At 49.2% G+C, this 230,686-nt stretch carries 189 protein-coding genes, 1 other RNA gene and 1 riboswitch; of the genes, 97 read left to right on the top strand and 93 right to left on the bottom strand.

Annotated features, from left to right (window positions below):
- The first annotated feature begins 72 nt into the window (after positions 1 to 72).
- Positions 73 to 894, top strand: a complete 822-nt coding sequence (gene cof, locus RSC70_RS03820) for an HMP-PP phosphatase (protein WP_332541735.1) — start codon at positions 73 to 75, stop codon at positions 892 to 894.
- A gap of 83 nt (positions 895 to 977) precedes the next feature.
- Here the strand turns inward: cof and RSC70_RS03815 are convergent, their stop codons facing one another.
- Positions 978 to 2,018, bottom strand: a complete 1,041-nt coding sequence (locus tag RSC70_RS03815; protein ID WP_332541734.1) for a PLP-dependent cysteine synthase family protein — start codon at positions 2,016 to 2,018, stop codon at positions 978 to 980.
- Positions 2,019 to 2,143: 125 nt separating this feature from the next.
- Between RSC70_RS03815 and RSC70_RS03810 the strand changes: the two genes are divergently transcribed.
- The 5 genes from RSC70_RS03810 (at position 2,144) to amtB (ending at position 8,263) form a co-directional block, all read left to right on the top strand.
- A complete protein-coding gene (locus RSC70_RS03810) occupies positions 2,144 to 2,605 on the top strand; it encodes an Lrp/AsnC family transcriptional regulator (RefSeq protein WP_025799970.1) in 462 nt (153 codons plus the stop codon).
- 119 nt (positions 2,606 to 2,724) lie between these two features.
- Positions 2,725 to 4,497, top strand: a complete 1,773-nt coding sequence (locus RSC70_RS03805) for a SmdA family multidrug ABC transporter permease/ATP-binding protein (RefSeq protein ID WP_130970864.1) — start codon at positions 2,725 to 2,727, stop codon at positions 4,495 to 4,497.
- A complete protein-coding gene (locus RSC70_RS03800) occupies positions 4,490 to 6,268 on the top strand; it encodes a SmdB family multidrug efflux ABC transporter permease/ATP-binding protein (protein ID WP_332541732.1) in 1,779 nt (592 codons plus the stop codon). The genes RSC70_RS03805 and RSC70_RS03800 overlap by 8 nt, the downstream gene beginning before the upstream one ends.
- A 333-nt stretch (positions 6,269 to 6,601) precedes the next feature.
- The gene (gene glnK, locus RSC70_RS03795) at positions 6,602 to 6,940 is read left to right on the top strand and encodes a P-II family nitrogen regulator (RefSeq protein WP_004091732.1); all 339 of its coding nucleotides are present in this window, start codon (positions 6,602 to 6,604) and stop codon (positions 6,938 to 6,940) included.
- Positions 6,941 to 6,973: 33 nt separating this feature from the next.
- Positions 6,974 to 8,263, top strand: coding sequence for an ammonium transporter AmtB (gene amtB, locus RSC70_RS03790; protein WP_040044393.1), 1,290 nt, complete (start codon positions 6,974 to 6,976; stop codon positions 8,261 to 8,263).
- Between the two features lie 80 nt (positions 8,264 to 8,343).
- Here amtB and tesB read toward each other — a convergent pair whose 3' ends face one another.
- Positions 8,344 to 9,204, bottom strand: coding sequence for an acyl-CoA thioesterase II (gene tesB / locus RSC70_RS03785; protein ID WP_282813892.1), 861 nt, complete (start codon positions 9,202 to 9,204; stop codon positions 8,344 to 8,346).
- A gap of 292 nt (positions 9,205 to 9,496) precedes the next feature.
- Here tesB and RSC70_RS03780 point away from each other — a divergent pair, with 292 nt between their 5' ends.
- The gene (locus RSC70_RS03780; protein ID WP_025799960.1) at positions 9,497 to 10,015 is read left to right on the top strand and encodes a YbaY family lipoprotein; all 519 of its coding nucleotides are present in this window, start codon (positions 9,497 to 9,499) and stop codon (positions 10,013 to 10,015) included.
- Positions 10,016 to 10,062: 47 nt separating this feature from the next.
- Here the strand turns inward: RSC70_RS03780 and RSC70_RS03775 are convergent, their stop codons facing one another.
- A complete protein-coding gene (locus RSC70_RS03775; RefSeq protein WP_304186216.1) occupies positions 10,063 to 10,401 on the bottom strand; it encodes an MGMT family protein in 339 nt (112 codons plus the stop codon).
- Positions 10,402 to 10,604: 203 nt separating this feature from the next.
- Here RSC70_RS03775 and ffs point away from each other — a divergent pair.
- Both ffs and RSC70_RS03765 read left to right on the top strand, forming a co-directional pair.
- Positions 10,605 to 10,701, top strand: an RNA gene (gene ffs, locus RSC70_RS03770) — signal recognition particle sRNA small type.
- 182 nt (positions 10,702 to 10,883) lie between these two features.
- Positions 10,884 to 11,306, top strand: coding sequence for a lysozyme inhibitor LprI family protein (locus RSC70_RS03765; RefSeq protein WP_282806857.1), 423 nt, complete (start codon positions 10,884 to 10,886; stop codon positions 11,304 to 11,306).
- A 200-nt stretch (positions 11,307 to 11,506) separates the two neighbouring features.
- Here the strand turns inward: RSC70_RS03765 and RSC70_RS03760 are convergent, their stop codons facing one another.
- The 5 genes from RSC70_RS03760 to copA all read right to left on the bottom strand — a co-directional run bounded on the left by RSC70_RS03760 (position 11,507) and on the right by copA (position 15,951).
- Complete coding sequence (locus tag RSC70_RS03760) at positions 11,507 to 11,710, bottom strand: HHA domain-containing protein (protein ID WP_025799954.1); 204 nt, start codon at positions 11,708 to 11,710, stop codon at positions 11,507 to 11,509.
- A gap of 19 nt (positions 11,711 to 11,729) precedes the next feature.
- On the bottom strand, positions 11,730 to 12,098 hold the full coding sequence (gene tomB, locus RSC70_RS03755; protein WP_025799952.1) for an Hha toxicity modulator TomB: 369 nt from the start codon (positions 12,096 to 12,098) through the stop codon (positions 11,730 to 11,732).
- A gap of 513 nt (positions 12,099 to 12,611) precedes the next feature.
- Positions 12,612 to 12,752 (bottom strand): type B 50S ribosomal protein L36, encoded by a 141-nt coding sequence (ykgO, locus tag RSC70_RS03750; RefSeq protein WP_004091741.1) that lies wholly within the window; start codon positions 12,750 to 12,752, stop codon positions 12,612 to 12,614.
- Positions 12,752 to 13,024, bottom strand: a complete 273-nt coding sequence (locus tag RSC70_RS03745) for a type B 50S ribosomal protein L31 (protein ID WP_025799950.1) — start codon at positions 13,022 to 13,024, stop codon at positions 12,752 to 12,754. Before RSC70_RS03745 ends, ykgO begins: the two co-directional genes overlap by 1 nt.
- 167 nt (positions 13,025 to 13,191) lie before the next feature.
- Positions 13,192 to 15,951 (bottom strand): copper-exporting P-type ATPase CopA, encoded by a 2,760-nt coding sequence (copA, locus tag RSC70_RS03740; protein ID WP_332541729.1) that lies wholly within the window; start codon positions 15,949 to 15,951, stop codon positions 13,192 to 13,194.
- 122 nt (positions 15,952 to 16,073) lie between these two features.
- Between copA and cueR the strand changes: the two genes are divergently transcribed.
- On the top strand, positions 16,074 to 16,481 hold the full coding sequence (gene cueR, locus RSC70_RS03735; RefSeq protein WP_040044373.1) for a Cu(I)-responsive transcriptional regulator: 408 nt from the start codon (positions 16,074 to 16,076) through the stop codon (positions 16,479 to 16,481).
- A 45-nt stretch (positions 16,482 to 16,526) separates the two neighbouring features.
- On the opposite strand, the gene RSC70_RS03730 is transcribed toward cueR, so the two are convergent.
- From RSC70_RS03730 to hutI, 6 genes are all read right to left on the bottom strand, one after another.
- Complete coding sequence (locus tag RSC70_RS03730) at positions 16,527 to 16,979, bottom strand: NfeD family protein (protein WP_332541728.1); 453 nt, start codon at positions 16,977 to 16,979, stop codon at positions 16,527 to 16,529.
- Complete coding sequence (locus tag RSC70_RS03725) at positions 16,979 to 17,896, bottom strand: SPFH domain-containing protein (protein WP_025799893.1); 918 nt, start codon at positions 17,894 to 17,896, stop codon at positions 16,979 to 16,981. The genes RSC70_RS03730 and RSC70_RS03725 overlap by 1 nt, the downstream gene beginning before the upstream one ends.
- Positions 17,897 to 18,025: 129 nt before the next feature.
- On the bottom strand, positions 18,026 to 18,625 hold the full coding sequence (locus RSC70_RS03720; protein WP_282806855.1) for a HutD/Ves family protein: 600 nt from the start codon (positions 18,623 to 18,625) through the stop codon (positions 18,026 to 18,028).
- On the bottom strand, positions 18,622 to 19,356 hold the full coding sequence (hutC, locus tag RSC70_RS03715; protein ID WP_040044375.1) for a histidine utilization repressor: 735 nt from the start codon (positions 19,354 to 19,356) through the stop codon (positions 18,622 to 18,624). The genes RSC70_RS03720 and hutC overlap by 4 nt, the downstream gene beginning before the upstream one ends.
- Positions 19,357 to 19,368: 12 nt before the next feature.
- Positions 19,369 to 20,322, bottom strand: a complete 954-nt coding sequence (gene hutG / locus RSC70_RS03710; protein WP_332541727.1) for a formimidoylglutamase — start codon at positions 20,320 to 20,322, stop codon at positions 19,369 to 19,371.
- Positions 20,319 to 21,569 carry an imidazolonepropionase gene (hutI, locus tag RSC70_RS03705; RefSeq protein WP_332541726.1) on the bottom strand — a complete coding sequence of 417 codons (1,251 nt, stop codon included), beginning with the start codon at positions 21,567 to 21,569 and terminating at the stop codon, positions 20,319 to 20,321. The genes hutG and hutI overlap by 4 nt, the downstream gene beginning before the upstream one ends.
- Before the next feature lie 210 nt (positions 21,570 to 21,779).
- Between hutI and queE the strand changes: the two genes are divergently transcribed.
- Positions 21,780 to 22,451 (top strand): 7-carboxy-7-deazaguanine synthase QueE, encoded by a 672-nt coding sequence (queE, locus tag RSC70_RS03700; protein WP_332541725.1) that lies wholly within the window; start codon positions 21,780 to 21,782, stop codon positions 22,449 to 22,451.
- A 2-nt stretch (positions 22,452 to 22,453) separates the two neighbouring features.
- Complete coding sequence (locus RSC70_RS03695) at positions 22,454 to 23,251, top strand: CDP-diacylglycerol diphosphatase (protein WP_234618608.1); 798 nt, start codon at positions 22,454 to 22,456, stop codon at positions 23,249 to 23,251.
- Positions 23,252 to 23,272: 21 nt separating this feature from the next.
- Here RSC70_RS03695 and RSC70_RS03690 read toward each other — a convergent pair whose 3' ends face one another.
- Positions 23,273 to 23,437: a hypothetical protein gene (locus RSC70_RS03690; RefSeq protein WP_172722252.1), complete on the bottom strand. Its 165-nt coding sequence runs from the start codon at positions 23,435 to 23,437 to the stop codon at positions 23,273 to 23,275.
- Between the two features lie 318 nt (positions 23,438 to 23,755).
- On the opposite strand from RSC70_RS03690, the gene RSC70_RS03685 reads away from it, so the two are divergent.
- Entirely contained in the window at positions 23,756 to 24,895 is a 1,140-nt protein-coding gene (locus tag RSC70_RS03685) for a 3-phenylpropionate MFS transporter (RefSeq protein ID WP_040044380.1), read from the top strand.
- Between the two features lie 363 nt (positions 24,896 to 25,258).
- Here RSC70_RS03685 and alaC read toward each other — a convergent pair whose 3' ends face one another.
- A complete protein-coding gene (gene alaC / locus RSC70_RS03680) occupies positions 25,259 to 26,473 on the bottom strand; it encodes an alanine transaminase (protein WP_332541723.1) in 1,215 nt (404 codons plus the stop codon).
- Between the two features lie 260 nt (positions 26,474 to 26,733).
- Between alaC and RSC70_RS03675 the strand changes: the two genes are divergently transcribed.
- Positions 26,734 to 27,048 carry a DUF883 family protein gene (locus tag RSC70_RS03675; RefSeq protein ID WP_043494938.1) on the top strand — a complete coding sequence of 105 codons (315 nt, stop codon included), beginning with the start codon at positions 26,734 to 26,736 and terminating at the stop codon, positions 27,046 to 27,048.
- A 98-nt stretch (positions 27,049 to 27,146) separates the two neighbouring features.
- Here the strand turns inward: RSC70_RS03675 and queD are convergent, their stop codons facing one another.
- Positions 27,147 to 27,506 carry a 6-carboxytetrahydropterin synthase QueD gene (queD, locus tag RSC70_RS03670; RefSeq protein WP_008814216.1) on the bottom strand — a complete coding sequence of 120 codons (360 nt, stop codon included), beginning with the start codon at positions 27,504 to 27,506 and terminating at the stop codon, positions 27,147 to 27,149.
- A gap of 487 nt (positions 27,507 to 27,993) precedes the next feature.
- Between queD and cysJ the strand changes: the two genes are divergently transcribed.
- The 10 genes from cysJ to RSC70_RS03620 all read left to right on the top strand — a co-directional run bounded on the left by cysJ (position 27,994) and on the right by RSC70_RS03620 (position 41,722).
- Positions 27,994 to 29,796: an NADPH-dependent assimilatory sulfite reductase flavoprotein subunit gene (gene cysJ / locus RSC70_RS03665; RefSeq protein ID WP_332541722.1), complete on the top strand. Its 1,803-nt coding sequence runs from the start codon at positions 27,994 to 27,996 to the stop codon at positions 29,794 to 29,796.
- A 14-nt stretch (positions 29,797 to 29,810) separates the two neighbouring features.
- A complete protein-coding gene (gene cysI, locus RSC70_RS03660) occupies positions 29,811 to 31,544 on the top strand; it encodes an assimilatory sulfite reductase (NADPH) hemoprotein subunit (protein WP_332541720.1) in 1,734 nt (577 codons plus the stop codon).
- 202 nt (positions 31,545 to 31,746) lie between these two features.
- Complete coding sequence (gene cysH, locus RSC70_RS03655; protein WP_332541719.1) at positions 31,747 to 32,478, top strand: phosphoadenosine phosphosulfate reductase; 732 nt, start codon at positions 31,747 to 31,749, stop codon at positions 32,476 to 32,478.
- Positions 32,479 to 32,627: 149 nt separating this feature from the next.
- Positions 32,628 to 34,373 (top strand): D-lactate dehydrogenase, encoded by a 1,746-nt coding sequence (gene dld / locus RSC70_RS03650; protein ID WP_332541718.1) that lies wholly within the window; start codon positions 32,628 to 32,630, stop codon positions 34,371 to 34,373.
- A gap of 56 nt (positions 34,374 to 34,429) precedes the next feature.
- Positions 34,430 to 34,531: riboswitch (TPP riboswitch) on the top strand.
- A 33-nt stretch (positions 34,532 to 34,564) separates the two neighbouring features.
- Positions 34,565 to 35,404: a hydroxyethylthiazole kinase gene (thiM, locus tag RSC70_RS03645; protein ID WP_332541716.1), complete on the top strand. Its 840-nt coding sequence runs from the start codon at positions 34,565 to 34,567 to the stop codon at positions 35,402 to 35,404.
- Complete coding sequence (gene thiD / locus RSC70_RS03640; RefSeq protein ID WP_234618615.1) at positions 35,401 to 36,201, top strand: bifunctional hydroxymethylpyrimidine kinase/phosphomethylpyrimidine kinase; 801 nt, start codon at positions 35,401 to 35,403, stop codon at positions 36,199 to 36,201. Before thiM ends, thiD begins: the two co-directional genes overlap by 4 nt.
- A gap of 142 nt (positions 36,202 to 36,343) precedes the next feature.
- Positions 36,344 to 36,991, top strand: coding sequence for a helix-turn-helix domain-containing protein (locus RSC70_RS03635; RefSeq protein WP_332541715.1), 648 nt, complete (start codon positions 36,344 to 36,346; stop codon positions 36,989 to 36,991).
- 376 nt (positions 36,992 to 37,367) lie between these two features.
- On the top strand, positions 37,368 to 39,617 hold the full coding sequence (locus RSC70_RS03630) for an inverse autotransporter beta domain-containing protein (RefSeq protein WP_332541713.1): 2,250 nt from the start codon (positions 37,368 to 37,370) through the stop codon (positions 39,615 to 39,617).
- Positions 39,618 to 39,656: 39 nt separating this feature from the next.
- Positions 39,657 to 40,559, top strand: a complete 903-nt coding sequence (locus RSC70_RS03625) for a SinI family autotransporter-associated protein (RefSeq protein WP_332541712.1) — start codon at positions 39,657 to 39,659, stop codon at positions 40,557 to 40,559.
- Between the two features lie 65 nt (positions 40,560 to 40,624).
- A complete protein-coding gene (locus RSC70_RS03620; protein WP_282806844.1) occupies positions 40,625 to 41,722 on the top strand; it encodes an Ig-like domain-containing protein in 1,098 nt (365 codons plus the stop codon).
- A gap of 41 nt (positions 41,723 to 41,763) precedes the next feature.
- Here the strand turns inward: RSC70_RS03620 and RSC70_RS03615 are convergent, their stop codons facing one another.
- Positions 41,764 to 42,615, bottom strand: a complete 852-nt coding sequence (locus RSC70_RS03615; RefSeq protein WP_332541710.1) for a hypothetical protein — start codon at positions 42,613 to 42,615, stop codon at positions 41,764 to 41,766.
- Between the two features lie 195 nt (positions 42,616 to 42,810).
- Here RSC70_RS03615 and RSC70_RS03610 point away from each other — a divergent pair, with 195 nt between their 5' ends.
- Entirely contained in the window at positions 42,811 to 43,272 is a 462-nt protein-coding gene (locus tag RSC70_RS03610; RefSeq protein ID WP_332541709.1) for an inhibitor of vertebrate lysozyme family protein, read from the top strand.
- 232 nt (positions 43,273 to 43,504) lie between these two features.
- Entirely contained in the window at positions 43,505 to 44,152 is a 648-nt protein-coding gene (locus RSC70_RS03605) for a DsbA family protein (RefSeq protein ID WP_130998002.1), read from the top strand.
- Positions 44,153 to 44,213: 61 nt separating this feature from the next.
- Here the strand turns inward: RSC70_RS03605 and narL are convergent, their stop codons facing one another.
- Together narL and narX are read right to left on the bottom strand one after the other, a co-directional pair.
- The gene (gene narL, locus RSC70_RS03600) at positions 44,214 to 44,876 is read right to left on the bottom strand and encodes a two-component system response regulator NarL (RefSeq protein WP_040047239.1); all 663 of its coding nucleotides are present in this window, start codon (positions 44,874 to 44,876) and stop codon (positions 44,214 to 44,216) included.
- Positions 44,877 to 44,907: 31 nt separating this feature from the next.
- Positions 44,908 to 46,692 carry a nitrate/nitrite two-component system sensor histidine kinase NarX gene (narX, locus tag RSC70_RS03595; protein WP_332541706.1) on the bottom strand — a complete coding sequence of 595 codons (1,785 nt, stop codon included), beginning with the start codon at positions 46,690 to 46,692 and terminating at the stop codon, positions 44,908 to 44,910.
- A 316-nt stretch (positions 46,693 to 47,008) separates the two neighbouring features.
- Here narX and RSC70_RS03590 point away from each other — a divergent pair, with 316 nt between their 5' ends.
- Entirely contained in the window at positions 47,009 to 48,424 is a 1,416-nt protein-coding gene (locus tag RSC70_RS03590; protein WP_040047253.1) for a NarK family nitrate/nitrite MFS transporter, read from the top strand.
- A gap of 5 nt (positions 48,425 to 48,429) precedes the next feature.
- Here RSC70_RS03590 and RSC70_RS03585 read toward each other — a convergent pair whose 3' ends face one another.
- Complete coding sequence (locus RSC70_RS03585; protein WP_332541705.1) at positions 48,430 to 48,561, bottom strand: hypothetical protein; 132 nt, start codon at positions 48,559 to 48,561, stop codon at positions 48,430 to 48,432.
- A gap of 154 nt (positions 48,562 to 48,715) precedes the next feature.
- Complete coding sequence (locus tag RSC70_RS03580) at positions 48,716 to 49,168, bottom strand: hypothetical protein (RefSeq protein WP_040047236.1); 453 nt, start codon at positions 49,166 to 49,168, stop codon at positions 48,716 to 48,718.
- 467 nt (positions 49,169 to 49,635) lie between these two features.
- Between RSC70_RS03580 and RSC70_RS03575 the strand changes: the two genes are divergently transcribed.
- The 5 genes from RSC70_RS03575 to RSC70_RS03555 all read left to right on the top strand — a co-directional run bounded on the left by RSC70_RS03575 (position 49,636) and on the right by RSC70_RS03555 (position 57,530).
- Positions 49,636 to 53,403 (top strand): nitrate reductase subunit alpha, encoded by a 3,768-nt coding sequence (locus tag RSC70_RS03575; RefSeq protein ID WP_040047235.1) that lies wholly within the window; start codon positions 49,636 to 49,638, stop codon positions 53,401 to 53,403.
- Complete coding sequence (narH, locus tag RSC70_RS03570) at positions 53,400 to 54,956, top strand: nitrate reductase subunit beta (RefSeq protein WP_040047234.1); 1,557 nt, start codon at positions 53,400 to 53,402, stop codon at positions 54,954 to 54,956. Before RSC70_RS03575 ends, narH begins: the two co-directional genes overlap by 4 nt.
- Positions 54,956 to 55,675 (top strand): nitrate reductase molybdenum cofactor assembly chaperone, encoded by a 720-nt coding sequence (gene narJ / locus RSC70_RS03565; protein WP_304186028.1) that lies wholly within the window; start codon positions 54,956 to 54,958, stop codon positions 55,673 to 55,675. The genes narH and narJ overlap by 1 nt, the downstream gene beginning before the upstream one ends.
- On the top strand, positions 55,675 to 56,352 hold the full coding sequence (gene narI, locus RSC70_RS03560) for a respiratory nitrate reductase subunit gamma (RefSeq protein WP_025799839.1): 678 nt from the start codon (positions 55,675 to 55,677) through the stop codon (positions 56,350 to 56,352). The genes narJ and narI overlap by 1 nt, the downstream gene beginning before the upstream one ends.
- A gap of 218 nt (positions 56,353 to 56,570) precedes the next feature.
- The gene (locus RSC70_RS03555; protein ID WP_332541702.1) at positions 56,571 to 57,530 is read left to right on the top strand and encodes a LysR substrate-binding domain-containing protein; all 960 of its coding nucleotides are present in this window, start codon (positions 56,571 to 56,573) and stop codon (positions 57,528 to 57,530) included.
- Between the two features lie 33 nt (positions 57,531 to 57,563).
- Here the strand turns inward: RSC70_RS03555 and fbaB are convergent, their stop codons facing one another.
- The 15 genes from fbaB to RSC70_RS03480 all read right to left on the bottom strand — a co-directional run bounded on the left by fbaB (position 57,564) and on the right by RSC70_RS03480 (position 80,084).
- Positions 57,564 to 58,613 (bottom strand): class I fructose-bisphosphate aldolase, encoded by a 1,050-nt coding sequence (gene fbaB, locus RSC70_RS03550; protein WP_040047232.1) that lies wholly within the window; start codon positions 58,611 to 58,613, stop codon positions 57,564 to 57,566.
- Positions 58,614 to 58,794: 181 nt separating this feature from the next.
- Positions 58,795 to 59,484, bottom strand: a complete 690-nt coding sequence (locus RSC70_RS03545; protein ID WP_038502972.1) for a GntR family transcriptional regulator — start codon at positions 59,482 to 59,484, stop codon at positions 58,795 to 58,797.
- A 146-nt stretch (positions 59,485 to 59,630) separates the two neighbouring features.
- Positions 59,631 to 61,100 carry a mannitol dehydrogenase family protein gene (locus RSC70_RS03540; RefSeq protein ID WP_332541701.1) on the bottom strand — a complete coding sequence of 490 codons (1,470 nt, stop codon included), beginning with the start codon at positions 61,098 to 61,100 and terminating at the stop codon, positions 59,631 to 59,633.
- Positions 61,101 to 61,152: 52 nt separating this feature from the next.
- Positions 61,153 to 62,436, bottom strand: a complete 1,284-nt coding sequence (locus RSC70_RS03535; RefSeq protein ID WP_130997995.1) for an MFS transporter — start codon at positions 62,434 to 62,436, stop codon at positions 61,153 to 61,155.
- Between the two features lie 122 nt (positions 62,437 to 62,558).
- The gene (locus RSC70_RS03530; RefSeq protein WP_332541699.1) at positions 62,559 to 63,578 is read right to left on the bottom strand and encodes a Zn-dependent oxidoreductase; all 1,020 of its coding nucleotides are present in this window, start codon (positions 63,576 to 63,578) and stop codon (positions 62,559 to 62,561) included.
- A gap of 16 nt (positions 63,579 to 63,594) precedes the next feature.
- Complete coding sequence (rspA, locus tag RSC70_RS03525) at positions 63,595 to 64,809, bottom strand: starvation-sensing protein RspA (protein ID WP_103010204.1); 1,215 nt, start codon at positions 64,807 to 64,809, stop codon at positions 63,595 to 63,597.
- Positions 64,810 to 65,048: 239 nt separating this feature from the next.
- Positions 65,049 to 65,948: a lipid kinase YegS gene (gene yegS, locus RSC70_RS03520; RefSeq protein WP_040047227.1), complete on the bottom strand. Its 900-nt coding sequence runs from the start codon at positions 65,946 to 65,948 to the stop codon at positions 65,049 to 65,051.
- Positions 65,949 to 66,605: 657 nt separating this feature from the next.
- Positions 66,606 to 67,976 carry a prephenate-dependent tRNA uridine(34) hydroxylase TrhP gene (gene trhP / locus RSC70_RS03515; protein ID WP_040047226.1) on the bottom strand — a complete coding sequence of 457 codons (1,371 nt, stop codon included), beginning with the start codon at positions 67,974 to 67,976 and terminating at the stop codon, positions 66,606 to 66,608.
- A 133-nt stretch (positions 67,977 to 68,109) separates the two neighbouring features.
- On the bottom strand, positions 68,110 to 68,451 hold the full coding sequence (locus tag RSC70_RS03510; RefSeq protein WP_332541698.1) for a YegP family protein: 342 nt from the start codon (positions 68,449 to 68,451) through the stop codon (positions 68,110 to 68,112).
- A 248-nt stretch (positions 68,452 to 68,699) separates the two neighbouring features.
- On the bottom strand, positions 68,700 to 69,404 hold the full coding sequence (gene baeR / locus RSC70_RS03505; protein WP_332541785.1) for a two-component system response regulator BaeR: 705 nt from the start codon (positions 69,402 to 69,404) through the stop codon (positions 68,700 to 68,702).
- A gap of 37 nt (positions 69,405 to 69,441) precedes the next feature.
- Positions 69,442 to 70,815, bottom strand: a complete 1,374-nt coding sequence (gene baeS, locus RSC70_RS03500; RefSeq protein WP_040047224.1) for a two-component system sensor histidine kinase BaeS — start codon at positions 70,813 to 70,815, stop codon at positions 69,442 to 69,444.
- Positions 70,812 to 72,236: an MFS transporter gene (locus tag RSC70_RS03495; RefSeq protein WP_332541697.1), complete on the bottom strand. Its 1,425-nt coding sequence runs from the start codon at positions 72,234 to 72,236 to the stop codon at positions 70,812 to 70,814. Before RSC70_RS03495 ends, baeS begins: the two co-directional genes overlap by 4 nt.
- Positions 72,237 to 72,544: 308 nt before the next feature.
- Complete coding sequence (gene mdtC / locus RSC70_RS03490; protein ID WP_282813911.1) at positions 72,545 to 75,643, bottom strand: multidrug efflux RND transporter permease subunit MdtC; 3,099 nt, start codon at positions 75,641 to 75,643, stop codon at positions 72,545 to 72,547.
- Positions 75,640 to 78,789 (bottom strand): MdtB/MuxB family multidrug efflux RND transporter permease subunit, encoded by a 3,150-nt coding sequence (locus RSC70_RS03485; RefSeq protein ID WP_332541696.1) that lies wholly within the window; start codon positions 78,787 to 78,789, stop codon positions 75,640 to 75,642. Before RSC70_RS03485 ends, mdtC begins: the two co-directional genes overlap by 4 nt.
- Entirely contained in the window at positions 78,789 to 80,084 is a 1,296-nt protein-coding gene (locus tag RSC70_RS03480; RefSeq protein ID WP_046457189.1) for an MdtA/MuxA family multidrug efflux RND transporter periplasmic adaptor subunit, read from the bottom strand. Before RSC70_RS03480 ends, RSC70_RS03485 begins: the two co-directional genes overlap by 1 nt.
- Before the next feature lie 274 nt (positions 80,085 to 80,358).
- Here RSC70_RS03480 and RSC70_RS03475 point away from each other — a divergent pair, with 274 nt between their 5' ends.
- Together RSC70_RS03475 and ppnP are read left to right on the top strand one after the other, a co-directional pair.
- Complete coding sequence (locus tag RSC70_RS03475) at positions 80,359 to 81,312, top strand: aldo/keto reductase (protein ID WP_332541694.1); 954 nt, start codon at positions 80,359 to 80,361, stop codon at positions 81,310 to 81,312.
- Positions 81,313 to 81,443: 131 nt separating this feature from the next.
- Positions 81,444 to 81,731, top strand: coding sequence for a pyrimidine/purine nucleoside phosphorylase (gene ppnP / locus RSC70_RS03470; protein WP_004091927.1), 288 nt, complete (start codon positions 81,444 to 81,446; stop codon positions 81,729 to 81,731).
- A gap of 88 nt (positions 81,732 to 81,819) precedes the next feature.
- Here ppnP and rdgC read toward each other — a convergent pair whose 3' ends face one another.
- Positions 81,820 to 82,731, bottom strand: a complete 912-nt coding sequence (gene rdgC, locus RSC70_RS03465) for a recombination-associated protein RdgC (RefSeq protein ID WP_040044735.1) — start codon at positions 82,729 to 82,731, stop codon at positions 81,820 to 81,822.
- A 236-nt stretch (positions 82,732 to 82,967) separates the two neighbouring features.
- Between rdgC and mak the strand changes: the two genes are divergently transcribed.
- Positions 82,968 to 83,873 carry a fructokinase gene (gene mak, locus RSC70_RS03460; protein ID WP_282806833.1) on the top strand — a complete coding sequence of 302 codons (906 nt, stop codon included), beginning with the start codon at positions 82,968 to 82,970 and terminating at the stop codon, positions 83,871 to 83,873.
- Positions 83,874 to 83,937: 64 nt separating this feature from the next.
- On the opposite strand, the gene RSC70_RS03455 is transcribed toward mak, so the two are convergent.
- A complete protein-coding gene (locus RSC70_RS03455) occupies positions 83,938 to 85,263 on the bottom strand; it encodes an MFS transporter (protein ID WP_332541691.1) in 1,326 nt (441 codons plus the stop codon).
- 257 nt (positions 85,264 to 85,520) lie between these two features.
- Here RSC70_RS03455 and sbmC point away from each other — a divergent pair, with 257 nt between their 5' ends.
- Together sbmC and RSC70_RS03445 are read left to right on the top strand one after the other, a co-directional pair.
- Positions 85,521 to 85,991, top strand: coding sequence for a DNA gyrase inhibitor SbmC (gene sbmC, locus RSC70_RS03450; RefSeq protein ID WP_025799801.1), 471 nt, complete (start codon positions 85,521 to 85,523; stop codon positions 85,989 to 85,991).
- 96 nt (positions 85,992 to 86,087) lie between these two features.
- Positions 86,088 to 86,954, top strand: a complete 867-nt coding sequence (locus RSC70_RS03445; protein WP_332541689.1) for a helix-turn-helix transcriptional regulator — start codon at positions 86,088 to 86,090, stop codon at positions 86,952 to 86,954.
- Here RSC70_RS03445 and ptsP read toward each other — a convergent pair.
- The 5 genes from ptsP to RSC70_RS03420 form a co-directional block, all read right to left on the bottom strand.
- A complete protein-coding gene (gene ptsP / locus RSC70_RS03440; RefSeq protein WP_332541687.1) occupies positions 86,951 to 89,446 on the bottom strand; it encodes a phosphoenolpyruvate--protein phosphotransferase in 2,496 nt (831 codons plus the stop codon). The two genes, RSC70_RS03445 and ptsP, sit on opposite strands and share 4 nt — an antisense overlap.
- Before the next feature lie 26 nt (positions 89,447 to 89,472).
- The gene (ypdE, locus tag RSC70_RS03435) at positions 89,473 to 90,516 is read right to left on the bottom strand and encodes an aminopeptidase (RefSeq protein ID WP_332541685.1); all 1,044 of its coding nucleotides are present in this window, start codon (positions 90,514 to 90,516) and stop codon (positions 89,473 to 89,475) included.
- Positions 90,513 to 91,622: an aminopeptidase gene (gene ypdF / locus RSC70_RS03430; protein ID WP_282813918.1), complete on the bottom strand. Its 1,110-nt coding sequence runs from the start codon at positions 91,620 to 91,622 to the stop codon at positions 90,513 to 90,515. Before ypdF ends, ypdE begins: the two co-directional genes overlap by 4 nt.
- Before the next feature lie 86 nt (positions 91,623 to 91,708).
- Positions 91,709 to 92,965: a PTS fructose transporter subunit IIC gene (locus RSC70_RS03425; protein ID WP_130956645.1), complete on the bottom strand. Its 1,257-nt coding sequence runs from the start codon at positions 92,963 to 92,965 to the stop codon at positions 91,709 to 91,711.
- A 242-nt stretch (positions 92,966 to 93,207) separates the two neighbouring features.
- Positions 93,208 to 93,534, bottom strand: a complete 327-nt coding sequence (locus tag RSC70_RS03420; RefSeq protein ID WP_040044722.1) for a PTS fructose transporter subunit IIB — start codon at positions 93,532 to 93,534, stop codon at positions 93,208 to 93,210.
- Between the two features lie 271 nt (positions 93,535 to 93,805).
- On the opposite strand from RSC70_RS03420, the gene RSC70_RS03415 reads away from it, so the two are divergent.
- Positions 93,806 to 94,162 (top strand): DUF1294 domain-containing protein, encoded by a 357-nt coding sequence (locus tag RSC70_RS03415; protein ID WP_103010190.1) that lies wholly within the window; start codon positions 93,806 to 93,808, stop codon positions 94,160 to 94,162.
- A 261-nt stretch (positions 94,163 to 94,423) separates the two neighbouring features.
- Here the strand turns inward: RSC70_RS03415 and RSC70_RS03410 are convergent, their stop codons facing one another.
- The 3 genes from RSC70_RS03410 to sbcD form a co-directional block, all read right to left on the bottom strand.
- On the bottom strand, positions 94,424 to 94,774 hold the full coding sequence (locus RSC70_RS03410; RefSeq protein ID WP_130933287.1) for a helix-turn-helix transcriptional regulator: 351 nt from the start codon (positions 94,772 to 94,774) through the stop codon (positions 94,424 to 94,426).
- Between the two features lie 222 nt (positions 94,775 to 94,996).
- A complete protein-coding gene (locus RSC70_RS03405) occupies positions 94,997 to 98,689 on the bottom strand; it encodes an AAA family ATPase (RefSeq protein ID WP_332541675.1) in 3,693 nt (1,230 codons plus the stop codon).
- On the bottom strand, positions 98,686 to 99,960 hold the full coding sequence (gene sbcD / locus RSC70_RS03400; RefSeq protein ID WP_332541673.1) for an exonuclease subunit SbcD: 1,275 nt from the start codon (positions 99,958 to 99,960) through the stop codon (positions 98,686 to 98,688). The genes RSC70_RS03405 and sbcD overlap by 4 nt, the downstream gene beginning before the upstream one ends.
- Before the next feature lie 229 nt (positions 99,961 to 100,189).
- Between sbcD and phoB the strand changes: the two genes are divergently transcribed.
- The 3 genes from phoB (at position 100,190) to RSC70_RS03385 (ending at position 103,411) form a co-directional block, all read left to right on the top strand.
- Positions 100,190 to 100,879, top strand: a complete 690-nt coding sequence (gene phoB, locus RSC70_RS03395) for a phosphate response regulator transcription factor PhoB (protein ID WP_004091956.1) — start codon at positions 100,190 to 100,192, stop codon at positions 100,877 to 100,879.
- Positions 100,880 to 101,111: 232 nt separating this feature from the next.
- The gene (gene phoR / locus RSC70_RS03390) at positions 101,112 to 102,434 is read left to right on the top strand and encodes a phosphate regulon sensor histidine kinase PhoR (protein ID WP_332541671.1); all 1,323 of its coding nucleotides are present in this window, start codon (positions 101,112 to 101,114) and stop codon (positions 102,432 to 102,434) included.
- A 26-nt stretch (positions 102,435 to 102,460) separates the two neighbouring features.
- A complete protein-coding gene (locus RSC70_RS03385) occupies positions 102,461 to 103,411 on the top strand; it encodes a PstS family phosphate ABC transporter substrate-binding protein (RefSeq protein ID WP_332541669.1) in 951 nt (316 codons plus the stop codon).
- Between the two features lie 42 nt (positions 103,412 to 103,453).
- On the opposite strand, the gene ppx is transcribed toward RSC70_RS03385, so the two are convergent.
- Together ppx and ppk1 are read right to left on the bottom strand one after the other, a co-directional pair.
- Positions 103,454 to 104,977 carry an exopolyphosphatase gene (ppx, locus tag RSC70_RS03380; RefSeq protein WP_040045454.1) on the bottom strand — a complete coding sequence of 508 codons (1,524 nt, stop codon included), beginning with the start codon at positions 104,975 to 104,977 and terminating at the stop codon, positions 103,454 to 103,456.
- 24 nt (positions 104,978 to 105,001) lie between these two features.
- Complete coding sequence (ppk1, locus tag RSC70_RS03375; protein ID WP_130997977.1) at positions 105,002 to 107,068, bottom strand: polyphosphate kinase 1; 2,067 nt, start codon at positions 107,066 to 107,068, stop codon at positions 105,002 to 105,004.
- A gap of 217 nt (positions 107,069 to 107,285) precedes the next feature.
- On the opposite strand from ppk1, the gene RSC70_RS03370 reads away from it, so the two are divergent.
- Genes RSC70_RS03370 through pstB form a run of 3 tightly spaced genes read left to right on the top strand, consistent with a single transcriptional unit; the run spans position 107,286 to position 111,995 of the window.
- Positions 107,286 to 109,475 carry an ABC transporter permease subunit gene (locus RSC70_RS03370; protein ID WP_332541667.1) on the top strand — a complete coding sequence of 730 codons (2,190 nt, stop codon included), beginning with the start codon at positions 107,286 to 107,288 and terminating at the stop codon, positions 109,473 to 109,475.
- The gene (gene pstA, locus RSC70_RS03365) at positions 109,472 to 111,157 is read left to right on the top strand and encodes a phosphate ABC transporter permease PstA (RefSeq protein ID WP_234618644.1); all 1,686 of its coding nucleotides are present in this window, start codon (positions 109,472 to 109,474) and stop codon (positions 111,155 to 111,157) included. The genes RSC70_RS03370 and pstA overlap by 4 nt, the downstream gene beginning before the upstream one ends.
- 25 nt (positions 111,158 to 111,182) lie before the next feature.
- Complete coding sequence (pstB, locus tag RSC70_RS03360) at positions 111,183 to 111,995, top strand: phosphate ABC transporter ATP-binding protein PstB (RefSeq protein WP_040045560.1); 813 nt, start codon at positions 111,183 to 111,185, stop codon at positions 111,993 to 111,995.
- 711 nt (positions 111,996 to 112,706) lie between these two features.
- Here pstB and speG read toward each other — a convergent pair.
- From speG to purM, 3 genes are all read right to left on the bottom strand, one after another.
- Positions 112,707 to 113,264, bottom strand: a complete 558-nt coding sequence (speG, locus tag RSC70_RS03355) for a spermidine N1-acetyltransferase (RefSeq protein ID WP_025797434.1) — start codon at positions 113,262 to 113,264, stop codon at positions 112,707 to 112,709.
- 161 nt (positions 113,265 to 113,425) lie between these two features.
- Entirely contained in the window at positions 113,426 to 114,064 is a 639-nt protein-coding gene (gene purN, locus RSC70_RS03350; protein ID WP_282807690.1) for a phosphoribosylglycinamide formyltransferase, read from the bottom strand.
- Positions 114,065 to 114,076: 12 nt separating this feature from the next.
- Complete coding sequence (purM, locus tag RSC70_RS03345) at positions 114,077 to 115,117, bottom strand: phosphoribosylformylglycinamidine cyclo-ligase (RefSeq protein WP_046450189.1); 1,041 nt, start codon at positions 115,115 to 115,117, stop codon at positions 114,077 to 114,079.
- A gap of 315 nt (positions 115,118 to 115,432) precedes the next feature.
- Here purM and upp point away from each other — a divergent pair, with 315 nt between their 5' ends.
- The 7 genes from upp to RSC70_RS03310 all read left to right on the top strand — a co-directional run bounded on the left by upp (position 115,433) and on the right by RSC70_RS03310 (position 122,947).
- The gene (gene upp / locus RSC70_RS03340; RefSeq protein WP_025797438.1) at positions 115,433 to 116,059 is read left to right on the top strand and encodes a uracil phosphoribosyltransferase; all 627 of its coding nucleotides are present in this window, start codon (positions 115,433 to 115,435) and stop codon (positions 116,057 to 116,059) included.
- 122 nt (positions 116,060 to 116,181) lie between these two features.
- Positions 116,182 to 117,474, top strand: a complete 1,293-nt coding sequence (gene uraA, locus RSC70_RS03335; RefSeq protein WP_332541665.1) for a uracil permease — start codon at positions 116,182 to 116,184, stop codon at positions 117,472 to 117,474.
- An 81-nt stretch (positions 117,475 to 117,555) separates the two neighbouring features.
- Positions 117,556 to 118,263: a DnaA inactivator Hda gene (gene hda / locus RSC70_RS03330; RefSeq protein ID WP_040045459.1), complete on the top strand. Its 708-nt coding sequence runs from the start codon at positions 117,556 to 117,558 to the stop codon at positions 118,261 to 118,263.
- Positions 118,264 to 118,372: 109 nt separating this feature from the next.
- The gene (nudK, locus tag RSC70_RS03325) at positions 118,373 to 118,975 is read left to right on the top strand and encodes a GDP-mannose pyrophosphatase NudK (protein ID WP_332541664.1); all 603 of its coding nucleotides are present in this window, start codon (positions 118,373 to 118,375) and stop codon (positions 118,973 to 118,975) included.
- A 221-nt stretch (positions 118,976 to 119,196) separates the two neighbouring features.
- Positions 119,197 to 121,476 (top strand): NADP-dependent oxaloacetate-decarboxylating malate dehydrogenase, encoded by a 2,280-nt coding sequence (gene maeB / locus RSC70_RS03320; RefSeq protein WP_040045460.1) that lies wholly within the window; start codon positions 119,197 to 119,199, stop codon positions 121,474 to 121,476.
- Between the two features lie 73 nt (positions 121,477 to 121,549).
- A complete protein-coding gene (locus RSC70_RS03315) occupies positions 121,550 to 122,014 on the top strand; it encodes a GNAT family N-acetyltransferase (protein ID WP_282807688.1) in 465 nt (154 codons plus the stop codon).
- Positions 122,015 to 122,104: 90 nt separating this feature from the next.
- The gene (locus RSC70_RS03310; protein ID WP_234618646.1) at positions 122,105 to 122,947 is read left to right on the top strand and encodes a ChaN family lipoprotein; all 843 of its coding nucleotides are present in this window, start codon (positions 122,105 to 122,107) and stop codon (positions 122,945 to 122,947) included.
- Between the two features lie 97 nt (positions 122,948 to 123,044).
- On the opposite strand, the gene RSC70_RS03305 is transcribed toward RSC70_RS03310, so the two are convergent.
- The 3 genes from RSC70_RS03305 to RSC70_RS03295 are packed head-to-tail and all read right to left on the bottom strand — an operon-like array spanning position 123,045 to position 125,488.
- Positions 123,045 to 123,623, bottom strand: a complete 579-nt coding sequence (locus RSC70_RS03305) for a GNAT family N-acetyltransferase (RefSeq protein WP_040045463.1) — start codon at positions 123,621 to 123,623, stop codon at positions 123,045 to 123,047.
- Between the two features lie 14 nt (positions 123,624 to 123,637).
- The gene (gene arsC, locus RSC70_RS03300; RefSeq protein WP_040045464.1) at positions 123,638 to 123,994 is read right to left on the bottom strand and encodes an arsenate reductase (glutaredoxin); all 357 of its coding nucleotides are present in this window, start codon (positions 123,992 to 123,994) and stop codon (positions 123,638 to 123,640) included.
- Between the two features lie 9 nt (positions 123,995 to 124,003).
- Positions 124,004 to 125,488, bottom strand: coding sequence for a beta-barrel assembly-enhancing protease (locus RSC70_RS03295; protein WP_234618649.1), 1,485 nt, complete (start codon positions 125,486 to 125,488; stop codon positions 124,004 to 124,006).
- 296 nt (positions 125,489 to 125,784) lie between these two features.
- On the opposite strand from RSC70_RS03295, the gene RSC70_RS03290 reads away from it, so the two are divergent.
- Positions 125,785 to 126,849: an AI-2E family transporter gene (locus RSC70_RS03290; RefSeq protein ID WP_025797454.1), complete on the top strand. Its 1,065-nt coding sequence runs from the start codon at positions 125,785 to 125,787 to the stop codon at positions 126,847 to 126,849.
- A 75-nt stretch (positions 126,850 to 126,924) separates the two neighbouring features.
- Here the strand turns inward: RSC70_RS03290 and bcp are convergent, their stop codons facing one another.
- Positions 126,925 to 127,395 (bottom strand): thioredoxin-dependent thiol peroxidase, encoded by a 471-nt coding sequence (gene bcp / locus RSC70_RS03285; protein WP_040045465.1) that lies wholly within the window; start codon positions 127,393 to 127,395, stop codon positions 126,925 to 126,927.
- A complete protein-coding gene (locus RSC70_RS03280; RefSeq protein ID WP_071892193.1) occupies positions 127,395 to 127,973 on the bottom strand; it encodes a glycine cleavage system transcriptional repressor in 579 nt (192 codons plus the stop codon). The genes bcp and RSC70_RS03280 overlap by 1 nt, the downstream gene beginning before the upstream one ends.
- A 137-nt stretch (positions 127,974 to 128,110) precedes the next feature.
- Here RSC70_RS03280 and dapA point away from each other — a divergent pair, with 137 nt between their 5' ends.
- The 7 genes from dapA (at position 128,111) to ypfH (ending at position 138,257) form a co-directional block, all read left to right on the top strand.
- Positions 128,111 to 128,992, top strand: a complete 882-nt coding sequence (dapA, locus tag RSC70_RS03275; protein WP_025797458.1) for a 4-hydroxy-tetrahydrodipicolinate synthase — start codon at positions 128,111 to 128,113, stop codon at positions 128,990 to 128,992.
- Between the two features lie 16 nt (positions 128,993 to 129,008).
- Positions 129,009 to 130,061, top strand: a complete 1,053-nt coding sequence (bamC, locus tag RSC70_RS03270) for an outer membrane protein assembly factor BamC (protein ID WP_332541661.1) — start codon at positions 129,009 to 129,011, stop codon at positions 130,059 to 130,061.
- A gap of 165 nt (positions 130,062 to 130,226) precedes the next feature.
- On the top strand, positions 130,227 to 130,940 hold the full coding sequence (purC, locus tag RSC70_RS03265) for a phosphoribosylaminoimidazolesuccinocarboxamide synthase (protein ID WP_332541660.1): 714 nt from the start codon (positions 130,227 to 130,229) through the stop codon (positions 130,938 to 130,940).
- 194 nt (positions 130,941 to 131,134) lie between these two features.
- Entirely contained in the window at positions 131,135 to 132,013 is an 879-nt protein-coding gene (gene ypfJ, locus RSC70_RS03260; protein WP_043494736.1) for a KPN_02809 family neutral zinc metallopeptidase, read from the top strand.
- A 121-nt stretch (positions 132,014 to 132,134) separates the two neighbouring features.
- Positions 132,135 to 134,114, top strand: coding sequence for a tRNA(Met) cytidine acetyltransferase TmcA (locus RSC70_RS03255; protein ID WP_332541659.1), 1,980 nt, complete (start codon positions 132,135 to 132,137; stop codon positions 134,112 to 134,114).
- A 349-nt stretch (positions 134,115 to 134,463) separates the two neighbouring features.
- Positions 134,464 to 137,244, top strand: a complete 2,781-nt coding sequence (locus RSC70_RS03250; protein WP_332541657.1) for an autotransporter outer membrane beta-barrel domain-containing protein — start codon at positions 134,464 to 134,466, stop codon at positions 137,242 to 137,244.
- 326 nt (positions 137,245 to 137,570) lie between these two features.
- Positions 137,571 to 138,257, top strand: coding sequence for an esterase (ypfH, locus tag RSC70_RS03245; RefSeq protein ID WP_234620065.1), 687 nt, complete (start codon positions 137,571 to 137,573; stop codon positions 138,255 to 138,257).
- Positions 138,258 to 138,323: 66 nt separating this feature from the next.
- Here the strand turns inward: ypfH and RSC70_RS03240 are convergent, their stop codons facing one another.
- The 9 genes from RSC70_RS03240 to RSC70_RS03200 form a co-directional block, all read right to left on the bottom strand.
- A complete protein-coding gene (locus RSC70_RS03240) occupies positions 138,324 to 138,509 on the bottom strand; it encodes a YpfN family protein (RefSeq protein WP_025797467.1) in 186 nt (61 codons plus the stop codon).
- Positions 138,497 to 139,186 carry a M15 family metallopeptidase gene (locus RSC70_RS03235; protein WP_282813973.1) on the bottom strand — a complete coding sequence of 230 codons (690 nt, stop codon included), beginning with the start codon at positions 139,184 to 139,186 and terminating at the stop codon, positions 138,497 to 138,499. The genes RSC70_RS03240 and RSC70_RS03235 overlap by 13 nt, the downstream gene beginning before the upstream one ends.
- Positions 139,183 to 140,313, bottom strand: coding sequence for a succinyl-diaminopimelate desuccinylase (gene dapE, locus RSC70_RS03230; RefSeq protein WP_234620067.1), 1,131 nt, complete (start codon positions 140,311 to 140,313; stop codon positions 139,183 to 139,185). The genes RSC70_RS03235 and dapE overlap by 4 nt, the downstream gene beginning before the upstream one ends.
- On the bottom strand, positions 140,310 to 140,696 hold the full coding sequence (locus tag RSC70_RS03225; protein ID WP_332541655.1) for an ArsC family reductase: 387 nt from the start codon (positions 140,694 to 140,696) through the stop codon (positions 140,310 to 140,312). The genes dapE and RSC70_RS03225 overlap by 4 nt, the downstream gene beginning before the upstream one ends.
- Positions 140,697 to 141,234: 538 nt before the next feature.
- Positions 141,235 to 144,381: a multidrug efflux RND transporter permease AcrD gene (acrD, locus tag RSC70_RS03220; RefSeq protein ID WP_332541654.1), complete on the bottom strand. Its 3,147-nt coding sequence runs from the start codon at positions 144,379 to 144,381 to the stop codon at positions 141,235 to 141,237.
- A gap of 238 nt (positions 144,382 to 144,619) precedes the next feature.
- Positions 144,620 to 145,789 (bottom strand): fimbrial protein, encoded by a 1,170-nt coding sequence (locus RSC70_RS03215; RefSeq protein ID WP_332541652.1) that lies wholly within the window; start codon positions 145,787 to 145,789, stop codon positions 144,620 to 144,622.
- On the bottom strand, positions 145,779 to 148,295 hold the full coding sequence (locus RSC70_RS03210) for a fimbria/pilus outer membrane usher protein (protein ID WP_332541650.1): 2,517 nt from the start codon (positions 148,293 to 148,295) through the stop codon (positions 145,779 to 145,781). Before RSC70_RS03210 ends, RSC70_RS03215 begins: the two co-directional genes overlap by 11 nt.
- Before the next feature lie 66 nt (positions 148,296 to 148,361).
- The gene (locus RSC70_RS03205; RefSeq protein ID WP_332541648.1) at positions 148,362 to 149,054 is read right to left on the bottom strand and encodes a fimbrial biogenesis chaperone; all 693 of its coding nucleotides are present in this window, start codon (positions 149,052 to 149,054) and stop codon (positions 148,362 to 148,364) included.
- A 127-nt stretch (positions 149,055 to 149,181) separates the two neighbouring features.
- Entirely contained in the window at positions 149,182 to 149,748 is a 567-nt protein-coding gene (locus RSC70_RS03200; protein ID WP_332541647.1) for a fimbrial protein, read from the bottom strand.
- 623 nt (positions 149,749 to 150,371) lie between these two features.
- On the opposite strand from RSC70_RS03200, the gene RSC70_RS03195 reads away from it, so the two are divergent.
- A complete protein-coding gene (locus tag RSC70_RS03195; RefSeq protein ID WP_063586692.1) occupies positions 150,372 to 150,647 on the top strand; it encodes a winged helix-turn-helix domain-containing protein in 276 nt (91 codons plus the stop codon).
- 59 nt (positions 150,648 to 150,706) lie between these two features.
- Here the strand turns inward: RSC70_RS03195 and narP are convergent, their stop codons facing one another.
- On the bottom strand, positions 150,707 to 151,339 hold the full coding sequence (narP, locus tag RSC70_RS03190) for a nitrate/nitrite response regulator protein NarP (protein WP_046457091.1): 633 nt from the start codon (positions 151,337 to 151,339) through the stop codon (positions 150,707 to 150,709).
- An 85-nt stretch (positions 151,340 to 151,424) separates the two neighbouring features.
- On the bottom strand, positions 151,425 to 153,107 hold the full coding sequence (gene narQ / locus RSC70_RS03185; RefSeq protein ID WP_332541646.1) for a nitrate/nitrite two-component system sensor histidine kinase NarQ: 1,683 nt from the start codon (positions 153,105 to 153,107) through the stop codon (positions 151,425 to 151,427).
- 423 nt (positions 153,108 to 153,530) lie between these two features.
- On the opposite strand from narQ, the gene napF reads away from it, so the two are divergent.
- The 7 genes from napF to napC are packed head-to-tail and all read left to right on the top strand — an operon-like array spanning position 153,531 to position 159,546.
- Positions 153,531 to 154,055: a ferredoxin-type protein NapF gene (gene napF, locus RSC70_RS03180; RefSeq protein ID WP_332541644.1), complete on the top strand. Its 525-nt coding sequence runs from the start codon at positions 153,531 to 153,533 to the stop codon at positions 154,053 to 154,055.
- A complete protein-coding gene (napD, locus tag RSC70_RS03175; RefSeq protein WP_025797488.1) occupies positions 154,052 to 154,318 on the top strand; it encodes a chaperone NapD in 267 nt (88 codons plus the stop codon). Before napF ends, napD begins: the two co-directional genes overlap by 4 nt.
- A complete protein-coding gene (gene napA, locus RSC70_RS03170; RefSeq protein ID WP_282807672.1) occupies positions 154,315 to 156,807 on the top strand; it encodes a nitrate reductase catalytic subunit NapA in 2,493 nt (830 codons plus the stop codon). Before napD ends, napA begins: the two co-directional genes overlap by 4 nt.
- A 21-nt stretch (positions 156,808 to 156,828) precedes the next feature.
- The gene (gene napG, locus RSC70_RS03165; RefSeq protein WP_332541642.1) at positions 156,829 to 157,581 is read left to right on the top strand and encodes a ferredoxin-type protein NapG; all 753 of its coding nucleotides are present in this window, start codon (positions 156,829 to 156,831) and stop codon (positions 157,579 to 157,581) included.
- Positions 157,581 to 158,447 (top strand): quinol dehydrogenase ferredoxin subunit NapH, encoded by an 867-nt coding sequence (gene napH, locus RSC70_RS03160; RefSeq protein WP_025797493.1) that lies wholly within the window; start codon positions 157,581 to 157,583, stop codon positions 158,445 to 158,447. The genes napG and napH overlap by 1 nt, the downstream gene beginning before the upstream one ends.
- A gap of 38 nt (positions 158,448 to 158,485) precedes the next feature.
- Positions 158,486 to 158,905 carry a nitrate reductase cytochrome c-type subunit gene (gene napB, locus RSC70_RS03155; RefSeq protein WP_230599750.1) on the top strand — a complete coding sequence of 140 codons (420 nt, stop codon included), beginning with the start codon at positions 158,486 to 158,488 and terminating at the stop codon, positions 158,903 to 158,905.
- A gap of 11 nt (positions 158,906 to 158,916) precedes the next feature.
- Positions 158,917 to 159,546: a cytochrome c-type protein NapC gene (gene napC, locus RSC70_RS03150; RefSeq protein ID WP_040045484.1), complete on the top strand. Its 630-nt coding sequence runs from the start codon at positions 158,917 to 158,919 to the stop codon at positions 159,544 to 159,546.
- Positions 159,547 to 160,156: 610 nt separating this feature from the next.
- Here the strand turns inward: napC and galM are convergent.
- The 7 genes from galM to modE form a co-directional block, all read right to left on the bottom strand.
- The gene (gene galM, locus RSC70_RS03145) at positions 160,157 to 161,212 is read right to left on the bottom strand and encodes a galactose-1-epimerase (protein WP_332541640.1); all 1,056 of its coding nucleotides are present in this window, start codon (positions 161,210 to 161,212) and stop codon (positions 160,157 to 160,159) included.
- A complete protein-coding gene (gene galK, locus RSC70_RS03140) occupies positions 161,206 to 162,363 on the bottom strand; it encodes a galactokinase (protein ID WP_332541638.1) in 1,158 nt (385 codons plus the stop codon). The genes galM and galK overlap by 7 nt, the downstream gene beginning before the upstream one ends.
- Positions 162,364 to 162,373: 10 nt before the next feature.
- Positions 162,374 to 163,423: a galactose-1-phosphate uridylyltransferase gene (gene galT / locus RSC70_RS03135; RefSeq protein ID WP_332541637.1), complete on the bottom strand. Its 1,050-nt coding sequence runs from the start codon at positions 163,421 to 163,423 to the stop codon at positions 162,374 to 162,376.
- Between the two features lie 32 nt (positions 163,424 to 163,455).
- On the bottom strand, positions 163,456 to 164,472 hold the full coding sequence (gene galE, locus RSC70_RS03130; protein WP_282807667.1) for a UDP-glucose 4-epimerase GalE: 1,017 nt from the start codon (positions 164,470 to 164,472) through the stop codon (positions 163,456 to 163,458).
- A 269-nt stretch (positions 164,473 to 164,741) separates the two neighbouring features.
- Positions 164,742 to 165,557, bottom strand: a complete 816-nt coding sequence (locus RSC70_RS03125) for a CPBP family intramembrane glutamic endopeptidase (RefSeq protein ID WP_332541636.1) — start codon at positions 165,555 to 165,557, stop codon at positions 164,742 to 164,744.
- A gap of 127 nt (positions 165,558 to 165,684) precedes the next feature.
- On the bottom strand, positions 165,685 to 167,151 hold the full coding sequence (gene modF, locus RSC70_RS03120) for a molybdate ABC transporter ATP-binding protein ModF (RefSeq protein WP_332541635.1): 1,467 nt from the start codon (positions 167,149 to 167,151) through the stop codon (positions 165,685 to 165,687).
- Between the two features lie 156 nt (positions 167,152 to 167,307).
- The gene (gene modE / locus RSC70_RS03115; protein WP_282813981.1) at positions 167,308 to 168,099 is read right to left on the bottom strand and encodes a molybdenum-dependent transcriptional regulator; all 792 of its coding nucleotides are present in this window, start codon (positions 168,097 to 168,099) and stop codon (positions 167,308 to 167,310) included.
- A 206-nt stretch (positions 168,100 to 168,305) separates the two neighbouring features.
- Here modE and RSC70_RS03110 point away from each other — a divergent pair, with 206 nt between their 5' ends.
- The 4 genes from RSC70_RS03110 (at position 168,306) to modC (ending at position 171,174) form a co-directional block, all read left to right on the top strand.
- Positions 168,306 to 168,455 carry an AcrZ family multidrug efflux pump-associated protein gene (locus RSC70_RS03110; RefSeq protein ID WP_040045565.1) on the top strand — a complete coding sequence of 50 codons (150 nt, stop codon included), beginning with the start codon at positions 168,306 to 168,308 and terminating at the stop codon, positions 168,453 to 168,455.
- Positions 168,456 to 168,653: 198 nt separating this feature from the next.
- Positions 168,654 to 169,421, top strand: a complete 768-nt coding sequence (gene modA / locus RSC70_RS03105; RefSeq protein WP_181875337.1) for a molybdate ABC transporter substrate-binding protein — start codon at positions 168,654 to 168,656, stop codon at positions 169,419 to 169,421.
- Positions 169,421 to 170,110 (top strand): molybdate ABC transporter permease subunit, encoded by a 690-nt coding sequence (gene modB, locus RSC70_RS03100; protein WP_025797515.1) that lies wholly within the window; start codon positions 169,421 to 169,423, stop codon positions 170,108 to 170,110. The genes modA and modB overlap by 1 nt, the downstream gene beginning before the upstream one ends.
- Positions 170,111 to 170,115: 5 nt before the next feature.
- Positions 170,116 to 171,174 carry a molybdenum ABC transporter ATP-binding protein ModC gene (gene modC, locus RSC70_RS03095; protein ID WP_282807665.1) on the top strand — a complete coding sequence of 353 codons (1,059 nt, stop codon included), beginning with the start codon at positions 170,116 to 170,118 and terminating at the stop codon, positions 171,172 to 171,174.
- 624 nt (positions 171,175 to 171,798) lie between these two features.
- Here modC and RSC70_RS03090 read toward each other — a convergent pair.
- The 4 genes from RSC70_RS03090 to bioA form a co-directional block, all read right to left on the bottom strand.
- Positions 171,799 to 172,617: a pyridoxal phosphatase gene (locus RSC70_RS03090; RefSeq protein WP_130998422.1), complete on the bottom strand. Its 819-nt coding sequence runs from the start codon at positions 172,615 to 172,617 to the stop codon at positions 171,799 to 171,801.
- 125 nt (positions 172,618 to 172,742) lie between these two features.
- Entirely contained in the window at positions 172,743 to 176,000 is a 3,258-nt protein-coding gene (locus RSC70_RS03085; protein ID WP_332541633.1) for a DEAD/DEAH box helicase, read from the bottom strand.
- A gap of 183 nt (positions 176,001 to 176,183) precedes the next feature.
- Positions 176,184 to 177,947 carry a gamma-glutamyltransferase gene (ggt, locus tag RSC70_RS03080; RefSeq protein ID WP_332541632.1) on the bottom strand — a complete coding sequence of 588 codons (1,764 nt, stop codon included), beginning with the start codon at positions 177,945 to 177,947 and terminating at the stop codon, positions 176,184 to 176,186.
- 180 nt (positions 177,948 to 178,127) lie between these two features.
- The gene (bioA, locus tag RSC70_RS03075) at positions 178,128 to 179,417 is read right to left on the bottom strand and encodes an adenosylmethionine--8-amino-7-oxononanoate transaminase (protein WP_332541631.1); all 1,290 of its coding nucleotides are present in this window, start codon (positions 179,415 to 179,417) and stop codon (positions 178,128 to 178,130) included.
- A 106-nt stretch (positions 179,418 to 179,523) separates the two neighbouring features.
- On the opposite strand from bioA, the gene bioB reads away from it, so the two are divergent.
- From bioB to RSC70_RS03035, 8 genes are all read left to right on the top strand, one after another.
- On the top strand, positions 179,524 to 180,561 hold the full coding sequence (gene bioB / locus RSC70_RS03070) for a biotin synthase BioB (RefSeq protein WP_332541630.1): 1,038 nt from the start codon (positions 179,524 to 179,526) through the stop codon (positions 180,559 to 180,561).
- Positions 180,562 to 180,566: 5 nt separating this feature from the next.
- Positions 180,567 to 181,727 (top strand): 8-amino-7-oxononanoate synthase, encoded by a 1,161-nt coding sequence (gene bioF, locus RSC70_RS03065; RefSeq protein ID WP_332541784.1) that lies wholly within the window; start codon positions 180,567 to 180,569, stop codon positions 181,725 to 181,727.
- The gene (gene bioC, locus RSC70_RS03060) at positions 181,702 to 182,469 is read left to right on the top strand and encodes a malonyl-ACP O-methyltransferase BioC (RefSeq protein WP_282807660.1); all 768 of its coding nucleotides are present in this window, start codon (positions 181,702 to 181,704) and stop codon (positions 182,467 to 182,469) included. The genes bioF and bioC overlap by 26 nt, the downstream gene beginning before the upstream one ends.
- A complete protein-coding gene (gene bioD / locus RSC70_RS03055; protein WP_304184621.1) occupies positions 182,462 to 183,169 on the top strand; it encodes a dethiobiotin synthase in 708 nt (235 codons plus the stop codon). The genes bioC and bioD overlap by 8 nt, the downstream gene beginning before the upstream one ends.
- A gap of 159 nt (positions 183,170 to 183,328) precedes the next feature.
- Positions 183,329 to 183,574, top strand: coding sequence for a hypothetical protein (locus RSC70_RS03050; protein ID WP_282807658.1), 246 nt, complete (start codon positions 183,329 to 183,331; stop codon positions 183,572 to 183,574).
- A 16-nt stretch (positions 183,575 to 183,590) separates the two neighbouring features.
- Entirely contained in the window at positions 183,591 to 184,121 is a 531-nt protein-coding gene (locus tag RSC70_RS03045; protein WP_282807657.1) for a helix-turn-helix transcriptional regulator, read from the top strand.
- A 953-nt stretch (positions 184,122 to 185,074) separates the two neighbouring features.
- Positions 185,075 to 187,093 (top strand): excinuclease ABC subunit UvrB, encoded by a 2,019-nt coding sequence (gene uvrB / locus RSC70_RS03040; protein WP_025797538.1) that lies wholly within the window; start codon positions 185,075 to 185,077, stop codon positions 187,091 to 187,093.
- Positions 187,094 to 187,211: 118 nt separating this feature from the next.
- Positions 187,212 to 187,508 (top strand): VF530 family DNA-binding protein, encoded by a 297-nt coding sequence (locus RSC70_RS03035; protein WP_063586713.1) that lies wholly within the window; start codon positions 187,212 to 187,214, stop codon positions 187,506 to 187,508.
- A gap of 68 nt (positions 187,509 to 187,576) precedes the next feature.
- Here the strand turns inward: RSC70_RS03035 and RSC70_RS03030 are convergent, their stop codons facing one another.
- Entirely contained in the window at positions 187,577 to 188,113 is a 537-nt protein-coding gene (locus RSC70_RS03030) for an NAD(P)H-dependent oxidoreductase (RefSeq protein ID WP_332541628.1), read from the bottom strand.
- A gap of 127 nt (positions 188,114 to 188,240) precedes the next feature.
- On the opposite strand from RSC70_RS03030, the gene RSC70_RS03025 reads away from it, so the two are divergent.
- Entirely contained in the window at positions 188,241 to 189,134 is an 894-nt protein-coding gene (locus tag RSC70_RS03025) for a LysR family transcriptional regulator (RefSeq protein ID WP_332541627.1), read from the top strand.
- A gap of 3 nt (positions 189,135 to 189,137) precedes the next feature.
- Here RSC70_RS03025 and RSC70_RS03020 read toward each other — a convergent pair whose 3' ends face one another.
- The gene (locus tag RSC70_RS03020) at positions 189,138 to 189,566 is read right to left on the bottom strand and encodes a carboxymuconolactone decarboxylase family protein (protein WP_130998415.1); all 429 of its coding nucleotides are present in this window, start codon (positions 189,564 to 189,566) and stop codon (positions 189,138 to 189,140) included.
- A 130-nt stretch (positions 189,567 to 189,696) separates the two neighbouring features.
- On the opposite strand from RSC70_RS03020, the gene pdxR reads away from it, so the two are divergent.
- Positions 189,697 to 191,148 (top strand): MocR-like pyridoxine biosynthesis transcription factor PdxR, encoded by a 1,452-nt coding sequence (gene pdxR, locus RSC70_RS03015; protein WP_332541626.1) that lies wholly within the window; start codon positions 189,697 to 189,699, stop codon positions 191,146 to 191,148.
- Positions 191,149 to 191,212: 64 nt separating this feature from the next.
- On the top strand, positions 191,213 to 192,157 hold the full coding sequence (gene dusC, locus RSC70_RS03010; RefSeq protein WP_038502962.1) for a tRNA dihydrouridine(16) synthase DusC: 945 nt from the start codon (positions 191,213 to 191,215) through the stop codon (positions 192,155 to 192,157).
- A gap of 6 nt (positions 192,158 to 192,163) precedes the next feature.
- Here the strand turns inward: dusC and RSC70_RS03005 are convergent, their stop codons facing one another.
- Entirely contained in the window at positions 192,164 to 193,084 is a 921-nt protein-coding gene (locus RSC70_RS03005) for an EamA family transporter (protein ID WP_332541625.1), read from the bottom strand.
- A gap of 202 nt (positions 193,085 to 193,286) precedes the next feature.
- Here RSC70_RS03005 and tam point away from each other — a divergent pair, with 202 nt between their 5' ends.
- The 3 genes from tam (at position 193,287) to RSC70_RS02990 (ending at position 196,354) form a co-directional block, all read left to right on the top strand.
- Positions 193,287 to 194,075 (top strand): trans-aconitate 2-methyltransferase, encoded by a 789-nt coding sequence (tam, locus tag RSC70_RS03000; RefSeq protein ID WP_332541624.1) that lies wholly within the window; start codon positions 193,287 to 193,289, stop codon positions 194,073 to 194,075.
- Positions 194,076 to 194,330: 255 nt separating this feature from the next.
- Entirely contained in the window at positions 194,331 to 195,269 is a 939-nt protein-coding gene (pbpG, locus tag RSC70_RS02995; RefSeq protein WP_040045519.1) for a D-alanyl-D-alanine endopeptidase, read from the top strand.
- A gap of 167 nt (positions 195,270 to 195,436) precedes the next feature.
- Positions 195,437 to 196,354 (top strand): DUF808 domain-containing protein, encoded by a 918-nt coding sequence (locus RSC70_RS02990; protein WP_332541622.1) that lies wholly within the window; start codon positions 195,437 to 195,439, stop codon positions 196,352 to 196,354.
- Positions 196,355 to 196,534: 180 nt separating this feature from the next.
- On the opposite strand, the gene RSC70_RS02985 is transcribed toward RSC70_RS02990, so the two are convergent.
- Both RSC70_RS02985 and RSC70_RS02980 read right to left on the bottom strand, forming a co-directional pair.
- On the bottom strand, positions 196,535 to 198,187 hold the full coding sequence (locus RSC70_RS02985) for a methyl-accepting chemotaxis protein (protein WP_332541621.1): 1,653 nt from the start codon (positions 198,185 to 198,187) through the stop codon (positions 196,535 to 196,537).
- Between the two features lie 348 nt (positions 198,188 to 198,535).
- Positions 198,536 to 199,294: an SDR family NAD(P)-dependent oxidoreductase gene (locus tag RSC70_RS02980; RefSeq protein WP_304184648.1), complete on the bottom strand. Its 759-nt coding sequence runs from the start codon at positions 199,292 to 199,294 to the stop codon at positions 198,536 to 198,538.
- A 122-nt stretch (positions 199,295 to 199,416) separates the two neighbouring features.
- Here RSC70_RS02980 and RSC70_RS02975 point away from each other — a divergent pair, with 122 nt between their 5' ends.
- Positions 199,417 to 200,322 carry a LysR family transcriptional regulator gene (locus tag RSC70_RS02975; RefSeq protein WP_234619893.1) on the top strand — a complete coding sequence of 302 codons (906 nt, stop codon included), beginning with the start codon at positions 199,417 to 199,419 and terminating at the stop codon, positions 200,320 to 200,322.
- Positions 200,323 to 200,331: 9 nt separating this feature from the next.
- Here the strand turns inward: RSC70_RS02975 and RSC70_RS02970 are convergent, their stop codons facing one another.
- Complete coding sequence (locus tag RSC70_RS02970; RefSeq protein WP_040045524.1) at positions 200,332 to 201,246, bottom strand: LysR family transcriptional regulator; 915 nt, start codon at positions 201,244 to 201,246, stop codon at positions 200,332 to 200,334.
- A 409-nt stretch (positions 201,247 to 201,655) separates the two neighbouring features.
- On the opposite strand from RSC70_RS02970, the gene RSC70_RS02965 reads away from it, so the two are divergent.
- The 5 genes from RSC70_RS02965 to eco all read left to right on the top strand — a co-directional run bounded on the left by RSC70_RS02965 (position 201,656) and on the right by eco (position 207,317).
- Complete coding sequence (locus RSC70_RS02965) at positions 201,656 to 202,297, top strand: hydrolase (protein WP_025797567.1); 642 nt, start codon at positions 201,656 to 201,658, stop codon at positions 202,295 to 202,297.
- 71 nt (positions 202,298 to 202,368) lie between these two features.
- Positions 202,369 to 202,911 (top strand): antibiotic biosynthesis monooxygenase, encoded by a 543-nt coding sequence (locus tag RSC70_RS02960; RefSeq protein WP_130998409.1) that lies wholly within the window; start codon positions 202,369 to 202,371, stop codon positions 202,909 to 202,911.
- A gap of 27 nt (positions 202,912 to 202,938) precedes the next feature.
- Entirely contained in the window at positions 202,939 to 204,807 is a 1,869-nt protein-coding gene (locus RSC70_RS02955; RefSeq protein WP_130970467.1) for an amidohydrolase, read from the top strand.
- Positions 204,808 to 204,986: 179 nt separating this feature from the next.
- Positions 204,987 to 206,579, top strand: coding sequence for an ABC-F family ATPase (locus tag RSC70_RS02950; RefSeq protein WP_040045527.1), 1,593 nt, complete (start codon positions 204,987 to 204,989; stop codon positions 206,577 to 206,579).
- Positions 206,580 to 206,804: 225 nt separating this feature from the next.
- Positions 206,805 to 207,317: a serine protease inhibitor ecotin gene (gene eco / locus RSC70_RS02945; protein ID WP_025797571.1), complete on the top strand. Its 513-nt coding sequence runs from the start codon at positions 206,805 to 206,807 to the stop codon at positions 207,315 to 207,317.
- Positions 207,318 to 207,452: 135 nt separating this feature from the next.
- Here the strand turns inward: eco and RSC70_RS02940 are convergent, their stop codons facing one another.
- Together RSC70_RS02940 and leuE are read right to left on the bottom strand one after the other, a co-directional pair.
- A complete protein-coding gene (locus RSC70_RS02940; protein WP_063586725.1) occupies positions 207,453 to 207,806 on the bottom strand; it encodes a helix-turn-helix domain-containing protein in 354 nt (117 codons plus the stop codon).
- Positions 207,807 to 208,153: 347 nt separating this feature from the next.
- Positions 208,154 to 208,789 carry a leucine efflux protein LeuE gene (leuE, locus tag RSC70_RS02935; RefSeq protein WP_025797575.1) on the bottom strand — a complete coding sequence of 212 codons (636 nt, stop codon included), beginning with the start codon at positions 208,787 to 208,789 and terminating at the stop codon, positions 208,154 to 208,156.
- A gap of 354 nt (positions 208,790 to 209,143) precedes the next feature.
- On the opposite strand from leuE, the gene RSC70_RS02930 reads away from it, so the two are divergent.
- On the top strand, positions 209,144 to 210,598 hold the full coding sequence (locus RSC70_RS02930; RefSeq protein ID WP_332541615.1) for a phospholipase D family protein: 1,455 nt from the start codon (positions 209,144 to 209,146) through the stop codon (positions 210,596 to 210,598).
- Positions 210,599 to 210,644: 46 nt separating this feature from the next.
- Here RSC70_RS02930 and murP read toward each other — a convergent pair whose 3' ends face one another.
- The gene (gene murP, locus RSC70_RS02925) at positions 210,645 to 212,096 is read right to left on the bottom strand and encodes a PTS N-acetylmuramic acid transporter subunit IIBC (protein WP_304184661.1); all 1,452 of its coding nucleotides are present in this window, start codon (positions 212,094 to 212,096) and stop codon (positions 210,645 to 210,647) included.
- 2 nt (positions 212,097 to 212,098) lie between these two features.
- Positions 212,099 to 213,013: an N-acetylmuramic acid 6-phosphate etherase gene (murQ, locus tag RSC70_RS02920; protein WP_332541614.1), complete on the bottom strand. Its 915-nt coding sequence runs from the start codon at positions 213,011 to 213,013 to the stop codon at positions 212,099 to 212,101.
- 241 nt (positions 213,014 to 213,254) lie between these two features.
- On the opposite strand from murQ, the gene RSC70_RS02915 reads away from it, so the two are divergent.
- The 4 genes from RSC70_RS02915 (at position 213,255) to RSC70_RS02900 (ending at position 216,642) form a co-directional block, all read left to right on the top strand.
- Positions 213,255 to 214,112, top strand: coding sequence for an SIS domain-containing protein (locus RSC70_RS02915; protein WP_130934215.1), 858 nt, complete (start codon positions 213,255 to 213,257; stop codon positions 214,110 to 214,112).
- A 785-nt stretch (positions 214,113 to 214,897) separates the two neighbouring features.
- The gene (locus RSC70_RS02910) at positions 214,898 to 215,641 is read left to right on the top strand and encodes a winged helix-turn-helix domain-containing protein (RefSeq protein ID WP_282807648.1); all 744 of its coding nucleotides are present in this window, start codon (positions 214,898 to 214,900) and stop codon (positions 215,639 to 215,641) included.
- On the top strand, positions 215,638 to 216,117 hold the full coding sequence (locus RSC70_RS02905) for a hypothetical protein (protein WP_025797596.1): 480 nt from the start codon (positions 215,638 to 215,640) through the stop codon (positions 216,115 to 216,117). Before RSC70_RS02910 ends, RSC70_RS02905 begins: the two co-directional genes overlap by 4 nt.
- A gap of 66 nt (positions 216,118 to 216,183) precedes the next feature.
- Entirely contained in the window at positions 216,184 to 216,642 is a 459-nt protein-coding gene (locus RSC70_RS02900) for a hypothetical protein (protein WP_025797598.1), read from the top strand.
- 130 nt (positions 216,643 to 216,772) lie between these two features.
- Here the strand turns inward: RSC70_RS02900 and RSC70_RS02895 are convergent, their stop codons facing one another.
- From RSC70_RS02895 to RSC70_RS02885, 3 genes are all read right to left on the bottom strand, one after another.
- Positions 216,773 to 225,574 carry an Ig-like domain-containing protein gene (locus RSC70_RS02895; RefSeq protein WP_332541610.1) on the bottom strand — a complete coding sequence of 2,934 codons (8,802 nt, stop codon included), beginning with the start codon at positions 225,572 to 225,574 and terminating at the stop codon, positions 216,773 to 216,775.
- A 216-nt stretch (positions 225,575 to 225,790) separates the two neighbouring features.
- On the bottom strand, positions 225,791 to 226,249 hold the full coding sequence (locus RSC70_RS02890; protein WP_040045536.1) for a hypothetical protein: 459 nt from the start codon (positions 226,247 to 226,249) through the stop codon (positions 225,791 to 225,793).
- A gap of 57 nt (positions 226,250 to 226,306) precedes the next feature.
- Positions 226,307 to 226,978 carry a helix-turn-helix domain-containing protein gene (locus tag RSC70_RS02885; protein WP_227719107.1) on the bottom strand — a complete coding sequence of 224 codons (672 nt, stop codon included), beginning with the start codon at positions 226,976 to 226,978 and terminating at the stop codon, positions 226,307 to 226,309.
- Positions 226,979 to 228,747: 1,769 nt separating this feature from the next.
- Between RSC70_RS02885 and yiaA the strand changes: the two genes are divergently transcribed.
- Positions 228,748 to 229,197 carry an inner membrane protein YiaA gene (gene yiaA, locus RSC70_RS02880; RefSeq protein ID WP_046457628.1) on the top strand — a complete coding sequence of 150 codons (450 nt, stop codon included), beginning with the start codon at positions 228,748 to 228,750 and terminating at the stop codon, positions 229,195 to 229,197.
- A 39-nt stretch (positions 229,198 to 229,236) separates the two neighbouring features.
- Here the strand turns inward: yiaA and RSC70_RS02875 are convergent, their stop codons facing one another.
- The gene (locus tag RSC70_RS02875; RefSeq protein ID WP_332541607.1) at positions 229,237 to 229,902 is read right to left on the bottom strand and encodes a hypothetical protein; all 666 of its coding nucleotides are present in this window, start codon (positions 229,900 to 229,902) and stop codon (positions 229,237 to 229,239) included.
- Positions 229,903 to 230,686: the final 784 nt, after the last annotated feature.

Below are 230,686 nucleotides of genomic sequence, written 5' to 3'. Positions count from 1 at the left end.
TAAATGCCACGCCATACTGTTTATCTCACTGTATTCGTCACAAAAATTACTCGTCACAAAAGAGGTTTCGGTATGGTTCGTTTAGCGGCCTTTGATATGGACGGCACTCTGTTGATGCCTAACCATCAGGTTGGGGCTGAAACCTTGGGTGCGCTGCATCGCTTGTCTGAAAATCAGATTGCGCTGACGTTTGCAACGGGGCGGCATTTTCTCGAAGTGCGTACTATCGCGCGTCGATTAGGTCTACAGGGCTACATGATTACCGGCAATGGCACGCGGATACACGATCGCGAGGGTAATAATTTATTTTCCAGCGACTTGGTGCCAGAAATTGCGCTTGAGGTTTTGCATTCGCATTGGGAAACTCCCGCCTCGGTTCACGTTTTTAGAGATGACGGTTGGTTGACCTCAGTTGAGTACCCTGAGCTCTTAGCCCCGCATGTGGAAAATGGTTTTGGCTATCAAATTACGCCGCTGCGTGCTCTACCGGCTTATGGCATAAGTAAAATCTGTTTTTGTGGCGATCACGATGCTTTAACGATTTTACAAACACGCCTGCGCCTGCATTTTGGCCAGGCTGTTGATCTGTGTTTTTCGGCCTACGATTGCTTAGAAGTTTTGCCCGCAGGAACTAACAAAGGCTCTGCGCTCAGCCATTTATGCAACCATCTAGATATCGATCTTGCTGATTGTATGGCGTTTGGTGATGCGATGAATGACAGAGAAATGCTGGGCATGGTCGGAAAAGGTTACATCATGGGTAATGCGTTGCCGCAGCTCAAAGCCAGCCTGCCGCACTTAGAGATTATTGGTCATTGCCAGCAGCAGGCGGTGGCACAACAGTTAAACAATTGGCTGAGTTCACCAAAAAAACCTCACCATTCCCCCGAATAACGAGGATTCTTTTACAGCCGCCGGGCCTACACATAGTGTGTATAGCCCGGTTTTTTATTTCTGCTTTAGGCAGAATGGGTAAGCTACATCGCTTCCAACTGTTGGGTGTATTGGCTTAAGTCGCCAATATTCGTTTTCACCCAATCAGGATCATAGTAGGTGTCTAAATAACGTTCACCGCTGTCGCAGAGCGGGGTAACGATAGCGCCTTGTTCGCCGCGATCGCGCATTTGACGTGCCAGCGTTAATGCTCCCCACATGTTTGTTCCTGTCGAAGCCCCGACTTTGCGGCCTAATACCTTCTGCAACCAATGGATGGTGGCGATGCTAGCGGCATCTGGAACACGCATCATGCTATCGATGGCCTCAGGGATAAATGAGGGTTCAGCACGTGGTCGTCCGATACCTTCGATTTTGCTGCCACAGGTGCCCGTAATGGTGCGGTCTTTTTGCAAATAGCTATCCATAAACACCGAGTTTTCAGGATCCACCACCATCAGATGAGTCGGGTGCCCTTGGTAACGAATATAACGGCCTAAGGTTGCGGACGTGCCGCCGGTGCCTGCGCTCATGACGATATAAGCGGGAACCGGATGCGGTTCTCGTTCCATCTGGCGGAATATGCTATCGGCAATATTATTGTTGCCACGCCAGTCGGTTGCTCGTTCAGCGTTGGTGAACTGATCCATGTAATGGCCGTTTAATTCTTTGGCTAATTGCTCTGACGCTGCATAAATCTGGCTGGCGCTGTCAACAAAATGGCAGCGTCCGCCATAGAACTCGATCTGTTCGACTTTTTTACGTGCGGTGCATGAAGGCATCACGGCGATAAACGGCAAATTCAGCAGTCGAGCGAAATAGGCCTCGGACACGGCGGTGCTGCCTGAAGACGCTTCGATAATCGTGGTGTCTTCTTTAATCCAACCGTTACATAGCCCATACAAAAAGAGTGAGCGGGCTAGACGATGTTTCAGGCTGCCGGTTGGATGTGTGCTCTCATCTTTCAGATACAAATAGATGCCGGGAAAGGTAGGAAGATTTAGACGAATAAGGTGTGTGTCTGCCGAACGTTGAAAATCGGCTTCGATCTCGCTGATAGCGTGCTTTACCCAAGCGTTGTTCATGATAATGGCCTATGTGAGTCAGTCTGAACGTATGGGATAAGACTATCGGATTTTGCAGAAAAAGAAGTTGCTATATAGACTTCATATTGGCCTAATAAGAGAAAATATTTCTCCATAAGTGATATATGTTAGATAAAACAGACCGAAAACTGTTGGAGCTCTTACAGCGCGACTGCACTCAGTCGTTGCAGGTGTTGGCCGATGCGGTCAACCTGACCTCTACGCCCTGCTGGAAACGCCTAAAACGCCTAGAAGATGAGGGCTATATCGTTGGGCGTGTAGCGCTGCTAGACAAAGATAAACTTGGCCTTGGTCTGACCGCGTTTGTTATGATCAAAACTCAGCATCACAGCAGTGAGTGGTATCATCATTTTGTGCAGCAGGTTGAGCACATGCCTGAAATCCTTGCGTTTTATCGTATGGCTGGAGAGTACGATTATTTAATGCAGGTACAGGTTGCGGATATGAAAAGCTACGATGCGTTTTATAAGCGATTGGTGAATGCGGTGAAAGGCTTAAGTGACGTCACTTCCAGTTTTGCGATGGAACAAATCAAAAGCACCACGTTTTTGCCCGTGGGTGAATAAAGCACGCAAAATTTACCCATCACGCGGTTACCTAAGTTTCCTATCGGTGTTATCCTAGTGCTGTTTATATATACAGCATTTAAAATCAAAGCCCACAGCGGGCTATGGAATAAAAATACGTGAGATTATTTGCCCAACTAGGCTGGTATTTTCGTCGTGAATGGCGGCGATATCTGGGAGCCGTACTTTTATTAGTCGTTATCGCTATTTTGCAACTGGTGCCGCCGCGCATTGTTGGCATCGTGATTGACGGCGTGTCAAAACAGCATATGCCAGCTTCAACGCTGGCATTTTGGATTGGTATTTTACTGCTTGTCGCAGTGGTGGTGTATCTGCTGCGTTATGTGTGGCGAGTGCTGCTCTTCGGCGCATCCTATTTGCTGGCCGTTGAACTGCGTGAAAAATATTATCGTCAGCTCAGTAATCAAGCCCCTTCATTTTATCACCGCCACCGCACCGGCGATTTAATTGCCAGAGCGACCAACGACGTCGATCGCGTTGTTTTTGCCGCGGGGGAAGGCGTATTGACGCTGGTGGACTCGCTGGTTATGGGCTTGGCGGTGCTGTTTGTGATGAGCACCCAAATTAGCTGGGAGCTAACGCTGCTGTCTCTTATTCCGATGCCGATTATGGCTCTGGTGATTAAGCATCAAGGCGCGCAGTTGCACTCGCGGTTTAAGTCTGCACAGGCGGCTTTCTCCATGCTCAACGATCAGGCTCAAGAGAGCTTGACCAGCATTCGCATGATTAAATCCTTTGGTCTAGAAAATCATCAGTCGAAGCGCTTTGCCGATGTCGCAGCAGAAGCAGGTGCCCGTAATATGCACGTGGCTAAAGTCGATGCGCGCTTTAACCCGACCATTTTTATCGCGATTGGCTGTGCCAACTTATTGGCGATTGGCGGCGGTGGGGTGATGGTCATTCATGGTCACCTAACGTTAGGGCAATTGACCAGCTTTGTGATGTATCTGGGCTTAATGATTTGGCCTATGCTGGCATTAGCGTGGATGTTTAACATCGTAGAACGTGGTAGTGCGGCCTATAGCCGTATTCGCAGCATGCTGTCTGAACCGTCAACGGTTCAAGACGGCGAACGCTCGTTGCCTCAGGGGCGAGGTGTGCTCAGCGTGGATGTTGAGCGTTTCGCCTATAGCGAAGGGACTAATCCCGTACTGCATAACATCCAGTTCAATCTCGCGCCGGGTCAGATGCTAGGCCTATGTGGGCCAACGGGGGCGGGTAAAAGCGCATTACTCTCATTGATTCAGCGACAGTTTGATCCCGACCAAGGGGAAGTGTGTTTCCACGGCATCTCTTTGCGTGAACTTCGTCTAGATGAATGGCGCGCTCGCCTTGCCGTTGTGAGCCAAACACCTTTCCTGTTCTCGGATTCTGTTGCCATGAATATTGCATTAGGTAAACCTGATGCAACACAGGAAGACATTGAACGCGTGGCTAAGCTGGCCAGCGTGCATGAGGATATTCTGCGCTTGCCTGAAGGCTATCAAACCGAAGTGGGAGAGCGCGGCGTGATGCTGTCCGGTGGGCAAAAGCAGCGCATCTCTATTGCTCGCGCATTGTTACTGGATGCAGAAATTTTGATTCTTGACGATGCGCTATCGGCGGTAGATGGCCGTACTGAATACCAAATTCTGCATAATCTGCGCGAATGGGGAGAGAATCGAACGGTGATTATCAGCGCGCATCGCCTTTCTGCGCTGACAGAAGCCAGCGAGATCCTCGTTCTGCAGCAAGGCGCTGTCGCTCAGCGTGGCTTGCACAGTGAGCTGAGTCAACAGCGTGGTTGGTATCGTGATATGCACCGCTTCCAGCAAATTGAAGCTCAGCTTGATGAGCCAGACTCGCAGATTCAGGAGCCAGATAATGCGTAATATCAAACAACTCTGGCCGACTCTGAAACGCCTGCTCGCCTATGGTGGCCCTTATAAAAAACCGTTAGCCATTGCCGTGGTGATGCTGTGGGTGGCCGCGGCTGCGGAAGTTTGTGGCCCGATTATCATCAGCTACTTCATCGATAACGTGGTTGCCAAAGGCGATCTCAGACTTGGGTTGGTGACAGGCTTAGCGCTGTTATATCTGCTGCTTGAGTTTACCGCAGCGGGTTTGCAGTATGCGCAGGCCTTACTGTTCAACCGTGCGGCGGTTGGGGTCGTGCAACAGCTACGTACAGACGTTATGGATGCTGCGCTGCGTCAGCCTTTATCAGCCTTTGATAACCAGCCTGTTGGGCAGCTTATCTCGCGAGTGACCAACGACACCGAAGTGATTAAAGATCTTTATGTCACGGTGGTGGCGACGGTGCTGAAAAGCGCGGCGCTGATTGGTGCGATGCTGGTGGCCATGTTTACCCTTGATTGGCGAATGGCGCTGATTTCTATCTGTATTTTCCCCGCCGTATTTGTGGTGATGGCCGTTTACCAGCACTACAGCACGCCGGTGGTACGCCGTGTTCGTAGCTACCTTGCCGATATCAATGATGGTTTTAACGAAGTGATCAACGGCATGGGGGTTATCCAACAGTTCCGCCAGCAGGCGCGCTTTGGTGAAAAAATGGGGGAGGTTAGCCGCTCTCATTATCAGGCGCGTATGCAGACATTGCGTTTGGAAGGCTTTTTACTGCGTCCGTTGCTGAGCCTTTTCTCTGCCATGATCCTCTGTGGGCTGTTAATGCTGTTTGGCTTCAGCGCCGAAGGCTCGATTGGCGTGGGCGTGCTTTATGCTTTCATTAACTATTTAGGCCGTCTGAATGAGCCTTTGATTGAGCTCACCAGCCAACAGTCCATGATGCAGCAGGCCGTTGTTGCCGGAGAGCGCATTTTCGAGTTGATGGATGATGCCCAGCAGAATTACGGCGGCGATATACAGCCTTTGCAGAGCGGGCGCGTTGATGTTAACAACGTGACTTTCGCCTATCGGGAAGGTCGCCCTGTTTTGCAGGATATCAATCTGCACATTGCATCACGCGGATTTGTGGCTTTAGTCGGGCATACCGGCAGCGGTAAATCGACGCTGGCTAACTTGCTGATGGGCTACTATCTGGTTAATCAGGGCGAGATCTGCATTGATGGTCGTCCGATCCCTACGCTGAGCCATCAGGTTTTGCGCGAAGGCGTAGCAATGGTTCAGCAGGATCCTGTGGTGATGGCAGAGTCGGTTATGCATAACGTAACGCTTGGCCGTGATATCAGCGAAGCTCAGGTTTGGAAAGCACTGGAGGACGTGCAGCTTGCAGCGCTGGTCAGAAGCTGGCCGCAGGGTATTCAAACCCAGCTGGGTGAACAGGGAAATAATCTGTCCGTGGGGCAAAAACAGCTGTTAGCAATGGCGCGTGTGCTGGTTCAGGCTCCTCAAATTCTTATTCTGGATGAGGCTACGGCTAATATCGATTCCGGTACCGAGCAGGCAATTCAGAAAGCGCTCAATGTGATTCGCCAACAAACAACCTTGATTGTTATTGCTCATCGATTGTCGACCATCGTAGATGCTGACTCTATTCTGGTCTTGCACCGAGGACAGGCAGTGGAACAAGGTTCGCATCACGAGCTACTGGCTAAGCAGGGACGTTACTACCAAATGCACCAGCTGCAATTAGTAGGAGAAGCGTTAGCGGCTGGGTTGCATCAAGAATCGCCGACAATCTAAATATTTTCCGCAGCTAAAAAGCCGGTTGTTATGCCACGAATGCATAGCACCGGCTTTTTGATTTCTACTGCGTTCATTATGGCAATCCAGCCTGTGCATTTGCAGTGCATAGTCGCCTAGAATTGTGTAAAAAAAATGCACCGTGTTTTTCCCGATTGCACGCTATTGGTGCGTTTTTGAGAAATACCTCACGTTTTATCTGCGGTAACCGAGTCCCTCTTTCCCTAAAACCAGCATTTTCTTCTATCAACTAGCCTTATGCAAAGTTGGCATAGCCTTTGCTCATATCAATGCGTAGACGAAATTATTCGGAGTCATGTGAGGAGAGGTCGTATGAAGCTTGTAACCGTGGTGATTAAGCCGTTCAAACTGGAAGACGTACGTGAAGCCCTTTCCTCTGTTGGGATCCAGGGATTGACCGTTACCGAGGTGAAGGGATTTGGCCGCCAGAAAGGCCACGCCGAGTTATACCGTGGGGCAGAGTACAACGTGAATTTCTTGCCCAAAGTAAAAATTGATGTGGCGATTGCTGACGATCAGCTCGATGAGGTGATCGATGTCATCAGCAAATCAGCCTATACCGGAAAAATTGGCGACGGGAAAATCTTTGTTGCCGAACTACAGCGCGTTATTCGCATTCGTACCGGTGAAACCGACGAAGCGGCTCTGTAATTAATAACTCACACAGATAGGGATGGATTAATGATGAAAACACGCTTATCCACTTTAGCTCTGGGGAGTGCTTTATTACTACCCGGTGCCGCCATGGCCGCAACGCCAGCCGTAGCAGATAAGGCTGATAACGCCTTTATGATGATTTGTACTGCGCTCGTTCTGTTTATGACCATCCCCGGTATTGGCCTATTTTACGGTGGATTATTACGCTCCAAAAACGTGCTGTCATTGATGACGCAGGTGATGGTGACGTTTGCCGCCATCTGCGTGCTGTGGATTGTCTATGGCTACTCTTTGGCATTTGGTTCCGGTAACGCCATTTTTGGCAACCTAGATGAAGTGATGCTGAAAGGGATTGGGCTAACCGATTTAACCGGCTCATTCTACAAGATGATCCACGTTGCGTTTCAGGGCTCATTCGCCTGTATTACTGTTGGTCTGATTGTGGGCTCGTTTGCAGAACGTATTCGCTTTTCGGCGGTGCTAATTTTTGCCGTGCTGTGGTTCACGATCTCTTATATTCCGATGGCTCATATGGTGTGGGGCGGTGGATATTTAGCGGCAGACGGAGCGCTGGACTTTGCGGGTGGGACGGTTGTGCATATTAATGCGGCGATTGCAGGTTTGGTTGGTGCGTATCTGTTAGGTAAGCGTGCAGGATTTGGCAAAGAAGCCTTCAAGCCTCATAACCTACCGATGGTCTTTATGGGAACTGCGATTCTGTATATCGGTTGGTTTGGCTTTAACGCAGGCTCGGCAAGTGCAGCGAATGAAATTGCCGCGCTGGCCTTTGTGAATACGGTGGTAGCGACGGCAGGGGCGATTCTGTCTTGGGTATTAGCTGAGTGGATGACGCGCGGAAAGCCGTCTCTGCTGGGCGCGTGCTCAGGTTGTATCGCTGGGCTTGTTGCGGTGACGCCTGCCGCGGGCACCGTTGGTGTAGGAGGCGCGCTGTTGCTCGGCCTGATTGCGGGTGTTGCTGGGCTGTGGGGCGTGGTTATGCTGAAACGCTGGTTGAAGGTGGATGATACCTGTGACGTATTCGGTGTACATGGCGTGTGCGGTATCGTGGGATGTTTAGCCACGGGGATCCTAACCGCAACGTCATTAGGAGGAACCGGCTATGCCGAAGGGGTGACCATGGGCCATCAGTTAGGCGTGCAGGCACTGAGCGTTGTGGTCTGTATCGTTTGGTCTGGCGTGGCTGCGTTAATTGCCTTTAAGATTGCTGATGTTTGTGTAGGCCTGCGTGTGCCGGAAGAACAAGAGCGCGAAGGTCTGGACGTCAATAGCCACGGTGAGAACGCGTACAACCAATAGTTTTCTTCTTCATCGTGCAATTGCAGATGCGAAAAGGGCGGAGAAATCCGCCCTTTTGTTGTATGGATGGTATTCGGATTTTACGAACGCTGGCGGATCACGCCTTCCTGAACCGTAGAGGCAATCAGTTCACCCGCACGGTTGTAGAATTGCCCTCGTACAAAACCGCGAGCGCCAGACGCAGAGGTGCTCTCAACCGCATAAAGCAACCACTCATCCAAGCGGAACGGGCGATGGAACCACATTGAATGGTCAATCGTTGCGACCTGCATGCCTGGCTCTAAGAACCCTTTACCGTGTGGCTGTAAGGCGGTTGGCAGGAAATTGAAATCGGACGCATATCCTAGCAAATACTGATGAATGCGTGGGTCGTCAGGCATTTCGCCATTGGCTTTGAACCAAACGTTACGGATAGGTTCTTCTATTTTGCCCATCAAAGGGTTATGGAAACTCACCGGACGCATTTCCAACGGTTTTTCGCAGGTAAATTTTTCACGCACGGATTCAGGGATGAGGTGCGACATGCTGCTGGCAATTTCAGATTCAGATTTTAATGATTCAGGCGCTGGTACATCGGGCATCACGTTCTGATGTTCGAAACCCGGTTCGGCAGTTTGGAAAGAGGCCGTCATGTAGAAAATAGGTTTACCGTGTTGCACCGCCTTTACCCTGCGCGCGCTGAAACTATTACCGTCACGCAGATTTTCAACGTCATAGATTATCGGCTGGCTGCTATCGCCGGGGCGGAGGAAATAGCTGTGAAAGGAGTGAATATTGCGTTCTAAAGGCACCGTTTGTTTTGCGGCATAGAGCGCTTGACCAACCACCTGACCGCCAAAAACTTGACGTAAGCCAAGATCTTCACTCTGCCCGCGATAGATCCCTTCTTCGATTTTTTCCAGATCTAACAGATCGAGTAAATTTTTTAATGCCTGACTCATGAGTGAGATCCTAATTAACCAGTGTTGAAAACAGGAGCAAAGCCCCCAACTGCATTATCAATTATGGCAGAACTTATCACAAAACTATTTAAGGGGTCGCCATCGTTTCTAGGGTTCAATTATCTGAAAATGTTAATGTAAAGTAGATAAAACTGGAAAACTCAGCGCTTTGTGCCATGCTTATCAGGTATCTTAGTTTAAGAAACTATTTTAAGAGGCTCGTGTCGGTTGCTCAATATGCTTTTGTAGATAGGCATTCGACAACAAAAATAAAAGGAAGGAGACCGAACTTATGAAACTCTGGAAAATTGTAGGTGGTGTACTGATGACCGCAACGGTTGCTGGCTGTTCTTCAAATGCCGCTGATGTCCCAACGCCTGCACCGGGTAATCAAGTGACTGCAGATGCGTCGCAGATTAGCGGCCCAGCGGTGCGCGGTAGCGTGAATATTCGTCAGCGTATCGCTCTGCCACCAAATGCGGAAGTTACGGTCACCTTAGCCGATGTTTCTCTGGCGGATGCGCCTGCTCGCGTGCTGTCACAGAAAGTGTTCCGCACCGATGGCAAACAGCCACCTTATAACTTTGTTCTGCCGTTCAATCCTCAGGATATTCAACCAAACCAGCGCATTAACCTGAGCGCGGCAATTAAAGTCGACGGTCGCTTAGTGTTCATCACTGATACGCTGAATGAAGTGGTGAATAACAACGCGGGTACGCAGAAAGATCTGGTCTTGGTGCCTGTTTCTGCTGATGGTGCTGCCACCGTGCTGAGTGAAAAAAAGAAGGTTGAAGGAACATCACCTTTCTAATATTCGTTTAGGCGATATGAAAAACCTGCCCACTGTGGCAGGTTTTTTTATGGCTGCGATGGATCCCATCCATAAAGAGCCAAATCGATAACGCCGCTCGCGTTGAAGGTGATGCCTTCATCTTGCAGAGCAGTGCGTTGGCGCGTGTAGTCAGGGCCAACTAGAGAGATGTTGCCGCTGCGATTGACGACGCGATACCAGGGAATGGATGAGCCCTTAGGGAGCTTGCGTAAAATACCACCGACCTGCCGTGCCGCGCGTGAAGACCCCGCAAGGCGAGCTATTTGCCCATATGTTGCCACTTTTCCATAGGGGATGGCGTGAATTGACATCAAAACACGTTGGCGAAAGTTATCTTCAGGCACCGATGGGATATCGTTTGGCATAAGGCATTGAAATTCAAAATGAGTGGCTCATGGTATGAACGCAGTTTGCCATAAGGGGCTGATGGATAAAATGATTGTTTAATAAAACGACGTTCGGCAGCCTTAGCCTTGCTTTTCGCCGAGTCATCACTGATAATGCCCCCGCACTGAAGTGATGCATGACGTTATGCATTAGTCATTCAGTCGCTCATCAATGGAGGCCCTGTTGGTTCTCCCGCAACGCTAACTTGTGAACTCGGTCAGATCCGGAAGGAAGCAGCCGCAGCAGGCGACGTGTGTGCCGGGATGTAGCTGGCAGGGCCTCCACCCATTTAAACCCTCTCTGTTTTCTTAGCTTTAAACCATTCAACACTTTCACCCTTAGCGATCTATTTTCAAACCCTTGGTGTTGCCTACCCGTCACCGTTTTATTGCAACAGAAATAAGCAATAGCGAGAAAAGTTGTATATATTCTTTCTATTGGATGTATTGATGAGGTTGTCATGATGAAAAAGGGGTTACTGACGATAGTGCTGTTTTTATGCAGCGTATCAGCACATGCAAAAGCGCCTTTGGGCAAAGATATCGATGATTCCTTGGAACGCTGTAAAAATGTGGCCTCTGCGACACAAGCTATTTCTAGCTGTTACCAGACTGCCATGAAAGCGTGGGATGCCGAGTTAAATAATCAATATAAGTTATTACTCAAAGATCAATCAGTGCCTGCTCAGGAAAAACTAAAAATTGCGCAAAGAGGGTGGGTTAAATATAAAGATGATTACTTTCTAGCGATAAATGCGTTTTACCAACAAGAGCAGGGGACCGTGTGGGGGCTGGTTGCGGCTGAAACCAAACTCAATGTGATTAAAGAAAAAGCTATTGACCTAGATAGATTGCGTCGTAGTACGAACTTATCGGGTGAATAGAGCAAGCAAAGGCCAGCGTATATAAGCGTTATTGGCCTTTACTGTTTTTTCTTTCTGGCTGCAGAAACAGTAGCACCTAATGTAAGATGCAAAAATACAAATGGAAAACCACAGATGATTAATCCAATTGATAAAAGTGTTTATTAATCGTTAAGCAATAAATAAAGGTAATTTCTTAGGTGATAATTTAGGTTAACTATTTAGCGAACATACTTCCAAACTTCAGCAGGGATCTTATCATACAGTTTGTTCATGGTGAGTTCGGCCAAACGATGGTCGGCGGCTGAGTAGAAAGTTTCTAGCTCGTCGTCGGAGAGCTCGTATTTGTTTTTTTCAATGACACGCTCTAAAGTTTCTAACGTTGTACACTTGCGTAAGCGCATAAGGTAATCAATTTTAGTCATAAGAACTCCTGATCTAAGGTTAAAAGTTCAACGCGGATGCTGGTTTTTCACCCGCTAAATAACGCAAAATACGGCCTTTTACTTTAAGCCATTTTTTTAGTTCTGGTTCGTTTATGCTGTAATTACTAAACAGACTGTAAGTTTCGTCAAGATACTCATCTAATATTTCAGTTAATTCTGAACTCTTTGGATACTTAATCTTGAACGTTAAACCGAACGTTGCGATATGTTCGTTTAATTCATTGAGTTGCAGATTAGCTACAGCAGTTGGGTCATTAACCCAGCCATGATGGCTATCACTCAGAACTTCCATTCCCTGATTATACAGCATATTACAAAGGTATTTCAGTTCAGTTATATCGTGCTGATAAGACGTGTACTCATCCATATCATGCCTCCATCTTGCTCAACGTTGTCTCAACGAATTAGTCTATGTTGTCGTGAAGCACAACAATAAACATCAAAAGCAGTGTACAACCATCAGCATTACTAAAGGCCGCAGCATCATAGCAAAAGCACATCTAGATTGGCGATAATTTGTGTTAATAAGTATTTAATTAAGACGCTTCGCGTGTTTTTTAAACACTTTTCAGAAAACTCTAAAGCAAATCATCCTTGCGATTCTAAAGGTGTTTAACTAATTAAGCATAGGGTAATGACTTGAAGATAATTATCTCTTTATGATTATTGCACAAATAGGCATCTAACCAAGGGAATTTTACCTTTTATTACGCAGTGTTTATGTGTCTTGGTGTGCTGACGAAGTGTTAGAAAGCTGATTTGTTTTTTTTCAATATGTTGGATGTAAGATTGGGCATAACGCAGAGTAAACAGGATAACGAGTTCAAGAGGTAGTAGCAGCCCCACGATTTGGGGCTGTGGTGAGTTAAAAGGTTTATATTCAGCGTTTTTTCTTTCCTCCCTGCACGGCTTTGAAGCGTGGGTTTGACTTACAAATAACGAATATGCGGCCATGACGTTTAACGATTTTACAATCTGGGTGGCGCTTTTTTGCGGATCGTAATGAGCTTAAGACTTGCATTAGTTGGCCTCTACGGTTTTTTTCTTCGTCATAAAGTGACCGAAACGTTGCTGGAATTTGGCTGCGCTGCCTTCTTTAGAAAACTCTTTCTGCTTACCTGTGTAATACGGATGGGAAGCGGAAGAGACATCTAGCGTGACATACGGATAACTTACCCCATCCAACTCGATAGAACGGTCGGATTGGATCGTTGAACCGATTTTGTAATAGGCGTCTGCCGTTGTGTCGTGAAAAACCACGGTGCGATAGTTTGGATGGATATTGGCTTTCATTTTTCTGCTCTTTATTGATGTTATAACATAACAATTATTATGCGACGCATTTTTTGCCGTTGCAAGCGGATTGTTGATCAAGATTTTTAAATTGATGAAAAGCGGGCGAGAAGGGCAATAAAAAAGGCCGCATACGCGGCCTTTTTAGGAGGGCTATCGATCAAGGTCTATTTAGACTGTGATTTGGGTTTAAACCGCAACAGACGGTTGGCGTTACTCACCACGGTAATGGATGACAGCGCCATGGCTGCTCCGGCAACTACTGGGCTAAGCAGTGCGCCGGTTAACGGATACAACACGCCGGCAGCAATCGGAATACCCAGCGAGTTGTAGACGAATGCGCCTAACAGGTTTTGCTTCATATTGCGCAACGTGGCACAGGAAAGTTCCACCGCGTCAGCCACACCATTCAGACTATGGCGCATCAGCGTAATCGCTGCGGTTTCAATGGCGATATCACTGCCACTGCCCATCGCAATACCCACATCAGCCTGAGCCAAAGCAGGGGCGTCGTTGATACCATCGCCGACCATCGCGACTTTATGTCCTTTAGCCTGCAACGCTTTAATTGCATCGGCCTTACCTTCAGGGAGTACGCCCGCGATAACCTGATCAATACCCGCTTCTTTAGCAATCGCATTCGCCGTGAGTGGGTTATCGCCGGTTAGCATCACCAACTGATAGCCCAAACCATGCAAGCGTTGTAATGCTTCCACGCTGTCGCTTCTTAGCGGGTCACGGATAGAAAGCAATGCGGCAGGTTTCCCGTCTGCGGATAACAGTACTGGCGTTATCCCGCGTTCGGCCTGCTGTTTAAGCAGGGATTTAACCTCAGTAGTATCAACCTGTTGCTGCTCCATTAGCGCGTCGTTCCCCAACAGCAACGTATGTCCATCAACGTCACCGCTTACGCCAAGACCACGTAACGTGCGGAACTGGGTAACTTCAGGTATGACTAAACGATCTGCTCGTTCTGTGATTGCGCGTGCCAATGGATGGTTTGAACCCGCTTCTAAGGCCGCAGACCACTGCAATGCCTGCGCTTCGCTGACGCCGTTAAAGGTGTGAATTTCAACTACTTTTGGCTGGCCTTCAGTCAATGTACCGGTTTTATCGAATACCAACGTATCAAGTTCACTGGCGCGTTGTAAGGCGTCGGCATCACGAACCAATACACCGAGCTCAGCGGCTCGCCCAACACCGGCAATGATCGACATTGGCGTTGCTAAACCTAAGGCGCATGGGCAGGCAATAATCAGTACCGTTGTCGCCACCACCAAGGTGTACACAATTTGTGGCTGTGGGCCGAAGAAGTACCAGATCAGGCCGCTAAATACCGCAATCCCAACCACGGTGGGAACAAAAACTGCGGAAATACGGTCAGCCATTTGCCCAATTTCAGGCTTGCTGCTCTGCGCTTGGCGCACCAGTTTAATGATGCGTGCCAGCGTCGTTTGGCTGCCGATGGCTCCCGCACGGAACAGAACGCTACCGTCTTGAACTACGGTACCTGCATGCACCGGATCGCCTGAAGATTTCTGCTGTGGAATCGGTTCGCCGGTTAGCATGGCTTCATCCATCCATACTTCGCCGGAAATAATCTCACCATCAACCGGAACCCGATCGCCGGTGGTTAAGCGTAGCGTCATGCCAAGCTTAACGTCGGCCAACGGCAACGTTTTCTCACCCTCTTCGGTGACGACGCGAGCGGTCGGCGGGGTTAAATCTAACAGACGCTCAAGTGCTTTCGAAGAGCGTTGGCGTGCTCTGGCTTCCATGGCATGACCGAGGTTGATCAAACCAATAATCATCGCACTGGCTTCGTAGTAGAGGTGGCGCGCTTCCATCGGGAACACATGCGGCCACAGCGTTACCGTGATGGAGTAGAGCCAGGCGGCGCCGGTGCCTAGTGCCACCAAGGTATCCATGGTAGCACTACGGTTCATCAGGCTACGCCATGCGCTGCGATAGAAATGCCCACCGGCAAATACCATCACGGCAAGGGTAACCAGCCCGACGATCAACCAGTTATTCTGGTTACTCGCCGTGAGCTCCATCGATCCACCGAACAGCCCCCACGCCATCAGCGGCACACCCAGACCTAAGCCCAGAGCGGCCTGCCAGCGGAATTTTTTCACTGACTTTTCCGCTGATTCCTGCTGGCGTGCACGACGCTTCTCTTCATCTTGAATGATTTCAGCGCCGTAACCGGCTTTTTCAACGGCGTGTATCAAAGCGTCTGGATCGCTACGGCCTATGACCAATGCGCTGCGCTCGGCAAGGTTTACGCGCGCTTGTTCAACGCCGGGTACGCTCTGCAAAGCATTCTGCACTTTTAATACACAGCTTGCGCAGCTCATGCCGTCGAGCAACAGCTGAACGCTATCGTCATCGTCAGAAGCGTTTGGAGTTGCTGTCGCCGGAGAAGTTGTTTCAGCCGCTGCCAGAGTTTCCGGCGCTTGTGGTGCTGTCGAGTTTGCTGTTGCAGACTGTGTCAGCGGCTCAGTTTTTGGGTGGCTTTCTCCACTTGCCAATGAAGCTTCATAGCCAGCGGCTATAACGGCATTAATCAGCGTTGTTGAATCGGCGGAACCATAGACTTTGGCGTCGGTTAATGAAACTTCAACCGCATCAACGCCAGCAACGGCCTCCAACGCTTTGGTGACGCTGGCGGTGCAATGGCCACAGCTTAAGCCGCCTAGCGCCAGCTCTACGTCAGGCGTTCCCGCAACCGTTGCATGGTAACCCGCTTGCTCTACGGTTGTGATAATCGCCTGAGCATCGGCGTCGCCGGTGACTTTGGCATAGCGTGGATTATTCAGCTGAGCCAGTTCAATATCGGAACGAGCTTCCAGCGCGGTTTTGACTTTTTTCGCACAGTTCATGCAGGACAAGCCTTGCAGCGCGAATAGTTGAGTTTGTGACATAATAAAATCCTCTCGAGTATTGCCCAATGAACACGTGGTGTTGATGGGCGAATCACATGGTATTCTTCACTTGGACTAAGCTTAAACCTTCCTGCAAGGGTAAGGTCAAGAGGGGAGGCAGAATGAACATCAGTGAGGTTGCCAAGAAAACCGGACTCACCAGTAAAACCATCCGTTTTTACGAAGAAAAAGGGCTGATGACTGCGCCAAATCGCGCTGATAACGGCTATCGGTTCTACGGTGAAAAACATATTGAAGAGCTCACGTTGCTGCGTCAGGCGCGGCAGGTGGGCTTTACGCTGGACGAATGCCGTGAACTGGTAGGGCTTTTTCATGACAAAAGCCGCCACAGCGCTGACGTTAAGCGGCGCACGTTAGAGAAAGTGGCCGAACTGGAACGGCATATTGAAGAATTGCAGCAAATGCGTCACCGATTGATGGCGTTAGCCGATGAGTGTCCCGGCGATGAAAGCGCGGATTGCCCGATCATTAATAATCTGGCGGGGTGCTGCCACGGGCATAAGGCTTAAGTGGTTTATCCCCCGGCAAACCTCTGCGCGGGGGGAGGGAGCAACTTAAATACTTTTCACCACTAACGTAATACCTTCCACGTCGATAACTTCAACGACGGCTCCGAGCGGTAATTCCTGCGAACAGGTGACTCGCCAACTGCTGTCGCCGATACGAATGCGCCCATTGCCGTTGACGATCGGTGCTTCAAGCGTGGCACGCGCACCAATAAGCTGGCGGCTACGTTGATTAAGCAGGTCATCATTGTTTCTTGATACCGGCTGACTGCGCCGTAGCCAGCGCCACCAAAGTAGCGCAGTAGCGACGGTGAGGATCGCAAACAGCGTTGCCTGCCACTCCCAGCCAAATGGAAGTACCCATGTCAGCAGGCCGACCAACAGTGCTGAAATGCCGCACCACAGCAGATACCCGCCAGCGCCTAACAACTCCGCAGCTAATAGCACACCGCCCAGCGACAGCCAAAAGCCATGCGGATTTTGGGCAATGTAATCAATCATTATGATTTGCCTTTAACGGGGCCTGTTTCTTTCAGTAATTCAGCGATACCACCGATGGAGCCCATCAGGTTGCTGGCTTCCAGCGGCATCATGATCACTTTGCTGTTAGTGGCAGAACCGATTTTTTGCAGCGCGTCAGTATATTTTTGTGCCACGAAGTAGTTAATCGCCTGAATGTTCCCTGCGGCAATCGCTTCTGACACCATTTTGGTGGCCTGAGCTTCAGCTTCCGCGGCACGTTCGCGCGCTTCTGCCTGCAAGAATGCAGACTGACGCTCACCTTCGGCTTTCAGGATCTGAGACTGCTTTTCACCTTCGGCACGCAAAATAGCTGCCTGACGAACACCTTCCGCTTCGAGAATATCTGCACGTTTGGTTCGCTCGGCTTTCATCTGGGCGTTCATGGAGGCAACCAGTTCGACCGGCGGACGCACGTCGCGGATTTCGATACGCGTTACTTTTACGCCCCAAGGATTGGTGGCTTCATCAACGATATGCAGCAAACGGCCATTAATATGGTCACGCTGTGACAGCATTTCATCCAATTCCATAGAACCCAGAACGGTACGGAAGTTGGTCATGGTTAAATTGACGATGGCGCGTTCTAAATTGCTCACCTCATAGGCGGCGCGGGCAGGGTCGATAACCTGAATAAAGCAAACGGCATCAATGGTGACGTTGGCGTTATCTTTTGAAATGATTTCTTGAGCAGGGATGTCTAAAACCTGTTCCATCATGTTGATCTTACGACCAACGCGATCCATGAATGGAATGATTAAATTCAGACCAGGCATTAATGTTTTGGTGTAGCGGCCAAAGCGCTCGACGGTCCACTGGAAGCCTTGCGGCACGATTTTAATCCCTGACCATACGATGACCAACGCAACAACCACTAAGACGGGAATAACGGTAAACATCGACAACCTCCTGTTAGCGAACGGCCTCATACCGCACGATTGATAATAGTTTAACCAATCGTGCGTAAGACTGACATGATTAACAGGAATAAATCATATTAGGTTAACGAATATTAAGACTTCTCGGGTTTATTCATCAAATCCGGTTAATTCAAAGACCCCAAGATGACCGTGACCGTCTAAATCAACGGTGTGAGTTTGTGGGCGAGGCGTGACCAGCACGGCGCTGTCGTAGCGGTTTAGCGTAATTGACTTACCGCCGCCAACCGGCGTGAGTGAAATTTCGCCGTCGTGGCAGAATAAAATAATGGTGCTAGCGTGGCAGCGCAGTGGCGGCATATTCGGGCTGGTGGTGACCCACTGAAGGCGTGCGCCATAATAGCGTGGGTCATAAATCAAATTCAGATCGCGTACTTTGCCATTGAGCAACGTGCTGCTCACGCGACTGTCGCCGGAAAAACGCTGGATCCCACAGGTCAAAATCGGTGGTTCAATACGTCCATCGATTTTTAGCTGCAAGCCATCGCCTTCCAAAATGGAAAGGATGCGCTGATATCCCGTATAGCTGGAGAAATCACCGTCAGAGGAAACTTCTGCCATGGATAAACGCCAGCGGAAATCGCGCCCGTTTGGGGAGTCCACTCGCATGATCTCCTGCGTAACGCCTTGTCCATTTTTCCAAGGCATCGCGTGATAATCAGCCCATCGTATGATCTGCCATTGATTCATGAGGTGAAATGTCCTTTTAAACGATGTCGAGTTCCGGGAAACAGCAATTTTGCAAAGGTAACATTATGATGTTTAGACCAAGTTCGACGTTCGATCAATAGGCAAGGCTCATTCGCCTGAATGTGCAGCCATTGGCTTTCTTCAGCCGAAGGCAGCAGAGCTTCAACAATATGTTCCCCCTCGGTTAAGGGAGCCACGCGCGATAGGTAGTCGTGCGGCGTGATTTTGAGAAAGTCCTGCTGTAGGTAATCAGGCGCAACGATAGGATTCACATAGCGATTTTCAATCTGCACCGGCGTGTCATTTTCGTAATGCACGATGATGGAGTGAAATATTGGCGCGCCTACGCTGAGATTTAACGCAGCGGCTTGTTCGCTATTAGCCTGTACTTTATCCAGCAAGATAATTTTGCTGTGATGGCGGTGATTGCGTGCCAGAATTTCGTCACGAATGCTGTGAACTTCAAACAGCGCAGATTGCCCTTTCGGCTCCGCAACAAAGGTGCCAACGCCCTGCATGCGCACCAGTAATCCTTGATGAGTTAACTCTCGCAACGCCCGGTTGATGGTCATTCGGCTGAATCCCAGATGCGCGACCAGCTCGGCCTCTGAAGGAATGCGATAATTTGGCGGCCAAGCTCCGTTACTGATGTTATCGGTAATCATTTTTTTGACCTGCTCATACAGCGGCGCAGGCGTTGATAGCGGTGATAAATCAGCGGGAAGAGTCATGGATAACATTCCTTATGGGCAATCGCCGATGTTCCATTGATGTAGAATTTGCCATGCAATGCGTGCCGCAGTGCGGGCACCGAATTGCTGAATATCCAAAGAGGGATTGTATTCCACCAGATCCGCTCCCCACAATGACGGACTTTCACATATCGCACCCACTAACGGCAAAAGTCGTTCAATTGGCAATCCCACGGCGGCGGGCGCTGAGACGCCGGGCATTTGCCACGCTGGAAGAACATCCAGATCGACCGTCAGATAGACGATCTCACACTTATCCATAAATACGCCGATCTGGCGATGCAGATCGTCAAGCGATCGCGTAAGCGCGTCGGTATCCCATACGATCTCAACGTTCAAGCGCTCGGCCTCGGTGACCAACGCCTGCGTGTTCGCCGCGAGGCTGGCGCCGACGCAGAGATAATGAAACGGTCGCTGGTTCTGCTCGCAGTAATGAGCGAGCTGGCGAAACGGCGTGCCCGACGTCGCCACGTCGTTGCGGCGCAGATCCAAATGAGCATCAAAATTAATAATGCCAACGGTTTTGTCGGGATGCGCCTGATAGAGCCCTAAACCGTGGGCGAAGGCGGTCTCATGGCCGCCGCCAAAGACTAAGGTTCTTACGCCTTGTTGGTGGTATTGCGAGACTTTTTGGCTAAACAGCGCCTGCGCTTCTTCTAGCGGGGTATCGCCAACGCGCAATGTGCCGCCGTCGGTGATGCGGTCATGTCCTGCATGCGCAGCAAGATTAGCCAGCATTTTACGCAGCGCATCGGGTGCTGCGGCGGCTCCGGTGCGGCCATGATTGCGTTTGACGCCTTCATCACAGGCAAAACCGAGCAACACGATAGGGCGAGGCTCATTGTGCTGTCCAACGGTTTGAAATAAGCGTAGCGCTTCGGGAGACTCGGCTAAATCGTTACGTCCTTGCCAAACGTCATCAGCGGTGGGTTGCCAGTGGCTCATTGCATTTCCTCATTTTTGCTCTGTTTTAGTGTCGCCTGACCTTGGTAAACCCGCTGATACAGTGGATTTCGCCCCAATTCATAAATCACTTCAACCGGTTTTTCTGCTTCCCACACCGCGAAATTAGCCTCAAAACCGGCGGCAAGCTGCCCGTGGGTGTGCTGACGATTTAATGCCTGAGCCGCATGTCGTGTCACGCCTAGCCACGCTTCTTCCGGCGTGAGGCCAAATTGTACGCAGGCCATATTCATCGCTAGGCGCAAAGACGCAAAAGGGCTGGTGCCGGGATTGAAATCGCTGGCTACCGCCATAGGGACGCGATATTCACGCAGCAAATCCACCGGAGGGCGTTTGGTTTCGCGTAAAAAATAGAAGGCACCGGGCAACAGAACCGCCACGGTTTGGCTGTGCGCTAAGGCTTGAATACCGGCTTCATCCAGATGCTCAATATGGTCAGTCGACAGCCCGTGATAACGCGCCACCAGTTCGCTACCGCCCAGATTAGAAAGCTGTTCCATATGCCCGCGAACAGGAATGCCGAGCTGTTTGGCTGCCGCGAACAGCTTTTCGCTTTGCGCGAGTGAAAAGCCCACGCTTTCGCAGAATACATCGACCGATTCAAACAGTTTTTTCTCCCATAACTGCGGTAGGATTTCCTCGCAAATCAGATCGATATAGTGGTCTGAGCGGCCCTGATATTCCGGTGGTGTGGTATGCGCCGAAAGCAGCGTTGGGCTAACATCGATGGCATTTTGCCGAGCCAACTGTTGAGCAACGCGTAGCTGTTTTTCTTCATTGATGAGATCCAGACCGTAACCGGATTTCATTTCCACCGTCGTCACACCTTCGTCCATTAAAGCCTGTAAACGCTGTTGGCTGATGCTAAGCAACGTATCCGGCGAGGCGTCGCGCGTGGCGCGCACGGTTGAATTGATTCCGCCGCCGTTCTGGCTAATCTCGGTGTACGACACGCCGTTCAGGCGCTGTTCCCACTCGTAGGCGCGATCGCCACCGAACACTAAATGCGTATGACAGTCGATAAGACCTGGCGTAACGAGGCGATCCTGTAGGTCAATCTGTTGGGGATGCTGCGCGGGAAGCTCATCCTCTGGGATCACCGCTATAATATGTTTATCGCGTACCACCAGTGCATGGCGATCGAGAAGACCATAAGGCGCTTGGCTCTGCGCGTTCATGGTGGCTAAGCGTCCGTTGCGCCAAATAACGTCGGACTCCAATAAATTCATAGCATCCCCAAACCTGTATAGAGTTGTATATACATTTATTTTCGAAAGGCCGATGAGTGTCAAACGTTTTTAATGAAAATGTTATTTAATTGTGACGTCAAATGCGATGTGTGACTGAGGCACGGCGTGTTTGGCGTCGCGGGGGCAAATCTGCGACAATGCGGCGCAGCTTTTTTATGGTAAGAAAGTTTTATTAACAATGAGAGTGTCATGTCGTATCCGATAAACGAACTGTTCCAGACCCTGCAAGGGGAAGGTTTTTACACCGGTGTTCCGGCTATTTTTATTCGCCTGCAAGGTTGTCCGGTAGGGTGCAGCTGGTGTGATACCAAACATACGTGGGAACAGTTACCTGAACGAGAAATCGGCATGAACGAAATCTTGATCAAAACTGAAGAGAGCGATGCGTGGGGAAGTGCCAGCCCTGAGCAACTGCTGGATATCCTGCGCGAGCGCGGATATACCGCTCGTCATGTGGTGATCACCGGTGGCGAACCCTGCATCCATGATTTACGTCCCTTGACGGAATTACTGAATCAAAATGGTTTTTCCTGCCAGATAGAAACCAGCGGCACCCATGAAATCTGCTGCTCTGAGGCAACCTGGGTGACCGTCTCTCCAAAGGTCAACATGAAAGGCGGAATGAAAGTATTGGAGTCTTCGTTAGTGCGCGCCGATGAGGTTAAGCATCCCGTCGCACGTGAGCGCGATATTGAAGATTTAGACGCATTACTGTCCGTGCTTCACGATGATAAGAAACGCATTATCGCGCTCCAGCCGATTAGCCAAAAAGAGAGCGCGACGAAGCTGTGTATTGAAACCTGCATTGCGCGCAACTGGCGCTTGTCGATGCAAACCCATAAGTATTTGAACATCGCCTAAATATGCTAATGAGAAGCGCGCTGCTGAATAATTATCGGATGATTTTTGGCACTGCGCTTCTGATGCTGGTGTTTTCGCTAACCGGCTGTGCCAAATCTGACGCGCTGTGGGGCGTGGTGGATAAAGTTTGTCGAGTTAACTATCAGCAAAAGCACGATCCCGCACCCTGCGCCCAGATCTACTCGCCGACTCACGATCGGCGATCTGCGTTTACCGTCATTCAAAACCCGCGCTTTCACGCCCATTTTATTTTGGTTCCCAATGCTCGGATGAGCGGTATTGAGAGTCCTATACTGCTAGAAAATGACGCGCCGGATTATTTCGGTTATGCATGGACGATGCGCTATCGGCTGGCGTACGAATATGGCAGACCGGTTCCCGACGATGTACTGGGGCTGGCGTTAAATTCAGCCTATGGACGCAGCCAGAATCAACTTCACATTCATCTCACCTGTTTGCGTGAAGACGTTCGCCGCCAGTTAAAAGCTGAGCGTCCCTATATTGGCCGTGAATGGGCTTTGCTGCCTGATTTGCTATTGCGTCATCCGTTTTATGCCAAGCGTATTGAGCAACCGGCGCTTATCGGCGTGAATCCAATCAAATCGCTCGCCGATCAGTTTCATCTTACGCCTGAACAGCTGGCCTATTATGGTGTAGCTGTGGTGCCAACGACGTTTGAAAATCAGCCGGGCTTTATTTTATTGGCGACACGGGTGGGAATGGGAGAGAGAAATAGGGCATCGGTGGAGTCATTGCTGGATAAGCGCTGCGAGCTGCTGCAAACAATCCCGGCTCAGTGAACCGGGAAAAGGGAGTCAGATTTAGTACGCCTCTTCTATTATAGCGACGTCGGGTTCTTTCTCGGAATGATCGGCTAATGCATCATGTGAAATTTGCAGCTTCAGGTCGAATTCGATCATGGATATTTCCTGATTAATTTCGGCTTTAAGTGCATCAATTTTGTTTAACGAAGTGGTTTCCGTCACTCGTCAGCTTCCTAGTCAAAAACAGGGATGCCTATGTTAACCAGCATTCTGATATATAAAATCAATCAAATCCTAAATTTAGACCCGCCTCTCACAAAAGTTTAAGCTGTTTCACCCCCGTTTACGCTTGGCAAACAACCGATAAACAAAGCTGCCTACACGCGTTAAAAACTGTTACCTATTTCCTATATATCCTCTCGAAGAAAAAATTGATGAGGGGATGTGTACATCTCATTTGCTAATTGATTTTGCGACAATATTCATTGCCAGCATGGGATGCCTCTGTCAAAGTAACGCGTTTAAAATTAAGGAGGAAAAATGTTGCCGTCTGCAGGTTGGTTAGGACTCAGTTATTTCACCTATTTTTTCTCTTTTGGCATATTTCTGCCGTTTTGGAGCTTGTGGCTGCAAGGCGAGGGAATTTCTCCCGAATCAATTGGCCTATTGCTTGGCGCAGGGATGATAGCCCGTTTTCTTGGTAGTTTATTCATTGCTCCCGCCGTTAAAAAAACCTCTCAACTGATTACCGCTCTCCGTCTTATTGCTCTCCTCGCCCTGATTTGTTCTATCGCATTTTCCTTTGGTACCGCATGGGCGTGGCTGTTGGTGGTGATGGCCGGATTTAGCCTCTTCTATGGACCGCTCATTCCGCTGACCGATGCGCTGGCCGCAACGTGGCAACGTCAGGTGGGGTTGGACTACGGCAAAGTACGCCTATGGGGATCGATGGCCTTTGTCATTGGTTCTGCGGTCACGGGGGAAGTGGTCAATGCCTTTGGCCATAAGGCTATTATGTATTGCCTGTGGGCGGGTCTGGCGGCCATGCTGGTGGGAATGCTTTTACGCCCGCGTCATATGCCACAGGATGCACCTAAAGATAGCGCGGTGCAGGACACCACGCCGTGGAAAATTTTATTAAAAGAAGCGCCGGTATGGCGTTTTTTATTGTGTGCCGCTTTACTTCAAGGCGCTCATGCAGGCTATTACGGATTTAGCACGATTTACTGGCAGGAGGCGGGCTATTCCGCGTCGGTAGTCGGTTATCTGTGGTCGCTAGGCGTTGTGGCTGAGGTTATTGTCTTTGCATTGAGCAAGCGCTTGTTTCGCCGTATGTCGGTTTCCCAGCTACTGCTGTTGTCGTGTTTTTGTGCGGTGATCCGTTGGAGCTTGATGGGCTCAACAACGGCGCTGCCGTGGCTGATTTTGATTCAAATTCTGCACGCGGGCTCTTTCACCGTGTGTCATCTGGCGGCAATGCGCTTTATTTCGGCACGACAGGGTGGCGATGTGATCCGTCTGCAAGCGGTCTATTCGGCGCTAGGCATGGGCGGAAGCGTAGCGATCATGACGATGCTGTCAGGCTTCCTGTTTGAGCACTATCAAGGCGGCATGTTCTATGCGATGGCGCTGGTGGTATTGCCGGTGATTTTCTTTAGGCCGAAAGTGACAAGCCATTAGTTTTGTGGCTAAGACCCCCTCCCAGCCTCCCCCTTGGCAGGGAGAGGGGCCGATCGAGATTCTTACGAACATCACAGAACATTTCCCTCTCTGCAAAGGGAAGGGTTAGTGTGGGGTTATAAGACCCCCTCCCAGCCTCCCCCTTGGCAGGGGGAGGGGCCGATCGAGATTCTTACCAACATCACAGAACAGTTCCCTCCCCTGCGAAGGGGAGGGTTAGGGTGGGGTTATAAGACCCCCTCCCAACCTCCCCCTTGGCAGGGGGAGGGGCCGATCGAGATTCTTACCAACATCACAGAACAGTTCCCTCCCCTGCGAAGGGGAGGGTTAGGGGGGGGCGTTACCCAAATATCACGGGAGGGTTTATGACTTGCCTGTAATCAGCCCATCTTTTCTAAACATGCTTTTAATCCCGCGCACGGCCTGACGAATACGATCTTGGTTTTCGATCAAGGCGAAACGAACGTGGGTGTCGCCATAGTCACCAAAACCAATCCCTGGGGAAACGGAGACTTTGGCATCGGCCAACAGCTTTTTGGCAAACTCTAGCGATCCAAGGTGCGCATAGGCATCGGGGATTTTTGCCCAAACATACATCGATGCTTTAGGATTTTCTACCATCCAACCGGCTTCATGCAGCCCTTTGACCAGCACGTTGCGGCGTTGACGGTATTGCTCGGCAATATCTCGCACGCATTGCTGATCGCCTTCGAGTGCGGCAATCGCCGCCACCTGCAACGGAGTAAAAGTACCATAGTCGTGGTAGCTCTTGATGCGTGCCAGCGCGTTAACCAGCTCGGGATTACCGACCATAAAACCGATGCGCCAGCCAGCCATGTTGTAGCTTTTCGACAGAGTGAAAAACTCGACGGCAACGTCTTTGGCTCCGGGGATTTGCATGATTGAAGGCGCTTTCCAACCGTCATACACAATGTCGGCATAGGCCAAATCGTGTACCACCAAAATATCGTGTTCTTTCGCCAGCTTGATGACGCGCTCAAAGAAATCTAATTCAACGCATTGCGCGGTAGGGTTCGAAGGAAAGCCCAGAATCATCATTTTAGGCTTAGGAATACTTTCGCGAATGGCGCGTTCTAATTCGTTGAAAAAGTCGATGCCTGAAACCAGCGGCACGGACCGCACCTGCGCACCCGCAATGACCGCGCCGTAAATGTGAATGGGGTAGCTAGGATTTGGCACTAAAACGGTATCGCCATGGTCGAGCGTGGCCAGCATCAAATGTGCCAGACCCTCTTTGGAACCGATGGTGACAATGGCTTCGCTATCGGGATCGATATCGACCTGATAACGATCTTGATACCAGTGCGAGATCGCGCGGCGTAAACGCGGAATACCGCGTGACGTGGAGTAACCGTGGGTATCTTCACGCTGTGCAACCGTACACATTTTTTCAACGATGTGCGGCGGCGTTGGGCCGTCTGGGTTCCCCATGCTGAGATCGATAATGTCTTCGCCGCGCCTGCGCGCAGCCATTTTTAATTCAGCGGTAATGTTAAATACATAAGGGGGAAGACGATCAATACGAGTAAAACGACGCGGAGTGCATGAGTCTGTCATAGATACCTCAAGATGACGTTAGCGCCCGGACCGTCCGAGCGACGCTGCCTGTTTACAGGCTATTAACGAAAATAGGCGAAGCCGAAGATTCTGTCGAGCGGATTTTTTAAACAGCGTTTTTTCGTTTCTCAATCGCTTTCCAGAACACTCCGAGCATTTATCGCTGAGTTTCAACTATGCTTATTAGCTAGCATTAAATTTGCTAATCATTTTTCGCCAATCCTTTGAACATGATTTTGATACAGCAAAGAGGGAACACTATGTTTAGAAAAACCGATAAAGTTGAACGTAGCATCGAAGAAGAGGTTTCATTGTTGGCGGACGCGCTTGAAGGTGTGTTGCAGGAGGGGGCGGATAAAACGGAGGATGAAATCGCTTCGCTGCGCCGTAGCGCACAAGATACGCTGCGTGAGGTGAAAGCGCGCATCAGCGGCGATACACCGTGTCCTGTAACGGATCGGGTGAAAAATGCCTGCTGTGATGTGAATGGCTACGTGCGGAATAAACCGTGGCACAGCGTGGGAATTGGGGCAACGGCAGGGCTGATTCTGGGGCTCTTGCTCTCAAAACGCTAATCAATCACTAGCGCGACTTATGTGTGCAATAGACGTGTGAATAATTGATGCGAGAAATTTATGTGACCGGTGCAATACCGGTCACACCATGGCAACTATCAACCGCGATAGGTGCAGCCTGCGGTGCAGGTTTCTTTCACCAATACGGCGCTTAGCAATGGCAGCTCAGGTTTCAGCTGTTGCCAAATCCACTGGGCTAACACTTCGCTGGTTGGATTCTCAAGACCAGGAATATCATTCAGATAGTAATGGTCGAGGCGGTCCAGAATTGGTTTGAACGCCGCTTTTAGCTCGGCAAAATCCATCACCCAGCCGGTATAAGCATCCACTTCGCCGGTAATTTCAATGCGTACTAAAAACGAATGGCCGTGCAGGCGACCACACTTATGTCCTTCCGGAACGTGTGGCAGATGGTGCGCAGCTTCAAACTGAAAATCTTTAAACAGGGTGGTTGTCATGATGACGCCTCGTAACCTAAAAAACCTGCGCATACTACCGGAAAGCGCCCGTTGGCGGTAGTTTTACCGCGATTGTTTGAGTATAAGCAGAAAATTTATTCTTCAATGCCCAAGAGGTCGCCTGTTTTATTTTTGCGGCGTTATTTTTTAACGGGCTATAAAATGTTTGATCCTATCTATTAAGACTCCCTTAGGCGTGAACAATAAAGCCAATAGCAAAGGCAGTGGAAATAGTTATGTAATAACTAACTGTTATTCATTGATTTTATAGACTTTCGCCTAAAACACTCCAGCCTCTATCACCTACCTGAATTAGTGGTTAGTCCAAATGGTTATTTGTTATTTCCATCACTTATTTAATTGTTATTATCCAGCTAGGTAACCTTACAAAAAGCGCTACATCAATTCGCCACACCCACGGTTCTTAAAGCTAAGTCTGAGGCTGCTTGAAGTACCAAAGGGATCACTGTGCAAGGAACACTTAGCAATGACGACTCAGGCTCCTCCTACTTCTATGCTTCCACTCACGCCGGAGCAATTGGCAAAGCTCCAGTCGGCGATTGGTGAGTTTTCACCACACCAGCTGGCGTGGCTCTCCGGTTATTTCTGGGGAATGGTTAATCAACAGCCAGGCACGGTAGCCGTGACGCCAGCACCGGCTGTAGCCGCTTCAGTTACCGTGATTTCCGCTTCGCAAACGGGCAACGCACGACGGGTGGCAGAGCAACTGCGCGATGACTTAACCGCAGCAGGTTTGGGTGTGACATTGGTTAACGCGGGTAACTATAAATTCAAACAGATCGCGCAGGAAAAACTGCTGCTGGTTGTTGCTTCAACCCAAGGGGAAGGTGAACCGCCGGAAGAAGCCGTCGCGTTGCACAAATATTTGTTCTCCAAAAAAGCCCCTCAGATGGCCGGAACGGCGTTTGCGGTGTTTGGCCTTGGGGATACTTCATATGAAAACTTTTGCCAGACCGGAAAAGATTTTGATGCTCGTTTAGCAGAACTGGGCGGTGAGCGCTTATTCGACCGCGCCGACGCCGATGTTGATTTCAAATCCGCGGCAGAAGCATGGCGTAAGCAGATCGTAGACGTTTTGAAACAGCGCGTGCCACAGGCCACGGCGGCGCAGACTCAGGTTAGCGTAGCCGGAAGCGTCGCGCAGATCGTGAGCAGCCCATACAGCAAAGAATCCCCGCTAACCGCCTCTTTAGCGGTGAAGCAAAAAATTACCGGTCGCAACTCCGATAAAGACGTGCGCCACATTGAAATCGATCTCGGTGAATCGGGTCTGAGCTACCAGCCTGGCGATGCACTGGGCGTGTGGTATCACAACGATCCCGATTTGGTTGAAGAAATTATTGGCCTGATTTGGCGCACCGGCGATGAGACGGTCACTCTCAACGATCAAACGATGACGTTGCGTGAGGCGCTGACCGAACGCTTGGAGCTCACACAAAACACCACCGTTATCGTAGAAAAATACGCGGCGCTTTCGCGCGATGAGCGCTTGATAGAGCTCTTGGCGGATAAGCATCAACTGCAACAATACGCACAAACCACGCCGCTGCCGGACATGATCCGTCAAGCACCGGCGGATTTAGACGCTGAGCAGCTAGTGGCGCTGTTACGCCCGTTAACGCCGCGTCTTTATTCCATCGCATCTTCTCAAGAGGAAGTGGGGAGCGAAGTGCACATCACCGTTGGCGTGGTGCGTTATGAAGTTGATGGCCGCGCCCGCACCGGCGGTGCTTCAGGCTATTTAGCCGATCGTCTGGATGAAGATGGCGAGCTGCGCGTTTTCATCGAGCATAACGACAATTTCCGTCTGCCTGCGAATCCACAAACGCCGGTCATTATGATTGGCCCTGGCACCGGCATTGCACCGTTCCGTGCGTTTATTCAACAACGTGCAGCCGAAGGCGCAGAAGGCCTTAACTGGCTTTTCTTTGGCAACCCTCACTTTACCGAAGATTTTCTGTATCAGGTGGAATGGCAGCGCTTTGTTAAAGACGGCGTTCTATCCCGTATCGATCTGGCTTGGTCACGCGATCAAAAACATAAAGTCTATGTACAGGACAAGCTGCGTGAGCAAGGGGCCGAGGTTTGGCGCTGGATCGAACAGGGCGCACATATTTACGTCTGCGGAGACGCCAACCGCATGGCGAAAGACGTTGAACAGGCGTTACTGGAGCTATTGGCTGAACACGGTGGTATGGACGCCGAACAAGCCGATGAATTTTTAAGTGAGCTGCGCGTTGAGCGCCGCTATCAGCGGGACGTTTACTAATAATGAGCAAATCGATGCAAGATAATTACGCTTTTAGCAGCAAACACCCGGGGCCCTTGGTCGTCGATGCACCTTTGGCCGACGCTGAGCGCCTGAAGCGCGAGAGCAATTTTTTACGCGGCACTATTGCCGAAGATTTAAATGATGGTTTGACCGGTGGCTTTAACGGCGACAACTTTCTGCTGATCCGTTTTCACGGTATGTACCAGCAGGATGACCGCGATATTCGCGCCGAACGCGCCGAGCAAAAGTTAGAACCACGTCATGCCATGATGCTGCGCTGCCGTTTACCGGGCGGCGTGATGACGCCATCGCAATGGCTGGGTATCGACAAGTTTGCCGACGAAAGCACGCTGTACGGCAGCATTCGTATTACTAACCGCCAAACGTTCCAGTTTCACGGCATCTTGAAGCAAAACGTTAAGCCAGTGCATCAGCTGCTTAATCGTTTGGGTTTGGATGCGTTGGCGACCGCCAATGACGTTAACCGTAACGTGCTGTGCACGTCGAATCCCGTGGAGTCAGAGCTACATCAAGAAGCCTATGAATGGGCGAAAAAACTGTCTGAACACCTGTTGCCGCGCACTCGCGCCTATGCAGAAGTGTGGCTGGATCAGGAAAAAGTCGAAACCACCGATGAGGAACCGATTCTCGGTGCAACTTATTTACCGCGTAAATTTAAAACTACGGTAGTGATCCCGCCACAGAACGATGTGGATCTACATGCCAACGATCTCAACTTTGTGGCGATTGCTGAAAACGGCAAGCTGATCGGTTTTAACGTGCTGGTCGGCGGTGGGCTGTCTATTGCTCATGGCGATAAGGCGACCTATGCCCGCACGGCCAGCGAGCTTGGCTTTATTCCCGTAGAACACACCTTGGCCGTAGCTGAAGGCGTGGTGACGACGCAGCGCGACTGGGGAAACCGTACCAATCGTAAAAACGCAAAAACCAAGTACACCTTGGAGCGCGTCGGCGTAGAAAACTTTAAAGCTGAAGTGGAAAAACGTGCGGGAGTGACCTTCGAACCTGTACGTCCTTATGAGTTTACCGGACGCGGCGATCGCATTGGCTGGGTGAAGGGCATTGATAATAAATGGCATTTGACGCTGTTTATTGAAAATGGTCGCATTCTGGATTATCCAAATCGACCGTTGAAAACCGGCATGGCGGAGATCGCCAAGATTCATCAGGGCGATTTCCGTCTGACAGCGAATCAGAACCTGATCGTGGCGGGCGTGGCTGAAAAGGACAAAGCCCGTATAGAACAGATTGCGCGTGAACATGGCTTGATCGACGACGGCGTCAGCGAGCAGCGCAAAAACTCCATGGCCTGCGTGTCTTACCCAACCTGTCCGCTGGCGATGGCAGAAGCCGAGCGCTTCCTGCCGCAGTTTGTGACTCAGGTTGAAGAAATTATGCAAAGCCACGGCGTTGGCGAAGAGCATATTGTTCTACGTGTCACCGGTTGCCCGAACGGCTGTGGGCGTGCGCTGTTGGCGGAAATTGGTCTGGTCGGAAAAGCGCTGGGGCGCTACAACCTGCATTTAGGTGGGAATCGTGCCGGAACGCGGATACCGAGAATGTATCGCGAAAATATCACCGATGCAGAAATCCTCGGTGTAATTGACGAACTGGTAGGCCGCTGGGCGAAAGGGCGTCAAGCCGACGAAGGCTTTGGTGATTTCACCATTCGCGCTGGGATCGTGCGTCCGGTGCTTGATCCGGCAAGAGATTTTTATGACTGATTGATGTTAATACCCCACCCCAACCCTCCCCTTGTCAGGGGAGGGGGCTGAGCGGTGACGCTGTGTGTGCTCTTTTTCTGAGAGCCAAACGGTATCGCTGTATGTGCTTTTTTTCTGAGAGCCATACGGTATCGCTGTTATGCCCCTCCCCCTGCGAAGGGAGAGGTTGGGAGGGGGTTGCTGATTCATCGCGGAGAATTGTATGTCTGCATTAAACTTACATGAGCTGAAAGCCTTACCCAAAGTCGAACAGGTTATGGCGTTAGCTGAAATTAACACTCAGCTAGAAAAACTGAGTGCGCAGGAAAGGGTGCGTTGGGCGCTAGAGCATTTGCCCGCCGAGTTTGCTCTCTCTTCGAGTTTTGGCATTCAGGCTGCGGTATCGCTGCATTTGGTCACCCGTGAGCTGCCGGATATTCCAGTGATCCTGACGGATACCGGCTATTTGTTCCCTGAAACCTACCAGTTCATCGATACCCTGCACGAAAAGTTGAATTTGAATCTGAAGGTTTACCGCGCTGAGCAGTCGGCTGCGTGGCAGGAGGCCCGCTATGGCAAACTTTGGGAGCAGGGCGTTGAAGGTATTGAACGCTACAACGATATTAACAAAGTTGAGCCGATGAACCGTGCCTTGCGTGAGCTTGGCGCGCAAACGTGGTTTGCTGGCCTGCGGCGTGAACAATCGGGCAGCCGTGCACATTTGCCGGTACTCGCGATTCAGCGTGGGGTATTTAAAATACTGCCGATTATCGATTGGGATAACCAACGGATTTATCAATATTTACAGCAGCATGGGCTTAGCTATCACCCGTTGTGGGAGCAAGGTTATCTCTCCGTCGGCGATACCCACACTACGCGCAAATGGGAGCCGGGCATGGCGGAAGAAGAAACGCGATTCTTTGGGTTAAAACGCGAATGTGGATTACATGAGTAGCCTTTGTTGAGATAAACAGCCTGACCTTAGCGTCAGGTTTTTTTGCTCCAGAAATTATTTATTTAACTTTCCAGTATAATTTTTTTCACATTAAAGCAAAAAGCGGTATCCTCGAAAGGATTCATCATACTAATAAAAGGACTAGGGCTATGCAGGAACAACCTCTTGGTGCGAGTCAGACTTCCGACTCGCGTGCGCTAATTCAACAACTCACGGATATTGTGGGTAAATCTCATCTTCTTACCGACGCACGTAAAACTGAACGCTATCGCAAAGGCTTTCGTTCAGGGCAAGGTGATGCCTTGGCGGTGGTCTTCCCTGACAGTTTGCTCGAACAGTGGAAGGTGTTTAAGGCCTGCGTTGAGGCCGATAAAATTGTGCTGATGCAGGCTGCCAACACCGGGCTAACCGAAGGTTCCACGCCGAGCGGTAACGACTACGATCGCGAAATCGTCATTATTAGCACTCAGCGTTTGGATAAAATTCAGCTGTTGGACGAAGGCAAGCAGGTTGTGGCTTTGCCGGGCAGCACGTTGTGGCATTTAGAACGTATCTTAAAACCGCTGGGGCGCGAGCCGCATTCGGTGATTGGTTCTTCCTGCATTGGTGCATCGGTCGTGGGCGGCGTGTGTAATAACTCTGGCGGCTCGCTGGTACACCGCGGCCCTGCGTATACCGAAATGGCGCTATATGGCCGAGTGAATGAGCATGGGCAGGTTGAGCTGGTTAACCATCTCGGCATTGCGCTGGGTAGCACGCCAGAAGAGATCCTGACGCGTTTGGAAAACCAGAAGTACGGTCCGCAAGACGTTGAACATAGCGAACGTCAGGCGTCCGATCACGATTATGCGGAGCGAATTCGCGACGTTGAAGCGGATACGCCATCACGCTTTAACGCCGATGAACGCCGTTTGTTTGAAGCCTCTGGCTGTGCGGGCAAACTTGCGGTATTTGCGGTGCGCTTAGATACTTTCCCTGCGCAATCCTCATCGCAGGTCTTCTATATCGGCACCAACCAGCCGCAGGTGTTGACCGAACTGCGTCGGCATATGCTGGCGAATTTCAAAAATCTGCCGGTGGCGGGTGAGTACATGCATCGCGATATTTTCGATATTGCGGAAGTGTATGGCAAAGATACTTTTGTGATGATCGACAAACTGGGCACCGACAAAATGCCGATGTTCTTTACTCTGAAAGGGCGTATGGATGCCATCTTTGGCAAAGTACCTTTCCTGCCGAGCCATCTGGTCGATCGCACCATGCAGACGCTAAGTCACCTGCTGCCATCGCATTTGCCCAAACGTTTGAAAGAGTATCGCAACCGCTTTGAGCATCACCTGATGCTGAAAATGTCGGGCGAAGGCATTGAGGAAGCGCGCGCGTGGCTGGAATCTTATTTTGCTCAGGCAGAAGGGGAGTTTTTTGTCTGCACGGCAGAAGAGGGTGCCAAAGCCTTCTTACACCGATTTGCCGCCGCAGGCGCTGCAATCCGCTATAACGCGGTGCATAGCAAAGAGGTTGAAGACATTCTTGCGCTCGATATTGCGCTGCGTCGAAACGATCATGATTGGTTCGAGCGTCTGCCGCCGGAATTTGACGATGCGCTGGTACACCGCCTCTACTACGGGCATTTCATGTGCTACGTTTTCCATCAGGATTACATTGTTAAAAAAGGCGTCGATGTGCATGCGCTGAAGGAAAAAATGCTCGCGCTGCTGGATACGCGCGGCGCGGAATATCCTGCGGAGCATAACGTTGGTCATCTGTACAAGGCTAAGCCACAGCTGAAAGCTTTCTATCAACAAAATGACCCGACTAACACGCTTAATCCAGGCATCGGTAAAACCTCCAAGTTGAAAAACTGGGGCTGCGACTGCGCAGAACATCAGAAGTAACATGAGCTGGAGCGCCCGTTCACCTTGACGTGGCGCTCTGTGTTCCCAATAATGAATGCCTTGACTCGGGGTGCCCATATGAAAATGAAAGGGCTGAGAACTTACCCGTATTACCTGATCTGGATTATGCCAGCGTAGGGAAGTCTCGGTGCATGAGCGCATCGTCTTCTTGACCGCCGGTTGGGAGGAATATGTCCATCGCGTCGAATCCACACCTTACCGAATTTCCCCACATCGAATTACCCGGTGAAAGCGCTGCCGCCGCTTTTGCTCAGCTTCGCCATCACGCTCCGCTAGTTCATTGCCTTACTAATGAAGTCGTTCAAACATTTACTGCGAACGTATTGTTGGCGCTGGGGGCATCGCCTGCCATGGTCGTTGAGCCGCAAGAGGCTGCGCAATTCTCTTCATTGGCTGATGCGTTGCTAATCAATATTGGTACCTTGCATGCGCAAAGAGCACAGTCGATGTTAGCTGCCATTGAGTCTGCCAATCATCATCAAAAACCGTGGGTTCTTGATCCGGTTGCCGTTGGCGGATTGGCTTATCGCACCGAATTTGCACGTCAGCTTTTAGCGCTGAAGCCCAGCGTTATTCGTGGTAATGCCTCAGAAATATTGGCACTGAGTGGGATGGACGCGGGCGGCCGCGGCGTTGATAGCACCGATGACTCTGCGGCGGCATTGCCGGCGGCTCAGGCTCTGGCGCTGCAAATGGGAGCCGTGGTTGCTGTAACCGGCGCAACGGATTATGTCACCGACGGCCAAAGAGTGTATGGCGTAACCTGCGGCGACGCGCTGATGACTCGTGTTGTAGGAACTGGCTGCGCATTGTCAGCCGTGGTGGCGGCGTTTAGCGTTCGGCAGACCGACCTTTTGTTGGCCGTTGCTACCGCCTGCCAAGCGATGTCGCTGGCAGGTGAACGTGCGGTCGCTGTATCACATGGCCCCGGCAGTTTTGTGCCTGCATTTATCGACGCACTGTATCACTTAACCCCGCAGGATTTTATTCGCTCTGGAGATCGCTCATGAAACGTATTAATGCATTAACTATCGCAGGAACCGATCCGAGCGGCGGCGCAGGCATTCAGGCCGATCTCAAAACGTTTTCCGCTTTGGGTGCTTACGGCACCAGCGTGATCACGGCGCTGGTGGCGCAGAACACGCGCGGTGTGCAGTCTGTTTATGAGATCGAGCCGAAGTTTGTCGGGGCTCAGTTGGCATCCGTACTCACCGATGTACGTATCGATAGTGCAAAAATTGGCATGTTGGCCAATGCTGATATCGTTGCGCAGGTTGCACAGGCGCTAGACCTGTATTCTATTCCTTTTGTGGTGTTGGACACGGTGATGGTGGCGAAAAGCGGCGATCCGTTGCTAGCCCCTGAAGCGGTGCAGGCCGTGCGTGATTTTCTGCTCCCTAAAGTCGCGCTTATCACCCCAAATTTGCCTGAAGCTGCTGCGCTTTTAGATTGCCCTATGGCGACCAATGAAGATGAAATGCGCCGACAAGGCCACGCATTGTTGGATATGGGGTGCAAAGCGGTATTGATGAAAGGCGGGCATCTGAGCGACAGCGAAAGTCCGGATTGGCTATTTAGTCGCGAAGGCGAACAACGATTTACCGCACCACGGGTGAATACCCGCCATACCCACGGCACTGGCTGCACGCTATCCGCGGCGCTTGCAGCATTGCGTCCGCAATATCAGAACTGGAATGAAACGGTGCTGGCTGCTAAAAACTACCTGCAAAAAGCCTTAGAGGCCGCAGATTCATTAGAAGTTGGCCATGGTATTGGGCCAGTACACCATTTCCATCAATGGTGGTAGATGTGAGATTGCCATCGTTTTAAAGGAACAGTGGCATGCTATGGGGAAGCGAGAAAAGCCAACTACTGACAAGAGGGGGCTTTTCTACACCTTAGATGATTTAGGATATACTGACTGAACTTACAATAAATTTGGCATTTTTATGGGTAACTCTAATCATCGTAGCGTCATAGAAAAGCCGCTGGAGAGTATTCATCGCTTGATGACTGCTTTTGTCAGTATCTCCAAACCCTATCTACTCGATAGCAAGAACATAGAAGCGCGGCTAAAAGGTAAAGATGCTGGGTTTGAAGTTTATCTGCTGACGAAAGGGCGAGTGGACATATGGCGTGAGGTGGATAATCGCCTTGTTGAAACGGCGTTTGCGCCCTCAATTCTTGGGCTACAAGGTTCGGCTTATCGCTCTCAGCACTATCATTTAAAGTTTCCTGCAGGTGCTGAAGTCAGCACGATACCCTTAAAAGCAGCTATGGAAATAATAGAGTTGCAGTCTCTATGGCGTGATGTTTTTTACTATCAAGGGTATCTCAACGATCGTCAATTGCACCACGAATCTATGCTGATAAACAGTTCTACCTATGAAACTGTTTGCATATTTCTCAAAGACTTATCTCATTACTCTGATAGCGAACGCGCGAAATTAAGCGTCGCTGATTTTATTTTACAGCGTTCAAATCTGGCACGTAGTGGCGTCATGAAAGTATTAGCAGACCTGCGCTTTGGCGGTTATATCGACATTCAGCACGGCAAGCTAATCAAAATCCTAAATAATTTCCCTCGAAACTACTAAGCGATTCCTGCTCATATATGCACCATTTCTCCTCGTTGCATTGACTCATTGTTAGAGCTTCGTCTTTTTATACCTGGAATGAGTTTTGATTCATTTGCAAGTGATAGATATATCATTCTATAAGTATTCATAATGAAGTAATGCTAAATATATAAAGTTAGTATTATTTATTGCGTTGAAATTATTGATTTTTTTATTTAAATCGTTTGGTTTTATAGCTATCAAACTTTATCAAGCCAATATTTTATCCAATTTTGGATGTTTTAATGTTTAGACAACTCGCTCATAATTTTGCTCATTCGCAGTTCGAAAGAAAATGTATAAAATATAAGTTATATAAAAATAACTTACCTGTAGATAATACTTCTCGGTGTATATGAAAAAGATAATTTTGTATTGCCTGATAGCTTCATCGCTAAGTATGCTATTTACAGGTGTTAGCTATTCTTCTGAAAAAATTATGTTACCTAATTTAGGTAGTGATAATTCTGTATCGGAAGATAAAGCTTCACCAGCTTTATCATCGAATAAAGATAATAATGCCACTGAGAAAAAAACCTCTGAAATATTGCTTAAAGAAGCACAAGGAAACTTCCAGAATTTAACTGTAGAAGGCATGAAGTCAGAGTCGTTGCAATACGGTAAAAACCTAGCGACGGCCACAGCACAGTCAGAAATAGAATCGCTGCTTTCACCTTATGGTCATATTGCAACCAATTTAAATATTAACGATCAAGGAAGTCTTGAGGGGTCGTCTCTGGATTATTTAGTTCCTTGGTATGAGGGAGAGAGTGACCTCTGGTTCAGTCAGTTTTCAGCCCATAATAAAGACGGACGTACTATTGCAAATATGGGGATAGGTATTCGCCATAATATTACCGAAGACTGGATGCTAGGTTCTAATATTTTTTATGATCATGATATGACGCGTGGTCATCATCGTGCGGGATTAGGCGGAGAAGCGTGGACACACTTCTTAAAGCTGAGTGGCAACTATTATATGCCGCTCTCTTCATGGAAGGATTCAGTCGATTTTGACGATTACCAAGAACGCCCTGCGCGTGGCTGGGATATTCGTTTGCAGGCATATCTCCCTGCATATCCGCAGTTGGGGTCGTCGGTGGTATACGAACAGTACTACGGCGATCAGGTGGCGTTATTTGGTAAGGATAGTTTGCAGGAAGACCCTTCGGCCGTGACGGTTGGTATCGACTACACGCCGGTTCCGCTGATTACTTTGCAAGCTGGGTATAAAAAAGGGGACTCGGATCAAAACGAGCTGACGGCAAATCTAAATCTGGATTACCGCATTGGTGTGCCTTTATCAAAACAGCTTGATGGTGATGAAGTTGCGAATATGCGCAGCCTGGCAGGGAGCCGTATGGATTTTGTCGATCGTAATAATGACATCGTTCTGGAATACCGTGAGAAAAACGATCTGGATGTGGGGCTTTATCTCAAGCCGACGGGTACTGCAGCGGCCTGTATTTTGGCTGATGATCCCGATAGCGCCGAGGCTTATGAAGGCTGTCATTGGACGGCAAATGCCACAGTCACATCGCACCTGAAAATCAAAAGTGCGAAGTGGGTACCAATGAGCAATTTTAATCCAGAAAGTACGCTTGGGCTTCCTGCATTAACGGCGGGGAATATCAGCAATGGGCAAAATAATCACTGGACGTTGACCTTCCCTGCGTGGGTGAATTCTACCGATCCTAACGCAAATAAATACCGGCTTGCAGTCACGCTGGTTGATGAAAAAGGCCATACAAAGCAGTCCAATACCGTCAATATTATCGTGGCAGAAGCGCCGATTGATTACCAATTGATTATTGATGATAGCGGTGAACAGAAAAAAGCGGTCAAGCTCCTCGCGAATGGTAATAATTTCGCAAACTTGGTTGCTAGCGGTGCAAAAGTGACGGGGCTTGCTGGTGAAACGACGCCGTTGGACTCTAAGAATCTGAATCTAACCTTCCATGCCTATAAAATAGAAGATAAGTCTCACTCTCAAGAAATTGCCATTCATACCTCGAAAAATGAATGCAAATCTGGAAGCGAATGTTTGTTCTTTAAAGAGCCGCCAACGGGTTCTAAAGCGATATTAGGCAGTACGATGAATGGCGTGTTTTCTATCATAGCAACGAAGAATGATGACAAAACACAAAAAACGAATTCTGTGCTCGTCGATTTTAGTGCTGCAAGCACAATGATATATACCGCAATTGTTGATAGTGATAACCCAACCGTTAATTTAACCGCGACAAAGGGAAATCTGCTTCAGCTAGGCCATAAATATCAATTTAAAATTGCCTATGACAGTAATAATAATGGGCAGTGGGATGCAACAGATCGTGAAACTGTGTCTGATAGCAATCCTACTCCGCTAATTTCTCTGGTTGATTATAAATGGATGTTTGATGGTGTTTCCCCAAATGGAAAGAAAGGCGGCTATGCGGTAAGCACGACTGAGAATAATACTATTTTAATTCCAAAAACGAATGCGGAAGCGAGCCAAGTATTAGCCAGTGCGGGTGCTGATGGTGTGCAAGGATATGAGCTAAAAGTTGATTATCAACTCACACCATCAGGGCAACAAATCATGAATAACCTGCATGCTAAATAATAAGCTCAGGCTGTTTAGGTAATAATTAATATTAACTTTATGAGTCATATCAATATGAAAAAATTTAGTAAGTCAGTGCTTGCAACGCTTATATTCGCCAGCTGCAGTCCTTTTGCTATGGCGGTTATGACAGACTCAGCTGGTACACTTAACGGTACGGTTCCTATCCTTAAAGCGAGCGCTGGAGGTGCAGAACACAGCGTTGCTTTCGCTAACGATCACCACAGTGGCTCCACCGATGCGATGTCTCCTGGGGATAAAATATCGCTGAGCTATGTGTTGCAAGATGCTGAAGGCGATACCGACAGCAGTACTGCATCGATAAAATGGTTCACCACTACCGATGGCGTGGGGGCTAATAAAGTGATGCTGAGTGGTAACGATGGCAAAGCCGACTATACCATTCAAAATGCAGACGCTGGGCTCTATTTAGGGGCGGAAATTACGGAACAAACCTCAACGGGTGTACCAACCACTGGCCAAACTATTGTTATTAACGATATCAGTAAAAACGATAACAGCGATAATATTCCTGATGGCCCAATTGTGGGTGGCACCATCGGTACCGCGATTGTTGATAGCGATGCACCAACAGTCAACCTGATCGGTAAAGCAGATAGCAAACTGTTGGTCGGCCATACTTACCAGTTCAAAGTTTGGTATGACGTCAACAACAACGGTAAGCAAGATGCCGGCGAACTCGACGCATCGGCTAACTATAGCTACAAATGGTTCTTCGATGGCACCAGTGCAACTACCAGTACTGCGGGCGGTTATGCTGTTAGCAGCACGGATAATAAAGATCTGGTTATCCCAACTACTAACGCCAACGCGAAAAATGTGTTTGCAACGGCGGGTGCTGACGGTGTCCAGGGCTACAGCCTGAAAGTGGATTACACCGCGAAAGTCAAATCAGTGCTGAAATCGACTAAGCGTAAATAATTTACGTCAATAATAAGAGCTGAGTGCTATAGCATTCAGCTCTTATCAGCATGCATGGTGAAGTGATGAAAATAAAATGTCTCAAGAGCTATGGAGTAGCAGTTATTTTGTTTTTCTCCTTTGGCTCATTAGATATAGCCAATGCGACTGATTTAACGGGTAGTGCTGGAGTTATTAATGGCACTGCACCAATTATTTATAATGACAAAAATGAAGCTGGAAAAGTGAGCTTCAACCGTGTTAATGAAACTGCGGGGGTCGATGACGAATTAGATATCACGGATATCATTAAATTATCATGGATAGTTGCTGATGCGGAAGGCGATGAGGATACAACACTCCCAACGGTTGAGTGGTATTGTACCGATGCGGCCAACAATAAACGCGTACTGGCGACGGGTACGAATCAGTATGTTATTCGTCCTGATGATAAAGGTTGTACAGTAGGCGTTAACATAACGCCCACAACCATCACTGGCGCGCCACGGGAAAACATTTCGCTCTCTATTAAGGATATTAGTACTTATGATATTAATGATAATATTCCTACGGGGCCAGTTAACCCACATTTACTAAATATAATTAGCTATTTGGTTGCGCCATCAAATAACGGTGCTTCTTATTATGTTCCTGCCAGTGCCACACTTCATACTGCGTTTCCTGGTGCACAATTCCAATTACAAACGGATAACGAGTTCGATCAAATTGACGAGTGGACGTCCAGTAATCCATCGATTGCTACGGTAGATAATAAAGGTGTTGTTACTATTAAGGCTAAGGGCGGATTCAAAATAACTGCGCGACATAACGAAGCGAAAGGATCCATTGTCTTTAATCCGCAGAAGTTCTTTATTTTTAGAGATGCGGCTGCAGGCAAATTAAATTGGTATGATGCGAAAGCCTGGTGTGAAGGTCAGGGGTATCGTATGCCGACTGCCGACGAGTTGTCTTCCAAGGGATCAACGCGCGAAGTGCCGAGTGATTCACTGTGGCAGGAGTGGGGAAGCAGTTTGGATGATGTTTCACATGCGGGCACGGTGTTCTGGTCTTCCGACGAAGCCATTGCAGATGAAGATGCTTATTATTATATGTATACCGCAACAGGGCATGTTACGTCGAACCTCGCTGAGAAAACGGAAGGTGTAGCGTGCATCATGCCGTAATTGATAGATAAAAACGGGGCCAATGAGCTGACCCCGTATTTTTACTCAGAAGTTACCAACTTAAACAATGCGGTTGCGCGCTGAACGTGTTCGGCATCAAAGCGGTTTAGCGTGAAAAACTGCTCATTTTTCCCAGGGCGAATAGCTAACGCAAGTTGCTTTTCGCCTTGTTCATTGTTCAGCCAACCATAAAGATAGCTGCCAATGTCATCACCGTCGTGCCAGCTTATGATGACCGATGTCGCTGGCGACGTTTCACCGGCAGGGCGGGTGGCAATAAAGAGCTCGCCTTGCCAGAGGCCGCTAAACTCATCATCTTTTTGCAGTTTTTTTCCATTAGAAGCTAGCGTTGCCGCTAAGCCGTTAGCTTTCTCTTCCGTTACCGCCTTCTCAAGCATTTGCCACAGCGGATAGTCATTTTCAACCTGATAGCATGCCGCACCGAGATAATCATTAATATCTCGCCATTGCTGGTTGACCGTTTCTTTCATCTCGGCGTCGAGAATGTTGCGATATTGCATCAGTCCACCGCCGTTTTCACCTAATTGCTGGTAGGCAATCAGCGACATTGTTCGTGGTTTACGGCGAAACGTTGCCCACAGTAGAAACTTGGGAATACGGAAGGTAATGGCCTGTACGCTAAAGCGAAAATGGCCCGGACGCGTCAGCATAAAACCATTGGATGTGCCGCGTTTATCCTGATAATTACGGATCATCACCAGCGGGCAAAGCCCCATCCAGCCGGTTAAGTAATGTTCTTTGATCGAACCGTTCAAATCCAGATCGGCCACCATCTGTGAAATCTTATCTTCTTCTAGCTTGTGTAATGGGTGCGCCAGTTCCGCGCTGTGTAGGCTTTTTTCTAGCGGTGGCAACGAAGGGAGTGTGAACATGCTGATTTTCTCTAGTCGATTCTTATGGTTGATAGCTTACCTCAAGTTGTCATACCAACGAGAATTTCCCGCTTTTTTGTCATAACTTTCGTGGTATGGATCAACTTTTGTCGTATGGCGTGGTCATATAAAATGTATGTATGATTTATCGCTGTTTAATTTGTAATAGATATTTGACTGCAAAGGATGTTGATGATGATTGATAAAAAAATGCTACAAGTGGCGCTGCTAGGCACTGTTATGAGTTTGAGCACCGTCAGCTTGGCTGCTTCTATACCGGTCTCAACCTCTGAACTGGTACAACAATCAGGCTATCAGCAAACATGGCAGAAGATGGTGAAAGGGCAGAAAAATTTGCCCGTGTGGGCACGTAAAGGTTCAGGCACCTCAACGCCACCAGAATGGGTAACGTGGCAAGGTAAAAAATATCAGGTTGGCAATATCTGTAAGCCACATGACTGCGCTAATAATTTTATGTACGTGGCGTTTAGCAACGATAAGAAACAGGCTTGGGGCGTTCGTGTGGAAATAGCAGGTACGCCTGATGCGCTAGACCATCCAAGTAAACACGCAAAATACCAGTGGCTAGGCAAGCCAGATAATCAGGTGAAAGCGATGCTCACCAAGCAAATTGAAAGCGCGCCTGATTGGAACTGATTTTTTAATACGTTTTGTTTGGTATTCCCCAAGATATATTTATCGCTTGGGGAATATATCGCATTCATAAAGTGCACATGCAAAGTGTTTTCTTTTGAAACTATCAGTACGCAATTAATAATCGAGTTTGTCTTTCTATGTCATTGACTATGTAATAAACCGTAAAGCCAGCAGGGTTTTATAATCGTTGATGCTAACATTTTGGCCGTTGTTTAACTCTCTAATGACGGTAATGTTCACAAATATGAAAAAATATCTTTTGCTGGCGCTACTCAGCACATTCTCTTTATTTTCTTTTGCATCACACGCGGCAGACTATCAGGAAGGCGAGCAGTACATTAAACTGAAAAATAAGGTGCCAAATGCCCCTGCCGTAGTTGAATTTTTCTCCTTTTATTGCCCGCCCTGTAACCAGTTCGCGAATGTTTATAAAGTGGGCGAAGCCGTTAACGAGCATTTGCCTCAGAACGATAAAGTGGTTAAGTACCACGTCAGCGCCATGGGTTCTATGGGCGAAGAACTGACCGAAGCATGGTCTGTTGCTATTGCATTAGGGGTTGAGAATAAAGTAGAAAAACCTCTTTTCGATGCCGTTCAAAAAGAACAATCGATAAAGAATAAAGAGGATATTCGCCAAGTATTTATTAAAGCGGGTATTCCAGCCGAAGAATATGACGGTGCGCTGCACAGCTTTATGGTGAAATCAATCACCGCAAAACAGCAAAATGCCACCGAGGCTTTCGATGTGCGTGGTACTCCAGCATTTTATGTTAATGGTCAATATCAGATTAAAAATGATGGAATGCAGAGCAAAACCATTGAAGGGTACCGCACAGAATTTGCAGATGTAGTGAAATTCCTAATCGATCAGAATAAGTAATTTTCGATACTACAATAAAAAGCCCGCTGATATTTTTTCTCGCGGGCTTTTTGTTTTTTAATTAAAAAACCTTTTCCTGCAATACCCATACGGCGGCTTCTACGCGCGATTTTAACTTCATTTTTTTCAGCAAATGTTTCACGTGAACTTTTACCGTACTTTCGGTGATCGTTAGTTTACGAGCGATCATTTTGTTCGGTAAACCTTGCGCAATCAGCTTCAAAATATCGCATTCGCGTGGGGTTAATTGCTGCACGTCGCGCTCTGAAGAAGGGCGGCTTTCACGCAGGCTGGCGGCTAATACCGGCGTGAGCGCTTCACTGATGACCACTTGTCCGGCAGCGGCCTGATGGAGTGAACGCAGCAGATCCTCGGGCTCCATGTCTTTAAGCAGGTAGCCATCGGCGCCGCGCTTTAGCGCACTGATGACGTCATCTTCATGATTTGAAACGCTAAATACCACCACGCGGCCAGATAGCGTACGGGTGCGAAGCTGATCCAGCGTTTCTAGCCCGTTCATGCCCGGCATATTAAGGTCGAGCAAAATTAAATCGGGATCGAGCTCTTCGGCCAATTCAATGCCTTGCTGACCGTTGCTGGCTTCGCCAATCACCTTTAGCTGTGGTTCAAGGCTAATCAGCTGTTTTACACCGCTGCGAAGCATCGGGTGATCGTCAATTAACAGAATCGTATATTGATCGTCTTGAGTTAATGTGGAATTCATCAATTTCTCCTCTAAACCAGATGCCGTGGGATTAGCGTAATTCCTGCGGGAATGTGACTCGTACTTCGGTGCCACCGCTCGCACGGCGTGAAATTCGGCATTCTCCGTTCAGACTCTGGGCTCTATCGCTCATAATCACGAGACCGTAGTGGTTCTGTCGCTCAGGGGAAGTGCTAATACCCAGGCCGTTGTCGCAAATAGACATAACGATTTCATCATCTTGTAGGGTGATGGTCATATCAACCTGCGTTGCCTGTGCGTGTTTAAGTATGTTGCTTAGGGCTTCTCTGGCAATTTGTACTAGGTGAATTGCCTGATGGGATGGAACGCTTTTGGCAGGAAGCTGATAGTCAAAATGGATAGTAAAACCAAAGCGTTGGTTAAATTCTGCGACGGTGACCTGCAAAGCAGCCAACAAGCCCGGTTCGCTCAGTTTCAGGCGAAAAGTCGTTAGCAGCTCGCGCAGTTGGCGATAGGCTGCGTTCAGCTCTTCGCGCATCTCTTGCAGCTGGGTTTGAATATTGTCAGGTAACGCCGTGGACTGCATCTGCAAATAGCTGATTTTCATCTTTAAACACGAGAGCGATTGGGCGATGGAGTCGTGCAGCTCACGGGCAATGGCAGAACGTTCTTCCATAACTGCCAGCTGTTGCTGTTGGTCGGCCTGCTGTTCAAGAGCCAACGTGCTGGTGATCTGTTCGGACAATGTCATCATCAGCTGTTTTTGTTCGGGTTGTAGTGTCACGCCTTCTGGCAACTGGGCCAAAATCAAACCATAGCGACCGCTTTGATCGTTCAAGCTCCAGCTAACCGTAGTGCTAGGTTTATTTGGAACATGCTCAGAATGGTTTAAACATTGAACGCAATGTGTATCAGGACAATGTTTGGGACGCTGTGTTTCCACACAGTTCAGTTCATCAAATTGTTCGTCGCTGTTGTTTTCATACAGGCGTATTTGTAGCGAGTGCAACGGCGTGAGCTCTTGAAGCTCCGTGAGTACCGGCAGCAGGCGAGAACATAACGGCGCTCGCGAATGTAGCTGGCGGCTGGCACGATACAGATACGATAAAACCTGATTTTTCTTCTGTAAATCCGTGGTTTTTTGCTCGACCAACTGCTCGAGTTTACCATACATCAGCGAGAGTTCAGACGACATGGCATTCAGCGTCGAGCCCAAAATAGCCATTTCATCCTGATGATCGGTTTGCTGAAAACGCTGGCTGAAATTCCCTTGTCCAATTGCCTGTGACATGCCGACCAGTTGGCGCCAAGGATGAAGCAATCGGCGGCGTAAATAGACCACGGTGCCAACCAGCAGTAACAACGTCAGAATAATAAAAATCTTTTGTACCATGCTGACCATCGTCAAACGCTGCTCGGTTTGATGGTCGATGGCGGAAACCAGTTCATCGAGATGGCCGACAAATTTGGCGACGTTATCGCGTGCATCATCGGGGTGCTGTGCGGCAAGCAGTGCGGGGCGCAGATCGCCTTGCCAAGCTTGTTGTAGGGCGGAGAACTGCGTGTTGAGATGTTCTTCCTTGACGGCTGAAAGTAACACTGGGCTGTTTAAATCGTTATTTAATTCATCTAAGCAGCGTTTGCTATCCGCATTAGCATTCAGCGGTACCATTGAGAGCAAACGGTAGCTTTGCATTCTCAGCGATCCCGATGTGTTGATCGCGTGCGCGTTGCCTTGAATACTCTGCGCCATCCAACTCGAAACGCTCATTCCTGCAACACCACATATGCCAAGCAGTAGCATCAAAACGGCTACCTGACTGACGATGGAAAAACGTGCACAGAAATGTTTCATGAAAATCTACCGGCTGCGGGAAAAGGGAAAGATACCTTTGAAAAGCCTTTTTAAATCATCCTAGCCTATAACCCCATACCCACAAGGAAGTAACCCTTAATATTTGCATGTGCCACTCATGTGGCGAAGGCGCAATTATTAAAGCTTTAACCGGATGATTCTTCGAAAATATTTTTATAATTATAGCCTACTCATTAAGGGAGTTATGGCTGATTTCGCCAAATTGCTACCTTACAGCGGCTTGATTTGTATCAAGTTTGCCCACGTGCGTGATGCGTACAACTCCGCTACTAACCGGATAAAGGCAGAGGTTTTTATGACACAAGCATCCGCTCCAGATACACAATCGAAAGGGGGCGTGATTCAGGATTGGCGCCCTGAAGAGCCTGATTTTTGGCAGCAAATCGGCCAAAAAACGGCTCAACGTAATCTATGGATTTCAATTCCCTGTTTATTACTCGCTTTTTGCGTCTGGATGCTGTTCAGCGCGGTAGCGGTAAATCTCAACAAAGTCGGGTTTAACTTCACTACCGATCAGCTGTTTATGTTGACCGCGCTGCCCTCTGTTTCGGGCGCTATTTTGCGCGTGCCATACTCCTTTGTGATCCCTATGTTTGGTGGGCGTCGCTGGACGGCAATTAGCACCATTTTCCTCATTATTCCCTGCCTATGGCTGGGGTATGCAGTGCAGGACCCAACGACGTCGTTTAGCGTTTTCGTGACGATTTCCCTGCTGTGTGGTTTTGCCGGTGCTAACTTTGCCTCCAGCATGGCTAACATCAGCTTCTTCTTCCCTAAAAACAAACAGGGTGGAGCGCTGGGCTTAAACGGTGGTTTGGGTAATTTAGGCGTCAGCGTTATGCAGCTGATTGCGCCGATTGCTATTTCCATCAGCATTTTCGGTATCTTCGGTGGTACAGGTCATACCCAGCCAGACGGGAGTAGCCTGTGGTTGGAAAACGCCGCGTGGATCTGGGTGCCGTTCCTGATTATTGCCACGCTGTTTGCTTGGTTTGGCATGAACGATTTAGCCGCGTCTAAAGCCTCCCTCAGCCAACAGCTGCCCGTGCTTAAACGTGGGCACCTGTGGATCTTGAGCGTGCTGTATCTTTCGACGTTCGGCTCGTTTATTGGTTTTTCGGCAGGCTTTGCCATGCTGTCAAAAACCCAGTTCCCTGATGTGGTGATCCTGCATTACGCCTTCTTTGGTCCATTCCTTGGCGCGTTGGCTCGTCCGGTTGGTGGTGCTCTATCCGATCGCTTTGGTGGTATTCGCGTCACGCTGATCAACTTTGTGCTGATGGCGATTTTCGCCGCGCTGTTGTTCCTGACGCTACCAACTCACGGCGTGGGTGGTTCATTTATCGCCTTCTACAGCGTCTTCATGCTGCTGTTCTTAACCGCAGGGTTAGGCAGTGGTTCTACGTTCCAGATGATTGCGGTGGTATTCCGTAAAATCACCATCGACAGCGTGAAAGCGCGTGGTGGCAGCGACGATCAGGCGCAGCGTGAAGCCGTCACCGATACCGCCGCGGCGTTAGGTTTTATCTCCGCTATTGGTGCCGCAGGGGGCTTCTTTATTCCTAAAGCTTTTGGTACATCGTTGGCGCTGACCGGCTCTCCGGCTGGGGCAATGAAGGTCTTTGTGGTGTTTTACGTCGTCTGTATTCTGATTACGTGGTTTGTTTATGGCCGTAATTTGAAAACGCTGGCAACAAAGAAAGCCCGCTAATAGGTTTAAAGTAAGATACTTAAGCTTATTTTTAGGGGGAGTACACCGATGGGGTCGTAGCGGCGTAAGCCGCCGACAACTTTGCCTGGAGCAAAGTTGAACAACGCTTCAGCGTTGCCCTTTAGGGAGGAACACATGGATGTGTTCCGTAACCGCCCCGCGGTGTGCTAGACCCGTGTATCTCGATCTTTTAAACGGTCGGTAACACGTTAATAAGTTTGCTCGTTCTGATAAAAAAGCCCCCGCTGATTTCTCGCGGGGGCTTTTTATTATTGGCGAACAGCAGAGTGGCTATTCCCCATAGGCCGCGTTCAAATTGTCATTTACACGCGCTGGATTCGTTTCTGGCGCCATCAGCGGCCCGCAGCGATAGCTGTGTTTGCCAAGCGCTAATTGATAGTTTCCCGCTTTATCCACTCCCCAATAAATTGCAGGGCCGCTGTTGGCCGTTTCTTTGGCCAACTCATAGCTATCGGATTTAGCGTTATGGATAGCGGGAACATATTGGGAATATTTGTAATCGCTGACAAAGCCATTATGAGAGTAAAAATAATCCCAAGCCTTGGTTTTACGGTTAATCAAACCGATAACGGCGTGACCATCGGCCACGTTTCTCAACGTTAGGTTGATGTTTTTTCCGCATTTTTGATGCTCAATAGGGGAACTGGTGTCTGGCTCAATGGCATTTGCGAATAATGGAAACGCAGCCAAAATAGGGAACATCACATATTTTATATGACTCATCAGGTGTCAATCTCAAGAGTAAAACGCGACTTCTGGATGAATGAATAATTCAGAAGGGGATATTTTCGGCGTGATGCTGATATGTCTGAGGGGTAAATACAATATCCCATTTTCATGTTGTTACTCTTTTTCCTTATGTTTGTATATTGAAGTATTGAGCAAAAAGGCTGACCTGATTGCCATCAACGACTTACCTACCACCAAATAGTCCTGCCTATCAAATTATCCTCAATAAAACATACAGATTTAAAATTAATCTTTATTTTTCATTTAATTAGATGTTTTTCGTGATCTTATCCTTTGGTGGTATTTCGCACTGATACTGGAATAGGCTCCGCATTCTGCCTTGATCGCAATCAAGTTCCGCGCGCGTAACGCTCGGTAGTCTGGCCGCAATCTGAGCAATGCATCACGCATATTTCACAATAATGACAGGGGATTTAATCCCCGTATCAGGAGAACTCCGGATGAGCAAATTTCTTGACCGGTTCCGTTATTTCAAACAGAAAGGCGAAACGTTCGCTGATGGCCACGGCCAAGAACTGAACGTTAACCGTGACTGGGAAGACGGATACCGTAGCCGCTGGCAACATGACAAAATCGTGCGCTCTACCCACGGGGTAAACTGTACCGGTTCATGTAGCTGGAAGATTTACGTCAAGAACGGTCTAGTCACTTGGGAAACCCAGCAGACTGACTATCCTCGTACTCGCCCTGATTTGCCAAACCACGAGCCACGCGGCTGCCCGCGCGGCGCGAGCTACTCTTGGTATCTGTATAGCGCTAACCGCGTGAAATATCCGATGATGCGCAAGCGCCTGATGAAACTGTGGCGTGAAGCGAAAGCCCTGCATAGCGATCCGGTAGACGCATGGGGTTCCATCGTTAGCGACACTGAGAAATCTAAAGAGTACAAACAGGCGCGTGGTCGCGGTGGTTTCGTTCGTTCTAGCTGGAAAGAAGTAAACGAACTGATTGCGGCATCCAACGTTTATACCGCCAAGCAGTATGGCCCAGACCGTATTATCGGTTTCTCGCCGATCCCAGCGATGTCGATGGTTTCCTACGCGGCCGGCGCACGCTATCTGTCGCTGATCGGTGGCGTATGTCTGAGCTTCTACGACTGGTACTGCGATTTACCGCCTGCGTCGCCAATGACGTGGGGCGAGCAAACCGACGTGCCTGAATCGGCCGACTGGTATAACTCTTCCTATATCATCGCTTGGGGTTCTAACGTTCCGCAAACGCGTACGCCTGATGCGCACTTCTTCACCGAAGTACGTTATAAAGGCACGAAGACCGTGGCGGTGACGCCTGATTACGCGGAAATCGCCAAACTGTGTGACCACTGGCTGAACCCAAAACAGGGTACCGATAGCGCCATGGCGCTGGCGATGGGGCATGTGATCCTCAATGAATTCCACGTTCAGCGTCAGACCGAATATTTTGCCGACTACGTGCGCACCTACACCGACATGCCAATGCTGGTGCTGTTGGAGCAACGCGCAGAAGGCCATTACGCTGCCGGTCGTATGCTGCGTGCTTCTGACTTGGTGGATGGCTTAGGCCAAGAAAATAACCCTGAATGGAAAACCGTTGCGATTAACCAAAACGGCGAGCTTACCGCGCCGCAGGGTTCAATCGGCTACCGTTGGGGTGAGAAAGGCAAATGGAATCTCGAACAGCGTGACGGCGTGAGCGGCGAAGAAGTTAAACTTCAGCTCAGCCTGCTCGATAACTATGACGAGATTGCCGAAGTTGGCTTCCCGTATTTCGGCGGCATTAAGACCGGCGAAAGCGATCCGTTCAACAGCGTTGAGCTGAAAGACGTGCTGCTGCATAAGCTGCCGGTTAAACGCCTACAGCTGGCCGATGGTTCTACGGCGTTAGTGACCAGCGTCTATGATTTGACCTTAGCAAACTACGGCATTGAGCGCGGCTTGAACGATGAAAACTGTGCGCAAAGCTATGACGACGTGAAAGCCTATTCTCCAGCTTGGGCTGAACTGGTTACCGGCGTAAGCAAAGAAAACATCGTGCGTATTGCGCGTGAGTTTGCTGAAAACGCCGAGAAAACCCACGGTCGTTCAATGATTATCGTGGGTGCCGGTGTGAACCACTGGTATCACATGGATATGACCTACCGCGGCCTGATCAACATGCTGATCTTCTGCGGCTGCGTCGGCCAAAGCGGCGGCGGTTGGGCTCATTACGTGGGACAGGAAAAACTGCGTCCACAAACGGGCTGGACTCCGCTGGCATTTGGTCTGGATTGGCAGCGCCCACCGCGCCATATGAACAGCACCTCATTCTTCTACAATCATTCAAGCCAGTGGCGCTATGAAACCGTTGGCACCGAAGAACTGCTGTCGCCAATGGCGGATAAATCTCGCTTCAGCACCAGCCTGATTGATTTAAACGTTCGTGCCGAACGTATGGGATGGCTGCCTTCTGCGCCTCAGCTTGGGACAAACCCGCTGCATATCGCTGAACAAGCGCGCGCCGCTGGTCTGTCGCCGGTCGACTACACGGTGAAAAGCCTGAAAGAAGGTTCGATTCGCTTCGCCGCTGAGCAGCCGGACGATGAGAAAAACTTCCCTCGTAACCTGTTCGTCTGGCGTTCAAACCTGCTGGGATCTTCCGGTAAAGGCCATGAGTACATGCTGAAATACCTGCTGGGTACCGAACACGGTATTCAAGGTCAGGATTTGGGCCAGCAGGGCGGAGTGAAGCCTGAAGACGTTGAATGGAAAGACAACGCGGGCGAAGGCAAATTGGATCTGGTGGTTACGCTTGATTTCCGTATGTCGAGCACCTGTCTCTATTCCGATATCGTGCTGCCAACCGCCACATGGTACGAAAAAGACGATATGAATACGTCGGATATGCATCCGTTTATTCACCCACTGTCTGCCGCGGTCGATCCTGCTTGGGAATCCAAAAGTGACTGGGAAATCTATAAAGGTATCGCCGATGCGTTCTCGCGCATGTGTGACGGCCATTTAGGTAAAGAAACCGACATCGTGACATTGCCTATCCAACACGACTCCGCTGCCGAATTGGCGCAGCCGTTTGGCGTGAAGGATTGGAAAAAAGGCGAATGCGATCTTATTCCGGGTAAAACTGCGCCGCATATCATTGCGGTTGAACGTGACTATCCAAATACCTATGCGCGCTTTACCTCTCTGGGCCCATTAATGGACACCTTGGGCAACGGCGGCAAAGGCATTAGCTGGAATACCCAGACCGAAGTCGATTTCCTCAAACAGCTTAACTATACCCAGCCAGACGGTGCAGCAGCCGGACGTCCAAAAATCGAAACCGCGATTGATGCGGCAGAGGTCATTCTGTCTTTAGCGCCTGAAACTAACGGACAGGTGGCGGTGAAAGCATGGCAGGCGCTGAGTAATATTACCGGCCGTGACCACACCCATTTGGCGCTGAACAAAGAAGACGAAAAAATCCGCTTCCGCGATATTCAGGCGCAGCCGCGCAAGATTATCTCTAGCCCAACATGGTCAGGCTTGGAAGACGAACATGTCTCTTATAACGCCTGCTACACCAACGTTCATGAGTTGATCCCTTGGCGCACCCTGAGCGGCCGTCAGCAGCTTTATCAGGATCATGAATGGATGCGTGCCTTCGGGGAAAGCTTGCTGGTCTATCGCCCACCGATTGATACCCGTGCGGCGGCTCCGGTAATGGGGAAATCCCCTAACGGCAACAAAGAGAAAGCGCTGAACTTCCTGACTCCGCATCAGAAGTGGGGCATTCACTCAACCTACAGCGACAACTTATTGATGCTGACGCTAGGCCGCGGTGGCCCGATTGTTTGGCTGAGCGAAGATGACGCCAAAGAGTTAGGCATTGAAGATAACGACTGGATCGAAGCCTTCAACGCCAACGGCGCATTAACCGCGCGTGCGGTGGTGAGCCAGCGTATCCCTGCGGGCATGACCATGATGTATCACGCGCAGGAACGAATTGTGAATATTCCTGGTTCAGAAATCACCAGCCAGCGCGGCGGTATTCATAACTCGGTCACGCGTATTTCGCCTAAACCGACGCACATGATTGGTGGCTATGCCCAGTTGGCCTACGGCTTTAACTACTACGGTACCGTGGGTTCCAACCGTGATGAGTTTGTGGTGGTACGTAAGATGAACCGTATCGACTGGTTAGACGAAGAAGGTAACGACTACTCTCAGGGTAGCCAGCAGGAGAAAGCCAAATGAAAATCCGTTCTCAAGTCGGCATGGTGCTGAATCTCGATAAATGCATTGGCTGCCATACCTGTTCCGTGACCTGTAAAAACGTCTGGACCAGCCGCGAAGGCACCGAATACGCGTGGTTTAACAACGTAGAAAGCAAACCCGGCGTGGGCTATCCCCACAACTGGGAAGACCAATCCCAATGGAAAGGCGGCTGGATCCGCAAGATTAACGGCAAGCTAGAACCGCGCATGGGTAACCGCGTGGGGCTGCTGTCGAAAATCTTTGCTAACCCTGATGTTCCGGGATTAGACGATTACTACGAACCGTTTGACTACGATTATCATCACCTGCAAAACGCGCCGGAAAGTAAGCACCAGCCGATTGCGCGTCCGCGCTCGCTGATCACCGGCCAGCGCATGAAGAAAATCGAAAACGGCCCGAACTGGGACGATATTCTGGGCGGCGAATTTGAAAAACGCGCCAAAGACCAGAACTTCGCCAACATGCAAAAAGAGATGTACGGCCAGTTCGAAAATACCTTCATGATGTATTTGCCACGCCTGTGTGAGCACTGTCTGAATCCGGCGTGTGTGGCGACGTGCCCAAGTGGTGCGATCTATAAGCGTTCTGAAGACGGTATTGTGCTGATCGATCAGGACAAGTGCCGCGGCTGGCGCATGTGTTTGACCGGTTGCCCATACAAAAAGATCTACTTCAACTGGAAAAGCGGTAAATCGGAGAAGTGCATTTTCTGCTATCCACGCATCGAGTCAGGACAGCCAACCATCTGTTCTGAAACCTGCGTAGGGCGTATCCGCTACCTCGGCGTATTGCTGTATGACGCAGATAAAATTGCCGATGCGGCATCGGCGGAAAATGAGCAAGATCTGTATCAGCGTCAGTTGGATATCTTCTTGGACCCTAACGATCCTGCGGTGATTGAACAGGCCTTGAAAGACGGCATACCGCAGGGCGTGATTGAGTCTGCGCAGAAATCGCCTGTATACAAAATGGCGATGGACTGGAAGCTGGCTCTGCCACTGCATCCTGAATATCGCACGCTGCCAATGGTGTGGTATGTACCGCCGTTGTCGCCAATTCAGTCGGCGGCTGATGCAGGTGCTTTACCGCATACCGGCGTATTGCCTGATGTTGAAAGCCTGCGTATCCCCGTTCAATACTTGGCTAATCTGCTGACGGCGGGCGATACCGCTCCGGTGCTGCTGGCATTGAAACGCATGTTGGCCATGCGTCATTTCAAACGTGCAGAAACTGTTGACGGGGTTATCGACACCAGCGCATTAGAGCAGGTGGGATTAACCGAAGCTCAGGCGCAGGAAATGTACCGCTACTTGGCTATCGCGAATTATGAAGATCGCTTCGTGATTCCATCAAGCCACCGTGAACAAGCGCGTGAAGCGTTCCCTGAAAGCAAGGGCTGTGGGTTTAGCTTTGGCGATGGCTGCCACGGCAGCGATACCAAGTTCAACTTGTTTAACAGCCGCCGTATTGATGCCATTGACGTGACACAGAAAACACCGCGTGATGCCGATATTCATGGGGAGAAAAGCTGATGATGACGCTGCGTATTATCGCTCGTCTGCTGGATTATCCCGATGAGGCATTGTGGGAAAATCGGCAAGAGCTGGTGGAGGCATTAGATGATGCCAGTGAGTTGACGCTGGCGCAGTCGGTGCAGTTGCTGACCTTTATTAGTGATTTCACCCAAAACGATCTGATGGATGTTCAGGCGCAATACTGTGAACTGTTTGACCGTGGTCGGGCGACGTCTTTGCTGTTGTTTGAGCACGTACACGGTGAATCACGCGATCGTGGTCAGGCGATGGTTGATCTGATGGCGCAATATAACGCCGCGGGTTTAGAGATCGACAGCCGCGAGCTGCCTGATTTTCTGCCGATGTATCTTGAGTTCCTTGCTAGCCGCGATAGTGAAACGGCGCGTCAGGGATTGTTGGACATCGTGCCGATTCTGGCGTTATTGGGCGCACGTCTAAAAGATCGCCAAAGCCACTATGCCGTGCTGTTTGATCTGCTGCTGGCAGTTTCAGGCACTCACGTCGCCAGTGAACAACTGATCGATAAAGTTGCGCAGGAAACGCGTGACGATACGCCGGCGGCATTAGATGCGGTGTGGGAAGAGGAACAGGTGAAGTTTCTGGGTGAAGAAGGCTGTGCTTCGGCACAGCAGAATGCCCATCACCGTCGTTTCGCAGGTGCGGTTGCGCCGCAGTATCTCAGTTTGGACGCCACGCCGGTGGCAGGAGAACGCTAATGAATTATCTCAACCAGTTCTTTTTCGATATCTATCCGTATCTGGCGGGGGCAATTTTCCTGATTGGCAGTTGGATCCGTTACGACTATGGACAATATAGTTGGCGTGCGGGCTCTAGCCAAATGCTGGATAAAAAAGGCATGCGTCTGGCGTCTAATCTTTTCCACATCGGGATTTTAGGTATTTTTGCTGGGCATTTCCTAGGAATGCTAACGCCGCACTGGATGTATGAATCCTTTCTGCCGGTTCCAATTAAGCAAAAAATGGCGATGTTTGCCGGTGGTGCCTGCGGCGTGATGATGCTGATCGGCGGTGTGATGCTGCTCAAGCGCCGTTTAATGAATCCGCGTGTACGTGCAACCTCAAGCGTGGGTGATATCTTAATCCTAACGCTGTTGGTGGTTCAGGTGTGCTTGGGGCTTCTCACCATTCCTTTCTCCGCCCAGCATATGGACGGCAGCGAAATGATGAAGCTGGTGGCATGGGCACAGTCTATCGTGACATTCCACACCGGTGCGGCTGCGCATTTAGAGGGTGTTGCGCTGATCTTTAAGCTGCATATCGTATTAGGCATGACGCTATTTGTGCTATTTCCGTTCTGTCGTTTAGTTCATATCTGGAGCGTTCCGGTTGAGTATCTTACCCGTCGCTATCAGTTAGTACGTAATCGACATTAATATAACGTCTGATAAAAAGCCCCGTATGTTATTAAAAATGCGGGGCTTTTTTTTGCATTATAAAAATATGTTGATATCCCAACAAAGCTGGATATTTCTGCTAATTTTAATTGATTATAATTACTTAATAAGTAATGTAGTGATTGTTTATGGATCTATTGTGATTATTAATCGATATTGTTTCATATAATTTATATATAAACATGAGCGCACCATCTATGAGCGGACATACCGAACGCAACGCTTTGGGAAAGATAAAAATTTTTGACCTCAACTTACTGACTGTTTTTGAGATGGTATACACCCATTCGAGCGTAAGTTTGGCGGTCACATCCATGGGAATGACGCCTTCCGCGGTCAGCCAGTCTTTGCAGAAATTACGCAATCATTTTAACGACCCGTTGTTTATTCGCGAGGGGAAAGGTATTTCAGCTACCACGGTAGCGGTTAATTTGCACGAACAACTGGCTCAAAGCATGGAGCAGCTTGGTCGCGTGGTTAGCGTGTCTTCCGATAATGATTTGAAAAAGAAATTTGTTATCTACTCGCCGCCGTTTATGGGGATGGAGTTGCTGCCTGCTGTGCTGAATAGCCTGCAACATGATGGTATGGACTATGAAATTGTTCATCATAGTGGTTACACCGAATCGGTAAAAACCGAAGAGTTACTGAGTTTCCGCAAGGCAGATATTATTTTCAGTACCAGCCCGTACACCAGTTTTTCAACGGTGTGTATGCCTTGTGCCGATACTGAAATCCTATTTGTTTGCCGCAAGGATCATCCTCGATTAAAGGGGGTGTTAACGAAGGAGTTGGCTGTTAAGGAGCGGTTCACGACAATCAACATTGATGATCCTGAGGTTATTGCGGGGAAGATTAAGATTGATGACGCGCTTGGCAATCGAAATGTCGCTTTCACCAGCAACTCAATGCTGACGATTATGAGCGTGGTTGAAAATACCGATACTGTGGGCGTTATTCCCGCAGGTTCATTACAGCGTTTTGCAGATAACTTTAATATTCAGGTGTTAAAAACAGACTTTATTATGCCGCAGGTGAGAATGTATATGATTTATAACCGAGCCTCAGTGCATAACCCCGCTTTTTCCGTGATGCTGGAGCGTTTAAAGAAAGAGATCCCTGAATCAATAAAGAAAGAAGTTAGAGAAATAGAATGACGGGCTCAGGAAAAGCCCGTCAGGCAATACATGTTAAGCGATAGTTACGCTCTTATCTAAATAGACATCCTGTACGGCGTTGATTAACGCGACGCCATCTTTCATCGATTTCTTGAAGGCTTTACGACCTAAGATTAAGCCCATACCGCCGGCTCTTTTATTAATAACCGCGGTGCGTACGGATTCAGACATATCGTTTTCACCGGCGGCTCCGCCGGAGTTAATCAGCCCTGCGCGGCCCATATAACAGTTAGCGAGCTGATAACGAACCAAATCAATCGGATTGTCGGTGGTGAGTTTGCTGTAGACACGTTCATCGGTATAACCGAAGTTCACCGCTTTGTAGCCGCCATTATTCTCCGCCATTTTTTGCTTCACGATATCAGCGCCAATAGTGGCGGCCAGATGGTTGGCCTGTCCGGTTAAATCGGCACTGGCGTGATAGTCGACGCCATCTTTTTTGAACGCTGGATTACGCAGATAAGCCCACAGCACGGTGACCATGCCCAACTCATGCGCACGCTCAAAGGCCGCTGAAATTTCCTCTATCTGGCGACGTGACTCAATGGACCCGAAGTAAATCGTAGCACCCACGGCCTGTGCGCCCATATTGAAGGCCTGTTCGACGCTGGCATACAGCGTTTGGTCATATTGAGTGGGATAGCTTAGGGTTTCGTTATGGTTAAGTTTAACGAGGAACGGAATCTTATGCGCATAGCGGCGCGATACAGAAGCCAGCACGCCGTAGGTTGAAGCTACGCAGTTGCAGCCCGCCTCAAGCGCCAGTTCTACGATATTTTTAGGATCAAAATAGAGCGGGTTTGCTGCGAAAGAAGCACCAGCTGAATGCTCAACGCCCTGATCGACTGGCAGAATCGACAAATAGCCTGTTCCGGCTAAACGGCCGGTATTGTACAGATTCTGCATGGCGGTCAGCACGCGCGGAGAGCGGTTATTGTCGATCATGACGCGATCAACGAAGTCCGCTCCGGGAAGATAAAACTGTTCAGCGGGAAGGGTGGTGCAGCGATGTTGGAGCAGTGAATCGGCTTCTTTACCTAACAACTTAGCGATATCAGTCATGGTGAACTCCCGTCTTGGCTCAGGCAAAGGCCTCGAGCAATGAGTGAAATTACTTAACAAGATATTAGCGGTTTGCTTACAGTCAGCCGGTACAATACATGCTTTATTGCACCAGCTCTAGGTGAAGGGAGAAAAAGTGAGGCTTGCCGCTGTCAGCCTGAAAGGACAGCAGCGCTTAACGCTATTCGAACCACTCTTTGTTTTGCTGTTCAATCGGCGTGATGGTGTGAATCATCTGTTGTAGATGTGCCAGCACGGCCTCTTCTGCGGCGTCAGCGTCGCCTTTGGCGATCGCCTGATAAATTTTTTCGTGCTGGCTGATCAGACTTTCCGGCGGTGAGACTTTGCTTAAGGTGAGAAAACGCACTCGGTCCATCGTCGCTTTGATGTTCTCAATGGTTTCCCATGCCAGAGGGCAATCAGCAATGTCGGTCAGTAGCTGATGGAACTGATCGTCCAACGCTAAGAACTCGCTGGTTTGTTGATGCTGCGCAGCCAGTTTTTGCCGGCTAATGCTGTGTTCAAGTAGCAGCAATTGGCTAGGTGTTGCCAGCTCTGCGGCGCGGCGTGCAATGCTACATTCAATGGCGCTGCGAATAAAACGTCCGTCAGCGACGCGCTTAACCGATATTTTCTGCACAAAGGTTCCGCGCTGCGGCAGGATCTGTACTAATCCATTTTCCGCTAATTTGATAAACGCTTCGCGCACCGGCTGGCGTGAAACGTTAAACCGTGTCGAGATCTCTTTCTCCGAAAGCAGCGTACCGGGAGGAATGGTGCATTCAACAATGTCTTTACGCAGATAGCGATAGATTTGCTGATTCACTGGAACAGTGCCATTTAGGTCGTAGTTCTGCTGAGGTGTAGACATCGGCATACGTGTGAGATCGTCGAGTTTTAAATAAAGTGTCTGCATTTTAACAGCATTCAGGCATAAATTTGCCTAAATCTTGCGATCGTGATGACGGGCTGAGGGTAAATACTTTTAAGAAAGGTCCGCGGGTGCGGGCCAGATAACTAGCATGCCGCTGATTTCAACGTGTGGGCAACGCTGCCCTTTGCTCCCTGCTCTAATAGCAAGGTATATGCCTTGTCTATCGCCTGCACAAATTCAGGGTTCTGAGGTAAATCAGTACCAAATATGGCCTCGAGAGAAAGCAGTGCCGATACTCTTTCATGGCCTTCCGCTGAGTTTTGTACACAGCGCTGAATATCAACCAGCAGCGGATCGCTAATCTCAATGCGCTGCCCGCGTTCATCAATGCCGCCGACATAACGCATCCAACCTGCAATACCTAACGCGAGCAGGTCAAAGCGGGAGCCGTGTGCCAGATGCCAGCGCACAGAGTCGAGCATTCGCTGAGGGAGCTTTTGGCTGCCGTCCATCGCAATTTGCCATGTGCGGTGCTTGAGCGCCGTGTTTGAATAACGTGTGATGAGTGAATCGGCGTATGCCTGCAAGTCCACGTTGGGAACGTTGAGCGTGGGCGCTTGTTCATTCAGCATCAGCGCCTGTGCGGCGTGGCGATAGCTTTCGTCCTGCATGCAGTCATTGATATGCGCATATCCCGCCAGATAGCCTAAATACGCTAAAAACGAGTGGCTGCCGTTCAGCATGCGTAGCTTCATCTCTTCATAAGGCAACACGTTGCTGACCAACTCTGCGCCAACCCGTTCCCATGCTGGGCGACCGGCGACAAAATTGTCTTCAATAACCCATTGTCTAAAGGGTTCGCAGGCAACGCCGGCGGGATCGTGTAAGCCAAGTTGAAGGGCGATTTGATCAAGCGTTTCAGCGGTAACGGCAGGAACGATACGATCGACCATGGTAGAAGGGAACGTGACGTTCTGCTCAATCCATTTAGCCAGCTCCGGCGACTGCGCCGCCGCCAGCCCGCAGACAACGTTGTGGGTAACGTGTCCATTCTCGGGCATGTTGTCGCATGACATCACGGTGAATGCAGGTAGGCCCAGCTCGCGCCGCTTAGCCAGCGCCGCAACGATAACGCCCGCTGCCGACTGTGGTTGCTGCGGATGTTCAATATCGTGTGCAATCAACGGATGGTCGAGATCAAGCCTGCCGCTGGCAGGATGGTGACAATAGCCTTTCTCGGTAATCGTCAGGGAGACGATAGCCACGTCCGGCTGGCAGAGCATCTCTATAACCCGATCTAATCTATCAAGCTGTACGTGTAACGCCTCTCGAACAATCCCCACGACACGGCACTGCCAGTTTTGCTCCGACATCTCCGCCACGCTGAAGAGATTGTGCTGGTGGCGTAAATCGAGGATCTGTTGCTCACCGCCGATAAGATTAACTTCGCCATAACCCCAGTCACTCTGGTAATCAGCGGCTAATTGGTCGGCATAAACGGCCTGATGAGCGCGGTGAAAAGCCCCAAAACCGAGATGCACGATGCGAGTTTTCAGCTGTTCACGGGAATAGTTGGGAACAATAGCGTTCGCTTGGAGTAAGTCGTTTTTCATCAATATGTCCATTAAGTCTGACGAGTATAAAACGGTCGTATTTCACGAAAGATTAAACGTGGTTCATCACAGCAGGCGTTGAGGCTGCCGGACGAATAACAAAGAACACCAGAAGCGCGCCCAGCGCCGCTACGCCGCCAGCCAAGATAAAGGCGCTGTCGAATTTACCGGTGTTTTGCACAATAAAACCGGTCACGATGGGCCCGATAATTCCTGACACGCTACCCACCAAATGGATAAAGCCGCTGGCGCCGCCGATACGTGATTTATGAACCACGTCTTGAATGATCGCCCAGTAAATCGATCCGGTAACGTAGAGGAAGAAAATAGACACTGACATCAGGATCACCGCCGGAACCACCTGACTAACCGTACCCGCCAATGCTACGCAGATTGCGGCGGCCAATAGGCAGACGACCAGCACAATTTTACGCGACAGCAACAGTTTGCCCGTAAGACGGAATATCCAATCAGAGATAATGCCGCCCAAGGCTAGGCCAATAAAACCAACGATCCAAGGAATGACCGTGGTGATGCTCATCTCTTTGATATTCAGGCCGTGAGCCTGAACTAGATAGGACGGGAACCAACTGAGAAAGAAAAACAGGATGTAGTTGTAGCAAAAGAAAGCAAACGCCGTGGCCAGAATGATTGGCTGCTTCATGTAAAACATCAGCGAATGACCTGGCTGCTGGTTGCTATCCGCGCTCAGTTCTTCACTTTTTTGCTGAGCGATCAGCGTGCGCTCTTCCTGACTGACGTGGCGACTTTTCTCCGGCGAATCTGAAGCGACAAAGAACCAGATCAACATCCAGATAATGCCGATGGCGCAGATAATCATAAACGCAGGACGCCAACCGAAAGCTAGTGCCAAATATCCCACGATAGGGCCCGCAACCGCGCCGCCTAGTGGAGAACCAGCGCTTAGCAAGCCCATAGCGGTTGCCGCTTGCTTACGTGGAAACCAGCCGTTAATCATTTTGTTGGCCGAGGAACAAATAGGACCTTCGGCCATACCGAACAACACGCGCAGGATCAGCATTGAATAAAAACCGGAGGCCAGCGCGGTGAAACCGCAGAAAATTGACCAAAGCCCCACTGCAACGCCGAGTACTAATAGCGGACCAAATTTATCGACGGCAAGACCACCGATGAAATTGAATACGGCGTAACCGAAGAAAAAACTGCCAAAGATAATGCCGAACTGCTCAGCATTGAGAGATAAATCTTGTTCGATCATCGGTAACGTAATTGACAGTGCGACACGATCTAAATAATTGATCATGTAGACTAAAAATAGTAGAAACACGATAGTCCAACGTAAATTCTTAGCCATAACTACCCCACGTGGTGCTTTTATCATTATGTTGTTGGGTGTGCGTCTGCCCGTTATTAGCAGACACACGTGTATCCAATTTTTTGGATAAAAATTATTCGCTAAAATCTCTTCACTAAAACTTATTCACTAAAATCTAAAAGTACTTTGCAGCAGGTTTTCTGATCTTGTTCGAACAGAACCAGTGCATCGGTAACGTGCTTAAGTGGAAAGCTATGGGTGATCAGCTTTTCTGGATGGATTTTCTTTTCCTTCATCCATTCAATAACCTGAGGAAAACGAGCGCTATTGAGACGCGAGCTGAAGATTGAGATTTCCTTACTGGTGATGCTTTGCTGATTGAGTACGCATGGTTCGGAAGAGAATCCCATAATGCCAATACGCGCGGCGGGAGAGGCCAGCGCAATAGCCTGAGGCAAAATCGAGGGGTGGCAGGCGGCATCAACGATCAGCGTCGGGCGAATGCCTTCCTGCTTTAATACATCTGCTAAATCGAGATGGGTATTGTCGATAATGCGATCGGCACCGTTCGCCTGTGCCATCTGCAAGCGCTCAGGAATACGGTCGGCGACAATAATCGTAGCTACGCCATATACGCCGCGTAACGCCTGAATCACGGTTAAGCCCATTGGCCCCGCACCGTATACCAAGGCCACATCATTGGGTTGTGGTTTGAGCTGAGCACAAATATTAGCGGCAATGGTAAAGGGCTCAATCATGGTGGCTTCTGGTTCAGGGATGCTATCGGGGACGACATAAGCATTGCGTGCGGGCGCACAGGCATATTCGCTGAATCCACCATCGCGGTGTACGCCGATCACCTGTAACTCGGTGCAGACATTTGGCCGCGCAATGGAGCAAGGGTAACAGTGACCGCAGCTGACAACGGGATCGATAACCACGCGCTCACCTTGTCGGCTGGCGTCTACGCCTTCACCTACGGCATCAATAATGCCGAAAAACTCATGACCAATAACGCGTGGGTACTTGGCGAAAGGATTATGCCCACGGAAAATATGCACGTCTGAGCCGCAGATCCCAGCACGACGCACGCGAACTCTGACTTCACCCGCTTGTGGCTGCGGGATTGGACGATCCTCAATGACCAACTTTTCTGGCTGTTGAATAACGACACTTTTCATTGGAAATTCCTCTTAGTTACCAATTCCACAACGTGCCATCTTCGAGGCGCGCAACGGGCAAATAGGCCGGCTCATACGGATATTTAGCCGCGAGTTTTTCATCGAATTCGATACCGAGCCCAGGTTTGTCACCCGGATGCATGTATCCGTTATCGAAGGTCCAGCTGTGTGGGAACACTTCCAGCATTTGTTCGGAATAGCCCATGTATTCCTGAACGCCAAAATTAGGCACCCACAGATCAAAATGCAGCGCGGCAGCCATGCAAATTGGTGAGAGATCGGATGGGCCGTGAGAGCCGGTGCGCACCTGATACAACGCGGCGAAGTCGGCAATGCGGCGCATGCCGGTGATACCGCCCGCGTGGGTAATGGTGGTTCGGATATAATCGATGAGCTGCTCTTCAATCAGTTGCTTGCAGTCCCAGATGCTATTGAAGACTTCACCCACGGCGATGGGGGTAACGGTGTGCTGACGGATCAAACGGAAGCATTCCTGATTTTCTGCGGGCGTCGGGTCTTCCATCCAGAACAGACGATAGTCTTCAATGCTCTTGCCAAACCGCGCGGCCTCGATAGGCGTTAGGCGGTGATGCATGTCGTGCAGCAGATGTTCGTCAAAGCCAAAACGGTCACGGACGGCGGCAAATAATTTCGGAGTGAAATCGAGATATTTTTCCGTTGACCACAGCTGCTCTTCTGGCCAATTCCCTTTGGTGGCGGGCTCATAGGCTAGACCTTTGCCTTTGGACATCCCATAGGTGGTTTTCATACCCGGTACGCCGCACTGCACGCGAATGGCTTTAAAGCCGAGCTCCTTGTGTTTGGCGTAATCTTCCAACACGTCATCCAGCGAGTGGCCGGTGGTGTGGCAGTAAACCATCACGCCTTCGCGAGATGCACCGCCGAGCAGTTGATACAGCGGCATATTGGCGGCTTTGGCTTTGATATCCCACAGCGCCATATCCACGGCAGAAATGGCCGACATCGTGACGGGGCCGCGACGCCAATAAGCGCCCTTGTAGAAAAACTGCCAAATATCTTCGATCCTATGCGCGTCGCGTCCGATCAACTGTGGGCAAACGTGATCTTGTAAATAAGAAGCCACCGGCAATTCACGTCCGTTAAGTGTGGCGTCTCCGATGCCGGTTAGCCCGTCGTCAGTGGTGATCTTCAACGTGACAAAATTACGCCCTGGGCAGGTAACAAATACTTCAGCTTTAACAATCTTCATCTTTGAATTTCCTTAGCGCGGATTTTTCTCTGCTTGGAATGTGACCTTAATGATGACGGAAACATAAACCTGACATAACTACCATACAAGTATAATGATCGAAATTTGCCCGATGAGATCACGGTTTTAGTTGGGGGAAGAATGGGGGAAGAAAATGAGAGGTGCGCAGAGATTGCCCTTCCCAAATGGGAAAGGGCAGGGTGAAAATCAGACAGGATTAAGGCTTATCACGACCTGATTTAGCCAATCAGCGGACAATTTGGCGGCAGACGCAGGCTGATGGCATCGGGCTCGATTTCAATGCGGAAATGCTTGGCGCTCAAGGGCTCGCCGTCCAAATTGAGCGTCATTTCATGAGGCGAGGTAATTTCTAACCACGGCAACGAAGCCTCGATGACGTTTTTATTACTTTCGCCTTTCAGCAGGCTTTCTAGCAGCGCGGGCAGCAGTTCATCAGAGGTTAAAACGCGCAGGTCCAGTTTTCCATCATTGATTAAGGCCTCAGGGCACAACGGCTGCCCACCACCGGCTTGACGGCCATTGCCGATTGCAACCACCAGCGCATTGCCTTCCCACTGGAAATCAGGGCCGGAAATCTGACAAAAATCGGCCTTGAGCGTATCCATACGCAAAATCCCATGCAGAAAATAAGAAGCACCACCGAGAATGGATTTTAGTTTCTCCGGAGTTTCGGTGGTGATTTTAGTGCCGAATCCTCCCGTCGCCATATTGATAAAAACGCGTTTATCGTTGATACGGGCAAAGTCGATTGCCACTGCGCGCCCCTGCAAAGCAAGTTGAAGCGCCGCCTGAGGTTCTTCAGGGATTAAACAGGCGGTAGCAAAATCATTGGCCGTGCCAAGTGGTAATACCGCTAACACGGGGCGGGAGGATTCACTGTGTTGGCTCAGCGCATCAGACACTTCATTAATGGTGCCATCGCCGCCGCCGGCCACAATCGTTTCGACGCCGAGCTCTACGGCTTCCGCCACATAGCGCTTGGCATCGCCATGTTCCCACGTCACGCGGACATGCAGGGTATTTCCCGCGGTGCGTAACCCGTCAATCGCTTCACGCACGTCCTGATTGCCGGCGCCTTTGCCGTTCAAGATAACTAACGCGGAGTGTAACTGATGCATGTGTGATCTCCTGAAAAGGGTAAAAACGTCAATTCTTACATTGTTATAACATAGATATTCATTCTGTTTTACCCACATGAATTGCATTCGCCAATGAATATTAATGAAACCGCTCTCATCGGGAAATATAACGCAATAACTGGCGCTGAAAGGTTTCAGTTGAAAGGAATAAGTGAATTGATTAAATATAAAATAAACTTTAATTAAGTAAATCGCTTAATTAAAAACGTAATAGGTAGATTATCTGCTTTCGTTGTTATTTTAATTTAGCCAGATACTGGGAGTGATAATCTGAAAAATAAATTAATATATCAAAGTAACTATCTTTTTAACATAATGATTTTATTGGATAAAATATTTTACGAGGCAGAGGGGGATGAGTAAGAAAATAGAAACATTAAAGGATTTAAATAGTTTATTGAGGGGATTATAGGATGTTGAAGAAAAAAGAAAACCAGCCCAAGGGAGATTGGGCTGGCAAGGAGGTGGTTCCTAGTATTGCTTTTTCGTTATATCTTTTTGCCACTCAATAATATCTATATACGATAAGTTTAAGTGTGATCTTAATCTTATATTCGAAATATTAAGTACAAAAAGAGATAAAAAAAAGCGCAGCTTATAAGAAATAAGCTACGCCTAGGCGTTTAGCGGGCCGAATTACGCTGCGGTATGCGGATTACGCGTATCGGTGCCTGCCAAATTGCGCATCAATAGCGCGAATTGGAGATCCAAATCATCGGGAACTGGGATATAGACAATATGCCCGTCTCCCGGCGCGACTTGGGTTGGCTCGCCTTTCTTGTTTTGCATCGCTTCAAGCGTGAACTGCACGTTGCCTTTTGGCGTCATCATTTCAACGCTGTCGCCTAGAGAGAACTTATTCTTCACTAAGACTTCAGCATAACCATCGCGGCGTGCGCCTGTCAGTTCACCAACAAACTGCTGGCGATCGGATACAGAATAGCCGTAGTCGTAGTTCTGTTGATCTTCATGCACGTGGCGACGCAGGAAACCTTCGGTATAACCACGGTGCGCTAAGGCTTCTAGCGTGGTGAGCAACGTTGGGTCGAACGGTTTACCCGCAACGGCGTCATCAATTGCGCGACGATAGACCTGAGCGGTACGCGCGACGTAGTAGAAGGACTTAGTACGGCCTTCAATTTTCAATGAATGAACGCCCATTTGGGTCAGGCGCTCAACGTGCTGGATGGCACGCAGGTCCTTTGAGTTCATGATGTAAGTGCCGTGCTCGTCTTCGAATGCGCTCATGTATTCACCTGGGCGCATCGCTTCTTCTAGCATAAAGACTTTATCGGTCGGTGCACCGATACCCAGCGTTGGCTCAGCGGGTACTTCGGTGACAGGGATCGGCTCATGCACGTGAACAATATTGCCCACGGTATCTTCTTTGCCTTCCTGAACTTTATATTCCCAACGGCAGGCGTTGGTGCAGGTGCCCTGATTAGGATCACGCTTGTTGATATAGCCGGAAAGCAGGCAGCGGCCAGAATAGGCCATGCACAGTGCGCCATGCACAAAGATCTCAAGCTCCATATCAGGAACCTGCTGGCGAATTTCTTCAATTTCTTCCAGAGAAAGCTCACGCGACAGGATCACGCGGGTTAACCCCATTTGCTTCCAGAATTTTACCGTCGCCCAGTTAACCGCGTTAGCCTGTACGGAAAGATGAATTGCCATCTCAGGGAAGGCTTCGCGCACCATGGAAATCAATCCTGGATCGGACATAATCAGCGCGTCCGGCCCCATTTCGATGACCGGCTTCAGGTCACGCAGGAAAGTTTTCAATTTGGCGTTGTGCGGCGCGATATTCACCACCACGTAGAATTTTTTACCCAGCGCATGCGCTTCGTTGATGCCGAGGGCAAGATTCTCATGATTGAATTCGTTGTTGCGGACACGCAGGCTATAACGAGGTTGACCGGCATAAACAGCATCTGCGCCATAGGCGAACGCATAACGCATGTTTTTCAGCGTACCGGCCGGAGAGAGTAATTCCGGAGTAAACATAGGTTTGTATTTCTCTTTAAGGTCTGATCACAAGTCAGTCTGTACCTGTAGGTACAGTGAAGGCGGGCATTATAGAGGGTTCGGCGTGGGAGCACAATGAATGTGGGGGCATTTGGTTGCCCCCGAAAGATAATCACCCGTGCGTCAAATCTCTGATATCCGTCGTTGAGCCGTTTTTCACCACCGACTGAACGCCTTTGCGCGCTGCGCTCTCAGAGCTGTACATTTCACTGGTGCCGATCACCTGATGATTCTTTGCTTTGAGAATGAAATAGGGCTGGTCACTGCTGCTGTTTTTAATCTCAAATTGCGCTTCATCGGGAGAGTTTGACTGTACCGATGCAATACCGTTGTCAGCAGATGCCTTACTGGCATACATTTCGCTGGAAAGAATAATCTCTCCATTGCTGGCTTTTAGATTGAAGTGGAACTGTCCGTTCTTCGCTTTTTTGATTTCGTAATAGCCGATTGCCATGGGTATCTCCTTAATCTATCCCCGCCATACTCGAAGCCGAGTCAGCGTTAGCCGCGCTCGCAACGTGAATAATGACGGATAAGTATTGCAGTGATTAACTGCGTCAATAAGAGTGAGATGGATGCCGTTTACGCTGAATAAATCAGGATAAGTATAGACAATGGCTGGGTATTTGCAGGCATTTACCGGATTGGCGGAGGATAAGAAAGGGCGCTCCCGCGACAGGCGCGAGAGCGATGATGGCGGTTTTACAGCACTTTACACGGAGCTCCTTCCCAGCGGTAACCGATGCCGTAAACCGAGCGAATAAACGGCTCGCCGTTTTCGAGTTGCTCCAATTTACGACGCAAGTTTTTAATGTGGCTATCCACGGTACGGTCGGTGACGACGCGGTAATCATCGTACAGATGATTGAGCAACTGCTCGCGTGATAGCACGGTGCCAGGCTGCGTTGCCAATGTTTTCAAAAGACGAAATTCGGCAGGCGTTAAATCTAGCAGCTGATCTTTAAAACTGGCTTGATAACGGTTTTCATCGATGATCAAAACCGGTTCGGCGTTCGTTTCATTTTGGCGCACGCAGCGACGTAAAATGGTTTTGACGCGCGCCACGACTTCTCGTGGGCTGTAAGGCTTGCAGATATAGTCATCGGCGCCAATCTCCAGCCCCAGCAGGCGATCTATTTCTTCAATTTTCGCCGTTACCATCACAATCGGAACGTCAGAGAAGCGGCGGATCTCGCGGCACAGCGTTAAACCATCGGTGCCGGGCAGCATTAGGTCCAGCAGAATTAAATCCGGTGGCGTTTGGTGGACATAGGGCAATACCTGATTTCCATCCGCCAGCAGGTGGGGCTGATAGCCTCCAGCGGTCAGATAGTCGATCAGCAGTTGTCCTAATTTGGGTTCGTCTTCGACGATCAACACCCGTTGTCCTTCGGGATCAACGTCCATGCTTCCAGCAATACTGTTCATACCCATTACCTTCCTCTTAGCTCTCTGTATCAAGCGGCAGTTGCAGGCTGATGGTTAAGCCTCCCAGCGGCGAATGCTCTGCGGTCATTTGTCCGCCGTGCGCTTCCACAATATTTTGGCAGATAGATAACCCTAAACCGGAGCCGCCGCTGGCGCGGTTGCGCGAACCTTCGGCTCGATAAAAACGTTCAAATATCTTCTGAAGCTGCTCATCGGTCACTCCAGGGGCGCTGTCTTGCCAATAAAGCTGCAAATAGGTATCGCGGATTTGACCCTGTACCTTCAGTTGCCCATTGCCATCAGTATATCGCAGGCTATTTTCGAATAAATTATTGAACAGCTGTAGCAAGCGATCGGGATCGCCAAAGACGCAGGCTTTTTCGGGCAGGTCGAGCGAAAGCACAATGTTTTTCATCGCGAAACGGTCGTGGAATGCGCTAGCGGCGATTTGCACCAGATGAATGACGTCAATGTGCTCTTTGCGGTAAGCAAGGGCACCGGCGTCAGACATCGAGAGCTGATGCAGGTCATTGACCAGTTTGGTTAGCGTGCTCACTTCAGCCTGTAACGATGCCAACGAATCCTGCGTCATTTGGCGAACGCCGTCTTGCATGGCTTCTAATTCGCCACGCAGCACCGCCAATGGCGTGCGTAGCTCATGGGAAACGTCGGCCATGAGCGCGCGGCGAATATGCTCATTCTTTTCCAGCGTGATGGCGAGCTGGTTGAAGTCTTGCGCCAGCTTGCCCAATTCGTCGCGTGATTCCACTTCAACGCGGGTAGAAAAATTACCGGCGGCGAGTCGATGCATGGCGTCGACTAAGCGTTTAACCGGTGCCAGCATACTGCGTGATAGCGCCCAGGTCACGCCCGCCGCCAGCAGCGTTGCCAGCGCCACAATCAGCCAGCTGGTGCGCCGTTGCTGCAAATCAAAATTGATATCTGTATTCCGCGTTAAACGTTCCGGCGGTGTCGTGACCACCCATCCCACCGTGTTCCCTTGGTACGTGACCGGTTGGCGAGTGCCTTCGGTGGGGATTTCGCCCGGCGGCCCGACCATTTTGCGATTGTTGCTATCAATCACCCAAAACGGCGTGCGCCAGCCGTGCGGAGGCAGCGTATCGTTGCCTTCGTTGCTTTGCTCAATGTTATGCATGATTTGGAAAATGACGCGGTCGTTATGGCGAAGAAAGCGCCAGCTTCCGGCCTGCGCGTAGCGCTCTTCCAGCTCAGAGGCCAACAGCCGCACCCGTTGTTCATTGCCGTGCTTGATGTAGTCGATAAAGCCGCGTTCGAAACTCACACGCACGCCCCAGTGCATCGTGATTAGCACTAGAATGCAGGTGGAGAAAATGGCAAGAAATAGCTTGCCTGTGATACCGAGCTTCATGGTTCCTCCTTGCGACGGCGCGCTGTGCGTTCAAGAGTGCTGTTTTCCAGTGTGTCGTCCGGTACGCGTAAAAATACCAGCGCGGGTAGGGCAATAATCAGAGCAATACAGACATAGGTGAATAAAAATGCCTGATGGATCTCTAGGCTATTCGCGGTGATTTGATGGTGTGAGAACATGCCGAGCAGGATACCCGCGACGCTCACACCTAAGCTCATGGACAGTTGCATAATCATCGACAGCAAACTGTTGCCGCTGCTGGCCAGTTCATCGGGTAAATCTTTCAGCGTGAGCGTATTCATCGATGAAAAACGCATGGCGTTAATCATGCCTTGAAAGAACAGCACCAGCGGGATAGCCCAAAGGCTGATATACATTGCGGTAAACGGCAGCGCTAAACTAACGACGGCTAACGCCAACGTGGCTCCGACCAACACCCGACGATAGCCGAACTGATTCACGACCCGCACCACGATACGCTTCATGCCCATACTGCCGATGATCATTGGGATCATCATCAGTCCAGCGTGAAACGGTGAGAATCCCATGCCGATTTGCAGGAAAATGGGCGTCATGAATGGCAGCATTCCGCTGCCGATCCGCCCGAGAAAACTGCCGCTCAGCCCGAGAGAAAACGTTTTGGTTTTTAGCAGATCAAGGCTAAACAGCGGGGCATCGCTGCGCTTGGCGTGCCAGTAATAACTGGTTAGCGCGATGCCGCCGGACAGTATTAGGCCATAAATCATGTTGGTATTAAGCCCGAGCCCTTTATGACCATCGAGCGCCAGCGTCAGCGTTGCCATTCCAACGGCGAGCATCACAAACCCTCTGATATCAAAACGCCGCGTTTGCATACTGTAATTAGGCATCAGCCACAGCGTCGCGATGGCACCGATAATACCGACGGGTAAATTGATTAAAAAGATCCAGTGCCAGCTAGCGTATTGCACCAGAAATCCACCGAGCGCAGGGCCAACCAGCGGGCCAATCTGGCCGGGGAGCGTGACGAAGGTCATCGCCGCCATATATTGGCTACGCGGCACTATTTTCATCACGGTTAAACGCCCAACCGGCACCATCATTGCGCCGCCAATACCTTGCAGTACGCGAGCCATCAGCAGTTGGTTTAGGGTTTCAGCCTGAGCACAAAATAGCGATCCCAACGTAAACAACACAATTGCGCTGAAGAAAACACGTTTCACGCCCACGCGGTCGGCCAGCCAGCCACTGGCGGGTAACATCACCGCCACGGTGAGCACATAAGCCACCACCACCGACTGCATGCGCAGCGGGCTTTCCCCAAGGCTTGCGGCCATTGCGGGCAACGCCGTGTTGACGATGGTGGTATCCAACGTTTGCATGAAGAAGCCAAAAGCGACAATCCATAGCTGCCAGCGGACCGAGGCGGATTGTTCAGGCATGGATAAAGCTCCGGTAAGTTAAGTCATTATTTAGGTTCAGTGAGTTATTCCGAACGCTAACAGGCATTGTTGTTTTACTGTGTGAACCAGCAAGCGTCCGGACTAGGGGGCTCGCCGCCGCCCCCTAGTGACCCGGCTCGGCACCACCTACCAGCCTGCTGCGCAGGTTCCTTCGCTGCAAACTCTGGGCTTAATCGCACTATCGTAGAGTCGTTCCCGACTCCCTACGATTCTCGCGGCGTCCATGCCGCTCGTGCTTGCCCGCCGTTTTCCGCTCAGCTGTCCGGTAATGTGCCGTTGTACAAGGTCTATCTCGGCAGCGGTTTTAGCGTTTTAACTTTGCTAAAGCGGCTGCGTAGTCGGTCAAAATAGAGATACACCACCGGCGTGGTGTAGAGCGTGAGTAACTGGCTCATCACCAAACCACCGGCAATCGTGATACCTAAAGGCTGACGCAGTTCTGCGCCGTCGCCGCTGCTAAACGCCAGAGGCAATGCGCCAAACAGCGCCGCCATGGTGGTCATCATAATCGGGCGGAAACGCAGCAGACAGGCTTGGAATATCGCATCGCGCGGGCTCATGCCGCCGTTACGTTCGGCCTCTAGCGCAAAATCGACCATCATAATGGCGTTCTTCTTCACTATCCCTATCAGTAGCATGATGCCGATTAGCGCAATCAGGCTGAAAGGTGCGCCAAACATTTCTAACGCCAACAGCGCGCCCACGCCTGCCGAAGGCAGGGTAGACAGAATCGTCAGCGGATGCACGTAGCTTTCATATAGAACACCCAGCACGATATACACCGTCGCAATGGCAGCCAGAATCAAAATGATCTGCGAGTTTTGGGTATCTTGGAAAACCTGTGCGGTGCCCGCGAAGCTACCACGTACCGTATTCGGTACGCCCAATGCGGTCATGGTGCGTTCAATCGCGGCAGAAGCATCAGACAGCGCGCCTCCTTCTGGCAGGTTGAAGGAGATAGTCGATGCGGCGGTTAAGCCCTGATGGTTAACCGATAGCGGCGCGTTGGCAGGCTGCCATTTTGCAAAATAGGAAAGCGGGATCGCTTTGCCGTCGCTGTTAATCACAAACATTTTATCCAGCGAACTTTCGTCCTGCGTATACTCCGGCGCCACTTCCATCACCACGTGATACTGGTTAAGCGGCTGATAGATAGTTGAAATCTGCCGTTGACCGAAGGCGTTATTGAGCAAGGCGTTTGCATCAGCTACGTTAATGCCCAAGCGCGCCATACTTTCGCGATCATAGGTCAGCGCCAGCTCCGAGCCTTTATCTTGCTGATCGGAACTGACATCGGCCAGTTCAGGAAGTTTGGCAAAGGCCGCGCGAATTTTAGGCTCCCATTTGCGCAGCTCGGAAAGATCGTCCGATAGCAGCGTGTATTGGTAGCTGGCGTTGCCTTGGCGACCGCCCACGCGAATATCTTGCACCGCCATCAGGAACAAATTCGCCCCCGGCTCTTTGGCCAGCTTGCCACGCAGACGTGCAATCACGTGCTGAGCATCGTCTTTACGCTCACCTAACGGTTTCAACGAGATAAACATCATGCCGCTGTTAACGTTCGAGCCACCGGTGAAGCCGGTCACGTTATCCACATCGGGATCGCTGCGCACGATTTTCATGAAGTCTTGCAGCTTGCCCCGCATCGCCTGAAACGAAATGCTCTGGTCGGCTTGAATAAAGCCCATCAAGCGGCCGGTATCCTGTTCAGGGAAGAAGGTTTTAGGAATAGAAATATACAGCCAGATATTCAGGCCGATGGTGGCGATTAGGACCAGCAACACCCAGCGGGCATGGTTTAATACCCAGCCCAAACTCTTGCCGTAGCCTTGCTGCATTTTCAGCAACAGCTTACCAAAGCCGCGGATCCGTTCCTGATGGCGTGATGGGCGCTTTTTAAGCAGATGCGCGCACATCATTGGTGTGAGCGTGAGTGAAATCACCAGCGATATACCGATAGCCACCGAAAGCGTGACCGAAAACTCACGGAACAAACGCCCCGGCAAACCGCTCATCAACAGCAGCGGAATAAACACCGCCACCAGAGACAGGCTCATGGAGAGCACGGTGAACCCTACTTCACGCGCACCAATCAGCGCCGCTTTTTTCGGTTCCATGCCCGCTTCCACGTGGCGTGAAATATTCTCCAGCACCACAATGGCGTCATCGACCACAAATCCGGTCGCGATCGTCAGCGCCATCAGCGAAAGGTTATTCAGGCTAAAGTCGCACAGATACATGGCGGCGAAGGTGCCGATGAGCGAAACCGGCACGGCAACGGCGGGGATCAGCGTAGCTCGGCCAGATCGCAAGAACAGGAATACCACCATGATCACCAAGCCCACGGCGATAGACAGCGAGCTTTCTACTTCGTCAAGCGAAGCACGGATGGTGGGTGAACGATCCTGCGCCACCTGTAGATCGATAGACGCGGGGATCAGCGCTTTAAACTCAGGGATCTCCGCGCGAATGCGATCGACGGTTTCGATAATGTTGGCGTCAGCGCTACGGCGGATCATGATCAAAATGGCGGGCTTGGCGTCGGTCATACCCGCGTTACGCACGTCTTCTACCGAATCTTTAACGTTGGCGACGTCACTGAGTCGCACCGCAGATCCGTTGTTGTAATGAATAATTAAGGGCTGATAGTCCTGCGCGGTTTTGATTTCATCGTTGGTTTGCACCTGCCAGCGTTGATTTTGTGCGTCAACGGCCCCTTGAGGGCGACGTACGTTCGCGTTGGCAATGGAAGAGCGCACGCTATCGAGCGAAACGCCCTGATTAAACAGTGCTTCAGGATTGAGCTCGACGCGCACCGCAGGCAAAGAACTCCCGCCAACCGAAACGTCGCCCACGCCGTCTACCTGCGCGATTTTTTGCGCCAGCTGAGTGGAGGCGATGTCGTAAAGTTTCGCTTGGTCATAGGTGTCTGACGTCAGCGTCATGATCATGATCGGCGCATCAGACGGATTAGCTTTGCGATAGCTTGGGCGACTCGGCATGCCCGACGGCAGCAGGCTCTGTGCCGCATTAATTGCGGCCTGCACGTCGCGTGCGGCGCCGTTGATGTCACGGTTAAAATCAAACTGAATGATGATACGCGTGCTGCCGAGCGAGCTGGATGAGGTCATCTCGCTGATTCCGGCAATACGGCCTAACGCACGCTCCAGCGGTGTCGCCACCGATGACGCCATGGTTTCAGGCGAGGCGCCCGGCAGAGACGCGCTCACCATAATGACCGGATAATCCACCTGTGGCAGCGGCGCGACGGGCAATAATCTGAAGCCCAGAATGCCGCACAGCGTAATGGCCAGCGTCAGCAGCGTGGTGGCGACTGGCCGGTTGATGAACAGGGCGAAGAAGCCTTTCGATGGAGAGAACTTCACTGGACGTTCTCCTGCGGATCTTTAGCCGGATGCGTATTTCGCGAAACCTTATCAAACAGCAGGTAAATCACCGGCGTGGTGAACAGCGTCAGAATTTGGCTCATGATCAAACCGCCGACCATGCAAATCCCCAGCGGCTGGCGCAGTTCGGCCCCTACGCCGGTGCTGAGCATCAGCGGCAGAGCACCCAACAATGCCGCCAGCGTAGTCATCAGAATAGGACGGAAACGCAGCAAACAGGCTTGATAAATGGCGTCATACGGCGCCATTCCTTGCTCACGCTCGGCGGCAAGGGCGAAGTCGATCATCATGATGGCGTTTTTCTTCACGATACCGATTAGCAAAATGATGCCGATAATGGCAATCACGTCGAGCTCGCTGCCCGCCATAATTAGCGCCAATAATGCGCCCACCCCAGCGGTCGGCAGCGTTGACAGGATGGTGACTGGATGAATAAAGCTTTCATACAGCACGCCCAGAACGATATACATCGCGACAATTGCCGCCACGATAAGCCACAGCGTGTTGCCCAGCGCCGATTCAAACGCGAGCGTTGCACCTTGGAAATTCGTGGTGATATCAACGGGCATATTAAGCTGCTGCTCGGTGCTGGTGATGGTTTTCATCGCCTGCTCGAGCGAGTAGCCGTCGGTAACGTTGAACGACACCGTGGTGGATGGGAACTGGTCGAGGTGGTTAATCGACAGCGGCCCAAAACGCTCCTCAATAGTAGCAATTGCGTTCAACGGTACGTTTTTGCCATCGCTGCTGGTGAGATACACATCGTTAAACGCGGCTAAACCCGTGTTGTGATCCTGATTATGCTCCATCACCACGCGATACTGGTTGGCTTGGGTATAAATCGTGGAGATCAACCGCTGGCCGAAAGCGTTATACAGCGCGTTATCCACGTCGGCCATGGTAATGCCTAAACGGCTGGCGGTGTCGCGATTAACGTTCACAAAGGCCACTAATCCCTGATCCTGCCAGTCACTGCTCACGTCTTTCAGCATCGGTGATTTTTGCAGTTCACCTATCAGCTTTGGCACCCACGTACTCAGTTCGTCCAGCGACATGGCCTGCAAGGTGAACTGGTACTGTGTACGGCTCACCTGCGTATCGATGGTCAGATCCTGAACCGGTTGCAGATAAAGCTGAATTCCGGGGATCTTGTCGGCCATTTTTTGCAGGCGCGGGATGATCTGCTGAACGCGATCTTTACGTTCGTCCAGTGGCTTGAGGTTGATCTGTAACCGTCCGCTGTTTAGCGTGGCGTTGGTGCCATCCACGCCGATAAATGAGCTCAGGCTCGCGACGTCAGGATCTTTAAGAATTTCAGCCGCCAGCGTTTGTTGACGCTGCGCCATTTCGCTAAAGGAAACCGACTGAGGTGCCTGAACGGTGCCTTGAATCAGACCGTTATCCTGAATAGGGAAGAAGCCTTTAGGAATAAAAATATACAGTAGAACGGTCAGCACCAACGTGCTTAGCGCCACGCTCAGCGTGAGCATAGGGTGATTCAATACGACTTTGAGCCATTCGCCATATTTGGCGATGACGCGTTCGAAGAAGCGCTCGCTGGCACGCGAGAAGCGGTTTTGTTTGCGCAGCGATTCATGGCTGAGCATACGTGCGCACATCATTGGCGTTAGGGTTAACGACACCACCGCCGAAATCAGGATCGCCACCGCCAAGGTAACCGCAAATTCGCGGAACAGTCGCCCGATAATATCGCCCATAAACAGCAGTGGGATTAGCACCGCAATCAGGGAGAATGTCAGAGAAATAATGGTGAAACCAATTTCTCCCGCGCCTTTCAACGCGGCATCCAGCGGTTTTTCGCCTTTTTCGATATAGCGCGAGATGTTTTCGATCACCACGATGGCGTCATCGACCACGAAACCGGTGGCGATAGTCAGGGCCATCAAGGTGAGGTTGTTGATCGAAAAATCGAGGAAATACATGACGGCGAACGTACCCACCAGCGACAACGGCACCGCCACGCTAGGAATGATCGTGGCGGGAACATTGCGCAAGAACAGGTAAATCACCATCACCACCAGCGCAATCGCCAGCAGCAGTTCGGTCTGAACATCGCTGACCGAGGCACGAATGGTTTCGGTGCGGTCAGTTAGCACCGTCATTTTTACTGATTTTGGCAGACTTTCTGTCAGCTGTGGCAGCAATGACTGAATGCTGTCGGCCGTGGTAATAACGTTCGCACCCGGCTGGCGCTGAACGTTTAAAATGATGGCGGGTTTGGTGTTAGCCCACGCGGCCAGTTTAGTATTTTCTGCCGCCTGTTCGATGGTTGCCACGTCGCTTAAACGAACCGGCGCACCGTTGGCATAGGCGACGATCAGATCGCGATAGTCTTCTGCCGACTTCATTTGGTCGTTGGCAGACAGCGTAACCGAGCGCGTTGGGCCGTCAAAGCTCCCCTTCGCCGAGTTAACGTTGGCGTTAACGATAGCGGTACGTATGGTTTCACTGTCTAAGCCATAGGCGGCAACCGCCGGTGCGTTCAAACGCACGCGCACCGCAGGACGCTGACCGCCTGAAATCGTTACCAGACCCACGCCGCTAACCTGCGAGATTTTCTGCGAAATGCGGGTTTCCACCATATCTTCAACCTGCGTCATCGCCACGGCATCCGAGGTGACGGCGATGGTCATGATCGGTGGATCGGCAGGGTTAACCTTGCTGTAAATTGGCGGATAGGGCAGGTCGGTCGGCAGCAAATTGGTGGCAGCGTTAATTGCAGCCTGAACCTCTTGCTCCGCGACGTCGAGCGGCAGCGTTAGCTGAAATTGTAAGGTAATCACCGACGCGCCGCCGGAGCTTTGCGACGACATCTGTTTTAAGCCCGACATCTGGCCGAACTGACGTTCTAGCGGTGCGGTAATCGCAGACGTTGTGACGTCAGGGCTGGCGCCCGGATAAAGTGTCACTACCTGAATCGTTGGGTAATCTACTTCTGGCAACGCGGAAACCGACAGTGAGCGGTAACCCACGATCCCCGCCAGCAGAATAGCCACCATCAGCAGCGTGGTGGCTACCGGACGCAGAATAAACAGGCGAGAAGGCCCACCGGCGGCGGGCGTTTCGTTTTTAGGCTCTTCAGAACCGACAGGCGTGTGTTGCATTATGACTTGTCCTGTTTACCAGCGTTCTGCTTATCCGTGTTTGGTTTAGCAGGAATATCTTTGCCTGCTTGTGCCTGAGTCTGTGCGGCATTTTCGCTATGCGGGGCAATCACTTCGACGGTTGCGCCTTCGGTTAACTGATCGATACCGTCAGTCACCACGCGCTCACCCGCAGAGAGTCCGCCGGTAATAACCACGTCAGAGGCATCACGGGTTCCCACGGATACGGCGTGCTTACTCACCTGATTTTTATCATTCAATACCCATACGAAGTTGCCTTCGTTCCCCATTTGAACTGCGGCCGCAGGCGCTACCACGGCGTCGCTTTGGGTGGATACTTTCAGGCGCACGTTAACAAACTGATTGGGGAATAAGGTGTCGTCTTGGTTATCAAAACGCGCCTTAATTTTGATGGTGCCGGTGCTGGTATCGATCTGGTTATCCATGCTCAGCAAGGTGCCGGTGGTGAGTAAGTGCTGATTGGAGCGATCCCACGCTTCCACCTCTAACTTGCCGTTTTCTTTTTGTGCCTGCTGAATGCTGGCAATATTCGCTTCTGGCAGCGTGAAAACCACGTCAATCGGATGCGTTTGGGTTAATACCACTAAACCGGTGGTATCACCGCTGGTGATATAGTTGCCTTCATCAACCAGCTTCAACCCCACGCGGCCATCAATGGGGGCAGTGATACGGCTGTAGGTCAACTGAAGCTTGGCGCTGTCAACGGCACCCTGATCGGCCACGATGCTACCCTGCGTTTGCGTCACTAGAGAGGCCTGCGTATCCAGCTCTTGCTTAGAAACCATATTGGTTTTGCTGAGCTGTTGATAACGCGCTAAGTCACGACGCGCATTGGCTAAAATGGCCTGATCTTTGGCTAGTTGCCCTTGGGCTTGCGCCAGTTGAACTTGGAAAGGACGCGGGTCGATCTCTGCCAGCAAATCACCGGCTTTGACCTGTTGGCCTTCGGTGAAGTGAATTTTCATCAGTTGACCGTCGACGCGACTGCGCACGGTGACCGTATTGGCTGCCGTGACCGTTCCTAAACCGGTGAGGTAGTTAGGCACGTTAGATATGCGTGTTTCTGCCGCCTGAACCGGAGCCAATATGCCACTGCCGCCACGACGACCGCCGGCTTTGCCACCAGCTTTCCCTTTTTGTGCCTGTTCTGCGCCAGCCGCGGGCGCTTCGGTGCCGCTGCTGGTGTAACGCCAAACAATGACGCCAGCCACAACAAGAACGGCGATAGCCCACCAAAGGCGTTTACGGGAGGTCGGTTTATTGAAAGCACTCATTGCAGACTGAATTCTCCAGAGAAATATCCCCGCCGTAGCAGGAATATAAAAATTGGACTTAGTGGCCCAATCACAAACAAATTAGTTACTCGTGTCAGTTTACTATTCTAGGCCGTCAGCTTTATCTAAAAATGAAGGAAATGTGGAAGATAAGTCAGATAGGGTAAGACCTTTCTGGATTTAGCCTAAATTGTCTATCACCTATACGAATAATTAGTGCTAATAGTATTCGTTATCAGCGTTGTTTTCTCAAATCTCAACACAGGAGCCAATAATGAATTTACGTGAGCTAGGACGTTCTGGTATTCGAGTTCCGACCATTACCTTCGGGGGGAACGTATTTGGTTGGACAGTGGATCAAGCAACCTCGTTTAGCCTGCTAGACGCATTGCTAGACCACAAGCTGAATTTCATTGATACCGCCGACGTTTACTCTGCGTGGGTGCCAGGAAATTTCGGCGGTGAGTCTGAAACTATTATCGGCAACTGGCTGCAAAAAAGCGGCAAGCGTGACCAAATTATTCTGGCTACCAAGGTGGGTAAACCGATGGGGCCACAGCTGAAAGGGCTATCGGCACGTTATATCCGCGAGGCGGTAGAAGCCTCTCTGCGCCGCTTGAAAACCGACTATATCGATCTCTATCAAGCGCATGATGACGACCAAAATACGCCGCTGGCAGAAACGATGAGTACTTTTGATACGTTGATCAAAGAGGGCAAGGTGCGTGCGATTGGGGCGTCGAACTACAGTGCGGAACGCTTGGCTAAAGCATTGGATGTGAGTGCGAAGCTGGGCTTAGCGCGTTATGAAACCATTCAACCCGAATACAATTTATACGACCGCCATGATTTCGAAGTTGAGCTGGCACCGCTGGTACAAAAAGAAGGTTTGGGCGTAATTAACTACTATGCGTTGGCCAGCGGGTTCCTCTCGGGAAAATACCGCAGCGCCGAAGATGCCCACAAAAGTGCACGTGGTAACGGAATTGTGGAGAAATACCTCAATAGCCGTGGATTGGGGATTCTTGATGCGCTGGAGCAGGTGGCCCATGAGGTCAATGTCTCGCCGGTGGCGGTGGCATTAGCTTGGCAAATCGCACAACCAGGGATTACCTCACCGATTGCGAGTGCAACGTCGTTAAAACAGCTGAGCGAGCTCGCGGTGGCGGCTAATCTCAGCTTGAGCACGGAACAGGTTAGGGTGATTACCGATGCCAGCGCCTACTAAATAAACGTTCAGTTAATGAGCGCTTGAAGCCATAACCGGCGCGGGTCTCTCACAGTGTGAACTAAGTCAGTGACAGCACTGTTTTTTTCATACAAGATGCAGTAACCCCTTCTCAATATAGGTGCCATAGTATGTTGAATGTAAATGAGTATTTTGCTGGTAAAGTGAAGTCGATTGGTTTTGACAGTGGCAGCATTGGGCGTCAGAGCATTGGCGTAATGGACGCAGGGGAATACACCTTCTCAACCGATAAGCCGGAAGAGATGACGGTGATTACAGGTGCATTGCGTGTGTTAATTCCGGGTGCGCCTGATTGGCAGGTGTTCTCATCAGGTGAAACGTTCTTTGTTCCTGGGCATAGCGAGTTTAACTTGCAGGTTGCGGAACCTACTTCGTATCTGTGTAAATATTTGAGCTAAGATTTCTTAGTCTCAAACAAACGGGCTGGAGTTTAACTTCAGCCCGTTTTTGTAGGTGCTATTTATTGGTACTGCCTATTGGTACTGCTTATTTTTCTGATTCGCCGCCGAGCGCTTCAATAATATTTTTGATTAACGCAGCCAGTTCGCTGGTCATCAAAATAAAATCGGCATCGAAGCGTTGTGCATAATCATCGCGGTCGATGTCTTCATTTTGATCGCGAATCGTTTCAGAGAACTTCAAACGCTTCAGTGAACCATCGTCAGATAGCACCAACTGAATGCGTTCCTGCCAGTCTAGCGCCAGCTTGGTCACCAGTTTGCCCGCTTCAATGTGAACGGCAATTTCGTCAGAAACCAAATCCTGTTTTTTGCAGCGGATCACGCCGCCTTCTTCCAGAATCGCTTTCAGCTCCGCTTCGTCTTGCAGGGCAAAACCCGCAGGAACTTCGCCTGAGCGCACCCATTCGGTCATCGTCAGCTCAATTGGGCTTTCCATGGTTAATGGCACAACCGGCAGCGAGCCAATGCTTTTACGCAACAGCGCTAAGGTGTCTTCTGCTTTTTTCGGGCTCGCGGCATCGACCATGATCAGGCCATTTGCCATATCAATCCACAGCCAAGTTTGGCTGAAGCGGCTGAAGGCGCGCGGCAGTAACGTGTGCAGGACTTCGTCTTTTAACGAATCTTTTTCGGTTTTCTTGAGCTTGCGGCCTTGCTCGCCTTCCAGCTTTTCAATTTTTGCCTGTAGCGCCTGTTTTAACACCGGCGATGGCAAGATTTTTTCTTCTTTACGTGCGCACAACAGAATTTGGTCGTTGACGTAGTGAGTCAGTGCATCGCTGTGGGAACCCATCGGAGAGACCCAGCCCGTTTTCGCCATATCCTGACTACCGCACGGCGTAAAGGCCATAGAGCCCAGCAATTTTTCAACTTCATCTGGCACCAGATGAACATCGCGGCTCAGACGGTAAACCAATAAATTCTTAAACCATAGCATTAGCGTTGTCCCTGATCGTGACGCATCGCGCGCCATGTTTATACCCTTCATACTTGACGTTGCATCTATGTTGGCTGCGCTCTCTTGCCGCCTTGATGCAACTCCCATTATTTGGGGTATGGCAATGTGTTAAACAGGCCGCATGATAACGAATAAAGAAGGGCGACTGTAGTATTAATTGCCCGAGAAATTTTGCACACTAGCTCGACTTAGTATTCGTCTGCTTAGGGGGCTATGTGCGTATTGGTATAGATTTAGGCGGTACCAAAATTGAAGTTATCGCCTTGGAAAACAACGGTCAGGAGCTGTTTCGGCATCGCATTGCTACCCCGCGTGATGACTACGCAAAAACCGTTGAGGCGATTGCGGAGCTGGTGGAGTTAGCCGAAAAGCAAACCGGTCAGCGAGGAAGCGTTGGGGTGGGGATACCTGGCACATTATCGCCTTTTACTGGTCTGGTAAAAAATGCGAACTCTACCTGGCTGAATGGCCAGCCATTAGACAAAGATCTTGCCAAGCGTCTATCGCGTGACGTTCGTTTAGCCAATGACGCCAACTGCCTTGCCGTTTCAGAAGCCACTGACGGTGCGGCGGCTGGAGCACATTTGGTGTTTGCGGTGATCATCGGAACCGGCTGTGGCTCAGGTATTGCTATCGACGGGCGAGTTCATGCGGGTGGAAATGGCATTGCGGGCGAGTGGGGGCATAATCCTTTACCTTGGCTCAATGACGACGAGTGGCAGTATCAGAAAGAGGTTCCTTGCTACTGTGGGAAATCAGGCTGTATTGAAACCTTTATCTCCGGTACTGGTTTTGAAACAGACTATCAGCGCTTAGGTGGTCAGCCGCTTGCGGGCGCTGAAATCATGGCGTTATCTCGTCAAGGAGATGGGCTGGCTGAGCGTGCGATTACGCACTATGAACAGCGACTGGCAAAATCCTTAGCCCACGTAATTAATATCATCGATCCTGACGTTGTGGTGCTTGGTGGTGGGATGAGTAATGTGGACCGGTTATATACAACGGTTCCGCCGTTGATCTCAACGTGGGTATTCGGACGGGAATGTGAAACGCCGGTGCGTAAAGCTAAACACGGTGACTCCAGCGGCGTGCGCGGTGCTGCGTGGCTGTGGCCGCTTTAACGCCAAAAATCCCGACTTTCTCTTGATGAAAAAGTCGGGAAGATTCATTTCTGGTGCGACAAACTTACTTTGGCTCTACCACGCTGCCGCTAGGCACCGTGACGGTTCGATTGTGATTCAAACGTTGGATTGCCGGTAGCGCCAGCGCGGCGATTAAGCCACAGGCCGCCGCGGCCGAAAGCCACATTCCCGGCATCGCTTTATCACCGGTGGCGTGGATCAGATAGCTGGAGATGGCTGGTGTAAATCCGCCAAAAATCGCCGTTGCCAAGCTATAGGCCATCGAGAAGCCCGAGGCGCGCACTTCTGCCGGCATGATTTCGGTCAGGCATACGACCATCGCCCCGTTATAGCTGGCATACATAAACGACAGCCACAGTTCCACTTCAATCAAATGCGCAAAGCTTGGATGTGCTACCAGCCAGTTCAAGGATGGATAAGACGTCAGCAGCATCAGCGCACTAAACAGCAACAGCAAAGGCCGACGGCCGACTTTGTCAGACAGAGTGCCCATCACCGGCAGCCAGAATAGGTTTGAAATCCCCACTAACAGCGTGACCAAAAAGCTTTGCTGAGCGGTGAACTGCAACACCGTTTTGCCATAGGTTGGCGTGAAGGCTGTGATGAGGTAGAAAGACACCGTGGTGGTCACCACCATAAACATCCCCACCAGAACCAACTGCCAGTTACTCGCAACCGAACGGGTAATTTCGCTCATGCTTGGGCGATGTTTGCGTTGGTTAAACGCCTCGGTTTCTTCCAACATACGGCGGATATAAAACAAGAAAGGCACAATCAGGCAACCCACGATAAACGGAATGCGCCAACCCCACTCTGTCATCACGGTTTTACCAAGATACTGATTTAACCCCACGCCCAGTAACGCTGCAAAAATAACGGCAATTTGTTGGCTGCCGGATTGCCAGCTAACGTAAAACCCTTTGCGATCTTTCGGGGCAATCTCAGACAGATAGACTGACACCCCGCCCAGTTCCACACCGGCTGAAAACCCTTGTAGCAGGCGACCGGCCAGAATCAGCAGGGGCGCAGCCATGCCAATGCTGTGGTACGACGGCGTACAGGCGATGGTTAATGTTCCCAGCGCCATCAGGCCCAAGGTAATCAATAAACCCCGGCGGCGACCGTGATGGTCAATATAGGCACCCAGCACAATTGCGCCTAATGGCCGCATTAAGAAGCCAGCGCCGAACGTCATCAGCGTTAGCATGAGTGAAGCGAAGGGACTTTGAGTGGGAAAAAATGTTTCAGCTATTGCGCTGGCATAATAGCCAAATACCATAAAATCATACATTTCGAGAAAGTTACCGCTTGTGACGCGGAACACGGTTCGGGCGTTAGCCTGAGAGGGCTTTGAGGCAGATGAAGTCATGTGTTACTTCCTATGTTTTTATTTGTATTTTTTTTTACAAGTTAATGACAACTGAAAGTGTGATGTTGGTAGGTGTTTCTTTTTTGTGCATAAAAACCAATGTAACGATCTGTAAAATAGAGCGCTTATTTTTTCATCAAATCCCGTAACGCGGCGCGAATCACAGAAGTGAAAATCGGCAGTTGGCAATTTGGTTTATTTTGATAATACTGTTTATGGATACAGTATTTTACTTGGCAATGAGAGAGGGCGTTACAATGGAAATGATTGTAGAGCAGCGCGCCGAGCGCATTTTCGCGGGTATTCGCATGGTTGGGCCGTTAGACCAAAATGTGGGTGTCGGTTTTCAGAAGCTATATCAATGGATTGATAATAATAAGGTGGATGAAAACGGTGATTGGATTGCGATTTATTACGACAATCCAGAAGAAGTTCCACCGGAAGAGATGCGCGTTGATACCGCGATTACCGTCGAGCCTGATTTTGTGTTACCGGCCAATAGCGAAGGGGTTCGCATTGATACCTTGAAAGGCGGTTTATACGCGGTGGCGCAGGCGCACGTTGAGGACGGTGATTTTGGTCGTCCGTGGATGGAGTTTTTTAACGAAGTCCTGCCAAGAAGTGGCTATGTGCCAATTAACGCGCCGTGTTTTGAAAAATACCACAACGATGGCACTGAAAGCGGCATCTGGGATTTTGAAATGTGTGTTCCTGTTCAGAAAGCGTAAGTAGAGGGCGTGGTATATTTGCCTCATAACGACTGGGGAAAACGCGGTGAAGGAATACGGGATGATGTGCATGTATGAAGTCATATGTGAAGTGATATGTCGCTGACGGATCATCCGTTTTTCACCGAGTTATTAAGCGGGCTGGTTTTGAACCCTCAGCAGCTTAAACACACTTATTTTGCCCCGCGCTCGCATCATAACCAAGGCCATGCGTTAGGGAATGGCCTTGGTGTTAAATTCCCGCGCCTTGAGATTGTTTTACGTGGCAGCTATACGGCAGAAAAACCTGCGGGTACGAGCATCTCGTTGGCTCACGGCGATGCGCTGTTTATTCCTGCGTTTGCTAACAGTCAGCCAACGTGGGACAAGGATGTGTTATTGCTCAGCGTGCTGTTTGCGCCGTCCTACATTGGTTTTCATTTCTTTGATAAACGCGCTGCAACAGCGGGCTTTCATCGTTTAAGAACGCTGGAAATAACCCAACAAAATGCCGAAGAGATCGAGCATATTTTACAGGCGCTAAACGCGTTGGCGGCAAGAACGGCAGATCCCGATATCGGGCGTTATTTAGTGCTGAGTCTGCTGCATGTTTGCCGCAATCAACTGACCTTACCGCTGGCAAATAAAATGCAGCGCGGGGCTTTTTTATATAAAAGCATCTGTACCTACGTTCAGGATAATTTTTCTAGTGGGCTAACTCGTGAAAGCACCGCCGCTATGTTTAATATCAGCGCCAATCATCTGTCTCGTATTTTTCAGCAAGAGGGAAGTATGAGCTTTATTGATTATCTGCACTGGGTGCGGTTGGGCAAAGCTAAGATGATCTTGCAGAAATACCATTTGAACGTGAATGAAGTTGCCCACCGCTGTGGTTATAGCGACGCGAGCTATTTTTGCCGCTTGTTTAAGCGGCAGTTTGAGGTAACGCCCTCGGAATACCGAGAGCGTTTCTTATCGAGTTAAAAGGTTAATTCGCTTTGCAGCAACGAGAGAATAGCCTCTGCATCCGGCGCTGAACGCATCGCCTCACGAAACTCTTTCTTCACTAATTTACGCGCGAGCTGGGAAAAGACTTTGACGTGGCTAACGCTGTCTTGCGCGCCGAGGGTGAGCATAATAACGAAATCGACTTCCCCCATTTCGGATTGCCAATCAATAACTTTTTCGAGCCGAGCAATGCTGATACTGGAGTGCTTAATATGAGTCGATTTGGTGTGCGGAATCGCAAAACCAAAACCCACGCCGGTGGTAACAATATCCTCACGCTGCCAAACATCCTCTTCCAACTCGGTTGGATGATCGGTGCGATCCTGAATGGCTAAATTGCCGCACAAATATTGAATCACCTGCTCTTTATTCGTCAGATGAGCGGGAACGATAATATTCTCTAGAGCCAATAACGGTTTCTGTTCAGCAGGAATTGCCTGCGTATCCAGTAACGCTTCAATATCGTTAGCCGATTTACACTCACAGGCGCGGTTGGCCAGTGCAACGCACTCTTCGGCGCTGAGCTTACGCGCCAGCTCTTTAATGGCTGGAATGCGAGCGCCGCTCATGCTGAGCTCGTCTAAACCTAGACCGATCAGCAGAGGCAGGTATCGTGGTTCACCCCCAAGTTCACCGCACAGACCCACCCAGCGTTCACGTCGATGCGCTATGTCGATAATCTGGCGCAGCATACGTAAAAACGAAGGGGTAATCGGATTATAAAGGTGCGCGACGCGCTGGTTATTGCGATCGACGGCATATAGATATTGCGTCATATCGTTGGAACCAATGCTAAAGAAATCAACCTCATCGCAGAAGTGGTCGATGATAAAGCACACTGAGGGGACTTCAACCATAATGCCGAGCTCTAGCGTTTCGGCATATCGTAAACCTTCCGCTTTCAGCGAACGCTGAGCCGAGGCGATTTGCTGTTTCACCCACAGAATTTCATCGAGCGTGTGAACCATTGGGATCATTAAACGTGCATATCCCGTGGTTGCCGCTCGAAGTATGGCGCGCAGCTGAAGGGTAAATAGCTCGGTAAACTCGGGATAAATGCGCACTGCGCGATAGCCAAGAAACGGATTTTCCTCTTGAGGGATATTCAGATAGCTGATTTTTTTGTCGCCGCCGATATCCATGGTGCGAAAAATCACGGGATGGTTGCCCGCATTCATCAACACTTGTTGGTAGGCTTCAAACTGTTCTTGTTCATCGGGCGCTTTGTCGCGATCCATAAACAGCATTTCGGTGCGAAATAGGCCAATGCCTTCCGCCCCTTGGCTAAACGCGGCGGGAGCTTCTTGCGCGGTACCGATGTTGGCACCAATTTCAATGCAGCGCCCATCCGGCGTGACCGCCGGCAGATCTGCCATTTTCAGCTGGCGTGCTCGGTTTTGTTGTTCCAGCTCGAGTGCCACGGAGAAATAGCCACTGACGTCTTCGTTGGGTTCAATCACCAGAATACCGGTCTGCGCGTCGATAAAGACGGTTTTATCATCTAAATGCTGCAAGGCCGACAGTTCGATCCCTGAAAGCACGGGGATACCCAATGAGCGCGCCAAAATGAGCGTATGTGAGGTGCGCCCGGTTTGCGTTAACACCATCCCAGCCAGAAGCTGTTTGTCTAAGCTTAAAAATTGACTCGGCGTGATATCTTCGGCGGCAATAATCGTCTGTTTATGCAAAACCAGAGGAGCGCCCAAATTAACGTTGGGATAGGCAACTTGCAGCAGCTGAGCGGTAATATCTCTGATATCTTGCACGCGTTCGCGCAGGTACTCACTCGCTGACATCGCTAATTTGCCACACACCTCTTCCATGCTTTCAATGGCCGCGGTCGCCAGACTGCACTTTCTCAGATTCAGATGGCGCAAAATATTTTGGCTAAATTCTTTGTCCTGAATCAGCGAGAGATGGGCATTGATAATGGTTTTACTTTGCCCTTTTAGGCTGGTCAGCTGGTGATTAAGCTGCTCGGCTAGCGCAATCAGGCTATGTTCAAGCAGGAGTGGGTCCTGCACGTTGGCCGGTTGTGATTTATAGATATCGATATTAGCGTGGCGGTAGATCAACAGTGCGCCATGCCCGATGCCGCTGGATAGCCCACAGCCATGGATTAGGCTTGGCTGAAAGCGAGATAGCGAGCGTGGAATAGGGCGCGTGGTGGCTACGGGCAGAGACTCAATTTCACTGTCGCTGTCGGCAAAGCTCTGTTTAATGTAGGTATCTAACGCGCGATAGGCTTTTTCTTCATCGTGCCCGTGGATTTCGAGCAGGCAAGCGTCGTTGAACAATGTTCCGGTGCTAATAAGCGCGAGTGAACTTTTCGCGTCGGCGCGGTGATTGGAGCGCTGGTTAATAAAGATAATCTCACTGTCAAACAGACCGCACTGGCCTTTGAGTTCATAGGCGGGGCGAGCGTGTAGGCCGTTTGGCAGAGGGCAGAGAAATTCTATCTTTAGCATGGCATGAATCCTTTTCTAAACTCGCGCTACTGCGAAAAGTCCGTTAAATGATGGAGTGTGTCGGCATTCAGTTGCTGGATGACTGCAACGAGAAGCTGCTTGGTCTGTTCGATATCCCGCAAATCCGCAATCGATGCGGCGCAATGACCATGCCGCGTTGGTGCACCCAGTACCGCCGTTGGAATACCGTTTCCGCAAAGGTGTACGCTGCCGCCATCGGTACCGCCGTTGCTGAACATATCGGTCTGCAATGGAATGGCATTTTGCTGCGCGGTGTCTTGAATAAAGTTCAGCAGGCGAGGGGACGGAATGAGCGTTTTGTCGTACATCACCAGCATCGGTCCTTGCCCAATCTGTCGATGATTAGCAGCACCGTAATCAAAGTTTTTTGACCAACATGCGGTATCGAGGATTAAGGCTAAATCAGGTTGAATCATGTGTGCCGCGGTTTTACCCCCGCGCATCCCCACCTCTTCGCTGGAAGAGGCAACTAGCCAAATTTCGGCATCCAATTCAACGTTGCGCAGGGCGTACATTAATTCAATCAGCAAGAAACAGCCGAGCCTGTCATCAAAGGCTTTTCCCATGATGCGTGATTCAGGAAAGAGAACCTTGAAGTCGCTGGCGTAGGTAACGCGATCGCCAATTCGAACCCCGCACTGATTCACTTCTTCAGCCGATGTGGCACCAATATCTACGCATAAATTACGCGCTTCAGAACCGTGCAGCTCAGCGTCCAGCAACCCATGGATCTTCTTGCCGTGCTGCGTGGTAATGCGAACGGGCTGCATGAAACGGGCTAACATACGCACGTTACCAATGGGGATAACCTCAACGGCACCTTCGCGAGTGATGCTACGCACCATGAAACCCACTTCATCCATATGGGCGCAAATCATAATTTTAGTCCCTGAGGATTGGTTGAGCTGAATCAGCGTTGAGCCTAGCCCATCAAAAGAAACCTTTTTGCCGCATAGGCTCGCGTGCTGTAGAAGAATATCGCGAACTTCCTGTTCTGAGGATGCGATAGCATCTGCCTCGCACAGGGCCTGTAATAGGTCGATATTCATTGGATATCCTCGCCGGTGGTCAGCAATTGTTTGGGCATTTGGTATAAAACCTCGCAGCCGTTTTCGGTGATCAATACCACGTCTTCAATGCGCACACCGCCCTGTTCTGGTAGGTAAATACCTGGTTCGACGGTTAGCAGCATGCCTGCCTGTAGCACCGTGGTATCTGCTGGGGAGAATCGAGGGTTTTCATGCACATCAATGCCAATGGCATGGCCGGTATTGTGGCCAAAGAAATCGCCATAACCTGCGGCTGAAATGATGGAACGCGCCACGCCGTCGATATCACAGCAGCGAACGCCTGGCCGAATAGCGGCAATAGCCGCGAGTTGAGCCTGCAACACCACCTGATAAATTGCATAAAGCGGGTGCTCTTGCAGCGGTTTATCGTCATTGCTATCAACTAAAAAGGTACGGGTCATATCCGAACAATACCCTTGATATTGAGCACCAAAATCGAGCGTGATGAACTCTCCGGCCTCAACGACTTTCTGTGAGGCTTTGGCATGAGGCATGGCTCCACGGATTCCACTGGCAACGATGGTATCGAATGAGGTTTTTTCCGCGCCTTCGTTTTTCATGAACCACTCAAGCTCGTTGGCGATCTGATGTTCCGTCATGCCGGGACGAATATATTGGCGAATGTGCGCACAGGCGCAGTCGGCAATCAAACATGCAGATTTGATGGTGTCGATCTCGGCGCGTGCTTTTATTTGGCGCAGTTCGTCGAGACAAATTGGGATCATCTCAGCGTTAATTTTTTCGATAAGAGACAGGCTTTGGCTGTAGCTCAGATGCTCGGCTTCAAACCCAACACAAGCGAGTTTTTCCTGCGCAATGATTTGATTGATGATGGCCGGTGCATGGTGCTGCGTATCCGTCATGTGCAGCTGATAACTATCAGCCTTAGCGGATAGTTCATGATAATAACGAGAGTCGACCAAAATATGCTGGCTGGTGCGGGTAATAAAGAGATATCCCGAGGCGCTAAGTAACCCTGTATGGCTAAATTTATTCTGCTTGGCGTTAATAATAACGGCGTCTAAATTGCGCTTGGCTAGCCATATTTTACAGGCGGTGAGCGCTGAAGGGGGAGCTTTATACATGAGATACTCGCTTAATTATCATGATAAGACAGACGGGTCATATTTACTGCCACCGTTTGTTAAGGCGGTGGCAGCATCGCGATCGATTAAGACATCACCTCAATGTGCAATTTGCCTTTTTTGAACAGAATATTGCGAATAAATACGGTAATCAGTGCGGTCACAACGGCACCTAATGCAATACCAAAGATATAGGCCCCTAAGTTGGTGACTAAAGGCCACGCCCAAATAGCTGACTCAGGGAACCACTGCACTGCGCCTAATGCGACGGCGGTGGTTGAGCCGACGATGGCGCCCGTCATATAGGCTGGAATAGAGGCTAGCGGGCTTTCGAGCAGGAATGGAATGGCACCTTCACTAATCCCCATAAAAGCGAGGAACATCGCGGTTTTTCCCTGAGGATACAGTTGGCTGCTAAATAAGCGGCGGCCAGTCAGGCGATGGTCAATGAGCGTTGCCAGCCCTAAACCGATAGGGGGGATCACAATCGCAATAGCGCGTGCGGTGATAGGCAGGACGTGATCGCTGGTAAAGCTAAAAGCGATAAAGCCTGCCGCTTTATTAATTGGCCCACCGAGGTCAATTGCAGTGGTGGCGGAAATCCCCACGGCATACATTAGAACTCCTTTATCTCCCGCCGCTTGTAACATGACGCGAATACCGGCATTCACCCAACCGCCAAACGGCGTAATGACGTAGTACATGGCCAGCATGACAAAAACGGCCGATAGAATAGGCAACAAGAAGGTGGTTTTAAATGCCAGCAAATAAGCAGGTAATTGGATTTTGGCATTCATCCATTTCACTAAATAACCGGCGGCAATGGCGATGATGAGTGCGCCAATAAACGTTGAGGGAACCGGCGAGTTGGTAACCCATTGCAGTTTGCTTAAATCCCATGTTAATTCGGGGGTTGGCTGAGTTGCGATTAATCCCCCAATAAACCCTGCGGGAAATGCCAGCTTTCCACCGATTGAGTTGGCGACAAATGCGGCAAACATCGGGATAGCGAAGCTAAATAGAATTCCGCCAAACGACTGAGACAAATAAGCAAACTTCATCAAGGAGAGATTGAAGCCAACGTATTTTCCGGTGTTGATGGCCTCCATAATGCCCATCTCAGGAGGTACTTTCAGCCACGCATAGGCAATAAGCTGAGAGAAGGCCAAGATGACGCCGCCCATGATAAGCGTCGGCACCATGCGTGAAATACCAGACATCACATGCTGCGGCAGATCGCCCCACATACTGGGTTTTGCCGCTGGCATCGCATTGGGGTTTTTAGTCAGCGTTGCTTCGCCGCCTGACGAAGGGTTCACTGCACTCCTTTTTTTAATAGCCATAGGTACATCTCCCTGATGAGTTGATTAAAAATCATACCCGTCATACTTCAAGCTGCATTTTTGTTGGCTGCGTTCACTCACCCAATAAATCTGCCTGGAGCAGATTTAAACGCAGTTTACTGCGGCCATAGTGGCGAGGCTCATGGATGAGCCGAGTAATCACTTACTTGAGTAAGTGATTTGGGATTCATTCACTTGCCGCCTTAATGCAACTCGAATTATTTGGGTATAGATGCATATTTTTATTGTTCGGATTGAATCATCTCTTCAATTTCACGCAGGATCCCATCCGCATTTTTAATGGCGTCTTGCAGGGTGATTTCATATACGTCGCGGCTTTCAAAGCGTTCGTTATCTTCAGGCGTGATGGCAACCGAATGAATAATGATGTCGGCCTCCGCAATGTCCTGCGCGGTTAAGCGATTTTCGATGCCGTCTGCGCCCTGAGTCTCAATCTTAATCTGATCATAACCTGCCGCTTTTGCGGCATCTTCTAGCGCTTGAGCGGCCATAAACGTATGAGCTAACCCCATTGGACATGCACAAACAGCGATAAATTTTTTAGCCATAACTACCTCTGAGTCAGAAAGGGAAACCAATCGCACTACGTTGCTTGCTTTTATACGTAGCGTGAAATCATGAAAGGAGTATGGCGTTTAAAAATGAGGGGATGTTATGGGACAAAGAATGCATTTACTGGATATTTGTAGCACTGATAATGAAGTGTGAGCTCTCTCGCATTGCGTTAGCGCATTTTTTCAGAGGTGATAACATTGCATCATGCTGCGTCGAGGGCCACTATACGCACGGTTTCTTAATTCTTTTTAATCGGTTTATTGCATGAATCTTAATCGTTTTTGTTATCTGTTTCTCGTACTGGCAGCCATTGGTAGCCTATTTTCTCTGCATCCTTTTGTGATGTGGTGCCTGTTGCTCAATGCGCTAACGCTGATTATTTACGGCATTGATAAATTAGCCGCCGTGAAATCGTGGCAGCGAGTCCCTGAGATAACATTGCTATTCTTTGGCCTGATCGGCGGCTGGGTAGGCGCAATTTTAGGTCAGCAAATTTTCCGCCATAAGACGCAAAAACAACCGTTTAAAACCTATTTTATTATCACTGTGATCGTGAATTTAGCCGTCACGATTGGAGCGATGTACTGGGTTTATCAGTATGGGATAGGAGTTCAGTGGTAGAAAACTCCTATCCAATGGGGGATAACGATTGGTGTTTTGGTCTAATAAACGTTATCTCCTTCTATTCTTAAATTATGAGAAAAATATTCTTTCATATTTAGCAATGCTAATAAGTTTTTAAACATGGTTTACCTTGGCGTAAAAATATAAAAACCTATACCAGAATAATTGTGGTAGCTTATTTTATTGCATTGTCTTTTATTGCATTGTCTTTTATTGCATTGTCTTTTATTGAATTGTCTCTTATTGCATTGTCTCTTATTACATTGTTGGCCGCATTGAACGATAGCGGAATTCCGTTGGCGACATATTAAAATAGCCCTTAAAAATCTGACAGAAGGTACTCTGGCTGGGAAATCCCATCTCCTGTGCAACTTCGAAAATTTTTAACTCAGTCGATATAAGCTTTTGTGCAGATGCTTTTAACCGTGTCGTTTTGATGAAGGATGAAACGCTAACGCCGTGGTGTAATTGAAATTCACGTAAAAAATAAGAGCGCGAATACCCAGATATTTTTATCACGTCGGATGCATTGATTCCTTGGTGGATATTTTGATTAATCCAATCTATTACAGCAGGAAAACTTTGGATAACACATTTTTCTCTTTTCATATTCTAATCCCAATTGGCTCAATTTTAAGTTGCTCCACTTAAAAGATTGTACCAATGGGCTATCGTTAAAATAATCAAGTTATTGATAACGATGTGTTTAGAAAAATTGAACGAATGGCATGAAGTACTGCTCCGACTGACATTCCGAGAGGGTGAAGTTCATTAGAACCTCACCCTCTCGCAAAAGCGGAGCTGATTAAAATATAAAGAATAGGGGATATTTTATTCCCCACTTCCCACCGCATACTGGGCTTCCAAGCGGCTGATCCCTAGCCCATTCACCTTCTTCACTTTTATCTGCACCGGTATACGCTCTTTCATGGCTTCAACGTGGCTGATGACGCCAATCATTTTGCCGGTTGCGTTGAGCGTATCGAGGGCATCAAGCGCGGTATCAAGGGTTTCTGCGTCCAATGTGCCGAAGCCTTCATCAAGGAACAGCGAATCAATACTGGTTTTATGGCTGACTAAATCGGATAACGCCAGCGCCAGTGCCAAACTCACCAAGAAGCTTTCACCACCGGATAAGGTGCGAGTATCGCGTACCGCATCGGCTTGCCATGTATCAACGACTTCTAACTCCAGCGCGTCGCTGGTTTTACGTTGCAGCAAATAGCGGCCGTGCAGGCGGGCAAGCTGCTGGTTGGCCAAATAGACCAGATGATCTAACGTTAAACCCTGCGCAAACTTTCTGAATTTATCGCCGCTGCTTGAGCCAATTAACTGGTTGAGATAGCTCCAGTCTTCATACTCTTGCCTACTCTGTTCAATACGCGCAAAGAGGCTTTGCTGTCCCTGTTTTCGTTCGGCATCGCTGCGGATCTGCTGCTGAATTTGCCCCTGCTGCACGCTGTTCTCGCGTAGCTGCTCAGCTAGCGTAGCCAGTTGCTGATTAAGGTTTTCCAGCGTGGTATCGATTTCTAGATTCTCAGGGCGTTGTGCCATCCACTGGGCGAGTTCGCTTTCGGCCTGCTGCAAGAAGGCTTGAGCCTGCGAGAGCTGATTTTTACATTGTTCTCTCAGCGCAATCAGACGTTTGAGCTCGCTTTCGTCTAACAACGCGGCAATCAACGTGTTTTCATCAGCGAATTGGCTGTTTGCGAGTGCCTGTTCGAATTCAGTTTGCTGCTGGCTGAGCCGTTGTTCCAACAGTAGACGCTGTTGCTGAGCGCTTTCGAGCTCACCGCTCAGTTTGTCGAGCTGTTGTCGTATCTGGTTTTCAGCTTGTTGCGCTTGCTGAAGCTGGTTTTCAACCTGCTGCTCAGTTTCCATTAATGACTGACGCACCTCGTCTACGCTGCGCCCATTCAACAGGCTTTGGCGTTCGACCTGCATTTGTTTCAGACGATTTTCAAGCTCAGAACAAAGCTGACGTTGCGTTTGCCACTGTGTTTCCAGTGCGGTACAGGTTTGACTTAGGCTGTGCTCTTCCGCCATCAGGCGTGTATTTTCTAGCGCCAGTTTTTGGCTGTGGTTTTGACGCTGTTGCCATAGCGTAAACTCGTTGCGGCGTTGTTCCAGCCATTCGGCTTCGTGTCCAGAGACCGGTGCGGTTAGTTGCAGTTTGTGCAGTTCATCGGCAAAGGTGGTGTCACGTTGCTGCTGCTGTGCTAACTGTTTACTGTAGTCTTCGCGCCACTCGTTAAGCTGTTTGCTCTGAGTTTGAGTGCTTAATTCCAACAGGCTGATTTGCTGTAGCGTTTGGTTCGCTTCTTGCTGAATGTTGTTCAGCGCATCTTTGGCCTGCTGCCAGTTTTTGCTCAAATTCTCTCGTTGGCGCAGCGTGTTTTGCAGCGTTTCTTCTTGCTGATTGATTTCGGTGAGATAGCTTTCCAGCCCCTCACGGTCGTCAATCGCTAAGCTCAGTTCGAGTGCCGCCGCGGCCTGAGCCCAGCGCTGCTGATACTGCGTAACTTCATCTTCAACGGCTTGGATTTCTTGCTGCTGCTGATTTTGAGTTTGCAGCATCAGCTTGTGTCGCTCTCCCAGCTCGCTGCCTTCGCGGCCAAGGTTTTCGACTTCAATACGTAGCGCATCACGGTGCTGTTCGCTGTCTGAAAGCGCAGGTGTTTGGTAGGTTTTAACCGCCGGATGCTCCAGCGATCCGCAAAGCGGGCAGGGATCGCCAGCGACTAAACGCGCTCGCTCTTGCTCGAGTCCGATCACCCGACGCTGTAGGTCGATCTGCTTTTCCAGATCGTTCAGATGTTGACGTTTCTCTTTATAAGCCAAGCGTTTGGTGGCTAAAAGTTGCTCCAGCGCGAGTAGTTCCTGCGTGCGTTGCGTATTTTGCGCCTGCAATTGTTTTTGTCGCTGTGAGGCTTTTCCAAATAACGGGCTGGTTTGTATCAAAATCTGGCGTGCTGGTTGCCCGCGGTGCAGTTTTTCACGCTGTGTTTCTAACTGCGCTGAACTGTGTGTCTGCTCCAGTTGCTGATGCTGTAATTCCGTTTCGGCGCAGATTTTTTGCTGTTGAGCTAAACGCTGATTGAGTAGGGAGCCCGCCTGCTGAAGAGCCGTAAGTTTTTCGGTTTCGGCTGCGATATTTTTTTCTGCATCGGCAATGCGTTTACATAGTTCGTTTAAGCTTTGGCGATGTTCGGCAGATTGCTCGAACTGGTTTTTCCAACGGCCTAAATGGTTATTCCACTCTGCGTGCTGTGCCGTGTCGGCCAACTGTTGCTGAAGCTGGTTGATTTCCTGCTGCTGGGCTTGCAGCTTTTCTCGGTTTTGCTTAAGCGCCGCTTCTTGTTTCTGCTTTTCTTCACTGATTTGCGTGAGTTTTTGCTGCTGAGCTAACAGGTCTTCGCGGATCTGCGTCAGCCGTGAATCAAGCGGCACCACCTGTTGGTTGATCAACGTTTCCGTGGCGGTACGTTGCTGCTGGTGTTGCTGTTTGGCATGCAGCGCTTGCGTTGACGCGGTTTGCAGTGACGCTATCTGCGAAGTTAGCTGTTGTTGCTGCTGTTCGCGCTGTTGCTGGCTTTGAGTCGTTGATGCTAAATCAGCACGTGTCTGGCGTAGCGTTAACAACAGAGGACGCAGTTTCTCCGCTGGTTCACTGCGTTCTAGTCGTAAAACTTCCGGCTGAGCGGTTTGCCATTGTTGCGATGCCGCGGTAACGCGCTGAGTGCACTGTTCTCGGTTTTGGCTGAGTTCTTGGCTTTTTTGCAGCCACTGGAGATCGGTCATCAGCGTTTGACGCAAAGACGTTTGCTGCTGTTCTTCACGTTGTAATTCAGACAACCGCTCGGAGAGTTGGTTAAGCGCTTCTTCGCTGAGCAGCTCTACGCCTGCGGCGCGTTCATGCAGCGTATCAAGATCGATTTTTGCCTGTTTGAAACGCTGGAATATTTGCTCCGATAGCTGCCCATAAATTTCGGTGCCGGTGAGTTCTTCCAGTAATTCAGCCCGTTCAGCGGGATCGGCGTTGAGGAAGGCCGCGAACTGGCCCTGCGACAGCATCATCGACTTGGTGAAACGGCCAAAATCCAAACCGGTAATATCGGCAATTTTATGCAGCTTGGTTTGGATTTTATCGGTGATGATTTCACCATCGGCGATATGCGCAAGCTCAACCTTTGGCGTTTGTAGATTGCCATCAGGCTTATTATTGGCGCGGCGCTGGCTCCAGAAAGCGCGATAGCCGACACCTTTAACTTCAAATTCAACTTCGGCCAATGATTCTGCGGTGCCGCGTGTCATCAGTTCATTTTGCGTTGGCGACACTTTCAAGCGCGGCGTTTGGTGATATAGCGCCAAACAGAGTGCGTCAAGCAGCGTCGTTTTACCCGCGCCGGTTGGGCCGGTGATGGCAAATAAGCCGTTATTAGCAAAGTCTTCACGGGTGAAATCGATCTTCCATTCGCCCTTGAGCGAGTTGATATTTTTTAACCGTAGGCTGAGGATTTTCATGCGTCATGCTCCTCGCGAGTCTCATCTTGCTGGTGGTCTAACACCAGTTCATCCAGCACCTGATGGAATTGATTTCGAATGCGTGATTGCTGCGCGATCAGCGCCTCATCGTCGGTTTCTTCCTGCGCCAAGCGGCGCTCAAACACGTCGCTGACGCTCAGCTCGCTCAGCGTTTCTTTGTCTTGGCGCGTGAGGGCGCTTAAACGTTGTTCTTTGCTGCGGCGCAGCAAAATCACCTCAACGGGAAGGTTTTCTGCCTGCTGCTGGATTCGACGTTGGAGATCGTTTAAATAGGCGCTGCTGCTGATTTCAATATCTAGCCAGACCGGTTTTTCGCTCTCACTATGATCCGCCGTGGTGGGTTTAAACGTAGCGAGTTGTTGCTCGATTTGCTCAATGCTGCCTTTGATGAGCTGCATTGGCTGAAATTGGGGAACCGGCAAGAGCGTCACTTTTTCCAGCGCAGCACCTGAGAAATCGACTAAGCAGATGCTTTTTTCGCTGCCCAGTTCATCGAAGCTAAGGGGGATCGGTGAGCCGCTGTAGCGAATATGCTCGCTGCTGGTCACACGCTGGGGACGATGAATATGGCCCAATGCAATGTAATCGGCAGGAGGAAACGCGGAAGCAGGGAACGCATCAAGTGAGCCAATGTAGATATCACGTACCGAGTCAGACGTGCTGGCACCGATGGTGGTGAGATGTCCGGTGGCAATAATCGGCAGGTTTCCGCCGAGGGCGTCGCGTTCGGCAACGGCCAGATCGTACAACGACTGGTAATGTGCGGCGATAGCCTGCTGTAGGGCGTTTTGTTTTTCTGCGGCAGATTGCCCCGCTAAGCTGGTTTGGATATCTCTTGGGCGCAGATAAGGCACCGCGCACAAAATAGCGCCAACGGAGCCGTCGCGCTGTTTGAGTCGTAATACCTGATGCTGTAAATCGCCCGCGCTGCTGGCGATAACCTGCGTGTTCAAGCAGGCGAGTAAAGCGCGAGACTCATTCAGCGTGGCGACGGAGTCATGGTTGCCACCTAACACCACTAATTGGCAACCTGTTGACTGTAACTCCACCACGAAGCGGTTATACAGCTCGCGAGCATAACTCGGCGGTGAGCCGGTATCAAATACGTCACCCGCCACAATAATGGCATCGACCTGATGCGCCGATGCTTGTTCAATGAGCCAGCGCAGAAAGGCCTGATGTTCAGCGCTACGGCTTTTGGTATAAAAATGCTGACCAAGGTGCCAGTCTGAAGTATGGATAAGACGCATGAGAGTCCTGCTGTCCTTGCTGAGCGTGGCGTGAGCCACGGCGGAGAATGAAATCGATTATACGCAATCTTAAGAGGAGGTGAACCCATGTCCGGCGTGAAGGCCATAATCGCTCTAGGTTTACAAAACCATTTATTACAGTGATGCTGGGCATATTGTTTTTTTTCATAAATCTGTCATAAATCTGACGCATAATGGCGCCCGCAACCAAACTTAAGCAGGATTAACAATGGCCAGACGCATATTGGTAGTAGAAGATGAAGCGCCAATTCGTGAAATGGTGTGTTTTGTTTTAGAGCAAAACGGCTACCAACCGGTTGAAGCCGAAGATTATGACAGCGCGGTGAACTCACTCTCTGAGCCTTATCCTGATTTAGTGCTGCTGGATTGGATGCTGCCCGGCGGTTCTGGGATCCAGTTCATCAAACATATGAAGCGCGAGGCGTTAACGCGTGAGATTCCGGTGATGATGCTGACTGCTCGCGGTGAAGAAGAAGATCGCGTGCGTGGTTTGGAAGTGGGCGCAGATGATTACATCACCAAGCCTTTTTCGCCCAAAGAGCTGGTGGCGAGAATTAAAGCCGTGATGCGCCGTATTTCACCGATGGCGGTGGAAGAGGTGATCGAAGTGCAGGGGCTGAGTCTCGATCCGACATCACATCGCGTGATGGCCAATGAAGCCCCGTTGGATATGGGACCGACTGAGTTTAAGTTGCTGCATTTTTTCATGACTCACCCCGAGCGCGTTTATAGCCGCGAGCAGTTGCTAAATCATGTCTGGGGCACTAACGTTTATGTAGAAGATCGCACCGTGGATGTTCATATCCGCCGGCTGCGCAAAGCGTTGGAGCTGAGCGGGCATGATAAAATGGTGCAAACCGTACGTGGGACGGGTTATCGTTTTTCGGCGCGTTTCTAACCCGCTATGCATATGCCGTGACGCTTGTTTAAAAGATCGAGATACACGGGTCTAGCACACCGCGGGGCGCTCCGGCGGCTTGCGCCGCTACGACCCCATCGGTGTACTCCCCCTAAAATCGAGCTTAAGTAAACGGTATGATTATGCATTGGGACCCTTAGTCGGGCCTCACTGATTTTGGGTATCACTATGTCTATTATTTCTATGTTGTTAAGAACAAAGAGCCAACATCGTGCTTGAACGCCTATCGTGGAAAAGACTGCTGCTGGAGCTGCTGTTTTGCTGCATTCCGGCGGTGATCCTTGGGCTGCTGATCGGCTATTTGCCGTGGTTTCTGCTGGCTGCGGTGTCTGCGCTTTTAGGCTGGCATTTCTATCACCAGCTGCGCCTTTCGCACTGGCTATGGGTCGATCGTAGTATGACACCACCCGCTGGGCGAGGAAGCTGGGAACCGTTGTTCTATGGGCTGTATCAGATGCAGCAGCGTAATCGACGCCGTCGTCGCGAGCTGGCACTGCTGATTAAACGTTTTCGCAGCGGCGCAGAGTCTTTGCCCGATGCGGTGATTATGACGACTGAAGAAGGCAATATTTTCTGGTGTAACGGCTTGGCGCAACACCTGCTAGGTTTCCGTTGGCCGGAGGATAATGGTCAGCATATTCTTAACCTTCTGCGCTACCCCGAATTCACGCATTATCTGCAATCGCAAGATTTCTCCCGTCCGCTCACGCTGCATCTTAATAATGGCCGTTTCGTTGAATTCCGTGTGATGCCGTATGCCGAAGGCCAACTGCTGATGGTGGCACGCGATGTGACTCAAACGCGGCAGTTAGAGGGTACGCGACGTAATTTCTTTGCCAACGTCAGCCACGAACTGCGCACGCCGTTGACCGTGCTACAGGGCTACCTCGAGATGATGAACGATGAAGATATGGCGGCGCCGGTGCGGCAAAAGGCGCTGGCGACCATGCAAGAGCAGACCAAGCGTATGGACAGCTTGGTGAAGCAGCTATTAACCCTATCTAAAATTGAAGCGGCTCCACCGATTGCCTTGAATGAAATTGTTGATGTCCCCGTGATGCTACATATGCTGGAACGTGAGGCGCTGTCGTTGAGCAATGGTCGCCATGAAATCACCTTCCGCATCAACGATAAACTCAAAGTGTTTGGCAATGACGATCAGCTGCGCAGCGCGGTTTCTAATCTGGTATACAACGCGGTTAACCACACGCCGGACGGCACCAAAATTGAAGTCTGCTGGCAACAAACCACTCAAGGGGCGCAGTTTGAAGTTAGCGACAATGGGCCCGGCATTGCGGCGGAGCATTTGGGGCGTTTAACGGAACGTTTTTATCGTGTCGATAAAGCGCGCTCGCGCCAAACCGGTGGCAGCGGCTTAGGGCTGGCGATAGTCAAACACGCGTTGAATCATCATGAAGCCACGCTCAATATCATGAGTGAAATTGGTTTGGGCACGCGCTTTGTGTTTACACTGCCACCGCATCTCATTGTGCCACTGGCAGGTGAGAGCATGGCGCAAAAAAACAAAGGCTAGAAAGGGCTACCGAGCAAGGAAATCTGATGCAGGGACGTCAAATCAAACAATGGAAGGCGGCGCTGATTGGCGTCGTTTGTGGTTTTATCTCGTTACCCGCGATGGCTATAGGCCAATCGATGCTGTCGGGGAATTTGTCCAGTGCGGGTTCGGATACGATGGTGAACCTGATGGCACTGTGGGCAAATAACTTTTCGCAAAACAATCCTAATGTCAACGTGCAACTACAGGCGGCGGGCTCGTCCAGCGCGCCCACCGCGTTGGCTGCGGGCGCTGCTCAGCTAGGCCCGATGAGTCGCCCGATGAAAGCGGCGGAAATCGCGGCTTTCGAACAGCACTATGGTTATCCTCCGCTAGCGGTGCCGGTGGCTTTAGATGCCTTGGTGGTGTTGGTTCATCAAGATAATCCGCTGCGTGAAATCAGTTTTAATCAACTAGACAGTATCTATTCCAGCACGCTGCGCTGCGGTGATTCAACGCCGATTACCCAATGGAAAACGCTGGGTTTGGGCGGAGAGTGGACGTCGCGAGCCATTTCGCTCTATGGACGCAACTCGGCGTCGGGAACCTATGGTTATTTCAAACAGCAGGTGTTGTGTAACGGTGATTTCAGCCCACGTGTCAACGAACTGCCAGGCTCGGCATCGGTCGTGCAGGCGGTTGCGGGTTCTCTTAATAGCATTGGCTATGCCAGCATTGGTTTTCGTGCCAGCGGCGTGCATATGCTGGCGGTTAGCCAGTTTGGCGGCCCAGCGATTGAGCCAACGGCGGAAAATATTGTGCAAGGCCGCTACCCGCTAGTGCGCCATCTGTATATCTATGTGAACAAAGCGCCGGGGAAACCTTTATCGCCGCTAACCGCCGCCTTTATGGATAGCGTGTTGTCGGCGCAGGGCCAAAAACTAGTGTCACAAGATGGCTATATGCCTTTATCGGCGGCAGATATTGCACAGGCGAGGGCGGAGTTGGGGATTTGATAATCGCCCCTCCCAACAGAAGGAGAGGGGCATTGGTAGCGACTACAACTGTTCTTCCACCAGCAAACTCCAGCCTTCCACGTCCTTCCAGTATGACTGCTCTTTTTCTACGTCGAGCTGTACGAGGTTATTTTGTTGCAGATAACCCTGTGGGAAACGAAGAATCCAATGAAAACCGTTGGTTTCAAGCTCCAGTGATTCTGGTGTAGTCGTGGACTGGCGTTGATTATTGAGCAACGCCGCCAAGCGCAGGATTTGGATCAGCGGGATATACTGCTTTTTCTTGAACAACGTTAGGCGCGGCAGCTCATCCAGCTTCACACCTTTACGATGGAAGCGTACCAGCGTTGCTAGCAACAATTGTTGCTCCTGATTAAACCCCGGTAGGTTGGTGTTTTGCAGGATATAGGCTGAATGGCGATGCATACCGCTGTGGTTGATGCTCAGACCCACTTCATGCAGCATGGCAGCCCAATTGAGCAACGCTTCTAGCTGTGGATGAACTAGTTTGCTGTTCTGAGCCATCCACTGAGCGTAAAGCTGTTGTACCGTGCTAAGCACGCGATAGGCTTGTTCGTGATCGATATTGTAGTGTTCCGCAAGGCTACGTGCGGTTCGGCTGCGAATATCTTGATGGCGGAAACGTCCTTCCATCTCGTAGAGCACGCCTTCACGCAGCGCGCCATCTGACAGTCGTAGCTGTTTGATCGCCAGCGCATCAAACACGCCGCAAAGAATCGATAGCCCCGGTACAAACACCGCCTGACGATCTTCCGAAAGCCCCGGTAAGGCTAATTCGCTGAAACGCTTGTACTTAAGTACTTCATTACGCAGCAACTCAAGGCGCTCCGCCGTGATGAGGCCATCTTTTTCACCCAGTGCAATCAACACTTCATGGGCGGCTTTGATGGAACCGGACGCACCGAGCGCTGATTGCCAGCCTTGAATGCGATACTGCCACGCCATATTTTCCAGCTTTTGCGCCGCCGCTAAACGAGCACGCTGGAAGTTATCTTTGCTGATTTCACCGTTAGGGAAGAATTGGCGGGCGAAACTCACGCAGCCCATCCGGCGGCTTTCGACCAGCAGTGGATCAAAGTCTTCACCGATAACCATTTCAGTAGAGCCGCCACCGATGTCGATCACTAGCTTGCGGCCTTTTTCTGGCTGAGTGTGCGCCACGCCCATAAAAATGAGTCGTGCTTCTTCGTGACCAGAGATGATCTCAATCGGATAAGGAATAACCTTCGCTGCCCGCTTGAGAAATTCCTCGGCGTTGGCGGCTTGGCGCAGTGAGTGCGTACCGACGATACAGACGTTTTCTTCAGGAAATCCTTGTAAACGTTCAGCAAACAGAGCGAGGCAGGCAATGCCGCGCTCCATGGCTTCTTCGCTGAGCATATTATTGCTATCAAGGCCATCGGCCAGATGGACTCGTTGCTTCAGGCGTCCCAGAACCTGAAGCGCGCCGTTCACGATGCGGGCAATAACCATGTGGAAACTGTTAGAGCCCAGATCGATTGCAGCAATTTCCTGCGGTTTATTATTGGAATGATTTAGCGGCATAAGCGGCCTATAAGTCTGTAATTGTTATTGGTTATCAGGCTGTTCAAGGGCCTTGAGGTAATCATAAATCGCTAACTGAGATCGCACCTTGCGGCGATTTCCGCGCGGAACATAACGGTTGCTGAGATCTTTATCAAGATACCGCGCCTTAACGGTGTCACAGAATTGCAGTTCGAGCAGATCTAACACACGCTGGCGCAGCGTTGGATCGAGCAGCGAAACGGCAACCTCGATGCGATAGTCAATGTTGCGGGTCATCCAGTCGGCAGAGGAGAGATAAACCAGCGGATCGCCATGATTCTCAAATACATAGACGCGCGCATGCTCTAAGAATCGATCGACGATACTGGTGATCTGAATGTTATCGCTCACGCCAGGAATATTAGGCACCAGCGAGCACATGCCACGCACCAGCAGGCGGATTTTGACCCCTGCCGAAGAGGCGGTATATAAGCGATCAACCAAGCCTTTATCTACGAGGTTATTCAGCTTCAGGGTGATCCCTGCGCTGAGTCCGGCCTGTGCGCTGGTAATTTCCTGATCGATGAGTTGATACAGCATACGGCGCGAGTTTTGCGGCGATACCATCAGGTGTTCAAAGCTGACCGGACGGTACGGGTTTTCAATAAAATTAAACACCCGACGCACTTCGTTGGTGATACGCGCATCGGCGGTGAGCAGCGAGTAGTCGGTATAGACGCGCGCGGTTTTTTCGTTGAAGTTGCCGGTGCCGATATGCGCATAGCGCACGATATGGTCGCCTTCTTTACGCGAAATCAGGAACAGTTTGGCGTGAATTTTCAGACCTGGAGCCGAGAAGATTACGTGCACACCGGCTTCGGTTAAACGCTTCGCCCAGTGGATGTTGGCTTCTTCATCGAAACGCGCCTGTAGCTCAACTACCACGGTGACTTTTTTACCGTTGTGCGCCGCGTGGATCATCGATTCGATAATGCGAGAATCTTTAGCCACGCGGTAGATATTAATTTTTATCGCCAGCACGCTAGGGTCGAAGGACGCCTGACGCAGCAGCTCCAGTACGTGCTCGAACGTGTGATACGGATAGTAGAGCAGCACGTCGTGATCGCGAATGGCGTCGAAACCGTTGCGGAATTTATCAAACCAGATATGGCGTAGGCGCGGCAGCGGCTTATTCACTAAGTTGGCGTTGCCCACGTTAGGGAATTTGATGAAGTCTTTGAAATTGTGGTAGCGACCGCCTGCGATGACGGAATCGTAGGAGGAAATCCCGAGCTTTTGACGCAGTAATTCGACCAACTCATCAGGCATATCACGCTGATAGACAAAGCGCACTGGCTCTGCGGTTAGGCGTTGTTTCAGGCTTGATGACATGAGTTCCATCAGGCTGGATTCCATCTCCGTGACCAGATCGTATTCAGCATCGCGGGTCATTTTCATGGAGTAGGCGTTCAAGGCATCGTAATCAAAGAAGCCTTTGAAGATATCATCCAGACAATATCGCAGAATGTTATCAACCAAAATCATTGGCTTGCGGCGGCGAGGCGTTTCCGGCGGCAAAATGATGAAGCGCTCAACTTTATCCGACGGAATTTCCAACAGCGCGTAGCTTGTCTGATGGCCGCGAATAATCTCGACGGCTAAATAGGTGTAGTCATCTTTTAAGAATGAAACCAAATCGGTTTCATTATTTATCAGGATCGGCGTGATGTGCTGGCGCAGGTGATTTTTAAAATATTGGCGCAGCCACACCTGCTGATTTTCTGAAAGCTGGCGTTCGTTGATCAAGAAAATCTGATTACGTGCCATCTCCAGCAGCAGTTCGTTATATAAAGAGTCGAACTCCTGATCGGTTTTCAGCACCTTGGCCTGAATTTTTTTGAGGAGGTGTCGTGAGGCGCCCGTCGAGCCTTGCTCTTCACTGATCAGAATGCGGCGTTTCAGATCGGCAAAGCGGACCTTATAGAATTCATCCAGATTGCTGGAATAGATCCCGAGAAAACGCATACGCTCAATGAGCGGATTGCTCTTGTCCGCGGCTTCCTGTAGAACACGTTCGTTAAATGACAACCAACTCAGTTCTTTATCGATATAGAGCTTTTCCTGACCCATTGTGACTCCAATACTAAACGGCGACGATATACCCGCCATACTTGAATCTGTATCGTTCGATTCAATGATTTTGGGTATAGAAGTGGGAGTACCCAGTGTCTGCCTTTATTATGGCGAGAAGTTGACGAGAAAGTCCAATGACCAAACAGTAATGTGGCGTTAACAATGTTGCCATATTATGCTACCTGCTTTTTGATGGCCTCTTAATGGAATATGCATGCAGCACACCACTCCAGCGTTAATAATGCGTGATAAGCGTCGAGCTTGGCGAGATCGTCTGACTCGCTACGTCGTGAGTGCGGGTGGAATGGTGGTGTTAGCCATGCTGATGCTGATTTTCGTGTATCTGTTGGTTGCGGTGTGGCCGTTGTTTAAACCGGCGAGCATCGGTAAGCCTCAGGCGCTTCTTTGGCCTCAAAATACGACGGCGCTTGCCGTTGGCGTTGACGCAACCCATCAAATGGCATGGCGTATCGATGCGGATGGCAAAGGGATGTTTATTGCCTTGCAGCCGCAAGGTAAAGATCCTCAGCCGTTGCAGACGCGTCAATTCACCCCGTCAGCCCCGAGTGCGGCTGCATCGGTGAGTGGCGATCTCCCTACGACGGCGCTCGCCACCGCTGATGGCAAAATCCTATTGGTCAGCCCACAGTTTCATCCGGTGGGAAAAACGGGCGATACCGGACATTTTGTGCCTGATTGGCTCTATCTGCGCGGTGCTACGCCAGAGGTTTTCGATACTCAACACCAGCCGTTACGCCAAATCAGTCTTGGCATGATGCAAAAGCGGCCGGTTATTGCCGCTATTGCGCAGGATGGACGACTGCTGCTCGGGCAATCCACGCCAACGGGCTGGCAGGTGCATCCGGTAGTGGTAAACACGCCGGTTACTCAGGTTTTGCTTTCTCCCGACGCTCGCCGCCTGTTTGTGCTGAGTCCCACGAGCCTAACGGTGTTCACGCTGAATGCGGCGCTCGAGGGCGTTGGAAAAACGCTAACGTTTGAACAGCAAAAAATGATTGCGATGGGGCTTTTACCCGGCGCAAGTTCGCTTCTGTTACAAAACAGCCAAGGGCAGATTAGTCAGTGGTTTGATGTGCAAAGCAATGGCGAGCGCGAACTGACTCAGATCCGTCGTTATCAGCCTGCATTAGCCGATAGCCTGATGGTTAACGAACCGTACCGTCGTGTGTTTGCCGCGATTGCGCCCACGGGGGAGCTCGCCATTTATTCTTCACTGCGAGAGAACGCAGTGTTACGGGCATCGATTAAGTCTGGCGTGAAAACGGCGTGGTTTGATCCGCAGGGAAAAGGGCTTCTGGCTGAAACTGCTCAAGGGACGTTTTGGTATCCACTGAGTAATGACTATCCTGAAATCAGCTGGCAAACCTTGTTGAAGCCAACGTGGTTTGAGAACCACCCGACTCCAGACTATGTATGGCAAAGCACCTCCGGCAGCGATAACTATCAGGCCAAATATAGCCTGTGGCCGGTGATTTTTGGCACCTTGAAAGCCGCATTCTATGCGCTGTTGTTTGCGACGCCGTTAGCCGTTGCTGGAGCTATGTATACCGCATGCTTTATGTCACCCCGCCAGCGAAGCGTGGTGAAGCCTGCTATTGAAATGATCGGCGCATTTCCCACCGTGGTGATTGGTTTAGTTGCCGCGATTTGGCTGGCGCCTATTATCGAAAACCATCTTTTAGCATTGCTCGCGCTACCGATTCTGGTTCCTCTCATTATTGTGGCCAGCGCTGCGCTGTGGACGCGCATTTTTCCTACGTGGGCGAAGCGTTCAGGCTATCGCCTCGATGTGTGTCTTTTGTTGCCGGTGCTCGCAGGGCTGCTGACGCTGTGGTTTATGATGGCTCCACATCTTGAGATTTTGCTGTGGAGAATGCCGCTGCATGAGCGTTTAGGCGATGGTTACGATCAGCGGAATACGCTCGTGGTGGCGATTGCGCTGGGTTTTGCATTGGTTCCGGTGATTTTCTCGCTAGCAGAAGATGCGCTGTTTAGCGTGCCTGCCTCGTTGGCGCAAGGTTCATTGGCCCTCGGCGCGACCCAGTGGCAAACCATGATGAGGGTGCTTTTGCCGAGCGCCAGCGCTGGGATTTTCTCGGCGCTTATGATCGGACTTGGGCGCGCCGTGGGAGAAACCATGATTGTCTTGATGGCGACAGGGAATACGCCGCTATTGGATAACACGCCGTTCCAAGGGCTGCGGGCGCTGGCTGCCAATATTGCGATTGAAATGCCGGAAGCGGTGGTGGGCAGCGCGCACTATCGCGTGTTGTTCTTAACGGCGCTGGTGCTGTTTATGTTTACCTTTGTGGTGAATACCTTTGCTGAAACGGTGCGCTTAAGACTGCGTACGCGCTATAGCGCTGAGCGAGAGGGATTATGAGTCATCAGCAAATTGCTCAAGTGCCGAATCAACAGCAAGGCGCGCGCCGATGGTTCCGCAGCGGACGGCCTTGGATTTGGCTCAGCGCAGGCGCGGTCACGATCAGCCTATTGGCGTTATTGGGGCTGATTGTGTTGCTGGCGGGGCAGGGAATGCGTTATTTCTGGCCGCATTCGGTCTATGAATTTGAACTGAATAATGGCCAGCGAATTATTGGCGAACGCTATGCGATAAATCAGATCCCACGCCAGCAACTGCTGGACGCGGGCATCAAGCTTGCGCCGGATGCACCAACAACGCTGTCGCGCTATCTCATCAAGACGGGCAACCGTGAATGGCAAAACCAAGATTTTGTTACCCTGTTGGCGCAGGATATTCGCCATACGCGGAAACCTAAAGATCTGTTGGTGCTTGAACGCGAGCATAACGGGAACGCCTATGGCTATCTGGTTGGCCTGTTAGAAAATGGCCAGCCGCTGGTGGGGCGCCAAGTGGTGCGCGATCTTCAGAGCAGCATTGATCGCACGCGTGGCCTGACTCAGAAGATTGTGCATTTGCGCCAGCATCAGCTTTCGGCGATCAGCGCACAGTTTGAAAAAATGCGCTTAAGCCAGCGTCAGGCCGAGATGAATGGAACGTGGAACGATCGTTTACAGGCGCAAATTCGCGCCGAACGGCTGGAGTTGGAACGTAAGCATCAGCAATTAATGATCCGCTTGGATGCGCTTGAGCATGACCAAAAAAGCGACAGCTTGCTGCTGCGTGATATGAACGGCATTCAGCGAGAAATTCCGGTTTATGAAATTCATGATGCATGGATGCCTAACGCGATGAGCACCGGTGATAAGGTTCGACACTGGGCGAAACAGATTAAAAAATTCATGGTGGATAATCCACGTGAATCCAACACGGAAGGCGGTGTTTTTCCAGCGCTTTTTGGCACCATGCTGATGGTGATACTGATGTCGGTGATCGTGATGCCATTAGGCGTGATTGCGGCGGTGTATCTGCACGAATACGCGCGTAAAAACTGGTTCACCCGTTTGATCCGTATCGCCGTGGTCAACTTGGCGGGCGTGCCGTCGATTGTATATGGGATCTTTGGTTTGGGTTTCTTCGTCTATGTGCTGGGTGGTTCCATCGATCAGCTGTTTTTCAGCGAGGCGTTGCCTAACCCAACGTTCGGAACCCCAGGGCTGCTTTGGGCATCGTTAACCCTTGCGCTACTGACGTTGCCGGTGGTGATTGTTTCCACCGAAGAGGGACTGGCACGCATTCCCGCGTCGTTGCGGCAGGGCTCACTGGCGCTAGGCGCCACCAAGGCGGAAACCTTGCGGCGGGTGGTTTTACCGCTAGCGGTACCCGCCATGCTGACCGGATTGATCTTGGCCATTGCGCGCGCGGCGGGTGAAACCGCACCGTTGATGCTGGTAGGCGTGGTGAAATCGGTGCCTGAATTGCCGATTGATGCTGTGTTCCCTTATTTGCATCTGGATAGAAAGTTCATGCATCTGGGTTTTCAGGTTTATGACGGGGCGTTGCAAAGTCCTAACGTGGAAGCCGCGCGCCCTCTGGTCTTCGCGACCGCATTTTTGCTGGTGACGCTGGTGGTGGGGCTAAATTTGGCCGCGATGTCGATTCGTCATTACCTGCGTGAGAAATATCGCGCGCTGTCGCTCTAGTTATTTTTTCTGAGGAGTCATGTCCGTGGGTTTAACCGCACCGGAAATATTGCCCCTGCTGGATGTGCATCATTTGCCGCCAGAGCAAACTGCATTAGCGACGAAAAATTTAAATCTGTTTTACGGCACGAAGCAGGTGCTGTTTGACGTGAATCTGTCGCTGCCAAAGAATCGTGTTACGGCGCTTATTGGGCCTTCCGGCTGTGGAAAATCAACGCTGCTACGCTGTTTTAACCGTATGAACGATTTGGTCGAGCAGTGCCGCGTTGAAGGGGAAGTAAGCGTCAATGGGAGCCGTGTGAGCGGTGACGATATTGATGTTGCCTCTCTTCGCCGCCGCGTAGGAATGGTATTCCAACGGCCCAATCCGTTTCCGAAATCGATCTATGAAAACGTGGTGTACGGCCTGCGTTTAAATGGTGTGCGCGATCGGCGGATACTGGATGAAACCGTCGAGCGGGCATTGCGTCAGGCTGCGCTTTGGCATGAGGTGAAAGGGCGCTTGAGCGATAACGCCTTTAAATTATCCAGCGGCCAACAACAGCGTTTGGTGATTGCGCGCGCGATTGCGATTGAGCCAGAGGTATTGTTGCTCGATGAACCGACGTCTGCACTGGATCCTATTTCCACGTTGACCATTGAAGAGTTGATTGTTGGACTTAAAGAAAATTACAGCGTGGTGCTGGTAACCCATAACATGCAGCAGGCGGCACGCGTGTCAGATTACACCGCGTTTATCCATCAGGGTGAAGTAGTGGAATACGCCGATACCGATACGTTGTTTACCTCGCCGAGGCAGAAGAAGACGGAAGATTATATTACGGGGAGATATGGGTGAGTTTTTGTATGCCCATGGCTATGGGAGCATGGTGAAAAGTTACGTCCGTCTAAAATCCCGAATTCTACCTGTGCATGGTGCAGACGTCCGAGCAAGCGGCTCAATCGCCGTTATAGCTTAAGTGCGGTGAAAGGTTACGTCCGCCTAAAATACTGAGTCCTACATATTCATCGTACAGGCGTCCGTGTTAGGGGGCCAATCGCCGCCCCCTAACAACCCGGCTTGGCACCACCTCCCAGCCCGCTACGCGGGTGCCCTCATTCATCATTTCGGTCTTAACGGAACGAACGGCAATCGCCATCCTGGCTCCTCCGTTCTTTCGCCTACATCCCTGTAGGCGAATCCTAACCTGCATGATTCACTCGGCTGTCCGGTAACGTGCCGGAGAAGGTCAAACCCAAAAACAAAAGGCAAAAAGCAAAAGACAAAAGCTCTATCTTTTTTTGAGTTTAAGTCGTGGCATTTAGAGCAGTGAAAACAGGATGTTTTCACGAGGGGAGGAGGCGCCAGGGATGGCGCATGCCGACCCGGCGCGGAGATGGCATCTCGGATAAAAGCGCGAGGATTGAAGGGGCGCGCGCTGGCGCCCCTCATCGGACGCCTTCGATTTAGCTATATGCGATAGCTGTTATTGATAGGCGTACGAAACCTTACACCAAGGCCTCATAAGCAAAGCGGTCGAAACCTTACACTATGGCTCTGTGCCCAAACCTACATTGAATTTGGATTCACCGGCGGCGTGGGGGATTTATATTTCGCCAAATAATCCGGCTGGAAAATACACATACGGATCGCGTTGCGGTATTCGCCGTTGATGAAGAATTCGTGGATTAGCTCGCCTTCGATTTTGAACCCTAACTTGCTGTAAATATGAATCGCCTTTTGGTTTTCTTTATCGACGATTAAATACAGTTTGTAGAGATTGAGCACCGAAAAACCATGATCCAAAGCCAACTGTGCCGCTTTGCTGGCATAACCGTGGCCTTGATGGGCTGGGTCGATGATGATTTGGAATTCGGCGCGGCGGTGAATGTGGTCAATCTCAACCAATTCGACTAGGCCAATTTTCACTCCGTCGTGCTCAACCACGAAGCGGCGTTCGCTCTGATCGTGAATGTGTTTGTCATACAGCTCAGAGAGTTCTACAAAGGCAATATAAGGTTCTTCAAACCAATAACGCATGATGCTGGCGTTATTGTCGAGTTGATGAACGAACGTCAAGTCTTCCCGTTCCAGGGGGCGCAGTCTGACGTTGTTGTCGCTGGACATGTTGATTCCTCTCACTGTCATAAGTTTCAGCTAAATAGCCGATGTAGTGAATACTACAGACTGTATTATACCCAAAATAATTCAAGTTGCTTGAAGGCGGAAAATACAAAAATCCCCAGCCAAGGCTAGGGATTTTGTTTATTGCGACGGTGAAACGTTGTTTAGTCTGGCGCATACCCCTGCGGGGGTAAACGAACGCCGTCTAACCATGCAGCATCGTCTTTGGCCTTTAAGCGTCCATCAATAAACCAGCTTACAACCAGCGGATAGATGCAATGCTCTTGTACCTGAACACGCTCAATAATTTCATCTTCGCTGTCATGATCGAAGATCGGGACTTTGGCCTGTAGAACAACCGGCCCGCCGTCAAGCTCATCGGTAACAAAATGCACCGAGGTGCCATGTTCTTCATCGCCGTTGTTCAGCGCCTGTTGGTGCGTGTGTAATCCCGGATATTTGGGTAGCAGAGAAGGGTGGATATTGAGCATCCGTCCTTGGTAATGCTGCACAAAACGCGGAGATAAAATACGCATGTAGCCCGCTAGAACCACTAAGTCTGGCTGGAAGCCGTCGATCTCTTGCATTAACGCCAGATCAAAAGCATCGCGGTCGGCATAGGATTTGGGATCCAGATAGTGCGCGGGAATGGCATCCTGTGCCGCACGTTCAAGGCCATAGGCGTTTGCCTTATTGCTGAACACGGCGCTGATGCGTCCACGGATGCGACCATCGTTACAGGCGTCAATTAACGCCTGTAGGTTGCTACCGTTGCCGGAAATTAAAACGACGATGTTTTTCATTTGCTCAGTCGCTTATGCGTTGATCACAACACGTTCGTCAGTATTTGACGCCGCTATCGCACCGATTTTCCACGCTTTTTCGCCGTGGGCATTCATGAGCGCAATCGCCGCATCCACCTCTGAAGCAGGCAGAGCGATGATCATGCCTACGCCGCAGTTAAAGGTGCGGTACATTTCGTGTCGGCTGACGTTGCCTGCCTGTTGCAGCCAGTTAAAGACCGATGGCCACTGCCAGCTGGATTCGTCGATAACGGCCTGCGTGCCTTCTGGCAGTACGCGTGGGATATTTTCCCAGAAACCGCCGCCGGTGAGGTGGGCAATCGCATGGATGTCGTGCTCTTCAATCAGCTTAAGAATGGATTTTACGTAGATCTTGGTTGGCGCCAGTAAATGGTCTGCCAGCGGTTTGCCATCTAGCTCTTCTTTGAGCGGATCGGTATGGCTGACTTCCAAAATCTTGCGTACTAGCGAATAGCCGTTGGAATGTGGGCCGCTTGCGCCCAGCGCAATAAGGACATCGCCCGCTTGAACCTTGCTGCCGTCAATGATCTCGGACTTTTCAACTACGCCAACGCAGAAGCCTGCAACGTCGTAATCTTCGCCGTGATACATACCCGGCATTTCAGCGGTTTCACCACCCACCAGTGCGCAGCCTGACTGCTTGCAGCCCTCGGCAATGCCGGTGATGACGCTAGCTGCGGTATCTACGTCTAATTTTCCGGTCGCATAATAATCGAGGAAAAACAGCGGTTCAGCGCCTTGAACGACTAAGTCATTAACGCACATCGCGACCAAATCAATACCGATTGTGTCGTGACGTTTTAAGTCCATCGCCAGACGTAATTTGGTGCCGACACCGTCGGTGCCTGAAACCAGAATGGGTTCGCGATACTTTTGCGGCAGGGCACAAAGTGCGCCAAATCCACCCAGACCACCCATGACTTCCGGGCGACGAGTTTCTTTTACCACACCTTTAATGCGATCAACTAAGGCATTGCCAGCATCAATGTCTACACCTGCGTCTTTGTAACTGAGAGCGGTTTTGTCGGTCACTGCGAAAATCCCCATGGCGGTTAGGATGAGTTCTGATATCAGGAGTGAAGAGGAACCGCTAACTCAGTAACGGCGCGGCTTACACTTGCATCGGATAACAGAACACACACTGAAATATTCAAAAGCGCGGCAATTCTAACAGTCTAGGCAAACGTTTGCGAGCGGCTTGTGAAGGGGATCTGATTTTTTCCTGTAAACAGTGGAGATCTCATCTAAGCTGATCTGGATCATGATTTTAACGGTGGCGCGGAATTTAAAAGGCGTTATAATCTCGCGATTTTTTTTTGCGCTGACCGCAACCTGGGAGATGAAATGATGAAGATCGTCGAAGTAAAACACCCGCTCGTAAGACATAAACTGGGCTTGATGCGCGAGAACGATATTAGCACCAAACGTTTTCGTGAACTGGCATCAGAGGTCGGGAGTTTACTGACCTATGAAGCGACCGCAGACCTCGAAACAGAAAAAGTAACAATTGATGGTTGGTGTGGTCCTGTCGAAGTCGATCAGATCAAAGGTAAAAAAATCACCGTGGTTCCAATCCTGCGCGCAGGTTTGGGCATGATGGAAGGCGTGCTGGAACATGTTCCAAGCGCACGTATCAGCGTTGTTGGTGTTTACCGCGACGAAGAAACTCTGGAGCCAGTGCCTTACTTCCAGAAATTGGTTTCAAACATCGATGAGCGTATGGCGCTGGTGGTTGACCCTATGTTGGCAACCGGTGGTTCTATGATTGCAACTATCGATCTGCTGAAAAAAGCAGGCTGTCACAGCATTAAAGTATTAGTACTGGTTGCTGCGCCAGAAGGTATTGCGGCGTTAGAAAAAGTGCACCCAGACGTTGAGCTGTACACCGCGTCTATCGATCAGGGCTTGAATGAGAAGGGGTACATCATTCCTGGCTTGGGCGATGCGGGCGATAAGATATTTGGTACGAAATAATGATTGAGCCGACTTGAGAGTCGGCTTTTTTTTGGTCTATACCCAGCATTCTTGAGGCGGTATAGACCAAGCTAAAAACACAACACCTGACTATTCAATAAAATCACTTAGAGGATAAAAACATGACTCGTCGCGTCATCGGAGTAAGCGAACGCCCACCGCTTTTGCAAACGATTCCGTTGAGCTTCCAGCATTTGTTCGCCATGTTTGGCGCAACGGTTCTGGTGCCTATTCTATTCAAGATAAACCCTGCGACGGTCTTGCTGTTTAACGGCGTCGGTACGCTGCTGTATTTATTTATCTGTAAGGGAAAAATCCCGGCTTATTTGGGATCGAGTTTTGCCTTTATTTCACCGGTTATGCTGCTGTTACCTTTAGGCTATGAGCTGGCGCTCGGTGGCTTTATTGTTTGCGGGGCGCTGTTCTGCTTGGTGGCGCTGATTGTGAAAAAAGCCGGTACAGGCTGGCTGGATGTGATGTTCCCGCCGGCGGCGATGGGGGCGATTGTTGCGGTTATCGGACTTGAATTGGCAGGCGTTGCTGCGAATATGGCGGGCCTATTGCCAGCCAGCGGTGCGTCGGTAGATACCACTACGATCACCATTTCTATGGTGACCTTAGGAGTAACCGTGCTGGGCTCGGTGCTGTTCCGCGGCTTTTTAGCGATTATCCCTATCTTAATCGGTGTGTTGGCAGGATATGCGCTGTCATTTGCCATGGGCGTGGTGGATTTGACACCTATCCGCGATGCACATTGGTTTGCATTACCGACCTTCTATACGCCGAAGTTTGAGTGGTTTGCGATCCTGACTATTCTGCCTGCCGCGCTGGTGGTGATTGCCGAGCACGTGGGCCATTTGGTGGTGACGGCGAATATCGTGAAGAAAGATTTGCTGCGTGACCCTGGTTTGCATCGTTCGATGTTTGCGAATGGTCTATCAACCATGTTCTCGGGTTTCTTTGGTTCAACGCCGAATACCACCTACGGCGAAAATATCGGCGTGATGGCGATTACTAAAGTGTATAGCACATGGGTGATTGGCGGAGCGGCGGTTCTGGCCATTCTGCTGTCTTGTATCGGCAAGCTGGCGGCGGCGATTCAGATGGTGCCCGTACCGGTTATGGGCGGTGTTTCGCTGCTGTTGTACGGCGTAATCGGTGCATCGGGTATTCGTGTGTTGATTGAATCCAAAGTGGACTACAACAAAGCGCAGAACCTGATCCTGACCTCGATTATTTTGATTATTGGCGTAAGCGGCGCGACGATCCACATTGGTGCCGCTGAATTGAAAGGCATGGCGCTGGCGACGATTGTCGGTATTGCTATGAGTCTGTTATTCAAAGTGATCAGCATGGTTCGTGGTGAAGAAGTGATCCTCGAGGAAGCAGACGAAGAGCAAACGCCTGCGCGTTAATCTGATCCTGACGATCCTCGCTCAACAGCCGCCAGTTTATGTGTTAAACTGGCGGCGTTTTTTTGCCTGTTTTGGTTTGAGGTGCTTCTGAACACGCCGGCACAGCTTTCACTGCCACTTTATTTGCCTGATGACGAGACTTTTGCGAGTTTCTATTCGGGAGAGAATTCTTCTCTGTTAGCCGCATTGCAGGGCGCTTTGCAGCAGGAGCATGGTACTTATATCTATTTCTGGTCGCGTGAGGGCGGAGGGCGTAGCCATCTGTTGCATGCGGCCTGTGCAGAACTTTCTCAGCGCGGTGAAGCCGTGGGCTATGTGCCTTTGGATAAGCGCGCCTACTTTGTGCCTGAAGTGTTAGACGGCATGGAGCAACTCTCGTTGGTTTGCATTGATAACATTGAATGCATCGCCGGAGAGGAAGAGTGGGAAATGGCGATTTTCAATCTCTATAATCGCATTCTTGAAACCGGTCGTACCCGATTGCTGATCACCGGCGATCGCCCACCTCGTCAGCTTAATCTTCATTTGCCCGATCTGGCTTCGCGCCTAGACTGGGGACAAATCTATAAACTCCAGCCGCTCGGCGATGAAGATAAACTCTTGGCTTTACAGCTGCGTTCAAAACTACGCGGTTTTGAGCTGCCTGAGGACGTGGGCCGATTCTTATTAAAGCGGTTAGATCGCGAAATGCGAACGCTCTTTATGACGCTGGATCAGCTGGATCATGCGTCGATAACGGCGCAGCGCAAGCTGACTATTCCGTTTGTGAAAGAGATTTTATCGCTGTAAACAGCCCTAGCTTATGCTGCCGTAGCTGAGCCAATGGGCTGGCTTGCGCCTTCCTGCGCATTGATGTCCCTCATCCGTTGGCGTACATTGCTTCTTCCGCTCAAATCTCATGAGCCCTGCATCTGTAAGGGAGTTGTACTGCGTGAAAATTGAAATGATCAGCAACAAGGTGTTATCCGATCATTGGGCAGTCCTGCGTCAATACACCTATGATTTAACGCGACATAATGGCGGCACGGTACGCCAAATGCGCGAGGTCTATGACCGTGGAAATGGCGCTACGCTGTTGCTGTACAGCGTGGAGAAAAAAACGGTTGTGCTCATTCGCCAGTTCCGTATTCCAACCTATCTTAACGGTAACCGCGACGGTCTGTTGATCGAAACCATCGCTGGCTTGCTGGATAACGATGCGCCAGAAGATTGCGTGCGTCGAGAAGCGATGGAAGAAACCGGTTTTGAAGTTGGCCAAGTGACTAAAGTCTTTGAGGCCTATATGTCGCCCGGCGGCGTAACTGAAATTATTCATTTCTTTGCGGCTCCGTACACCAACAGCCAAAAAGTGGCGGCCGGTGGCGGAATTGAAGATGAAGATATCGAACTCTTAGAGCTTCCTTTCCAGCAGGCCCTTGAAATGATTAAGAGCGGCGAAATTAAAGATGGCAAAACCATCATGCTGCTGCAATACGCCCAAATTCAGGGCTGGATGAATTAATCTGCTTATGGCCTAGCGTGAACACGATGGGCCACCCTTTCTGAATTCCCTCCTGATATGTCCTGTTGGTTCCCTAGCTATGAGCAAATTGTTGCGATAAATAACACTTTTTGTTTTGTTGTTTATGGCGTGCTTCATAGATTAAGTTGTTTTGCTCACTATACTGGTGGGGTTTCCTTTGCGTTAAACACCGATGAAATAAAGTAAAAAAGGACCCTACGATGGACGAACAATTAAAACAAAGTGCGCTTGATTTCCACGAGTTCCCAATCCCAGGCAAAATTCAGGTCGTGCCGACCAAACCCCTCGCCACACAGCGTGATTTGGCCTTAGCTTATTCCCCAGGCGTAGCAGCTCCCTGTTTGGAAATCGCTGCCGATCCGCTTGCTGCCTATAAATACACCGCGCGTGGAAACTTAGTAGCCGTTATCTCTAACGGTACGGCGGTGCTTGGTTTGGGCAATATCGGTGCCTTGGCGGGTAAGCCCGTGATGGAAGGCAAAGGCGTTTTGTTTAAAAAATTTGCGGGTATTGACGTTTTCGATATCGAAGTTGATGAGCTCGACCCTGATAAACTGATCGACGTGGTCGCCGCGCTGGAACCTACTTTTGGTGGGATTAACCTTGAAGATATCAAAGCGCCCGAGTGTTTCTACATTGAGAAGAAACTACGCGAGCGCATGAAGATTCCGGTCTTCCACGACGATCAGCACGGAACCGCCATCATTTGTACCGCCGCGGTGCTTAACGGTTTGCGCGTGGTGAAAAAACAGATTAGCGATGTGCGTCTTGTGGTTTCTGGCGCAGGGGCATCGGCTATTGCCTGCTTAAATCTGCTGGTGGCATTAGGGCTGAAGCGTGAAAATATCACGGCCTGTGACTCCAAAGGCGTGATTTATCAAGGTCGCGAAGAGAATATGGCCGAAAGTAAACAGGCCTATGCGATCAAAGATAACGGTTGGCGCTCGCTTGCTGATGCGATCCCCAATGCGGATATTTTCCTCGGCTGCTCTGGGCCAGGCGTAATGACGCAAGACATGGTGAAAACCATGGCTCGAGACCCGCTGATTTTAGCGTTGGCTAACCCTGAGCCAGAAATTTTACCTCCGCTGGCTAAGGCCGTTCGACCCGATGCGATCATATGTACTGGGCGTTCCGACTTCCCAAATCAGGTTAACAACGTTCTGTGCTTCCCGTTCATTTTCCGTGGTGCATTAGACGTTGGCGCAACCACCATTAACGAAGAGATGAAGCTGGCCTGCGTGCATGCGATTGCTGATTTAGCATTGGCAGAGCAGAGCGACGTTGTGGCTTCCGCCTATGGCGATCAGGATCTCTCTTTTGGCCCTGAATACATTATTCCAAAACCTTTCGATCCTCGTCTGATTGTGAAAATCGCCCCAGCCGTAGCGAAAGCAGCGATGGATTCTGGCGTGGCGACGCGGCCAATAGAAGATTTTGATGCTTACATCGAGCATCTGACCGAGTTCGTGTATAAAACTAACCTGTTTATGAAGCCGATTTTCTCTCAGGCGAAAAAAGAGAAAAAACGTGTGGTGCTGGCCGAAGGCGAAGAAGAGCGCGTGTTACATGCGACTCAAGAGCTGGTTACGCTGGGCATTGCTTCACCGATTTTGGTTGGCCGTCCTGACGTTATCGAAATGCGTCTGAAAAAACTTGGCCTGCAAATTGAAGCGGGTAAAGATTTTGAGATCGTGAATAACGAGTCCGATCCACGTTTCAACGAGTACTGGCGTGAATACTACGAGATCATGAAGCGTCGCGGTGTTTCCCAAGAGCAGGCGCGTCGCGCGGTGATTGGTAATCCGACCCTGATTGCGGCCATCATGCTGCAACGCGGTGAGGCCGACGCCATGATTTGCGGCACTATCGGTAATTACCACGAGCATTATGAAGTGGTACATAACGTGTTTGGTTTCCGTGAAGGGGCGCACGTGGCGGGCGCCATGAACGCGTTGTTGCTGCCAAGCGGCAACACCTTCATTGCCGATACCTACGTCAACGACGATCCAACCGCTGAACAGCTGGCTGAAATTACGCTGATGGCGGCGGAAACGGTACGCCGTTTTGGTATTGAGCCTAAAGTTGCGTTGCTATCACACTCTAGTTTTGGGGCATCAGACTGTCCTGCCGCACGTAAAATGCGTCGTACGCTAGAATTAGTGAATGCCGCAGCGCCTGAGCTTGAGATCGATGGCGAAATGCACGGCGATGCCGCGCTGGTCGAAAGTATCCGTAATGATGTCATGCCAGACAGTCCGCTGAAGGGCGCGGCTAATATTTTGATCATGCCGAATATGGAGGCTGCACGTATCAGCTATAACCTGTTGCGCGTTTCGTCTTCTGAGGGGGTTACCGTTGGGCCGGTATTGATGGGCGTCAGCAAACCTGTGCATATTTTGACCTCGATTGCCTCTGTGCGCCGCATTGTTAATATGGTGGCGTTATCCGTGGTAGAAGCACAAACGCAACCGCTGTAAAAGCTGTTATTGTTGGGTTTTCTAATGCCGTCTGCGCGCCGTGGGCGGCATTTCAATTGCTGAGGGAATTGCTATGTTGATTGCAAAAATTAACGATAACTCACCCTATATCCCGCAAATAGCCGCATTGCTGCATTGGGAATGGTCAAGCCTACCGCGTTGGAGTACGCAGGAAGGTATCCAGCAGCGTTTTATCATGCGTAATCAGCCAGACAGTGAAGAGTTTACCTTGGTGGCTTACGTTGAAGATGGCCAGCTATTGGGCACCGCTAGCGTGATTATCCATGAATTGGACGATCGTCCTGAGCGTAAATTTTGGCTAGGCGAAGTGTTTACGCCTCCAGAGCACCGCGGCAAAGGTGTTGGCTCTGCACTTACCAAAGCCTGCGTGGCCCATGCTCAAGAGCAAGGTATCAAGCAGCTATATCTCTATACCCCCGATCAGCAGAGCCTGTACCAGAAATTGGGGTGGCAAGAAATTGAGAAACGCGAAGTCTCAGGCGAATGGGTTTCTGTGATGAGCCTCAATATCGACTAGTTGACCTGCCGCTGCCAGTGAATGTCATATGACAATGATTATCATTAAGTTTAAACTAGGTTGAAACTTAATGGACTCAAAGGTTATGGCATGAAAAAGATTGGACTACTGGCGGCGGTTTTCCTGCTGAGCGCCTGCGGAATTGGCCAGCACGCCCAGACTATCAATGCAGTACCGCAAGACAATATCGTCGATCTGCATACCGGACAAAAACTTACCCCACAGCAGTTGCTCGCTAAACTGAGCACTCAGCCTCGCGTCATCGTTGGCGAAAAGCACGACAATTTACAGCATCATCAAATTGAGCAGTGGTTGGTTGAGCAACTTCCGCGTCAGCGCACGCAGGGCAGCGTATTAATGGAAATGATTACGCCGAACCAACAAGAAAAAGTGAACGCGGTGAAAGATCGACTCAAGCAGGGGGAAACGTTGACCGGTCAGCAGATTACAGAACAAACAGCATGGCAGAAAGGGTGGAAATGGGAGCTCTACTCTGGCGTTGCCACCGCTGCACTGCAAGGGCCATACCCGTTGCTATCTGCCAATCTTGATCGCAGCGAAATCAAAAAATTCTACGAGCATCCACTTCCTGTCACCGGTGCACTAAGCACTCAGCCGTCTGTGCGAGCAGCCATCACGAAAACGATTGAAGAGTCTCACGGTGGTAAATTAGAGCCTAAACAGGCCGAGGCGATGTTGGCTATTCAGCAGCAGCGCGATCGCCGTATGGCAGAAAGTTTGCTTGCTGCACCAACGCCCGCGCTGCTCATCGTGGGAGGCTATCACGCCAATCGAGCGCTGGGTGTTCCTCTGCACATTGAAGACGTTGCGCCGATGACGGAGTTAACGGTTGTGATGTTAGCGGAAGAGGGCGTTAAGGTGGATAAAAGTAATGCGGATTTCGTGTGGTATACGGAGAAAGCTAAGCCATAGTTATGGCCTGTAGGTTTTCGCCTAAGAGGATGCGCCGTGAATGGTGCATCCTGAACTGGAGTGACAATTTCTACCTAAGTGACCAAACGACCGGCTGTTAATTTTGCATTTTGCTTTCAAGCCCAGCTTTCACCGCTTCCCATTCATCATCGATAATACTAAACCGCACCGAATTGCGTTTGCGTCCATCAGGCATGATCCGTTCGTGGCGAATAATGCCTTCTTGCTGTGCGCCAATGCGTAAAATAGCCGCGCGGGAACGAGCGTTGTTTTCATCGGTGGTGAACTGTACGCGAACGCAGTTCATCACTTCAAACGCATAGCTAAGCAGCAGGTATTTGGCTTCGGTATTGATGCCTGAACGTTGGAAGGAATGGCTCAGCCACGTATGACCAATTTCGAGTTTTCGGTTGGCGGGATCAATTTTCCAAAATCGGGTGCACCCGACCACTTTGCGGCTGTCGGCATCGACGATAACAAACGGCATTTGACTGCCGTTTTCGCGTTGCTCGAAAGCGTGAGTGAGATATTTATCAATGGACTGCGGGCTTGGGATGACCGTTAGCGTCATTTCCCACAGTTGCCCGTCTGAGGCGGCATCGATAATTGGCTGGCGATGTTCAACCTGCATCGGGTGAAGCTCTACACATTTGCCTTTTAAGACGGGCTGTTCCATATGAAAACCTCGCGTTAAAGAATCTCTAATACCTGCTCAGGAGGGCGACCTATACGGGCTTTTTTGCCTTTAACGACGATTGGGCGCTCGATCAATTTCGGGTTGTTGATCATGGCGTCGATAAGCTGATCTTCAGTTAACGATTCATCGGCAAGGTTAAGTTCTTTATACAGATCTTCTTTATGGCGCATCAGTTGGCGAGCGGAAGTGAACCCGAGTTCTTTCAGCAGCGTTTTCAGCGTTGCAGCATCGGGAGGCGTCTCCAGATAATGCACGATAGTGGGCTCAATACCTTGTTCTTTAATCAGCGCGAGTGTTTCACGGCTCTTAGAGCAGCGAGGATTGTGATAAATCGTGACGTGTTGTGGCATAGGTTTTCCTTAGCGGCCTCCGCGTTGATATTGCTTGAAGCTTTGTTGTAGTTGGCGTAGTTGATCGATACGTGCGTCGTAGCGTGCCTGTTTTAGGCTGCCCACCGGCATCAGGGCACTGGCGTTGCTGAGCAAGCCAATCGCTTGATCTAATTGTCCTACCAGCGCCAAGCTTTCTGCGCGGGCGGAAAGCTCTTCATCACGAATCCCCTGCGCGGCGCTAGCCTGAGCGAGAATATCCCAACCGTTAGGATCGTTTGGATGATCAAAGGTGTAGCGATAAAGAATTCGTGACGCTTTGGCTGGCTGATTACCTTCAACGTACGCATTCGCCAAGTTAATTTGTAACACGGGTTCATTACGGTTTTTAGCTAGCGCTGATTCCAAGCGAGCAATAGCCGATGGCGCTTTCTTCTGCTCTAAATCGATATCGGTCATCAGGTCGATAAACCAGATATTGTCTGGCTGGCTATCGAGCAACGGTTGTAGCATCTTGCGCGCATCATCATATTTATTGGCTTGGCTGAATAAGATAGCTCGGCCATAGCGAGCGGCGGTTTGTTCGCGAACGTTACCGCTTTCCATCGCCTTAAGAACATCTTCAGTCAGGAACGTATTGCCATCCTGACCGCCGCTGTACATGCCTAGCGCACGTACTTTCGCTAATAAGTAGTCCTGGGACGATTGAACAGGATGCGGTGGCATCTGGTTTGCACGGTTGCGCGTATCGGAGAGGCGGCTGTCTGGCAGGGGGTGAGTCAGCAAAATTTCAGGTGGCTTTGATGAATAGCGCGATTGATCGGACAGCTTTTGCAGAAAACTTGGCATGGCCTGCGGATCGAAGCCGGAACGTTGTAAAACCTGAAGACCGATGCGGTCAGCTTCTTGCTCATTTTGCTGAGTAAAGCTGATCATATTTTGTTGGCTACCGGCTAAGGTGCCGCTCAAAGCAGCCATACCCGCCTGTGGGCTGGCCATTGCGAGTAAGATTGAGCCCAGAGCACCCACCCAGGTCAATGGCGCTGTACGCTGTTGTTCTTCCATCGCACGGGCTAAATGGCGCTGGGTAACGTGGGAGATTTCATGCGCCATAACCGAAGCCAGCTGGCTTTCGTTATCGGTATAGCGGAATAGCGCGGAGTGCAAAACCACGTTGCCGCCGAAGAAGGCGAAGGCGTTGATTTCGTCATTGCGCACTAAATAGAAGTGAAACGGCGTACGTACCGAGTGGGCATGGGATACCAAACGCATTCCCAGTCCGTTGATATATTCCATCAATAGGGGATCGTTGATAAGCGGCGTACTGGCACGGAGCTGGCGCACGTAAAAATCACCCATTGCCAGCTCTTGGTTGATGCTGAGCGTGTTCCCTGCGGTAGTACCAATGTCAGGCAGTTGGTCATCGTTTGGATCTGCTTGGCTAGGCATGGAGCCAGTCAGCAATAAACCAGCAACTATCGTCGCGATAACCGATGTTTTAAACCGAGAAGTCATAAGAGACAGTTCCATTCAGTTTCATCTGTACCCATGTGGGGAGTTTTGCTTGGCAGAAACACGAATCATTAGGATATAACGCATTGGTTTAGTATCCACAATGGCATTTTTGACAGCAAAGGCTTGTAAGAGTTCTTCTTAACTACGCCACTCTCTATTACACTCATTCTGCCATCATAGTAGGATCGACTCCACGCCGCCATGACAGCAAAATCATCATTTTACGTTATTGGCTTTTTGCCAGCTCTTTTCAAGGATAAGAACTGTACGCTTGTGCAGCTTAAGGAGTGACCCGCATGCTTGATATGTTAATGCAGTGGTATCGACGACGCTTTACCGATCCACAGGCAATAGCATTACTGACTATCCTGCTCGTCGGCTTTTGTATCATTTATTTTTTCAATGGGATCTTAGCCCCGTTGCTGGTGGCGATTGTTCTCGCCTATCTGTTGGAATGGCCAACGCATAAACTTCAGCTGATTGGTTTTTCGCGCGTATGGGCCGTGGTTGCCGTGCTGATTGTCTTTGGCGGCATTACGTTGCTGTCTGTTTTCGTCATTGCACCCGCGGTTTGGCAGCAGGGATTCAACCTGCTGGCTGATATGCCGAAAATGGTGACGCGTTTTTATGAATTTGCAGCAACGCTGCCAAGGCGTTATCCGGCGCTGATGGATGCGGGCATTATTGATATGGTGGTAGAGAATACCCGCGCCAAGTTGGCGGTGATGGGAGAGTCGGTGGTGAAATTATCACTGGCATCGCTGGTGGGACTGCTTACGCTGGCGATTTATCTTATTCTCGTGCCGCTGATGGTATTTTTCCTGCTGAAAGACAAAGAGCAAATGCTGAATGCTGTTCGGCGGGTGCTGCCGCGCGATCGCGGATTGGCCGGACAGGTTTGGATCGAGATGAATCAGCAAATCACGAACTATATTCGCGGCAAAGTGCTCGAAATGGTGGTGGTGGGCGTGGCGACTTATCTGGTCTTTCTGGTTGTGGATTTGCACTATGCCTTGCTGTTGGCCGTGCTGGTCGGGTTCTCGGTACTGATTCCGTATATTGGTGCGGTGCTGGTGACGATCCCCGTGGTCATTGTTGCGCTGTTCCAATGGGGACTCGGCGCTGATTTCTGGACATTGTTTGTCGCTTATCTGGTCGTTCAAGGGCTTGACGGTAATCTACTCGTTCCGCTGTTGTTCTCGGAAGCGGTGAATCTACATCCGCTGGTGATCATTCTTTCGGTGATTATCTTTGGTGGGCTATGGGGATTCTGGGGCGTTTTCTTTGCGATTCCATTAGCGACGTTGGTAAAAGCAGTGATCCACGCTTGGCCTGACGAGTTTATTTCTGAAGCGGATTAATCGTTAGCGTTCCTGAAAAAAACAACGCCCTGCATGCAGGGCGTTGGCATTTTAAAGCTTTAAAGCAAAGGTTTATTAACCGTTGTTTTTGACGTAGTCCAAAACTATATCGTGGTGGTTGCTGGTTTTGAAATCGTCGAATACGTGCTGAACTTTGCCTTCTTCGTCAATCAGGAAGCTGATGCGATGGATGCCGTCGTAGGTTTTACCCATGAAGGATTTCTCACCCCACACGCCAAACTCTTCGCACACTTTGTGATCTTCATCAGATAGCAAAGTGAAATTAAGCACTTCTTTTTCTACAAAGCGGGAAAGTTTTTCGGGTTTGTCGGTGCTAATACCCAGCACTTCTACACCCAGTTTTTTCAATTCATCCATATTGTCGCGTAGTCCACAGGCTTGAACGGTACAGCCTGGAGTCATAGCTTTTGGATAGAAATAGACTAAAACTTTCTGACCTTGGAAGTCGGTCAAGCTGATTTGCTCACCATCTTGATCTAACAAGGTAAATTTAGGAGCGATGCTACCGGCTTTCAATGGGCTCATTACTGCTCTCCGTCTTTATCTTCATGCAGGGAATAGTTCACGACGTTTATACTGCCTTGCGCGCTGAGTTCTGTACAGAGCTTCTCAAAAGCTTGCTCAATACTTTCTGCATCCTGACTGGCAGGGCTGTGTGCGGTGATCTGAATATACAATTTTGGTGCCGTAGAGTCTTGGCTCAGTTGGGTTTTAGAAACCAGTTCGGCAATATTCATGTGGTGTGAATCAAACAGGTCGGTGAAGCGCTCGATGATGTGCGGGGAGTCTTTGACTTCAACCTGCACCCATACGGTGGCTGGCATGGTTGGGCGTTCATGCCACGTTGTGCGTTTCATCACGATCAGCAAATCCATCTCAACGCCCTTAAGCGGTAAAGTGGATTCAATGAGGGTAATTGCATTCCAGCTACCGGATAGCAGCATGATAAAAGTGAACTCTTCGCCCAACATTGCCAAACGGCTGTCTTCAATATTGCATCCGCAGCTGCTTACATGGCGGGTGATGTTATTGACGATACCGGGGCGATCTACGCCTAAGGCTGTAATGACTAAATAGTGTTGATTGGGCTGTGGCAAGAGCATTCTTCCTGACTTTGTGGTGGTGTCCCAAGGTAAACACAAAAAAAACGCCTCGACAAGCAGTTAGCACATAGATGTTTACTTGCTTTGCGATCGCTTTCAAAAGTACCATGAGGAACCTGTTTGTGGAGGGACTGTCAATGTTCACGGGAAGTATTGTTGCGCTGGTTACGCCGATGGATGACAAAGGTCAGGTCGATCGCGCTAGCTTGAAGAAATTGATTGATTATCATGTGGCCAGCGGGACGTCTGCGATTGTATCCGTAGGAACCACCGGCGAATCTGCCACGCTAAATCACGACGAGCACGTCGATGTGGTGCTACAGACGCTGGATCTTGCTGATGGCAGAATCCCTGTGATTGCTGGCGCTGGAGCAAATGCTACCACGGAAGCGATTGCTTTGACCGAGCGCTTCAATAATACGGGCGTCGTTGGTTGTCTGACGGTCACGCCGTATTACAATAAGCCAATGCAGGAAGGTTTGTTCCAGCACTTTAAAGCTATCGCTGAACATACTGATTTACCACAGATTTTGTATAACGTACCTTCGCGTACGGGATGCGATATGCTGCCAGAAACGATTGCTCGTTTGGCAGAGATTAAAAATATTGTTGCTGTAAAAGAAGCGACCGGGAACTTAAGTCGTGTTAGTCAGATCCAAGAACTGGTCAACGACGATAGCTTTATTTTGCTAAGCGGCGATGACGCAACGGCTCTGGACTTTATGCAACTGGGTGGTCAGGGCGTTATTTCTGTCACAGCAAACGTTGCTGCGCGTGAAATGGCTGAACTCTGTAAGCTTGCTGCCGAAGGCGATTTCGCTAAAGCGCGTAAGCTGAATCAGCGTTTAATGGCGCTGCATCAACAGTTATTTGTAGAAGCAAACCCGATACCGGTGAAATGGGCCTGTAAGGTATTGGGACTCATAGCAACCGACACGATGCGTTTACCAATGACGCCAATTAGCGATAAGGCTCGTCCTGTCGTAGAACAAGCGCTTAAACATGTCGGCTTGCTGTAACTCTTAGGGAGATTGAATGGCTTACTTAGTACAAAAGTCGGCGGTAGCGACTGTCGTTGGCATTTCTTTGGTGATGATGCTGTCTGCATGTTCGACCGATCAGCGCTATAAGCGTCAGGTGAGCGGCGATGAGGCTTATCTTGATGCTTCTACGCTGTCCGAATTGAAAACGCCCGCAGGGATGATTCTGCCGGTGCAAAACGGTGCTTATGATGTGCGCTTAAATGCGGCTCAGGGTAACGTAGGCAAAGCGTTGGATATTCGACCACCGGCGCAGCCATTGGCTCTGCTGAACGGTTCTCGTGGCCAGTTTGTTAATGGTGCAGCGATTGTGTTGGTTGAGAGCACGCCGGGTGCAAGCAGCCTGTGGTCTCAGGTTGCGCAGGCAGTACAGGGATTAAATTATCCTATTGCTAGCCGCAACGATGCAGGACAAACGCTGACGACCGATTGGATTAACTTCCAGCGTGGCGACGAAGACGTGCAGTATCAAGGCCGTTATCAGGTATCTGTGCAGCCACAGGGCTACCAAACGGCGGTTGTGGTTAAATCCTTAGGCTTGAAGCAGGGCGACACAGCGATCACTGAGGATTCACAGACTCAGCGTTACGCGGTTTCTGTGCTGAACGATATTGTCAGCGGTTTGGATAAATATCAAACCGATCAGGCTAACGCACGTGCCAACCGTCAGGTGGGTGATATTGACGTACAGAGCGGCGCTGATGATACGGGCTTACCGGTGTTGATCGCGCGTGCGCCTTACACTGCGGTTTGGGATCGTTTACCGGCAACGCTTGAACATATCGGCATGAAAGTGACCGATCGTAGCCGTCCGCAGGGGACAATCTCCGTGACCTATAAATCGATCAGCAGCAGTAGCTGGGATGATTTGGGGGCGAAAGCCCCTGAGCTGAAAGAAGGTGATTATAAGATTCAGGTCGGTGATTTAGATAACCGTACCAGTCTGCAATTCCTTGACAGCAAAGGGGCTCCACTGAGCCAGTCGCAGAACGATGCGTTGGTGAGCGTGTTCCAAGCGGCGTTTGCGAAAGTAAAAGCTAGCCAGTAATCGCACGAACCATAGAAATGTAAAAAGGGGCTTCGGCCTCTTTTTTTATTTCATTTTTTTAATGCGCAATCGTTTGGCTGGCGTATAATGCCCCTAAATTGATGCGCTTTGACCCAAAGCTGCTGATTTCATTTTTTATGTTCTTAAACCTATGGAGTAAGCAAAATGCAAAAGCTCGCTGAGTTGTATCGCGGCAAAGCAAAAACCGTGTACACCACTGAAAACCCGGATTTGCTGATTCTTGAGTTCCGAAATGATACATCAGCACTGGATGGCCAGCGCATTGAGCAGTTTGATCGTAAAGGCATGGTTAACAATAAATTTAACCATTTCATCATGAGCAAACTGGAAGATGCGGGGATCCCGACTCAGATGGAGCGCTTACTCTCTGATACTGAAGTGTTGGTAAAAAAACTGGAGATGGTTCCGGTTGAATGCGTGATCCGAAACCGTGCCGCAGGTTCATTGGTGAAACGTTTGGGAATTGAAGAGGGGACGCCTCTCAATCCACCACTGTTTGATCTGTTCCTGAAAAACGACGCTATGCACGATCCGATGGTGAATGAATCATACTGCCGTACTTTTGGCTGGGTAAGCGAAGAAAACTTAGCCACCATGAAAGCACTGAGCTACAAAGTTAACGATGTGCTGAGCAAGATTTTTGGTGATGCAGGACTGATTCTGGTCGATTTCAAACTCGAATTCGGCTTGTTTAAAGGCCAAGTCGTTCTTGGCGATGAGTTCTCACCAGACGGTAGCCGCCTGTGGGATAAAGAAACGCTGAACAAGATGGATAAAGACCGCTATCGTCAGAGTCTGGGTGGCCTGATCGAAGCTTATGAAGAAGTTGCACATCGTATCGGCGTGAAACTCGATTAAGTTTCCGCTAAAAAATTGCGTAAAACAGCAGAGGCGAAAGCCTCTGTTGTCATTTTTATTACCCGCCAATGAATTGAAATACCAGATATCTCTATCTGCAATGATGTATTTCATTATCTGATTCCTCCTTTTTATGGTATTCGCGCCAGCAATTTCCTACCATTAAGGCATCATGTAATTTCTGAGGTTTAACTATGCGCTGGCAAGGGCGTCGTGAAAGCGACAACGTTGAAGATCGACGTGGAGATTCCACGGGTTCATCCGGTGGTTTAGGTGGCGGTGGTTTTCGTGTACCGCGTGGTAAAGGTGGACTGATTCTGCTGGTGGTTGTACTGGTCGCGGGATATTACGGTGTGGACTTAACGCCGCTGCTTAACGGCGAAGCGCCCGTTGGTCAAACCCAAACGCAAAGCCAACAGGTCAATTCGCCAGAAGATAACCAGATGGCTAAGTTTACTTCCGTTATTTTGGCTTCAACGGAAGACACCTGGAGCCAGCTGTTCCAGAAAATGGGGAAACAGTATCAAGATCCTAAACTGGTGCTCTATCGTGGTGCTACGCGCACGGGGTGTGGCACGGGGCAGTCGGTAATGGGACCTTTTTATTGTCCGGCAGATAAAACCGTGTATATCGATCTCTCTTTCTACCAAGAGATGAAAGATAAGCTGGGTGCTGACGGCGATTTCGCTCAGGGTTATGTGGTTGCACACGAGGTTGGGCACCATGTACAAAACCTGCTGGGCATTGAGCCGAAAATTCGGCAGATGCAGCAAGGAGCAAGCAAGGCTGAACAAAATCGACTCTCGGTGAAAATGGAACTTCAGGCTGACTGCTTCGCTGGCGTGTGGGGACATTTCATGCAGAATCAGCAGGTGCTGGAGCAGGGCGATTTGGAAGAAGCGCTGAATGCCGCACAGGCTATTGGCGATGACCGTTTGCAACAGCAGAGCCAAGGGCGAGTGATCCCAGACAGTTTTACCCACGGCACATCTGAACAGCGTTATACATGGTTTAAACGCGGTTTTGACAGCGGTAATCCGAATAGTTGTAATACTTTCGCATCAGCCAACTGATCGCGGTATTGATACCCTGCACATTTATATGTGTGGGGTATGAAATCAACGTGATAGCACCGCTGTACGCTAATAATTCGAGTATAATCATCCGCTAACTTTGCTGACAACGCAGACTCTTATGCCGCTTTCTTCATCTATTTCCTCAATGCAGCGAGCGGGTATTCGCCGTTTACTCATCGTTAGCGGTGATGCTGATTGGCATCAGCAGGTTATGGCAGAGATTTTGCCGACGTTGTGTTCACCGCTTCTGTGGGTTGGTGAAAGCGCGCCGCAAGAGGTTAGGTCTATTGCTCCCCATCTTGCCAAAGGATTATTGGGGCAAGAACTTGGGCATGTGGTTTTTAATGCAGCTGCAGGATTTCACGCTGAAGCGCTAGCCGCGGTGGCTGGCGCTATCAGTGCAGGGCATTGGCTTATTGTCTTAGTTCCTGACTGGGAGCAATGGGGTAGCCAACCAGATCTCGATAGTCTGCGTTGGAGTGAACAGCCTGAACCTATTGCCACTCCTCATTTCGTTCATCATTTTCAAAGGGTTACGCTTGAACAACTGGAAATTGCTATTTGGAAGCAAAATGGCGAGCAAAAAATCCCTCCGCTGAAACCGCGCTCTGAGTGGCTACGCCCAAACGGATTGCCCACGGCCGAGCAGACAGGTATTTTGCAAGCTCTGTTGAACGATAAGCAGCCTATTAACGTGGTGATTGGTGAACGTGGTAGAGGAAAATCAACGCTGGCGGGTATGCTGGCAGAACGTGTAAAGGGCAAATGCTGGGTAACAGGGCCAAGCAAAATGGCAACGCAAATGTTGTCACAACAGGGCGAAGGCGTTGATTTCTATGCGCCAGACGCGCTGCTAGAACAATGCCGACAACAAGCGCCTGAAGATGTTGATTGGTTGCTGATTGATGAAGCCGCCGTGATTCCTGCCCCCATGCTGCGTGAGCTAATCGCGTTTTTCCCCCAGGTGTTATTGACCACAACCGTACAAGGGTACGAAGGTACCGGACGTGGTTTTTTACTTAAATTCTGTGCTTCTCTGCCCTCTTGCCGAACCTTTTTCTTAGAACAGCCTATGCGTTGGGCAATCAGCGATCCCGTTGAGTCTTGGCTAAAGTCTTTGCTGTTATTTGAAGAGCCGCAAGAGCCACAAGTAAAGGCTATTGAATTTAAATCGAAAAGGCTGAGTCAGTCCGAATGGCTGACTTGCCCAAATAAAATGTGTGATTTTTATACGCTCCTCACGAGTGCACACTACAAAACAACGCCGCTAGATTTACGTCGTTTAATGGATGGCGTAGGCAATCATTTGTATGGCAGTTTTGCTGGCGATGTTATTGCAGCTGCGTTGTGGATGGTTGATGAGGGTGGATTAGATGAGCCACTGGCTAAAGCTGTTTGGGCTGGTGAACGTCGGCCTAAAGGAAGTTTAGTTGCTCAATCTCTTGCCGCCCACGGTGGTCAATGGCAGGCGGCGGTATTACGTTCTCGTCGAATAAGTCGAATTGCGGTATTTCCAGCATGGCGGCGCCAAGGCGTCGCGAAATCGTTGGTGGTTTCTGCTATTCAACAAGCTCGAGAAGAAGGGCTAGACTTTGTTTCTGTTAGTTTTGGGTATACGCCAGAGCTTTACCATTTCTGGCATCAATGTGGCTTTGAGCTCGTGCGTTTTGGTACCCACCTTGAGGCAAGTAGCGGTTGCTATACGGCGATGGCGATGTTGCCCTTCAATGCACATTCGCGGTCACTTTTGGATAAATTACGCCTACGTTTACGGCGTGATGGATACTTTATCCAACAAAAACTCAAACTTCAGCTGCCGGTAAAGGTGGTAAAAGATCTGTCCCTTAACCACGATGATTGGGATGAACTTCACGGTTTTGCATATTCCTCTCGCCCGCTTGATGTTTCTATTTATGCGCTAATTAGATGTGCTGATAAATTTCCTGATAATGCAGGGAATTTCATTCTTAATGATTTTATAACTGAAAAAATGAGCATTGATTTGTTATGTAAAAAATACAAAATCTCAGGTAAAAAGGCTCTGGTAGCTGTATTGAGGAATCTTGTATCTTATTTTATAAAGCATTCCAAAAAATAGCGTTGATGTTTGTTTTTTTATCATTTAAGTGTCATATGTAGTTTATTGAATTTCTATTATATTTCTTTGTTTTCAGTGATTTTGTTTTATTTAATTTATGATTAATAAAATTGATATTATTACTTGGTACTCTGAAAGTTTTTTGTTTTTATTCATCTTAATTTCTCTTCTATTTAAAATGCTTTTTTAGTTGAATTAAATTTACTCCTTAATTATTATTTAATTCCGCTGAATCTTGGCGAACGCACTTTCAAACAGCAGTTTATATTTTAAAAGTATCAACAATTCATAACTATATTCATCTCTGATGGGTTATGAATTAACGTTGCCTATAATGAGGGAATAACAGATGTCTTCTTGGAAGAAAAAGACGGCTTTATCGCGTCTGGCATTGGCTTGCTCTATGGCTATCGCGGCGCAAGCTGCAGTAGCTGCTACAAATGATATTTCAGGTACTACATACGAAACATACGGCCATGATCTTGGTTACGGCAATCATGTTCGTGCCACCACGGGTAGTTCTGTTGATGGGTATGTAGATTTTGATGGTTATGTTGGCTGGAATAATACAACTGACGGATATTACGGTGGTGATATCTATCCAGTAATCAATAAATCTGTCGTTAATGGTGTTATCTCAACCTATTATCTTGCTTACGATTTAACCAGTCCGGATGACACTTTAAATATTACTAACAGCACTATTCACGGTATGGTTACATCATCTTGTATAACTGATGAATGTGCTGGCGATGGTTTCGAACATAAACTAGGTACATTACAGTTAACCGTTGATAATTCTACAATCGATGATACCTACGAGCATTATGATTATGACGTGACTAACAATGATGTTCGCGATCATGATACTTATAATACCTACGGATTGGGTAATGCAATTACTCTGGATCAGGAAGCAAATATTGTTATCCAGAATAACTCACACATCGCAGGTATTACCTTAACGCAGAACTACTATTGGCCAGATGATGTAACCAATAACCCAGAGATTTTCACAGATACTTTAACTGTTAAAGATTCTGTAGTGACTTCAGGTGCATACTCTGAGTTGGGAAATACAGGCTTTTATGGTCAATCTAACAAACCAAGTGACTATGCCGGAACAAGCGATGCTGGCTATGACGATGCCGCATTGATTGTTGCAGCAAGTCGCATTGATAACGCTATGCAAACTACTGCAACGTTTGATCATTCAACGTTGACTGGCGATGTTCTGTTCTATAGCGTATTTGATAAGAATTTTGATCCAGTTGGCCATGATTCTAATGGCGATGGAATTAAAGACACCAATGGCTGGGATGACCAAGATTCGTTAAACCTGACATTAACCAACGGTAGCAAGTGGGTTGGTGCGGCGATGTCTAGCGTTGAACGCACTAATACTTTGTATGATTACAGCCCTAATAGCCTGTGGCCAACGGATGAGTTCAATGCCGATGGCGATCTCACTTCAGCATCTGTTTATCAGAGCGGTCTGTTCAATATTACTCTAGATAACAGTTCTGAGTGGGATACCCGTAAGTCTTCTAACATTGACACTTTGACCGTCAATAACGGTTCCCAAATTAATGTTGTGAATTCGAGCTTGTTGGCTGACAGCATTACACTGAATAACGGTTCTTCAATGCAGATCGGCGATAGCAACAGCGCAGGGACTACTATCCCTGATGTATATGGCTATAACGACGGTGTTGCTACTGACTCTCTGAACATCAACAGCGGCAGCCAGGTTAAACTGACTGAAGAAACTGCGGCTCTGTATGCTAATACCATTACTGTCACCAACGGTGGTGAGCTGAACCTAGGTTTAGGCCAGACCGATACTCATAGCCTGATATTAAGCGATGGCGGTATCCTGAATGTAGGTAGCCGTGAATACGTCTTGAATTCAGATATGGGTAATGCGCGTTACGTCACCAATGACGTAAATGCGACGGGTTATGACCACGGTGTTGTGGCTATTAACTCTGACGGTCACTTAGCCGTTAACGGCGACGTGAGCGGCAACTACAACGTGCGTATTGATAACGCAACCGGTAAAGGCTCTATTGCTGATTACAAAGATAAAGAAGTTATCCGCGTATACGACAATAATACTGACACGCATGCAACCTTCACTGCGGGCAACAAAGCTGATTTGGGTGCGTACACCTATGAAGCACAGCAACGTGGCGATACTGTCGTTCTGAACCAGCGTGAATTGACTGATGCGGCTAACATGGCGCTGAGCATTCCTTCTGCTAATGCCAATATCTGGCATATGGAGCAGGATACTCTGGAACGTCGCCAGACTCAGACTCGTGATAGCGTGGGTGATGCTGGTGGTGCATGGGTCAGCTACTTCGGTGGTCATGTCAACGCTGACGGCGGCGCTGTTAACTACGATCAGGATATCAACGGCGTTATGATTGGTGTTGATAAAGTTATCGACGGCAACTACGCAAACTGGCTGATTGGTATGTCTGCAGGCTTCGCAAAAGGCGATGTTAGCGACCATAGCGGTAGCGTAGATCAGGATAGCCAATCTGCTCGTATCTACTCTTCAGCTAAGTTTGATAACAATATCTTCTTGGATTCATCATTGAGCTACGCGCATTACAGCAACGATTTGGATGCTGATATGAGCAACGGCGACCATACTTCAGGTTCAACCAGCAACGACGGCTGGGGCTTCGGTCTGAAACTGGGTTATGACATCGCACTTGATACCCAAGGTAAACTGAGCCCGTATGCTAGCGTTTCAGGCCTGTTCATGGATAGCGATAGCTATCGTACCAGCAACGGTATGGCTGTTAACGATCAAAGCTACGACAGCATGCGCTATGAAGCGGGTATCAATGCTGACTACCGCTTTGACTATGCGAACGAGCAATCTCTGACTCCGTACTTCAATCTGGCCTACGTTTATGATGATGCTGGTAGCAATGACGGCAAAATCAACGGCGACAAGATTGATAACGGTCAAGGTGGCTCTGCAGTACGCGTCGGTGCAGGTGGACAGTTTAACTTTACTAAGAACTTCAGCACTTACGCTGGTTACAGCTACTTGGGCGGCAGCGATGTTGACCAACCATGGGCTCTTAACGCTGGCGTGAAATACAGCTGGTAACCTATTCATACTATGAGATAGCTGTATGCAGAGGTTATTGCTAGCGTCCAAGTGATAACTTTTGTGCTGAAAGGATTTCGGGCAGTTATCTGGTATGAACTCCCTCTGTAGCTTAGGCTACAGAGGGAACTCCAATGAATGAAATGGCCTCTTTAGTGAGGCCATTTTTTTGCATTATTATCTGGTCGTTGAATCAGACGATTGCGCAAAAAAATAGAACAACATCATCAGGGAAACCCGATTTTCCTGTGAATTCTTCGGCGTATAGTACTCTTCAACAGATGATGTCGGTGAATGACATCTTTTTATCCAGCGAGGAGTATCTAATGAAACACGAACATCATGTTGTCCAAAGCCCTGCAACACCGGCAGAGCAGCTGATTTTGCTGTTTCATGGCGTTGGTGATAACCCTGTCTCAATGGGAAGTATTGGCGAGTATTTTGCCCAAGCATTTCCACATTCATTGGTTGTCAGCATAGGCTCTCCTCACTTGATCTCTGGTGGGCAAGGGTTACAGTGGTTTTCCGTAAGTGGTGTGACGGAAGAGAATCGCATTGAGCGCGTTAATGAAGCGATGCCACAGTTTATTGAGATCGTGCGATATTGGCAGCGCGTTGCTGATGTGAATCCGGCTGCAACTGCGTTAGTTGGCTTCTCGCAAGGCGCTATCATGGCTTTAGAAGCCGTGAAAGCGGTACCCAATTTAGCTGGAAGGGTCGTGTCGTTTAGCGGTCGCTTTGCAGCATTACCGGAAAAAAGTTTGGGCGATACCGTAGTGCATATGATCCATGGTAGCGAAGATCGAGTGATTGCCATTGAGAATGCGCAACGTGCGGCAGAAAAAATGCGTGAACAGGGCTCCGATTTTACTTTGGATATCGAGCCGATTGGCCATGCGATTGATCAGAATATGATGGATTTAGCGCTTGAGCGTTTACGTGCATATATTCCCCAGCGCTACTGGGATGAAGCTATAAGCGGGAAACGTGGCGATCTGATTGCGTTTAAATAATTATTTAGTCGATAACCAAAGGGCAACTTACGTTGCCCTTTGGTATATGGGGAGAAGAGCAGCGGCTTATTGTTTTTTTGGCCAGTCGTCGTCCTTGTCCCATTCTGCGTTATTATCGCGATGCGGAGGCAATTCAGGTTTATTGCTCAAAAAACTTTTGTGGTCAACTTTGAGCAAAGCTTTCATCCCATTCCAGACCATCCCAATCAAAACTAGTAGAATTATCCACCAGTAGTCGGCTAACCATTGCATGGCTGCCCCCTGTCTTTTACGGTAATAAAACGAGAAAAAACGTCGGACAGATGAGGGATTAGCCAATCTGAACCGGCAATATGCTGCCCTTGCCAGGCATTTTTAAGTACGTCTTCAGTTAGTTGATGTTCTGCTAACCTTGATAGTGGCCGATAACTGAGATGCCACGGCTCTACTGCAACGCCTTGTTCTTCATCACTAAATGGACGATAGAAACCAAACTGCTCCATATTAGCTGTTAGCCATTGACTCAAGGCAGAGAAATATCCACCCTCAAGATATTCCCATGGCTCTAGCTGAAGTTTTTTACCCTCAGGTAGGAGGTCAGGATCGTAGATATCAAGATCGGTTCCCCAATGGTGTCGGCTAGCTCCGGGCAGCGCAGACCAGCGTAAAATGGCGCAGCACAGCTCTCCGTTGGTTAGCGTACTGATGTCTATCGGCTGGCTATTTTCATCTAGAACGGCGCGCTCACCTTCAAACTTGGCATTCCAAATAGCCTGCTGGCGAGCGAAATCTCTAAACGTACTTGCGGGCTGTAAATTAAATCCCGCATTTTTTGCCGCACGTTGTAATGCCTGAAAAGCCTCAATGGCCTCAGGCTGTAAACGATGATGACCGCAGAGCACGGCAAGATGCTCTGTGCTTTGTCCGGTCAGCATTGCCATCGTCATCATACGATGAGTTGCTCCATGATTCTTTGGTACATACGGCTGAGTAATTGTAGGTCAGCGGCATGAACACATTCATCAATTTTATGAATAGTGGCATTGACTGGCCCCAGTTCAACCACCTGAGTGCCCATCTGCGCGATAAAGCGTCCATCAGAAGTGCCGCCGGTAGTCAGCAACTGAGGCGTTATTTCCCCATAATGCTCAATGGCGTTGACGACGGCATCGACCAGATGACCTCGCGGGGTCAAGAAAGGTAACCCTGATACATTCCATTCTAATTTATAATTTAACTGATGGCGATCTAGCAGGTCTTTTACACGAGCCTTAATTGATTCTACCGTCGATTCGGTGCTGAAACGGAAATTAAACTGTACATAAAGTTCACCGGGGATCACGTTGTTGCTTCCCGTTCCTGCCGCCATATTGGCAATTTGCATGCTGGTCGGCGGGAAAAATTCGTTGCCCTCATCCCAGATTTCATTCACGAGTTCGTGAAGCATCGGTGCGGCTTTATGAATCGGGTTATCAGCTAGGTGCGGGTAGGCGACATGGCCTTGAATACCTTGGATGTAGAGGTTCGCGGTCATTGACCCACGACGGCCATTTTTGACAACGTCCCCAACTCTTTCGGTGCTGGATGGCTCGCCCACTAAGCAATATTCTACTTTTTCTTTTCTCGCTGTCAGTTGCTCAACCACTTTAACCGTGCCGTTTACCGCACTAGCTTCTTCATCTGAAGTGATCAAAAAGGCGAGGCGACCTTGATGATCAGGGTTTGCTTCGACAAAACGCTCAGCTGCAACTACCATCGCCGCCAATGAACCTTTCATGTCAGCGGCACCTCGGCCATAGATCATGCCGTCGCGTAAGGTCGGTTCATAGGGCGGGTTCGTCCATTTAGATTCATCGCCGCTTGGAACCACGTCGGTATGACCTGCGAAGGCCAGCGTGGGCCCTTTTCCGCCGCGATAGGCCCAGAAATTTCGTGTATCACCAAAGGTCATGTCTTCAATGGTAAAGCCAACCGCTTTGAGGCGGTCAATTAACAGATCTTGGCAGCCCGCATCTTCAGGGCTAACGGAACGGCATTTTATTAGTTGCTGAGTGAGCTCAAGAACAGGGCAGGTCATCGTATTTTCTCCTCAGCTAAAAATTGTGTGTATTGATCAGGATTGAATCCCAGCAGCATGCGCTGATTATGGGCGAGCAGTGGCCGCTTGATGATTGCGGGCTGCGCCAGCATCAATTCAGCAGCTGAATCAGGATTATTGATACTTTGGCGCACAGACTCATCGAGTTTACGCCAGGTTGTACCACGCGTATTAAGCAGTGACTCCCAACCCAACTGATCGATAAAGGTGCATAGCAGTTCAGCATCTAGGCCGTCGGCACGGTAATCATGGAATTGATAGGCAATCTGCTGTTCTTCTAGCCACTTTTTAGCTTTTTTGATCGTATCGCAGTTTTTAATACCGTAAAGGTAAAGAGACGTATTTTCTGAGTGTGCTGTCATACGGCAGAGTCCCTGTGTTTTAGCTCACGATCTGGCAAATTATTTTATGACTATGCAGATCGGGATGGGCTGATGTTGTTAAATTATTTAACACATAATGCGGGAAAAAGAGCTCTTGATCCAGAGTGTTAGCCCTAAGAGTGCTCCGACTATGTCAATTTGATCGGCGTACTTACCTTAATTGCGGCTGCTAAGCGTCAAATCGATAGAAATATCGAATAGGTCAATTATTCACCGCTGGTCTCTAAAAGGTTATCATGTGCGGGTACTAAATTATGTAGGCCACAAAAGACGTAAATATGATTGATACAGAACTGAGCAACTGGAAAGCGTTTATTGACGCCATGTTGCAAAACAAGCACCAGTAATTCTGAAACTGGTCGGGCAGTAAGCTAGTTATCGGTAGTGAGTTTGAGGCAGTCGGCAATGAAGAGATCGTTTTAAGCCCATATCATTAATAACTTTGTGATAAGCCAAACACCAAGGGTCATATCCCATAAAAAAGGCAGCCAAGCGGCTGCCTTTTGCTCATTAATGACTATTCATTCGGCGGGACGATTTCTTCAGGTTCAATCGCTGACGCAGTTTTTCCTGGGAAACGGCGACGAACCAAAATGAAGAACACTGGTACGAAGAAGATAGCAAGGAAGGTCGCGGTGAACATCCCTCCTAATACACCAGTACCGACGGCATGTTGGCTGCCTGAACCTGCGCCGTGGCTGATTGCCATTGGCAATACGCCAAAGATAAATGCTAATGAGGTCATCAAAATTGGGCGTAGTCGTAGCCGACAGGCTTCCAGTGTAGCTTCTAATAAATCTTTACCAGAGCGATGAAGCTCGTTGGCGAATTCAACAATTAAGATCGCGTTTTTTGCTGAAAGTCCAATGATGGTAAGTAAACCGACTTGGAAGTAAACATCGTTCTCCAGACCACGTATCCACGTCGCGCATACCGCGCCTAATACGCCCAAAGGTACCACCAGCATAACGGAGAAGGGAATTGACCAACTTTCGTATAATGCAGCCAGACACAGGAATACCACCAGCAATGAAATGGCGTAAAGCGCTGGCGCTTGCGCACCGGAGAGGCGTTCCTGATAAGACATCCCCGTCCATTCCAAACCGATACCATTCGGCAATTGGCTGACAAGGCGTTCCATAATATCCATCGCCGTACCGGTACTCACACCCGTAGCCGCTTCCCCAACGATTTCCAGCGCTGCGATACCGTTATAGCGTTCGAGTCGTGGTGAACCTGATGTCCATGTGCTGTTCGCGAAAGCGGAGAACGGCACCATTGCACCACTGCTGTTATTCACGTACCAACGGTAAATATCATCTGGCAGCATACGATAAGGCGCCGCCCCCTGAACATACACTTTTTTAACGCGGCCTCGGTCGAGGAAGTCGTTGACGTAGGTCGAACCCCACGCCGTTTTTAGGGTGCTGTTGATATCGTCAATATCAACGCCAAGCGCCTGTGCTTTACGTTGGTCAATGTTTACCTGTAGCTGTGGGCTGTCATCCAAGCCGTTGTGGCGAACTCGCGTCAAGAGCGGTTCTTTAGCTGCGGCAGCTAGCAGCGTATCACGCGCTTTCATCAGTTCAGCATGGCCGAGGCCCGCATGGTCTTCCAGTTCCATATCAAAACCGGCAGAGTTGCCTAAACCGGAGATCGCTGGCGGGCTGCTGGCAAACACTCTCGCTTCTTTAATTTTACCAAATGCCGTTGTTGCGCGATCAATAATGGCAAACGACGTGTCATCAGGCCCGGTGCGCTCGTCCCAATGCTTTAAACGGACAAACATACGTGCCACGTTCTGACCATTACCCCCAGGCCCAGAGCCAATAATTGAGAAGACGGAAACAACGTTTTTCTTTTCATCCTGCAACAGATAGTTCTCAACTTTCTCGACCACTTTGAGCGTCTGCTGCTGGGTTGAACCCACAGGCAACTGGATCTGGGTCATGAAGACCCCTCGGTCTTCGAGCGGTAAGAATGACGTTGGCAAGCGGGTGAATGCGAGTGCTAGACCAACAATAATCAGTAGATACAGCAGCATGGTTTTACCGCTGTTACGAATGACGCGAGCAACACCATTTTCATATTGGCGAGTACTGCGATCAAATACGCGGTTAAACCAGCCAAAGAAGCCTCGCTTCGTATGAACCTCGCCCTTTTTAATTGGTTTAAGCAGGGTAGAGCACAGCGCTGGGGTAAGGATCAACGCGACTAGAACAGAGAAAACCATCGCGGAAACAATGGTGATTGAGAATTGGCGGTAAATGGCGCCGGTGGTGCCACCGAAAAAGGCCATGGGTACAAACACCGCAGACAGCACCAGTGCAATACCGACCAGCGCACTCTGGATCTGCGCCATGGATTTTCGCGTGGCTTCTCTCGGTGAGAGTCCTTCCTCGGCCATGACGCGTTCTACGTTTTCGACAACGACTATCGCATCATCGACCAGTAGTCCGATGGCTAGCACCATGGCAAACATCGTGAGCGTATTGATGCTGTAGCCAAAGGCGTAAAGCACCGCATACGTGCCCAGCAAAACGACCGGAACGGCGATGGTTGGGATCAGCGTAGCGCGGAAATTTTGCAAGAACAGATACATAACCAAGAACACGAGGAAAATCGCTTCAAACAGCGTTTTTACAACGTCCTTGATCGATGCTTGTACAAACGGCGTGGTTTCGTATGCATATTCAACCTTCAGACCGTGTGGGAAATACTGTTCAAGCTCGCCGAGCTTAGCTTTAACCAGCTTATCGGTAGCTAATTCGTTGGCGCCAGACGCGAGTTTAATACTCATCCCTGAGGCTGGCATTCCGTTGTAACGGCTCAAATAGTCATAGTTTTCCGCCCCGAGTTCTACGGTAGCAACGTCACCTAAGGTAACGTAAGAACCATCTGCATTGACTCTGAGCGTGATATCTCGGAACTGTTCCGGCGTTTGCAACTGGGCTTGAGCATTCATGGTGGCGTTCAGCGCCTGACCATTCACCGACGGTGTTCCGCCGACTTGCCCAACGGCGATTTGGTTGTTTTGGGTTTCAATCGCATTCACCACATTTTGGCTGGTGAGGTTGTAGCTATTAAGCTTGTTCGGATCGAGCCAGATACGCATTGCGTACTGTGAGCCGAAGGCATCGACGCTGCCGACGCCGTCGATACGGCTAATTGGATCCTGCAGGTTGCTGGCAACATAATCGGCAATGTCCTGTCGCGTCATGCTGTGGTCTGTTGACACAAACGCAACGGTCATCAGGCTGTTATCACCCGATTTGGAAACCGTGATGCCTTGTTGTTGCACGTCTTGTGGCAGTTTACGCGTGGCGCCTTGCAGCTGATTTTGCACCTGCTGCATGGCTTCGTTAGGATTTATACCCGCCTGAAATGTCAGCGTGATTGTGGCACTGCCGGTGCTGCTGCTTTGTGAGGACATATAAAGCAAACCGTCCAATCCCGTCATATTCTGTTCAATGATCTGGGTGACGGTATTCTCAAGCGTTTGCGCTGATGCGCCAGGATAAGATGCGCTGATACGCACCGTCGGTGGCGCTAGATTGGGGTACTGCTCAACGGGCAGTGAGTTAATTGCTAGCAACCCGGTCAGGCTGATAATAATGGCGATAACCCAAGCAAAAATTGGGCGATCGATAAAGAAATTAGCCACGGGTGAATACCCTCATAACGCTTACTCTTATGCTTGAAAGTGGAAGTCTAGACGTAAACCGATCCATGCTAACGCACTTTATCCTGTTGGCGGGTTCAAAACGTGGAGAAAAAAAGGAGAAATGGTAAATATTTTTTCGCATAGCATGAATTTACTGCAGTTGCCCTCTCTGACTGTATGTTTGCGTAAAATTGAAACAAAAATATAGTGTCGCCCTGCCGAAACAGGACGACGAATTTTAGCGCAGTTCCATCTTGACCGTCACGTTACCTTCAAATTTTCCAGGTTGTGGACGATTTGTAGTGGTACTGACCGGCGCGGCTTTCATGCTGATCTTGCCATTTCCCTGAGTGTCCAGCGTGACAGGTAAATCAAGCGAACCATCTAATACAACATCATTACTATTTTGATCATACATGCGTACGCCGACATCATTGCGATTAAGCATGCGGGCAATTAGGTTATTGCTGTCTGGCACAACACCTTGATCGGCGCTAAGGCTAAATTTGATTTTCCCTGAGTTTGCGGCGGCAGGATCGTCGCAGTGGTAGGCAATATCAACGTTTTTTAGCGTGTAGCTCGCCGGAGGCTGGCTTTGGGAAACGAATTGGGAAGTCACAATATTGCCTAATTCTATCTCAATCGTGCTGCCTGCATTAATCGTACAGGTCAGTGGTGCGGTGATTTTACCGGCTATTCGAATATTGGAGACCTGTTTAGTATCACTCAGAGAGCAATAGTTACCCATGGCGAGACACGAGTAGTTTTGGGCAACAATAGTGGATGGAATGATCTCCTCGCCTAAAATCGCTTTTTTTACGTAAATGCTTAGGGCGATGACATTCCATTTAAAACCTCTCTTCGTTGCGCTACCACCGCTAGGCCGTGTTGCGTCACTGCAAACGTCGTCAGTGCCTTCCGTCGGCTTTATCAAGGAATCGTTGACTTTTGCCATGCTCGAGAATGGCGTTGGATAAGTACTGATGCTAATTGGCTGTAGGCCGCTACCGTCGGGTGAGTTTATTGAGTCGGTATAGCCGGTGATATCTACATCGAGATGATCGGTTAAATAGCCATAGCCAGTTCGTCCAGGGGGAAGTGGGCTACCAGCCGCCGTAGTTTCATAAATGGTAGTGTTAGAGTATAGGTTCCTTGGGCACGCGCAGTTGGCGGTTATTGACGGTCCATCACCGATAATATGATCATTAATAACAATTGTGCTTCCATTCCTGTTCTGCGCAGACGGTATTTCGGTATTAATGTTAATGGCGTAATCAGCGATCGTGGAGAAACATCCTTGCAATACGGTGGTTGCTGCCTGAGCACACAGGGGGAAAAGTGTTAATAGTACAAGCACGCTCTTCATACGCACGCGGTGCATGCAGCTAGTTGGGGTTTTATTCTGCATGATTTGCCTCCGGCTTGCAGAGTGCACTGGTCTGGCGAATACCGTTAGGTGCCGAGTCAGAAGAGGGGGAGAGCGTGACACTGGCGTGGCAGCGTTGTTGTGCTGAACTGCCCCATGTCACCGTTAATGGCACGTTTTCACTCACGCCAGAGAGATACAACACGCCACGGTCATCCACGATACCGCTGAGCGTTAATCCGTCGACGCTGGCCACTGCACCAAAGGGAATAATGCGGCCATCAGGTCGCGTTAATGCGATCAGCGCGCGATAACCCACATGTGCTGTAAATTGCGTGCTGACCGCAGCACTACGGCTGGGAACAACCGTCATGGTTGTTTCATCTGTATCGACATCGTCTGGCAGACTGGTGGTGTCGATATAGATAATGTTTTCTTGGTAAGGCGTTAGAGAAGGGATGATGGCATTGCCAAAGTAGTCGGTTTGTACACCGCGCTGGTTAGTAAAACGCACGCCGGAAGCACCTTTCGCGCTGACAATCGCAAACTGATCGCCAAGCGGTTGAGAGAGCGTAACACCTGCTGGATGAGCCACAACGGCTCCGCTCACGCCGTAGGTTAGCTGCCGAGAGTTATCTGACCCGTAGTAATAACCTGCATTCAAATTAGCGTATTGAGATCGGTAGCTGCCATAAATACTACTATTGTCAGTACCATCATGATTGGTATGGCTCTGCTGTAATGAGTAGCTCAGCCGGTCGTCGTCAAGCAAGGTGCCGTTAAGCCCAACGCTATGGCTGGTGTCGCCCTGTTTGCTGGTGCTGAGATTATAGCTGGCCCAACTTTTAGGCAGCCAGCGTGATAACGGGACGCTAAAGCTTAGCGACAGCATCTGATCGGCTGAGTCATTGCTGGTTTTGCTGTAGGTGTACGCAAGGTTAACGCTGACGTCGCCTATTGTCCGGTTGATGCCTGACGAAATGCTGCGTTCCTTATGATTGGTCCGCCAATAATCTTGTTGATACGCAGAAATGTATATACTGCTATCTAGCAAGGTCTGATTAATATTTAACTGAACTCGACTGCGTTTGTTGTAACGGTACGACCAGTCGATGTTGTCATCGCTGTCATCATATTTTTCATTTGCATCGGCAAAGTTATAGTAACCACTTGTGGAATAGCGATAGCTCGCCAGCGAAAAGTTAGTGTCCGTGGTCTCTATCTTCTTGGTATACATCAAGCGCCAAGACTGCCCATCGTGCTGTTCGTCATTATCCAAACGTGCACGTGCCCACGTTACATCGGTTGACACTGAGCCCAAGTCGCCCAGAACGACGCCAATACCGCCGTCAAAAGCCTGATAGTCTGATGAAAGGGTGGAACCACCGAAAAGAGTGAAATAATTATTAAGGCCATAAATGACGCTGCCTTGGGCAAATAACGGTTCATTAGATGCCTGATTATCGTCAGCGCGATAGCGGGCGAGCGTCATTTCGTAGCGAATATTGCCAGGACGTTGCATCACAGCCACGCTGGAGTAGGGCTGAGTGAAACGATGCTCGGTTCCATCGGCTTCTTTGATGGTAACTTCAAGGTCTGCGCTGTTGGTGGTCGAGTACAAATCCTTAATTTCAAAGGCACCCGGTGCCACATTGGCTTGATAAATAACGTAGCCGTTTTGCCGTATCGAAACTTCAGCATTAGAACTGGCTATACCACGAATGATTGGCGCAAAGCCGCGCTGGTTATAGGGGAGCATTTGGTCGTCAGAAGCGATGTTGATTCCACGAAACTGCAGGCTATCAAAAACATCACCTCGAGTGCTGTTCTCACCCGCAATAAATTGCGCTTCTAGTTGATGGATGTCGTGCTGGATCCAAGTATTAATCGTCTGCCAAGACTGTGAATCATCGGATTGTCGCCATGTTGAATAATTGCGTAAACGCCATCCTCCCAGATTAGCGCCGCTGCGTAGGTTAAGGTATTGGCTATTGTTGCTGCCGTTGTTGCTGTCGCTTCCCCCATTTTCACGCTGAGAGCCAGAGAATGAGTAATCAGCAAACAGTACGGGTACACCGTCATTCCAGCGCGAGGGGTCGATATTTTCATTATGATGCTCATCAATGGCCGCCTGCGGCATGCTGATGCGCAATGTCATGGCATTAAAATCGAACGCCGCTGAGGCAAAAGGAATGTAGTCGCCAATAGATTTGTGCAGAGGTTCGTTTTCTGTGAGCTTGGCCAGTTCAGGATAGGCATCTACGCGGACGCCCCATTTCCGTAGCTGCTGCGGTGTTAGCTGTGGCAGTAGTGCACCGCTTTTGCTGCTAATATAGGTGATTGATCCCTCATCGACATTCTGTTTATTAATATTTATTTTCGTCTGATAGGTGCCGGGCAACTGCCCATTCTCTTTTGAAAATAACGATAAATCGATATCCTGCCGTGACAATCCATCCCCCTCAAGGGAGGAGGGCGCAAAGTAAAATTCTTGTGCGTTGACGTTACCCATGGCAACCATAAGCAAACCGCTTAAGGTTCTTAACATTGGATGGGATCGCCGAATAGAGCGGGAGAAGTTTAGGCGCAATCCGTTAGCAGCCATTAAGCACCATTAGTCCTGAGTTAAACTTGATGTAAATTCATCTGACGCATTGCCGTAGTCGGTAATACAGCGCCATGTCACGTTCGAACCATTAGCCGTGTTGGGAAGCAGAAATTGTGCCGTTGCTTTGGGGGCCACCATTTCGGCATTTTTTATTGATGTTGTATTCAGTTTTAAGGTATCGAAAACGCTGTAGTAGTCGCCATTGTTGGTTACATGCAACTGGTTTGCCTGTCGGCTGAATTTTAGATTCTTGCAGGCGTCAATAGGCGTGCCGCTCAGCCCTGTGGGCCGCCAAAATAATTTCAAGCGTGTTTTATATATCAGCCGAAGAACATTTTTCTCATCGTCACTTTTTTCCATCGCGGGGATAGTGCGCACATTCATATAAAACAAAGATTCTCGGTCGGTAGGTATTGCTTGACCTGACCAGGTGATACGCAGGTTTTGCTCTTTTTGTGGATCAAGCCTGAAAAGTGGTGGGGTCACAATGAAAGGGCCACGCGTTTTTCCATCACCGATGTCAATCCATGACTGAATAAGCCACGGTAGCTCTTTCTCTGTATTTTTCAGCGACAGGGCCACTTCTTTCTTACTAGCATCATAAATAACGCGTGTTCGCCCAATTTGAATTCCTGCCGCATGGCTGAAGGTGGTAAAGGCGAGAATAACAAAGCAAACCCTCAGCACAATAATTCGCATGTCAGCGCCCTTTAATGAATGAAGATTATCTTGGGGAAATCTATGTTGGAACTAATTTTCCCATGTTAGAAATATCGGCGTGCTATAGCGAAATTGCTAATAACACGCCGGATGAAATAATTAAAATTTAACGGTAAAGAATATTCACTGTTAAATCAGCATCCGCCGGCCCTGCGGTGACTGGTTGGGCAAATGATATGTAACGCGCGTTAAATGATGCACTAATCGTGTCTGATGTATTCGACGCTAAATGTATGTAAACCTGTCCTTCAGAACCATCAAATTTAAGATGTGTTGTGGGAGCGCCATCGGGGCTCAGGGCAATCCCAACACCGGTCGCGGCGGTTGTGCCGTCAGTGGTTATCTTGCTGACGTCTAATAAGGTATTAGAACCTGTTAATACGGTGGTGCCCGTAAAGGTCAGTTGAATATCCGGAAGTCCATCACTTTTTAAAGGGCAATCCTTGAGAGTGATGGTAAGCGGTACGGGATCCGTTTCTACCCCTACGCTAGTGAAAAGCGAAGTCGGGTAGGTTCCTAGTGGAATTGTAGAGTCTGTCCCGTTATCGCCTACGATAGTGCAGCTTGGTTCAATGATTTCGCCGGTAAAATGAATTTTTCCTGCATTCATTTCTGCGGCAAACGTCGTTGCTGATGAGAGTGCCATAATGGCGATAAATAGATTCCGTTTCACGATATTATTCTCCGTAATAAGTTAGTTAAATGACATATTTAAAATTAATAAAAACAATGCGATTAAGTTGTAAAATATATCAATTTTATTAGCATGTATGCTCACGCCTTTCTCATTAAAATAGAACTATTTTTATTGCAATGTAGCTAAAGCTGAATGCTTACTCGGATTCGAAGTTATTAGATACATAAGCAATGCTATTGGATGCTCTTTGTAATCCATTTTAGATAATATAGCAATGCGACAGTATTGACGCTTTTTAGACTAAAATATCCATGTCATTTTGTTTGTTTTCTATTTCATGTATCCAGTGAGCGATTTTTATCATTAATGATCACGTTTTATGATGAAACTATATTAAACTATTTAATGAATGGATCTTTCGGTCAATTAATTTGCATATAGGTAATTCTTAATTAAAGAAGAATTAAATAAAATGAAATATTACAGATTAATTAATAATAGTCAGATGTTTTACTATTCATTCTGACTCTCGCTGCATCTAGATGCCGTTGATTTCTGCCTTGCTTCCTTTTCTTTCTTGCTAAATTACCTACAATAGCTGTGTCATTAATCATTTTTGGCTCTAACTTCAGCCACTGGTGGGTAAATTAGGAGAACAAATGGACTTTAACCCTGTGTTTGCGCGACGTTTATATCTCTGTTGGCTGATTAGCCATCTGGAGAAGCCGAATGTTCCTCACCTTATGCAGGTGACCGGCTGGCCGCGTAGAACCTTACAGGATGTGATCAAAGCATTGCCGGGAATGGGTATTGAACTGGATTTTGTCCAAGAAGGCGTACGTAACAACGACGGTTACTATCAGTTAAAAAACTGGGGGCCGTTAAACGAAATGTGGGTTAAAAAGCATGCTGAACAACTGCTGGCAGCGATTTAATTCATGGATTGGTTGAGAAGGGTGAGCGACAACCGTTTGGTCATCGCCCATTGTCGGTATTATTGGTTTTTGTGTTCTAAATACAAAACGGTTGCCGCCACGCGCGAGCGTACGTTGAGCTTGCGCAGTAGGTTGCGGATATGTACTTTCACCGTCTCTTCGGAAATATGCAGCTGTGAAGCGATTTGCTTATTAGACAGACCACGAGCGACTTCCTGCAGCACATCGAGTTCACGCTCAGTCAGATCGGCAAAAGGATCGGTCAATTCAGTGCGTGACGCTAAGTATTCGCTGATGATGTCACTAAAGACGTTTTTACCGCTTGCTGCCTGATGGATCTGTGATAGCAACGTTTCTGGCTCGCTATCTTTCAGTAAATAACCATCTGCACCGGCATCAACCAAAGCATAAACATCACTGCGTGAATCCGAAACGGTGAGAATAATGATGCGCGCATCAACGCCCTCATTACGCAGCGCCTTCAGCGTATCTAAGCCTGATAACCCTTTCATATTGAGATCTAATAAGATCACGTCGGGCTGGGCGCGACTGGCCAATGCAATCGCTTCGCTACCGCTGCTGGCTTCTGCAACTACGTTAAAGGCAGGATCGAGCTCAAGTAGCTGACGAATTCCGCGGCGCATAAGCGGATGATCGTCCACGATCATAACTGCGTAGCTTTCATTTTCCATAAAATGCTCCGAAATAAATAATAGGGGCGGTTATCCGTTGCCTATTACTATTAAATTTTAATTAAATACCTATTGTCGCTGACCATCAGTGCTGAAAAATCAACGAAACCTCTGTACCTGCTGGGGGCACCGTGCGGATGGTCAGTTCACCACCCAGTCGTGTCGCCCGTTCGGCCATAATCGTCAGGCCGTAGTGTCCATCGGGTTCCTCAAGGCTGGCTATCCCAACGCCGTCATCTTGAATACTGATCACGCTTTCGCCTTCAGGCCCGTAATGACAGCGTATTCCGATGTGTTTTGCCTGAGCATGTTTGATGGCGTTTAGTACGGCTTCGCGCACAATTTGCAAGACGTGAACTTGCTGCTGAGCGTTAAGTGACTGCGAAGAAAGGGCACAGTTTAGCGTAATAATGGCATCAGTTTGCAATTTTAATGGCGCTAATAGCTGATGTAAGGCTTCGCGCAAATCAGCTTCCTGAATAGTTAAGCGAAAAGTGGCCAATAATTCACGCAGTTGGCGATAGGCGTCAGACAGTGCTTGATCAAAATCACGAATGATTGCCTGCGCTTGGGTGTTCTCGGTAGGAATTGAACGTTTGAGCAGCGTTATCTGGATACGCAGGAACGAGAGCGCTTGAGCCAGCGAGTCATGCAGTTCTCGCGCAATCGTCGCGCGTTCTTCCATCAACAATAGCTGAACCTGCTGCTTTTGCGCACGGTTGAAATAGACCCCTCGGCTAAGCATATTAGCGACGTTTTGCATCAACTGCTGCTGGGGATGTTGATGCTGAGGCCAGCGTAATTCCCCCAACCGATGTCCATCCAGCGTCAGCGGTATGGCTGACGTGGGAACTGAATCATCCAGTTGCCCACTGTGTAATAGCCAACGACCGTTACCGCTGTCATGAACTTCTAACTCTAGAAAATCTAAGGCTTCGCTGGTGCGCACGATGTTAAGCACTTTCTCAAAGCTGGGCTGGGTGATTTCGCTGACGGTTAGCGCCTGAGAACAATCAAAAAGCACGCCGAGTGATTTATTCGCCTGTGTCAGACTCTCTGTCTTCTCCTGAACTTTGTCCTCAAGAGAGCGATACAGCTTTTCAAGTTCGCTGGACATTCTGATGAAGGTTTTTGATAACACACCAATTTCATTAGGAAGGTTAACGTCCAACTGCATCGGAGAAAAATAGCCACTCTGCATACGCTGGCTGGCATTCAGCAGCTTATTGAGCGGGGAGACAACCTCGCGGCGCGTGGTGCGAATCGCAAACCAAACCAGCCCGATGATCATCAAAACGCCTAGCAAACTGATCGCCGCCACTTGCTGCATTTTTTGTTCAGAATAGTGCTGAAGTACCAAGACAAAATGATCGATTTGGCTGACATGACGGGCGACATGGGCAAGATACTGGTCACTGTTACCCGCTTTAAGCTGTTGGTCTAATAAAAGCCAAGTTTCCAGTAGATGTCTATACTCTTCACGAACAGAGGATGGAACATAAAAGCGGTCGAGCTTTTTCAAGGCCGGAGCCTGCATCGATTGCTCGTACTCTGCCAGATGTACGGCGACATCATCAGAATGATTAGTTAAATCATAGGCTAGACGATAGCTTTGCATGCGCAGTGAGCCTGCGATATTCACCGCTTCGGCATCGCTTAAACTGCTTGCAACGGTAACAAGTGCGATGCCGGTCGAGAGAACCGAGAGGATCACAATAGCGGCCAGCGTTTTAGCCAAGGTGCTGGTAACCGAACGTTTTACGAGCAATCTAATATACCTATTTCGTATGACAGCGATAAAAAGGGCGGTAGGGCGTCATCATTTTACGCAGGTGCTTAATAAATGGGTTATTAGTACCGTTCTCTTTATTGATAACAGGGCGCCCAAACAATCGTTATATAAATCAGTAAATAACGAAATGTGATTGCAGGGTCTATACAGTGCGCGAAAACTCAGCAAAAGGTTTGATCTCGCGCAATCGATACCCATAATTACCTATTTAGGGGGATTATAACTCATCCTCTAATCCGCATACTTTATGCTTAGAAAAAACCTATATTTCTGGTTATTAGTTAAATAAGAATTATTACTAACAACAAATTAAAACAATATCGCTGACCAGCAATATCTTTCATTTTTATTGGTACGTATTTTTCATCAGGATGGATGAGCAATGTCACCGGAGTATCCATGACTACGCTTTCTCGGCGCAATCTACTCAGTGCTCGTTGGCGCAAGCCTGCTAGTGCACAGCGTCCGCCTTGGACAATCCCAGAGCCTGCTTTTATTGCAGGCTGCACGCGTTGCCATTCCTGCATTGAACAGTGTGAAACCGGTGTGTTAATCGCGGGCGATGGCGGATTTCCCGCCATCGACTTCCACCGCGCAGAGTGCACGTTCTGCCATCGTTGTGCTGATGCCTGTAAATTACCGCTTTTTGAACTTGAACGTACACAGCCTTGGACTATTCAGGCAGAAATCCAGACGAACTGCCTAACGCAAAAAGGCATTGAATGCCGCAGCTGTCAGGATGCTTGCGAGCCTTATGCCATCCGCTTTGCGCCCCATCTAAGCGGAATTGCAAAACCGACGGTTGATTTAGATAAATGCACCGGCTGTGGCGAATGTGTTCGCGGCTGCCCGGTTGACGCTATTCGAATAACGCCGGCGGCGCAGCCTGAAACGCGCGACGCGGTAGCAAGGAATGAAGTATGAGTAATGAGATGTGGCACGTATGTGGATTGGTTGTTCAAGCCAAGCCGGAAGCCGTACCCGCCGTCGCAGAAGCTCTGGCCGCCATGCCAGAAACTGAAGTGGCAGCGACAGAACAAGAAAAAGGCAAGTTAGTGGTTGTCATGCAAAGCGAAGATTCAAACGCATTGCTAGACAGAATTGAGTCAGCGCGCAATGTGGCAGGTGTGCTGGCGGTGTCGCTGGTTTATCACCAGCAGGATGAGCAAGGTGAGGATACGCCATGAAACTCAGTCGTCGAGACTTCATGAAAGCCAACGCCGTCGCCGCTGCAGCAGCAGCTGCGGGGCTGACCATTCCGACCGTCGCGAAAGCGGTTGTCGGTGGGGCTGATGAAATTAAGTGGGATAAAGCGCCGTGCCGTTTTTGCGGTACCGGTTGTGGTGTGCTGGTTGGAACGCAAAATGGTCGCATCGTGGCTTCTCAAGGGGATCCAGATGCGCCGGTTAACCGTGGCCTTAACTGCATTAAAGGCTATTTCCTGCCAAAAATCATGTACGGAAAAGACCGTCTAACGCAGCCTTTATTGCGCATGAAGAATGGTCAGTACAACAAAGAGGGCGAATTCACGCCGGTGACCTGGGATCAGGCCTTCGACGTGATGGAAGAGAAGTTTAAAACTTCTCTGAAAGAAAAAGGCCCAACGTCGGTGGGCATGTTTGGATCGGGTCAGTGGACCGTTTGGGAAGGCTATGCCGCTTCCAAACTGTTCAAGGCAGGTTTCCGCTCTAACAACATCGACCCGAATGCGCGTCACTGTATGGCATCTGCGGTCGTTGGCTTTATGCGTACCTTTGGTATGGATGAGCCGATGGGCTGCTACGATGACATCGAACAGGCCGATGCTTTCGTCCTGTGGGGCTCAAACATGGCGGAAATGCACCCGATCCTCTGGTCGCGCATTACCAACCGTCGTTTGACCGACCAAAATGTCAAAGTGGCGGTTCTTTCTACCTTTGAACACCGCAGCTTTGAGCTGGCTGATAACCCAATTATTTTCACCCCGCAGTCTGACTTGGTGATCCTGAACTACATCGCAAACTACATTATTCAGAATAATGCGGTCGATCAGGAGTTCATGAAGCAGCACGTGAATATTCGCAAGGGCGCAACAGACATCGGTTACGGCTTACGCCCAACCGATCCGCTGGAAAAAGCTGCGAAAAATCCGGGTAGCGATGCTTCCGAACCAATGAGCTTTGAAGACTATAAAGCATTCGTGGCGGAGTACACGCTGGAGAAAACGGCTGAAATGACCGGTGTGCCAAAGGATTCTCTGGAATCATTGGCTAAGCTGTATGCCGATCCTAAAGTCAAAGTTGTTTCCTACTGGACGATGGGCTTCAACCAACACACGCGCGGTGTTTGGGCGAACAACCTTTGCTACAACATCCATCTGTTGACTGGCAAAATATCCAAACCGGGCTGTGGTCCATTCTCTCTGACCGGTCAGCCGTCAGCCTGTGGTACTGCGCGTGAAGTGGGGACGTTCTCCCACCGCTTGCCGGCAGACATGGTGGTGACCAACGAGAAACACCGCCAGATCGCTGAAAATACATGGAAACTGCCAGCGGGCACCATTCCAGAAAAAGTGGGTCTGCACGCCGTAGCGCAAGACCGTGCGCTGAAAGACGGTACGCTCAATGCTTACTGGGTGATGTGTAACAACAACATGCAGGCTGGGCCAAACATCAACGCTGATCGTATGCCGGGCTGGCGTGATCCACGTAACTTCATCGTGGTCTCCGATCCGTACCCAACCGTCAGTGCTTTGGCTGCCGACCTGATTTTGCCAACCGCAATGTGGGTGGAAAAAGAAGGGGCTTATGGCAACGCCGAGCGCCGTACCCAGTTCTGGCATCAGCAGGTGAAAGCGCCGGGTGAGGCGAAGTCTGACCTGTGGCAGATGATGGAGTTCTCCAAACGCTTCAAAGTTGAAGAGGTTTGGCCTGCGGAACTGATCAACAGTAAGCCAGAGCTGAAGGGTAAAACGTTGTTCGATGTGCTTTATGCCAACGGCAACGTGAACAAATTCAAGCTAGAAGAGATCCCTGTCGATCAATTGAACGACGAATCGCGTGATTTTGGGTTCTACGTGCAGAAAGGGCTGTTTGAAGAGTACGCCTCATTTGGCCGTGGTCATGGTCACGATCTGGCTCCGTTCGATGAATATCACAAAGCGCGCGGTATCCGCTGGCCAGTGGTGAACGGAAAAGAAACCCTGTGGCGCTATCGCGAAGGGTTTGACCCGTTTGTTAAAGCAGGCGAAAGCGTGCGTTTCTACGGCAAACCAGATGGCAAGGCGGTGATTTTTGCGCTGCCATTTGAGCCAGCTGCTGAAGTGCCAGATAAAGAATTCGACCTGTGGCTTTCTACCGGTCGCGTGCTGGAGCATTGGCATACCGGTTCGATGACGCGCCGTGTGCCTGAACTGCACCGTGCGTTCCCAGAAGCGGTGCTGTTTATTCATCCTTTGGATGCTAAACAACGCGGCCTGCGTCGTGGCGATAAAGTGAAGGTGATTTCTCGCCGTGGCGAACTGGTTTCTATCGTTGAAACCCGTGGACGTAACCGTGTGCCGCAAGGACTGGTTTATATGCCGTTCTTCGATGCCGCTCAGTTGGTGAATAACCTGACGCTGGATGCAACCGATCCGCTGTCTAAAGAAACTGACTTCAAAAAATGTGCGGTAAAAGTTGAAAAGGTGACTGCCTAATCAGGCAAGGAGCGTTACCTGATGACGAAACAACGAGATAAAGGGCCTGCGCGTCGTCGCTTTTTACGCGATGCGGTGCGCAGTGCGGGTGGATTAGCCGGGCTGGCGTTGGTGCTGGGATTGCAGCAAAAGCAATCACAGGCGCGTGATGGCTTAGCGTTGCGTCCACCGGGAGCCTTGCCGGACGGCGAGTTTGAGCGCGCCTGCATTCGCTGCGGGCAGTGTGTTCAGGCTTGTCCTTACGACACGCTGAAGTTAGCGACGCTTTTGTCGCCTTCTTCGGCAGGCACCCCTTATTTTGTTGCGAGACAAACGCCTTGTGAAATGTGTGAAGACATTCCTTGTGTGGTGGCTTGTCCGAGCGCAGCGCTCGATCCCAAACTGACCGACATCGATGATGCGCGGATGGGATTGGCGGTGCTGCTCGATCATGAGAACTGCCTGAATTGGCAAGGCTTACGCTGTGATGTGTGTTACCGCGTTTGCCCATCGATTGATAAAGCCATCACGCTGGAGCTACATCGCAACGAGCGAACCGGTGTGCATGCGAAATTCTTGCCGACGGTTCACAGCGATGCCTGCACCGGCTGCGGAAAATGCGAACAGGCCTGCGTACTGGATGAGGCGGCGATCAAAGTGTTGCCGCTCTCGATTGCACGCGGAGAGCTTGGGAAGCATTACCGTTTGGGGTGGGAAGAGAAAGCGAAGGCTGGACACTCATTAGTTCCGCCCGGTACCCAGCTACCTTCACGTATGCCGCAGGGAGGTGAATGATGGCGAACAGTGCAAATCAGGCCGGTCTTGAAGCACGCCAACGTCACGGTATTATCCGCAGCCATCGCTGGCTGCTGTTACGCCGTTTAAGCCAGCTGGCGGTTTTGATGATGTTTTTATCAGGACCGTGGTGGGGCATTTGGATTTTAAAAGGAAACTACAGCGGCAGTTTACTGCTAGAAACCGTTCCTTTGACCGATCCATTAATGATGTTGGAAAGTGTGTTTGCGGGGCATTGGCCTGCGCTCACTGCCTTGGCTGGAACATTGGTCATTGTTGCTGTTTATTCTCTGATAGCCAGTCGCGCGTTCTGTGCCTGGGTTTGTCCGTTAAATCCGGTCACTGATCTAGCGGCGTGGATGCGGCGTAAACTGAATATCCGCCAATCAGCTTCACTGCCACGAAGCCTACGCTATGGCATTTTGCTGGCGGTGCTGGCAGGAAGTGCCATCAGTGGCACCTTGCTGTGGGAATGGTTGAATCCGGTGGCGCTGCTTGGACGTAGCCTGATTTTCGGCGCTTTTGGCGGCCTTTGGCTAATTCTTGCGGTGTTCCTGTTTGACCTATTGGTGACGGAGCATGGTTGGTGTGGCCATATTTGCCCGATGGGTGCGCTGTATGGCGTGATTGGTGCTAAAGCGGTTATCCGTGTTAGCGCTGAACATCGAGAAAAATGCACGCGCTGTATGGACTGCTTTCACGTTTGTCCAGAGTCTCAGGTGTTACGTGAGCCTGTATTAAATAACGATCATAGCCCGCTGGTACTGAGCAAAGATTGCATCAGCTGCGGGCGTTGCATGGATGTGTGTGCCGAGCACGTATTCGAATTTAAGAACCGATTTCATCGTTCGGGAGCTAAAGAATGAAGAGCAATGTCCTGAAAAAGCACGCTTCGCTTTGGGCAATGTTACAGGCCGTCGTGCTGTCATTGTCTGTGGCTGGCGCTGTATATGCAGCCAGCGACGTCGATTTGAGCCAATCACCGGAAGTTTCGGGAACGGCAGAAGGGCAGATTAAAATGCCTAAGCAGCAAGAGCGTATGGCGCTGAACTATGTAAATCAGCCGCCGATGATCCCGCATAGCGTAGATGGCTATCAGATTAGCAAAAATACCAACCGCTGCCTGCAATGCCACGGTGTTGAGCATTACCGTACCACCGGTGCGCCGCGCATTAGCCCAACTCACTTTATGGATGCTAACGGCAAAGTGTTGGGAGAAGTTGCGCCACGTCGTTACTTCTGCCTGCAATGCCACGTACCGCAAAGTGATGCACCACCGATTGTAGGTAATAGCTTCCAGGCCGCACCGGGCTTTGGGCAGTAACAGGAGCCGCTATGCTGGATAATAAAGAAGTAGACAACAAGCCGACCGAGCAGAAAAAACCGGGCATGATTCGCCGTGTATGGCAATGGTGGCGTCGTCCAAGCCGTTTGGCTTTAGGCACGCTGCTGCTGCTGGGTTTTGTCGCCGGGATTATTTTCTGGGGCGGTTTCAATACCGGTATGGAAATGGCGAATACGGAAAAGTTCTGTATCAGCTGCCATGAAATGCGCGACAACGTGTATCAGGAATATATGGATACCGTTCACTACACCAACCGCAGCGGTGTGCGTGCAACCTGCCCTGATTGCCATGTTCCACATGAGTGGGTGCCTAAAATTGTCCGTAAAATCAAGGCAAGTAAAGAGCTGTACGCGAAGGCTTTTGGCTTGATTGATACGCCGCAAAAGTTTGAGGCACATCGTTTAGTGATGGCTGAAAATGAATGGGCGCGTATGAAAGGCAATGATTCTCAGGAGTGTCGTAACTGCCACAACTTTGAATACATGGATTTCACGGCACAGAAAACCGTAGCAGGAAAAATGCACGACCAAGCCATTCAGGACGGAAAAACCTGTATCGACTGTCATAAAGGGATAGCGCATAAGCTGCCTGATATGAAAGGGATTAAGAATGGGTTTTAAGGGGGCATAGGCGATGGCGTAATAATATTATGATGCATGTTAGTTATGCAGCACTGTGTAATATTACGTCCGCCTAAAATCCCGAACTCTACCTGTGCATCGTGCAGACGTCCGTGTTAGGGGGCCAATCGCCGCCCCCTAACAACCCGGCTTAGCACCCCCTTCCAGCCCGCTACGCGGGTGCCCTCATTTCATCATTCCGGTCTTAACGGAACGAACGGCAATCGCCATCCTGGCTCCTCCGTTCTTTCGCCGACGTCCCTGTCGGCGAATCCTAACCTGCATGATTCACTCGGCTGTCCGGTAATGTGCCGGATAAGGTCAACCCCAAAAGACAAAAACTCTATCTGTTTTTAAGTTTAAGTTATGGCATTTAGAGCAGTGAAAACAGGATGTTTTCACGAGGGGAGGAGGCGCCAAGGATGGCGCATGCCGACCCGGCGCGGAGATGGCATCTCGGATAAAAGCGCGAGGATTGAAGGGGCGCGCGCTGGCGCCCCTCATCGGTCGCCTTCGATTTAGCTATATGTGATAGCGGTTATTGATAGGCGGACGAAACCTTACACTTATGCACCATAAACGGAAGTATCTAAAATCTAATAACCCAAGTCTATCCCTTCACCACAAACCAATACGTCGTAGCTGCTTGATAAACCTCACCGGGTTTAATAAAGCAATCCGGCTGTGGCCATTCAGGATGATTCGGGCTGTCAGGTAAAAACTCACTTTCTAACGCCACGCCAGCATAAGCTGCATATTGCGCTCCGCGACGATCGGGTGTTCCGGCCAGAAAGTTACCGCTGTAGAGTTGAAGGGCAGGCGCATCAGTGAAAACCTGCATCTCTAGCTTAGCATCGGCTGCGGTGAGGATCGCCGCAGGGTGTTGTGCATGATGACAGGTGCTGTGCAGCAGATAGGCGTGATCGTAACCTTTTACGCGCTGCTGGTAGCGATCTTTCAGCAGATCCTGTTGCAAGGTCTTGGCCTTACGAAAATCCATGCCTGAGCCGCTGACGTCGGTAAGATCTCCGCATGGGATCCCGTCACTTTCTACCGGAAGATATTGATCGGCAAAAAGTTGAAGCTTTTGCGCTAACGCATCGGTCGTACAGCCATCGCCGTCTAAATTGAAATAGGCATGGTTGGTTAAATTCACCGGACAGGTTTTATCCACCTTTGCCTGCCAGCTAATCTCAACGCGGTTATCTTCCGTGAGTCGATAGGTTGCTTGGGCAACGAGATTTCCGGGGAAACCCTGATCGCCATCGGCTGAGTCCAACTGATAGGTCACATGCTGGGTATCATGTGAAATGCGTTTCCAACGGCGTTTGTCGAATCCTTCTGGCCCGCCGTGAAGTTGGTTTTCGCCTTGGCTCGGATGTAAAACGACGGTTTCACCTTGATATACATATTGTGCTTTAGCGATACGGTTGGCATAACGACCTACCGTAGCACCTAAAAATGCACCCTGTTCGGTGAATTGCTCGGGCGTTTGACAGCCAAGCAAAACCTCACGCAAACTGCCGTCGCTCAGCGCGATCTGACATGAAAGCCATGTTGCGCCCCAGTCCATGAATGTGGCAATGCTGCCAGCGGCGTTGGTTAGCGTGGTGAATTGAAACGGCTCGCCGTCGGGTGCTCGGGAGGTATCAGCGAAATTTAGCATACGCTGGCTCCTTGTGATGGATAGCAGACATAGAAGGTTTCTTTCAGGCCGGTTTGCGCCGGATATTCACGCTCAACCGTGGCGCGAACTTCCTCAACCAAGTCCAACGGCATCAGGGCGACGATACAGCCGCCAAAGCCGCCGCCTGTCATACGAACACCGCCGCGCTCTCCGATAACCTCTTTCACAATTTCAACCAGTGTATCAATAGGTTTGACGGTAATTTCAAAATCATCGCGCATTGAGGCGTGAGACTCAGCCATCAATGTGCCCATTAGTTTAAGATCGCCTGCGGCAAGCGCTTTGGCAGCCGCTTCAGTTCGGTCATTTTCAGTGATCACATGACGGGCACGGCGCGCGGTCAGCGATTCCAGCCCGTCCTGTTTAGCTTCGAATTCTGCCAGCGTGACATCACGTAGGGCTTTTACGTTGAAATACTGCGCTGCGGCTTCGCATTGCTGACGGCGGGTGTTGTATTCGCTATCCACCAATCCACGCTTAACGTTGGAATTGATAATCACGATTGCGACGTCTTTTGGCATGGGAACCGAGTGAGTTGCCAGCGAGCGGCAGTCAATCAGCAGCGCGTGTTTTTCTTCGCCCAGTGCGGAGATCAGCTGATCCATGATGCCGCAATTGCAGCCGACAAATTTGTTTTCCGCTTCTTGTCCGTTTAGTGCCAACTGAACGCCGTCTAACGGCAGATCGTACAATGCTTGGAAGGCTTGCCCCACGGCAACCTCAAGCGAAGCTGATGAACTTAGTCCCGCACCTTGCGGTACGTTGCCGCTGATCACGAGGTCTGCGCCGCCGAAGTTAGGATTGCGGATTTGCAGATATTTCAGTACGCCGCGGACGTAATTGCTCCACATCATGGTGGGGTGGGATTCAAATGGAGCATCAAGAGAGAATTCATCTTGTTGATTATCGTAGTCGGCGGCAATCACGCGCACTTTGCGATCGTCACGCTTAGCGCAGCTAATTACGGTTTGATAATCGATAGCGCAGGGCAAGACAAAACCATCGTTGTAATCCGTGTGCTCGCCAATCAGGTTCACACGGCCGGGAGCTTGTACCGTCATTGCCGGAGCATAGCCAAAATAACGATTAAAAATATCCTGTGTCACGGTAGTAAGTTGTTGCAGACTCATTTTCGTTTCCTTATTTGGCATTGGCTTCACGGTAATGGACGTCACTTACTGCGCGTAGACGTTCAGCGGCTTGCTCAGGCGTTAAATCGCGCTGAGTTTCGGCCAGCATTTCGTAGCCGACCATAAATTTACGCACGGTTGCAGAGCGCAACAGTGGTGGATAGAAATGTGCGTGCAACTGCCAGTGTACACAGTCAACCTCATGGAACGGTGCACCGTGCCAGCCCATAGAGTAAGGGAAAGAGCACTGGAACAGGTTATCGTAGCGGCTGGTGAGTTTTTTCAATGCAATGGCTAAATCAGGACGCTGTTCTGCATTGAGATCGGTAATGCGCAAGATGTGCGTTTTCGGCAGCAGCAGTGTTTCAAAAGGCCATGCAGCCCAGTACGGAACCACTGCAATCCAATGTTCGGTTTCCACCACGGTACGGCTGCCATCGGCCATTTCGCGCTTGGCATAGTCCAGCAGCATCGGCGTTTTATTCTGTTCGAAATAGGCTTGCTGGAGGCGTTCTTCGCGCGCAGCTTCATTCGGGAGGAAGCTATTAGCCCAAATTTGTCCGTGTGGATGGGGGTTAGAACAGCCCATCGCAGCGCCTTTATTTTCAAATACCTGCACCCACGGATAGGTCTTCCCAAGATCGGCGCTCTGCGTCTGCCAAGTTTTCACGATCTCTTCAAGTGCTGGCAGGGAAAGTTCAGGCAACGTTTTGCTGTGATCGGGTGAGAAACAGATAACGCGGCTGGTACCACGCGCGCTCTCACAGCGCATTAGAGGATCGTTGTTTTGCGGTGCGCCTGGGGTATCTGGCATCAGCGCCGCAAAGTCGTTAGTAAAAACATAGGTGCCGGTGTAATCGGGATTTGTATCGCCGGTAACACGCGTATTGCCCGCACACAGAAAACAGTCTGGATCATGCTGTGGCAGCGTTTGATTCGACGGCGTTTCCTGTGCACCCTGCCACGGGCGTTTGGCACGGTGCGGAGAGACCAACACCCACTGATCTGTCAATGGGTTATAACGGCGATGAGGGTGATCGACCGGATTAAATGTGGTCATTATTGGTGCTCCTTTAAATATTATTCAGGTACTTATTCGGGATAGCCCTGCGGATTCTGTGACTGCCAGCGCCAGGTGTCCTGCGCCATATCGTCCAGCGTGCGGGTGACACGCCAGTTGAGGTCTTTGTCGGCTCGGGTTGAATCCGCCCAATACGCGGCAAGATCGCCTGCGCGGCGCGGGGCAAAGTGATAGTTCACTGGTTTGCCGCAGGCTTTGCTGAAGGCGTTAACCACTTGCAGCACGCTATAACCAACGCCTGCGCCAAGGTTGTAAATGTGTACGCCGGGTTTGTTCGTCATGACGTTGAGTGCGGCCAAATGACCGTCGGCTAAATCGACGACGTGGATGTAATCACGCACGCCGGTGCCATCTTCGGTTGGATAGTCATTGCCGAAAATAGCCAGAGAATCACGACGACCAACGGCAACCTGAGCGATATACGGCATCAGGTTATTAGGAATGCCCTGCGGGTCTTCACCCATCAATCCAGATGGATGAGCCCCAACCGGATTGAAATAGCGCAGCAGGCTAACACTCCATTCAGGGTCGGCACGGTGCAGATCTTCGAGGATTTGCTCAACCATCAGTTTGCTGCGGCCGTAAGGGCTTGATGGGTTACCAGTAGGGAAATCCTCAACGTAAGGGATTTTGGGCTGATCGCCATACACGGTTGCGGAAGAGCTGAAAATCATATTTTTGACATTCGCTTCACGCATTGCTTCCAGCAGCGTTAACGTACCGCTCACGTTGTTATCGTAGTATTCCAGCGGTTTTTGCACTGATTCACCCACGGCTTTTAGCCCCGCAAAGTGGATCACCGAGTCAATCTGGTTTTCAGCGAAAATATGATCAAGCAACAAGCGGTCGCGAATGTCACCTTGGTAAAGGGCTGGCGTGGTGCCTGTTAGGGTGTTGATGCGTTCCAAAACGCTGGCTTTGCTATTGCAAAGATTGTCTAAGATGATCGGCGTATGCCCAGCGGCGATTAACTGTACGCAGGTATGGCTGCCAATGTAACCGCTACCACCAGTAACTAAAACAATCATGATTCGCTCCTTTGGAACATTCAATGCAGTAAAGGTAGCATGAGAAAACCGTGAAAAAGGTGATCTATGCTAAATAAATGGAATCGTTTACACAACAATGCAAACGGCTCAGATTCCGATAAGGGTCTATTGTGCGGCGTGACAAGGCTGTCTGCAAGTTCAGATAAATGAAGAATGAGTGGTAACGGTTACACAGCGAAGGATATGAAAACTTGGGTCATAAAATAGGGTCTTCTGGCGAAGACCCGTGAGGCAGATTAATTTAATAATTATGCGTGATACATCGGATAGGTAAAGAACAAGAGGTGAATGATGTTCAGCGCGAAGTGGAACAGCGTTGCCACCCATAACCGACCGCTCCACATCCATGCCAGACCATAAATCACGCCTGCTAATCCGGCAAAAATCACCATCAGCCAACCACCGGCAAAATGCGCTAGACCGAAAATAACCGCCGTAATCAACAGCGCGGGAAGGTGACCTAACCAGCCGCTGAGACGCTGCTGTAAATAGCCACGAAAGAGCGCTTCTTCTGCCAAAGAAACGAAGAACAGATTAGCCAGTGCAAATTGCCATAGCCACGTGGGGTGATGAAGTTCAATCCGCAAGCCGCCCAGTGCCACGGCGATCAGTAATAAAACGGGCACGCTAATGCCAAGCAAAACCCAATTCCACGCCGGTCGTGACGCTGCAATAGGTGCACGGAATAAGGTCGGCAGGGCGAGTAAGAGAATAAAAGGAACCAGCGCTTTATCGAAGTTGTAGTACATCGAGAACGGCGCGCTGTGTGGACCTGCAATCACTTTGTCGAGAATTTTAGGATTATTGAAGCCGGGCACCATGTGCAGAAACAGCACGATTGCGGCTAACACTAATAAGATTTCGCTGTTGAATCCGCCTTTTTGCTGATGTTCCCAGCGATAGCGGGCTAGCCCAGCAAGCACGACAACGGCCATAAAGGCTAAAGCATTAAAATTAAGAATGCCTTGGCTGAACGCCAGCGCGGTAGCAGAAAGAAGTAAGAAAGCGGATAGCTGTCGTTGAAACGAAAGCACGGCTAAGGAAGCGGCTAGAGCACCCCACATAGATATTCCTTTGTGTTTTATATTTGAGCTTGAATGATAACACAGAGAAATTAGTTAACTGCTCTGAGAAGCGGGCTTTAAGACAAGTAAAGCCCTGTAAAAAGAGGCAAAGCAGATGAGCAGGGCGTTATAACCGATCGGTTTGGTAGCGATAGGTATCGCCATCGGGGACAAATGTCAGGCGATGAGTTATGCAATCGGGGGCATCTTCTGCATGATGAGAAACAAATAGCAACTGGCTATTGCCGTCGGTCATCAGAATATCAATCCAGCGTTTAACCAGTTGGCGATTAATGGGGTCAAGCCCTTGTAATGGTTCATCTAAAATTAACAATGCGGGATGTTTCACTAATGCACGAGCGATCAGCGCCAAACGCTGTTGTCCCCATGAGAGATCGTGGAAAGGGTGATGACTCAGCGCCTGCATGCCCAGCATTTCCAGCCATTGATCGGTCAGTTTTTCCTGCCTGTCGGATGTAGTCTGATAAATGCCAATTGAATCTAAAAAACCGGACAAAATGACGTTACGCAAGCTGATGCTAACGCGATATTCCAGATGCAGGTTACTGCTTACATAGCCGATGTGTTTTTTGATATCCCAAATGGTTTCACCGCTTCCGCGACGGCGGCCAAACAACGTGAGATCGTTGCTATATCCCTGCGGGTGATCACCGGTGATCAAGCTGAGCAGCGTTGATTTACCTGCGCCGTTAGGGCCGACGATTTGCCAATGTTGTTGAGGATCGACCTGCCAATCAAGATGGTTGAGTATGGGGCGATCGTTATAGTGAACGCAGCCATTTTTAAGCATGATACGTGGCTGATCGCGAGGTAACCGATCCTGTTGACGAGGATCTTCGGTTTCGGGCAATCGCATCTCCGCAAGGCTTTCACTGTGAGCTAACTGCGCGACTAACGCCTGTGATAAGACATCTAAGCGATTCCCTACATGGGTGAGTTCGCATTCTGCCAACACCCCAACATGCTCAATAAAATCAGGGATATCATCAAACCGGTTAAGCACTAAAACCGTCGTCACCCCCTGAGCGTTTAGCGTTTGTAGCATCTGTGCTAATTGCGCCCGCGAGTTAACGTCTAATCCATCAAAGGGTTCGTCTAACACCAGCAAATCAGGCTGGCTCATCAGCGTTTGGCACAGCAAAGCTTTGCGCGTTTCACCGGTCGAAAGATATTTAAAGCGACGGTTGAGCAACGGCTCAATACCAAACTGAGCAGCTAATTGTTGGCAGCGTTTTGAGTCTTTCACTTCAGACTGAATAATTTCGGCGGTAGTGCGGCCAGTATCATCTTCGCCTTCGCTAAGCATGTCGGTGTTATTACGCTGCCATTCGTCGCTAAGTAGCTTTTGCAATTGCTCAAAAGAGAGGCGGATAGGGTGAACGAATGCTGATGTTGCTTCGCCATTAAGCTGTGGTAAATCCTGCGTGAGCGCCCGTGCCAGCGCTGATTTTCCACTGCCGTTTGCACCGACAAATGCCCAGCTTTCGCCAGAATGAAGGGTGAGTTCTGGTAAAAAAAGCGTTCGCGTATCGCCGAGGCGAAAACGGGCTTGGCTAAAGCTTAATGAGGTCATACGGTATACGGCTCCCTAAAAAGTTTTCAGCTATTAGGGATAAGCAGTACGCCTTGGGGTGTCAAGGCTAGCAGCGGGAGATTTCATACGAAAGAATGATAACGGTGCGATATCCCTCCGATTAAAGAGGGAGCGCTATTTTATCGGCATCGGTGCTTAGGCTAAGGTGGCTAAAATCACCTGATCGGCATTGAACTGAGCCGTTACCGTTTCACCTAAGCTTAGCTTCAGATGAGTCATGGTTTGGTTATCAACGGTAGAACAGAGCGTAACGCCGCCGTCGAGCTGCACCAGCACTTCGCTGTTTTCAGCACCCGACTGAATGTGGCTCACTTTGCCGGTTAAGTTGTTATCTGCGGCATGAGCGAGCGCCGCGTCTGTGGTTAATTTCACCCACGGGGCTTTGATTAATACCAATACTTCTTTACCGGGAGCCAGCGCTAAACGCTCGGCGCTTTGCTCCGTGATAGCGGCGCGCAGCAAGGTTTTTCCATCGGCGAGCAGTACGCTGATGTGCTGCTGTACCTGCTGGTGGTCGCGTTCGGTGACGGTGCCAAAAAACTGGTTACGGGCGCTGGTTTGTAAGGAAAAACGCGCGATCGCGGCCAGCAGGCTATCTAAGGGAAGATCGTCCTTGTTTAGCACGTCGAACGCTTTTTGTTGGATCTGCCCAAGCAGATCGTAAAGGGCAATCAGGCGCTCGCCGTAGCGGGTGATTTTGGCACCGCCGCCGCCTTTACCGCCGGTTGCGCGATCGACCAATGACTCTTCGGAAAGCTGGTTCATCTCATTCACGGCATCCCAAGCGCTTTTATAGCTGATCCCAGCTAGCTTCGCGCCCTGACTGATAGAACCGGTGTGGCGGACCTGTTTGAGTAATTCAATCCGACGCGGATCGGCAAACAGGCGTTGCTGGAGTTTTAGCGTCAGTAAAATTTCGGCTTGCATTAGGGTTCATCCTTCACAGGTTATGCTTTCATTTTCGCTGATAACGCCCCCAAGACGCAAACCGCATATGCGAATAACTTCAGACCGCACGTTTAGGGCGTACAATTTGCGCTAAGCTGTTTAATATATGCAGCGAGATTCTGTATTATGAGTCAGTATGAGATAGTGTGGCTGAATTGCTGCAACCAACACTGAGTGAGGCTGTTATGTTGGAATTATTAAAGAGTCTGGTATTTGCTGCAATCATGGTTCCCGTGGTTATGGCTGCCATTCTTGGCTTGATTTATGGCTTGGGAGAGGTGTTTAACATTGTCTCCGGCGTTGGTCATTCTGATGAAAAACGTTCTAATCACTAAAACGTGATATTTTTTACGAAACGCCCAGCGATAATCGCTGGGCGTTTTTGTTTGAGACGCCGCAAACTTTTTCGATAAATCAAACTCACTTCATGTTTACCGATATCGCACCGATATTGTCAGTGACACTGATGTTGCTCACGTCATATAATCAAATACATAACGTATGGGCATCACATCATTTTAATGGGGTCACTGATGAAAGCATGGAATAAGTTGGTTGTAGGTACGGTTCTGGCCGTTGGCGTAAGTCAGGTTGCTATCGCACAAGAAAAAGTTACCGTATTTGCAGCGGCGTCCTTAACTAACGCACTGCAAGATATTGCTGCACAGTATGAAAAAGGAAAAGACGTAAAAGTTGTTTCTTCCTTTGCCTCCTCTTCCACGCTTGCGCGCCAAATCGACCAAGGCGCTCCAGCAGACCTCTTCATCTCTGCAGACCAGCAGTGGATGGATTTCGCGATTGATAAAAAAGCGATGGTTGCTGATACCCGCATCACTCTGTTGGGTAATGAATTGGTGTTGGTCGCCTCAAAAGACAGCAAGATCGATAAAGTGAATATCGACAAAAAAACCGATTGGAAAGCATTGTTGAACGGTGGCCGTTTGGCGGTGGGCGATCCTGATCACGTTCCTGCTGGCATCTATGCGAAAGAAGCATTACAGAAATTGGGTGCGTGGGATGAGCTATCTCCACTCATGGCTCGTGCTAACGATGTGCGCGCCGCGCTGGCCTTGGTGGAACGCGACGAAGCACCTTTAGGTATTGTTTACGGCTCTGATGCTGTCGCGAGCAAAAAAGTGAAAGTTGTTGGTATCTTCCCAGCGGATTCACATAAGCCTGTTGAATATCCAATGGCCATTGTGAAAGATAAACAAACGCCAGCGGTAAAAGCATTTTATGACTATCTGCGCACGCCGGAAGCTGCGGCTATCTTCACCCGTTATGGATTTACCCCGCGCTAATGTTTCTGAGTGCATATGAGTGGGAAGCGGTCGTCCTGAGCCTACAGGTTGCAGGAACGGCCGTTATCTTTAGTCTACCCGTCGGTATTTTTACTGCGTGGGTGTTGGTGCGCTGCAATTTCCCTGGCAAGTCTCTGCTTGATAGCATTATTCATCTGCCGCTGGTTTTACCTCCGGTTGTGATTGGTTATTTGCTATTAATCGGCATGGGCCGTAAGGGTGTGATTGGCGCGTGGCTTTATGACTGGTTTGGTTTTAGTTTCAGTTTTAGCTGGCATGGTGCGGCGTTAGCTTCTGCGGTGGTGGCGTTTCCTCTGATGGTTCGAGCCATTCGTCTCGCGTTGGCGGCAGTTGACTCCAAGCTTGAGCTGGCTGCGCGCACTCTGGGAGCAAATCCATGGCGGGTATTTTTCACCATTACTCTGCCGCTCTCGTTCCCCGGTATTCTGGCTGGAACCGTACTGGCGTTTGCTCGTTCACTCGGTGAATTTGGTGCAACGATTACCTTTGTATCTAATATTCCTGGCGAAACCCGAACTATTCCTCTCGCAATGTATACCCTAATTGAAACTCCGGGCGCAGAAGCGGATGCCGCTCGTCTGTGTGCTATTGCGATTGTTTTATCTTTGGTTTCATTGCTGCTGTCTGAATGGCTGGCGCGATGGAGTCAGAAGCGGTTGGGAGGCTAAGGCGCATGCTAGAGCTTGATATACATCAGCGCCTTGGCGATTTGAATCTCGACGTTAAAGCAACGCTTCCCTCAAAGGGCATTACGGCTATTTTTGGATTATCCGGCGCGGGAAAAACATCGCTTATTAATGTGATCGGTGGGCTGACTCGCCCGCAAAAAGGGTCTGTCGTGCTCAACGGTAGGGCATTAGTCGACACTACGCGCCGTATTTGTTTACCGCCGGAAAAGCGTCGTATTGGCTACGTTTTTCAAGATGCGCGTTTGTTTCCTCATTACCGTGTGCGTGGAAATCTGGAATACGGCATGGCTGCGTTGATGCGTCCGCAATTTGACAACATCGTTAAATTGCTAGGTATTGAGGCACTGCTGGACCGTTTTCCATTTAGCTTGTCAGGTGGTGAAAAACAACGCGTTGCAATTGGGCGCGCGTTGTTAACAGCCCCTGAAGTTTTGCTGATGGACGAGCCTTTGGCATCGTTAGACGTTCCCCGTAAACGTGAGCTTTTGCCGTACCTAGAGCGTTTGGCACAAGACGTGAATATCCCCATCCTTTATGTAAGCCACAGTATGGATGAAATTTTACGCTTGGCTGAATATGTATTGCTGCTTGATCAAGGCCAAGTCCGCGCGTTTGGCGAGCTTGAAGAGGTTTGGGCGAGCAGCGCTTTGCGCCCTTGGCTGCAAAAAGAAGAGCAGAGCAGCGTGCTCAACGTCAGCGTATTAAAGCATCATGAGCACTATGCCATGACGGCGTTATCGCTGGGGGAGCAGCATATTTGGGTGGGAAAACTCGATGCAGCACCGCATAGCCAACTGCGCATTCGCATTAATGCTGCGGATGTATCGCTAGTTTTAGAGCCTCCTGCGTCAACAAGCATTCGTAATATCTTGGCGGCAACGGTAGTAGAGTGCTTGGATGTCGATGCGCAAGTGGAAGTGAAGCTAACGGTGGGAGAGGCAATCCTATGGGCGCGAATTACCCCGTGGGCGCGTGATGAACTCAATATTCACGTGGGCCAAAAGCTGTATGCGCAAATTAAAAGTGTGTCGATCAGTCGTTAATATTCGCAAATAAATAAAACAAAAAACTCCGCCTAGTGCGGAGTTTTTTGTTTATGCGCCCAACGGTTGGTTACCGAAGGCGAAAAATGTACGACACGATCACCCTAACGAGAAGAGTATAACGATAGGCTCACGCCATTCGCAATACACGAATAACTTAATATAGTTGTAAATTTGGCGAAATATACAGATGTGAATAACTGTATATATAATCAGTATTGTTAGGGAGGCATGCCAATGTGGATGAAAGAAGATTTCTTAAGTCCTAGCTGGAACGGGTGGTGCTGACCAGTGCCTTGGCTTGGAGTATGGCACGATCGCCCTAACATGTGATCCCAGTGTGGCGATAGGCAATGTAAAGGTAAGTCATGCAGGCGTCATGCTCCTTATGCAGGGAGCAAACGGATGAGTCTATTATCAGCAATAATTGTTGTTTTAGAGTTCATCGTCGCAGCGATGCGGCTGATTAGATTACTGTTCAATAATATCTAAGAAATGATATCTAGAGCGGCAAGCTAAAACGTAGCTAAGGTGTGAGGGAATACACCTCCCTCACCCTTTAACATCGGTTGACTCGAGTACGGTTGGCTCGAATAGATATCTTGCGGAGTCGGTTGAATGAAACTACAGAACTTTTTGCTTCAGAAAATCGGCAATAGATGTCTCTTCATTTCCACCGATAACGGCTTTGGCACGCGCTTTTACTTCGTCGGCGCTGTTGCCCATAGCAACACCGAGCCCGACACTTTCTAGCATGCTGATGTCGTTAAAGTTATCGCCAAAGGCAATCACTTCAGACATATCAATGCCGCGTGAGGCGACGTATTCAGCGAGTCGATTACCTTTGCTGTTGCCCGCTTGCGCAACGTCGACCTGATCGTGCCAAGACCATTCACAGGCGAGTCCCAGATCAGTTTCGATGCCGTTGGCAAAAGCGCGCAATTTGGCAATATCGGTATCGGAGGTAGCGAACTTCCAGATAGCGTTAACATCGTTAGCGGCTTGCTGGAGGCTTTCAACCTGAAGCAGGGTTGGACGCTGGTTTTCAGGCAGAGATTCAGCCCAAGCATGAGAGCGAATAACATGGCCGCTGGTTTGTTGATACAACATAGCGTCATCGACGTACATCAGGCCGTGGATATCAGCATCGTTTAGGCGTTCTAACACTTGATGAGCTTGCTCAGCGGTCAACGGGTTTGATGCCAGCACGCTGCGCGCCTGATAGTCATACAGATAGGTGCCATTGCAGCAAATAGCCGGGGTGTTGAGGTTAAGAGCCTGATAGAAGGGATGAATGGCAATATGATGGCGACCGGTAACGATCATCACTTCTAAACCTGCTTTGCGTGCCAAATCTAGCGCAGCCAGCGACTCAGGAAGTATCTGTTTACGACTGGTTAGCAGGGTGCCGTCCAGATCAAGCGCAATCATGCGGTAGCTCATAAGCATTCCTTTAATAGGTAATAATAAGTCTGTTTATAATCGGCGTATTCTCATTAAGGGCAAATGTTACACCTCAATGCTGATTTGAAAAATGGAAAACTGTTCGAGCGGCTTACCGCACGGCTTCAATTTATCGGCTCAAATAGCGCACTAAGATCGTCAGCCGAGAACTTCGTGGACCCGCTGGTATCCTCAGACAAAATGCTGTCAGCCAGCGCGGCTTTTTTATCCTGTAGCGCCACGATTTTCTCTTCAATGCTGCCAGCGGCAATCAGTTTGTAAACGAACACCGGTTTGTCTTGCCCCATTCGGTGCGCACGGTCGGTCGCCTGATTTTCAGCCGCGGGATTCCACCACGGATCGTAATGGATCACCGTATCCGCCGCAGTCAGATTTAACCCAACGCCGCCGGCTTTTAAGCTGATTAAAAACAGGGGAACGTCGCCCCGTTGGAAACGCTGTACTGGCGCATGACGATCCGCCGTTGAGCCGGTCAACGTGACGTAGGCAATGCCGGCTTTATCCAATGCCTGTGAGATTAAATCCAGCATGCCGGTGAACTGGGAGAACAATAGTATACGGCGACCTTCGTCGATCATCTCAGGCAGGAGTTCGAGCAGCAGCTCGAGCTTGGCTGATTCTTTCACCAATGCTGCTTTTTCTAAATTGACCAAACGAGGGTCGCAACAAACTTGGCGCAGTTTAAGCAATGCGTCCAAAACGATAATATGGCTGCGCGCCATGCCTTGAGAGTCAATGGCGGTGCGAACTTTTTCCTGCATCGCGGTACGTACCGTTTCATACAGATCGCGCTGTGAGTCCTTTAGTTCAACGGTGCGTAACAGCGTGGTTTTTGGTGGCAGCTCGGTGGCGACGTCATCTTTGCGGCGGCGCAGCATGAATGGGCGGATGCGTCGAACCAGTAAGTCACGACGCACGGCGTCCCCGTCTCTTTCGATAGGCACGCGCCAGCGCTGGTTAAACTCTTTTTGGCTGCCGAGGAAACCAGGCAGCAAAAAGTCGAATAACGACCAAATTTCACCCAGATGATTTTCCAGCGGCGTGCCGGTTAAACATAAACGATGGCGTGCATTGAGGTCACGTAGTGCGGTGGCTGCACGCGTAGTCGCATTTTTAACGTACTGTGCCTCATCAAGGATCAACAGATGGTAATCATGTTGGGTGAGGACCTTCTGATCTCGCCACAGCAGAGAGTAGGTGGTCAAGATCAGGTCGCACTGTTCAATGCGATCAAAATGATCTTTTCGCTGCGGTCCGCTGAGAACGAGCACATTAAGATCGGGAGTAAAACGGGCGGCTTCTTCGCGCCAGTTGTGTACCAAGGTGGTGGGCACTACGATAAGCGCAGGACGGTCGAGCCTGCCTGATTCTTTTTCCAGCAGGATATGCGCCAGCGTTTGCACCGTTTTGCCCAGCCCCATATCGTCAGCCAGCACGCCGGAGATGTTTTGTTCGCGTAGAAACTGCATCCAGCTCAGACCTTGATGCTGATAGCCACGTAGCGTTGCCTGAAGGCCTGTCGGAACCGGCACCAGCTGTAATCCCGGCCCATCCTGTAAACGCTGAGCCAAAGCCTGAATAGAGGTTTCTCCGTGGAACTGCCAGCGTCCTGTATCGCTTAAAGCGGCCAAGCGGCCTGCATCAAGCGCGGAAACCTTCAGGGTTTCCTTGCCATGACCTAATTGTGCAAACAGGTCGACAAGTACGCGAACGACCGGTTTGAGGCGATTGGCAGCGATACGCAAACGCTCGCCTTGCTCGGTGCTAAGAATAATGCCTTCATCATCGTCGATAGTTTCGAGTTCGCCGTCTAACCAGCGGCGATCGCGACGAAACAGGTCAGCCAGCAAAGGCTCGAGTCGAACGGTACGGTCGCCGACTAAAATACCCATTTCAACGTCAAACCAACCTTCGTCGCCTGACTGGATGCTGCCGCTAATATCGTTGATTTCAATAATATTGAAGTTGGAATCATGGGTCATCACGATACGCCAGCCTTTGTTTTCCAAAGTCGGAAGCGTATGGCTGACAAATGAAGGCCAACTTTCAGGATTTGGCAGGCCGTAAATAGTATCAGGTAATGAAGGCGGCCGAGTTTTGTCGCTTAGCGTGATGAGTTCTAGGCCGCAATTTTTAAGCTCTTTGGCGCGTTGTTTTTCAATATCGTTACGTCGCTGAATTTGAATCACATTGCCGTTGTCAGCGGGGAATAGCGTGGTGTCCTGTTTAGGATCAACGCTAATCCCATCGTAATCGAAGGAAAACGTTGCAAAGTCGAGAGGCCAATTACGATAGCCATAGTTGCCAAAACCGCCCATATACACGTTTTGGGTATCAAGCTGCAAAACGGGAACGGGTTCGACGTCAATAACGCGAAGCTCTGAAGAACTCATGCTCGGCGGCAAAGGTAGCTCGGGTGCGACTTCGCCCAGTACCGCAGCCACTAACGGCGCTTCACTCAGTGAAATCGGGGGCATGGACAAAAACTCATCCAACTGAGCGAAGGCGTGATTGAGCTCAACGGTACCCGCTTCGCCGCTTTGCGTATCGATATACCACGGCGGCGTGGTGGGCAACACCCATGATGCCTGAGGCTGAACCTGCAATATAGGGCGCAGACGATGATCGGGCAGGCGCTGCCACTGAACTTCACCCGGACGTTGCTCGCCCAAATATAAGGGCTCGTTGGAATCAATCACAAAGAAACGGCCCGTGGCCATCATTTTGCGGATCAGTTCTGCGCCGCTGGTACCCTGCAATTCAAACGCCATCATGCCGTTGCGTGGTCGTTCGATCCACAGCTCGCGCAGGATTTGAAAATCTTCAGGCGTAACAAATTTAGGTGGCTTAACCAGCGCGGGCTCAATATTGTGCCACTGCTGATCGATGCTGCGTACGGAGCCGTCTTTATCTAACTTTGCTTTGAAGAGCCGAATTTCATGATGCTGTCGGTGTTCTGACCATGCCAATACGTAGGCTAAAGTCTGAGTGGGTTTTTTGGCTGCCACAGAGGATGTTTGTTGAGCGCGGAAAGCTTCTAGCCAACGTAATAGTTCGGGACGCGCACCAGTGGCTGTGGGTTCTTGCTCTTCAAGGCCGGCTAAAAGAACGGCCGCAACGTGTTTACAGTTAAAGCCCACGGGGCATGAGCACTCACCCTCAATGCGTAACTGGTTTTGTTTATCGTGGAAGTAGATAACCACCGCGTAGGGGCGTCTTTCGGTTCCCTGTACCTTGGCCGTGAGCATATTGCCCTGCCAGTGGAGTTGCGAAACGGCTCGCGAATAATCTCGCGCCTTGGCCAAGGTCGCATGACCTAACCAATGAGCAACCTGAGTTCGGTCATAGGAAACTGACGGCATTATCTTGATCTCTTCTTCATCGTTTGAAAGGAAAATGACAGCACATAGACGTTGAGAAGTTTTCACCCAATGATGCAGCTGCGCGCACCCGCGTGAAAAAAAGAAAGGGTATTCTAACAGATAAACGGCCACAAAGGGGGATGCCCCTAGTCTCTAGGGGCGGAAGTAGGCTCAATTTGCTAATCAGTAGCCAACGGCAGAACCCGAAGGGCGTCGAACATCGTTAGCGCCGTAGATAAATCCTTCGCGCACTTTCCCTGATACCGCCGAGTCATTGCCCGAACTCTCTGAGCTAACACCGGCGGCGCCCGGTAGGCCGACCATAATCAATTCAGCGGCACCCCAAGGTGTTTGTTCAACGAGTTTATAGCCGCGTTCCTGTAACAGTTTTTGGGTGTCTGCCGAGAGGCCGCGCTGTTCGAAGTAAACTTCATCCGGCAGCCATTGGTGATGAATTCGAGGGGCATCGACGGCTTCTTGCGGTGTCATGCCGTGGTCGATAACGTTCAACACTGTTTGCAATGTGATGGTGATGATTCGCGATCCACCCGGAGAGCCAACAACCATAAAGACTTTGCCATCTTTGGTCACCAGCGTTGGCGTCATGGATGACAGAGGGCGTTTACCCGGTGCGATAGCGTTGGTTGCGCCCTGCACTAAGCCATACATATTTTGTTCACCCACTTTGACGGTGAAATCATCCATCTCATCGTTAAGGAAAAATCCGGTGCCGGGCGCAATCACGACGGAACCAAAACGTCCGTTAATGGTATAGGTCGTGGAAACGGCATTACCGTTATGGTCAACGATAGAGTAGTGCGTGGTTTCTGGTTTTTCATGAGGTTCCATACCAGGTTGAACGCGGCTTGAGGGCGTGACGAGCTCAGGCTGGATCTGCTTACGAATTTCGACGGCGTACTCTTTGCTGAGCAGTTTTTCCGTAGGGTTCTTCACAAATGCGGGATCGCCCAAAAACGTATTGCGATCCATATAGGCATGGCGCATTGCTTCCGTCATGGTATGAATGGTTTGGGCAGAATTAAAGCCAGATGCCTTGAGGTCGTAGCCTTCCAAAACGTTGAGAATTTCGCAAAGCGTAACCCCACCTGAACTTGGTGGTGGTGCAGATACAAATTGATAGCCGCGATAAGAGCAGGTAATCGGCGCAGTTTCTGCGATGCGAAAATCGGCGAAGTCTTTAGCCGTCAGGATCCCGCCTCCTTTTTTCGCCGCGGCTTCAACGGCCTGAGGGATTTTCCCCTGATAAAAAGCATCGGGGCCGTTTTGTGCGATAGATTCAAGTGTGTTAGCGAGATCGGTTTGAATCAGCCGATCGCCAGGCTGAAGAGGATCGCCGTTTTCACGTAAAAAGATGCGCGCGGCTTCGGGATCGTCACGAAATTTAGCAATGGTGGTATCCAAAATATCGGTATCACCACGATTGAGAATAAAGCCTTCGCGGGCCAGTTTGATGGCCGGCTCCATCACCTGTTGACGTGTGAGTTTGCCATATTTACGCTGCGCGGTATCGAGCCCTAAAACCGTTCCCGGAACACCAGCGGCAAGATAACCATAGAGGCTGGCACCTTTCTTCACGTTTCCTTTTTCATCGAGATACATATTGGCGCTGGCAGCGGCCGGTGCCGTTTCACGGAAGTTAATAAAAGTATCTTCACCGTTGGCTAAATGTATGGTCATAAAACCGCCACCACCAATATTACCGCAGCAAGGATTAACCACCGCCTGCGCGTAGCCAACGGCGACAGCGGCATCAATGGCATTGCCCCCCATTTTGAGGATATCGACCCCAACCTGAGAGGCCAGATGTTGAGAGCTAACAACCATACCGTTTTTTGCCTCAACGGCGGGCATTGATGCAGCGTTAGCGCCCTGTAATAGGGCGAGAGAAAGCGCTGAAGCCATCAGCGCAAGTGGCCATTTCTTCATCTATAACTCCTGTCTAATTCGATTATTAGTGCGTATTCACACTCATAGGTGTGAGTTATCGTTATGCCGCTTATTATTTAAGCAAAAACGAGACCACCAAAAGGTGATCTCGCTAATAAGCGTAGACAGGAAATAGATACTCCGAACTTTCAGGTTTACTGCTAGGGCTTTTTTATCAAGCTATTCCAGAAAGTGTTCTGCTTGCTCTAAGGCGGTGGATACGGCCCGAGTCAGCTTGGTGAGTTGTTCTGCAGAAATAATATAAGGCGGCATCAGATAAATTAATTTACCGAAAGGACGCACCCAAACCCCTTGTTCGACGAAATAGCGCTGTAAGTTAGCCATATTCACCGCTTTATGCGTTTCGATGACGCCAATAGCGCCTAGGACGCGAGCCTGTTTCACCTGAGGGTGATCATTAAGCGGCAAGAGCTCTTGCTGTAGCTGGTGTTCTATCGCCGCGACCTGCGTTTTCCACTCTCCGCTGGCAAGAATATCCAAACTGGCTACCGCCGTGGCGCAGGCGAGTGGGTTACCCATAAACGTAGGGCCATGCATGAAGCATCCCGCTTCGCCGTTGCTGATCGTTTCTGCCACATTTCGCGTGGTGATAGTGGCAGATAAGGTCATATAGCCACCGGTTATGGCTTTGCCTAAACATAAAATATCTGGAGTGATCCCCGCGTGCTCGCAGGCAAAAAGCTTACCGGTACGGCCAAACCCCGTCGCAATTTCATCGGCGATGAGCAAGATCCCATGACGCTCGCAGGCGGCTCGGACAAGCTTAAGATAACGCGGATGATAGAAACGCATTCCTCCGGCACCTTGAACGATGGGCTCCAGAATAACCGCCGCGATATCCTGATGATGCGCCGACAGCAGGCGGGCAAAAGGCACAAAGTCCATTTCATTCCACTCATCGCCAAATGCACACTGTGGAGCGGGTGCAAACAGATGCTCAGGAAGATATCCCTGATACAAGCTGTGCATGGAGTTTTTCGGATCGCATACCGACATGGCACCGAAAGTATCACCGTGATAACCGTTGCTTAGGGTTAGAAAACGCTGACGTTTCTCCCCGCGCGCATGCCAATACTGCAATGCCATTTTCATCGCCACTTCCACCGCGACGGAACCGGAATCTGCAAGGAAAACGCACTCAAGCTCTTCAGGCGTGATATTCACCAAGCGCTGGCATAGGGCAACAGCGGAAGGATGAGTGATCCCGCCAAACATCACATGTGACATGGCTGAAAGTTGTTGAGTCACGGCGTGGTTCAGCGCGGGATGATTGTATCCGTGAATCGCGGCCCACCACGAAGACATGCCGTCGACCAACTGACGCCCATCCTCCAAATGCAGTTCACACCCGTGTGCTGAAGTCACGGGATAACAGGGCAATGGCTGGGTCATTGACGTGTACGGATGCCAGATGTGGCGGCGGTCGAACTCGATATCAGATGGGGTCATAATAAGTATTGGTAAACTAAAATTGTGATCATTTGGTTGACAGTGTACCGCTTTTTTCTAAACTGACGACACTTTTTCCCCTCAAATTGAATAGGGAGTTGCCATCATGGCAGATCGTCATCACTGGACATTAGAGCAAGCCCAAGCTCTGTTTGCAAAGCCGTTCCTCGAGTTAATGTTTGAGGCTCAGCAGGTTCATCGCCAGCATTTTGACCCGCGTCAGGTGCAGGTAAGCACGTTGCTTTCGATTAAAACCGGCGCTTGCCCCGAAGACTGCAAATACTGTCCACAAAGCTCACGCTATAAAACGGGTTTAGAGACCGAAAAATTAATGGAAGTGCAGCAGGTTCTGGATTCTGCGCGACAGGCCAAAGCCGCCGGTTCCACTCGATTCTGTATGGGCGCTGCATGGAAAAACCCGCACGATCGCGATATGCCGTATCTTGAGCAAATGGTGCAGGGCGTCAAAGAAATGGGGATGGAAACCTGTATGACGCTCGGAACGCTATCCGATCAACAAGCTAACCGCTTAGCCGGCGCAGGGCTGGATTATTACAATCACAACCTCGACACCTCGCCAGAGTTTTACGGCAGTATCATCACGACCCGCAGCTATCAGGAGCGTTTGGATACGCTGGAAAAAGTGCGTGATGCCGGTATTAAAGTCTGTTCAGGTGGCATTGTTGGACTCGGTGAAACCGTACGTGATAGAGCCGGCTTGCTCACGCAGCTAGCGAATTTGCCTAAAGCGCCGGAAAGCGTGCCGATCAATATGTTGGTTAAGGTCAAAGGAACGCCGTTAGCGGATAACGACGATGTGGATGCCTTTGATTTTATTCGTACGATTGCCGTGGCGCGCATCATGATGCCAACGTCTTACGTGCGTCTTTCTGCTGGTCGTGAGCAAATGAATGAGCAAACTCAGGCCATGTGTTTTATGGCGGGAGCCAACTCCATTTTCTATGGTTGTAAGCTGCTTACCACGCCGAATCCGGGTGAAGATAAAGATGTTCAGCTATTCCGCAAACTGGGGCTGAATCCTCAGCTGACCGAAACTGAACACGGCGACAATCAGCAACAGCAGCACCTCACTGAACAACTGTTGCATACCGATACTGAGCAGTTTTATAACGCCGCCGTGTAATCATGATGAATTTTCAACAGCATATCGAGCACGCTCTAGCCGAGCGTCGCTCAGCCGGAGCCTATCGTTCGCGGATCGTGAGTGAAACGGGCAGCGGGCGTGAGATCCTCGTGAATGGGCGGTCATATCTCAATTTCTCGTCTAACGACTATCTTGGCCTCAGCCGCGATAAATCGGTCATCAACGCATGGCAACAAGGCGCTGAGCGCTATGGCGTAGGGAGTGCGGGCTCTGGGCACGTCACGGGTTTCACCACCGCGCATGCAGAGTTAGAACAACAGCTCGCAGGGTGGTTAGGCTATCCACGTGCCTTGTTGTTTATTTCAGGCTATGCGGCCAATCAGGCCGTTATCGCCGCGCTGATGCAAAAAGGTGACAGCATCTTTGCTGATAAGCTCAGCCATGCGTCGCTGATGGAAGCTTCCATTCAATCACCAGCAATGCTGCGACGTTTTCAACATAACCAGCCAGACTCGCTCGAAAAACTGCTGAACAGCGGTGGAGAAGGGCGAGCGCTGGTGGTGACTGAAGGTGTGTTCAGCATGGACGGCGATAGTGCACCGCTGGCGGATCTGCATCAACAAAGTCAACGTGCCGGTGCTTGGCTGATGGTGGATGATGCGCACGGCATTGGCGTGTGTGGCGAGCAGGGGCGTGGCACCTGCGACGCACAAAAAGTGAAACCGGAATTGCTGGTGGTGACATTTGGCAAAGCCTTTGGACTCAGCGGTGCCGCCGTTTTGTGTTCTGAATCCGTGGCTGAATACTTCATTCAGTTTGCGCGCCACTTGATATACAGCACCAGCATGCCTCCCGCTCAGGCCTGTGCGCTTACGGCTGCGCTGCGCCGAGTACGTGCAGGTGATGAGCTACGTAGCCAACTGAATCATAACGTCGTGCAGCTTCGTCAGGGATTAAACGATTTAGGTTTAACGTTGATGGAATCAAGCTCAGCGATTCAGCCCGTGATTATTGGTGAGAATCAGGCTGCGCTGAATTTAGCTCAGCAACTGCGGGAACAGGGGATTTGGGTTAGCGCTATTCGTCCACCAACGGTTCCACCCGGTACCGCACGTCTGCGTATTACTCTCAGCGCAGCGCACCGCGCGCAGGATATAAACCGTTTATTGGAGGCGCTGCATGTCACTGCACACACATTGCGTTAATAAATCTGCGGTGGCGGCGGCGTTTAGCCGCGCCGCAGACAGTTACGACGCAGTTGCCGGTTTTCAGCGGCGGTGCGGAGAAAAGATTTTATCTCAGCTCAATAATTTATCGGGCTTGAAAGTGTTGGATGCGGGCTGCGGTACAGGGATTTTTAGCCGTGAATTTCGCCGCGCAGGGTCACACGTTATCTCTCTCGATTTGGCTGAAGGTATGCTTGAGAAATCGCGCGCCTTAGATAGCGCGGAGCAATATCTCCTCGCTGATATCGAACATATCCCGTTACCTGATTGCAGCGTCGATCTCTGTTTTAGCAATCTGGCCATTCAGTGGTGTGGTTCTTTAGGTTCTGCATTGGCTGAGATGAGCCGTGTCGTGAAGCCGGGGGGAAAGGTTGTGTTCTCAACGTTGGCACAAGGCTCGCTGACGGAGTTAGCTCAGGCTTGGCAGCAAGTGGACGGCCAAACGCATGTGAACCAGTTCTTAGAATTTGACACAATCAAACGGGCCTGTGAGCCGTTTTCACATGATTTACAGCTAATCCATGAGACTGAATTTTATCCCGATGTCATCACCCTAATGAAGTCACTCAAAGGCATTGGTGCTACGCACTTACACCAAGGCCGAAACTCAGGGCTAACTAGCCGTGGACGTTTTGCGCAACTAGCCCGTGTTTATCCTCAACAGGCCGAAGGTTTGCCTTTAAGCTATCAGTTGGTCATCGGAGTTTTGCATTGTGAATGAAAAGACACATGAGCTGCCTTGTTTAAGCGAGGCATGGTTTGTTACCGGAACCGACACTGAAGTGGGAAAAACGGTCGTCAGTAGTGCACTATTGGAGGCCGCGACGCTGCGAGGAAAAGATACGGTTGGGTATAAACCCGTAGCTTCTGGCAGTGAATGGCGCGAGGGAAAACTGCGAAACACTGATGCGCTTGCTTTACAAGCGGCCTCTTCAATATCCGTCAGTTACGAAGAAGTGAACCCCTATACCTTTGAAGAGCCTACGTCACCACACATTATTAGCGCCGATGAAAATCGACCTATCGAATTTGACGTGATGTCACAGGGGCTGCTGGCGTTACGTAAAAAGTCGAGTTGGACGCTGGTGGAGGGCGCTGGAGGGTGGTTCACGCCGCTCAGTGAGACCACGTCTTTTGCGCAATGGGTCATTCAAGAGCAGCTGCCCGTGATACTCGTTGTGGGAGTGAAGCTAGGATGTATTAATCACGCCTTGCTAACGGCTCAGGCCGTTGAGCAATGTGGATTAAAACTGGGCGGATGGGTGGCTAACTGTGTGGTCGAGCCAGGAAAACGTCACGCTGAATATATGGCAACGCTCAGGCGATTATTACCTGCGCCATGCTTGGGGGAAATCCCTCATATCCCGCACGCAGATGCGAAAGCGCTCGCCACATATTTGGATCTCTCTTCCCTGAATTAATGCAATACAACGCTACGTAAAACTATTTTGCGTAGCGGATTCCAGTCTTCTGCATTCCCTCTGTATGTCTTTTTTTATCCCATGTATTTTGCGCTGACTTAAATAGAAAAGGTTGTCACTTGACAATGTTATGGTGTTTTTTTAAGCTGGGAGCAGAAAATGAGCAGAGCGACACATCCTAAAAAGGAAATTGAACAGGCGCTTAATTTCGTTGAGTTGAACGGTTGGCGTATTGAAGTGGGCGGTAGTCATGCGTGGGGGAAGATGTATTGTCCTTATCCCCAAGAGAAGTGCCGTTGCGGTGAGTTTTGCATTACATGTATTTGGTCTACGCCAAAGAATGCGGAAAACCATGCGCGTCAGCTTAAAAAAATTGTTGAGCATTGCGCTCATCATGCCAAGTAATGACAGAGGATAGAACATGAAGGATTATGAATTTACACTCATTTTTTCTTTGCCCGATCAGAATGATGAACCATCAAACTATCTTGAGGTATTAGGCGCTGCAGGCTGCACCGATGCCACCATCGGCGTGGGGGTGGCTGGCCGTATTGCTATGAACTTTTGCCGCACCGCCGAGGACGCCAATGAGGCGATATCCACAGCCATTCAAGATGTGCTGAGCGTGCTGCCACATGCAGTGCTGTGTGAGGCCGCACCTGATTTTGTTGGCTTAACTGATATTGCTGAGCGTTTGGGGTTTTCTCGCCAAAATATGCGCAAGCTAATGGAGCAAGGTGGGAATAATTTCCCCGCGCCTCTGCATCAGGGGAAAACGGCTATTTGGCATCTTGCCTGCGTTCTGACATGGTTAAGAGATGTTAAAAACTACACTATAGACTCCCGATTGTTAGAGCTGGCAGCGGTCAATATGCAGTGTAATTTACATCGCGCCCTCAACGAAGCTGATAGTCGTTTTCAGCGAGAGATTTCTGGCTGGTTAAGAAAATAGCGATTGAGAGCACTGCAACCAAAAAAGCCATTCTCCATACAAAACATTAACAACCAAAGCGTGGGTGAATTCATTGCTTGAATCGTTTTAGGTCGATATTAATAAGCGCTGATGAAACCCCAAAAAGAGAGCAAAAAAACGCTGATAAATTCCGCACCACGGCGGTGCTCAAAAAAAACACAGTGGTGCAGGCGTAATTCATCAAGGGAATAAAAGATCAAGCACTGAATCCTCGCACGACGAAATAAGTTACCCTAGCAAGCACTTTTGTTAGTGCAAATAAGTATATCAAAAAGAAAAAATAGCTAAAAAATTAACTAAAAAAAGGACTCCGAAGTCGATTTACTGACAGATTGTCATTTTTCCGTAACTCAAGCGCCAAGCGGAGTGGTGCAAGTTATCCACTATTCCTGTGGATAACCTTGTGCATTAGGTTTAGAGAACTCATCAAAATCCAGAGCCAGCGCGGCTTTCACACGCTTTGGTTGATATGATAACTATATTTTAAAGTTGTTTACATTCAATGAGTTATTTAAAATCAAGCACTAGGTAAAGAATCGCGTTGCGCAACAAAACGGCCTTGACAAGTGCAGGCGAAAAAAGTTAATTCGCGAGCCGCATTGGGGATAAATGTCACCGGTAGGTGAAAATTGTAAAACGGATGTAATTTGGTTTTTTTGTGGGTTGCCTAACGCGCTAATAGAGCATGGGGAAATACACAAAATGGTGCAGATAAGGTTTGAAGCTGGTTTTATATCCAGTATCATAGCGATCTTCTTCTCGCATTGCCGTGAACGTGGTTTTCTAACGGTGCGAAGACATCCCTCGCAGGATATATAGAGAGTCAGTGGCAAAATTGGGTAGGCCTTCCATAATCAATGCCGGACGATTAAGCATTCGAAAATGCCGTGGCCCTTCTAAAAGACAAATGCATTTAAGCAAGGTGTTGATTCATGAGTAAAACGTTCAAATTGCATTCTGCATTCAAGCCAGACGGCGACCAGCCTGAGGCGATTCGTCGTTTAGAGGCAGGTTTAGAAAATGGTTTGGCGCATCAAACGCTGCTGGGCGTAACGGGTTCAGGTAAGACGTTCACAATTGCCAATGTGATTGCCGATCTCAATCGGCCAACCATGGTCATGGCACCCAACAAAACGTTGGCGGCGCAGCTTTATGGCGAGATGAAGCAGTTTTTCCCAGAAAATGCCGTGGAATATTTTGTCTCCTACTACGACTATTACCAGCCTGAAGCCTATGTGCCGAGTTCGGATACTTTCATCGAGAAAGACTCCTCGGTAAACGAACATATTGAACAAATGCGGCTTTCAGCGACTAAAGCGCTGCTTGAGCGCAAAGATGTCATTGTTGTGGCTTCGGTTTCAGCTATTTATGGATTGGGCGATCCTGATGCCTATCTGAAAATGATGCTGCATTTAACACGTGGAATGATTATCGATCAGCGAGCTATCTTGCGCCGTTTATCCGAACTGCAATATGCGCGCAACGATCAGGCGTTTCAGCGTGGTACCTTCCGCGTTCGCGGTGAAGTGATAGATATTTTCCCCGCCGAATCCGAGGATGAGGCATTACGCGTTGAGCTGTTTGATGAAGAAGTGGAACGTCTATCGCTGTTCGACCCCTTAACGGGTCAACTGATCCAAGAAGTTCAGCGTTTCACCGTGTACCCAAAAACGCACTATGTCACGCCGCGTGAACGCATCTTGCAGGCGATGGAGGATATTAAGGTTGATTTGGCGGAGCGACGCAAGGTGTTGCTGGCCAACAACAAGCTGCTGGAAGAGCAACGGTTAACGCAGCGTACCCAGTTCGATCTAGAAATGATGAACGAGCTAGGCTATTGCTCAGGCATTGAAAACTACTCGCGCTATCTCTCCGGACGCAAGCCGGGTGAAGCGCCGCCAACGCTGTTTGATTATCTTCCTGCAGATGGGTTGCTGGTGATCGATGAATCCCACGTCACCATACCTCAAATTGGCGGCATGTACCGCGGCGACCGAGCGCGCAAAGAGACGCTGGTGGAGTATGGATTCCGCTTGCCATCAGCGCTTGATAACCGACCAATGCGCTTTGAAGAGTTTGAGGCTTTGGCACCGCAAACCATTTATGTGTCTGCAACGCCGGGTAATTATGAGCTTGAAAAATCGGGAAGCGATATTGTCGATCAGGTTGTGCGTCCGACCGGTTTGCTTGATCCATTGATTGAAGTGCGTCCGGTTGCCACGCAGGTTGACGACTTGCTCTCTGAAATTCGCATTCGCGAGGCGATTAATGAGCGTGTGCTGGTCACTACGTTGACCAAGCGAATGGCGGAGGACTTAACCGAATATCTCGACGAACATGGTGTGCGGGTTCGCTATCTGCATTCTGATATCGATACCGTCGAACGTGTAGAGATCATTCGAGATCTTCGCCTCGGTGAATTTGATGTTCTGGTTGGTATCAACCTTCTTCGTGAAGGGCTCGATATGCCAGAGGTTTCTCTGGTCGCGATTTTAGATGCAGATAAAGAAGGCTTCTTGCGTTCAGAACGTTCGCTGATTCAGACCATTGGCCGTGCGGCACGTAACCTGAATGGTAAAGCGATTTTGTATGGCGACCGTATCACCAACTCTATGGAGAAAGCGATTGGTGAAACTGAACGTCGTCGTGCAAAACAGGAAGCGTATAACCTTGAGCATGGCATCACGCCACAGGCGCTGAATAAGAAAGTGTCCGATATTCTCCAACTGGGTGAAGCATCGTCACGTGGTAAAGGTAAGCATGGGCGAAGCAGCAAAGCGGCTGAGTCTTCTGCTGCTTATCAAGCGTTGTCGCCAAAACAGATCGAGCAGAAAATTCGCGATCTGGAAGCGCAGATGTATAAACATGCTCAAAACCTTGAATTTGAAGAGGCCGCCAGCCTGAGGGATGATATTCAGGCGTTGCGCGATCAGTTCATTGCGATGTCTTGATACCTAAAAGGTGCTGACGGTTCCGGCACGCCTGCGGCTTGCACTCTCAGGCCGCAGTCAGTATGGTGTGCGAAAATTTTTTAAACTCGTATTGAGTCCATTGCCGACAGGAATTTCCATGAACGCCCAAACTTCTAAAGACCCTTTGCATGGCATCACGCTGGAAGCCTTGCTGACATCACTGGTGGAGCGTTATGGCTGGGCTGAGTTGGCGAAGATTATTAGCATCAACTGCTTCAAAAGCGATCCTAGCATTAAATCGAGTTTGAAATTTTTGCGCCGCACCCCGTGGGCTCGGCAAAAAGTGGAAGAGCTGTATATTGATTCACTGGCAGACACGCCTGCTGTCACCCAAGAAGCCAAAGCCCCTGAGACAAATCCTTGGGGAAAATGGGAAGAGAAGAAACCCTCTTAAAATCGCTTATTTAAATAAGCCGAATTTGGTCTGTCATCCTCCAGCAGAGAGGATGACAGCGTCAACAATCAGTCAGCGTTTTGCAATTCATGGATTCGGCTCAGTAATCCATTCACACCAGTATCAATTAATTGTTCCGTAATATCGTTGGCGCCCTGAATTAAATACGGGTCTAACCAATGCATACCAACCAAATGACTCATATTGTTAAAAGGTAATAAGAGGCTTTCAACAGGATAGCGGTTGTATCCCTCGGCGGTATACGCCTGCGCATTGCCTCCTGTTGAGGTCGCGATCATCAGCGATTTGCCATGTAAGGCTTTGCCTTGGCTGCCATAGGCAAAACCATAGGTTAATACGGCATCTTGCCACTCTTTTAAAATAGCCGGAGAGCTATACCAATAGAAGGGGAAGAGCATCACTACAATATCATGTTCAGTGAGCAATTTTTGTTCGCGTTCTACGTCGATGTTGTAATCGGGATAGTGGCGCATAAGCTCATTCACGGTGACGTTTTTCTGCGTTTTCAATGCATCAATCGCCGCATGGCTGATGCGTGACTGATCGGGAAAGCGATGCGCGGCTAATACCAGCACTTTTTTCATAGGTTTTCTCTTGTGATTTCAATGATAGGGAGAGTGATAACGTTAGCTATGCGGGTATTTTTTCATTTCTGCGCGCGCTGGTGTAGCCTGTAAAATAGTAAATCTGTTTCAACCTAAGGTTAAAAGCATGGCATTGCCTGTAGACGTATATCGATTGATCCCTGCATTTTTGGCCTCGGCAGAGGCACAAAGCTTTTCTGCTGCGGCTCGTCAGTTGGGGATTAGCGCAGCGGCGGTGAGTAAGAATGTGCGGGCATTAGAAATGCGTTTAAATATCCGCTTATTTGCGCGCAATACGCATTTTGTCATGCTGACAGAAGAGGGCGCCGATTTTCGCCGTCGGATAACGCCATTATGGCAGGCATTAAATCAGGCCTTGGACGAGCAACAGCTGAGCGAAGAGCCCTCTGGATTGGTTCGCGTAAGCGTTATTCCTGGTTTTGGTCGTCATCGATTAATGCCTTTGCTTCCTTTATTTGGCCAACGTTTCCCTAAGGTGACCATCGATCTTGAGATGGAGCCGCGTTTAGTTAATCTCATCGGTGAGAATATTGATGTGGCGATTGGTCAACGTACCGCTACCGACAGTCGATTAGTGGGGCGCGAAATGTGTGTGGCTTACAGCAAAATGGCGGCGTCTCCTGAATATTTAGCGCGTTTTGGTACGCCACAAACGATAGACGATCTTCTCTCGCATCACCGCCTAATACATCGAAATTCCGGTAGCGGAAAGCTGATGGCGTGGTGGGATGATGAAGGTAGCGTGAATGAGCAGCAGGCGTCATTTATTGCCACATCGCCCGATAGCTTAGTTGATGCGGCGCTGAGTCATATGGGCATTGTGTGTTTGGCGGATTGGTATCTGGAGGAACACTTTCGCAGTGGGCGTTTAGTTCCGATTCTGGAGCCGTTTTGGCCGCAAGCACGCTCTATGCATATCTGGTATCCCTCGGCGGATATACCGCCAAGAGTCCGAGTGTGGGTCGATTTTGTATTAACCCACTTTCCTCCGCGTAGCTAGGTCTTACTGACGCATGCTGATTGCCATACGATTGAAAGCATTCATAAGGCTAATGGCAAAAGTTAAGTCAGCAATTTCAGTATCGTTAAAGTGTTCTTTCAACGCCGCAAATAATTCATCGGACGTTCCACAATATGAAATATGCGTGACGGCTTCGGCCCAGTCTAGCGCTGCGCGTTCACGCGCGTCGAACGCTTCTGCCATACGCCAGCCAGATAAGATATCCATTTTATGTTGGCTGTAACCGGCTTTACGTAGCGCCGTGCTGTGCATGTCCAAGCAAAATGCGCAGCCGTTGATTTGGGAAATACGTAGGTAAACCAGTTCAACCAAATGGCCTAATGAGCTTTTGCTTAATGCCATGCTGGTTTGAATAAGGCCGTTGTAGGCCTCAGGGGAAAGTTTGCCGTAGGCAAGACGCAGGTGTGACATGTTTTTTTCTCCGCAAAATACATCTAAACAGCGCTAAGGCGCGTTGCTCTCGTGGTTTGATAAAGCGACTTTACGCTCAATATGGCCTAGTATATAGAGCCATATCTTTACTATTTTTATAGGCCATATTATGGCGGCGTTTCATTCTTTTCTCGTCGTTGACCCTGCGGCCAAAGAGCCGATTTATCGCCAAATTTACCAACGCATTAAGGTGGCAATTGCCGATGGCGTACTGGCTCCCGGTGAGCGCTTACCTTCACTTCGGGGTTTAGCCAGCGATTTAAACGTTGCACGTGGAACCGTTGAGGCCGCCTATGGTTTGCTGAGCGGTGAAGGGTATATCGAAAATAGCCAGCAGGGTGGAACGCGGGTTTCTCGGCGGCTAAATATGGCGAAAAGCACTGATATGCCCAAACCAATATTAGACGCGCCTCGTCATGCCGGAATGCCTTTGCCTTCTTCACAGCTGTTGCCGTTTCAGCTCGGTGCACCTGCTTTGGATGCATTTCCATTAGGGCAATGGAATCGTTTATTAAGTCAGTGTGCGCGTCAGACCCGTCGTGAAGAGCTCTCTCATCCGGCACCTCAAGGTTTTCTTGCGCTACGAGAGGCGTTAGCCGGGTATTTGCAGATCTCCCGCGGTATTCGCTGTGCGGCGCATCAAATATTTATCGCGGCAGGATATCGTTCGGTGCTGTCACTGATTGCGAATGCCTTACTTAAACGTGGCGATGAAGTTTGGTTAGAAGAGCCCTGTTTTCCGTTCCCATGGCATGTGCTGCAAGATTTTGGCGTTAACACCGTGCCCATCCCCGTGGATGAGCAGGGATTGTGCGTGGATAAAGGCGTGCGCGATCATGCACAGGCACGCGCCGCGTTAGTGACGCCAGCACATCAAAGCCCGCTCGGCTTAGGGCTTAGCCTGCCACGGCGCATGCAGCTTTTAGCGTGGGCGCAGCGCCAGCAAAGTTGGATTATTGAAGATGACTATGATGGCGAATTTCATTATCAAGGGCATCCGTTACCGGCGCTGAAAAGCTTAGATCAGCTGGAGCGTGTGCTGTACGTTGGCACCTTCAGCAAGGTGTTGTTTCCCGGATTGCGCATTGCATACGTGGTGGTGCCGGAGTCGCTACTCCCTCAGTTTCACCAGACTATGCGAATATACCCCTGCGTGTGCCCCACGCTGATGCAGGCCACCACGGCGCAGTTTATTTATTCGGGTCAGTTTTATCGTCATCTGAAGAAAATGCGCAGCTTGTATGCTCAGCGTCGCCTCTGGCTGGCACAGGCGTTACAGCGACAGACGCGTTATCGGCTAACCACCGAGCTTCAAGCTGGCGGTATGCACTTGCTGGTACGTTTACCTGAATGCTTCGATGATGCTTTGGTTGAAAGGGAAGCGCGGGTGCAAGGGTTAGCATTGGAGGCGCTTAGCGTTTGGTATCACGGTACAGAAAATCCGCCCCACGGCCTGATCTTAGGTTTTACTAACGTGGAAAGTGAAACTATGGCCCAGAACTGGGTGGAATTATTGCTGAATGTGCTGGCGCGTTGTTCTCCCGTTGCGGGTGAGCGCTGAACTCAGTACCATTTGCGCCTCAAATTTTGGCGCAAATAATAACGATGATCATGCAGGCTGATTTATGCAGACAGTAAAAAGGGTGCTTTTAGCACCGATGGAAGGGGTTCTCGACTCTTTGGTGCGCGAACTGCTCACCGAAGTGAATGATTACGATCTTTGCATCACCGAATTTGTGCGCGTGGTAGACAGCCTGCTGCCTGAAAAAGTGTATTACCGTCTTTGCCCAGAACTGGCTAATCAAAGCCTAACGCCTTCAGGAACCGCAGTGCGCGTGCAATTGCTGGGGCAACATCCTCAGTGGTTGGGCGAAAATGCGGCGCGAGCCGTTGAACTTGGATCGTGGGGCGTGGATTTGAACTGTGGTTGTCCTTCGAAAATGGTCAACGGTAGCGGCGGTGGTGCGACGTTACTCAAAGATCCTGAGATGATTTATCTCGGTGCCAAAGCGATGCGTGAAGCCGTGCCGTCACATTTACCGGTTACGGTGAAGGTACGTCTTGGCTGGGATTCGGGCGCGCGCCAGTTTGAAATTGCCGACGCGGTGCAGCAAGCAGGCGCAACCGAAATTACCGTGCACGGCCGCACCAAAGAAGATGGGTACAAAGCTGACAAAATTAACTGGGCGGCGATTGGCGAAATTCGTCAGCGCCTGAGTATTCCCGTGATTGCGAACGGTGAAATTTGGGATTGGCAAAGCGCGCAAGATTGTATGGCGGCTACCGGCTGTGATTCGGTGATGATTGGCCGTGGAGCACTGAATGTGCCGAATTTGAGCCGTGTCATTAAACAAAACGCACCAAAAATGCCGTGGCCTGAGGTGATGTTGCTGCTCAAAAAATATGTGCGTCTTGAGAAGCAGGGCGACACTGGGCTATATCATGTCGCTCGTATCAAACAGTGGCTGGGGTATTTGCGTAAAGAATATGCCGAAGCCTCAGAGGTTTTCAGTGAGATCCGTGCGCTGAAAACCTCGGCCGATATTGCCCGCGCTATCGAGCGGCTCTAGCGTTAACTACTCTTTTTCAATGGCTGGGCGATGTGTGCGTTTAGCCATCAGTTTCCCGCCAAAAACATTCACCAATAATCCCAGCATGATGAGCAACAAACCATAAATCTGTAGGGGCGAAATGCGCTCGCCTAAAATGAGTGCGCCACTGGTTAATCCAACCACCGGCACCAGCAGAGCGAACGGCGTTACACGCCACGTTTCATAGCGGGTCAGCAAGCTTCCCCACAGGCCGTAGCCAACATGAGTGGAAAGAAACGCGATATAGCACAGCGCTAAAACGGTCGGGATGGCAATATTTAGCACGCTGTTTTCGATAACAGAGTGTCCTTCAAACAGCCATGAACAGAGTAAAAAAGGCAAAATGGGCACCAACGCGCTCCACACCACCAAGGACATAATGCTGGTTTTACCCGCATTTTGCATGATGGAACGGTTGGTAATGTTACCGCATGCCCATGAGAATCCTGCCGCGAGCGTAAAGAGCAGGGCGATTAAAGGGATGTCGGTTAAGCTTCCCGTCATGCCGCCTTTAGCGAGTACCAGCATGCCAACCGCCGCCATAAGAATACCGATGACCTGACTGCGTTTGATTTTCTCACCAAGAATTAATGCGCCCAGCAAAATGCTAAAGAATACCTGCGATTGCAATACGACGGAGGCAATACCTGACGGCATGCCTAGATTGATGGCACAGAATAAAAAGGCGAACTGTGCGAAGCTGATGGTGAGTCCATAAATAACGATCCCCTTCAGTGGGATTTTTGGACGTGGTACAAAGAATATCGCCGGAAAGACAACCAGAATAAAACGCAGTGCGCCGAGGAGCAAAGGCGGCATACCGTGCAAACCCACCTTGATGACCACAAAGTTTACGCCCCAGATAACGACAACACACAGGGCTAACAACATATCTTTAATGGACATTATGACTCCTTGAAAGGGCGCGCTTTTTTGAGTTTTCTCGCTGGCTTGGATGCAAAACTATAGCTAAAGTCATCAAGGGGAGATACCCGCGAACGGGATATGTTCTGAATAAAGAGAAAGGTGACATAGTTAGCCTGCTTAGGTGCGTGACAAACCATAAATTTGGCTATCCAACAGAAGATTCTGCTTAAAGGAAAAGGTCATGAGCGATTGGGATCCCGAACTGTATTTGCGCTTTGAGGCGGAAAGAACCCGTCCTGCGCGTGAACTGCTTGCCAGAATTAATCATCCTCACGCTATGCAGGTTAGCGATTTAGGCTGTGGACCCGGTAACAGCACGGCGCTTTTAGCACAGGCATGGCCAACGGCGCAGGTGACCGGCGTGGATACTTCGCTCAATATGCTCAACAAAGCGCAAGAACGATTACCGCAGTGTACCTTTGTACAATCAGATATCAGCCATTGGCAGCCTGATGAAACGCAGGATGTTATTTATGCTAATGCGGCTTTGCAGTGGGTGTTGGATCATGAAACCCTGCTGCCTCATTTGGTGGCACAGCTGGCGGATAATGGCGTTCTGGCTATTCAAATGCCGGACAATCTCAATCAGCCTTCTCATGCACTGATGCGAAAAGTGGCGGCTGAAGGCCCTTGGGAGAGTCTGAACGGTGAAGCAGAATCCGTGCGCAAAAAGTTGCTGACCACCGAGGAGTATTACGATCTGCTGGCGTTACAGGGATGTGAAGTCGATATTTGGCGCACGACTTATTACCACGTCATGCCATCGGCTTCGGCCATTATTGATTGGCTAAGCTCTACGGGATTACGTCCCTTCCTCGATAAACTCAGCGAGGATCAGCGCCCCGAGTTTCTTCGCCGCTATTTATTCGAACTGGAGCAAATCTACACACCGCGCGCCGATGGAAAAGTGTTACTGGCATTCCCTCGCTTATTTATTGTGGCGCGTAATGTGGAGAAGGGAGCGATTTAGCGATGCGGAGTTTTGCTCTAGGTGTTATTCGTTATTTTAAGCAAAAAAAAGAATAACGTTCTGAATATTAAACTCACAACCAGAAACATAATTATTACATCTTCTCGTAGCTCAAACATTCACGTTAAGAGTATGATTATCGCCAGCTTGTCGGCCTGTAACCCTTGTGTGGCGCGGCAAGCAGCGTTCCGAGGATTTAAGCACACTATTTTATGCTGCCCTCGGTGTTATCGAACATTTGATTGATACGTGATCATGCCTGTAAAACTCCGATATTCCTTATTAAGCCTGTTGCTTTTGGGCAGCAGCGTGGCCAGCGTTCCAAACGTGCTCGCAAGTGAGAACGCACCAACAACGCATAATGCCTCTTCTCTGGTATTAGCGTCAGGCAGTGCAATGGTGGTGGATTTAAAAACTCATAGCGTTATTTATTCGAGTAATCCAGACGTGCAGGTTCCCATTGCTTCAATCACTAAGCTGATGACAGCCATGGTGGCGTTAGATGCCAAACCTGCGATGGATGAAGTGATTTCAGTCGATATCCACAATACCAAAGAGTTAAAAGGTGTTTTCTCTCGGGTGCGTGTGGGAAGTGAAGTCAGCCGTCGTCAAATGATGTTAATGGCGCTTATGTCTTCGGAAAACCGCGCTGCGGCAAGTCTTGCTCACCATTATCCGGGCGGCTACAACGCCTTTATTAAAGCGATGAATGCTAAAGCGCGTTCGCTGGGGATGACGCATACCCGTTACGTTGAGCCCACCGGGCTTTCTGTGAACAACGTGTCAACGGCGAGAGATTTAACCAAGCTGCTGACTGCGAGCAAAAACTACCCGCTGATTAGCGAGTTGAGCACCACAGAAACGAAGTCGGTGACATTCTCAAACCCGGTTTATACAGAAACATTTAACAATACCAACCACTTGGTGCGTAATGATAAATGGGCGATCCAACTGACTAAGACCGGCTTTACGAATCAGGCAGGTCATTGCTTGGCGATGCGTACCACTATCGGTGGCCGTCAGGTGGCGTTGGTGGTATTAGATGCTTTCGGAAAATATACCCATTTTGCTGATGCTAACCGTCTGCGAGATTGGATGTTAACCGGCAAAGCATCGCCGGTTCCTGCGGCGGCGCTGAGCTATAAAAAGCAGAAAGGCCTGCACGGCAGCGTACAGGTTGCTGATAATAAATAATTTTTAAACACTATCTGGTGCTGACGGTTTTCCGTCTCACCATAAAAACGGCAGAGCTTAAAACCTCTGCCGTTTTTTTATGCATAAAAGTGGTTTTGAGATTAACGCGACATTTTTACCCCTAGCCCCTATCATTATCTCAGTGATTAAAGCTTAAGGATTTCAATGTGGCTGGTGGTAGCTTACTTACGTTATTAGATGATATTGCTTCAGTGTTAGACGACGTTGCGCTGATGAGCAAAATGGCAGCTCGCAAAACCGCTGGGGTTTTAGGCGATGATTTAGCCCTAAACGCGGAGCAGGTCACTGGGGTTTCGGCTGAACGTGAACTGCCGGTGGTGTGGGCGGTAGCAAAGGGGTCTTTGCTCAACAAAGTGATTTTAGTGCCGCTTGCCTTGCTGATCAGCGCTTTTGCCGGGTGGGCGATTACGCCATTGCTGATGCTGGGTGGCGCATTTTTGTGCTACGAAGGTTTTGAGAAACTGGCGCATAAAGTGTTGCACGGCAAAGAGGAAAAACATCAGCCAAAAGCCGAAGAGAAAGTGCCTGACGACCTGCGTGCCTACGAAAAGGCTAAGGTAAAAGGGGCCGTACGCACCGATTTTATTCTCTCTGCTGAAATTGTGGCGATTACTCTCGGCACGGTAGCCGGTGCGCCGTTCATCCAGCAGGTGATCGTGCTCAGTGGCATTGCCATTGTGATGACATTGGGCGTTTACGGCATCGTCGCAGGTATTGTGAAGCTTGATGATTTAGGCCTGTGGATGAGCAAAAAAAGCTCGGCGCTAGTTAAAAAACTAGGTGGTTGGATCGTTGATGCCGCGCCATATCTGATGAAGATTCTCTCGGTGGTGGGTACGGCGGCGATGTTTATGGTGGGCGGTGGGATTATCGTCCACGGCTTGCCGTGGGTGCATCACTACTTCGAGCATTTAGCCGAAAGCGGCGCCGGTCTGCCAACGGTCGGCACCGTGATCGCGGGCCTTGGCCCTACGTTGCTTAATCTCGTATTTGGGGTGATCGCTGGGGCGATTGTATTACTGGTGGTGAGTGGCGTTGGGAAGCTGATCCCGAGAAAAGGATAAGGCATTCCTTAGCGTATACGTTGCTTAGTTAAAATTCCGCCCGCCGGTTTGTATCGAGTTTTGGTCGCACATCTGTGAAACATAGATGAAACTCGGTATTCATCGTTGGGCGGAATTTTATCGCGAGATAGTTAGGCCGAATCTAAAATCGACGTACTTAAAATCGACGTACTCTGCACCTTAAAAGCTATCCCAATTCTCACCATTATCATCGGCAACGGCTTTCAATTTTGGCGCAACTACCGCCTGTGGCTGTACTCGAATTTTCTCTGGAGCAGAACCTGATGTGGCGAGTTTGAAGACCGCGACTGTTTGATTTAAACGATCGGCCTGATCTTCAAGGGCGCTGGCCGCGGAAGCGGATTGTTCAACCAAGGCCGCATTTTGCTGTGTGACCTTATCCATTTCATTAACGGCCTGCGCGATCTGGGTGATACCGCGACTTTGCTCTTCTGAAGCGCTGGAAATTTCTTGCATGGTTTCGGTAACTTGTCCAATGGCGGTCACAATTTCTGTCATCGCACCACTGACGTTTTCAACCAAATCATTGCCTTGATCGACGCGCAAGACGGATGCATCAATCAGCGTTTTAATCTCTTTGGCAGCCTGAGCGCTGCGCTGCGCTAAACTGCGCACTTCACCGGCTACAACGGCAAATCCACGACCTTGTTCGCCAGCCCGAGCCGCTTCGACAGCCGCATTCAGCGCCAAGATATTGGTTTGGAAAGCGATTCCATCGATGACGCTGGTGATATCACCAATTTTGCGAGAGCTATCGGCAATATCACTCATGGTGACCACCATTTTACGGGTGATTTCACCGCCGTTAACGGCGCTGTTTGACGCGCGTTTTACTAATGATGTTGCTGCATTTGCACTGTCGGCGTTGTTTTTTACCGTAGCAGAAAGCTGTTCCATGCTGGCTGCGGTTTCTTCAAGCGAGCTCGCCTGTTCCTCGGTACGGCTGGAAAGGTCGCTGTTGCCTGCCGCAATTTCCTGTACGCCGGTATAGATATTCTGAGTGCCTGCGCGCACCGCGCTGACGGTATTCGCCAGCTCATCACGCATGTGCTTCAATCCTTGCATCAGTTTGCCAATTTCGTTGTTGCCATTGGCATCAATTTCGATCGATAAATCACCATGCGCAATGGCCGCTTGATAGTCGATAACCTGATTGATTTTATTCAGCACATATTTTCTTATCCATACCAAAACCGCGCCGGTTAGGACAATAAATACGAACATAAAGGAGAGCGAAAGCGGCAGCATTTGGCGATAGCTGGCCTGAGCCGCGTTGGCCGCAGGTGTAATAATAGAATTGGCCACGTAGGCTGATGTGTCATCCAGTGCAGACATAAAATGCGTGGAGGAACTGTTGTGCATAATCGACTGGAATTTAACCAGATCGTTATTTTCTAAGCTGATAATCAATTGCAGCAGATCACCGCGGGCTCTTTCATAGAGGGATTTTACGTTCTTGGTGCGCTCAATTTCATTTTGATTTGCTTGAGAGAGTTGATAAAACTTCTCCATCTGCTGATCGACTTCGGTCAGATTTTGGCGCAGTTCACCGAGTGATTGACGCGCTTTGGTATCTTCTGGCTGAGTCGCGAGCATCAGCGCGTCTTTGAGTACTTCTTCACGGATCTCGGTAACTGAAGCATAGGCGTTATCCATCGCCATGATTTGGTTAAAGCCGGAGGAGATTTGCGTGAGTCGGTCATTCGTGCCTGAGGCATCAAGAATGCTCCAAGAGCCGGAGAAAATTTGAATAATACAGAATAGGGCTAATACACCCATTAATCCCTGAGAGATTTTTAATCGTTCGAACATAGATAGCACAACCTAAATTTAATCAGATGCAATAGGACAAATAACGTTGTCATTGCCGTGGGAAGTGCTCTCTGTTTTCGGCTGAAAAACTAAAAACTTTAGCTATTTAATAAATCCTCATGCTTAAAAACGATGGTATAAATCCACCGTTAACTTAATTGAATCAATTAAAACATAATAATAACATTATGCTGTTTTAATATTTTCATCGTTGATGTGTGTATTTAGTAGAAAATGATAAATAAGCTTGTTAATTATTTTGCAATTAGGAATAAATTTACAAAATAAAATTAGCCCACATGAAATGTAGGCTTTGAGATCAAAAGGTAATCTAAAACAGCTGATGCCTTAGAGGAACATGCCTCCCGAGGCCTCAATACGTTGACCGTTAATCCAGCCCGCCTCATCTGACAACAACATGGTGACTGCTTTGCCAATATCTTCAGGTAAACCCACGCGTCCCAAGGCGGTTTGTGAGGCGATAAAGTCGTTAACCTGCTTGTTATCGCGCACCACACCGCCGCCAAAATCTGTCTCAATAGCGCCTGGAGCGAGAATATTCACGCTAATGCCGCGCGACCCGAGTTCTTTAGCCTGATAGCGCGTCAGCACTTCCATCGCGCCTTTCATCGCCGCATAGGTTGCAAAGCCTGGTAGAACAAATCGGCTTAACCCAGTGGAAATATTAATAATACGTCCACCGTCTATGATGATGGGCAGCAGAGTCTGAGTGAGGAAGAATGGTCCTTTAAGCTGAATGTTCATGAGCTGATCAAACTGTTCTTCGCTGGTTTCGGCGAAGGGCGCATTGATGCCAATACCTGCATTATTAACCAAAAAATCGAAATCTTTGCGTCCCCATTTTTGCCCTAACACTTGTTCCAACGCGGCACGAAAATGGGGGAAGGAACTGGCTTGGCTAACATCTAAGGGTAAGGCAGCGGCCTGTGCACCGATCTGTTCAATCTGTTTCACCACGTCATTGGCTTCATCTTGTTGGCTGCGGTAGGTTACAACGACATCGACCCTCTGAGCCGCAAGATGCAGCGCCATGCTTTTACCTAAGCCACGGCTTGCGCCGGTAATCAGTGCAATCTTATTACTCATGTTCATAACCCTCGTGTGGGACGCTGCCGATGCAGGCCATGTCAGGAATCATATTGTTTGTTTTAAATGAAATAAATGTGCTAAATATGACAATACTGTTCATAAAATAAGAATAATCAAAAATGGATAAAATCACTGCAATGCAGGTGTTTATCAGCGTAGCCGAACTTTCTAGCTTTAGTCGTACCGCGGATCGGATGGGATTACCTAAGGGGTCAGTGTCAGGTGCGATCCAGCAGCTCGAAAATCACTTTGGCACTCAGCTTTTGCATCGCACGACACGCAAGGTGACGCTGACCCAAGATGGGCAGCGGTGCTATGTAAGATGCCAAGACTTGCTGGCTGAAATCGAGGAGCTTGAGGGCATGTTTCGCACGTCGAATGCCCCGCTCTCTGGGCGTCTGCGCGTGGATATGCCAAGTGGATTAGCTAAAATTGTGGTTCAGCAAGGGCTTGCGACTTTTTTATCCGCCCATCCCGATCTTGAACTAGAACTGAGCAGCAGCGACAGACGAGTTGATTTAATTCAAGAAGGTTTTGACTGCGTGGTGAGAGTGGGGACATTGCAAGATTCTGGCCTAATTGCTCGTGCTCTAGGCCAACTGCAGATGGTGAATTGTGCCAGCCCAGCCTATCTGGAGAAGTATGGCTGTCCGCAAACGCCAGCAGATTTGCAGCGTCATCACTTGATCCATTATCAAAGTGCTCAAGGTGCGCCTAGAGATAAGTTTACCTACGTTATGCCGCAAGGTGATATTCAGGCAGTGGATATGCAAGGGGCGCTGACGGTGAACAGCACTGAATCTTATTCTGCGGCCTGCATAGCGGGCTTAGGCATTATTCAAGTACCAACTATTGGTGTACGAGAAGCTTTGCAAACGGGGAGATTAGTTTCAATTCTGGAACATCTACCGGCGCCCGCTATGCCCGTTTCTTTGCTTTACCCACATCGCCGTAATTTAGCCATGCGGGTACAGGTTTTTATGGATTGGATGTCAGATGTGATCCGTAAACAGTATGTCGAATAATATTACAGGTTAAGATTTTTCATATTGATACATAAATTTAATCAGCTCGCTTTCGAGAATTTTTTCACGCCACCAACGAGAGGCTACGCCTTCAGACGCGTTGTTCCACCCCAGATAAGCCAGATCTTTCTGTCTGCTTGATGTGGTTTTTTTTGCAACTAATGTTCCCGTTTTCAAATAAGGTTCGACGATATGGCGTGGCATAAATCCACAGCCTAAACCTGATACGAGCGCCAGCAATTTATTATGAAAATCATAAACCACCATACGTTCCTGCTCCTGCAAATAGTTAGTGGCTTGCCCAGTACTGAAGCGAGCCGTATCACCGATAACGATTGCGCGGTGAGTGCAGATTAGGCGTGGATCGAGTGGCTCATCCGCGGTGGCCAAGGGATGAGAAGGTGATACAACAAACACATTCTCCAACATACCTAACATCTGGTAAGAGAATTCCGTTGAGGTAGGGGGTTCGTTGATGGCGCCCAAAATAATATCAGCATCGTTTTGAGTCAGCTGTTCCCATGAGCCGGAAAGAGTATGGTGAGTAAATCTAAGCTGGGTCAGACAATTGAGCTGATAAAATTCCTCAATCATGGGTAGCAACAAATGGAAAGGGAATGAGCCGTCGAGCGCAATAGTCAGTTCCTTTTCCCAACCCGATTCGATCTGGACAGCCTGCTTTTCTAACTCACGAGCGGCGCTCAGTAAAATCCTGCCTTTTTCTAATACTATTTTGCCCGTATCGGTGAATTTTGCTCTGTGACCTGAACGGTCTAAGAGTTTGATACTAAGGTCATTTTCAAATTTCTGCACCATGTAACTCAGTGCTGCGGGTGTTTTAAAAAGCGACTCGGCTGCTGCAGCAAAACTTCCATGTTTTTCCAGTGCATCAAGAATCAGTAGAACATCCAAATTTACGCGCATCGTAACCTTCTAATTTTAAGAAATAAAATTTACTCATAGTGTACGGTGTTGGTCGTTTTCTTTGTTTAGGAATATCTTTGTTTAAAAATAATGTTAGGAAAATTCTTTAAACTGTCACGAATATATAAAGTAATTAATATTACGAACGTTACCAATATATTACTGGCAGGTATAGGTGATTATTCTGTTTCTTCATTAAATTAAGATATATCGAAACTTGGCGTGAAGCAATAATCTCTACAATACTGTTAGCGCGATAATAATAAATAAGAATTTACGCAACATAAAATAACTTAATAAGTTGTTAAAAATTTCCAGCTATCAACTAATTCAGTGAATACCTAGCATGTAGCCCGTTCATCACAGGTACGAAAGTATTATTCAACTAAGTGAAAATTAAGGATATTACATGTCAATTCGTGAATTGCTCGATCCAAAGAACTCAACACTGATTTTTATCGACCATCAGCCGCAGATGTCTTTTGGGGTGGCGAATATTGACCGTCAAACCTTGAAGAATAACACCGTTGCATTAGCTAAAGCCGGTAAGATTTTTAATGTTCCGACTATTTACACCTCTGTTGAAACTAAAAGTTTCAGTGGCTATATCTGGCCAGAGTTGTTAGCTGTTCATCCTGAAATTGCGCCTATTGAACGTACTTCCATGAATTCATGGGAAGACAAAGCATTTGTTGCCGCGGTTAAAGCGACCGGCCGTAAAAAATTGGTTATCTCTGCGCTGTGGACCGAAGTTTGCCTGACTTTCCCTGCGTTGATGGCATTGGAAGAAGGTTTTGAAGTTTACGTAGTGACGGATACTTCTGGTGGCACTTCCGTTGACGCGCATGAACGTTCAATCGACCGTATGGTTCAAGCCGGTGCGGTTCCTGTGACCTGGCAGCAGGTTCTGTTGGAGTACCAGCGTGACTGGGCGCGTAAAGAAACCTATGACGCAGTCATGGATTTGGTGCGCGAACATAGCGGCGCTTACGGTATGGGCGTTGATTACGCTTACACCTTGGTGCACGGTGCACCGCAGCGTAAAGCTTAATCTGTCGATTGCTCTGGGGCGGGATTATCTCGCCTCAATCACTTCCGTATTTCCAATCAGGATGCCCCAGCATGGCAGCAACCAATACCGTCACCTTGGTTATTACGCATAATCTGCAACCTAATCAGGCAATAGCTTATGAGGCATGGCTCGCCCGCATCATGCCTGCTGCGCAGCAATTTCCGGGGCATCTTGGTGTCCATGTTATTCGGCCAACGGCTGGAAGCGAAGCTTATAACATCGTGATCCGCTTCGATACGCTGGATAATCTTTACGCGTGGACTAACTCCGAGCTGCGTAAAAAATTGGTGGCTGAAATCCAGCCGATCCTTGCTCAAGAAGAACATTACGAAGTTCGTACCGAGCCAGAATTTTGGTTCACGCCAAGCACTCCGACAGTTAAACGCCCGCAAAAATGGAAGCAGTTTCTTATTACGCTGCTGGTGATCTTTCCCAGTACTAATCTAGTGCCGTGGATAACCGGAATGTTGTTGCCTGAGCTTAAAGGTACGCTACTGCTGCATTTTATCAATGACGCCTGCGTCGTTGGGCTGGTGGTGTTTATGTGGATGCCATTGGTTACACGCATATTTGCTGGCTGGCTGAAGAAATAGTCAACCTAGGTGATAGGAGTACGACTTATGTCTCAAAATGCTTCACTGATACTCACTAACGGTCAGTTTCATACGCTCGATCGAGAAAATCCGCTGGCCGACGCGGTGGCGATCAAAGACGGTAAAATTCTGGCTGTTGGCACAACTGCTTATGTAATGGGCTTTGCCGGTGAAGGCACACAGCTGGTTGATTTAAAAGGCCATACGGTAATCCCAGGTCTGAATGATTCCCACCTGCACTTGATTCGCGGCGGCCTGAATTACAATCTTGAACTGCGTTGGGAAGGCGTGCCTTCTTTGGCTGATGCACTGCGCATGCTGAAAGATCAGGCGGATAGAACGCCATCCCCGCAGTGGGTTCGCGTTGTTGGGGGCTGGACTGAGTTTCAGTTTGCTGAACGCCGGATGCCAACGATTGAAGAACTGAACGAAGCTGCGCCGGATACTCCGGTATTTGTGCTACATCTTTACGATCGCGCACTGTTAAATCGTGCCGCATTGAAAGCGGTGGGCTATACCAAAGACACGCCAAATCCGGCCGGTGGTGAGATCGTTCGTGATGCAAAAGGCAATCCTACCGGAATGCTGATCGCCAAACCAAATGCCATGATCCTGTACGCAACGCTGGCCAAGGGGCCAAAATTGCCGCTTGAAATGCAGGTAAACTCGACCCGTCAGTTTATGCGTGAGCTAAACCGTCTGGGTGTGACCAGCGCCATTGATGCTGGCGGTGGTTTCCAAAACTATCCTGAAGATTACGAAATTATTCAGCAGTTGCATGATGAAAAGCAGATGACGGTACGTATCGCCTATAACCTTTTCACACAGCGCCCTAAGCAAGAGCTGGAAGATTTCCAGAAATGGACCGACATGCTAACGCCAGGGCAGGGTACCGATTTTTATCGTGCCAACGGTGCCGGTGAAATGTTGGTGTTTTCTGCCGCTGACTTCGAAGATTTCCTCCAGCCTCGTCCTGATTTGCCTGAAGGTATGGAAGACGAGTTGGAGCGTGTGGTGCGCCATTTGGTGGAAAACCGCTGGCCGTTCCGTTTACACGCCACCTATAACGAATCGATTTCGCGCATGCTTAACGTATTCGAGAAAGTGAATCGTGAAATTCCATTCAATGGCCTGCATTGGATCTTCGACCACGCTGAAACCATCACCGAGCAGAATATAGAGCGCGTCAAAGCGTTGGGTGGCGGGATTGCGGTTCAACATCGTATGGCATTCCAAGGCGAATACTATGTTGAACGTTATGGCAAAGACGCCGTGAAACAGACACCGCCGATCCAAAAAATGTTGGAAATGGGCGTTCCGGTAGGGATGGGAACTGACGCCACGCGCGTTGCCAGCTATAACCCGTGGACGGCGCTGTATTGGCTAGTTTCTGGTCGCACGGTTGGCGGTATGGCGATGTATGACGATAATAATCGTCTCCCACGCGACGTGGCTTTGGATCTATGGACCGCAGGTAGCGCATGGTTCTCTAACGAACAGGGTAAAAAAGGCCATATCAAAGCCGGACAGCTGGCGGATATGGTTGTGCTGTCGCAAGATTTCTTCAGCGTGCCGGAAGAAGCCATTAAAGGTATCGAATCAGTGATGACGATTGTGGATGGCAAAGTGGTATATGCCGCTGGTGCGTTCACTCCGCTAGCACCGCCATCAATACCGGTGGTGCCAGATTGGTCTCCGGTAGTTAAAGTTCCGGGCCATTATCGTTCGGCTCCACCTGCTGAGAATAAAGCCGGCGTTTTGGCTCAGATGCACCAATGCTGCGGTTCTTGTGGTGTGCATGGGCATTCTCATGATAAAGCACGTAAATCTGCAATTCCTGTGTCGGATGAGCAGGCATTTTGGGGCGTTTTAGGTTGCTCTTGTTTCTCATTCTGATTTCAGTGAGTTGGCCTATGGCCGTTTGAAAACGATGAGTTGTTTGTTTATGGGCGCTGGATTATTCCAGCGCTTTTTTATTGCCTGTCAAAACAGAATTCCCTTTGCTCATAGGGGCGATAAAAACGCCAACTTATGGCATAATGTGCCCAAAATCACATTTCTTAAGAGTACTAGTCTTGTTAATCAGCAATAACATCACGATGCAGTTCGGCAGTAAGCCGTTGTTTGAAAACATTTCTGTCAAATTTGGCGGCGGAAATCGCTATGGTCTTATCGGGGCAAACGGCTGTGGTAAATCCACGCTGATGAAAATCCTCGGTGGCGATTTAGTGCCAAGCGGCGGTAACGTGTTCCTCGATCCGAACGAACGTTTGGGTAAACTGCGTCAGGATCAGTTCGCATTCGAAAACTATACCGTTATCGATACCGTTATCATGGGCCACACCGAACTGTGGGACGTGAAGGCCGAACGCGATCGCATCTATGCGTTGCCAGAAATGACGGAAGAAGAAGGCTATAAAGTGGCCGATCTGGAAGTCGTATATGGTGAGATGGATGGATACAGCGCCGAGTCGCGTGCGGGCGAGTTATTGCTGGGCGTGGGTATTCCCGTTGAGCAACATTATGGCCTGATGAGTGAAATTGCTCCAGGTTGGAAACTGCGTGTTTTACTGGCGCAGGCGCTGTTCTCGAACCCAGACATCCTGCTGCTCGACGAACCAACCAACAACTTGGACATCGACACCATTCGTTGGCTGGAAACCGTGCTGAACGAACGTAACAGCACCATGATTATCATTTCCCATGACCGTCACTTCCTGAATATGGTGTGTACGCACATGGCTGACTTGGATTACGGCGAGCTGCGCGTTTATCCAGGCAACTACGATGAATACATGACGGCGGCAACGCAGGCGCGCGAGCGTTTGATGTCTGATAACGCGAAAAAGAAAGCACAGATTTCTGAGTTACAGTCGTTTGTTAGCCGCTTTAGCGCGAACGCCTCAAAATCTAAGCAGGCAACTTCGCGTGCTCGCCAGATTGATAAAATTAAGCTGGATGAAGTTAAAGCCTCTAGCCGTCAGAACCCGTTCATTCGCTTCGAACAGGATAAAAAACTGTTCCGTAACGCGTTGGAAATTGATGGTTTAAGCAAAGGTTTTGATAACGGTCCGCTGTTCAAAAACCTGCGTATGTTGCTGGAAGTGGGCGACAAACTGGCTGTTCTGGGTACCAACGGCGTGGGTAAAACCACGTTGCTGAAAACCTTAGTGGGCGAGCTTGAGCCAGATACCGGTTTTGCTAAATGGTCTGAAAACGCCAACATCGGTTACTACGCACAGGATCATGAAAGCGAGTTTGCTGAAGATTTAACTCTGTTTGATTGGATGAGCCAGTGGAAACAGCCAAGCGACGACGAGCAGGTTGTTCGCGGTTATCTTGGGCGTTTGCTGTTCAGCCAAGACGATATTAAAAAGTCGGTCAAAGTGCTGTCCGGCGGTGAAAAGGGTCGTATGCTGTTTGGTAAGCTGATGATGCAGCGTCCGAATATCTTGGTTATGGATGAACCAACGAACCACATGGATATGGAATCTATCGAAGCGCTCAACATGGCGCTGGAAATGTACGAAGGCACATTGGTCTTCGTCTCCCATGACCGTGAATTTGTTAGCTCGCTGGCGACGCGTATTTTAGAAATTACGCCAACCAAGACGATTGATTTCTCTGGTAACTATGAAGATTATCTGCGCAGCCAAGGCGCTGAATAATTATTCATAAATTATCCTAGCTGAATTAATCAGGCTGTTCCGTTTACGGAACAGCCTTTTTTTATGTCTAAACATCACATATTCATTTATTCGGAGTTTTCTTTTGAAATATAAAATATGACTACATCAGCAACGTGAATTAATCAGAATTGACCTATAATGTTTTTTGCCACGCTATGCTAACGTAGCGACATTAATATCATTATCTGTAAGTAGGGACATATTATGAACAAGGTTTCAGCCGTATTGGCTAGCTTATTATTGGCTTCTTCTGCCGGTGCTATCGCGGCTACCGCGGGCGCAAATGACGATCTCAGCAAACAGCCACTGGAAAAAGTTGCACCTTATCCGCAAGCGGAAAAGGGCATGAGCCGTCAGGTCATTTATTTACCGAAGCAAGAAAATGAAAATGACTTCAAAGTTGAGTTGCTGATTGGCAAAACAATGGATGTAGACTGCAACCGCCATATGATGGGCGGCAAACTGGAAAGCAAAACGCTGTCTGGTTGGGGTTATGACTACTTAGTGATGGAAAAAATTTCAGAGCCAGCATCAACCATGATGGCTTGCCCTGATAACACCAAGCACAGCCAGTTTGTTACGGCAAACTTGGGTGATTCCGCCATGCAACGTTACAACAGCCGTTTGCCAATCGTGGTATATGTACCGCAGGGTGTTGATGTGAAATACCGTGTATGGCAGGCAGATACTAAGATTCAAGATTCTGTTAAAAAATAACGACACATAACACGTTATTGAATCATGAATAGCAGCGAGGAGGGCGTTTCTCCTCGCTCTGATAAACATTCGCTCTGATAAACATAAGGTGAGGTTAAGATAAATTTTTTGACCCTATAGGCATTATTACTCATTTTAATTCTCATGCATGGAGGATGGAGCCTGTCTGAATACCCCCGGCGAAGTCCCAAAGCGTCGTTTAAAGGCGCGCGTAAAGGTCTGCTGGCTTTCAAAACCATATTGCAGTGTTATATCCATAATTTTCTTATCCGTCCGTTTTAATTCTGCTGCGGCGCGCATCAATCGGCGATGGCGAACATAAGACGCCAAGTTATCGCCTGTCACCTCTTTAAATAATCGCTGTAGATACCATTTCGAATATCCCGCCCGTTTAGCAATATCATCAATAACGATACGTTTATCTAAATTCTGTTCTATCCATTCAGACAGTGTTTCTACCAGTTGCTGATGTTGTCCTTTAGTACTCAATCTGGTCACCTTAGTCTGTGGCTTGGCACAAACAAAAAAGATAATTTCACGAGTAATGATACTACTGGACCTAAAAATAAAGAGAATAGCTCGCATCTAAGAATAAATATTTTTTTGTAAAGTTATCTCAATAAAAAAATATGAAATATACACTTGGTAAAAACTTGCATGGATAACAAACAAGAATGGAAGAATTATGGAGTTTGTAAGGTAGGCGATGAATTTTCTTGATCTTTAATTGTTTAGCGTAATAAGCAAACAATGACTTTATTAAATATCTGCAAGAGAAACTCTAACACGCAAAAAAGGCTCCTGAAAAGGAGCCTTTTGCTTCAAGTCGTTTTGTATTAAGCAGAAGTCGCAAGTTTGGTAGCAAATCCGAGGAATAAAAGACCCACCATCGAATTGCCAAGTTTGGCGAGGCGTTTCTTTTCGCTCAAGAAATGCGCTAGCGCAGCGCCGGAAAAGATCAGCAGCGTCATATAGCAGAAGCTAATCATTTCTAAAATGACCGCTAAAATCGCAAAAGAAATGCCGCTATGTGCATAGTTCATGTCGATGAACTGCACGAAGAACGATACGTAAAACAGGATCGCCTTAGGGTTGGTTAAGCTCAGCGTTAACGCTTTACGAAAAACATGCTCAGGCTCTTCGTGCGCTGAGCTCTGGCTTTGACCTTTTTTAGACAGCGTGCTGTACAGGATTTTGAGCCCAAGATAGAGCAGATAGAGCGCGCCGAGCATTTTCACCAGCGAAAATAAAAATGGGGAAGAGCGGATCAGCGACGCAATGCCGATATAGGCGCAAAAGATTAAAACCGCATCACCGATAAAGACCGCTAGCGCGGCTTTATAACCTTCTTTAACGCCGCGCGTAATACCGGTTTTGAGTACAAACAGCGTATTCGGCCCCGGTACCATAATGATGAAAATCGCACCGAGAACGTACGTCCAGATATTGAGTACACCATAGCTCTCAAACACAACAACCTCACCTTTAATTCACGCTATTAATAAGTTGCGAATACAGGGCACATCGGCCCAAAAATCGATGGCGTATTGTACTCTTTTAAAAGGGTTTTGGCAGTATAGTGTGATCTGTATAACATTTAGTCACTGGAAGATAAAATGCGCAGCGGCAGCGTTTTGTTACAGGCGCCATTTGAACGATAAGTGCGATTTAGCTGAGTGGCTTTCAGTCGTGCGGATTTTAAGACAATCTCTCTCTAAGCCTGTTTGCTGGCATGCTATATTTTTAACCTATGCTCTATGCATGTGTTTAAATTTGGTTTCTCCGGCCGCCATCCACCCAAGGTGATTCAGTGAGTAATATTAGCGATGAGCAGTGAACCATTGGCTAACTCTCGTTTAGCCCGACTTATCCAACCGCTGTGCGAACGCTATCCTGAGTTAAGCGGTGTCTATCCTTTAGAAGAGGGCAACGACGCTTTCGCTGCAAGATATTTACTCACCAATATGGCTGAGAAAACGTTGGATGTGCAGTATTACATTTGGCACAACGATCTTTCGGGGCGATTGCTGTTCAGTGCATTATTTCGTGCCGCCGAGCGTGGAGTAAAAGTACGTTTACTGCTGGATGACAACAACACCGGCGGTTTGGATGAATCACTGCGCAGGCTCAATGCGCACCCCAATATCAGCGTAAAACTCTTCAATCCCTTCCAGCTACGGCGTATGCGTTGTCTGTGTTACTTAACCGATTTTAAAAGACTCAATCGGCGTATGCACAATAAAAGCATGACGTTTGACGCTCAGGCGACCATCGTCGGTGGGCGCAATGTTGGGGATGAGTATTTCGGTATTGGTGAGCAGCCGCTTTTTTCTGATTTAGACGTGTTGGCCGTCGGCAACGTGGTTGCGGATGTTTGTCAGGATTTCGAACGTTATTGGACTTCTGCGTGTGTATCACCGGCGGAAGACGTTCTTGGCAAAGCCTCGGAAAAACGCTTTCTGCATGGCCTAACGATTGAAGAAGTTGGCGGCAGAGCGCGCGCCAAAGTCTATATAAAGCGTCTGCGTGATAAATTTTTAGCACGCAAAATGGAGAACAACGAGCTGCCGCTGACGTGGGCAAAGGTACAATTGTTCAGCGATGATCCGCTTAAAGGGCGTGGCGAATTAGCTACCAAAGCGCTTATGGCATCACGTTTGTTTAAGATGATTGGTGAGCCAAAAGTGAGCATGGATATTATCTCAGCCTACTTTGTTCCTACCCGCACCGGTGTGTCACAACTGGTTTATTTAGCGCGGCAAGGGGTGAAAATGACGGTGCTCACTAATTCTCTTGCGGCAAACGATGTGGCCATTGTGCATGCTGGCTACGCCAAATGGCGAAAAACTCTGCTGCGTTGCGGTATTGAATTGTTTGAAATGAAAGCTAATGAAACCGAGCGGCCTTTACGTAAAGAGCGCTTACGGGATCGGGGCTTAACCGGACATTCAGGTTCCAGTTTGCATGCCAAAACTTTTGCGGTGGATGGTAAGTTGGTCTTTATTGGCTCATTTAATTTTGATCCGCGCTCGGCTCGGTTAAATACCGAGATGGGATTCGTGATTGAAAGTGAATCGTTGGCGTCGTCCACGCATCAGCGATTTATTGCTAGCCTGCACGACAAAGCATTTCAGTTAGTGCTTGCCCCACGCCGTAAAATTAATTGGATCGAATATGAAAATGATGAAAAACAAATTCATCATAAAGAGCCTGATAGTCCGCTATACAAACGTATTTTAGCCAGAATCGCTTATTATTTGCCAATTGAGTGGCTGCTATAATTACTATTAGCGCCATGTGTCACTGAACACATGGCGCTAAATGTCATTATGTTAGGTCAACGTTTTTGCAGCCAAACAGTAGCGTCAGGATAAAACCAGCCGCATACGAGATGGCAACGCCCGCAACATAAACCAACATGCCAGCATAGATACCCTGCGATGAAGTGATAAGCGGTATGGAAACCAAACCCGACGGGCCAAATACGGTATTTAAACCAATAGGTAATCCCATATAAGCCACCAGTCCGATAAAGAAACCGCCTACGGCACCACCAAAGCAGGCGGTAATAAACGGTTTTAAGCGAGGCAGCGTGACACCATAAATCAGCGGTTCGCCGATACCCAATAAACCAGGGAATATGGCGCCCTTAATTTGCATACGTAAGGTCGAGCCCGGTTTGGCTTTTAAATATAACGCTAACGCGGCACCCACCTGTCCACCACCCGCCATTGCCAGGATAGGGAACAAAGAGTTAAATCCTTGCGCATCCATCAAAGCAAAATAAACCGGTACAAATCCCTGATGAATACCAAATACCACCGCAATCAGAAACAGTCCTGCCAATAATGCGGTGCCGAATGGGTTACCGTTTAAATGCAGAAACAGCCAAGACATGCCTTTAAAGAGTTCGACGCCGATTGGCATGATAACCACATAGGTTATGGCACCGGTGATGAGTAGCGTAATGGAGGAGGTGAGGATCATGTCCAAGTTATCAGGGATAACCTTGCGTACTTTGCGCTCAATCCACGCGCCGAGCATACAGGCTAACAGCACGCCGATGATATTCCCTCTCGGATCTATCACTAAACCGAAGAAGTTATCGATCCCCGCGTAGTAGCCCACGGTTCCTTCTGCGCTGTAACGCAGAATAAACAACGACGCGATGATGGCACCATTCACACCGGTTCCGCCAAAGGCTTTTTGCGTGTTGAAGCCAATGAGGATACTCAGGAAGGTAAATAAGCCCACGCTGAAGGTTTTCATATAGCCAATCAGGCTAGTGAGCCAAATCGGCGCAATTTCACCGTCGAGTATTAAAGTTTGCTGAAGCAGCGTCGCGATGCCGAGTAGCAGACCCGCAGCGATAAAGCCGGGAATAAGCGGGGTGAAGATCGTCGCGAATTTTGTCAAAAAGCTATGAAAAGCGTTATTTTGCTTACTCTTCAGCTGCTTTTTATTTTCCGCCGCAAGGGCATTCAAATCAGTTTCTGGCGTGCTGCTATCGGATTGTGATTGTGGTTGGCTAAGGCTCACGTTCATCATTTCACTGGCGGTTTGTGCCTTGCCAGGGCCAAGCACAATTTGCAGTTGATCGTTACCTTCAATAACGCCCATGACCCCAGCGATCTTTTTCAGTTCAGCGTGATTAACGCGGGATCGATCGACTAAGGTAAGACGTAGCCGCGTCATGCAATGCCCGCAGAGGGTGATATTGTTATTACCGCCGACGTTCGCCAAAATTTGCGCGATGGTGGCATCCGTTATTTTAGCCATCGCTAGACTCCCTGAGGACGTGAGGCTAAGGCTTGGCGGATAAAACCATTATTTTGAGCAAGAACCGTGCTGGCTTCTGCCGCAGAGAGCTGGGCAAGAATCATCAAAATGGCAGTTTTACAGTGTCTTTTACATTCGCTGAGCGCTTTAACCGCTTCATCGCGGTTACACTCTGTGGCCTGCATGACGATGTCAATTTGGCGTTGAACCAGTTTGGCATTGGTGGCTTCAACATCCACCATGAGGTTGCCATACACTTTTCCTGTGCGGATCATGGCTCCCGTGGTGAGCATATTCAGCACCATTTTTTGCGCTGTGCCCGCTTTCATTCTTGATGAACCGGTTACCACTTCAGGCCCTACCACGGCTTCTAGCGCGATATCAGCTAATTGACTCATCGCGCTGCTGGCGTTGCAGGTTAATGAAACGGTGGTTGCGCCGATCGAGCGTGAATATTTCATGGCTCCGATGACATAAGGCGTTCTTCCGCTGGCGGCAATACCTACGACCACGTCGCGCTCACAGAGATGATGGTCTTTCAGATCTTGTTCGCCAAGCTCAACGTTGTCTTCCGCATTTTCAACCGCGCGTAGGATCGCGGTGTGGCCTCCTGCGATTAATCCGACCACCTGTTCATGCGGGGTGCCATAGGTTGGCGGGCATTCACTTGCATCTAGAATACCCAGTCGTCCCGAGGTGCCAGCGCCGCAATAAATAAGACGTCCGCCTTGGCTAAAGGCCTGAGCGATAGCATCCACGGCCTGTGCAATTTGCGGCAGGATACGTTCAACGGCTAGGGCGACCTTTTGATCTTCTTGGTTAATAATCGTCAGCATATCTAAAGTGGACAGGGTATCGATATTTTCGCTGGCGATGTTACGGCCTTCAGTTTGCAGGCGGGAGAGGTCAATGTTCATTTCAGTATTCTCAGAAGCATAAAGTTAAGGAATAAATTATTCCAAAACTCATGCGATTTAAAGAATTAATAATTTTATGCGCATTTTTTGTGATTGATATCGACTATTTTCCCGCTTCGAAATGCCAGCCATTTGGGTTGCGTCGTGGATGAAGTGAATGCTTACCTAAGAATCCAGCCTCCATTTTTTGCCCTATGCGAGGTAAGATAGCGGCTACTTACCTTTTGCTGACCGAGTTCAAATGCGCTGCCTACAACGAATCACTCTCAATAAAGACGCTTTTACGCCCGGTGAACGCATTATTGCCGATTATATTTTGGCTCACCCCGATAAGTTGAAGCAGTGTTCTTCGCAAGAGCTCGCCAGCATTTTGAATATCAGCCAGTCGAGCATTGTGAAATTTGCTCAACGATTGGGCTTCAAAGGGTTTACTGGCCTTAAATTAGCCTTGATTGAGGAGTGGGGGCAGCAAAGCAAGCAGAACGCTGAATCAGAGCAGCATTTGCATAACGATATTAATGTTCATGACACGCCGTCAGTGATTGCAGAAAAACTATTTCGAGCGAAGCAACAGGCTCTGAGGATGACAACCGACAGCGTAAATTTGGCGCAGTTGGAGAGTGTGGTTGCTGAAATCAAGGCGGCTCGCCGAGTGCAGATCATGGGAATGGGCGGCTCATCGCTGGTGGCGAAAGACTTAGCTTATAAACTGATGAAAATAGGCTATCCCGTGATGAATGAAATGGATAGCCATGTGCAGATGACGGTTGCTCAATCGTTAGGAGAAGGGGATGTACAAATTGTTATCTCTTACTCGGGAGCGCTGAAAGAGATATTTATTGCAGCACAGGCGGCACAGGAAAAGGGGGCAAAAATCATAGCGATAACATCGCTGCAGGATAGCCCACTCAGAAAGCTGGCTGATTTTGTTCTCGATACCATTGCTGATGAGGCGCGCTGGCGTAGCTCTTCTATTTCTGCGCGCACGGCACAAAATACCATTACCGACTTGTTGTTCGTTTGCTTGTTGCAGGAAGATAGCGAAAGAAGTCGTAGCTTTATTCATCGCAGCCAAGAGATGATTGAGCAACTGAAGTAAGTCATCATGGTAGCCTATTGTGATATTAGATATTGTTAATTATGATATTATTTTGTTGTAATTATGTTGTTAATATTTTAAGGTAATTGAGAGGGTGAGATTTTTTGGTTATCTCATTTAGGAGGAATATCTGAATATTGTGATTTATAAACCTCTAAAAACATCTTCATAGAACAATCACCACCTTATGCTCATTAAAACTAATACTAAATACTATAGAGATGCTTAAGATTGAAGAAAATTGTCGCCTATATAATTATAGGGTAGATTTATATCTCGAATTATTGCAGTAATTGAGCTGTAAGCTAAAATAAAAGTCATGATGAAATTGATTTTTAGGCGGCGATTAATGCGGTAATTTTCCTAAAAAACCACTCTTTTCTATAAAAACACTTCACAATCAAATTATTGCATATATTCTAAAAAAACCATGTTAAGCAGACTAATAACCCGCAGGTTGCAGGTTGGTTTATTTATATTTGGTGTTTTTGTCTGTCTTGGGTTAATTATTGTTTTAATAAAATTCTTATAAATTGTATAAATCACACGCATCACTTGTTTTACCCGCTCGATTTTATTTGAGATGATTCTTACTACTTCATAAGTGCTGAAAAAGTAAAAAGGTTTATCGATAAAATATTGAGGGAAAATATGAAAAAATCTCATTTCATACGCTTTTTATAACAGCGTTCTTGTTTACTATAAAACAGAGGGCCTTATCTGTATTTATAGCTCATTTTCTCTGATATGAGTGTCATAAATTGAATCAATATAATGTAAAATTCATGATTTATAAAATTAATGAGACGGTTAGGTTTAAGCCTGCAGACGGTGCAATTTGGAGTATAGAAAGCCCTGAGCAAGTCATCAACTTAACGATTACTAACTGTAATCTTCTTTGTCTATTGCTCAATAAAAAAGGTGAAATCCTTTCAAGAGAGCAAATTTTAGAAGATATATGGGATAAGCAAGGATTACGTTCATCTAATAATACACTTAACCAATACATATCTATTCTTAGACGAACATTTTCCTTGTTAGGTATCGATGATGAGGTGATTAAAACCATTCCAAAGGTAGGGTTTAGTTTAAATGCCTCTATCAGTGTGGAAAAAGAGTGTAACGCTGAACCTGTGAAGGTTGCTGAAAAGGAAAAAAACCTAAAACAGAATCATAAAAGTTATATTTATACTGTGGCAATGAGCGCGCTGGCCGTTTTTATTGCGCTGCTTTTTACCTACGTTTTATACAAAAATGATACCTACAGTCTCGATACGCCCATTGTAAACATCGGGAAGTTTGATGCTTGTAACGTCAACGTTCTACCTGAGTATACACGAGGACAATCACGCGATCTGTTGGAGTCATCAGTGAAGCTGATTACTGTCAGTGAAGTGCGATGTATTCCTGAAAGAATATTTATTGTAAAGCCAGAAAGTCGAGGGAGTGGGCGTTCATTTCTTGCGGAATGTATTGTCGATAAAAGAAGAAACGAATACTTTTTTTGTAAAGGATACTATATAAAATGAACAAAAAAATTGTCACTTTGCTCCTTTTTACTTTCATATTGGCGTTTGAAGTTATCTACGTATGCTTTATCTATGAGCCATCATACAATTTTGTATGCGATGGCGAGTTCTCCTATAGCGATAGCGAAAGTAAAGACCTGCTGGATGGGAATATTTCATTTAGCCTGAATGATAAAATGCAAGGGCATGCCGAAATGACAGGCTATTTAACTAAAAATGGCGTGTCTCAGGATGTCATTCGCAGCGTTGATTTCAAGTATCGTGTCGTGGCACCTAAACGTATTGTTATCTATGATGCTCAACTGATCACATACTTCCATGATTCCGTTGATGAGTCTTTCTCACCAGAACCTATCCTTGATTTTTTGTTTTTCCGTAATAAAGACTTAAAAGAAATTAACATCAGTGTACATAAAATTAAAAACACCTATTTATTCGGTCGTGCGAATAACTTTGTGTTTGCCTGTACCTCATAATGCCCCATTTTGTTTGAATGAACTGATATTGCCAATACCCCTCTATTAATCATTAATGGAAATAGTATGAATAAAAAACAGATAGGATTTTTTCTTATAGGAACAACTTTTTTTCTGTCCGGTTGTTCTTCGCCGAATAAAACGAATCAAAACTATCGAGGAGATGAGCTTGAGTACGATTATTTTTATGCTAACAGTCAGCTAACGCCAACGGAAGAGAATACGCCACCTAAAAGCAGTATTGTCGGTGGTCATTCCTATTCATCTACGAACAATAAATGTATGGATAATTATAATTTTCTACGCGAGGAGAAGTCTAGCCAATATCCTAAGTATGCTGAAGACTATAATAAGATTACTGACGGATTTAAGTTTCTCAACTCAAATAAAAACATCATGGATAAGGATGCCAAGAAAGTGTACACGATGGAACTAAAAATGAAGCTAGAGACACTGTGTTCAAAAATTCAGTACTCGAGTTTTATTCTAGTTAACGAAAAACGCAAAGGTCTTTCTGATATCTAATCTGCCTTAGAATATGACTCTATTGAGTCGTATTTATCAATCATCGACTTCCTTTTAGTCATAAAAATGGCGCTAAAATTATTTTAGCGCCATTAGCTTTATGCCTTTAAGTGATTAGCGTTCGTTAGTGTTACTTGCAATCACCTTTATTACCTGAACTTGCTAACGTATTTATTACTCTGACGTCAGTTTGACCTGATGTGGTGTCAATTTTAAACACGGTCCAATTCAACATGTTGTCAGTAGTTCCAGTTGCATCTTCGATTTTAAACTCCTGCGATGATCCATCGGATAAATAAAGCTTCACTTTAGCTCCGCCATAGGCAACAGGTGTTGCGCTGAATCTATTGACAACGTAGCAATACACACCCGGATGCATACTATCTACTGTGATGGTTTCAGGTCCATAGCCCTTTTGGGCATCTACATCAAGTTTTGCATCTGCACCGGCTGGTGATTTAGAACCATAATTAACCTTAATTAAACTAGATGGATTTCCCAAAGTAGGCACCCAGAGATAGGAGTCAAGGTCAGCAGGAGTATCATTCCACGTGAGAACAATACGCGCCGCTTTTCCATCCAAGTTTGGCGACAGAACAAAGTCCTTCTGTTGATCGGTAACCGTTTGGATATCGAGCGTTGAATCTAACGTGATAAAGCCGGTTGCGCTGGCTTTCACGTAATAAAGCCCCTGCGGAATACTGATCTCGTATTTACCATCGGTACCGCTGGTCACGGAGTATTCCGGGTTAGCGTTATTTTCAGATAAAGATATCTCGATCTTCGTATTTGGGATCATGGCATTGTTTATTGCGTTCTTGGTCACTCCATGTAATTTCACTAGCTGTTGTTTGAAGTTAACTTTCTGATTGGCGTCAACCGGCGTTCCGTTTGTTAAGGATGCGGACACTTGCACCAATAATGCTTCTGCAGAGGTACTGGTCAGTACCATGGCTGCTTTGCCGTTGACGTCGGTCGCGCTGCTCGCAGCCTGTAATGTTACGGTATTACCTTTGTCCTGAGACCAGTTCACCGTTGCATTTGGAACGAGGTTGTCATGCGCGTCTTTAACAATAGCGGTATAGGTAAAGAAATCGGTCCCGTTGGCTATTTTATCGGTCACGCTGTCGTCGAGCGTGACGGTAGTTACCGTTGCAGTAGTGATATCCGCTACAAAGGTGGTATCTACCGTTTGGTTATGACCGTTAATTGCCGCTGTGACTTTTGTTATACCCGCCGTGATGTTGGTCAGCGTGGTGGTTGCTAGACCTTGCGCATCCGTGCTTGCCGATGCCGTTGTTACCGTTGCGCCGTTATCCGCCGTGAAACTGACGTTAACATTAGGTACTAGGTTTCCATTCGCATCCGTGACTTTGGCCTGCACCTTATTGGTGGCAGTGCCATCGGCTTTGGCGTTGTCCACGGTTACCGTCAAATCACCGCTTACGATGGTGGACGTGCTGTCATCGGCCACGAACGTGGTATCTACCGTTTGGTTGTTACCATTGATGGTGGCGGTGACTTTGGTAACGCCAGCTTTGATATTGGTGAGCGTGGTGCTCGCTAAACCTTGGCTGTCGGTTGTCACTGATGCGGTAATGACCGTTGCACCGTTATCTGCCGCAAAGCTAACTGCGGTATTTGGCACGAGGTTGCCATTGGCATCCGTTACCTTGGCTTGAACTTTGTTGCTGTCCGTGCCGTTGGCTTTGGCGTTGTTAATGGTAACCGTTAAGTCGCCGTTCACGATGGTCGCGGTGCCGTCGTCGGCCACAAACGTGGTGTCTACCGTTTGGCTATTGCCGTTAACCGTTGCCGTGACTTTGGTGATCCCTGCTTTGATGTTGGTCAGCGTGGTGCTTGCCAGACCTTGATCGTCGGTAGTGACCGATGCGGTGATGACCGTTGCACCGTTGTCTGCTACGAAGCTGACGGCGGTATTCGGCACTCGGTTCCCATTGGCGTCCGTTACCTTGGCTTGAACTTTGTTGCTGTCCGTGCCGTTGGCTTTGGCATTATTGATGGTCACCGTTAAGTCACCGCTCACAATGGTAGACGTTGTGTCATCGGCCACGAAGGTGGTATCCACACTTTGGCTATTGCCGTTAATGCTAGCAGTGACCTTGGTGATCCCCGATTTAACGTTGGTTAGCGTGGTGCTGGCGAGTCCTTGAGCGTTGGTAGTTGCCGATGCGGTCGTCACCGTTGCGCCGTTATTAGCTGAGAAGCTGACCGTTGTATTCGGAACAAGGTTGCCATTGGCATCGGTAACCTTAGCCTGAACCGCGTTGGTTTCCGTGCCGTCAGCTTTAGCATTATTTACCGTGATCGTTAAGTTACCGCTCACAATGGTACCGGTGCTGTCGTCGGCCACAAACGTGGTGTCTACCGTTTGGCTGTTTCCGTTAATCGCGGCAGTGACTTTGGTGATCCCTGCCTTCACGTTGGTGAGGGTAGTTGCCGCTAAACCTTGGCCATCGGTGGTTACCGTTGCGGTGGTAATCGCAGCGCCATTGTCTGCCGAGAAGCTAACGGTGGTATTGGGTACTCGGTTGCCATTGGCATCCGTCACCGTAGCCAGAACCTTGTTGGTGTCTGTGCCGTTGGCTTTGGCATTATCAACGGTGATCGTTAACGCGCCATCCACAATGGTGCTGGTACTGTCGTCGGCGACAAAGGTGGTATCCACGTTTTGGCTATTGCCATTAATGGTGGCGGTAACCTTGGTGATCCCCGATTTGACGTTGGTCAGCGTGGTGCTAGCCAGCCCTTGGGCGTCCGTGGTTGCCGATACGGTGGTGACCGTTGCGCCGTTGTTGGCTGCAAAGGTGACTGCCGTATTTGGAACCAGGTTGCCGTTGGCATCTGTCACTTTGGCTTGAACGGCGTTGGTGTCTGAACCGTTGGCTTTAGCGTTATTGACCGTAACCGTTAAATCACCCGCGACGATGGTTCCGGTGCTATCGTCGGCCACAAACGTGGTATCGACCGTTTGGCTGCTGCTATTAATGCTCGCAGTGACTTTGGTGATCCCCGCTTGCACATTGGTGAGCATCGTACTTGCTAACCCTTGTGCGTTCGTGGTTGCCGACGCGGTGGTGACCGTTGCGCCGCTATCTGCCGCGAAGGTGACCACGGTATTTGGTACAAGGTTTCCGTTAGCATCGGTGACCGTAGCCTGAACTTTGTTACTGTCGGTACCGTTGGCTTTGGCGTTGTTGACGATAACGGTCAGCGCGCCACTCACGATGGTGCCGGTGGTGTCATCCGCGATAAACGTGGTATCTACCGTCTGGCTATCGCCGTTAATCGTGGCTGTCACTTTGGTCACGCCCGCTTTCACGTTAGTGAGAGTGGTACTTGCTAATCCCTGAGCGTTAGTGGTTGCCGAGGCGGTAGTGACCGTTGCGCCGTTAGTGGCGGTGAAACTCACCATGGTGTTTGGTACAAGGTTGCCATTGGCGTCGGTTACTTTGGCCTGAACGGCATTGGTGGCGATGCCGTTAGCTTTCGCATTATCTGCGGTGACCGTTAAATTGCCGCTGACGATGGTGCCGGTCGTGTCATCCGCGACAAAGGTGGTATCAACGGTTTGGTTCGCTCCGTTAATCACTGCGGTGACCTTGGTATTTCCCGCGGTCACGTTAGTGAGGGTGGTTACCGCTACGCCGTTTTCGTTGGTCATTACGGCGGCATCAATAATCGATGCACCGTTGTTAGCAGAGAAACTTACCTCAACGTTTGGCACCGTGTTGCCGTTGGCATCGGTAACTTTTGCTTGAACCTCATTGGTTGCCGAACCATTTGCTTTGGCATTATTGACGGTCACGGTCAGGTTGCCATCAGTAATGGTGGAGGTACCATCATCGGCGATAAACGTCGTGTTAACGCTTTGGCGATTGCCGTTGATAGCCGCCGTTACTTTGGTGGTGCCCGCGGTAACGTTGGTCAGCGTCGTGCTCGCTAAGCCTTGAGCATTAGTGGTGGCCGTTGCAGTGATAACCGTGGCGCCATTATTGGCACTGAAGCTGACATCAACATTAGGAACCGCGTTGCCTTTGGCATCGGTCACTTTTGCTTGAACCGCATTGGTGGCTGAGCCATCGGCTTTGGCGTTGTTAAGCGTTACGGTTAGATTGCCATCGGTGATGGTTGAAGTTCCGCCATCAGCCTCAAAGGACGTGTCAACCGTTTGACTTGCGCCGTTGATGGCTGCAGTCACTTTGGTGATGCCGGCTGTCACGTTGGTCAGGTTGGTACTGGCAAGTCCTTGAGCATCGGTTGTGACGGATGACGTCGCGACGCCTGCGCCGTTATTGGCCGTGAAACTGACCGTTGCGTTAGGAACCGAGTTTCCCTGCGCATCGGTAACCTTAGCCTGCACCGTATTGATATCAACGCCATCGGCCTTCGCATTGTTCACGGTGACCGTTAAGTTAGCGCTGGTTATCGTTGACGTGCTGTCGTCAGCCACGAAGGTGGTCGCCACGTTTTGGCTATCGCCATTAATGGTTGCGGTGACGGTGGTGATTCCAGCCTTGACGTTAGTCAGGGTGGAACTTGCTAAGCCTTGACCATTCGTCATGGCTGACGCTGTGGCAATCGTTGCGCCATTGTCGGCGGTGAAACTGACTGCGGTATTAGGAACCAGGTTGCCATTGGCGTCGGTGACTTTCGCCTGAACCTTATTCGCGTCGGTGCCGTTGGCTTTTGCATTGTTAATGGTGATAGTGAGATCGCCGCTGACAATGGTTGCCGTGCTGTCATCGGCGGCAAAGGTTGTATCAACATTTTGGCTATTGGCGTTGACCGTTGCGATCACTTTGGTGATGCCTGCCGTGAGGTTGGTGAGGGAAGTGCTTGCTAACCCTTGGCTATCCGTGGTGACTAATGCGGTCACCACCGTTGCGCCGTTATTCGCCGTAAAGCTGACCGGCGTATTAGGAACCAGGTTGCCATTGGCGTCTGTCACTTTGGCTTGAACTTTGTTGCTGTCCGTACCGTTGGCTTTAGCGTTGTTGATGATAACCGTTAAGTCACCTTTAACAATCGTCGAGGTGCTATCGTCGGCCACAAACGTGGTGTCGATATTCTGGCTATTCCCGTTGATCGCGGCGGAAACGTTGGTGACCCCCGCGCTCACGTTGGTCAGCGTTGTCGTTGCTAGGCCGTTTTCATTGGTGGTAGCAGAAGCCGTGATCACCGTTGCGCCATGATTTGCCGTGAAGCTAACCACGGTATTTGGAACGAGGTTACCATTGGCATCTGTGACTTTCGCCTGAACCGAGTTGGTGTCTGCGCCGTTGGCCTTGGCGTTATTCACCAGAACGGTGAGATTGCCACTGACAATCGTTGCGGTGCCATCATCAGCCACGAAGTGAGTGTTTACGACTTGGCTGCTGCTATTAATGGTTGCGGTAACCTTAGCTACGCCGGTCGTCAAGTTGGTGAGCGATGTCGTTGCTAAGCCCTGATCGTTGGTGGTGGCGGTGGCCGTTGCGATAGTCGCTCCGTTATCCGCGCTGAAACTGACCGACGCATTGGGCACAAGGTTTCCGTTCGCATCCGTGACTTTCGCCTGTACCGCATTGGTTGCATGTCCATCGGCTTTGGCATTATCAGCGGTGACTGTTAGATCGCCTTTGACAATAACCGCCGTTGAACCATCGGCCACAAACTGAGTATCAACGGCGATACTCTGAGCGTTAATTTTCGCCGTGACGGTAGCGGCACCGGACTGGGTATTGGTCAGCTCAGTGCTGGCAAGACCCTGCGCATTGGTGATCGCTGATGCCGTAACGACGGTGGCACCATGATTAGCGCTAAAGTTAACCGTGGCATTTGGTACCAGATTTCCATGGGCGTCAGTAACTTTCGCCTGTACCGAGTTGGCATCACTTCCGTTGGCCTTGGCGTTATTCTGGATAACGACGAGGTTGCCCTTGGTGATCGTTGCCGTTGAATCGTCCGGAGCGAAGTTAGTATTTACATTCTGGTTTGTGCCGTTAATGGCGGCAACAATGTTGGTTGTTCCCGACGTGATATTGCTGAGGGTCGTGCTGGCCAAGCCGCTGGCGTCTGTTACCGCTGATGCGGTGGTGACGATTGCGCCGTGGTCAGCGGTAAAATTCACCGTAACGTTGGGAACGGTGTTGCCATGCGCATCGGTTACTTTGGCTTGCACCGCATTCATCGCGGTTCCGTTGGCCAACGCATTATCGACGGTGACTTTCAGATCGCCAGACGTAATGGTCGCTGTGCCGCTATCGGCAACAAATACCGCGTCTTTGCTGGCTGAATGCCCGTTAACCGTCGCCGTGACGGCGTATTTGCCGGATGTGCTGCTGGTGACCGTTGCGGTCGCCTTGCCGTCTGCTCCGGTGGTGCCGATAACTGTGGTAATGGTTGCGCCAGATGCGACAACGAAATTCACCGTAGCATTTGGCACAAGGTTATTATTGGCGTCGGTAACGATAACGGCTACGTTGTCGGTGTTTACGCCGTTGGCCAATGCGCCGTTCGGATCGATGGTTAAATTACTATCGGTGATGGTTGCAGTTGAACTATCAGCAATAAAGCGAGTATCCGCTTGAGCGCTATTTCCTGATTCTTGAATTCGCGCCGTTACGGTATAGGTATCCGCCTTGAGGCTGGTCACCGTCGCCGTAGCAATACCATCATCGCCAGTCACGCCTTTCACCGTGGTGATTTTGGCCCCGTTGCTGACGGTGAAATGTACCGTGACATCGGAAACGGTATTCGCATTGGCATCGGTGATTTTGGCGGTAATCTTGTTGGTTGCAGTGCCGTTGGCGATAGCGTCCTGGGTCGCGGTCATATCACCTTGTCTAATCACAGACGTTGATTTGTCTGCAATAAACGTTACCGCTTGGGTTTTGGCGCTGCCGTTAATGCGTGCCGTAATGGTGCTATCACCGACGATGGCATTGGTGACTAACACCATGGCCTGACCTTCGGAATCGGTCATCATCGTTGAACCATTCACTAGGCTGGCATTGTGCGTTGCATCTAAACCGACCTGCACATTGGCAAGCGCGTTGCCGTTGGCATCTTTTACCGTGGCTTGCAGTTTGTTGGTGCTTTGCCCATCGGCTAGCGCGTGGTTTTTAATGATTTCTAACGCACTGATCTGCGCGGAAGCCGCGTCGGCAATAAATTCAACCTGACCCGACTTATAGTTACCATTATTCATGGTGGCCGTAATGACGCCGATTTTCGCCAGTTTGCTCCGAACGAAGACCGTCGCTTTACCGTTGCCGTCGGTGTTAACCGTCAACGATTGAGGGCTGGAACGTCCATCTTTAAATAATGTGGCCGCTGAGCGCCCGTCTGCGCCTTTAAGGTTATCAATATCAAAAGTGATAGGCTCAGCCACCATCGGCTGGCTTTGTTCATCGCGAACAAAGGCCGTTACGGTGAAGTAATCAGAATCATTGGCCGGAACCGAACCTGATGGGGTAATCGCCAATTCACTAATTATATTCTTAGAAGGCTCCACGTTAATCGTAGTTGCCGCAGTATTCGAATTATTACCATTGTTATCGACGCCAACGGCTTTAATCACGTAACCCTGAGCAGCATTCGCGCGTTTGGTATAGACGTATGGCGGTAATTTAACTTCCAATTGCGTTAACGATAATTTCCGGAATGAACCACCGTTCGCGAGGAATTCTGCTGATGCCGTCCAGTCAACGTCTTTCAGGCCGTATTTGGCTTTAGAAACCGTCAATGGAAGGATGATGGTTTCCGCCGCTTTGGCCGTCACTTTATTCGGCAGGGAAATGCGCAGCAAATCCTGCTTGCGGTACTGCATTACAATTTCATAGTTACGATCGACAAACTCATACATGCTGCCCATCAGGCTGCGGAGTGCGTCAACGGAGTCTGCGCTGATTTGCTGCGCCCAAGGCACACCAAAGCGATAGTTGATGTCTAGTCCAATGCGGCTATCATCTTTATCACCCACGGAGTGTTCGCCTTTAATGGTGACTAATGGCACCGGCGTATAGTTCAAACCTAGCGTCAGGGCTTTGGGATTATTTTTTAAATCATCTGGATTTGTGCCTGTGCCGAGATCGATCCCTTTGCCGAAGTACTGTTCATATTTGATATTCGCCCCAAGTTGAGGGTATGACGGCAAGTAGGCTTCCGCACGTAGGTCGAAGCCATTGGCAGGGCGTTCATCGTAATCCTTCATGTCCGAGAGATGAGATTGATGCCAGTCGGTTAAGCCATAGTAGCCATTAACCGCCAGTTTCAAATAATCGGTCCACGCTTCGCCGCCAACGCCAAGTCGCGCATTTTTGCCGGTGTAATCGTAGTCGTAGAAGGTATTAATCCCGTACATCCAATCGCCAATATACTGACGATAGCCGAGGCCTAAGTTAGCGGTATTTCGGTCTTCATTTCCGTGAAGCCCAACCTGAGAGAAGAACAGGCTGTCATTATCCCCGATGATGGGAAGTAACATATCGCCCGCAATTTTATTATCAGAACCTACGCTAACGCGCGCGGTACCTTTTTGGTTCAGCCAATCGTTGATTTGCTGATTAATTAATCCCTCGCCAATGCTTTTAGCATAATTAATTGATGCATTGGTGACGTTATCACTGGAGATAATTTGCCCTGCTTGCATTGCATTACCCGTGAGATCGGCGGCTGGCGCTGAATCACGAGAAGCAGCATCGCTGCCGAGAGAGGGCAAATGAGATAAAGGCTGTTCTGGTGTTATGTTTTCGGGAATTGATGGCGTCGGAGTTGTTTCCGGCGGAAAAAGAGATTGAAATTCTGGCGTTGTGGTTAACGCTGGTAGGTTCTTTTTTTCTTTCGTTATTAGAGGGGACGTCGGCTGAATGATCGTTTTCGCATTATTATCAACGACGGATTGCAGCCCAAGAATTGTCTCCTCCATATTGTTATATTCAGTGGCCCGAGCAACAGAGCTGGCGGAAATTAACAATGGTGTAAGAACCTGAATAAAGATTATCCCCCAAGAGGTTATTTTCATCCCTCTAGGTGAAATTATTTTTCTCATAACGAATACCAATGTAATATTTTTATGAAATACACAAAGAGCCCTATCTTCTTAAAAGAAGGGCTCTTGCTAGAAATCTATTTTTATGTGGAATTAAATTCCGGCGAGTTCTTTTATTTTTCCTTTAACAACGGAATATCCGGTGTATTGCACTTTTGAACACAATGTATCTAATTTCATTTCAAGCGACATGGTATAAACTTCTTTGGCGTCGTTATCCATAATGTTTTTATTGACGTTCAAGAAACGGTATCCTTTGCCAATGTCACCATAGTCTTTGGTATATTTTTGATACTGAGAAGCCTGTGTCTCTCTGAGGAAATTAAAGTGGTCAACACAAACATTATTGGTTGAGGCCAAAGTGATACCGGTCAAATTCGCGGTGCGTTTTGCAATATAATTATCCGTTGGTGTATTTGCATTTGTATACCCAGTCGTTGCCGCAGCTGTTTTATGGTTGTTGCTCTGAGGCTTCTTTGTAGGCTGAGTTGAGCATGCAGCCAACAGACAGATTGATCCCAAGATCAATAATTTTGATGAACCCATGTTCATATAAAATAGCTCCTTAATTACATCATGAAAAAATCATTAATAAACGGCCAGTATTGGCTACGGTTGGGTCAAGTGTGGTGCGACTCGCGCCGGGCTTTGTGGGAGAACTTTCCCTGCGACGAATGACAACAACGGCGTTCTTGGTGAATAGTCACCAAAACGCGAATCAAAATAAGAGGGAGGGAATCTCGCTCTCAAAAAATAAAATAAGAAGTTGATATTTTTCACATTAAAATATGAGACAAGCCCACCCGTGTAGCGGTAAAGCGTTTTATGAGAGATTCTTAGCGTTCTGGCTATCAGGCTAAACGTCCATCCTTTATTCGCCATAAGAATAATAGCCATTTTCATAGAGCCCAATTTTTTAACGCAAATAAGATCGTTGAACTCTTTAATGAAGTAATAAGTTAAGCTTGATCTGAGCAACGATGGCATATCACGCATCCAAACTGACAGCGGAGCATTAATATCGATATGCGGTAATCGCTCTAATACCATCGACATATCTCCGGCTGAACAAATAAGGATCACTGATGTACGGTTTGCATAGGCATTTTTTAAAATAGTCCCAAGATCTGACATAAGTTTCAAACTATCTACATCAATAAAAATAGCCTTATTGACGATGATTTTTGGGTCAAGATCATCAAGTAAGGAGAATAGACCTAACTTTAGGTATTCGTTATCCGTAATAATGGAAATCTTGTTGTGTCTCTTGTCATCATTCATGGTAATTTTCATTTTATGTTTATGTCCAAATCAAGCATGAAACTCATCTTAGGTTAGCGATAGCGTCAGCAGCATAACGAGTCAAATCTCGATATATGACTTACGGCATTGAGCTGCATAGATTGAGGAAGGAGGCGGTCTATTCCCTTTGAAAATTCAAATTCCACAATCATAATTAGGCTACTATCATTTTTTACGTTCTATGTTAAAAACGAATGGTTAAAAAACGGAAATACTCCGCGCTTCAATATACGTATAACAGAATGAACAATGGCCAAATTAAGGGAGCTCTGTTGTTCAGCGATGTTTGTTTAGCGATGTTGCTCAGCGGCAGACGCAGGCTAAAACCGCGTAACTCTTCTACCTGTCTAGTGCTGATTATTATTAGATGACCAGAGGTGAAGATATTATTGGTGCGCTTTATGGTGCGCCTTCGTTTTCTTGAGCAAAAGTATACTTAGGCCTACTCTTGTCAGATATTTATATCATTGAAATTTTGTTTTATAATTTTATCATCTGGTTATATTGGTTTTTTTAGGGTTTTAATTTGGTTTTATAAGCTACTCATCGGATGACTTATTCAGTTTGAGGTAATTAATGTCGATGCAAAGGGAATTTGAATGGAGGGATGGGGGCTAATCAATGGGCAAAAAGCATTGATTCACGATCTAGAAAGGATTGCCGTGTAGGCAGTGGTCGATCTCGACTATATTCTGCCTGTTTTTCCCATTTTTAGTGAAAAAATAAGTGGGGGATCTACACGGTAAAAAATCTCCCAGTCCCACTGGCGCTTAAGTGCTTCTGGTGACTAGAGATTGAGGTGTTGAGGAGACACCTGCAACGCTAAATGCTCAATTAGGACTGTAAATTAGTTCTACTGCTGGTGGATGCTAACTTCTGGTTTTTACTCACAAAGCGCGAAGAGTGTGATATTAGCGTTTCATATTTACATTTTGGCGAGCGATGGTTTTTGCATCTGAGAAGCATTTAGCCATTCGGTGACGATAAAAATCTAATGCTTGAAAGCACTAGGCGGTGGAGGGAAAAACGAGGGTGGAAAATGGATGAAGCTCCTATTCGTTATCCGCGGAATATGCTGCGACTAATACGAATGTCAATTCGAAACAATGTTCTAACCCCGATGCTTAGGCTCAAATTTTTGGTGAAGGTGACGCTGCGTATTTAGATCGCAAAAGTATTGACTCAGGGCTAGGCAGATTATACGTAGATTCAGATAGATAACATATAAGCGTAGTTAATTTCCTTAGCCTTCAAGAAATTTTGTGATTGCATAAGACAGATATGTGTTTTGAAAAAATCAATAATCTTCATTTAAGCAAGAAATAAAATATCTACAGCTTAAGGCGCTCATGATATTTCAGTATGGCTCAGCCATGTACCGGCTCTAATCTTTATCAAAAGTGAAAATCAGACTTTTCTTCCATTAGGTTACATTTTGTTCAATGCCAATGTGTAAATGGGGTTGAATATTTAGTGAACACACTTATCCCACAAGGCCTAGAAGGACTTTCGATGAAAGGTTATTTCTAATCTGTTTTGGGAGCTGTTTTTGTTAAATACCCAATATGTAACATCATGTTACATACTTTAATTTCCAACAGTCTTTCTAATATTTCTACACTACCAAAAATAGGTGGTTATCCGAAATATTCATTTCAGAAATTACCTAAGAGATAGTGTATTAGCCCATATGGATCGAAAAACGGATAGCTCCCGAACTCTGAAATAAACAAGGATCGAGGTTTTTAATGAATACAGATTTGAAAAATACTTCTATGGCATTTAATGCCATGTCTTGGCTGGCTTTAGCTGGTGGCGTTGTCGTTTATTTGATAGGTCTCTGGCGTTCTGATATGGAGCTGAACGAAAGAGGGTACTATTTCGCCGTGATGTTGCTCGGGTTGTTCGCATCAGTTTCGTTGCAAAAAACGGTGCGAGATCGTATTGAAGGTATTCCTACCAGCCACATTTATTACATCTCCTGTGTTGCCGCTTTTGCCATCTCTATTGTTCTATTGGCTATTGGTTTGTGGAATGCGGGACTGATGCCGAGCGAAAAAGGCTTCTATGCCATCGCCTTTTTCTTGAGTTTATTTGGTGCTATATCAGTACAGAAAAACGTGCGGGATTCTCAGGCTGAGTATGATGATTCTATTCAGAATAAAGTGAATGAAAAACCGCTTGCCGAAGAAGAGTGATTTTTCTTGTGTGTAGGCATATGCCTACACACAAAAATATCAATGTCCAGAAGCAACAGCAACGACAAGAAACTGTAAAGGTAACGTCACGATGTCTAATGCCAGAGTGACTGGCAACAGAACCCAGGTCGTTCTTGGTCCAATTAGGTCGGTTTTATACTGATAGAATTCAACAATAAATGGGTGGTAAAAAGGTAGAAGTTTAGCTGCATTCTGATCGCTGTTTTTCTGATGGATGGTTCCGCTTAAATTGTTTATTGATAGCGAACATGTGCTGGCATTGTCTTTACATATAAAGCCATGACCTATTGCAGAAACTTTATCTTTTTCATTAACCCAAGTGTAGCTTAGTTTAATTTCACCCTCGAATTCTTTTTTCTCTGGAATAATTAAGAAGCGCACATTGTTAGCAACCTTAATTTTTTCCCGATAGATAGTTGGGTCCATCAACAGTTCAATAATGCTATTTCCACCCTTTGTTAGCAGGTAGTCAAAATGTTTTCCGACAAATACCCAGCCGGTTATTCCGTTACTATCCTTTCCTAGAGAGAGCGCGGTGATGGTATCAGATTTCCAAATTGACTTATGAACATCATTATTCCGATCAGTAGAGAGCATCAGACCCACTGATATACAACCTGATAACAAGGAACAAAACAGTAACAGACATAGCACTCGGGCAATGAGTTTTGTGTGGGGAAACATATTTTAGATTATTCACGAATTGAATTGGTCTGGCCACGTTACTAAGGAAATATAAAATTTGCAATCCATACTGAATAAATTAGGAATATGTTGTGGTTTTCTCTCATTAATCGCATGAAGAGGGTAAATGGTAGGCTATTTATTTTCAGGTAAGCAGTAGATAAAAATTCAATGCGGAAATATCCACTATAGATGATGCAATATTTTTTATGATAGGGGGGAGTGATACTCTGGACTGAGTTGTGAAAGAGAACATGAACTCAATATTATAGGTTTTTTTTCCACAATAAAGGAAGTCCTATGTGTTTCTTTTCTTTGTTTATTCTGTCAGCGCGTTAACTTATTCACATACAGCTAATTGTCCTATGCATTTATATTTTAATTGCTTTAGCTTAGTGAATTGATTCAATCAGTATTGCCTCATTTCCTTGGGGATCTGCCAGTACTTTGAAACATTGTGAGACACGACCATCCGCCGCCTGTGAGCTGATAGGCTTTGTCTTTCGACGTGTACCCAAGAGCATTTTACGGGCCTCATTTTTGTTGAACAGCATAAGTACTCCCGAAGGTACCAAACGCTCGTTTATTTACGTGGAAATGGGGTGATATCGGTTGATGTCGCATAGTCAAAACTAAGGGGTTATTGCTGATAAGAAGGAGGGGATTATTGATTTCGGTAGGCTTCAGAAGAAATTTAGATGGTGTCCCCTACAGACTTCGAATATGCATGCCTTATATACTGATAATTAAAGTTTATTCGTTGTTAGTTAGATTAAGGGGCCCC

Origin of the sequence: Hafnia sp., from assembly GCF_036648275.1 — a bacterium.
Taxonomy (GTDB): Bacteria; Pseudomonadota; Gammaproteobacteria; order Enterobacterales; family Enterobacteriaceae; genus Hafnia; species Hafnia alvei.
The sequence above is the reverse complement of the archived record's forward strand: the minus strand, read 5'-3'. Positions and strand labels throughout refer to the sequence as shown.

Bases quoted from the DNA above. Each gene is read 5' to 3' on its own strand.
- cof (WP_332541735.1), top strand. From the start codon at position 73: ATGGTTCGTTTAGCGGCCTTTGATATGGACGGCACTCTGTTGATGCCT.
- RSC70_RS03815 (WP_332541734.1), bottom strand. From the start codon at position 2,018: ATGAACAACGCTTGGGTAAAGCACGCTATCAGCGAGATCGAAGCCGAT.
- RSC70_RS03810 (WP_025799970.1), top strand. From the start codon at position 2,144: ATGTTAGATAAAACAGACCGAAAACTGTTGGAGCTCTTACAGCGCGAC.
- RSC70_RS03800 (WP_332541732.1), top strand. From the start codon at position 4,490: ATGCGTAATATCAAACAACTCTGGCCGACTCTGAAACGCCTGCTCGCC.
- glnK (WP_004091732.1), top strand. From the start codon at position 6,602: ATGAAGCTTGTAACCGTGGTGATTAAGCCGTTCAAACTGGAAGACGTA.
- amtB (WP_040044393.1), top strand. From the start codon at position 6,974: ATGAAAACACGCTTATCCACTTTAGCTCTGGGGAGTGCTTTATTACTA.
- tesB (WP_282813892.1), bottom strand. From the start codon at position 9,204: ATGAGTCAGGCATTAAAAAATTTACTCGATCTGTTAGATCTGGAAAAA.
- RSC70_RS03780 (WP_025799960.1), top strand. From the start codon at position 9,497: ATGAAACTCTGGAAAATTGTAGGTGGTGTACTGATGACCGCAACGGTT.
- RSC70_RS03775 (WP_304186216.1), bottom strand. From the start codon at position 10,401: ATGCCAAACGATATCCCATCGGTGCCTGAAGATAACTTTCGCCAACGT.
- RSC70_RS03765 (WP_282806857.1), top strand. From the start codon at position 10,884: ATGATGAAAAAGGGGTTACTGACGATAGTGCTGTTTTTATGCAGCGTA.
- RSC70_RS03760 (WP_025799954.1), bottom strand. From the start codon at position 11,710: ATGACTAAAATTGATTACCTTATGCGCTTACGCAAGTGTACAACGTTA.
- tomB (WP_025799952.1), bottom strand. From the start codon at position 12,098: ATGGATGAGTACACGTCTTATCAGCACGATATAACTGAACTGAAATAC.
- ykgO (WP_004091741.1), bottom strand. From the start codon at position 12,752: ATGCAAGTCTTAAGCTCATTACGATCCGCAAAAAAGCGCCACCCAGAT.
- RSC70_RS03745 (WP_025799950.1), bottom strand. From the start codon at position 13,024: ATGAAAGCCAATATCCATCCAAACTATCGCACCGTGGTTTTTCACGAC.
- copA (WP_332541729.1), bottom strand. From the start codon at position 15,951: ATGTCACAAACTCAACTATTCGCGCTGCAAGGCTTGTCCTGCATGAAC.
- cueR (WP_040044373.1), top strand. From the start codon at position 16,074: ATGAACATCAGTGAGGTTGCCAAGAAAACCGGACTCACCAGTAAAACC.
- RSC70_RS03730 (WP_332541728.1), bottom strand. From the start codon at position 16,979: ATGATTGATTACATTGCCCAAAATCCGCATGGCTTTTGGCTGTCGCTG.
- RSC70_RS03725 (WP_025799893.1), bottom strand. From the start codon at position 17,896: ATGTTTACCGTTATTCCCGTCTTAGTGGTTGTTGCGTTGGTCATCGTA.
- RSC70_RS03720 (WP_282806855.1), bottom strand. From the start codon at position 18,625: ATGAATCAATGGCAGATCATACGATGGGCTGATTATCACGCGATGCCT.
- hutC (WP_040044375.1), bottom strand. From the start codon at position 19,356: ATGACTCTTCCCGCTGATTTATCACCGCTATCAACGCCTGCGCCGCTG.
- hutG (WP_332541727.1), bottom strand. From the start codon at position 20,322: ATGAGCCACTGGCAACCCACCGCTGATGACGTTTGGCAAGGACGTAAC.
- hutI (WP_332541726.1), bottom strand. From the start codon at position 21,569: ATGAATTTATTGGAGTCCGACGTTATTTGGCGCAACGGACGCTTAGCC.
- queE (WP_332541725.1), top strand. From the start codon at position 21,780: ATGTCGTATCCGATAAACGAACTGTTCCAGACCCTGCAAGGGGAAGGT.
- RSC70_RS03695 (WP_234618608.1), top strand. From the start codon at position 22,454: ATGCTAATGAGAAGCGCGCTGCTGAATAATTATCGGATGATTTTTGGC.
- RSC70_RS03685 (WP_040044380.1), top strand. From the start codon at position 23,756: ATGTTGCCGTCTGCAGGTTGGTTAGGACTCAGTTATTTCACCTATTTT.
- alaC (WP_332541723.1), bottom strand. From the start codon at position 26,473: ATGACAGACTCATGCACTCCGCGTCGTTTTACTCGTATTGATCGTCTT.
- RSC70_RS03675 (WP_043494938.1), top strand. From the start codon at position 26,734: ATGTTTAGAAAAACCGATAAAGTTGAACGTAGCATCGAAGAAGAGGTT.
- queD (WP_008814216.1), bottom strand. From the start codon at position 27,506: ATGACAACCACCCTGTTTAAAGATTTTCAGTTTGAAGCTGCGCACCAT.
- cysJ (WP_332541722.1), top strand. From the start codon at position 27,994: ATGACGACTCAGGCTCCTCCTACTTCTATGCTTCCACTCACGCCGGAG.
- cysI (WP_332541720.1), top strand. From the start codon at position 29,811: ATGCAAGATAATTACGCTTTTAGCAGCAAACACCCGGGGCCCTTGGTC.
- cysH (WP_332541719.1), top strand. From the start codon at position 31,747: ATGTCTGCATTAAACTTACATGAGCTGAAAGCCTTACCCAAAGTCGAA.
- dld (WP_332541718.1), top strand. From the start codon at position 32,628: ATGCAGGAACAACCTCTTGGTGCGAGTCAGACTTCCGACTCGCGTGCG.
- thiM (WP_332541716.1), top strand. From the start codon at position 34,565: ATGTCCATCGCGTCGAATCCACACCTTACCGAATTTCCCCACATCGAA.
- thiD (WP_234618615.1), top strand. From the start codon at position 35,401: ATGAAACGTATTAATGCATTAACTATCGCAGGAACCGATCCGAGCGGC.
- RSC70_RS03635 (WP_332541715.1), top strand. From the start codon at position 36,344: ATGGGTAACTCTAATCATCGTAGCGTCATAGAAAAGCCGCTGGAGAGT.
- RSC70_RS03630 (WP_332541713.1), top strand. From the start codon at position 37,368: ATGAAAAAGATAATTTTGTATTGCCTGATAGCTTCATCGCTAAGTATG.
- RSC70_RS03625 (WP_332541712.1), top strand. From the start codon at position 39,657: ATGAGTCATATCAATATGAAAAAATTTAGTAAGTCAGTGCTTGCAACG.
- RSC70_RS03620 (WP_282806844.1), top strand. From the start codon at position 40,625: ATGAAAATAAAATGTCTCAAGAGCTATGGAGTAGCAGTTATTTTGTTT.
- RSC70_RS03615 (WP_332541710.1), bottom strand. From the start codon at position 42,615: ATGTTCACACTCCCTTCGTTGCCACCGCTAGAAAAAAGCCTACACAGC.
- RSC70_RS03610 (WP_332541709.1), top strand. From the start codon at position 42,811: ATGATTGATAAAAAAATGCTACAAGTGGCGCTGCTAGGCACTGTTATG.
- RSC70_RS03605 (WP_130998002.1), top strand. From the start codon at position 43,505: ATGTTCACAAATATGAAAAAATATCTTTTGCTGGCGCTACTCAGCACA.
- narL (WP_040047239.1), bottom strand. From the start codon at position 44,876: ATGAATTCCACATTAACTCAAGACGATCAATATACGATTCTGTTAATT.
- narX (WP_332541706.1), bottom strand. From the start codon at position 46,692: ATGAAACATTTCTGTGCACGTTTTTCCATCGTCAGTCAGGTAGCCGTT.
- RSC70_RS03590 (WP_040047253.1), top strand. From the start codon at position 47,009: ATGACACAAGCATCCGCTCCAGATACACAATCGAAAGGGGGCGTGATT.
- RSC70_RS03585 (WP_332541705.1), bottom strand. From the start codon at position 48,561: ATGTGTTCCTCCCTAAAGGGCAACGCTGAAGCGTTGTTCAACTTTGCT.
- RSC70_RS03580 (WP_040047236.1), bottom strand. From the start codon at position 49,168: ATGAGTCATATAAAATATGTGATGTTCCCTATTTTGGCTGCGTTTCCA.
- RSC70_RS03575 (WP_040047235.1), top strand. From the start codon at position 49,636: ATGAGCAAATTTCTTGACCGGTTCCGTTATTTCAAACAGAAAGGCGAA.
- narH (WP_040047234.1), top strand. From the start codon at position 53,400: ATGAAAATCCGTTCTCAAGTCGGCATGGTGCTGAATCTCGATAAATGC.
- narJ (WP_304186028.1), top strand. From the start codon at position 54,956: ATGATGACGCTGCGTATTATCGCTCGTCTGCTGGATTATCCCGATGAG.
- narI (WP_025799839.1), top strand. From the start codon at position 55,675: ATGAATTATCTCAACCAGTTCTTTTTCGATATCTATCCGTATCTGGCG.
- RSC70_RS03555 (WP_332541702.1), top strand. From the start codon at position 56,571: ATGAGCGGACATACCGAACGCAACGCTTTGGGAAAGATAAAAATTTTT.
- fbaB (WP_040047232.1), bottom strand. From the start codon at position 58,613: ATGACTGATATCGCTAAGTTGTTAGGTAAAGAAGCCGATTCACTGCTC.
- RSC70_RS03545 (WP_038502972.1), bottom strand. From the start codon at position 59,484: ATGTCTACACCTCAGCAGAACTACGACCTAAATGGCACTGTTCCAGTG.
- RSC70_RS03540 (WP_332541701.1), bottom strand. From the start codon at position 61,100: ATGAAAAACGACTTACTCCAAGCGAACGCTATTGTTCCCAACTATTCC.
- RSC70_RS03535 (WP_130997995.1), bottom strand. From the start codon at position 62,436: ATGGCTAAGAATTTACGTTGGACTATCGTGTTTCTACTATTTTTAGTC.
- RSC70_RS03530 (WP_332541699.1), bottom strand. From the start codon at position 63,578: ATGAAAAGTGTCGTTATTCAACAGCCAGAAAAGTTGGTCATTGAGGAT.
- rspA (WP_103010204.1), bottom strand. From the start codon at position 64,809: ATGAAGATTGTTAAAGCTGAAGTATTTGTTACCTGCCCAGGGCGTAAT.
- yegS (WP_040047227.1), bottom strand. From the start codon at position 65,948: ATGCATCAGTTACACTCCGCGTTAGTTATCTTGAACGGCAAAGGCGCC.
- trhP (WP_040047226.1), bottom strand. From the start codon at position 67,976: ATGTTTACTCCGGAATTACTCTCTCCGGCCGGTACGCTGAAAAACATG.
- RSC70_RS03510 (WP_332541698.1), bottom strand. From the start codon at position 68,451: ATGGCAATCGGCTATTACGAAATCAAAAAAGCGAAGAACGGACAGTTC.
- baeR (WP_332541785.1), bottom strand. From the start codon at position 69,404: ATGGACGTTGATCCCGAAGGACAACGGGTGTTGATCGTCGAAGACGAA.
- baeS (WP_040047224.1), bottom strand. From the start codon at position 70,815: ATGAAGCTCGGTATCACAGGCAAGCTATTTCTTGCCATTTTCTCCACC.
- RSC70_RS03495 (WP_332541697.1), bottom strand. From the start codon at position 72,236: ATGCCTGAACAATCCGCCTCGGTCCGCTGGCAGCTATGGATTGTCGCT.
- RSC70_RS03485 (WP_332541696.1), bottom strand. From the start codon at position 78,789: ATGCAACACACGCCTGTCGGTTCTGAAGAGCCTAAAAACGAAACGCCC.
- RSC70_RS03480 (WP_046457189.1), bottom strand. From the start codon at position 80,084: ATGAGTGCTTTCAATAAACCGACCTCCCGTAAACGCCTTTGGTGGGCT.
- RSC70_RS03475 (WP_332541694.1), top strand. From the start codon at position 80,359: ATGAATTTACGTGAGCTAGGACGTTCTGGTATTCGAGTTCCGACCATT.
- ppnP (WP_004091927.1), top strand. From the start codon at position 81,444: ATGTTGAATGTAAATGAGTATTTTGCTGGTAAAGTGAAGTCGATTGGT.
- rdgC (WP_040044735.1), bottom strand. From the start codon at position 82,731: ATGCTATGGTTTAAGAATTTATTGGTTTACCGTCTGAGCCGCGATGTT.
- RSC70_RS03455 (WP_332541691.1), bottom strand. From the start codon at position 85,263: ATGACTTCATCTGCCTCAAAGCCCTCTCAGGCTAACGCCCGAACCGTG.
- sbmC (WP_025799801.1), top strand. From the start codon at position 85,521: ATGGAAATGATTGTAGAGCAGCGCGCCGAGCGCATTTTCGCGGGTATT.
- RSC70_RS03445 (WP_332541689.1), top strand. From the start codon at position 86,088: ATGTCGCTGACGGATCATCCGTTTTTCACCGAGTTATTAAGCGGGCTG.
- ptsP (WP_332541687.1), bottom strand. From the start codon at position 89,446: ATGCTAAAGATAGAATTTCTCTGCCCTCTGCCAAACGGCCTACACGCT.
- ypdE (WP_332541685.1), bottom strand. From the start codon at position 90,516: ATGAATATCGACCTATTACAGGCCCTGTGCGAGGCAGATGCTATCGCA.
- ypdF (WP_282813918.1), bottom strand. From the start codon at position 91,622: ATGTATAAAGCTCCCCCTTCAGCGCTCACCGCCTGTAAAATATGGCTA.
- RSC70_RS03425 (WP_130956645.1), bottom strand. From the start codon at position 92,965: ATGGCTATTAAAAAAAGGAGTGCAGTGAACCCTTCGTCAGGCGGCGAA.
- RSC70_RS03420 (WP_040044722.1), bottom strand. From the start codon at position 93,534: ATGGCTAAAAAATTTATCGCTGTTTGTGCATGTCCAATGGGGTTAGCT.
- RSC70_RS03415 (WP_103010190.1), top strand. From the start codon at position 93,806: ATGAATCTTAATCGTTTTTGTTATCTGTTTCTCGTACTGGCAGCCATT.
- RSC70_RS03410 (WP_130933287.1), bottom strand. From the start codon at position 94,774: ATGAAAAGAGAAAAATGTGTTATCCAAAGTTTTCCTGCTGTAATAGAT.
- RSC70_RS03405 (WP_332541675.1), bottom strand. From the start codon at position 98,689: ATGAAAATCCTCAGCCTACGGTTAAAAAATATCAACTCGCTCAAGGGC.
- sbcD (WP_332541673.1), bottom strand. From the start codon at position 99,960: ATGCGTCTTATCCATACTTCAGACTGGCACCTTGGTCAGCATTTTTAT.
- phoB (WP_004091956.1), top strand. From the start codon at position 100,190: ATGGCCAGACGCATATTGGTAGTAGAAGATGAAGCGCCAATTCGTGAA.
- RSC70_RS03385 (WP_332541669.1), top strand. From the start codon at position 102,461: ATGCAGGGACGTCAAATCAAACAATGGAAGGCGGCGCTGATTGGCGTC.
- ppx (WP_040045454.1), bottom strand. From the start codon at position 104,977: ATGCCGCTAAATCATTCCAATAATAAACCGCAGGAAATTGCTGCAATC.
- ppk1 (WP_130997977.1), bottom strand. From the start codon at position 107,068: ATGGGTCAGGAAAAGCTCTATATCGATAAAGAACTGAGTTGGTTGTCA.
- RSC70_RS03370 (WP_332541667.1), top strand. From the start codon at position 107,286: ATGCAGCACACCACTCCAGCGTTAATAATGCGTGATAAGCGTCGAGCT.
- pstA (WP_234618644.1), top strand. From the start codon at position 109,472: ATGAGTCATCAGCAAATTGCTCAAGTGCCGAATCAACAGCAAGGCGCG.
- speG (WP_025797434.1), bottom strand. From the start codon at position 113,264: ATGTCCAGCGACAACAACGTCAGACTGCGCCCCCTGGAACGGGAAGAC.
- purN (WP_282807690.1), bottom strand. From the start codon at position 114,064: ATGAAAAACATCGTCGTTTTAATTTCCGGCAACGGTAGCAACCTACAG.
- upp (WP_025797438.1), top strand. From the start codon at position 115,433: ATGAAGATCGTCGAAGTAAAACACCCGCTCGTAAGACATAAACTGGGC.
- uraA (WP_332541665.1), top strand. From the start codon at position 116,182: ATGACTCGTCGCGTCATCGGAGTAAGCGAACGCCCACCGCTTTTGCAA.
- nudK (WP_332541664.1), top strand. From the start codon at position 118,373: ATGAGCCCTGCATCTGTAAGGGAGTTGTACTGCGTGAAAATTGAAATG.
- maeB (WP_040045460.1), top strand. From the start codon at position 119,197: ATGGACGAACAATTAAAACAAAGTGCGCTTGATTTCCACGAGTTCCCA.
- RSC70_RS03315 (WP_282807688.1), top strand. From the start codon at position 121,550: ATGTTGATTGCAAAAATTAACGATAACTCACCCTATATCCCGCAAATA.
- RSC70_RS03310 (WP_234618646.1), top strand. From the start codon at position 122,105: ATGAAAAAGATTGGACTACTGGCGGCGGTTTTCCTGCTGAGCGCCTGC.
- RSC70_RS03305 (WP_040045463.1), bottom strand. From the start codon at position 123,623: ATGGAACAGCCCGTCTTAAAAGGCAAATGTGTAGAGCTTCACCCGATG.
- arsC (WP_040045464.1), bottom strand. From the start codon at position 123,994: ATGCCACAACACGTCACGATTTATCACAATCCTCGCTGCTCTAAGAGC.
- RSC70_RS03295 (WP_234618649.1), bottom strand. From the start codon at position 125,488: ATGACTTCTCGGTTTAAAACATCGGTTATCGCGACGATAGTTGCTGGT.
- RSC70_RS03290 (WP_025797454.1), top strand. From the start codon at position 125,785: ATGCTTGATATGTTAATGCAGTGGTATCGACGACGCTTTACCGATCCA.
- bcp (WP_040045465.1), bottom strand. From the start codon at position 127,395: ATGAGCCCATTGAAAGCCGGTAGCATCGCTCCTAAATTTACCTTGTTA.
- RSC70_RS03280 (WP_071892193.1), bottom strand. From the start codon at position 127,973: ATGCTCTTGCCACAGCCCAATCAACACTATTTAGTCATTACAGCCTTA.
- dapA (WP_025797458.1), top strand. From the start codon at position 128,111: ATGTTCACGGGAAGTATTGTTGCGCTGGTTACGCCGATGGATGACAAA.
- bamC (WP_332541661.1), top strand. From the start codon at position 129,009: ATGGCTTACTTAGTACAAAAGTCGGCGGTAGCGACTGTCGTTGGCATT.
- purC (WP_332541660.1), top strand. From the start codon at position 130,227: ATGCAAAAGCTCGCTGAGTTGTATCGCGGCAAAGCAAAAACCGTGTAC.
- ypfJ (WP_043494736.1), top strand. From the start codon at position 131,135: ATGCGCTGGCAAGGGCGTCGTGAAAGCGACAACGTTGAAGATCGACGT.
- RSC70_RS03255 (WP_332541659.1), top strand. From the start codon at position 132,135: ATGCCGCTTTCTTCATCTATTTCCTCAATGCAGCGAGCGGGTATTCGC.
- RSC70_RS03250 (WP_332541657.1), top strand. From the start codon at position 134,464: ATGTCTTCTTGGAAGAAAAAGACGGCTTTATCGCGTCTGGCATTGGCT.
- ypfH (WP_234620065.1), top strand. From the start codon at position 137,571: ATGAAACACGAACATCATGTTGTCCAAAGCCCTGCAACACCGGCAGAG.
- RSC70_RS03240 (WP_025797467.1), bottom strand. From the start codon at position 138,509: ATGCAATGGTTAGCCGACTACTGGTGGATAATTCTACTAGTTTTGATT.
- RSC70_RS03235 (WP_282813973.1), bottom strand. From the start codon at position 139,186: ATGATGACGATGGCAATGCTGACCGGACAAAGCACAGAGCATCTTGCC.
- dapE (WP_234620067.1), bottom strand. From the start codon at position 140,313: ATGACCTGCCCTGTTCTTGAGCTCACTCAGCAACTAATAAAATGCCGT.
- RSC70_RS03225 (WP_332541655.1), bottom strand. From the start codon at position 140,696: ATGACAGCACACTCAGAAAATACGTCTCTTTACCTTTACGGTATTAAA.
- RSC70_RS03215 (WP_332541652.1), bottom strand. From the start codon at position 145,789: ATGCAGAATAAAACCCCAACTAGCTGCATGCACCGCGTGCGTATGAAG.
- RSC70_RS03210 (WP_332541650.1), bottom strand. From the start codon at position 148,295: ATGTTAAGAACCTTAAGCGGTTTGCTTATGGTTGCCATGGGTAACGTC.
- RSC70_RS03205 (WP_332541648.1), bottom strand. From the start codon at position 149,054: ATGCGAATTATTGTGCTGAGGGTTTGCTTTGTTATTCTCGCCTTTACC.
- RSC70_RS03195 (WP_063586692.1), top strand. From the start codon at position 150,372: ATGGACTTTAACCCTGTGTTTGCGCGACGTTTATATCTCTGTTGGCTG.
- narP (WP_046457091.1), bottom strand. From the start codon at position 151,339: ATGGAAAATGAAAGCTACGCAGTTATGATCGTGGACGATCATCCGCTT.
- napF (WP_332541644.1), top strand. From the start codon at position 153,531: ATGACTACGCTTTCTCGGCGCAATCTACTCAGTGCTCGTTGGCGCAAG.
- napD (WP_025797488.1), top strand. From the start codon at position 154,052: ATGAGTAATGAGATGTGGCACGTATGTGGATTGGTTGTTCAAGCCAAG.
- napA (WP_282807672.1), top strand. From the start codon at position 154,315: ATGAAACTCAGTCGTCGAGACTTCATGAAAGCCAACGCCGTCGCCGCT.
- napG (WP_332541642.1), top strand. From the start codon at position 156,829: ATGACGAAACAACGAGATAAAGGGCCTGCGCGTCGTCGCTTTTTACGC.
- napH (WP_025797493.1), top strand. From the start codon at position 157,581: ATGGCGAACAGTGCAAATCAGGCCGGTCTTGAAGCACGCCAACGTCAC.
- napB (WP_230599750.1), top strand. From the start codon at position 158,486: ATGTTACAGGCCGTCGTGCTGTCATTGTCTGTGGCTGGCGCTGTATAT.
- napC (WP_040045484.1), top strand. From the start codon at position 158,917: ATGCTGGATAATAAAGAAGTAGACAACAAGCCGACCGAGCAGAAAAAA.
- galM (WP_332541640.1), bottom strand. From the start codon at position 161,212: ATGCTAAATTTCGCTGATACCTCCCGAGCACCCGACGGCGAGCCGTTT.
- galK (WP_332541638.1), bottom strand. From the start codon at position 162,363: ATGAGTCTGCAACAACTTACTACCGTGACACAGGATATTTTTAATCGT.
- galT (WP_332541637.1), bottom strand. From the start codon at position 163,423: ATGACCACATTTAATCCGGTCGATCACCCTCATCGCCGTTATAACCCA.
- galE (WP_282807667.1), bottom strand. From the start codon at position 164,472: ATGATTGTTTTAGTTACTGGTGGTAGCGGTTACATTGGCAGCCATACC.
- RSC70_RS03125 (WP_332541636.1), bottom strand. From the start codon at position 165,557: ATGTGGGGTGCTCTAGCCGCTTCCTTAGCCGTGCTTTCGTTTCAACGA.
- modF (WP_332541635.1), bottom strand. From the start codon at position 167,151: ATGACCTCATTAAGCTTTAGCCAAGCCCGTTTTCGCCTCGGCGATACG.
- modE (WP_282813981.1), bottom strand. From the start codon at position 168,099: ATGCAAGCCGAAATTTTACTGACGCTAAAACTCCAGCAACGCCTGTTT.
- RSC70_RS03110 (WP_040045565.1), top strand. From the start codon at position 168,306: ATGTTGGAATTATTAAAGAGTCTGGTATTTGCTGCAATCATGGTTCCC.
- modA (WP_181875337.1), top strand. From the start codon at position 168,654: ATGAAAGCATGGAATAAGTTGGTTGTAGGTACGGTTCTGGCCGTTGGC.
- modB (WP_025797515.1), top strand. From the start codon at position 169,421: ATGTTTCTGAGTGCATATGAGTGGGAAGCGGTCGTCCTGAGCCTACAG.
- modC (WP_282807665.1), top strand. From the start codon at position 170,116: ATGCTAGAGCTTGATATACATCAGCGCCTTGGCGATTTGAATCTCGAC.
- RSC70_RS03090 (WP_130998422.1), bottom strand. From the start codon at position 172,617: ATGAGCTACCGCATGATTGCGCTTGATCTGGACGGCACCCTGCTAACC.
- RSC70_RS03085 (WP_332541633.1), bottom strand. From the start codon at position 176,000: ATGCCGTCAGTTTCCTATGACCGAACTCAGGTTGCTCATTGGTTAGGT.
- ggt (WP_332541632.1), bottom strand. From the start codon at position 177,947: ATGAAGAAATGGCCACTTGCGCTGATGGCTTCAGCGCTTTCTCTCGCC.
- bioA (WP_332541631.1), bottom strand. From the start codon at position 179,417: ATGACCCCATCTGATATCGAGTTCGACCGCCGCCACATCTGGCATCCG.
- bioB (WP_332541630.1), top strand. From the start codon at position 179,524: ATGGCAGATCGTCATCACTGGACATTAGAGCAAGCCCAAGCTCTGTTT.
- bioF (WP_332541784.1), top strand. From the start codon at position 180,567: ATGAATTTTCAACAGCATATCGAGCACGCTCTAGCCGAGCGTCGCTCA.
- bioC (WP_282807660.1), top strand. From the start codon at position 181,702: ATGTCACTGCACACACATTGCGTTAATAAATCTGCGGTGGCGGCGGCG.
- RSC70_RS03050 (WP_282807658.1), top strand. From the start codon at position 183,329: ATGAGCAGAGCGACACATCCTAAAAAGGAAATTGAACAGGCGCTTAAT.
- RSC70_RS03045 (WP_282807657.1), top strand. From the start codon at position 183,591: ATGAAGGATTATGAATTTACACTCATTTTTTCTTTGCCCGATCAGAAT.
- uvrB (WP_025797538.1), top strand. From the start codon at position 185,075: ATGAGTAAAACGTTCAAATTGCATTCTGCATTCAAGCCAGACGGCGAC.
- RSC70_RS03035 (WP_063586713.1), top strand. From the start codon at position 187,212: ATGAACGCCCAAACTTCTAAAGACCCTTTGCATGGCATCACGCTGGAA.
- RSC70_RS03030 (WP_332541628.1), bottom strand. From the start codon at position 188,113: ATGAAAAAAGTGCTGGTATTAGCCGCGCATCGCTTTCCCGATCAGTCA.
- RSC70_RS03025 (WP_332541627.1), top strand. From the start codon at position 188,241: ATGGCATTGCCTGTAGACGTATATCGATTGATCCCTGCATTTTTGGCC.
- RSC70_RS03020 (WP_130998415.1), bottom strand. From the start codon at position 189,566: ATGTCACACCTGCGTCTTGCCTACGGCAAACTTTCCCCTGAGGCCTAC.
- pdxR (WP_332541626.1), top strand. From the start codon at position 189,697: ATGGCGGCGTTTCATTCTTTTCTCGTCGTTGACCCTGCGGCCAAAGAG.
- dusC (WP_038502962.1), top strand. From the start codon at position 191,213: ATGCAGACAGTAAAAAGGGTGCTTTTAGCACCGATGGAAGGGGTTCTC.
- RSC70_RS03005 (WP_332541625.1), bottom strand. From the start codon at position 193,084: ATGTCCATTAAAGATATGTTGTTAGCCCTGTGTGTTGTCGTTATCTGG.
- tam (WP_332541624.1), top strand. From the start codon at position 193,287: ATGAGCGATTGGGATCCCGAACTGTATTTGCGCTTTGAGGCGGAAAGA.
- pbpG (WP_040045519.1), top strand. From the start codon at position 194,331: ATGCCTGTAAAACTCCGATATTCCTTATTAAGCCTGTTGCTTTTGGGC.
- RSC70_RS02985 (WP_332541621.1), bottom strand. From the start codon at position 198,187: ATGTTCGAACGATTAAAAATCTCTCAGGGATTAATGGGTGTATTAGCC.
- RSC70_RS02980 (WP_304184648.1), bottom strand. From the start codon at position 199,294: ATGAGTAATAAGATTGCACTGATTACCGGCGCAAGCCGTGGCTTAGGT.
- RSC70_RS02975 (WP_234619893.1), top strand. From the start codon at position 199,417: ATGGATAAAATCACTGCAATGCAGGTGTTTATCAGCGTAGCCGAACTT.
- RSC70_RS02970 (WP_040045524.1), bottom strand. From the start codon at position 201,246: ATGCGCGTAAATTTGGATGTTCTACTGATTCTTGATGCACTGGAAAAA.
- RSC70_RS02965 (WP_025797567.1), top strand. From the start codon at position 201,656: ATGTCAATTCGTGAATTGCTCGATCCAAAGAACTCAACACTGATTTTT.
- RSC70_RS02960 (WP_130998409.1), top strand. From the start codon at position 202,369: ATGGCAGCAACCAATACCGTCACCTTGGTTATTACGCATAATCTGCAA.
- RSC70_RS02955 (WP_130970467.1), top strand. From the start codon at position 202,939: ATGTCTCAAAATGCTTCACTGATACTCACTAACGGTCAGTTTCATACG.
- eco (WP_025797571.1), top strand. From the start codon at position 206,805: ATGAACAAGGTTTCAGCCGTATTGGCTAGCTTATTATTGGCTTCTTCT.
- RSC70_RS02930 (WP_332541615.1), top strand. From the start codon at position 209,144: ATGAGCAGTGAACCATTGGCTAACTCTCGTTTAGCCCGACTTATCCAA.
- murP (WP_304184661.1), bottom strand. From the start codon at position 212,096: ATGGCTAAAATAACGGATGCCACCATCGCGCAAATTTTGGCGAACGTC.
- murQ (WP_332541614.1), bottom strand. From the start codon at position 213,013: ATGAACATTGACCTCTCCCGCCTGCAAACTGAAGGCCGTAACATCGCC.
- RSC70_RS02915 (WP_130934215.1), top strand. From the start codon at position 213,255: ATGCGCTGCCTACAACGAATCACTCTCAATAAAGACGCTTTTACGCCC.
- RSC70_RS02910 (WP_282807648.1), top strand. From the start codon at position 214,898: ATGATTTATAAAATTAATGAGACGGTTAGGTTTAAGCCTGCAGACGGT.
- RSC70_RS02905 (WP_025797596.1), top strand. From the start codon at position 215,638: ATGAACAAAAAAATTGTCACTTTGCTCCTTTTTACTTTCATATTGGCG.
- RSC70_RS02900 (WP_025797598.1), top strand. From the start codon at position 216,184: ATGAATAAAAAACAGATAGGATTTTTTCTTATAGGAACAACTTTTTTT.
- RSC70_RS02895 (WP_332541610.1), bottom strand. From the start codon at position 225,574: ATGGAGGAGACAATTCTTGGGCTGCAATCCGTCGTTGATAATAATGCG.
- RSC70_RS02890 (WP_040045536.1), bottom strand. From the start codon at position 226,249: ATGAACATGGGTTCATCAAAATTATTGATCTTGGGATCAATCTGTCTG.
- RSC70_RS02885 (WP_227719107.1), bottom strand. From the start codon at position 226,978: ATGAATGATGACAAGAGACACAACAAGATTTCCATTATTACGGATAAC.
- yiaA (WP_046457628.1), top strand. From the start codon at position 228,748: ATGAATACAGATTTGAAAAATACTTCTATGGCATTTAATGCCATGTCT.
- RSC70_RS02875 (WP_332541607.1), bottom strand. From the start codon at position 229,902: ATGTTTCCCCACACAAAACTCATTGCCCGAGTGCTATGTCTGTTACTG.